This window comes from Ruegeria halocynthiae (assembly GCF_000743705.1).
GTDB lineage: Bacteria > Pseudomonadota > Alphaproteobacteria > Rhodobacterales > Rhodobacteraceae > Ruegeria > Ruegeria halocynthiae_B.
Map to the genome: position 1 here is coordinate 1 of NZ_JQEZ01000006.1, position 172531 is coordinate 172531.

A 172531-nucleotide genomic window follows, 5' to 3' on the forward strand; every position below is an offset into this window, starting at 1 on the left:
CGATGTGGGCTCATCTGATCCGGGGGCTGGAGCAGTGCCCAAGGGTACGGCTGTTCGCCGTTTAAAGAGGTACGTGAGCTGGGTTTAGAACGTCGTGAGACAGTTCGGTCCCTATCTGCCGTGGGTGTAGGAGACTTGAGAGGAGTTGCCCCTAGTACGAGAGGACCGGGGTGAACGATCCACTGGTGGACCTGTTGTTGCGCCAGCAGCAGTGCAGGGTAGCTATGATCGGACAGGATAACCGCTGAAGGCATCTAAGCGGGAAGCCCCCCTCAAAACAAGGTCTCCCTGAGGGCCGTGGAAGACCACCACGTCAATAGGCCGGAGATGTAAGCGCAGTAATGCGTTCAGTTGACCGGTACTAATCGCCCGATAGGCTTGATTTGATCCAGTAATGGAAAGACAAATCAAAAGCATACACTTCATTAAACATGGATAACTTCGTCGCTTTTGCTACGCAAACAGCGACGGTGTTGATTGATGCACAACCGTGCAGGAACGCGCATCCGCTTCGCGAATACGCTGCCTCCTGCCCGTCGCGCTTGCTACGCAAGTCGCGACGTGGGGATTTTCCTCGGTTTGGTGGTCATAGCGCAAGCAAAACACCCGGTCCCATCCCGAACCCGGAAGTTAAGTGCTGCCGCGCCAATGGTACTTGGGCTTAAGCCCCGGGAGAGTAGGTCACCGCCAAACCTAGAAAAATCCCCCTCTCTCATGACGATCAAATAAACGACCCGGCCTCAAGCAAATATGCATCAGGCCAACATGGCCTCAAGTCGCGTAAGCAATAGGCCAGCAAACGGTCTCAAATAGCCGAATAGGCGGTAGACCAACCAAAGACCTCAAGTAGCGCAAGCGATAGGTCTCAAAAGTGTCGCGGGATGGAGCAGCCCGGTAGCTCGTCAGGCTCATAACCTGAAGGTCGTAGGTTCAAATCCTACTCCCGCAACCAAACTTAACCACACTAATACAACGCACTAACGCCCCAAGGGGCGCTTCTTGCGTTTAGGGCTCCGTGATTAGTGGAAGCACTGTGGAAGCAACAGGATGCGAAATAGAGTGTGGGCCAGCGGGCGCGGCGCAAATCCCAATAAGCTCTTTGGTGGTGTAACTGCTGGTGTTGCCGTAGCGGCGTGCCTCGGCCCATTCCAAAAGCTCACGGCGGCGATAGTGCACAGAACGACCCGACTTGTAGAACTTCGGGCCAAATCCTGTTACGCAACTGCTTGGAGCCAAGCCGCATCTCCAAGCGCCAGACCTGACTTGAGGTCCGGTCGGTCAGATCAAGGGGCGGTTTGCCTTTGGCTTCAAGTGCTGCGTTCCAGATTGTTAGCCAGCCCATCTTGTTTTGCTGGATTCCCGGTGCGTCAGAAGAATGCGATTGTCAGTTTCCAGATCGCGGTTTGGCTGTGTTTCTTCGTTAATCAGAACTTCCGAAAAGATCCGTTCTTCGCTCCGCGCGACGCTTCTGACCCGTGACGATTTCACGTCTGACCTCCATTTATAGACGAGGGATTGCGAAACGTTGCAGTCCTCCATGATGTCACCGACAGTCAGTTCACCCAGATCAAGTTTGATTTTGACAAACCGCTTGAAGCTGGGCGGCCAGACACGGCGTCCACCTGCATGAACTTCGATGGTGAAGCCGTAGACTTCGAATGATTGTGGGAATTGCCCCATGGCTGCTGCCTCTCTTTCTTGGCAGTATGCCATGGAAGAAAATGGCTGATCAGGGGCTATTTAGGGGGTCAGATGCAACGCTTACGCTACAACGGTGCTACGCCGCACAGCAAAATTAAGCTGCATGAGCACACCGAAATAGGCGCTCACCGAATCCGAATCTCTCCCTAGAAGAAAACCAACGCGCCTCCACCGTCCGCACTGTCAGCGCCGTCAGCTAATAAGAACGGTGTGCGGTCGGGAGTTTTTGATCCGACCTATCCCATGTGTGTTGGCGTTGGTGGTCAGACGGTGCCACGAGAAAAGGGATCACGCTTCGCGTGGAATATTCAACATATTGAGAGCTTCGGGCGGCAGCTGCGGAAACACCTTTGAGAGTAGGGCGGCAGTCATCGCGACACTTTCGCAACAGCTTCCTTGGGGCGCTGTTGGATTTGCAATCAGGGGATGATTAGCTACTGTCACACATGTTAACGAGTTGAGGTATCAATCCGAGTGGCTGGAGTTAGAAGTATCTGATTATGAGCATGAATACTTGCAAACCCCACCGTTGAAGAAGAAGAGCTTGCCCCAAAAAAAACAAACTCTTCGAGAATTATTCGCGCAATAAAAAGCTAGTATTTGAGGCTGTAAGATGGCTACGACGACTTCAATCCCAAGACCCCACGTATCTTCCCCGCTTAGTGCAATTCAAGGGACGCGTGCATACGGTGACGGAAACCCCGCGACTGTCACCACGATCACTTACCATTTCGGCCAGGCCTCCGACTCACTAAGCTGGACCCCAGAGTTCAAAGCAGATTTTCGTAAAGCCCTGGACATGTTTGAGGCGGTCGCAAACATCAGGTTCGTCGAAACCGGGTTCACTGCGTCAACTGATCTGGTGGAATTTATTGTACCGGGAACATTTTATGAGAATCCGAATACTCTGGGTAGCCATCAAACCCCTAAAAACGATCCATCGCTCGGCATCTTCAATACCGAATTTTGGAAACCCGGCGTAAACGGTGACCCGGGTGGGTATTTCTTTACGACATTGCTTCATGAGGTGGGTCATGCGCTGGGGTTGGCCCATCCACATGACGATCATCTGGGTTCAACCGTTTTGCCCGGCGTTACCGCGCCTTTCGACTCGTATGGTGTTGGAAGCCTGAACCAGGGTGTCTATACCGTCATGTCGTACAATGACGGCTGGGATGCAGTAATCGGAAATCTGCCAGTCCAGACGAACCACGGCGGTAACACCGGGTTGGGTGCCTTGGATGTCGCGGCGCTGCAGGCAATGTATGGCGCGAACACCACAGCCAATTCAGGCAACTCCACTTACTATCTTCCTCCTGCAAATGCTGCGGGCACCGGGTATCAGGCTCTTTGGGATACGGGTGGTAACGACACGATCAGATATGATGGCGGCGGGGACGTCCGGATCGACCTGCGGGCCGCAACGTTGGATTTCGCTGGTACTGGTGGCGGCGTCATATCACATGTGGTCGGAGTCAAAGGCGGGTTTACCATTGCGCATGGCGTTGTCATTGAAAACGCGACGGGGGGATCCGGCAATGATCTGCTCCACGGGAGCACCGCCCAGAACGTTTTGCGCGGCAACGGCGGCCATGACACAATCCATTCGGGTTCTAACGGACGCAACGACAATACGATTTATGGCGGCCACGGTAACGATGTCATCTATCTGGCTCACGGGTCCGGCGCTGATCAGGTTTTTGGTGAGCAAGGCAACGATCTGGCCCATGTGGTCGACAATAATGGTTCCTTTGCCGGTGGAACAGGCGTGGACACCGTCAGGTTCGCCAGTGCGATCAGCAATTACTTGTTCTTTGGCAACGGCAGCACGTACCAATTCCTGAATGTTGTCACACATGTCACCTTTACGGTCTTTAACGATGTTGAGTTCATTCAGTTCCTGAACGGTGCGCAGCAATACACTTGGTCGAACATCGTATCCGCCATGCAGTTGTCGGATATTGAAACGACAGGCGTGACACTGAAGCATGCGAACCAGGGAATATACTTGCTGAACGCAGGCAACTCAGACATTGCCTTGACCAGGGGTGGCCAAGTCATCGGGCGCGACAGCCAGCCTGGGTGGCAGGCCCTTCAGGTCGAAGACTTCGGCAGTGGTTTCAAGGTGCTGTGGCAACATACCAACGGCGATTATGCTGAATGGGTCATCAATGCCGCGGGTCAATTCGTCAGCCACAATGGCGTCGGTAACGTTGCCAGCCTTGAAAAATTCTATGGCGCTGACCTGAATGGCGACAACCAAATCGGATATACCCCGGCCAGCGTTGAAGCCAACAAAACCACGTCGCTTTCGTACACGGACGAGGGGATTTACCGGATCAACGACAGCATCACCCTGACCCGGGATGGGGCGCCAGTCGGGCTTGACAGCCAGTCGGGATGGCGGGCCATTCAGGTCGAGGCGTCTGGCGATGGCTTCAGGGTGCTGTGGCAACATACCAACGGCGATTTTGCCGAATGGGTCACCAATGCCGCGGGCGAGTTGGTCAGCCACAATGGCGTCGGCAACATTATCGATGTTGAGAGCTTTTATGGCGCGGACCTCAATAACGACACCCATACCGGGCATTTCACGACCGATATTGAATCCGCTGGTGCCACGTCCCTGTCGTCGTCCAGTCAGGGTGCCTATCTGATCAACGGCAGCATCACCCTGACCCGGGGCGGTGCGCCAATCGGACCTGACAGCCAGCCCGGATGGCAGGCCATTCAGGTCGAGGCATTAGGCGATGGTTTCAAGGTGCTGTGGCARMACACCAGYGGTGTTTATGCCGAATGGGTCACCAATGCCGCGGGCGAGTTGGTCAGCCACAATGGCGTCGGYAACATTGTCAGTGTGGAGACCTTCTATGGCGCTGATCTGAGCGGTGACGAACAAGTCGGATTTACCCCGGTCAGCATTGAATCTAACGGGTCCACGACGCTCAAGTCGTCGGATGCAGGGACTTATGTGATCAACGACAGCATCACCCTGACCCGGGACGGGGCGCCAGTCGGGCTTGACAGCCAGTCGGGATGGCGGGCCATTCAGGTCGAGGCGTCTGGCGATGGCTTCAGGGTGCTGTGGCAACATACCAACGGCGATTTTGCCGAATGGGTCACCAATGCCGCGGGCGAGTTGGTCAGCCACAATGGCGTCGGCAACATTATCGATGTTGAGAGCTTTTATGGCGCGGACCTCAATAACGACACCCATACCGGGCATTTCACGACCGATATTGAATCCGCTGGTGCCACGTCCCTGTCGTCGTCCAGTCAGGGTGCCTATCTGATCAACGGCAGCATCACCCTGACCCGGGGCGGTGCGCCAATCGGACCTGACAGCCAGCCCGGATGGCAGGCCATTCAGGTCGAGGCATTAGGCGATGGTTTCAAGGTGCTGTGGCAAAACACCAGCGGTGTTTATGCCGAATGGGTCACCAATGCCGCGGGTGAGTTGGTCAGCCACAATGGCGTCAACGATGTCGCAGATGTCGAGAGCTTCTATGGCGCGGATATCGATGGCAGTGGCACCGTTGGGCATGGGCTTGAGAAACTAAGCCAGCTTCCGCCCACCGCGAAAGTGGCGTCATCAGACGGGGACGGTCTGGTTGACGTCGGATGGGAAGAAACGGCAGACGTTCTGGAGTTTGTTCCCAATATGACCGCCGAAAATGACCCTGACGCGTCTGACCTGTTTGGTTTGGGCCAGATCTCGGTTGCTGGTATTCCTGCCTTTGCCATTCAGGTCGATCGTGCGTTGAGCGGAACTGCGGGCAACGCGGCAGAGGAAGAGACCCGCGTGACAATTGCAAACGTGCTGGAGGAAGACAGCTTCCTGCTCTGACGCGGCTATTGCGTCAGGATTTACAGTCATGCAATCGCCCATCCGCCACAGCGCGGTTGGGCGACACAGGCCGGGGCGAACTGATTGCCTCAATCCCCTGTTACTGTTGGCTTGCGGACGGGCCGAAATTTTCGGTGTGGATATGCTCGGGCGAAATGCCCTGACTTTCTAGATCGGCCTGTACCTGGGCCATGAAACCAATCGGCCCGCACAAAAAGTACTGCGCATCAACCGAGTGCTTCAGCCGCGACAGCAGCGGTCCGTTAACGCGGCCTGACGAGTCGTAGTCGCGCCCCAGCTTTTCCTGCGCGGTGGGCTGGCTGTAAGCCACGTGAACGGTTACGTCTGACCGTCTGGCCGCCAGTGCGCGAACTTCTTGCGCCATGGGATGGTGCTGACCGTTCCGGGCGCTGTGGATGAACAGGACCGGGCGCGTGTCAGCCGTGTCCACAACCGCATTTAACATGCTCAGCAGTGGTGTGACGCCGATACCGGCACTGATCAGCACCAAAGGGCGGGTGTCGCGGGTCAACACAAAATCCCCCGACGGTCGACGGCTGTTCAGGATCGCCCCCGGTTCCAGATGATCCTGCAGAAACTGCGATGCGGTGCCTTGCGGTTCACGCTTGACCGAGATTCGATAGCGTTGGTCATTTGGCCCGTTGGACAAGGAATAGGTGCGGCGAACGGGCGTGCTGGCCCCCGGGATTTCCAGTTCAATCGGCAAATGCTGGCCCGGTTCAAACCGGGGCAGAGGACCGCCATCGCGCGCTTCAAACACAAAGGATGTGACATCGGCGCTTTCGGGTGCCTTTTCGACCAACCGAAGCGATCGAACCGATTTGGCATCAGAGCTCCACCTGAGACCCACGGCCGAGCGCGTTTCGATGACCTCGTCGATTTCCAATGTCACCAGATGCCGCGCGCCCGGGAAATTCGCCACTTCGTCGCTGTCCCAGTCGATTGATGCGGTGCCGGTCAACTGAAGAACGCTGCCAGTTTCGAAGTCGACAAAAAGGTATCCGGCCCTTGGGTCAAGCAGCAGATTGCCGACCGTATTGAAATGGTTGTTGCCAGCGTAGTCGGGAAAACGCACGCGCCTGTCGTCCAGTACCTGCACGAAACCTCGTTCGCCTCCGCGGTGGGATGCGTCCAATCCGTATGTCGGGCTTTCGCCCTCGTCGCGGAAACCGCTTGCGATAAAGAAGGTGTCGGCGGATGAAATCCAGCTGGTTTGATGCGCCGCCAGACCCCGGCTGCGGGTCGTCGGGCCGGGGGCAGTGCTCTCTGCCCGGTAGACCTCGCGTTCATGTATGTATTGGGGGCAGTTGCCAAAGGTCTGATCGACGTGAAAGTCGAAGCCCGAGGCCGAGACTTTTCCCGCGCGGCCGTTGGCCCGGTTGCGTCTTCGGGTTGCCAGTTGGATGCCAAGAATGCCGATATCGCTGTCCGGGGTTATGGCATTGTGCAGGGCATCGCCCGGCCCCGGCAGCGCAGCGATGGACAGCGTTCTAGTGTTCGGCGCAGTCACAAACCCATCGGGCCCATCCAGCAAGGTTACCCAGGGCCGCCCCGCATCATCGCGGGCCGCGATCACCAGAAACGGCAGCGAAGTGTGAAAATCACTGTGCTGTTCGGGCAGATGATCGCGCACAACCTTGCGGGCCCAGTCCTCGATATCGCGGACGCCCATGCGCGCTTGGGCGATGTGTTCGCCCCGATGAAACGGCGAGGCATCGTTATCCTGTGGATTTTTCTGAGACATGCGGTTTCTCCTGCGCGTGGGCGGCCGGTTGCGGGGCTGTAGATCTGTGCCCGGCCATGGGGCCGGGTGCGGTGTGCAATCAGGCGGCCAGACCAACCTTGGTGCTTGGCATTGCTTCAAACCCCGGCAGGGCTTCGATCCGGCCAAGCAGGGCGCGGATGTTGGGATAACCCTCAAGCGAGACATTCCCCTCGGGCGCATGGGCTGTGTAGCTGTATATCGCAACATCGGCGATGGTGGGGGCGGTGCCAACCAGCCAATCGCGCCCGTCAAGGTGCGCCTCAAGCCGATCAAAGGCGATTTTGGCGATGGATTTGGCGCGGTCGGCGTCCAATTGCGCCCCAAAGACCGTCACAAGGCGCGCCGCAGCCGGGCCATGGGCGATGTCGCCGGCAGCCAGCGACAGGAACTTTTGAACCTCGGCTTCGTGGACCGGGTCGGTCGGCAGCCAATCGGGCGCGTATTTGCGGGCGAGATAGACCAGAATGGCGTTTGAATCCGCGATGGTGGTGTCGCCGTCCTGAATGACCGGCACTTGCCCGGTCGGGTTCAACGACAGAAAGGGCGGTTTCTTGTGTTCTCCCACCATCAGATCGACATCCACCAGTTCATGGTCGATGCCGCTCAGCTTGGCAAACAGCTCAACCCGATGGCAGTGGCCGGACAGTGCATAGCGATGAATACGGACGGAATTTGGCATGGCTGGTTCCCTTTTGTGGGTTTCGGAAAGCACACCGATGCGGGCCACCGGTGGTGTCTGGCCCAAACATGCCAAATGCACAGATCATTTATAATCCCACAAATCATTCAGTAACTGTGAACATAATGGTTATAATGAAATGCACCCCGGCCCAACAAAAGGAGCCCGACCTTGGACACGATTGATACGATGCGCGCCTTTCTGGCCGTCGCGCAGGAGGGGTCGTTCACTGCGGCGGGAAAACGCCTTGGCCTATCTACCCGGTTGGTCAGCAAATATGTCGCCCAGTTAGAAAGCAAACTAGCAACCCAGCTTTTCAACCGAACCACGCGCAGTGTTGCATTGACGGATGTCGGCCTTGCATACCTTGAGCGTTGTCGTCCGATTGTCGAGCAGCTCGACGAGCTTGAGGATCTGGTTCAGGAAAGACAATCGGCGCTGGCCGGGTTGATCCGGATCACTGCTCCGACCGGGTTCGGCAGCAACAACCTGGCCCGGGCGCTGGCGCCGTTCCTGCAGGCGCATCAGAACGTGGATATCGACCTCAAGCTTTCGGATGCCAGAGTTGCCCTGGTGGAAGATGGGATTGATATGGCGATCAGAATTGGTGTGCTCAGGGATTCGACGCTGATTGCGCGCAAACTGGCGGATATGCCGCTTATCGTCTGCGCGTCACCTGATTATCTGGCCGCGCACGGACGCCCCCGTGACCCGGCGGCGCTTGCCACGCACAATTGCCTGATCGACGAAAACCCTGCCGACGCAACCGCCTGGAGGTTCCTGTCCGGGGCGCGGGAATTTGTGGTCAAAGTGTCTGGGGCCTTCCATGCCAACGCTCCGGCAGCAATTGCGAACATGGCGATCGCGGGTGTGGGCATTGGGCGCTGCCCGTATTACGCCGTCGCCCACAGTTTGGAAAATGGCAGCCTTGAACAGCTTTTTCCGGATTATGATACAGAGAAATTCGGCCTTTATGCGCTGTACCCGCCCAATCGCCATCTGACCGCGCGGGTACGTGCGTTGATTGATCATCTGGCGAAACATTTCACCTCGGGTTCCAGTCCGACAGGGCCGCAGACCCGCAGATCGTGATGCGCGCCGTGATGTCAGGCGGCATCAAGAACCCGGCGGGCCACCCGAAAGCATTCAAGCGCCTGAGGCACACCGCAATAGATTCCGATTACATGAATGATGGCGCGGATTTCTTCGGCGGTCACACCGTTGTTGATCGCGCCCCGGCAGTGGATTTCCCATTCATGCATCTTCCCCAGCGCACCGATCATCGACAGGTTCATCATGGACCGCGTTTTTTCGTCAATCACATCGTCGCCCCAGCCAAACCCCCAGCACCAGGCGGTCATGGCTTCCTGAAAGGGGCGGGTGAAATCGTCCGCGGCCTCAAGGTTTTTCTCGACGTATTCGGCGCCAAGGGTGCTTTTGCGTTGCTCAAGCCCTTTCAGGAAAAGGTCTTCGTCGAAAATATCCGCCATGTGAGGCCTCCGGTTGTTCAGCGCGTTTTATGATATCTGACTGTGGGTAATGAGTATCTGCCAAATGTCCATGTGCGGCTGGCGGGTATCACTCGACCCCCTCACGCATCCATTGTTGCAGCCGGGCAATCGAATGTTCCGACATGACGCCGCAACCGGGGTCCAGCACCAGCGGCCCGGGGCGGTAGCCGCGGGATTTCAGGCCGCGATGGACGCTTTCGACCAGGCGGATATCCTCCTCGACCGTGGTTTCGCGGTCCTGCACGGCCAGTTGCCGGATCACCGCGCTTTCCGACCCGCCTTCGGTGTACCAGCCACGCCAGACGGTGCAGTGATCGGCATCAACCGCGCGCCAGTGATAGGTGTTCAGCACATTGCCCGGGTAGCATTGGAACGAGAACATCGGCCACAGAAACCACGACTGGTAATCGCCCGCGTGCGGCACCGACAGATCAACGGGATAGGTCATCTTGTCGAGGCTTTGGCATTCGGTCGTATGGCGCAACACGTATCCGCCGCCTGCGTCGGGTTGAATGTCATAGGTCTCGGGCTTGACGACACCTTCGGCAAAGGTCTGATGGTTGAGAGGGCAATGATAGCATTCCGAGTAATTCTCGATACTGACCTTCCAGTTGCAGTTTTCCGGAATCTCGACCCATTCCAGCGGTTCCAGATCGTCGATATGCGGGACAAAGGCGCGGATTTCTTCGCGCACGCCGGGGAACCAGTCGTCCATGGGCGCGGCGTTGTCGTCGAGATTGACGAAGATGAAACCGTTGAACACCTCGGTGCGCACGGATGTCAGGCAGATCGCGCTGCGGTCAAAACCGGGAACAGATTTGATGTTTGGCCCGGCGCGCAACTGACCCGACAATTCATAGGTCCAGGCGTGATAGGGGCAAACAACGACACGGGTGTTGCCTGCGCCACTGACCATCTCATGCGCGCGGTGCTGGCAGACGTTGTAAAAGGTGCGAATTTCGCCGTCGCGGCCTCGGATACAGAACAGGTTTTGCCCCGCGATCTCAAAGGCGAAGTAATCACCTGTTTCCCGCACCTGCGCGACATGACCGGCAAATTGCCATGTCCGTGCCAGAAGCCCCTGCATTTCCTGCGCGAATATCGCGGGATCGGTATAGTACCGCGCGTCCAGTGAGTGGGTCAGGGGTGCGTTCATACAGGCTCCTCCGCGTAAAGACCAAGCTGGTGGCGGCGACGATGAAACCGTTCGACCCGCTCGACGATTTCGTCGCTGGAGACGGCGACCACGAAGGACAGCAGTGTTTCCAGCAGCGCGATGGTCGAGACGGAGGACGGAAAGAATTGCGGCGTGTCGGCCGCAACGACAAAGCCGTGCTGCGCGTTCAGGATCACAGGGCTGGCGGGGCTGTCGGAAATGCCGATCACGGTCAGCCCCTGTTGACGCGCCAGCTTGATCGCCTCAATCACCTCAGTCCGGTAGGGGTGGCAGGTGATCGCGATCAGCACGTCCTGCTCATCGGCCCAGGCCAGATCGTCCACCGGGGTCGAGCCGGGGCGGGGGATGGCATGGAACTGCTTCATCCCCGTCGAGGCCAGATAGGTAAAGTTGCGCGCGTTCGAGTTGTTGACGCCCACACCCAGTGTGAAAATCTGGCGGCAGTTCCAGATATCTTCGGCAGCAGCCTTCAGGTGGTTCGCATCAATCCCGGCAAAGGTGTCTTCGATATTGCGGATCGCGGCGCCGATCATGTCGGCATAAAGCCCGCCCAACTCGCCCGATTTGCCAATGGTCTGCAACCAGCGGGCGCGATCGGGGAACGAAACAGTGCCTTGCCGAATCGCGTCGCGGAACGGGGCGCGGAAATCCTCATACCCCTCAAAACCCACCTGCCGGGCCATTCTGACAAAGGTGTTGGGTTTGACATTGGCGGCCTCGGCAATCTCACGCACGGTTGAAACGCCAACGTCTGTTGGGTTTTCCAGCACGTAACGCGCGGCCTTCTGCGCCTCGGGCGTCAGGGCGTCCCATTCTTCGGACAGGCGGCCGAGAACGATTGATGATACATTTGTGTCATTCATGATTGACGATGGTACAAATGTGGAATTAGCCTGTCGAGCAGAAAAGCGACTCGGGAAGAGGAAAAATCATGTCCGGGAACCAACTGCCGTCACACGCCCGTGTGGTCATCGTCGGAGGCGGCGTCATGGGGGTCGGTCTGGCCTATCATCTGGCGCATGAAGGGTGGGGCGACGATACGGTCCTGCTGGAAAAGGCCGAGCTGACCAGCGGCAGCACCTGGCACGCGGCGGGCCAGATCACGCATTCGACGTCCAGCTTCGGGCTGGGCAAATGCGTGGATTACAACATTGGTCTCTATTCCGGCGCGCTGGAGGCAGAAACCGGCCAGCCGGTGACATGGCACGGCTGTGGGTCGTTCCGGCTGGCGTACACCGAGGATGAGATGGATTGGCTGCGCCACACTTTGTCGGTGGGCCGGTCGCTGGGCTTCAACATCGAGCTTGTTGGCCCCGATAAAGTGGCTGAACTGCACCCATTTTACAATCTCGATGGTGTTCTGGGCGCGCTACACACGCCGGATGATGGCCATGTTGACCCGACCAATGTGACCATGGCGATGGCGGCAGGCGCGCGTCAGAAGGGCGTGCGCATCTTCCGCAACTGCCGCGCCACCAACATCACGCAGGCCGAAAACGGCGAGTGGGTGGTCGAAACCGAAATGGACACCATCACCTGCGAGCATGTGGTGAATGCGGGCGGTACTTATGCGCGGCAAATGGGCGAATGGTCGGGGCTGCAACTGCCCATGACCTCGATGACGCACCATTACTTCGTGACCGAGCCGGTGCCCGAATTCCAGAACCTGGACAAGGAACTGCCGGTGATCCGCGATGACCGCAAGGTCTCGGGCTATATCCGGATGGAGCAACAGCGCGGGCTGATCGGGATTTACGAAAAAGAAAACCCGAACTCGGTCTGGCATGATCATTGCCCATGGGAATACGAGAACTGGTTGTTCGACGCGGATTACGACCGGGTGATGCCGTGGCTTGAGGAAAGCCTGAACCGCATGCCGATTTTTGCCGAACTGGGCATTCAGCGCGACGTGCATGGGGCGATTTCGCATCCACCGGACGGGAACCCTCTGATCGGGCCAGCGCCGGGTGTTCGGAACTACTGGTGCTGCTGCGGCACCCAGATCGGCATCGGCTGGGGGCCGGGCCTGACGCGCGAGTTGGCGCGCTGGATGGTGCACGGGGCCGCCGATATCTCAATGCGCGAATACGACCCGCGCCGGTTTGGCAGCTATGCCACAAAGGATTGGCAGGTGATCAAGGCAGAGGAAGACTATTGCCTGCGCCATGAGATCCCTTTTCCGCATTTCAACCGGCTGGCGGGGCGTCCGATCAAGCCATCGCCGCTCTATGATCTGCTGAACGCCAAGGGCGCGGTGCATGAGGAGGTCTATGGGTTTGAGCGCCCTCGCTGGTTCGCGCGGGACGGGGTTGACCAGCGCGATCACTACTCTTTTCGTCGCACGCCTGTCGATGACATGGTTGCGGCTGAGGTCAAAGCCGTACGCGAACGCGTCGGCATCATGGATGTCACCGCCTTTACCAAGGTCGAGGTCTCAGGCCCGGGCGCTTACGCCCTTTTGGACCGTCTGACCGCCAACCGGATGCCGCAAAAGACCGGATCGATCACGCTGACCCATATGCTGAACCGCCGTGGGCGGATCGAGTTGGAGACGACGATTGTCCGCATGGCCGAGGATCGCTTCTATCTGGTCTGCGCCGCCTTTTTTGAACAACGCCTGTTGGATCATTTGCGCGGGTCTAGAATTTTCGACGAAAATTCTGTCGACATCGTCAGCCGCTCCGCCGACTGGTCGGCCCTGTCGCTGAATGGCCCCCGGTCGCGGGACGTGCTGGCCCGCTGCACCGATGCCGACCTGACCAATGCCGAATTCCGCTGGCTGTCCGCGCAGGAAATCACCGTCGCGGGTCACACCGTCTGGGCCTTCCGCATGTCCTATGCCGGAGAGCTGGGGTGGGAGCTGCACATGCCCAATGCCGCCTGCCGCGACGTCTACACCGAACTTTGGGCGGCGGGTGAGCCGTATGGCATCGCCGACTATGGCAGCTTTGCCATGAACGTGATGCGGATGGAGAAGGGCTTTAAAGGAGCGGGTGAGCTGACCAACGAGGTCACGCTGGCCGAGGCCGACGTGCTGCGTTTCGCCCGCACCGACAAGGACTATCTGGGCAAGGACAAGTCCCTGAACACCGATCTGCCCTGGGTCTGCGCCTATCTTGAGATCGAACCGGATGGTGAGATCGACGGCCATGGTGGCGAGGCTGTCCTGCTGGATGGGCGTGTGGTCGGGTCGACGGCCTCGGTGGTCTATGGCCACACGGTCGGCAAAATTCTGGCTTTTGCTTATGTCAAACCCGAAGCCGCCGAACCGGGGACAGCGCTGAAGGTCGTGATCCACGGCACACCCCGCGCGGCGCGTGTGCTGGGCGCGCCTGCTTACGACCCCGAAAGCCTGCTGCCCCGAACCGACGCCGCAATGGAGACCGCGTAATGAGCCTGCCAGACACAATGAAAGCCATGGTGACGATGGGCCACGGCGGCCTCGAACAGATGGTCCTGCATAAAAACTGGCCCCGCCCAACGCCCGCAACCGGAGAGGTGCTGATCCGCGTGGCGGCCTGCGGGTTGAACAACACGGACGTCAACACCCGCTCGGGCTGGTATTCCAAGACGGTCACCGACGCCACAACCGGCGGCGCATTCGACGAGGTGGGTGAAGAGGACCCCACCTGGGGCGGCGCGCCGATCACCTTCCCGCGCATTCAGGGCGCGGATATCTGCGGCCATATCGTCGCCGTTGGCGAGGGTGTCGATAGCGCCCGCATCGGGCAGCGCGTGATCACGGATGGCTGGTTGCGCGATCCGATTGATCCGCAAAACAAAGGCAAAACAGGCTACTATGGCTCGGAAAGGGACGGCGGGTTTGCGGAATACGCTACGACGCTGGCGGTAAATGCTGTCGCGATCAATTCGGACCTGTCGGATGCGGAACTGGCGACATTCTCCTGTTCCTATTCCACCGCCGAAGGCATGCTGACCCGCGCCAATGTGACCGACAAGGACACGGTATTGGTCCCCGGCGCATCCGGCGGTGTCGGCGGCGCGCTGGTGCAACTGGCCAAACGTCGGGGCGCGCGGGTGATCGCGATGGCGTCCGAGGCGAAACATGGCGATGTCGCCAAGCTTGGCCCTGATGTGATCCTGCCCCGCGCGCCGGAGAATCTGCGCGCGGCCCTTGGGTCTGAGAAGATCACCGTCGTGGCAGATGTGGTGGGCGGCCCGTACTGGCCGCATCTGATCGACATTCTGGAACGCGGCGGGCGCTATACCTGTTCGGGTGCGATTGCCGGACCGATGGTTGAGCTCGACCTGCGCACCTTCTACCTGCGCGATCTGACCTTCACTGGGTCTACCGTGATTGACCCGCAGGTGATGCAGAACCTCGTGACATACATCGAAGCCCGAGAAATCAAACCCGCCCTTGCCGCGACCTACCCGCTGGCGGAATTGCGCGAAGCGCAGGCCGCATTCATCGCCAAGCAGCACACCGGAAACATCGTGGTCGTCCCATGACGCTTGAGGATGTATTGGACGCCGCGCGGCTGGTGCATGAAACCCACCCCGAACTTGCGGGCTTCGGCGCCTGGCCATCGGATCTGAAGGCAACAGGCCTGCAACCAAACCGCATTCCGGCGCTTCATCAGGTTCAGGATTTTGCCGCCCAGGGCACCTCGGCAACGCAGGCGCTGGTATCGGCGATCCGGGCAACGGCCCATCTGGCGCATTGGCAACAGACCTATACCGAGGCCGAGGTCGGAGCGGATTTCCTGAACTGCTATGGGTATTTTGAACTGTTTGGCCCGACCGGGCATTTCCACTCGGACCAGCTGCGCGGCTATATCGCCTATTGGGGGCCGGGTTTAACCTATGACTGGCACAGCCATCAGGCCGAAGAGCTGTATCTGACCCTTGCCGGAGGGGCGCTGTTTCGGGTTGTTGGTGATGAAGCCCCGATTGGTCCGGGCCAGACGCGCCTGCACGGCAGTTGGCAAAGCCACGCGATGATGACTACGGACCAACCGATCCTGACGCTGGTGTTGTGGCGCGGTGAAGGGCTGAGCGATCTGCCCCGGATGGATGTTGCATGAACATCACCCGTATTCGCATCTTTCAGACCGGGATTGCCGCGCCGGACTTTGACAGCCTTGGCGCACCGATTGAGGAGTTCAGCTTATGAGACAACAAGCCACCGCAACCGAAGTGATTGATGACGCGCGCGTCCGGGTGACGCGGTTCGACTTTGCCCCCGGTGCGGAAACCGGATGGCACCGCCACTCGATGGATTACGTCATCACGGCGGTCACCGATTGTCACATGCGGCTGGAACTGCCCGAGGGCACGGTTACCGAGGTGACGGTTCCCGCCGGAACCGCCTATCGACGCGATGAAGGGGTCGAACACAATGTGATCAATGCCGGGGATGCGCCGATGTCCTTTGTCGAGGTGGAGTTGAAATGAAGATTACTCGGATCACGGTCTATCACGTTGATCTGCCGTTGGAGCATCCCTATTGGCTGTCCGGTGGTCGGCTGAAGTTTGACGTTCTGGACGCAACACTGGTCAAGGTTGAAACCGATGGCGGCCTGACCGGCTGGGGTGAGGGGACGCCATGGGGGCATACCTATGTGCCCGCCCATGGGCCGGGTATCCGGGCCGGAATTCAGACGATGGCGCCCTTTGTTCTGGGCCTTGATCCACGCCGGGTGCTGGATATCGAACGCGCGATGGATACCGCGCTGCCGGGGCACCTCTATGCCAAAAGCCCGATTGATATGGCCTGCTGGGACATTGCCGGGCAGGCGGCGGGTGTGCCGATTGCCGATCTGATGGGCGGCGGGTCGCGGACGCCGCGCCCGATTGCATCCTCGGTCGGGGCCAAAACGGTTGATGAGACCCGCGCAGTGATCGAACGGTATCGACAGCGGGGCTATGTCGCCCATTCGGTGAAGATCGGCGGGGACGTGGAACGGGATATCGCCCGCGTGCATGACGTGGAAAACATCCGGCGGCCCGGTGAGGTTGTTCTGTATGATGTGAATCGGGGCTGGACCCGGCAGCAGGCGTTGCGGGTGATGCGGGCCTGCGAAGACCTGAATGTGATGTTCGAACAGCCCTGCGAGACGCTGGACGATATCGCGGCAATCTCGGGCCGTCATGCCGCGCCGGTGTCGGTGGATGAAAGCCTTGTAACCCTGCAGGATGCCGCCCGGATTGCCCGCGACGGGCTGGCCGAGGTGTTCGGCATCAAGCTGAACCGCGTCGGCGGGCTGACCAAAGCGGCACGGATGCGGGATATCGCGCTGGCCCATGGGATCGACATGTTTGTCATGGCCACCGGAGGCTCGGTTCTGGCCGATACCGAGGCGCTGCATCTGGCCGCCACCATCCCGGACGACAATTGCCACGCGGTGTGGGCCTGTCAGGACATGATCACCGTCGATATCGCCGGCGGTCGCGGCCCCCGCAACATCGACGGCCATCTGCACCTGCCGGAAACACCGGGGCTTGGCGTGCATCCGGACGAAGATGCATTGGGTGATCCGGTTGGGGTCTACGGATGAAAATCACCCAGATAACGCTGTGGCCCGTCGATCTGACCAGCCACCAGACCTATCATATGGCCGAAGGCAAGACCTGCGCCACCGTGCTGTCGCATGTCTTGTGTCTTGAAACCGATACGGGGCTGAAAGGCTGGGGCGAGGTCTGCCCGATCCCGCATTACCTGCCCGCCTATGCAGGCGGTGTGCCCGGGGCGGTGGCCGAGATGGGACCTGAGATTCTGGGGATGTCGCCTTTTGGGGCGGATGCGCCGATGCGCAAGTTGGACGGGTTCCTGCCCGGTCATCCCTATGCCAAATCCATCGTCGATATTGCGCTGTGGGATCTGTTTGGGCGGGCCTCGGGCCTGCCGGTCTATGCGCTGTTGGGCGGGCGGACGCGGGCGGACATGCCGCTGTATCACTCGATCACCTGCATCGCGCCGGATGACATGGCCCGGATCGCGTCGGACGCGTTCCAAAGCGGCATCCGGCAGTTTCAGGTCAAGCTGGGGGTTGAAGGTGATTGGCAGGCCGATGCCGAACGGCTGATCAAGGTGCGCGAAGCGGTTGGGCCGGGGCCGTTGGTCTATGGGGATTGGAACTGCGGCGCGTCGCGGCTGCAGGCCACACGCACCGGGCGCGCGGTGGCGCATCTGGACATCATGCTGGAACAGCCCTGCAAAACGCTGGAGGATTGCGCCGCTGTCCGGCAGGCCACAGGGCTGCCGATGAAGATCGACGAAAATGCACACGACATGGCCTCACTGTTGCAGGCACATGCGCTGGGCTGCATGGACGCCGTGGCGCTGAAGCTGTCGAAATTCGGTGGGCTTTCGGCCATGCGCCGGGCGCGGGATCTGTGTGTGCATCTGGGGGCCGAGATTTGCGCCGAATGCACCTGGGGCTCGGATATCGTGACAGCCGCCGGGCTGCATTTCGCGGCCTCGACCCCGCATGGATCGTTGCTGAACACCTGCGATCTGTCGTCCTATGTGTCGCCCCGCCTCTGCCCGGGCGCACCAAACCGTGAAAATGGCAGGATTGCCCCGCCGGACGGACCGGGCTTAGGTGTAACTCCGGACCCGGACGTTCTTGGGTCCCCGATATTGGAGATCGTTTGAGATGCTGAAGATCAATACTCAATCCGAATGGGTCGCCCGCGCGAATGAGGTCTTGCCCGCCGGAGGGTTTGGCAATTTTGATCCCGGCATCATCATCGCGCGCGGCGAGGGCAGCCGTGTCTGGGACGAGGATGGCAATGAATATATCGATTATCTGATCGGATCGGGACCGATGCTGCTGGGTCATGGCCACCCCGAGGTGATGGAGGCGGTGCTGGAACAACTGCCCAAGGGCATGACGTTTTTCGCCAATAACGCCAAAGGGATCGAACTGGCCGAGGCCATCGTCGACGCGGTGCCCTGTTGCGAGCAGGTGCGCTTTGTCGCGTCGGGCGGTGAGGCGGACATGTATGCGATCCGACTGGCGCGTGCCTATACCGGGCGCACCAAGATCCTGAAGTTCGAAGGCGGCTATCACGGGATGAGCGCCGAGGCGCAGATGAGCCTGGCCCCCAGCCGCGAGGTGAATTTCCCGCAGGCCGTGCCGGACAGTGCCGGAATTCCCGACAGCGTGGCCGAGCAGATGCTGATCGCGCCGTTCAATGATCTGGACGCAGTGGCCAATCTGCTGGCCGAGCATGACGATATTGCCGCCATCATGGTCGAACCCTTGCAGCGCATCGTCCCGCCGCTGCCCGGTTATCTGCAAGGGCTGCGCGATCTGTGCGACACGCATAATGTCCTGCTGATCTTTGATGAGATCGTCACCGGATTCCGCCTGGCCTATGGCGGCGCGCAAGAGAAATATGGCGTCACGCCCGATATCTGCACATTGGGGAAAATCATCGGCGGCGGGTTTCCTCTGGCGGCGTTGGGCGCGAGTGCCGAAATCATGAAACATTTCGACAAGGCGCAGGTGGGTGCAGAGGGTTGGTTGATGCAGCTGGGCACCTTGTCGGGCAATCCCGTGGCCTCGGCCGCAGGTCTGAAAACCATGGAGGTGCTGCGGCGTGACGGTGTGTATGACCAACTGCGCAAGACCGGGGCGGCGTTGCAGCAAATGCAGGCGGATGCGCTGACCAATGCCGGGATACCGCACCGGATTTGCGGCGATGAAACCCTGTTCGATCTCTACTTCACCAATGCCGCCTGCCGCGATTATCGCAGCGCCAAACATGACGATCCGATGCGCAATGCTCACTACAACCAGACCTTGCGCGCCAATGGTATCTTCAAAGCGCCCGGAAAACTTTATCCGTCTCTGGCAGTCACAGACGCCGATCTGGATCAAACCCGGGATGCGGTGGAAAAAGCGGTCCAGGCGATCAGGGCTGCCTGATGGTGCTTTATAGGGTGGAAAACTAAGCGGGCCGCTGTCAAACTATGACAGCGGCCCTTACTGATCGGATATCAGGGTTCAGTCTCGCCCCCTCGAATACCACTTAAAAAATAGACAGACTAACAAAACTTTCGACATTTTCGAGACCAACCCGACTTCTCAATCGGTATGCATCATTGATGCCAGATTATCGGACCGAGAACAGTGAAGTAGTTCACAATGCGGAAATTTTTCTCAAATTCTCCAATCAAAGAATCCGGGTCCGGCCTTTTTCAACAGGATTTCGGCCATCGTCTTGCCCATTTCGACCCCATCGGTGGTTGCGCCGGTGATGTCTTCGGCAATCGCCTCGGACCCATCGGGGCGCAAAACCTCGCCGCGCAGGCGTAGCTGGCCATCGTGTATTTCCGCGAGCCCGGCAATCGGGGTTTCGCACGAGCCATCCAGCGCGGCCAGCAGGGCGCGTTCGGCGGCCAGACGGTGATTGGTTTCGGTATGATGAATGGCCTCAAGCATTCCCGCAGCGCGGGAATCGTCGCTGCGGCGCTCGATGCCGATGGTGCCTTGCGCGATGGCGGGCAGCATGTCCTCGGGGGTGATGGCGGTGGCGGGCACGTCGCCCATGTTCAAGCGCCGGATGCCGGCCATGGCCAGAAAGGTGCAATCCGCCACGCCGTCGCCCAGTTTCTTCAGACGGGTCTGCACATTGCCACGGAATTCAACCACGTTCAGGTCGGGGCGGCGGTTCAGCAGCTGCGCCCGGCGGCGCAGGGAGGACGTGCCAACCACGGCCCCCTGCGGCAGATCATGGATCGAGGTCAGGCTGGGTGAGATGAAGGCATCGCGCACATCCTCGCGCGGCAGGAAGGTGTCCAGCACCAGCCCCTCGGGCTGTTCAACCGGCATGTCCTTGGTGGAATGCACCGCAATGTCGATATCGCCGCGCAGCATCGCCTCTTCGATTTCCTTGGTGAACAACCCCTTGTTGCCGATTTCTTTCAGCGGGCGGTCAGCGTCGATCATGGCGCGGTTGTCGCCGGTGGTCTTGATCACCACAATTTCGAACGCGTCTTCGGGCAGGTCAAAGGCCGCGCCCAGCCGGTGCCGGGTTTCATAGGCTTGCGCCAGCGCCAGAGGCGAACCACGGGTGCCGATTTTCAGCGGTGAGGCGGGTGTGGGCAGGGTCAGTGTCATGCGCACAGCTTTAGTCGCGTCACATTGCCCTGACAATGGGGGCAGAGCTTGACAAATTGCCACTGAGGGCCGACCCGTTTGCCGCAAACCTGACGATTGGGGACAAAGATGGCCGAGACAAAGAAACTGCTGCGGGCGCTGGCGGGTGAGGTACAGGATGTGCCGCCGATCTGGATGATGCGTCAGGCTGGGCGGTATCTGCCGGAATACCGGGCGACGCGGGCGCAGGCTGGGGATTTCCTGTCCTTGTGCTACAACCCGGAGCTGGCCGCCGAGGTCACATTGCAGCCCATTCGCCGCTATGGGTTCGACGCGGCGATTCTGTTTGCCGATATTCTGTTGGTGCCGCAGGCGCTGGGCGCGGACCTATGGTTCGTCACCGGCGAAGGCCCGCGCCTGTCGACCATCACACAGCAATCGGAGTTTGATGCGCTGAAGCCGGTTGAGGATATTCACGAAACCCTGTCGCCCGTTTATGAGACGGTGCGCATCCTGTCGCGGGAATTGCCGTCCGAGACGACTCTGATCGGATTTGCAGGCGCGCCCTGGACTGTGGCCACTTATATGATTGCCGGGCGCGGCACGCCGGATCAGGGGCCAGCCCATGCGCTGCGCGAAGGTAACACCGCATTGTTTGAGGCGCTGCTGGAGCGGATCACGCTGGCCACCATCGAATACCTGTCCGCCCAGATCGAGGCCGGGGCCGAAGTGGTCAAAATCTTCGACAGCTGGGCCGGATCGCTGAAGGGTGAGGCGTTTCAGAAATATGCGGTTGAGCCCTGCCACGTGATCACGCAGGCGATCAAGGCACGTCATCCCGGCATTCCGGTGATCGGTTTTCCACGTGAGGCAGCGGATGGCTATATCGGCTTCGCCGAGGCAACTGGTGTGGATTGTGTGGCGCTAGACAATTCGGTATCGCCCGAATGGGGCGCAGAGCATGTGCAGGTGAGCGGTTGTGTGCAGGGCAATCTGGCCTCGTCCCATATGGTGACGGGTGGGCAGGCTCTGGTGGATGAAACGCGCCAGATCGTCGAGGCGTTTTCCAAGGGGCCGCATATCTTCAATCTGGGGCATGGGATCACGCCCGACGCGGACCCGGAGAACGTTCAGTTGATGATCGACACGGTGCGCGGGCAGTAAAAGCGGGAAGGGGGCCAGCCCCCTTCTTGGCCTGCGGCCAATTCATCCCCCGGGATATTTTCAGCCAGGTGAAGCGGCGGGTGTTTGCTGCGCGTCAAGCTCGTTCAGGATATCCTGACGGTGTTCCCCGCGGGTGGGGCTGGGTTTGGGGTGCCAGTCAGAGGTTGAAAATCTGGGCGCGGCGGCGGCTTGCAAGGTTTCATCTGCCGTGCGCCACGTCTGGCGCGCGTTGTTCATCGGGTGGGTCTGGGCTTCGATCGGGCTGAGGACAGGCGCGACGCAAGCGTCTGTTCCGTCGAACAGGGACGCCCAGTGATCGCGGGGTTTGCTGGCAAAGAGCCCGGTCAGGCGTTGTGTAAGCGCGGGCCATTTTGAGCGGTCGTATTGCGATTGGAAATCGGGGTCGTCCGACAGGCCGATCTTATCCAGAAACAGCGCATAGAATTTGGGTTCAAGGCATTGCACCGTGACGAATCCGCCGTCAGAGCAGGGGTAGGTACGGCTCCAATGTGGGCCGTCCAGCAGGCTTTGGCCGCGCGTATCCGACAGGTTGCCGGATTGCCGCATGCTCAGAAGCAGGTTCATCATATGGGCTGAGCCGTCATAGATGGCGGCGTCGACCACCGTGCCTTTGCCGGTCCGCTGCGCATTCAGCAGGGCGGCCAGAATGCCCGCGACCAGATACATTGCCCCGCCGCCGATATCGCCGACCAGTGTCGCCGGGGTCTGTGGGGGCTGGCCCGGGGCCGAGGCGTACCAGAGCGCGCCAGACAGGGCGATATAGTTCAGATCGTGACCTGCTGTGTGCGACATGGGGCTGTCCTGGCCCCAACCCGTCATCCGGCCATAGATCAGCCTTGGGTTCACGCTGTGGCAAATGTCAGGCCCCAACCCCAGTTTTTCCATCACACCGGGGCGGAAACCCTCGATCAGCGCATCGGCTGAGGTGACCAGATGTTTGGCGATTTCCAAATCACCGGCGTCTTTCAGGTTCAGGTCGATCGACCGTTTCCCACGGTCCAGCACAGATTGTTCCGGTACCCCCGGCGCCGCCGGCCCGCCTTTGCGGTGGATGGTGATCACATCCGCCCCCAGATCTGCCAGTAACATGGCTGCAAAAGGGGCAGGCCCCAGCCCTTCGAATTCAACGACCCGTATTCCGTCCAGCATTGTGCCCCCTTCCGTTCAGGCGCAGGGTTTCGGGAACGCGGGCAAATTGCAAGACCAGAGTCGGGTGGCGCAGCCCCGATTCTGACCCCGCAAAAAAGTGCAGTGTAATGTGCGGAAATGACCTGTTCTGTGCCGGTCGGGCGAGGTAGGGTCGCCGCCAGAACAGGGAAATTGTATGACGACCATTCTTTCCATCAAGGATCTGCGCAAATCTTATGCCGACGGGTTTGAGGCGCTCAAAGGTGTTTCGCTGGATATCGAGCAGGGGGAAATCCTGGCGCTGCTTGGGCCAAACGGGGCGGGCAAGACGACTTTGATCTCGACCATCTGTGGTATAACCACGCCGACCTCGGGCAATGTGACGGTCGGAGGGCATGATATTCAGGCCGATTTCCGCGCCGCGCGCCGTATGATCGGGCTGGTGCCGCAGGAAATCGCGCTGGAGCCGTTCGAAAAGGTTTGGAATACGGTGCGGTTTTCACGTGGGCTGTTTGGATACAGCAGCGACAACGCCCGATTGGAAGAAATCCTGCGCAAGCTGTCCCTGTGGGACAAGCGCAAGAATGCAATCAAAGAGCTGTCGGGCGGCATGAAGCGCCGGGTGCTGATCGCCAAGGCGCTGGCCCATGAGCCGCGTGTGCTGTTTCTGGACGAACCCACCGCCGGCGTCGATGTCGAATTGCGCAAAGACATGTGGGAGATCGTGGCCGAGCTGAAACAGGCCGGGGTCACCATCATCCTGACCACCCATTATATCGAAGAGGCCGAGGCCATCGCCGACCGGGTCGGCGTTATCGACAAGGGCGAATTGCTGCTGGTGCAGGACAAGAACACTCTGATGGCGCAGATGGGAAAAAAACAGATCGAGGTGATGCTGAGCGAACCGATCCAGACTATCCCCGACAGCCTGGCCGAACATAATTTGGCCCTGAACGGCGAGGGTGACATGCTGATCTATACCTATGACACCCATGCCGACCGTACTGGTATCACCACGCTGCTGAACGACGTCGCGCAGGCGGGCTTGGTGCTGCGCGACGTGCAGACCAGGCAATCGAGCCTTGAGGAAATATTCGTCAATCTGGTGTCCGGAGAGCCCGCATGAACTGGTCCGCAATAGCCGCCATCTACCGGTTCGAAATGGCCCGGTTCTTTCGTACCCTTGCACAAAGCTTTCTGTCGCCGGTCCTGTCGACCTCGCTGTACTTCGTGGTTTTCGGCACCGCCATCGGCAGCCGCATTCAAGAGGTCGAGGGCGTATCCTACGGGGCTTTCATCGTGCCGGGGCTGATCATGCTGTCGGTGGTGACGCTGGCCATTTCCAACGCGTCCTTTGGAATCTATTTCCCCAAGTTTCTGGGCACGATTTATGAACTGCTGTCCGCTCCGGTGAACTTTATCGAGATTGTGATCGGTTATGTGGGGGCAGCGGCGACCAAAGCGCTGTTTGTGGGGGTCGTGATCCTGATCACCGCCGCGTTTTTTGTGGATTTGCGGATCGAACATCCATTTGCCATGGTGGCGTTTCTGGTTCTGACCTGCCTCAGCTTTTCTTTGCTGGGGTTTATCATCGGCATCTGGGCCGGCAACTTTGAACAGATGTCTCTGGTGCCGCAGCTTGTCGTGACGCCGCTGATATTTCTGGGCGGCACATTCTATTCGATCTCGATGTTGCCGCCGCTTTGGCAGACGATCACATTGTTCAATCCGGTGGTCTATCTGATCTCGGGGTTTCGGTGGTCGTTTTACGGGTTAGCCGACGTGCCGATCGGGTTCAGCCTGCTGGCGATTCTGGCCTTTACCGGCCTGTGTCTGGGCATCATTGGCTGGATTTTCAGAACCGGTTGGCGCATCAGAAGCTAGCCAGAAAGCGGCGTTGCATTTTTGCCCATGTGCTTCAGTAAATGTGTTCACGTCATGGTTAAGGTCCAAGCGGTCCCTTGTTTACCGGTTGGCCGCACTCTACATCGGCTCCCATGAAGCTCAGCCTGCCGTTTCTCAAAAAACAACCCTGCGTGGCCGTTGTGCGCCTGTCCGGTGCCATCGGAATGGCCGGGCGTGGTTCGATGTCTGATACCGCGCTGGCCCCCGTGCTGGAGAAAGCATTTCGCAAGGGCAAACCCGCCGCCGTCGCGCTTGAGGTCAACTCGCCCGGCGGCTCACCCGTGCAAAGTTCACTGATCGGGTCACGGATTCGGCGGCTGTCTGAGGAACTGAACGTTCCGGTGATCGCCTTTGTCGAGGATGTCGCGGCCTCGGGCGGCTATTGGCTGGCTGCTGCCGCAGATGAGATTTACGCCGATGACAGCTCGGTTCTGGGGTCAATCGGGGTGATCTCGTCAGGGTTCGGTGCGCATGTGCTGCTGAAACGGCAGGGGATCGAACGGCGCGTGCATACAGCAGGGCAATCGAAATCCATGCTGGACCCGTTTGCGCCCGAAAAGAAAGAGGATGTCGCCCGGCTGGAAGGTCTGCTGGCTGATATCCACGAAAATTTCATCACCCACGTCAAAACCCGGCGTGGCGCAAAGCTGAACGATAGCGACGACCTGTTCACGGGCGAGGTCTGGCTGGCCCGCCGCGCACAAAAGCTGGGCCTGATCGACGGTATCGCGCATCTGAAACCGAAAATGCAGGAACGCTTTGGCGACAAGGTAAAGTTCCGCCGCTATGGGTTGCGCAAACCCTTCTGGTCGCGGTTCGGTGCGTCGCTGGCGCAAGACGCCATCGCCGGGCTTGAGGAGCGCGCCGCCTACGCGCGTTTCGGTTTGTGACGTGATTATCAAGATTGTAACCCTGTTTCTGGTCGCCATGGGCGTATTGGCGATGTTCGGAAAGCTGCGCTTTCCGGGGCAGAAGCGGCTGCAATCTGCAAGATGTCGGCGCTGCGGGCGTTTCAGGATCGGCAAAGGCCCCTGTGCCTGCGAAAAAGGAGGCCGGAAATGACGGCGTGGCTGCTTTCCGGCCTTGGTTTGCTGATCTTGTTGCTGGCTGGCGACGCGCTGGTGCGCGGTGCCGTCAACCTGAGCCTGCGTTTGGGCGTACCTGCGCTGATCGTCAGCCTGACAATTGTCGCCTTTGGTACTTCGGCGCCCGAATTGCTGATTGCGATCAGCGCGATCAAGGAAAACGCGCCGGGGATTGCCCTTGGTAACGTGGTCGGATCGAACACGGCGAATATCCTGTTGGTTCTGGGTTTGCCTGCGCTTTTGGCAACCTTGCACACCAGCGAATGCGACAGCCGCAAGAACTATGTTTTCATGTTGTTGGCGACGGTCCTGTTCATCGGGCTGGCATTTTTGGGTGAGTTCAACCTGTTCAGCGGAGCGATTCTGCTGGCGGCGCTTACTCTGGTTCTATGGAATGCCTTCCGCGAAGCCCGTGCCCATCGCAAGGCCTGCGGCGAAGCCTGCGAGGATGACGAAGAACTGGACGGTCTGGAAGAAGCCGACCCGAACATGCCCTATTGGAAACTGTCGATCTATCTGGTGCTGGGGCTGATTGGCCTGCCGATGGGGGCGCACCTGCTGGTCGAAAACGCGACCGAGATTGCGCGCACCTATGGGGTCAGCGAAACAGTGATTGGCCTGACCCTGATCGCCATTGGGACATCCCTGCCGGAACTGGCGACAACGGTCATGGCGGCGCTGCGCAGGCAGGCCGATGTGGCGCTGGGTAATGTGATCGGGTCGAACATGTTCAACCTGTTGGCCATCATCGGCATCGCCACCCTGTTCGGGAACATTCCTGTCGACCCCGAGTTCCTGTCTTTCGACCTGTGGGTCATGCTGGGCGCATCTGTGTTGCTGGTGCCGTTTGTCTTTTTCAAAAAAGACATTACGCGGACCTGGGGGCTGGTGCTGACCTTTCTTTATGTGCTCTATATCGCCATCGTGCTTACGTACTGATCCAGAAAGGTGAACGATGACCCGTGCTCTTGTAACTGGCGCAGGCATTCGTCTTGGTCAGGCTATGGCCCTGTATCTGGCGCGCCGCGGTTACGACGTGGCGGTTCATTACGCAACCTCGCAACAGCCGGCATTGGACACGGTGTCCGAGGTTCAGGCCCTTGGCCGCAAGGCGGTCGCGCTGCAGGCCGATCTGCTGGATGAGGCGCAGGTCACTGCGCTGCTGCCGCGCGCAGCCGAGGCGCTGGGCGGGCCGATCACCTGTTTGGTGAACAACGCCTCGATCTTTGAATACGACAACATCCACAGCGCCACGCGGCAAAGCTGGGACCGTCACATGGACAGCAATCTGCGTGCGCCTTTTGTGCTGACGCAGGCCATGGCCGAACAGGGGCTGGAACCCGACACGGACGACGCGGGCGAACCCGTTGCCACCGGTCTGATCGTCAATATGGTCGATATGCGGGTGCGTAAGCTGACGCCCGAATTCATGTCCTATACGATCGCCAAGATGGGCCTGTGGGCGCTGACCCGAACTGCTGCGCAGGCGCTTACCCCTGCGATCCGCGTCAACGCCATCGGGCCGGGGCCGACGATGCAGGGCCATCGGCAAAGCGAGGATCACTATAAGGCACAGCGCGCGAATACGGTTCTGGAGCGCGGAGCAAATCCATCAGATATCACCGCCGCGCTGGGCTATTTTCTGGATGCGCACGCCGTCACCGGACAACTTTTGTGTGTGGATGGCGGGCAGCATCTGGGTTGGCAAACACCGGACGTTCTGGGCGTAGAATAAGCATGTGCGTCGCAAGTTTTGCACTGCTCTCAATTCCGTTACCTACGTGTTACAAAATTGTCTTTTATTTCATGCACTTGTCATGTGTACGAAAAAATAACGTTTAAAAACAACGTCTTATTTTCACGCCTAATTATTGTGCAAATTAAGGAATCCTTAATGAAACAAGGGAAATCCGACGCCTCTCAAAACTTATCTGCACAGTTATCCACAGAAACCGTGGATTTGTTTTCTCTTGATCCTGAACCCGCAAGATTGCAGCCGTGGTCAGAGAATCATATCTCTGATCCATGACCACCCAGAACGAATCGAATTCGGACACTCAGCCCACCGGCTATGCTTGCATTCTGCGCTATGTGAAGACGCTGGACAGCTCACCCGGTGTTTATCGGATGCTGGATGCGGACAGCCGTGTTCTGTACGTGGGCAAGGCGCGGAACCTGAAGGCGCGGGTGTCGAATTACACCCGTCCCGGCCATTCCGGGCGGATCGAACGGATGATCGGGGCGACAGCGTCGATGATGTTCCTGACCACCCGGACGGAAACCGAGGCGCTGCTGCTGGAGCAGAACCTGATCAAGCAGCTCAAGCCGAAGTACAACGTGCTGCTGCGCGACGACAAAAGCTTTCCCAATATTCTGGTCGCCAAGGATCATACCTTTCCGCAGATCAAGAAACATCGCGGGGCCAAGAAGGAAAAGGGCGCCTATTTTGGCCCCTTTGCCAATGCGGGCGCGGTGAACCGGACGCTGAACCAGTTGCAAAAGGCGTTCCTGCTGCGCAACTGCACGGATTCCGTGTTCGACGGCCGGACGCGGCCCTGTCTGCTGTATCAGATCAAGCGGTGTTCCGGGCCCTGTGTGGATCTGATCTCGGAAGAGGATTACCGCGAAAGTGTCCGGGATGCGGAACGGTTCCTGTCGGGGCGGTCGACCAAGGTGCAAGAGGATTTGGCCGAACAGATGATGGCGGCGTCCGAGGCGATGGAGTTCGAGCGTGCCGCCAGCCTGCGCGACCGTATCCGGGCGCTGACGCAGGTGCAGACGTCACAGGGCATCAACCCGCGCGGCGTGGCCGAGGCGGATGTGATCGGCCTCTATATGGACAGCGGGCAGGCCTGTGTGCAGGTGTTCTTCATCCGCGCTAACCAGAACTGGGGCAACAAGGACTTCTACCCACGCGTGGGGCCGGATGTATCGGCGGCCGAGGCGATGGAGGCGTTTCTGGGCCAGTTCTATGACAACAAGGAACCACCACGGCAGCTGATCCTGTCGGATGCCATCGAAAACGCCGATCTGATGCAGGATGCACTGTCTAAAAAAGCGGGCCGCAAGATTGAAATCCTTGTGCCGCAGCGCGGTGAGAAACAGGAGCTGGTGGCGGGGGCCTTGCGCAACGCGCGTGAATCGCTGGCCCGGCGCATGTCGGAAAGCGCCACGCAGGCCAAGCTGCTGCGCGGTGTGGCCGAGGCGTTTGACCTGGACACCCCTCCGGGTCGGATCGAGGTTTACGACAACAGCCACATTCAGGGCACCAACGCGGTGGGCGGCATGATTGTCGCTGGCCCCGAGGGGTTCATGAAAAACGCGTATCGCAAGTTCAACATTCGCGGCGACGACCTGACCCCGGGTGACGATTTCGGCATGATGAAAGAGGTGTTGAATCGCCGCTTTACCCGCCTGCAAAAGGAAGACCCGGATCGCGACAAGGGGCTGTGGCCCGATCTGCTGCTGATCGACGGCGGTGCCGGACAGGTGAGTGCTGTGCATGAGATCATGCAGGCTCATGCGGTCGAGGATATTCCGATGATCGGCGTCGCCAAGGGTGTTGATCGCGATCACGGCAAAGAAGAATTCCACCGGATCGGCCAGCGCCCCTTTGCCCTGAAGCGCAATGATCCGGTGCTGTACTTCATTCAGCGTCTAAGGGACGAGGCACACCGGTTTGCCATCGGAACCCATCGGGCGAAACGGGCCAAGGCGGTGGGGGCAACCCCGCTGGATGAAATCCCCGGCGTGGGCGCGGCGCGCAAACGAGCCTTGCTGGCGCATTTCGGCAGCGCCAAGGCGGTCAGCCGGGCCAATCTGGCCGATCTGAAAGCGGTTGATGGGATTTCAGCGGGGCTGGCGCAGAAGGTCTATGACTTCTTCCACGACAAAGGCTAGGCCCGCCGCCCGCGCCACAGGATATACAGCCCCGAGGCCACGATCAGCGCGCTGCCGATCCACATTGTCTGATCCAGACGCTCGTCGAACAGGAAAACGCCCAACCCGATGCCAAACAGCAACCGGGAATAGCGGAACGGGGTGACGGCAGACACCTCACCCGTTCGCATCGCTTTCATGAGCGAGGCATAGGCAAGCGTTCCCATCACGATGGCGCCTGTCAGGTGCAGGCTGGTGTGGGTTGTCAGGGGCTGCATCGGGACGCTTTCCCAAACCCGATAGGCTAAGCCGGCAACCAAGATGCAAAGAAAACCGTAAAACCCCAGCACCTCGGTCCCAAGCGAGGCGGGCGCGGCCCGGCTGGCCAGGTCGCGCCCGGCAAAACCCAACATGCCCAGGACGGCCAGAATGGACAGGGTCGAAAAGCTGTCCCCGGTCGGTTGGATGATGATCACAACGCCCACCAGGCCGATCAGGATCGCGCTCCACCGTCGCCAGCCGACTGTTTCGCCAAAGAACAATGCGGCCCCTGCAACCACGACCAATGGTGTTGCCTGAAGGATGACGGTTGCGGATGACAACGGTGCCAGTGCAATTGCCAGCACATAAAACAAACGCCCGAAGATTTCAAAAAACACCCTGACCTTCATTGGCGGTGATAATACGTCAGGCTGCAGCAACCGCGTTCCGCGCAGGACGGCAACCCCGGCAAAGATCACTGCACCGCCTGAGCCAAACAAAACCAGAACCTGCCAGATCGGAATCACCGCCGAGGCGCTTTTCAACAATGCATCCTCAAGCGCGAACAGCGCCATTGCAGCGATCATCCAGGCGCTGCCGATCAGGTTTGACCGGGGATCGGTTTGAATATGGGCTGTCATTGTTTGCCTTCGCTGTGTCATCGGGCCGCCCGCCAATCTGACGGCAAAGCCACCGCGCGCCAAGGAGTATCTGTCTGAGAGCTGATGCTTGCGACCCTTTGACCTTTGGGGTTGCAACTGTCTGTGAATGGGTCAGTTTTTTATCCGCCTGCCTTTTATGTCCCGAACCAGCGATGTAATGTCCAAACCATGAAGTGGAACCTGCCCAATATCCTGACCGTGCTACGCCTTGTTGCAGCCCCCGGTCTGGCCGTGATGTTTCTGTATTTCACCCGACCCTATGCGGACTGGTTCGCGTTGATCCTGTTTTTAACTGCGGCGATCACCGACTGGTTCGACGGCTATCTGGCCCGCGCGTGGAAACAGGAAACCAAGATCGGGGCGATGCTGGACCCGATTGCCGATAAGGCGATGGTGGTGATCGCGTTGATGATCCTGGTGGGTTACTCAGGGTCTCATTGGACACCTTGGTTGGTGTTGCCTGCTACGGTGATATTGTTTCGCGAAGTATTTGTCTCGGGTCTGCGTGAATATCTGGGCGATGTAGCCGGGACACTAAAAGTAACTAAGCTTGCTAAGTGGAAGACGACGGCACAAATGATCGCTATCGCCACTTTGTTTTCGCAAGGAATTTTTGAGCACTACTTTTTTATGTATCAGTATGGGATGGATGGCGATCTTGTTAATGAAATCCTATCCAGAAATGAAGATGATGTGCATGGGCTGCTCTGGATGGAGGCGGGTAAGTTTTGGTCCGGATTGGTTGGGCTCGTGCTGCTGTGGATTGCGGCGACGCTGACATTGATCACCGGCTATGACTACCTACGTAAGGCTATGCCCCATCTGAAGGAGAGCTAAGCGATGGACGTGCTGTATTTTGCCTGGGTCCGCGAACGGATCGGTCTGCCGAAAGAGCGGATCGAAACTCAGGCCGCGACGGTCTCGGATCTGGTGGCCGAACTGAGCGCGCGCGAAGATCGTTATGCCGCCGCCTTTGCCGATCTGTCGGCGCTGCGGGTTGCATTGGATCAGGAGCTTTCGGATTTTGATGCCTCGCTGACCGGTGTGCGCGAAGTGGCGTTTTTCCCGCCCATGACCGGCGGCTGACACCATGCGCATCGCGGTTCAGGAAGAAGAATTCGATCTGGGGGCCGAGGCCAATGCCTTTGCTGCGGGCGATGACGCAAACGGGGCGATTGTGACCTTTACAGGCGTTGTGCGTGATCTGGCCACGGGTGATCTGGATGTGATGGAGATCGAACATTACCCCGGCATGACCGAACGCGCCCTGACCAAGATCGCACAAGAGGCGATGGCGCGCTGGTGCTTGGGCGATGTGCTGGTGATCCATCGGCACGGACGTCTGGCCGCGGGCGACCGGATCATGATGGTGGCCACGGCCGCGCGGCATCGCAAGGACGCGTTCGAGGCGGCAGAGTACCTGATGGATTATCTGAAATCCCGCGCACCATTCTGGAAAAAGGAAATCACCTCATCCGGTGCGGATTGGGTTGCGGCCAAAGACGAAGACGAAGACGCGCTGACCCGTTGGTGACGGCTTAGTCGGCGTTGTTGATGCGCCCGCGCAGCTCTTCGGCCTCTTGCCGGGCGGCGCGCAGGCCGTCCATGGCGGCGGCCAATTCGGCCTCGGTCTGGGTCAGCTGATTGGTCAGCTCCGCCTCGCGTTGTTGCAGGTAGGTGATCGCCTGATCGCGGGTTTCCTCGGCTTCATGCAATTCCTGGCTCATGCGGTCCAGATCGGCCACGTCGCTTTGGCGGACGCGGGACAGGCGATGGGCCAACCAATTGGCAAACCACCCCATGCAGAAGGCACTGAACAGGATGACGGCTGTGGCGATGATGAATTCTATTCTGTTCAATTTACTGATCCCCTGCTTCCGAGTCGGTGTCCGAGGCATCGGCATCGGTTTGCGCGTCTGGTGACGGTTCTGTTTCTTTTTCCATGGCTTCCAGCCCGGTTTCCGGGTTGGCCACGGGTTCGGGGCGGATCAGGCGAAATTCGATACGCCGATTTTCCTCACGGCCGTCTTCGGTGTCGTTGTCGGCGATGGGTTTGGTCTCGCCATATCCAACCGCCGAATAGCTTGCCGTCGGCACCCGTCGCCCGCGCAGCTCGTTCAGGATGGATTGCGCGCGCGCCTGGCTCAGCTGCTCGTTCATCTCTTCGCGGCCCTGACTGTCGGTGTGACCCTGAATTTCCATTCGGATGGGGCCGCATTCGCGCAAGATATCCGCAATCTGGTTCAACGTATCGCGCGAATCGGCAGCGACGGTGGCCGACCCCGGCTCAAACGCGATCTTGGTGCTGGCCTGAACGTCGGCGATGCGTTCCTCGCACACCTCCGGGTCGGGCAGTTTATCCGCAGGTTCGGGCGGCTTCTGATAGGTGACCGACAGTGTGAATTCCTGTGCCTCGCCCAGCTTTTCCGACAGCAAGCCCGCAATGCGCGACTTGGCTTCGGGGTCATGGCTGATGCCGTTCAGCGTGACATTGTCCGGGGTAACCGTCAGCGCGCCGTTATGAAGCTCTGACAGGGCTTCAAGCCCGGCCAGAACACGGACCGGCCAGTCAGCGGGCAGGTCGGGCGCAATACGGGTCGCGGTATGGACCTGATTGGACCCAAACGCCGCGCGGGCAAAGCTGTCTGCCATGTCCCTGAGTGTTTCGTCGCTCAAACGTCCGCGCATCTGTACCAGACCTTCGGGGCTGCGCGTGACGGCAAATTCGGGCGGGCCGGACGGCTCATCTGTTTCGGGGTCGGGCAGAACGGCGAACAGCGCAAAGACGTCGGGCAAGGCGGTTTCCAACTCGCCCACAACGCGGTCGAACATGTCGGCATCGGTGCCTTCAGCCGCGACCAGCGTGATATCCGCGTCCGATATCGTGACGGAGCCCTGACCGATTTCAGCAAGCGCGCGGATGCTCAGCGATGCGGCCTCGGGCCAACGCGGCGACGGCACGCCCAACCCAATGGTGCAGGTATAGGACCCGGCGTGGCCCGCATCCTTTGCGGCGGCAATGATCGCGTCGCGCGCGTCTTCGTCCTGGGCGGAACAGGCGTCAAACTGACCGCCGGATTCGTTGATCAGATATCGCAGGGTAAACGGCGTGATCACCGGGCGCGGGGCCGAGATTGCCAACCCGATTCGCAGGCTGGGCGGCGCTGCACGTGTCAGATCCTGTTCCAGCTGTTCCTTTTCCTGCTGGCTGTCCGCAATGGCGGTGATCTTGACCAACCCGGGGCTGGCCGAGATTTTGGCACGCGGCAGGCGGGTCAGCGCCTCAAACGCGAACGCAATCGCATCATCCCAACCCTTGGGTTTGGGGTAATCGGCGGTTTCCATCAGATCCGAAACGGTGGCGTCGCCGTCCAGCCTGCGCAGCCTGTTCATCAGCGCGTCGCGGTCTTCGCTGGTCGGGATCAGTCCGATTACCGAAATGCCGCTGTCATTGCGCAGAATTTCGGCGGAAAAGCGGGGCGCTGCCAATCGGGTTGTTGGGGCCACATGCATTTCGTCGATCACGCGTGAGGTATCAACTTCGGTGCCGGCGGCTGTCAGGGCGTTGAACCGCGTGGCCTCATCCTGCGCGGTGCCGGTCAGGACAACACGCAACCCGTCCGATTGCACTTCGGCCCAGTCGTGGCCTTTCAGGTCCAGCGCGCGACGCACGGCAAACTCGGATGCCTCTTCGACTTTGGTTACCGCAAAAGAGGCCGCCAGCAGGAACAGCCCGGCCGACACAAGGAATATAAGGGTAACGGCAAAGAAATAGGGCAAACGCATGTGCGGGTTATCGACTCCTCAGGCGGTTGTGCAGAACTCTTACAGAGGCTGGCGCAGAGGTGCAATCAGAGCAATAGGGCGACGCAAAGGAAGATCAGCGGAATAAGGCCAGTGTCCCGGTTTGCCCGGAACAATTGCAGCAGTTTCGCGTTGTCTTCGGTATCCAGGCCGCGCAGCTGCCACGCCATGTGCCATCCCATCGCCCACGGCCCGCCAAGCGCAACAACCAGCGCGATCACTGACGCCTGCGCTGTCGCCGCATCAACAATGGCCAGCCCCATCAGGGTCACGGTCGCCACCAGAAAATACTTGAGCCACCGCGCGGTATCGGTGCCAAACAGGCGGGCGGTGGATTTGATCCCGATCAGCTCATCGTCTTCGGTGTCCTGATGGGCATAGATCGTGTCATAGAACAGCGTCCAGGCGATGCCGGACAGATAAAGGATGACCGCCGGTACGCCAATTGTGCCGCTATGCGCGGCCCAGGCCAGCAGGACGCCCCAGTTGAAGGCCAGCCCCAGAAACACTTGTGGCCACCAGGTGAACCGCTTGGCAAAGGGGTAGATCGTCACCGGCAGCAGCGACAGGACCCCCATGGCGATGGCGGCCTGATTGAACGACAGCAGAATCGCGAGCGCCAGCAGGCATTGCAGCCCCATCCAGATCACCGCCTGACGCACGCTGACCTGACCGGACGGAATCGGGCGCGACCGGGTGCGTTCCACCTGGCCGTCAAACTCGCGGTCGGTGATGTCATTCCAGGTACAGCCCGCGCCGCGCATCAGAAACGCTCCCATCGCGCAGCCGACGGCAATCCACAGATCCCCCCAGCCCGGATTGCCATCGCTGAGGATCGCCAGCGCCAGTCCCCACCAGCACGGAATCAGCAGCAACCACGTGCCGACGGGCCGGTCTGCACGGGACAGGCGCAGATAGGGGCGGGCGAAAGCGGGCGCGCGGGTGTCGACCCAATTGCCGGATACGGCATCAGCGACCTGACCGTCTGGTGTTGGGGCATTGCCTTGCATATGTAGGGTCTCATGAGTGCGAAGATCAGACTGTATGTAGAGCACCCTCTGGGTCCGGGGCAATCGGTTGAATTGACGCGCGAGCAGGCGCATTACCTGTTCGGCGTCATGCGTCTGGCCGTTGGGGGACACGTGGGCCTGTTCAACGGCAAGGACGGCGAATGGCTGGCAGAGGTGTCCGCGGCGGGCAAGCGCGGTGGCACGCTAAGCTGCGTGGAACAGACCAGACCGCTGCAGATGCCGCCCGATCTGTGGTTCCTGTTTGCGCCGATCAAAAAGGCGCGCACCGATTTCATCGTTGAAAAGGCGGCAGAAATGGGCGCGGCGCGTATCCTGCCGGTGCAGACCGAATTCACCAATTCCGAACGCATCCGTCAGGACCGCCTGCAAGCCCACGCGGTCGAGGCCGCCGAGCAATGCGGCGGCACCTTTGTACCCGAGGTCGCCGACCTGCAACGCCTTGACCGGGTGCTGGATGCCTGGCCCGAAGACCGCCAGCTGATGTTCTGCAATGAGGCCGAGGTCGGCTCGGCCCTGCGTCTGGCGGCAAATGAAAAGGGTCAGCCCTGGGCCATTCTCATCGGTCCCGAGGGCGGATTTTCGGATCGCGAACGCGCGCGGCTGGCCGCTTTGCCCTATGCCCATGTCGTCAGCCTTGGCCCGCGCATCCTGCGGGCGGACACGGCGGCGGTGGCGGCCCTGACCATGTGGCAACAGGCGCTGGGGGATTGGTCGTGACGTGGCGATTGGCGAAACCCGAAGATGTGCCATCAATTGAGCGCTTTTTGCGCCAGCATATCCAAAGCTCGATGTTCCCGCTGGCCAATCTGCGCGATTTTGGTCTGAACGGGCCTGACCCGCGCTCTGTCCGGATGTGGCTGTTGGGTGATGACCTGCGCGCGATCTTCACTATCACGAATGAAGGAATGATCCTGCCGCAATGCCCGGACTGTTCGGATGTGGAATTGGAAGCCGTGATTGCCTTGATCGCAGAGCATCCGACCATTGGCGTCATCGGTGACGCCGCGCAATGTCGTCGCATCCTGCGTCTTGCGGGCTGGCAGGACAGACCGGCGAATCTGAATAAGGACGAACCGGCCTTTTCGCTGGACTTGAATGATCTGATCCTGCCGGAATTGGCCGATGCCTGGCTTGTTCCGCTGGCAGAGATTGATCGCGCATTGGCCGAGCAGTGGCGGAGTGCTTACCTAATTGAAACACCCGGACTTATTCTGGATGAAGTGGCAAAACAGGCCGCGCACGATATCGACGCTTATCTGGCCCGAGACAGCCATCGGGCTTTGCTGGTGCGTGGGCAGCCCGTCGGCATGACGGGGTTCAACGCGGCTTTGCCCGATATTGTCCAGATCGGTGGCGTCTATACGCCAACCGAACTGCGCGGTCGCGGATACGCCCGAACGGCCGTGGCGCTGCACCTGCAAGAGGCGCAGGCGGCCGGAGTGTCCCGCGCCGTTCTTTTTGCGGCTTCGAATTCGGCCGCGCGTGCCTATATCTCAATTGGCTTTGTCCCCGCAGGCCAGTTCGCGCTGATCCTGTTCAAGACAGAAAAGGAGACCGTGGCATGAGTTTCATCCGACCCGAAGCCAAACTGGCCCTGTGGCGCTGGCGCGAAGTGCTGGTGGCGGGGCTTGTCCTTTTGGTTGGCCTCAGCTGGATCAGCGGCCCCGGCGGATTGCTGGGTTGGCTGGGCTGGGTTCTGGTTATCGTATCGGTGGCCCTCGCCGTGATCGGTGTACAGCGCGCCCGGTTTCGCACCGGTACGGGCGGCCCCGGCGTGGTGAACATTGACGAAGGCCAGATCACCTATCTGGGTCCGCTTGAGGGCGGCATGGTCGCCACCCGCGAAATTGAGCGGCTGGCGCTGGACCCGACCTCATCCCCGGCCCATTGGGTGCTGGAGCAACCGGGGCAGCCGGTCCTTCACATTCCTGTGAATGCCGAAGGAGCCGAGGCGCTGTTTGATGTCTTTTCGGCCCTTCCGGGACTGAAAACCGAACAAATGCTGGCGGAATTGAACGGTGGCGCGGCGCATCCGGTGGTGATCTGGGAACGTTCGCCATCCCGTCCGGCACATCTAAGGCTGCATTGACACTGGGTGCTTTTGCGCTCACCACTGGCCTTCAAAACAGACACATCAGGATCGGAGCACGGTTCATGTCCATCCCTCAGTCCGGCGGCGGTCCGATCGAACGCCATGAGCAACTGGCCGAATATCTGGAATCGGGCTGTAAGCCCAAAGCAGATTGGCGCATCGGCACCGAGCATGAAAAGTTCGGCTATTGCAAGGACACGCTGAAACCGCTGCCCTTTGAGGGCACGCGGTCCATCGTGGCCGTGCTGGAAGGGCTGCGCGACCGCCATGGCTGGGCCGAGGTGCGCGAGGCCGGGCATCTGATCGGGCTTGAGAAAGACGGCGCCAATGTCAGCCTGGAACCGGGCGGCGCGCTGGAGCTTTCGGGTGCCCCGCTGGAAACCATCCACGAAACCTGCGACGAGGTGAACACCCACCTGCGCGAGGTCAAGGATATCGCCGATGAGATCGGCGTGGGCTTTATCGGTCTGGGCGCTGCCCCGATCTGGAACCATGAAGAAATGCCGCTGATGCCCAAGGGGCGCTATCGGCTGATGAACAACTACATGGAAGAGGTCGGTACCATGGGGCGCGCCATGATGCGTCGCACCTGTACCGTTCAGGTCAATATCGACTTTGGGTCCGAGGCCGACATGGTGCAGAAACTGCGCGTCGCGCTGGCGTTGCAGCCGGTGGCCACGGCGCTGTTTGCCAATTCGCCGTTCTTTGAGGGCCAGCCCAACGGTCAGAAAAGTTGGCGCAGTCACATCTGGCGGCATCTGGATGACGCCCGCACCGGCATGTTGCCCTTTGTGTTTGAAGAGGGGTTCGGGTTCGAACGCTATGTGCAATACGCTCTCGATGTGCCGATGTATTTTGTCTATCGCGACGGGCAATACATCAACGCGCTGGGCATGTCGTTCCGTGACTTCCTGCAAGGCAAACTGCCCGCGCTGCCCGGCGAAACGCCGACCCTGTCCGATTGGGCCGATCACCTGACCACGGCCTTCCCCGAGGCGCGGATCAAGAAGTTCATGGAAATGCGCGGTGCCGATGGCGGCCCGTGGCGACGCCTGTGCGCCTTGCCCGCCTTCTGGGTTGGTCTGACCTATGATCAGGGCGCGCTGGATGCGGCGTGGGATCTGGTCAAGGGCTGGGATGCGGAAACCCGCGAAGCCTTGCGTGTTGAGGCGGCAAAAGACGGGCTGCAGGCGCAGGTTGGCAAGATCAACATGCACGATCTGGCCCGCGAAGTTGTCGCAATCTCTGAGGCGGGATTGAAATCCCGTGCTTACCCCGGTGCGGGCGGTCTGGTGCCGGATGAGACGCATTTCCTCAATGCGCTCAAGGACAGTATCGAAACCGGTCAAGTTCCGGCAGATGAATTGCTGGAGCGGTATCACGGCGACTGGAACGGTGATCTGACGCGGATTTTCCCTGACTACAGCTATTGATCCATGCCGTCCGCCTTGCAATCACGTGGCTGGGCCGATAGCAGGTTCTCGACCAATTTCAGGGGACCGTCATGGACGATCTTAAGGCAAAGTATCTGGGACAGATCGCCGAAGCCGGCGATGAGAACACGCTTGAGGCGATCCGTGTCGCCGCCGTGGGCAAAAAAGGCGAAGTCGCGCTGAAGATGCGCGAACTGGGCAAGATGACCCCCGAGGAACGTCAGGTCGCAGGCCCCGCGCTGAACGCCCTGAAAGATGAGATCAATTCGGCCCTTGCCGCCAAAAAGGCCGGTTTGGCCGATGCTGCGCTGGATGAACGTCTGCGCACCGAATGGCTGGACGTCACCCTGCCGACCCGCGCGCGCCGTCAGGGCTCGATCCACCCGATCAGCCAGGCGACCGAGGAGCTGACCGCGATTTTTGCCGAACTTGGCTTCGCCGTCGCCGAAGGGCCGCGCATCGAAGATGACTGGTACAATTTCGACTCGCTGAATATCCCCGGCCACCATCCCGCGCGGGCCGAGATGGACACGTTCTATATGCACCGCGCCGAAGGCGATGAGCGCCCGCCGCATGTGCTGCGCACCCATACCTCGCCGGTGCAGATCCGCTCGATGGAGAAACAGGGCGCGCCGATCCGCATCATCTGTCCGGGCGGCGTGTACCGCGCCGACTATGACCAGACCCACACGCCGATGTTCCATCAGGTCGAGGGGCTGGCCATCGACAAGGACATTTCGATGGCCAACCTGAAATGGGTTCTGGAGGAATTCGTGAAGGCGTTTTTTGAGGTCGACGACGTCGAACTGCGCTTCCGCGCCTCGCATTTCCCGTTCACGGAACCCTCGGCCGAGGTCGATATCCGCTGTTCGTGGGATAACGGTCAGCTGAAGATCGGAGAGGGCGACGACTGGATGGAGATTCTGGGCTCGGGCATGGTCCACCCCAAGGTGATCGCCGCCGGTGGCATTGATCCGGACGTCTATCAGGGCTTTGCCTTTGGCATCGGCATCGACCGTCTGGCGATGCTGAAATACGGCATCCCCGATCTGCGGGCGTTCTTTGATAGCGACCTGCGCTGGCTGCGGCACTACGGGTTCGCGGCGCTGGATATGCCGAACCTGCACGGTGGTTTGAGTAGGTGAGTTTCAGATACCGTTCTGGTCTTATGGCTCAGGCTTTATCTATAGTAGCTGAGGCCGGGATTCACGGTAAGAAGCACAATGGCCTTATTGAAGCTTGGGTTAAAAAAGGTCATGTGCATCAATCCAAGCGTGGAAGAATATCCATTTGCTCCGCTCATCAGTTTTCCGGGCCTGAATTCGAAGACTATTTGATTCTTGCTTGGCGTTCAGGATTACTTGAGCGGTCAAAATACAAAGAAGTAGAGTGGAAAACTAGTATCAATAAGTCATCCTACGAGGTGGAAGACGAAGATATCCGTTTAACCAGAGAGGGTTGGGAGTTTGTCGAGAAGTATGACAAGACGACAATCGAACTTTGGCTCGAAACTCTGACCGACCGAGTCCCGTATGTTTTTCTGAGTGTTGTTTCTGCGGCTTTGACAACTTGGGCCATCATGTATTGGGGCGCTCCTTAATCTTGTCATCGTGATTTAGAAAATAAGCTGGATGCATTAGGCGCGGAGCAAAGGCCGATAGGCCGCCGCGCTATCGCCAGACCGCCCGCACGGGCTGGCGATTTGTCTCCGCCAGCGCAACGCTCGAACGGCGCACGGATTTGGCTGACATAAAGTGCCAACCACATCCCTAGGATCGCCACCCCGCGGTCTGGCGATGGCGCGGCTTGAGGCGAGTTTGCCTGTAGGGTGGGCTTCAGCCCACCATGCGTCGGATGCCGGGCTGAAGCCCGGCCTACACCAATATGTTATGTGACAGTGCGCTTCAGGTGGCTAGGCTCCGGCCTATGATTTATCGACTGCTTCTTCTACTGCTGACTGCAACCCCGGCCCTTGCCATGGGTCCTTGGAAAACCGACTGCCATGGCGATACTGCCTGTGAGGTTGGCGAGCGATCCTATCACGTGCTGGAACCCGATGGGTGGGACGGCGAAAGCCCTCTGCCGGTGCTGTTGCATTTCCACGGATGGGCGCGGCAGGGGACTGTGGTGGTGAATCATGACCGCATCGCCGGGGCGACAAAGCTGCGGGGTGTTTTACTGGTTGCGCCAAACGGGTTGGGCAAAAGCTGGGATTTCTGGACCTCGGACACGGGCGATGTGCCGTTCGCCGACCGGGTGCTTAGGGATGTGGCCAGCCGGTACCCGATTGATCCGGAACGCATCTATGTCTCGGGCTATTCCTTTGGCGGCGCGATGGCGTGGCGGTTCGTATGCCAGTCGGGCAATGATACGGCGGCGCTGTTGGCGGTTGCGGGCAGTATCCGGCAGACCGAACATTGCCCCGAAGCCCCGGCGCAGGTGCGCCATGTGCACGGAACGGGCGATACGGTGATGGATTTTCCCTTTGGTCCGGGCGGTGATACGACCTATCCGGTGGCCCTGTGGCGGCAGAAATACAATTGCAGCACACCCACCCCGCGCGGGGATTGGAGCGTGGTGCCGATCCTGACCCTCAGCCGGGTGGAATGGACTGATTGCGCGCAGGGGCAGGTCACGCTGGATACCCATCCCGGCGGGCATTTCATCCCGCATGGCTGGATTGGTCGGCAGTTGGATGAGCTTTTGGGCCGCACCCCCAGCTATCCGTGACGCGCGGCGCTTGCACCTCGGGCCATTCTTTGCCATTGCCTGTGCCGACTGGATGATTGCCAAAAAAGGCCCCGTGCGATGAAATTCACGCTTTCCTGGCTCAAGGACCACCTCGACACTGATGCCTCGGTCGATGAGATTACCGAGGCGCTGACCGATCTCGGGCTTGAGGTCGAAGAGATCGTCAACCCGGCGGACCGGCTGTCGGGCTTTACGCTGGGCTATGTCAAACATGCTGAGAAACACCCCGACGCCGACAAGCTGCGGGTCTGTACCGTTGAAACCGACGAGGGTGAGCTGCAGATCATCTGCGGCGCGCCCAACGCGCGCGAGGGCATCACCGTCGTGGTCTGCAAGCCGGGCATGTATATCCCCGGTCTGGATATCACCATCAGCGTCGGCAAGATTCGCGGCGTCGAAAGCTTTGGCATGATGGCCTCCGAGCGCGAGCTGGAGCTGTCGGACGAACATGACGGCATTATCGAGCTGCCCTCGGGCAAGGTCGGTGATCGCTTTGTCGACTGGCTGGCCGAGAATGAGCCGTCCAAGGTCGATCCGGTGATCGAAATCGCAATCACGCCGAACCGCCCCGATGCGCTGGGCGTCGAAGGGATTGCGCGCGATCTGGCGGCGCGGGGGCTGGGCACGCTGAAACAGCGCGATTACGTGCCGGTGCCGGGCGATTTCGAAAGCCCGATCAAAGTGTCGATCGACGAGGATACGCTGGACGGTTGCCCACATTTCACTGGCCGTCTGATCAAGGGGGTCAAGAACGGCCCCAGCCCGCAGTGGCTGCAGGATCAGCTCAAGGCGATTGGTCTGCGTCCGATCTCGGCTTTGGTGGATATCACCAACTATATGACCTTCGATCACAACCGCCCGCTGCATGTGTTCGATGCCGAAAAGGTGCAGGGCAACCTGCGTATCCACCGCGCCGAGGGTGGCGAAACGCTGGTGGCGCTGGATGAGAAAGAATACACCCTTCAGCCCGGCATGATGGTGATCTCGGATGACAATGGCGCAGAATCCATTGCCGGGATCATGGGCGGCGAAGGAACCGGCTGTACCGAGGACACTGTGGATGTCTTTCTTGAAAGCGCATTCTGGGATCATGTGCAGATCGCGCTGACGGGGCGGGCGCTCAAGATCAACTCGGACGCGCGGTACCGGTTCGAGCGTGGGGTTGACCCGGAATACACGCTGGAAGGGCTGGAGCAGGCAACGCAGATGGTCCTGGATATCTGCGGTGGCGAGGCATCCAAGGTCGTCGAGGCCGGCAAGGCACCGAACCACGCGCGGGCCTTTAAGCTGGATGCGGCCCGGGTTCAGTCGCTGGTCGGGATGGAGATTCCCGAAAGCGAGCAGCGCCAGACCCTGACCCGACTGGGGTTCCGTCTGGAAGGTGAGATGGCCCATGTCCCCAGCTGGCGTCCCGATATAATGGGCGAGGCCGATCTGGTGGAAGAGGTCGCGCGGATTGCATCCCTGACCAAGCTACAGGGCAAACCGCTGCCGCGTGTGACCGACGGTATTCCCAAGCCGGTGATGACGCCGACACAGCGCCGTCAGTCGATGGCGCGACGCACCTGTGCAGCGTTGGGTTACAACGAATGCGTTTCCTACACGTTCATCGATCAGGCCTCGGCGGCGCTGTTTGGTGGTGGCGATGGGGCGACGCAACTGGAAAACCCGATCTCGTCCGAGATGAGCCATATGCGCCCCGATCTGCTGCCCGGCCTGTTGCAGGCTGCCGCCCGCAATCAGGCACGCGGATATGCGGATGTGGCCCTGTTCGAGGTTGGCCCGGTTTTCCATGACGGCGAGCCCGGCGATCAACAGATGCAGATCACCGGCCTTTTGGTGGGCCGCGATGGTCCCAAGGACGTGCATGGCGCATCCCGCCCGGTGGATTTGTACGACGCCAAAGCCGATGCCGAGGCTGTGTTGGCCGCCATCGGCGCACCGGCCAAGGTGCAGATCCTGCGCGACGGGGATGCCTGGTGGCATCCGGGCCGTCACGGCAAGATTTGTCTGGGTCCGAAAAAGGTTCTGGGCGTATTCGGTGAGCTGCATCCGCGCGTGTTGCAGGCGATGGACATCAAAGGCCCCGCGATGGCCTTTACCATCTGGCCGGATCAGGTTCCGATGCCGCGCAAATCCGGCGCAACCCGCGCCGCATTGGAACTGCGTGATCTGCAGGCGGTCGAGCGTGACTTTGCTTTTGTTGTCGACGCGGATGTTGAGGCGCTGACGCTGGTGAACGCCGCTGCCGGTGCCGACAAGGCGCTGATCGAGGATGTGCGCGTTTTTGACGAATTCATCGGCGGCAGTGTCGGCGAGGGCAAGAAATCCCTGGCCATCACCGTGCGCCTGCAGCCGTCGGATGCGACGTTGAAGGAAAAGGATATCGAGGCTGTGGCCGAAAAGATCATCGCCAAGGTCACCAAAGCTACGGGCGGCGTTCTACGCGGCTAACCGGGTCTGCAACGCGGCACAGCGTGAAACAGAAGGGCTCCGAACGCGGGGCCCTTTTTTGGTTTGATCGCGCCGGCAGATCGGGCCAATCAGTGCATCAGGAACATTACCCTTTCCCAAGTGGCCTATTGGGTTGTCCAACCTTTCGAATTAGGGTCGCTGCAACTGTCAAAGGAGACGACTATGGGCCTGAACGTTTACCTGTCCGGAGAAATTCACACCAACTGGCGCGAGCAGATCATTGATGGTTCGCAAGGGCTGGACATCACGTTCAACAGCCCGGTCACGGATCACGACGCCAGTGACGATTGCGGAGTGGCCATTCTGGGCGCAGAGCCGAACAAATACTGGCACGACCACAAGGGCGCGATGGTCAACGCGATTCGCACGCGCAAAGGTATCGCGGATGCGGATGTGGTCGTTGTCCGGTTTGGCGATAAATACAAACAGTGGAACGCGGCCTTTGATGCGGGTTATGCGGCGGCGCTGGGCAAATCACTGATCGTGCTGCATGGCCTCGATCATCAGCACGCGCTGAAAGAGGTCGACGCCGCCGCGCTGGCCGTGGCCGAGCAGCCGTCGCAGGTGGTCGAAGTCCTGCGCTATGTGCTGACCGGAAAACTGCCGGGTTAGAAATGAAAAAGGCTTGCGGCCGGATCAGCCGCAAGCCCGATTGCGTCTGCGTGTCGGCGATCAGCCCCGTGGGGGCGTCACCAGACCTTTCTGAACGGCGGGCCGATCCAGAAACCGGTCAAGATAGGCCGCCACATTGGCATGATCGTCCCATCCGACCAGATCTTTTGCACCGTAAAAGTCCAACCCGCGCAGCCAGGGCGCGATTGCCATGTCGGCGATCGAATACTCTCCGACGATCCAGTCCTGGCCTTCAAGCTGCTGGTTCAGCACGTTCAGCAGCCGCTTTGCCTCGTTGATGTAACGCTCACGGGGGCGGGGGTCTTCAATCTCACTACCGGCGAACTTGTGGAAATAGCCAAGCTGCCCGAACATCGGACCAACGCCGCCCATCTGGAACATCAGCCATTGGATGACACGGTATTTGTCCGCCGCAGTCTTGCCCAGAAACCGGCCCGTCTTTTCGGCCAGATACAGCAGGATGGCACCGCTTTCGAACAGGCCAAGGGGTTCACCGTCCGGACCATCTGGGTCGATGATCGCGGGGATCTTGTTGTTGGGGTTCAACGACAGGAACTCGGGGCTTTTGACATCCGCGTCGGACAGGGTGACCTTGTGCGCTTCATACGGCAGACCGGTCTCTTCCAGCATGATCGAGGCCTTGACCCCATTGGGTGTGGGGAAGGAGTACAGCTGAATCCTGTCCGGAAACTGCGCGGGCCAGCGCTCCATTATCGGGTGTGACTTGTTGTCCAGCATGGGGGCTCCTGTTTGGATGATGCATGAAAGGTAGGGGGCGATCGAAGATCATGTAAGCCCCCGGCGCTGTGCACAACCGGTCAGCTGGTGTTTGCTGGCGAACAACGGGGAAAACCGCGGCAACTGGCACCTAGACCAGGCTGTGATTTTCGCTCAGAGATTGGGGAACCCCGCGTGAAAGACGCGGGTTTCTTGTTGTGGAAAGGAGATACGCGTGGATGAGGTCGTAACACAGGTGGGTGCTTTTGCCCCGCTGATCATAAGCGCGGTCAAAGCGCTGGTGGTTCTGATCCTGGGCTGGATTGTGGCCGGGGCAATTGCCGGTCTGGTGCGCCGCCGGATCAATGCGACGCCGCACATTGACCCGACGCTGGGCAATTTTGTGGCCAGCTTGGTCAAATGGGTCATTCTGGCCATGGTGCTGGTCGCTGTTCTGGGGATTTTCGGGATCGAAGCCACCAGTATCGTCGCCATTCTGGGTGCCGCGTCGCTGGCAATCGGCCTGGCGCTGCAAGGTACGCTCAGCGATATTGCAGCCGGTGTCATGCTTGTGGTCTTTCGCCCGTACAAGCTGGGTCAGTATGTGGATATCGCTGGCACGGCCGGGACCGTGAAGGATTTGAACCTGTTCACCACCGAGTTGGTAACACCGGACAATGTCCAGATCATCGTACCCAACGGGCAATCCTGGGGATCAATCATCACCAATTATTCGGCTCATGACACGCGGCGCGTCGATCTGGTGTTCGGCATCGATTATGGTGACAGCGCCGATGAGGCGATGCAGATCATTCTGGATGTTGCCAAAGCGGACGCGCGCATTCACAGCGATCCCGAGCCGTGGGTACGGGTGACCAATCTGGGCGACAGCTCGGTCGATCTGACCGCGCGCCTGTGGTGCGCTGCAGCGGATTACTGGGACGTAAAGTTTGAGGTCACCAAAGCGGTCAAAGAGGCGTTTGACGCCAAGGGTGTTTCGATCCCCTATCCGCATTCGGTTGAGATTCACAAACAGGCGTAATCCCTCCCGCCCGTCGATCGGGCATTGAAATACCCTCCTCCGGTTGGGCCCGGCGCCGCGCTGATCGCGCGGCGCCGTTTGCGTTTGTGGGACCGTTGGATCAATGGTCGACCGCGCCGTGCCGCAGGCGCGGCGCCCGGCCCAACGCTGTAAACGCCCTCGTCAGAGGGCGCTTTCAGGGGCGGGAGAGCCTTAGGACTTGATAACCACGTTGGGCGAAACCACGTCGATCCCAAGTGCTTTACCAACCGCGTAATAAGTCAACTGCCCGGCGTGTACGTTCAATCCTGCCAGCAGATGTGGGTCGTCCTGACAGGCCTGTTTCCAGCCCTTGTCCGCCAGCGCCAGCATGAACGGCATCGTCGCATTCCCCAGCGCGATGGTCGAAGTGCGCGCAACAGCGCCGGGCATGTTGGCGACGCAATAGTGCATGACGCCATCCACCTCATAGATTGGATCGGCATGGGTGGTCGCCTTTGAGGTCTCAAAGCACCCGCCCTGGTCAATGGCCACATCCACCAGAACCGCGCCGGGTTTCATGGTGGAAAGCTGGGCCCGGGTGATCAGTTTGGGGGCAGCCGCGCCGGGGATCAGCACCGCGCCGATCACCATGTCAGCTGTCTGGATAAGCTCTGCCGTGGCCCCCGCCGTGGAATATTGGTTCTTGAAGGTGCCACCGAATACGTCGTCCAGATAGCGCAGGCGCGGCAACGAACGATCAAGAATGGTAACATCCGCACCCATCCCGGCAGCGATCTTGGCGGCATGTGTTCCAACCACGCCGCCGCCGATAACGACAACCTTGGCTGGTCCAACACCGGGCACACCGCCCATCAACACGCCACGACCGCCATTGGCCTTTTGCAGGGTCCACGACCCGACCTGTGGGGCCAGACGGCCAGCGACCTCGGACATTGGTGCCAGCAGGGGCAGGCCACCATTGGCGTCAGTCACGGTTTCATAGGCAATGGCGGTACAGCCCGACTCCAACAGGTCGTGGGTCTGATCCGGATCTGGTGCCAGGTGCAGATAGGTAAACAGCAACTGACCTTCGCGCAGCATCTTGCGCTCGACCGCCTGCGGTTCCTTGACCTTTACGATCATGTCTGCGGTGGCAAACACCTCTTCTGCCGTGTCCACAATCCGGGCACCGGCCGCAATATAGGCATCGTTGTCAAAGCCAGCGCCAATCCCCGCGCCGGTTTCGATGATCACCTCATGACCGCGCGCGACGGCTTCTTGTGCGGCATTGGGTGTCACGCCGACGCGGTATTCCTGCGGCTTGATTTCCTTTGGGCAACCGATTTTCATTTGGGCTCTCCATCCTTAAACTGCCTAAATTATGTGCAATCAGGGGCGCAATTTCTGTGAAACTCTGCCCGAAAAAGGGCTTTTTTTCGGGAAATTGTTCTGTATTCTTCTCAAATCTTGCAAGGAATGTGCGTCAATGAGCCTGGATACGACAGATCGAAAGATTTTGGCAGCTTTGCAGCGTGATGGCCGGATGTCGAATGCTGAACTGTCCGAACAGGTGAACCTGTCACCTTCGGCCTGCCACCGGCGCGTGCAGCGGCTTGAGGTGGACGGGTATATCCGCAAATACGTGGCGCTGCTGGATGCGCGCAAGATGAATGTGCCGACAACCGTGTTTGTCGAGATCACCCTGCAGGGGCAGGCCGAAGAATTGTTGGATGCCTTCGAAAAGGCAGTCGCGCGAATTCCCGACGTATTGGAATGCCACCTGATGGCCGGGACGGCGGACTATATCCTGAAGGTCGTCGCCGAAAACACCGAGGATTTTGCCCGCATCCACCGTCAGTACCTGTCGCGGCTGCCAGGGGTCGCGCAGATGCAAAGCTCATTCGCGCTGCGCACGGTATTCAAGACCACGGCGTTGCCGGTGTAGCGGCGGCGCCCGCGCACCGACGCTGTGGTCTGCGCAATCAGGCCAACCCGTTGGCAATGTGGCAATTCTGACGCTTGTATCCCATGGCTAGTGGGGTCACACTTGGGCAAAGACCACACATCAAAATGCTGTACCGCCCTGTGCGACGCCGCCCAGGGAAGCATTGTCATTAATTGTTCTGATGACATCAGGCGGTTACACGTCGTCGGTACGGTCCGAACCCGGTGATTGATAAGGAGCAGACCTTGGCTTACGAACATAACGACGTCCCCAAAGACTGGCTGGAAGCCGAGCTGGAAGACACGCTGGACGAAGATTTTGAGATCGAATTCAGCGAGCCCATGCTCTCGATGGAAGTCCGCAAGATTTACAAGGATCAGCACCCCGACATGCTGGACCGCAAGGTCTATTTCCGCAATCTGCTGCGCCTGCAGGCCGAACTGATCAAGGTACAGGACTGGGTGCAACATACCGGGGCCAAGGTGTGTATCCTGTTCGAAGGCCGCGACAGCGCCGGCAAAGGCGGGGTTATCAAGCGGATTACCCAGCGTCTGAACCCGCGCGTGGCCCGCGTGGTGGCCTTGCCTGCACCCAGCCGCCGCGAGCAAAGCCAGTGGTATTTCCAACGCTACGTGCCGCATCTGCCCGCCGCCGGTGAGATCGTGTTCTTCGACCGATCCTGGTACAACCGTGCCGGGGTCGAGCGGGTGATGGGGTTCGCATCGGATGATCAGGTCGAGCAGTTCTTTCAGGACGTTCCCGAATTCGAACGGATGCTGGTGCGGTCGGGGATCATTTTGCTGAAATACTGGTTCTCGATTACCGATGAAGAACAACAGCTGCGATTCCTCATGCGTATTCATGACCCGATGAAGCAGTGGAAACTGTCGCCGATGGATCTGGAGTCTCGCGTTCGCTGGGAATCCTATACCAAGGCCAAGGAAGACATGTTCTTTCGCACCAATATCCCCGAGGCACCGTGGTACATCGTCGAAGGCAATGACAAAAAGCGGGAACGCCTGAATTGCATCGAGCACCTTTTGACCAAAATCCCCTATGAGGACGTCCCGCAGGACAAGGTCAATCTGCCCGACCGGCGATATAACCCGGAATACGAACGCCGTATTCTGCCGGATGAGTTGTACGTGCCAAAAATATACTGACACGCAGGCAGATGCGAGGCAGTCAAACCGCCTCGCACCCTTTAGGACGGTTAGGCGGCGTCCATCATGCAGTCGAAGTTGAAGACATTGAATGTGATGACGTCGTTGGCATCGTCACCTGCCATATCCAGACATGAGACGACGTCGTCGCCCGGGCTGGAATTGTCATTCATCACCAGATCAAAATCATCCTCTGCAGGTTCGGATGGGGCCGTGTCGCGATTCCATGCGAATTGATCCAACTGCGATTGCAGCGCTTCGACGAATTCCTCGATCTCGGCAAGGAAGGCCGCAACATCGAAGCATGACTCGTCCGGGTCTTCGACCTCGGTGACATCGGTATCGGGTGTTTCGGGTTCCGGGTCTTCGGTCTCGGTGACATCGGTATCGGGTGTTTCGGGTTCCGGGTCTTCGATCTCGGTGACATCGGTGTCGGGCGTTTCCGGTTCCGGGTCTTCGACCTCGGTGACATCGGTATCGGGCGTTTCGGGTTCCGGGTCTTCGGTCTCGGTGACGTCGGTGTCAGGCGTTTCTGGTGCCGGGTCTTCGGTCTCGGTGACATCGGTATCGGGTGTTTCGGGTTCCGGGTCTTCGACCTCGGTGACGTCGGTGTCAGGCGTTTCTGGTGCCGGATCTTCTGTCTCGGTGACATCGGTGTCGGGCTCTTCGGTGACCGGCTCTTCGGGTTCTGCCACCTCATCAACGGGCGGAACCGGGGCCGGTGGAGGTGTTGCACCGCCATTGTCCAGCATCACCGCGGCATCCGTGGTGGCAAAGTTCTGGGTGACCATGACAGCGTCATAGCCTTGCATGTCGCCGGTTTCGATGCCGATACCGATGTATTCAAAGTCCGGGTTCAGGATGTTCGCCCGGTGGCCGGGGCTGTTCATCAGGCTTTGGTGCAGCTGTGCGACATCATCGGTGATACCGGCGGCACCGCGCTCAGACTGCCAGGCGATGTTTTCGCCCGACCGCCAGCTGCCGGAAAATTCGAATCCGGCATCTCCCATGCGCTCGGTCGCGCTGGAGTCGTTTTCCCCGGTGTGGCTGAACCTATCCGTGTCCAGCATCCAGGCGCTGTGATCCTCGGACGAGTCATTCAGGCGGGTTTCCAGTTTCAGCGGGTTCAACCCGCGGGATGTGCGCTCTTCGTTGATGAGCGTCAGCATTTCTTGCTCGAACGTACTTGCAGTCGACATTAAAGCCTCCGTTTGGTGTGTCGTCTGTGTAGACGGGGCCAGTTACAGGGGGCTTTGCCGGGGTTGATAGAGGTGCCGAAGTCCAAGGCGAGTTTTGGCGGGGCCGTGCTACCGTCACGAGATTCGCTGCGCTGCAAAATGCCGGGCAAAATGCTGCTGAGAGGGAAATGGCAAATTGTCGCGCAGCCGTGCCTTCGGTCGGCGGAATTCAGGCACGAAACCATAGCCCTGAAAACGACAAACCCCCGGGCGATGCCTCGGGGGTCGTCAAATAGTGTCATCCAAAGCTGGACGAGTCGCGGGCAGCTCTTAGAGCAAACCTTCGCGCTGTGCTTTCTTACGTGCCAGTTTACGGGCACGGCGGATCGCTTCAGCTTTCTCGCGCGCTTTTTTCTCGGACGGTTTCTCGAAATGTTGCTTGAGCTTCATTTCGCGGAACACGCCTTCGCGCTGCAGCTTTTTCTTCAGGGCACGAAGCGCCTGATCGACGTTATTGTCGCGAACACTAACCTGCATGTGGTTGTCACCACCTTTCTAGATAGAGTTGCAAGGAAATTGCAGGAATTGGCCGTATAGCAAAGCCGTTCTAACTTGTCTAGTACTGGTCCCAGGAACCGGAGAACCGCCATGACCACCACATATGAAGACGCCAAACAGCAGCTTCTGGATGCGATGCTGACCCACGTGCCCTTCGACGGCTGGACCGAAGCCAGCTTTCGTGCCGCTATTGCTGATGGCGATATGGACGACGCCCTGGCGCGCGCGATCTGCCCGCGTGGTGCCCTTGATCTGGCGCTGGCATTCCATGCCCGTGGGGATGCGGCCATGGTGGACCGCCTGAGCGCGGCGGACCTGAGCGAATTGAAATTCCGCGACCGCATCGCCACCGCCGTCCGGTTCCGGCTTGAGGCTGTACCGGACAAGGAACTGGTGCGCCGGGGTATGACGCTGTTTTCCCTGCCAACCCATGCGGCGGATGGGGCCAAGGCGATGTGGCAGACCTGCGATCTGATCTGGAATACGCTGGGCGATACATCAGAAGATGTGAACTGGTACACCAAGCGGGCGACCCTGTCCGGTGTCTATTCCTCGACCCTGCTGTTCTGGTTGGGGGATGAATCCCCGGATCATCAAAAAACGTGGGAGTTTCTGGATCGCCGTATTGCCGACGTCATGCAGATCGAAAAGATCAAGGCGCAGGTCAACGGAAACCCGTTGCTAAAGCCGTTTCTGGCTGTTCCAAACTGGCTGGCCGGTCAGGTGAAGGCGCCCGCCAGATCGCGCGCTGATCTGCCCGGATCGCTGACCCCGCGCAAGTAAGGCGCGCTTGTTACTGGGCCTTTGGTTTTTTGCCTGCTAGGCATTGGGCAAAGGAGATTTGCCCATGACCCAGATGATGCGCGCTGTTGAAATCACCAAACCCGGCGGCCCGGATGTTCTGCAACTGACGGAACGGCCCATTCCCGAACCCGAAGCTGGTCAGGTTGTCATCAAAGTGGCCTATGCGGGGGTGAACCGTCCCGATGCCTTGCAGCGGGCCGGGGCCTATGATCCACCCCCCGGCGCCAGCGATCTGCCGGGGCTTGAGGCTTCGGGTGAGGTCGTGACCGTTGGCGCAGGGGTCGAGGGGTTATCGGTCGGCGACACGGTCTGCGCGTTGTTGCCCGGCGGCGGTTATGCCGAATATGTCGCCACTCCGGCCGCGCACTGTCTGCCGGTGCCAAAGGGCATGGGTATGAAAGAAGCGGCTTGCCTGCCCGAAACGTTCTTTACCGTCTGGTCCAACGTGTTCATGCGCGGCGGTCTGAAAGCGGGTGAGCGGTTCTTGGTGCATGGCGGCTCCAGCGGTATCGGGACCACGGCGATTCAGCTGGCCAATGCGTTTGGCGCACGAGTCTTTGCCACCGCCGGGTCGGATGAAAAATGCGCCGCCTGCGTGGGCCTTGGGGCAGAAAAGGCGATCAATTATCGGGATGAGGATTTCGTCGCCGCCCTGCGGGCCGAAGGCGGGGCCAACCTGATTCTGGATATGGTGGGTGGCGATTACATTCCGCGCAACGTGAAAACACTGGCCGAGGATGGGCGTCTGGTTCAGATCGCCTTTTTGCAAGGACCAAAGGCCGAGTTGAACTTTGCCCTGATGATGGTCAAGCGCCTGACCCTGACCGGCAGTACCCTGCGCCCGCAAAGCGATCTGGCCAAAGCCGCAATCGCGCGGGATCTGCACGAAGCCGTCTGGCCCTTGCTGGAGGCCGGGAAGGTTGCCCCCGTCATGGACAGCGAATTCGATCTGGCCGAGGCGTCAGCGGCCCACGCGCGGATGGAAAGCTCGGGGCATATTGGCAAGATCGTTCTGAACGTCGCGGGTTAAGACAGATGCGCGGGGCATGACCCCCGCGCGCCTTTTATTCAGGCCACTACGCGGCGGTACAGATGCCATGTCGCGTGGCCAAGCACCGGCATCACGACGATCAGCCCCAGCAGCATTGGAATCGCGCCGACAACCAGCAGTGTGGCAACGATGAACCCCCAGGCCAGAATGACACCGGGATTAAAGCGCAGCACCCGGACCGAGGTGACAACGGCCACCGGCAGTCCGACCTTGCGATCCAGCAGCAGTGGAAAGCTGACCACGCTGATTGCAAGCGCCACCAAAGCAAACAGAAAACCCACCGCGTTGCCGAGAATAATCATGGTCCAGCCTGTGCCGGTGGTGAATACCTGTGTCACAAATGCCCCGAACGAGGTGGGCAGGTCGGGGCCAAGGGTGTGCACATAAATGCTCTGCGCGACCATCAGCCAGATCAGCAGCAGCATGACCAGATAAAAGCCCAAGGCCAGAATTGCACCGAAAGACGGGGACCGGAATACGCCGAACGCATCCAGCCAGTGGACCTCGCCGCCCTGTTCCCGTTTGCGGCTGATTTCGTACAATCCTACGGCGGCAACCGGGCCGATCAGCGCAAACCCCGCAACCAGAGGCGCCAACAGTGGCACCATGTTCCGATTCAGCCCAAAGCCGAACATCAAAAGCCCCGCGATCGGATAAATCAGAACAATGAATATTGCGTCGGTCCGGGTTTCCAGAAAGTCCTGATAACCCGCCTTTAGACAGGCGCGCAGGTCCTCGAATGTCACCTTCCGCACAGTCGGCAGGTGCCGGGTGTCCGCGCTGCCGATGCGATTGACGCTTTCGGCTACGTGATCGCCGGTCGCGCCGATGCTCCGGGCGGCCCAGCTGATCGGGTTCCCTATCGTTTTGGCCATCGTAGTCCCCTCCCTTTGCGTATCAGCGCAGCGGAGTGAATCCGGCATCGGTTGCCCTTGGCCGGACCAGCCGGCAACGCGTACTGCATAGTATAGCATAAATTTTCGCGTTGTGGTTGCACCTTGAAAAATCATGTCGATTGCCGTGATTTTCAGGCGTGCTAGCTTGGTTTCAGGCAACAGGAGGTGAGTATGCAGCAAACGGCAAGAACCGTCGTCATTCATGAACACGGCAACCCCGAAGTTCTGAAGATCGAAGATGCGCCATTGGGCGATCCCGGACCGGGCGAGGTTCGCATTCGTCACCGTGCCTGCGGCCTGAATTTCATTGATGTCTATCAACGATCCGGCCTGTATCCGATGACTCTGCCGCACGCCTTGGGCATGGAGGCCGCAGGCGTGATCGAGGCCGTCGGCGAAGGTGTGACCCATCTGGAACCCGGCCAGCGCGCCGCCTATGCTGCCGCACCTGCCGGGGCCTATTGTGAGGCGCGCGTGATGCCAGCGGCGCAGGTCTGCCCGTTACCCGACGGGATTTCCTTTGATGTGGCGGCGGCGATGATGCTTAAGGGGATGACGGTCGAATACCTGTTTCACCGCACGACACCATTGAAACGGGGCGATACCGTGCTGTTTCACGCGGCGGCCGGTGGGGTGGGGCTGATCGCCTGTCAGTGGGCCAAATCCGAAGGGATCACCCTGATTGGCACGGCGGGTACGGATGAGAAATGCAGCCTGGCGCAGTTCAATGGTGCTGCGCATTGCATCAACTACCAAACCGAGAATTTCACCGATCGTGTGGCCGAGATCACCAACGGCAAGGGTGTGGATGTGGTTATGGACTCGATCGGTGCGGATACGTTCGACGGTTCGCTGGATTGCCTCAAGCCGTTGGGGATGATGATCTCGTTTGGCAATGCCTCGGGTGCGGTGCCGCTGATTGATATCGGAATGCTTGCCAAGAAAGGCTCGCTCAAGATCACGCGGCCAACTCTGTTCACGCATATTTCCGATCACACGGTCTGTCAGGCCATGGCCCGGCGTCTGTTCGGAAAGGTCGAGGGGGGCGAGGTCAAGATCCACATCGACCAGCGTTTCCCGCTGGATCAGGTGGCCGAGGCCCATCGCGTGCTTGCGGCGCGCCAGACCACCGGCAGCACGGTGTTGGAGCTATAGGCCCAGCGGACCCGGCGCGACCTGACCGGGTCCGAAACCAGCAAGGCCCATGGCCTAGAATCGGTATGCCGCGCGGACCTGAACGGTGGTTGCATCCACGTCGATGCCGGAGGAATCGAAATCATTGAACTCGTGGTACAGGATTTCACCGCCGACACTGATGTTCGGGGCGATGATCTGTTCATACCCCGCACCCAGGAACCAACCGTCGTCACTGCCCAGATTGTCGGTTCCGGCCCTGGCGAACCCGCCAACGCCGTATAGCAACCCCTGAGAGGTCACCTTGTATCCGGCCCGGCCCTTGATGCGCCAAACGTCCTCGACCTTGACGGCGCTGGTCAGATCAATGCTGGTCCAGTCATAATCAAACCCGGCCCCGACAACCCAGTCGCCCAGATCATAGTCGTATCCAAGGATGATACCGCCGATTACCCCATCGCCATCCACGCCCGAAACATCGGTGTCGATATCGGCGTAGCCAAGCTGTAGACCTCCGTAAAACCCGGTCCAATCACCCGAGGATTGCGCCATCGCCGCCCCGGCGGCAAAGGTCGCAATTGCCGTAGCAAGAACAATTCTTCCTGACATATTGCTATCCTTTCGATCAAATTGGTCCGCAGCAAAACCGCGCTGCATGTTCGTCTGTATTGAACACTACGACCCGGCCGCACGACCGGATCACCATTGGTTTTGCTATTCCGACCCGAAAAGATGTGCTGCAGCATTGAAATCTGGCGGCACTGGCCCTTGAAAATCCGGGCTCTGCGTTGATTGAAAATATAGCGCTGAAAATGGGTGTTTCAAACGACAGACGGCGGCGGAGTAATCCGCCGCCGACCGGGATGTTTCTATCAGCGAATTATTGCTGCAGTTCAGCCGGAGATTTGTCGGAAATGTTTTCCCAGTTTGCGTTGGCTTGCTGGTTAAAGCCCGGGATGTCGCCTTCCCAACGTTCCTGAATGTCTTTCGACAGGTTCAGGTACAGTTTGTTGTCGACGATTTTCCAGTAAGTCGGGTCGCCGTCAAACTTGAAGCCCATCGCGGTGCCGAATGCGCAGTAGCCGCCATATGCCGGCAGGTACGCTTCCGGGTTTGCTTCGAAGGCAACCTTGTTTTCTTCGGTAGCAAAGCGGTACAGCGCGTCATCGTGCAGAGTGGTGATTTTGTAGTCACCCTTGGTGGCTTCGCCGACGGTGAAATAGGCTACGGGGTCATAGCCCTGCATCGCCAGACCGGTCGAGCTTGCGTTGATTTCGACGCCAGCGGCCATTGCCGAGCTTGCAATCGCAACAGACAGAGCGACACCGCCCAGGATGGATTTGATCTTGTTCATGATTTCACCTTTCGTGAATTGGGCCGCCATACGGCACCGTAATTGAGCCAGGGCAACCCTGTGGTTTTGTTCCGTGAGACCGACAATTGGCCGTCACGCTACCGAAGTGGGCAGTCCTGTCATCACGTTCAAAACAATCAATTGTGAATGTGCAGTAACAAAGGGGATCTGTTCAAAAATGCAGCAGGTCCAGCTACATGCCGGGTGCGAACGAGGTTATGAATTCAACGACTTTTGCTTCGGACATCTCGCACGGGCGCAGCAGGGCGCCGCTGTTTTTGGTCAGGTAAAGGTTCAGGCTGATGTAATCTCCACCACCCAATTCATGCGCGACAAGCTTGTGGGATTTTCCATTGGCCAATGAGGTACGACTGACCACGTAGCGCCGATTGCCGCTTGTTCCAGTCGATGTTCCCAGAGGTATGGCAAAGTAGGCTGACAAAAAGGCGTCAGGGACGCTCAAGACTGTCCGATCTTGGGTTCGGTCCCGGCGCGGATACGTCGGATATTCGCGCTGTGACGCCAATAGACCAGCAAGGTCAGAACGACGCCCAGAACAAAGGTTGGCGTTTGTGCCAGAACGATGACCCAAAGTGTCGACGTCGCCGCCGCGAACAAGGCCCCCAGCGAGGAAATGCGCCAGATCGCAGCCGTCACCAGCCAGGTCAGGCAACAGGCCACGCCCACACGCCAGTCCAGCGCCAGCCACAGGCCCAGAAAGGTGGCCACCCCCTTGCCGCCCCTGAAGCCCAGCCAGACCGGAAAGCAATGGCCCAGAAACGCGGTCAGGGCGGCAATCTGGGCGGCGTCCTCTCCGGCCATGGCCCGCGCCAGCAGCACGGCCACGGCCCCTTTGGCAGCGTCAAAAATCAGCGTCAGCGCGGCTGCCGCCTTGTTGCCGGTGCGCAGCACATTGGTCGCGCCGATATTACCGGACCCGATATTGCGCAGATTGCCCAGCCCCATGGCATTGGCGATGATCATGCCAAAGGGGATCGACCCCATCAGATATCCAAGCGCGGCCCAGATGATCAGCTGGGTCGTTGTACTGTCTAATGGCGGCATCAGGGTCTCCGGTAAACTTCTTGTCCAGCTACATAAGTTGCGGTGACCTTACCTTGCATCCGCTGGCCGTCAAACGGTGTGTTCTGCGATTTCGATTTTAGCGCGAACCGGTCCAGCACAAAGGGCACATCCGGGTCGAACAGCACCAGATCGGCAGGTGCGCCCTTGGACAAGACCCCCGATGCCAATCCCAGCCGTTTCGCCGGATTCAGCGCCATCGCGCGGAACAGGGTCGGCAGGTCCAGCTGCTCCGCGTGATACAGGCGCAGCGCCGCAGGCAGCAGCGTTTCAAGCGCCACCGCGCCCGAGGCGGCCTCTTCAAACGGCAGGCGCTTGCTTTCTTCGTCCTGCGGAGTGTGCATCGAACTGATGATGTCGATCAGCCCGTCCCGCACCGCCGCGATCACCGCTTGCCGGTCGTCTTCGGACCGCAACGGCGGTTTGACCTTGAAGAAGGTGCGATAGTCGGCCACGTCCAACTCGTTCAGCGTCAGATGGTGGACCGAGGTGCCGGCGGTGATGTCCAGCCCATTGCGCTTGGCCCTTTCCAGCGCGGGCAGCGCGCGGGCGGTGGTGATCTGGTCGGCGTGATAGGCGGCACCCGTCATCTCGAGCAGGGCAATATCGCGGTCCAGCCCCATGCGTTCCGCCATCGGTGACACGGCAGGCAGGCCGCGCAGGGCGGCGAACTTGCCACTGGTTGCGGCGGCACCATCGCTCAGGCCCGGGTCCTGCGGGTGGGCGATGACCAGCGCCCCGCAGGAGCGCGCATAGGTCAGCGCGCGCGAGAATACCTTGGTATTGGCGATGACGTGGTCACAATCGGTGAAGGCCACCGCGCCCGCGTCCTGCAGAAACCCGATTTCGGTCATCTCGCGCCCGTCGCGGCCTTTGGTCAGCGCCGCCATCGGCAGCACGTTGACCGGCGCGTCCGCTTGCGCACGGCGGGTGACGAATTCCAGCGTCTCGGGCGTGTCGATGGCCGGGCTGGTATCGGGGCGGGTGACGATGGTGGTCACACCCCCGGCAGCCGCAGCCAATCCGGCGGACTTATAGCTTTCCTTGTGCCGTTCGCCGGGTTCGCACACCTTGACGCCGATATCGACGATCCCGGGGGCCAGACACTGACCGCCGCAGTCGATGACCTGCGCGCCTTTGGCCGGGGCCTCACCCTCGCCGCGCACCGCAATCCGGCCATCGGACACATGCAGCCAGCCCAGATTGTCGGTGCCGTTCTCGGGGTCGATCAGGCGGGCATTGGTGAAAATCAGATTGCTCATGGCAACGCCCTTTCAATAGCGGCTTTGGTGGCGGCTGGGTCTGCTTGATATTTGATCAGGTGCTTGTCGCCGCCCTTGGTGACGATCTGGACAAAGCTGCCCATGGTCTTGACGGCCTCGATCTGGTTCAGCGCCACTTTGCGGGGGCCGGGGCCGGTCAGGGTGGTGTCGGTCATTTCCCACGCTTTGGTCAGTTCCTCGGACGCCAGATACCAGGCGCGCAAAACAATGGCGGCAAGGCCAGCGGGTGCGCCGGTCCAGACATAGGGGTTGCCGATCAGCCACAACACGAGCATCGCAACGGCCATGGCTCCGGCGGCCAGCCACGTGTTTGTGCGAATATAGGCCCCCTTGTCGGGAGAGAAGGTCACAGGATCAGCCACAGCACCCCTCCGATAACCAACAGGATCATCAGCACCAGAACGGCCGATCCCACGCGGCGCGGTTTGTCAGTGTCGGGCGGTGTCTGAGGGGCCGAAAACGGTTTGGCGCTTTCAGCCCGGATCACACCACCGGTCCAGTTTGTGGTCTCTTCCGTGTAAAGACCGATCAGGCGTGCCTTGGCATCTGGGTGCAGCGTGGCGGCGTGCCCACCGAAGGCGGCGCTGCGCACGACCATGACCCAGCCCTCGATAGCGTCCAGAGCGCCACGATCCAGTTGCTCCACAGATACGCCGCAGCCCTCGTTCAGATACCCGTACAGGCCCAGGTCTTCGAGGTCGGAGACCGGAAAGATATCAATCTGTTGCGGGTCCAACCCGTCAACGCCCAGAATCTGATCCACTGCACCGGGTTCTCGCAGAAACTTCGCCTCTTCTGCACGCATGTCCAGCGCGAACAGGCGCAGGACGCCGTGTTCATGGGGGGCAATGGTCAGATCGCTCATGCGGCCTCTCGCTGATTGCGGGCCAGCAGCTCCATCGCGGCCATGCGCACGGCGACGCCCATTTCGACCTGTTCCTGAATGACGGAGCGGTTGATGTCATCGGCCAGCGTGCCGTCAATTTCGACCCCACGATTCATCGGGCCGGGGTGCATGACGATGGCATCGGGCTTGGCCAGCGCCAGCTTGGCGGCGTCCAGCCCGTAGCGGTGATAGTACTCGCGCTCGGACGGGATGAAGCCGCCATCCATCCGCTCTTTCTGAAGGCGCAGCATCATGACGACATCGACGTCGCGCAGGCCCTCGTTCATGTCATCGTAAATCTCGGCTCCGAATTCGGCGAACTGGCCGGGCACCAGCGTCGGCGGGCCGATCAGGCGGATGCGGTTTTCCATCTTGCCCAGCAGGATCAGGTTCGACCGGGCCACGCGGGAATGGGCGACATCGCCGCAAATGGCGATGTTCAGACGATGCAGCCGCCCTTTGGCGCGGCGAATGGTCAGCGCGTCGAGCAGCGCCTGTGTCGGATGTTCGTGTTTGCCGTCACCCGCATTCAGCACCGCGCAGTTGACCTTTTGCGCCAGCAGATCGACCGCGCCGGAATGCGGATGCCGCACCACCAGCAGGTCGGGGTGCATCGCGTTCAGCGTCATTGCGGTGTCGATCAGCGTTTCACCTTTTTTGATCGAGCTGGCCTGCATCGCCATGTTCATCACATCCGCGCCCAGCCGCTTGCCCGCGATCTCGAAACTGGCCTGCGTGCGGGTGGAATTCTCGAAGAACATGTTGATCTGGGTCAGCCCGGACAGCACGTCCGAATGTTTGGCGGACTGGCGGTTCAGATCGACGTATTTCTCAGCCAGATCCAAAATGGCGGTGATATCGGATTGCGACAGATGCTCGATGCCAAGAAGGTGACGATGGGCGAAACGCATGTGGCGGGCTCCTGTCTGACAATCGGGCCGCTTATAGAAAGCCGCGCGGCCCGAGGCAACCTAAGGATCGGTTTCTTCGGGCAGTTTCTCACATCCGCCATCGGGCAGGCATTGCTCGCCGGGTTTGCACCATTTGCCGTATCCGCAGTCGACGGCCTTGATCGGCACGCAGCCCTGATGTTCGGAACATTTGAAGCCCGGCCGGCATTGCGAGCTGGTTTCCTCGCACACAAACCAGCCGGGGCGCGAGCACCCTCCGCCCGGAAGGCAGGATGATCCAGAGCGGCAGGTCAAACCATCGTCGCACGTGGTCGGCAGGCCCTGGATGGCTGTATCTGGGTCGAATTCAGGCGTGGTCCGTTCACATTCGCCGCGGGCGTTGCAGAAACTGTCGCCCGGACAATCCAGGCGCGAGGTGCATCTGTTTGCCCCGGCGGGCGCGCAACGCGTACCGCCCGCCACGCAGCGTTCAAACGGACCGCAGGTGCGCCCGCCGCCGCAATAGGTGCCGCCCAGCGGGATGCAATGGCCATCAAAGCTGCATCTTTGGCCCCCTGAACAGCATCGCGCGCCGCATTGGAACTGGCCGCCACGGCATTGGCCATTCTGGTTGAAAAGCTGCGCAAGGACCGGGCCGCTGAGTGTGGTCAGCAGCATGGACAGCAAAAGGAATCGCACAAGTATCAGCATGAATGCACCGATGGTCGGTGCGACGGACCGACCAATCAAGCCCTATTCGCTTTCCCTCGTTCAAAAGCTGGTTAGATTGAGGGGTATGGAATCGGCTTTGGACTATCATACCGCGCGGGCGCTGCTGGATTGGCAGATCGAATTGGGCGCAACGGATGCGATCGGCGATGCGCCGGTGGATCGCTATGCCTTGCCCGACACGACGCCCAAAGCCAAAAAACCCGCCGCTGCGCAGGCTGCACCGCCAAAGCCCGTGAAGGTCGACCCGGTAGCGGTGGCGAAATCCGTGGCGCAAGGTGCGCGGTCGCTGGATCAGCTGCGCGCCGCGATGGCGGCGTTCGATCACTGCGAGTTGAAGCGCGGCGCGCGTCAACTGGTCTTTGCCGACGGCACACCGGGCGCGCGGGTGATGATCATTGGCGAGGCACCAGGCCGCGAGGAAGACCGCGAGGGCAAGCCCTTTGTCGGACGGGCCGGTCAGTTGCTGGACCGGATGCTGGCGGCAATTGACCTGAGCCGGGACCAGAACGTCTATATCACCAACGTCCTGCCATGGCGCCCACCGCAGAACCGCGACCCCAAACCCGAAGAGATCGGGATGATGAAGCCGTTTCTGGAGCGCCACGTGGCGCTGGCCAAGCCCGAGGTGCTGGTGATCATGGGCAACATCAGCTGTCAGGCAGTCCTGGGTAAACGCGGCATCACCCGGTTGCGGGGGCAATGGGATCAGGCGCTGAATCTGCCGGTCATTCCAATGTTCCACCCCGCTTACCTGTTACGCCAGCCGCAAATGAAACGGCAGGCCTGGGCCGATTTGCTAGAGCTGAAGGCCCGGCTGGAGGGCACGAAATGAGGATTCTGGCCTTTTCCGATCTGCACATGGCGCGCAATCGCGCTGCCGAAATCGCCGCCGCCAGCGCCGAGGCCGATCTGGTGATCGGTGCCGGGGATTATTGCAACATGCGGCAGGGGCTGGATGAGGCGATGGAGATGTTGACCAGCATTGCCGCGCCTCTGGTTCTGATCCCGGGCAACGCCGAAAGCGCCGAAGAGCTGACCGATGCCGCACCCGAGGGCGTGCATGTCCTGCACGGAACCGGCATGACCGTTGATGGCCTGCGCCTGTTCGGTTTGGGATATGGGGTGCCGGTCACGCCGTTTGGCGACTGGTCCTGTGATCTGACAGAACCCGAGGCCACGGAATTGCTGGACCGGTGCGATGCAACGGACGTTCTGATCGCGCATTCCCCACCACGGGGGTATGGCGACGTCACGTCCGACGGGGATGCCGTTGGGTCGCTGGCTGTGCGCGATGCGGTCGAACGCCTGCAACCGCAATTTGTGTTTTGCGGCCATATTCATGACAGCTGGGGTTATCGGGGTGCGATCGGGCGGACCCAGGTTGCCAATCTTGGCCCGAAGGTCAACTGGTTCGAGGTTCCCACATGATCGAGATCGTGACGCTGATGGCGTTTGTGCCTGCGGCGCTTGCGCTTGCCCTGACACCCGGGGCGGACATGATGTTTTGCTTTGGTCAGGGGCTGCGATCCGGCCCCGGGGCCGCAATTGCAGCCAGCGCGGGTGTCTCCACCGGCTCGCTTGTGCATGTGTTGTTGGCGGGTCTGGGTCTTGGCGCGGCGGTGGCCACCATGCCGTGGCTGTTTGACGTGATCCGCTGGCTGGGGGTGGCATATCTGTTGTATGTGGCCTGGGGCGCGGTTCGCAACGGTGCGGTGTCCACTGATGCACCCGCCAAACCCACCCGTTTTGCCTATCGCGACGGGCTGCTGGTCAATCTGACCAACCCTAAGGTCATCCTGTTTGTACTGGCCTTCATCCCGCAATTCGTGGACCCCGCACGCGGCTCTGTCCTGTTGCAGTTCCTGACCTTTGGCGTTGTGATCGCGGCGGGCGGGTTTGTGACAAACGCATTGGTCGGTGTGTTCGCTGGCGGAGCAGGGCGCGCCCTGATGACCGATGCCCGGGCCTCGCGCGTGCTGGGCTGGATCACGGGTGGAATATTTGCCGCGCTTGCTGTGCGGCTTGCCATCATGGAAAGGGCCTGACGCCACATGTCGCGAATTGACGAAAACATGGACTTTATTCCGGTCCGGATCGCGGTTCTGACCGTTTCGGACACGCGGTCGCTGGACCAGGACCGCTCGGGGCAGACACTGGTGGACCGGATCGAACGCGCGGGCCATTCGGTCGCGGATCGCAAGATTGTGCAGGACGAACGCGCCCGGATCGCCGATCAGCTGCGGGTGTGGATCGCCGACCCGGAAATTGACGCCGTGATCTCGACCGGCGGCACCGGCCTGACCGGGCGCGATGTAACAGTCGAAGCCCACCGCGACGTGTACGAAAAAGAGATTGAGGCCTTCGGCACCGTCTTCACCATCGTTTCGATGCAAAAGATCGGCACTTCGGCGGTACAGTCGCGTGCCACGGGCGGTGTGTCGGGAGGGACCTACCTGTTTGCCCTGCCTGGCAGCCCCGGCGCCTGCAAGGACGCCTGGGACGAGATTTTGGAAAAACAGTTCGATTACCGTCACCGCCCCTGCAATTTTGTGGAAATAATGCCCAGATTGGACGAACATCTGCGACGGAAGTAGACTGGTCGTACGTTCAACAATTCATAACCGCTTTGTGGCTTGGCATTTTTTTGTGTCCGGCTACCTTTTGGGAATGGCAGCCTGATGCTACCGGGGTAAGTGATAATGCGATTTCTACGGCAAAGCCTTGTCGGTGTTTTTCTGGCGTCTGTGACGCTGGCTCTGCTGTTTGTCGCATTTCAGCTGATTGCGGGTGCGGTGCAGGATGTGCTGACGCGCGACGAAACCCAGCCCGAAGCGCGCGAACGGATTTTCGCCGTCAGTGTCCGGCCAGCGGAACTGGAAACCGTCACCCCGTATCTTGAGGCCTTTGGCGAGGTTCAAAGCCGTCGCAGACTGGAATTGCGCGCCGCGCTGGGCGGGCGTGTGATGACGCTGGCCGAGGATTTCGAAGACGGCGGTGCCGTTTCGGCGGGTGAGATTCTGGTTGAGCTTGACCCCGCTGACGCGCAATCGGCGCTGGACCGGGCCAAATCCGATCTGCTGGACGCACAATTCGAAGAACGCGACGCCGAGCGGTCGCTGCTGCTGGCGCAGGATGAGCTGAACTCGGCCGAAGCGCAGGTCGAACTGCGCGGGCGCGCGTTGCAGCGGCAGCAAGATCTGGAAAGCCGTGGGGTCGGGGCCGCGGCCTCGGTGGAAGAGGCCGAACTGGCGAAAGCCGCGGCCCAGCAATCGGTTCTGGCGCGTCGTATCGCACTGGCGCAGGCGGAATCCCGTGTGGATCAGGCGACAACCCTTTTGGCCCGCGCCCGCATCGCGCTTGAGGCCGCGGAACGCGATTTGGGTGACATGACCATCCGTGCCCGCTTTGGCGGTACGCTGACGGATGTAACGTTGGTCGAAGGGCGGCTGGTGTCTGCAAACGAAAAGCTGGCCGAACTGGTTGATCCCAACGCGCTTGAGGTCGCCTTTCGCGTCTCGACCGCGCAATATGTGCGTTTGCTGGACCCTGAGGGTGACCTGATCAACGCGCCGGTCACCGTGTCGCTAGAGGTCACGGGTGCCGATCTGACTGCGGTCGGGCGTATCAGTCGCGACAGCGGATCGGCGGGCGAAGGGCAGACCGGGCGGCTGATCTACGCCCGTCTGAATGACGCAACCGGATTTAAGCCCGGTGATTTCGTCACGGTTTCGGTGCAGGAACAGCCACTGGACAACGTGGTGCGCCTGCCATCGTCGGTTCTGGATGCGGTCGGCTCTGTGTTGGTTCTGGGCGAAGGTGACCGGCTTGAGGCGCTGCCCGTGCAGTTGATCCGCCGTCAGGGGGACGAGGTGTTGTTGCGTGGGCAGGGGCTGGAGGGGCGCGAGGTCGTGATTGGCCGCACGCCGCTGCTGGGGGTCGGTGTGCGGGTGCGTCCGCTGCGGGTTGAAGACAGCGCCGGGGTCACGCCGGATATGGTCGAACTGTCCGACGAACAGCGCGCCCGGCTGGTGGCGCAGGTCGAAGCCAGCGACGCCATGTCCGGGGACGCCAAGGCCCAAGCACTGGGGCAGCTGGACGAGGTCAGGGTTCCGGCGTCACTGGTGCGCAGCATTGAAAATCGGGCAGGGGGCTAGGCACGATGATGCGCGACATCCCCGGCGCAGCAGGCGGTTTCCTCAGTTACTTTACCCGTCACCGGACGGTGGCAAACCTGCTGTTGCTGGTGATGCTGGTTCTGGGCGCGGCGGCTATTCCGAACATGCGGGCCCAGTTCTTTCCGGATGTGATACTTGAACGCGTCGACGTCAGCGTCACATGGGACGGGGCCGGCCCCGAGGATGTGGATAACGGCATCGTTCAGGTGCTTGAACCGGCCCTGCTGGCGGTCGAAGGGGTTGCGGCCACAACGTCGACCTCACGCGAGGGGACGGCCAGCATCCGGTTGGAGTTTGAACCCAATTGGGACATGTCCCGCGCCGTAGAAGAGGTCAGGACAGCCGTCGACAGCGTCACGAACTTGCCTGAGGACGCCGAAGAACCCTCGATTCGCCGTGGGGCCTGGCGGGATCGGGTGACGGATGTGGTCGTAACCGGCCCGGTCGCAGTGGACCAACTGGCCAGGTTCACCGACGAGCTTATCAACCGCATGTTTGCTGCCGGGGTGACGCGCACGACGATCCGGGGCCTGGCCGCGCCCCGCGTGGTAGTCGAGGTCCCGACCGCGCAGCTGATCGCCAATGACATCACCCTGTCCGAAATCGCATCAGCCGTCGCGGCCGAGGTCACGGCTAGCCCCGCAGGCGACGTGACCGGTGCCAACGCGCGCATTCGCACGGGTTCGGAAAAACGCACCCCGGAAGAAATCGAAGGCATCACCCTGCGCAATTTTGGCGACGGATCGAAACTGCTGGTTGGGGATGTGGCGCAAATCCAGGTCCAGGGGGTGGACCGCATCCGCAGCTATTTTGTCGGCGACAATCCGGCGATGTCGATCCGGGTTGACCGCTCGAACCTTGGGGATGCCATAGAAATCCAGCACACGGTCGAAGAGGTGGTGGCCGAAATGCAGGCCAGCCTGCCCGAAGGCGTCATGGTGGAATTGATCCGGACCCGCGCGCAGGCAATCACCGATCGTCTGGATATTCTGGTCGACAATGGCCTGGTGGGACTGGGCCTTGTGGTGTGCCTGCTGTTTCTGTTCCTGAATGCGCGCATTGCCTTTTGGGTCGCTGCGGGCATCCCGGTGGCCATGTCGGCGGCGATTGCATTCATGTATATCGGCGGGCTGTCGATCAATATGGTGTCGCTGTTCGGGCTGATCATCACCCTGGGCATCGTCGTGGATGATGCCATTGTTGTTGGCGAACACGCGGATTTCCGGGCGCGGCGTCTGGGGGAACCTCCGGTCGTTGCGGCGGAACGGGCGGCGCGGCGCATGGCGATGCCGGTCTTTGCCGCCACGCTGACCACCGTGATCGCCTTTTTCGGCCTGACATTGGTGGGCGGGCGGTTCGGAGAGCTGATCCGTGACATCCCCTTTACCGTGATTGCGGTTCTGATTGCCTCGCTGATCGAATGCTTTCTGATCCTGCCCAATCACATGGCGCACGCCATCAAACATTCGGCCAAGGAACATTGGTACGATCTGCCCAACCGTGTGGTTAATCGCGGGTTCCGCTGGGTGCGGGATCATCTGTTCCGCCCTCTGATCGCCTGGGCGGTCTGGGCGCGTTATGTTGTGGTGGCGCTGATGGTGGTGGTTTTGGCCAGCCAGATTGCCATGTTTATCCGCGGAGACGTGAACTGGCGCTTTTTCAATGCGCCCGAGCGCGGCTCGGTCACCGGCAATTTCATCATGGTCGAAGGTGCCACCCGCGCCGACACACTGGCCATGATGCGCGACTTGCAACGCGCGACCGAGGAGCTGGGCCAGATTTACGAAGACCGTCATGGGCGCAATCCCATCGACTATGTCCTGGCCGAGGTTGGCGGCTCGGCCGGATTTGGGTTGTCGGCGGCCGACGGCAAGGACGAGGATCTGCTGGGTGGTATCTCGATCGAATTGATCGACGCCGACCTGCGCCCTTATTCCAGCTTTGAATTTGTCGGTGAGCTTCAGGACTTCGTGCCACGCCATCCCAAGGTCGAAGTGATCAGTTTCCGGGGTTGGCGGTCGGGGCCGGGCGGTGACGCCATTGACGTTCAATTCTTTGGCGCTGACGTAAATACGCTCAAGGCCGCGTCCGAGGATCTGCAGACCGAACTGTCAAAGCACCCCGAGGTTTCGGCGCTTGAGGATAATCTGGCCTATGACAAGGAAGAATACATTCTGGACCTGACCGCGCAGGGGCAGGCGCTGGGCTTTCGGATCGAAACATTGGGCCGCGTGCTGCGGGACCGGCTGAACGGGATCGAGGCCGCGACCTTCCCCGACGGGCCGCGCAGCACCGAGATTCGCGTGGAACTGCCCGAGGGCGAGCTGACCGCAGATTTTCTGGAACGCACGCTGATGCGCACGCCCGACGGGGTCTATGTGCCGCTGGCCGATATCGTCTCGGTGGATCGCAAATCGGGCTTTTCGACGGTTCGGCGTGAAAACGGTCTGCGGGTGATTTCCGTCAACGGCGATATCTCTGAGGATGATCCGACCCGCGCGGCGGAAATCGTACGCGCCCTGACCGAAGAGGTTCTGCCCAATATCGCGGCTGAACGTCAGGTCGAGTGGCGCATGGCGGGCCTGAGCGAGCAAGAGGATGAATTCCTGTCCGAGGCGCGCACCGGTCTGATCCTGTGCCTGACCGGCATCTATCTGGTTCTGGCCTGGGTCTTTGCCAGTTGGACGCGCCCCCTGGTAGTGATGGCGATCATCCCGTTTGGCTTGGTGGGTGCGATCTGGGGCCATTACATCTGGGGCGTCCCGCTGAGCATGTTTACCGTGGTCGGTCTGCTGGGCATGACAGGGATCATCATCAACGATTCAATCGTTCTGGTGACGACAATCGACAGCTATCAGCAAGAACGGGGGTTGCTGCCGTCGATTGTCGAAGGCACCGCCGACCGATTGCGGCCGGTGATGCTGACGACGCTGACAACGGTGCTGGGGCTGACGCCGCTGCTTTACGAAGGATCGCAGCAGGCGCAATTCCTCAAACCCACGGTGATTACGCTGGTCTATGGGCTTGGGTTCGGGATGTTGCTGGTTCTGATACTGGTGCCCGCGCTGCTGGCCATTCTGAACGATCTGTCCCGACCGATGACCGCGATGCGCCGGGCGCTGCGGGCACCGGACCGGATGGTGCAGGCGGCCCTTGCGGGCACGGGGCTGGCGTTGGTCTTGTGGTTCAGCGTCACGATGGTGTGGCCTGCGGTAACTGGCGCGCCGCTTGGGGTGCTGTCGGGTCTGTACCCCGGCGCGGGCGGATTGGCGGCCTTGCAAATGGGGCTTGGGGCATTTGTTGCAGGCGCGGCGGTGATCCTGATGCTGAGCATCGCCCTTACGGGCCTGATTTACGCGCGGCTCAAGGAACGGTCGGTTTAACCCGCACGCAGGGCGGTTTCCAGCAGATCGACGACACGGTCGCTCATCTGTAGATTGCCCTGACGTATCTGATCCAACGGAAACCAGCGGGCGTCCAGCGCATCATCGCCCGCCACCGGATCGCCCGACTGATAGCGGCAGGCCACGCCCACCAACAGGTAATGCGACAGGACTTTGCCGTGGGCGTCGCGGCGCAGCAGGTCCAGATTATCAAGATACCCCGTAGGTTCGGCCATGATCGAGGTTTCTTCGCGCAACTCTCTTTGGGCGGCGTGTAAAACGGTTTCGCCCCATTCCACGTGGCCGCCGGGAAACCCCCAAAGCCCCATATCAGGCTGCTTGCTGCGTTGAACCAGCAGAACCTGCGCCTGATGCACAACAACTGCCAATGCGCCGATCCTGGGGGTCTGTGTCATGGGATCAGCCTGCGCTGCATCCCTGAATGTCGACGGCATGATTGGTGCCCAGAACCGTGATCCGAATTCCCGACCGGTCCAGCGCAAAAGGGCCGCCGGATGCGTTGATCACCTCGGATGTCGCGATCAGAGTGTCCCCGTGGCGCTCCGTGGTGGGTTGCGAGGCCCAGAGCGTTGGATTTCCCGGTTCGATCACCGCAATTTCGCGACCTCCGGCCGAGGGCATAGTGACGCGCGCCTCGATCTTCATACCGTCGGACGTGGGGGTCAGCTGGCATCTGGCCTGAGTGACGCGGGCCTCGGTCTCGGAATAAGGGCGTTGGGCCAAAGCTGCGGCGATGGCGGGGTTGCGTGCTGCATCCGCGTCCAGCGTGTGGTCGAATTCCAGACGCTCGGGGATGCAGACATCCTTGCAGACGCCCAGATCCATGTCACCGCGCAACCGCACGGGTTTGGCAGGGTTGCCCGGCGTGATTTCCACGGGCAGTACCAGTTGATCGGCATAGCCAATGGATTGCAGGCCGTTCTGAACGAACACTTTGGGGGCAGGCCAGGTGATCGACACATTGCCGACATTTTGCGACCCGCTCCAATCGAACTGCGGCGGGATACCGGCATCGCCGGGCGCGCGCCAATAGGTTTTCCACCCGTCTTGCAGTGTCAGCCGCAAAGCGCCCAGATAGGTACCATTCGCCGTGCGCCCGCCGTCGAGAACATCCAGTTGAACAACCTCGCGCGTGCTTTGGGCATGTGCGGGGACAGTCAGGGCGATACAGGCGGTCAGGGCCGCCGCAATGGGTTTGAAGCAGAATTTCATACCCCATAAATGCGCGGTCTGGGCCGCGAATCCAAGTCACGTTCCGGTCACCCGGATGAAATCTGGTGAAAAATGCGCTGATCCCTTGCCAATCGCGGCGACCAAGGGTCATTGTTGAGGGGGACTCAGCAAGAGATGTCAGCTTATGGACCTAACCGGAAAACTGTTGATTGCGATGCCTGGTATGGGCGATCCCCGCTTTGACCATTCGGTGGTGTATATGTGCAGCCATGGCGACGACGGTGCGATGGGTCTGATCATCAACAAACCTTCGGATTTGCGGCTTAAAACCCTGCTTGGGCAGCTTAACATCCCGTGCCGGGTGCCGGTTGTGGGCGAACGGCTGGTGCACTTTGGCGGTCCGGTCGAGATGTCGCGCGGCTTTGTCCTGCACAGCGCGGATTACGAGGCCAACCTGCATTCGATGCAGATAACGGATGATTTCAGCATGACCGCGACGCTGGACGTGCTTGAGGATATGGCCTCGGGGCAGGGGCCTTTGAATTCGACACTGGCGCTGGGCTATTCCGGTTGGGGTCCGGATCAGCTTGAGGATGAGATTGTCATGAACGGTTGGCTGACGACCGAGGCGACACCGAAGCTCGTCTTTGACGTGCCCGATGACGAGAAATGGGGGGCCGCGCTGGCGACGCTGGGTGTCGATCCGCTGAGCCTGTCGGCCAGCGCCGGACGGGCCTGATCAGGTATCGCGCGGCGCAGCGGCACGGCGCAGGCGGTCATTGATCGCAACCCCCAACCCATGATCCGGGATCGGCGACACGGCCATCGGGCGGCCGGTTTCGTTCAGCTTGTGCAGCGCGGAAAACAGGTTTGCCGCAGCCTGCGTCAGATCGCCATCTGCCGACAGATTCAGATCGCAATCGACCGAACCAAACCCCAGCAATACCTCGTCACCCTGCCGGGATCGGGCGTTCAGCCGAACCGGCGCGTCAGGGGCATAATGCGATTGTAGCTGCCCCGGCGCCGTCAACAGGTCACCGGGTTGATGATGATGCAGGCGCGCGTTCAGAACGGTCTCGATCTGTTCCAACGCCACCCCGCCCGGGCGCAGCAGGGCCGGTTCTCCGGCCAGTCCGACGATGGTGGATTCCACCCCGACGCCGCAGGGGCCGTCATCCAGAATGGCCGCAATCCGCCCATCGAGGCCCGCGCGCACGTGATCGGCGGTGGTTGGGCTGATCTGCCCCGACGGGTTGGCCGAGGGCGCGGCCACCGGCCCGTCAAATTCTGCCAGCAGCTTTCGGGCCGTGCCATGGGCGGGCACCCGAACGGCCAGTGTTTCTAATCCTGCGGTGACCAGTGGCGATATGCCGTGCCCCGCGCGCAGTGGCAAAACCAGCGTCAGCGGGCCGGGCCAGAAGGCCGCGGACAAGGCTTCGGCCCGGTCGGACCATTCAACGAACCTTTGGGCGGCATCGGCAGAAGCAACATGGGCAATCAGCGGGTTGAAGCTGGGCCGGCCTTTGGCCTCGTAAATCCCGGCCACGGCCTGACTGTTGCGCGCGTCACCGCCCAGCCCATAGACGGTCTCGGTGGCGAAAGCGACCAACAGACCCTGCCGCAGCAGGTCCGCCGCCTGAGTTATCCCGCCGGGGTCAGCGGTCAATTCCAATGTGCCGTTGGGGATCATAAAGGGTGACGCCGCGTTTTGATTGCTTGTAACATGGGGCTGGCTACGTAATCGGTTAAACGCAGAATGCATAAAGGCGCGCGGTAAAAATTCCAACCCCGCCAATGCAACACGAATTAGACAACCCCGAGGAAATACATGCCATATCGCGCGCCAATCTCTGACTATGAATTTCTGTTCCGTCACGCGATCGGATTTGACCAAGTCACTGCCACCGAAAAATTCTCGGAAACCAGCGAAGACGTTGTCAGTGCGATCCTGACAGAAGCTGGCAAGATGTGCGAAGAGGTAATGGCCCCGTTGCAGCGCCCCGGCGATCTGGAACCCGCGCGTCTGGAAAACGGGGTACTGCGCACCTCGCCCGGATATGGCGACGCCTGGAACGCGATTGCCCAGGGCGGCTGGATCGGGATGAGCGGCAACCCCGAACATGGCGGCATGGGGCTGCCAATGGCGGTAACCACCGCCGTGAATGAGATGATGTCCGCAGCCTGCATGTCGTTGCAACTGGCACCGCTGATGACGCAGGGCCAGATTGAGGCGCTGGAACATCACGCCAGTGATGAGCTGAAGGCGCTGTACCTGCCCAAGATGATGGCCGGTGAATGGTCGGGCACCATGAACCTGACCGAGGCGCAGGCCGGATCGGATGTGGGGGCGCTGACCTCAAAGGCGGAACCCAATGGCGACGGCACCTATGCGGTGTCGGGGCAAAAGATCTTTATTTCGTGGGGCGACAACGATTTCGCGGAAAACGTCTGTCATCTGGTGCTGGCACGTCTGCCCGATGGGGTGCCGGGGACCAAGGGGATTTCGCTGTTTCTGGTGCCCAAGTACCTGCCCGACGAAAACGGCAACCCCGGCGTTGCCAACGATCTGAAAGTTGTATCGCTGGAACACAAGATGGGCCTGCATGGCTCGCCGACCTGCGTGATGCAGTATGACGGTGCCAAGGGCTGGCTAGTGGGCAAGGAACATGGCGGTATGGCTGCAATGTTCACCATGATGAACAACGCGCGTCTGGGTGTGGGTGGTCAGGGCGTTGGTGCGGCCGAGGGGGCCTATCAACATGCGCTGGCCTATGCGCTGGAACGCAAGCAGGGCAAGACGCCTTCGGGCACCATTATCGACCACGCGGATGTGCGCCGGATGCTGATGGGTATGCGCGCCGATACCTTTGCCGCGCGGGCGATCATGCTGGCAAATGCCGCCGCCATCGACATGGCAAATGCGACCGACGATGCCGAGTGGCGCGCGCGCGCCGCGCTGCTGACCCCGATCTGCAAGGCATTCGGAACCGAAACCGGAATGCGCGTGTCCGAAACCGGCGTACAGGTCCACGGCGGCATGGGTTTCATCGAAGAAACCGGCGCGGCCCAGTATTACCGGGATGTTCGCGTAACCGCGATTTACGAGGGCACCAACGGTATTCAGGCCATGGACCTTGTGGCGCGCAAGATGATGGATGGGGGCGAGGCGGCCTCGCGCCTGCTGGACGAGATCGAGGATCACGCGGAACAGGCCCGCGCCACCATGCCCGAATTGGCCGGTCCGGTCTGGGAAGCGACCGAGACCCTGCGTGAAGCCACGGAATGGATCGTGGCCAAAAGCGATATGAACGATCGTTTCGCCGGTGCCGTACCCTATCTGCACGCCTTTGCCCGCGTTCTGGGCGCGCATTATCACCTTAAGGCGGCGCAGGCTGATCCCGACGGCGCGCGCTTTAAACTGGCGCGCTATTACATCAACGCATTGCTGCCGGAGTTTGCCGGTCTGCTGGCGCAGGCCCAAAACGGGGCCGATGACATCTATGCGCTCAGCGCGGACGAGATGGTGGCCTGATGGACGGCGATACCCCCTTGGCGATCCGATACCCCTGGCCTGAACCTCCGGCACCGGGCGAGGCGATTGAGATCGCCCACGGTGTGCTGTGGATGCGGCTGCCGCTGCCTATGGCGCTGGACCACGTCAATATCTATGCGCTGGATGACGGTGACGGCTGGACGGTGATCGACACCGGCCTGTCGTCGAAGAAAACCCGCCGTATCTGGGAAACACTGATGGCGGGTCCCTTGGGTGGCAAGCCTGTGAACCGGGTCGTGGTGACCCATCATCACCCGGACCACGTCGGCAATGCGGGCTGGTTTCAATCGGAACACGGCGCGGAACTGGTGACCACGCGCACCGCCTGGCTGTTTTCACGCATGTTGACGCTGGATGTGCAGGAAACCTGGCCGCAGGAAACGCTGGATTATTACCGCAGCGCGGGGATGGACGCTGATGAGCTGGCCAGACGGATGGCCGAGCGTCCGTTCAATTTCAGCGATACGGTCTATCCGATGCCGTTGGGCTTTACCCGGATCAAACAGGGCAGCGTGATCCGCATGGGCGGGCGCGACTGGGACGTGCATATGGGCAACGGCCACGCCCCCGAACACGCCACATTCTGGAGCCGCGACGACAATCTGGTGATCACCGGTGACCAGATTCTCAGTTCCATCAGCCCCAATCTGGGCGTTTACGTCACCGAACCGCTGGCCGACCCGGTGGCGGAATGGCTGGAAGCCTGCGAGCGCCTGCAAGGGTTGGCACGGCCCGATCATCTGGCACTGGGCGGGCATAAGTTGCCGTTCACCGGCCTGCCGGTGCGCATGAGGCAGCTGATTTCCAATCACCACAGCGCGCTGAACCGTTTGCAGGATTTTCTGGATCAGCCCAAAACCGCCGCCGAATGCTTTGTCCCGCTGTTCAAACGCCAGATCACCGGTGGCGAATACGGGCTTGCTCTGGTCGAGGCGGTTGCACATCTGAATCATCTTTACCACATTGGTTCTGTGACCCGGACGCGCCGCGCGGACGGGGCGTGGGAGTTTCAGCGCAAAGGGTAAAGCCATGCAGGACCAGATCGAAACATCGGCCGAGGCGGCAGAAGCCGCTGCGTTGCCCCGCTGTTACGAAGTACACGCCAACCCCGATGCCAAATCCGGCGCCAGGGACCTGCCCGGCGCGCTGCAAAAACCGGTTGAAACCAAAAGCCCGGCGCAATGGGCTTATGAACGGCTGATCCTGTACATCCAGAATTTCGAACAGACGCTGGACGGTGATCACGAGGTCGCCATGGGGTTCACCGGCGGCGACGCGGGTGTGATGCGGATCGAGGGGATGGGCTATTTCGATCCCGATATCATCACTTTTTACGGTTCGGACGCCACCGGTGCGCGCACCCAATTGGTTCAGCATGTCAGCCAGTTGAACGTGATGTTGCGGGCCTTGCCCAAGACGGTCGAGGATAAGCCCGCCAACCGCATCGGTTTCCGTCTGGCGGCGGATCTGGAAGAAAGCTGACCGCCTGACTTGCAATTCACGTCTGCGCAGCCTTGAATAAGCGCATTATTCAGGGGGGCACCGCGTGACCACTTTTTCAGCCGTTTCAATTGCCTACAAGCGCGCGTGGGCGCGTCGCCGCGTCTTTGTGCCGATCTATATCGCGGTGCGTTTGATGCTGGTGGCGCTGATTGCCCCGGCTGTGGCGATCACCGTGAATCTGGCTGTATCGCTGTCGAATCAGACCGCCCTGACCGATCAGGCCATCGCCGCCTTTATCCTGTCGCCCGCCGGGTTCATTGCGGCCATTGTCGTGCTCAGCCTGTTTTTGCTGGCCGAGGTCTTTGTGTTCTCGGTCATGGCCGGATCGTTGCGGATGGGGGAATCCGATCCGTGGCGCGCGGGCAGTTCCGCCATCGGGCTGATCCTGTCCCGCCTGCCTGCGCTGTTTGGCTTTGCGGTGCGGTTTGTTGTGCGCGTTCTGCTGTTGGTTCTGCCCTTCGCGGTGATTGCCGCCTTGATTGCATGGTGGACGCTGACCGAGTTCGATATCAACTATTACCTGACCTTCCACCCGCCGTCGTTCTGGGTGGCGGTGGTTCTGATCGGGGCTTTGGTTCTGGTCATGGCCTGGGTGTTGATCCGCCGCCTGTCTGCCTGGGCGCTGGGGCTACATCTGGTCTTGTTCGAAGGGGTTCATCCGGGGCACGCGTTCAACATCAGCGCCACCCGGATGGAAGGCAAACGCGGTCGTCTCAAGATCGAGCTGGCGATCTGGCTGATCTTGCGCCTGGTCATCGCCGCCGTGATCGCTTGGGTGGCTGGCCTGCTATTTGCGCTGGTGCCCCTGCAAGGCACGGCAAACCTGAAGCTGGCGCTGATCTACAGCCTGTTGGTTGCGGGGATGTGGTCGCTGGCCGGGCTGGTGCTGGCAGCCACTGCACTTGGTGCCTTGGCGGTTGTGCTGGATGGGTTTTTCGAAATCAGAACCACAGAGCCGCCCCATCCCGAACCCGGCAGCCTGCGTGTGCCTTTGATTGCGGCGGTTGGTGCCGCAGCCGTTGCCGTGCTGATCGGGTTGTGGTTTGGGCAACACCTGCTGGAGCGCGTTCAGGCACCGGACCGGGCCGAGGTCATCGGCCATCGTGGCGCGGCGGCATTGCGGCCGGAAAACACCATGGCCGCGGTTCTCAAGGCGATCGAAGACGGCGCGGATTGGGTTGAGATCGACGTGCAGGAAACGGCGGATGATGTGATCGTCGTTGCCCATGACAGCGACTTCATGAAGCTGGCGGGCGTGAACCTCAAGGTCTGGGATGCGACGATGGAGGATATCGCCGGGATTGATATCGGCAGCTGGTTCGGCCCCGAATACGCGGATCAGCGCACGCCCACATTGCGCGACGTGCTGGAGGCGGCGAAAGGCAAGGCCAAGGTCATCATCGAGCTGAAGTATTATGGTCATGACGTAGACCTGGAAAACCGTGTCGCGGCCATCGTCGAAGAGTTCGGGATGCAGGACGACATCGCCACCATGTCGCTGAAATACCCGGCGGTGCAAAAGATGAAAGCCCTGCGCCCGGATTGGCGCGCCGGGGTGCTGGCCGCCACCGCCATTGGCGATCTGTCGGGTCTGGAGGGCGATTTCGTGGCGGTGAACGCCGCGATGGTGACACCGGGGCTGGTGCGTTCGGTTCAGGCGGCGGGCAAGGATATCTATGTCTGGACGGTGAACGATCCGCTACAGATGTCGGCCATGGCCTCGATGGGGGTGGATGGGCTGATCACCGACCGCCCGGCGATGGCCAATGAGGTGCTGCGGGTGCGCGCCGAGATGGGCCCGGCGGAACGGCTGTTGCTGTGGCTGGCCACGACTTTTGGCATGTCGGTCGATACACAGGCAATGCGCGATGAAAACCCGTGACCTGACCCTGCTGCTTGCGCTGTTGGCCGCCCCGGCCGTGGCGCAGGATTTCATGCGCAGCATTGAGATACCCGCCCACCGCGCCCTGATCGCGCAGCGGGGGGATGTTGAACTGACCCCGTTTGAAACAGACGGATGTTCCGGCGGCCTGTCGTCCAGCTGGCGCTTCGTGGCCAGGACCTTTCCCAGTTTCCGCGCCCTTTATGAGGCGCATCCCCCGTGGGAATACTGCTGCGTGACACATGACCGTGCCTATCACAACGCTGGCGAGACGACGCAGGCCAGCGACAGTTTCGATGCGCGCCTGTCTGCGGATGACACGCTGCGCGCCTGTGTCAAACAGCACGGTCAGGACCACGCCGAAGATTATGCCGACCGCTATGACATGACGCCGGATCAGATTCGCGCGGCCCATTCCCTCACCGCCCAGGCGATGTATACGGCGGTGCGATTGGGGGGCGGGCCGTGTTCCGGGTTGCCCTGGCGCTGGGGCTTCGGATATCCGGGGTGTTCGGTGTTTCAACCTGTGACACCTGCGCGCGAATGACGTGGTGACAGCCCTCGGTTTTTCGATTATCCAACATGTTGAACACGCGAATTAGGAATCTCTGAGTCATGGCTGAATACAAGCACGGCGAAATGGACATCAACGTTCAAACCAAAACCTTCAATGGTTTCGTAAAGGCCACCACCTGGTGTGTGGTCGCCATCGCCATCCTGTGCCTTTTCCTGGCGGTCTTTGCCTCTTAATCCAAGTCGGGGTCAGCTGTGATCAGGATTTTGCTCGCCTGCCTGCTGGCAGTGACCGTGGCAGGCTGCACCGGATCGCAGCGACCACAGGCGGATCAGTCGGACATCGTGGCCCGGTCCTATCAGGACCCGGGGCCATCGACGCTGACGCTTTACACCATGATCAACACCCGGAACGGTTCGGGCGCGCATACGTCGTTGATGATCAGCGGCAGTGAGCGGGTGATCTTTGATCCGGCGGGATCGTTCCGCGCGGATGTGGTGCCGATCAAGGATGATGTGCTGTACGGGATCACCCCGAATGCGGAACGTGCCTATCGCAGCTCGCACGCCCGCGAAACGCATTATGCGCGCATCCAGACCATTCAGGTTTCCCCGCAGCAGGCCGAAATCGCCTTGCAGCTGGCCAAGCAGATGGGGCCGGTAGCGGGGGCGTTCTGCGCGAACTCGACCGCCCAGCTATTGCAGCAGGTGCCGGGGTTCGAGCAGATAAACACCACCTTCTACCCGGTCAAATTGTCCGATCAGTTCGGGCAGATACCCGGAGTTTCCACTACCGAGTACCGCGAAAGTGACAATGCCGATCTGCAGGCTGGGCTGGCGGCGAACAATGCCCTGTTGAACCAGCAGGATGCGGGATTAACCCAATAAGTACAGCAACCCGTACAGGGTTGCGGCCCCTGAGAATATGGCCGCAATCACATTTCTGGTAATCACTCCGACCGACAAGGCAACCGCTGCTGCTGCCATACGCGGCACATCCGGCTGCCCCCCGGTTGCGGTGGGCCAGACCACCAGCGGCGCAATCAGCGCCGGTATGATGGCCACCGCTGTATAACGCAGATGGCGCAGCAGCCATGGCGGCATTGGGCGGTCTCCGACCAGACCGATGAAGGTAAAGCGCAGGGCAAAGCTGCCAACGGCCAGACCGATGATGACGATCCACAGGGTTGTTGCGTCGATCTGGGTCATGATCTTCTCTGCTCCAGCCTGCGCTCGAACATCAGTTCAGCCTGCGCCCCGGCGATCATCCCGGCTGCTCCGGCGATCAGCAGGCCCAGGTTGAACGGCACCGCAACCACCAGAAGGGCAACGATGATGGCGACCAAAGCCGCCACCACATGCGCCAGCGTGCGCATCATCGGCCCGATCATGGCCAGAAAGGTGATCGGCAACGCGAAATCCAGCGCCCAGCTGTCGGGGATCTGCGTTCCCAGCACGGCCCCTAAATAAGTCGCCAATATCCACAGCGGCGTGATCGGCGTGACCGAGCCAAAGAAATAGGCCATGCGTTGCGGCACGGTCATCTTTGGGTCCTTTTCGAATTGCACGATGGAACAGGCATAGGATTGATCCACCGTCACATAGGCGGCGCAGGCCCTTTGCCACAGCGGTGCGGACCCCAGAAAAGGCGTCAATGAGGCCGAATACATCGCCACCCGCAGGTTCACCGCCAAAGCCGAGGCCAGCACAATCGCCGTAGGTGTGTTGTCCTGCAACAGTTGCAGCGCAGTGAACTGCGCGGCCCCGGCAAAAACGGTCGCCGAAAAGGCGATGGTCTGGATGATGTTCAGCCCGGCCTCGGTCGCGAACACGCCGAACAGGGTGCCAAAGGGGATCGCCACAAAGATGAACGGGGTCCCGTCGCGAAGACCCTTCCAGAAGTATGACTTGGGTGTGGTGTCTGCCATGGCTAAATCCTATGGTGTTGCATGCAGCAGTAGCGGTCTTGGGAAAGGGTTGCAATTGGCCACGGAAATGGACCTGTCGGACTATATCATCGCCCCCGATCCCGGCGCGGCACGCCTGACTCGCGCGGTTGAGGGCGTGGATCAGAATGGTGAAGTCAGCCGAATTTCGGTGGTCGAGGAACGGCCGCTGACGATTTTCCTCAATTCTCAAGAAATCGTGACCGCGATGACCATTGGCGATTATCCCCAATATCTGGCGCTGGGTTTCCTGCGCAATCAGGGGATGCTGCTGGATGATGACCAGATCACACGGGTCGATTACGACGACGATCTGGAAACCGTCGTGGTCCGCACCGCGCGCGAAACCTCATATGAGGATAAGCTGAAGAAAAAGACCCGCACCAGCGGTTGCGCGGTGGGCACCGTGTTCGGCGACATGATGGAGGGGCTGGAGGATGTGCGCCTGCCACAGGTCTCGGTCCGTACCTCATGGCTCTATGATCTGGCGGGCAAGATCAACCGCACCCCATCGCTGTATCTTGAGGCGGGCGCGATCCACGGAACGGTCCTGTGCCGCGAAAACCGCCCGCTGGTCTATATGGAGGACGTAGGCCGCCATAACGCGGTCGATAAGATTGCGGGCTGGATGCTGTCCGAACGCGAGGCGGCGGATGACAAGATCCTGTACACCACGGGTCGCCTGACATCCGAGATGGTGATCAAAACGGCGATGATGGGCATCCCTGTGTTGGCGTCGCGGTCGGGGTTCACCGCCTGGGGTGTCGAGATCGCCCGCGAGGTCGGCCTGACCCTGATTGGCCGGATGCGTGGGCAGCGTTTTGTGTGTTTGGCGGGCGAGGATCGCCTGCTGCGCGACGTGGACCCGGCGACCGTAGCAGTCGAGGACAAGAAGCATCGCAGGAAGAGTGCGGGATGATTTTGGTAACCTTCAAGATCTTCGCACTCTTTGTTCTCTCTGTCAGTATTATTCCGCTCTATTTTCTCGCGCTTCGAAACTACGCGCGCAGCAAACGGGCCGTCATTGAAGGGATGGCGCAATTGGATGTCGACACGCGTCATCAGCTAGGCTGGGTGCCGAAGGGCTACATTGGTTTGTTTGATTTGCTTGCCTCCCTTCGGCTGGGTTGGCAATCTTGGGGCTTAATGTCACAACAGCAAAACTTAGCTCTTCAACGGGTCTTATTACATGGCCTGCCCAAAAACGCCGAGCTATCTGGAGAAACCAAAAAATCAGCCCGCAGGTTTCGGAGATATTTTTGCTTTTTCATTGCTCCATTGGCTGTACTGATCTTATTGTCGGCCTACATCCGCTTAAGTCATGATCTGGCCGACTTTTCGGGAATGTCTCTGAGCATTTGCTATCTCCTATTGGGTTTTGGCCTCGCGGTATGGGTGTTCATACCGCAAGAAAAATTCAAAAAATGGCCAGAAATCGAGGATCGCACATGACCCGCCCGCTCGGCATCATCCTCGCCGGTGGGCTTGCCACCCGAATGGGCGGCGGCGACAAGGGGCTGTTACAGATCGGCGATCAAAGCCTGTTGTCTCATGTAATCAACCGACTTGGCCCTCAGGTGGACGGCTTGGCGCTGAACGCCAATGGTGATCCTGAACGATTTGCCGATCTGAACCTGCCCATCCTGCCTGATACGATCGAAGGGTTTGCCGGACCTCTGGCGGGCGTTCTGGCCGGGCTCGATTGGGCCGCCGCGCAGGGCGCGGACAGCATCGTCACCGCCGCAGCCGACACGCCATTTTTTCCACGCGATCTGGTGGCGCGTCTGACGCAGGCTGCCGACGGGCAGGCGCATCCGCTGGTGTTGGCCACCACGCCGCGCACCGGGGACGAGGCGTTGAAGTCCGGGGGCGGCAAGAGGGTCAACCGGCACCCGACTTTTGGATTGTGGCCCGTGGCGTTGCGCGATGACCTGCGTGCGGCGCTGAATGACGGGCTGCGCAAGGTGGTGCTGTGGACCGACAAGCATGACGGGCGTGAGGCGCTGTTTCCGGCTGATCTCTTCGACCCATTTTTTAACGTCAATACTCCTGACGATCTGGCGCGGGCGCAAAAGCTGTTGGAGCAGGCATGAAGGTCTACGGCGTCACCGGTTGGAAGAACGCGGGCAAAACCGGGTTGATGGAGCGGCTGGTGACCGAGATCACCGGGCGCGGGTTGACCGTGTCGACCCTGAAACACGCCCACCACAGCGTCGATGTGGACCAACCGGGCACGGACAGTCACCGCCACCGCGTGGCCGGTGCCTCTGAGGTGTTGCTTGCCTCGGGTCAGCGTGTTGCGATCATGCAGGAACTGCGCGGCGCGCCCGAGCCGTCGCTGGATTCGCTGCTGGCACGCCTGTCTCCGGTCGATCTGGTGTTGATCGAGGGGTTCAAGCGCGAGGCACACTCCAAGATCGAGGCGTTTCGGATCGAGGCCGGCAACCCTCTGATCGCGCCGGAGAACGATACGGTCCGCGCCGTGGCCAGTGACACGCCTTTGGACCTGAGCATCCCGGTTTTTGATCTGGACGATACCAGCGGAATTGCGGATTTCATCCTGCAAGAGGTCGGATTATGAGCAAACCGGACATCACACCGCCGCCCCTGCGCAACGACTGTTTCGCCTTGCCCGCCGGGGTGAGTTGGACACCGGTGGATGAGGCGCTGGCCCTGCTGCGCGATAGATTGACGGTGGTCACAGCGACCGAGACAGTGCCCTTGGATCAGGCGGCGGGGCGCATTCTGGCCAGGGATATCGTCGCACAGCGGTCAAATCCGCCACAACCGAATACCGCGGTGGACGGGTACGGGTTTGCCGGTGCCGCCCCTGAGGGCGCGCAGGTGATGCCGCTGCATCCCGGGCGCGCGGCGGCGGGCTTCCCGTTTGATGGGGTTGTGCCGGATGGCCATGCGCTGCGGGTACTGACAGGGGCCGCGTTGCCCGCAGGGGTGGATACGGTCATTCTGGAAGAGGACGTGACCGTGCAGGCTGACCACATCGCCTTTCACGGTCCTCTGAAGCAGGGCGCAAACACCCGCCGCGCTGGCGAGGACGTGGTCGAAGGCGACCCGGTTCTGCCCGCCGGGCGCAGGCTGACGCCAGCCGATCTGGCCCTGCTGTCGGCGACGGGTATCGCCAAAGTGCAGGTACGCAAGGTGTTGCGCGTGGCCGTTTTGTCGACCGGGGATGAGCTGGTCGAACCCGGGGACAGTGCAGGCCCGGGTCAGATTTTTGATGCCAACCGCCCGATGTTGTTATCGCTGATGGATCGGATGGGGTATCAGCCGGTGGATATGGGGCGTGTGGCGGATGACCGTGATGCCCTGCGCGACCGCCTGAATTCGGCCGCAGCGCAGGCGGATGTGATCCTGACCAGCGGTGGCGCGTCAGCGGGGGATGAGGATCACGTCTCGGCCCTGTTGCGGCAGGCGGGCGCGATGCAGGAATGGCGGATTGCGCTGAAACCCGGACGTCCCTTGGCGCTGGGCCTGTGGAACGACACACCGGTCTTCGGCTTGCCCGGAAATCCGGTGGCGGCCTTGGTCTGTACACTGATCTTTGCCCGCCCGGCGCTGGGCCTGATGGCGGGTGAGGGCTGGCAGGAACCCCAGGGGTTCGACCTGCCCGCCGCCTTTGAGAAACGCAAGAAACCGGGCCGCCGCGAATACCTGCGCGCCCGCGTGCGCGATGGCCGGGCCGAGGTGTTTTCCTCGGAAGGGTCGGGCCGGATCAGTGGCCTCAGTTGGGCCGAAGGTCTGGTCGAGATCGAAGACGGCGCGCGCCACATCAAACCGGGCGACAGCGTCCGGTTCATCCCCTATGGCAGCTTTGGGCTTTAGATCGCTTTGCATTTGATTTGGATCGAAATACGCTGCCTCAACCCGGCGGGTTGAACGCGCATTTCGACTGGTTTGCCTTGGACAAAACGCAAAGCGCTTTAGTCGAAGGTTCCGGCCACGCGTCCCAGCAGCATGAAGGCCCGCGCCGTGCGGGTTTCACCCAATGCGGTCAGATCGGCATCGCTGGCCTCGGGCTCAAACGCGACGATCATGTGATCGAAGCGGCGCAGGAAATGATGCGCGGCGTCGCGAAAGATCGGGTCTTGTTTCATCCGCGCCGCTGTCAACGCCAGCGAGGACCGGTCGCGAATGCCACCCAGCGCCGCCACCGAACGGCCACGGTCACCTTGCGCGAATTGCCGCCAGATTTCGGGTCGGGCCATATCGGGGCGCAGATCATCCATATAGATGCCCTCCTGGCTCAGCAGGGTCAATACGTCCTGCGAGGCCTGCACCAGCTGCGCGGTCTTGCGATCCTTCAGCGCCAGCCGCAGGGCGTTGAACCCTTCGGTATCTTCCTGCGTCTCGGGGAAGTTCAGGGCACGAATGAAAACATCCCTAGACATTGGCTGGGCAATGTCTTCTGCCGACGTGCCAAGTTCCAGCGTGGTCTGGTCACCTGCTACCGATGCAGATGCAACCTGCACGGGATCGTTGCGTTTTGACGAAAACGTCGCCAGCCGGTTTTCGGTTTTCTTCGCGGTTTCGGCAATTTCGTCCAGCTTCTTGTTGACTGCCGGCTCGTACGAGCTGGCGGCGCGCTGTTGCTGGGCGATAAGCGCCTGCCGGATCGCGTCGATCGAGGTTTGCAGCCGCGCGCTTTCCTCGCGCATGATCCGGCTGGCGCGCATCGCAGTGGCGGCAACCCAGATCATGGCAACCGGCAGGAACACGGCCAGCAAGGTCACAACAAACCCACCGCCCTGCACCTTGTCGGGCAGAACCAGAAACACCACCGAAACCACCAGCCAGATCAGGCTGAGCACGATGGCTGCAATCTCGATCTCGGTCACCGAGGGTCGGGTCGGGCGATCAAAAATACCCAACGAGGTCGGGTTTTTGGCCTCTGGTTCAGGCGTGGGCTCGGACATGATAAAACGCTCCGGTCAGGCGTACTCGATACTCAGAACTTCATAAGACCGCACACCGCCGGGGGTGCGGACCTCGACGCTGTCGCCTTCGTCCTTGCCGATCAGGGCGCGGGCGATGGGCGATTTGATGTTGAGCAGGCCATTTTCGATATTGGCCTCATACTCACCCACGATCTGCCAGGTCTTTTCCTCATCGGTGTCTTCGTCCACCAAGGTGACCTTGGCGCCGAATTTGATGGCACCGGACAGCTTGGCAGGGTCGATCACGTCGGTCAGTGACAGGATGCCTTCCAGCTCTTTGATGCGGCCTTCGATAAAGCCCTGTTTTTCACGCGCCGAATGATATTCGGCGTTTTCCTTCAGGTCGCCCAGTTCCCGCGCCGAGGCGATGGCCTCGATGATCGCAGGCCGCTCGACGGATTTGAGGTTCTTCAGCTCCGCCTCGAGCGCGGCATTGCCCGAAGGCGTCATTGGAATTTTTTCCATTTTCTTGTCGTCCACGCATAAATTGATGCGCCCCGCCGCATGGGACAAGCGTCGGGGCGATTTGATGGGTCGGTAAATACCTGACCCAAATGAGGCGTGAATTGCAAGAGGGCTTGGCCGCGCAACGCGCGGATTACGGCCTAATCATAACTGATCACTTCGAATTCGATGCCATTGTCATCGTCGAAATAGAACCTTTTGCCCGGTTCATAATCGCCGTGGGATTTGGGCGTGAACCCGGCCTTGACCACTTTGGCCTCGGTGGCGTCCAGGTCTTCGACCAGAACGCCCACATGGTTCAGGCCGCCGACAACGTCATAGCTGCTTTCGCCGGATGGCTTCGGATCACTGGGGGCATACAGCGCCAGATAAGTGTGCGCACTGCCCACATGCACTGTGTACCCGCCCGCGATGGCGGGGCCTTCCCAACGGGTCTTCCAGCCGAATACCTTGTGCATCCACGCCGCTGATGCCTGTGGGTCGCGAACGGTAAAGTTAGTATGTTCAAGTGTCGCCATCATGGGATCTCCTTTTCGAACTTGAGGTTTGTCCCGACTCACTGTAATTTCTAAACCTAACTTTAGATCAAGGTAATTTTTTACGAGGATGTGATGGCAGTTTCCGAAGGTCTGGCAATTGGCGCATTGGCGCGGCGCACAGGGCTAGCCGTGTCCGCAATCCGGTATTACGAGGCGCAGGGGCTGATCACGCCCTGGCGCAATGCGGGCGGGCAACGGCGATATCAGCGCGCAGATATCCGGCGGCTGAGCTTTGTCATGATCGCGCAGCAATTCGGCCTGACCCTGCCGGAAATACGCGAGGTCCTGTCCGACCTGCCGGGAAACCGCACGCCGACGCCGCAAGACTGGAAAGATATCAGCGTCAGCCTGCGCGCCCGTCTGGATCAACGAATCGATACCCTGACGCGATTGCGCGACAATCTGGACGGCTGCATCGGCTGTGGCTGTCTTAGCCTGCCGAAATGCGCGCTGTATAACCCGGACGATCGGGCAAAATCCCATGGTAGCGGTCCCAGATACCTGATGGGTGACGCCCCAAAGACATGAATCGCCGCATTGCAGCGTTGTTACGCCGTGTTTCGATTGACCAATGTCTTTGCAACCATGTAATCAGCCGAGAAACAAAATTGCGCAGACCACGCCGTGAAAGCGCCAATTCGGAAAGTTAGCTAAGGAGCCCGCGATGGCCGATATTGAACGCGAAGCAATGGAATACGATGTGGTGATCGTGGGTGCAGGTCCCGCGGGCCTGTCGGCGGCCATCCGTCTGAAACAACTGGATGCCGACCTGAACGTCGTTGTTCTGGAAAAGGGTTCGGAAGTGGGCGCGCATATCCTGTCGGGCGCGGTGCTGGACCCCTGCGGTCTGGATGCGCTGATCCCCGACTGGAAAGAAAAAGGCGCACCGCTGAATACGCCGGTGACCGAAGACAACTTCTTTATGCTGGGCGAAGCGGGCCAGATCCGTATTCCTACCTTCCCGATGCCGCCACTGATGAACAACCACGGCAACTACATCGTCTCGATGGGTAACGTCTGCCGCTGGATGGCCGAGCAGGCCGAGGAAATGGGCGTCGAAATCTTCCCCGGCATGGCCTGTTCCGAGCTGGTGTATGGCGACAACGGCGAAGTCAAAGGCGTGGTCGCCGGTGTCTTTGGTCTGGAGCCCGATGGATCCTACGGTCCGCAGACTGAGCCGGGGATGGAGCTGCACGGCAAATATGTCTTCTTGTCGGAAGGTGTGCGCGGTTCGCTGTCCAAGGAAGTCATTGCCAAATACGACCTGGCTGCCGGTAAAGAGGTGCAGAAATACGGCGTCGGCATGAAAGAGATCTGGGAGATCGACCCGGCCAAGCACAAGCAAGGCTCGGTCACGCACACGATGGGCTGGCCGCTGGGCGGCAATGCCGGGGGCGGATCGTTCATCTATCACCTTGAAAACAATCAGGTCTATGTCGGTTTTGTGGTTCACCTGAACTACAAGAACCCGCACCTGTATCCATACATGGAATTCCAGCGCTTCAAACATCACCCGATGGTTGCCGACCTGCTGAAAGGCGGCAAGCGCGTGGCCTATGGCGCGCGGGCCATCACCGAAGGCGGGTATCAGTCGATGCCGAAACTGGTGGCACCCGGTGTGGCGCTGCTGGGCTGTTCGGCGGGCATGGTTAACGTCCCGCGCATCAAGGGCAACCACAACGCGATGCTGTCCGGCAAAGCCGCGGCCGAAGCTGCCATTGACGCGATCAAGGCCGAGCGTTCGGGTGACGAGTTGACCGCTTATGAGGTGGACGTGCGCGATGGCCCCATCGGCAGCGACCTGAAGAAGGTCCGCAACGTCAAGCCGATGTGGTCCAAGTGGGGCCTGACCGCCTCGTTGGTGTTCGGTGGCCTGGACATGTGGACGAACACGTTCGGTTTCTCGCTGTTTGGCACCATGGGGCATGGCAAAAACGACGCCGAAGTGACCGAAGAGGCCAGCAAGCACCAGCCCATCGACTATCCCAAACCCGATGGCACGCTGTCCTTTGACCGTTTGACCAACGTCTCGTTTGCGATGACGAACCACGAGGAAAACCAGCCCTGCCATCTGCATCTGGGCGACCCGGAAATCCCGGTCAAGGTCAACCTGCCCAAGTTCGACGAACCGGCGCAGCGCTATTGCCCGGCAGGTGTGTATGAGCTGATCGAGGATGAAGACGGCCCGCGATTCGTCATCAACTTTCAGAACTGCGTGCATTGCAAAACATGTGACATCAAGGATCCCAGCCAGAATATCACCTGGACCACCCCGCAAGGTGGTGACGGACCGAACTATCCCAACATGTAAGCGAAAACACGGGCAATGGCAGGGTCGTGAAGGCTCTGCCATTGCCTCTTTCCAGCCAAAGCCCTAGCTTATTGTTCAGTCTACAATAGCAAGGCATAAATTTAGTGGTTTCCCTCGTTCGTCGCGCAGCGCTGGCCGCGCTTTTCACCTCGTCATTCGCGCTTCCGGTTTTGTCGGATTCCGGTTCCGGAGCTTATCTGGCCGGGCGCCAGGCGGTCTTCCAGAACGATTACACAGCTGCCGAAAGCTACTATGCGCAGGCGCTGCGCGCTGATCCCGAAAATGCCAAGCTGCTGGAAAGCGTTGTCGTTGCCCGGCTGTCGCTGGGTGAAGTGCGGCGTGCGCTAACTGTTGCGCAGATGATCGAAGACCTCGAACTGCCAAGCCAGGCGTCCAAGATGGTTATCGCGGTCAATCTGGTTGCCGACGGAAAACTGGACGAATTGCTGGCCCGTGATCCCGAAACACAGGGCGTGGGGCCGCTGGTCGATGGGCTGATGCTGGGCTGGGCGCATATCGGGCAGGGTGAGATGACCCGCGCGATGGAGAAATTCGACGACGTCGCAACGCAGGAAGGTTTGCGTGAATTTGCGCTGTATCACAAGGCGCTGGCTCTGGCGTCTGTGGGGGATTTCGAAGGCGCCGAGGAGATTTTCTCGGCCAATGACAACCTTGTCGCCCGGTTCTCGCGCCGTGCGGCGCTGGCCAGGGCCGAAGTTCTGTCGCAACTGGATCGCAATCGGGATGCACTGCAGTTTCTGGACAAGGTCTTTGCCGTTGGCAGCGATCCCTCTATCGAAAACTATGTGACCCGCCTGAACGCAGGCGAAGTCCTGCCCTTTACCCATGTCCGCTCGGCGCAGGATGGGGTGGCCGAGGTGTTCTTTTCGGTTGGTGCGGCGCTCAGCGCTGAAGCCGCCCAGAACTATGTTCTGCTTTATACCCGGATTGCCGCCTTTCTACGCCCGGACCATGTCGATGCAATTCTGCTGAGCGCCGAGTTGCTGGACGCGATGGAGCAATATGATCTGGCCGTCGACGCTTACCGCATGGTTCCGGCTGACAGCATGGATTATCACGCGGCCGAACTGGGACGCGCCGAGGTTCTTGGCCGGTCGGGAAAAACCGAGGCCGCTGCCGAAGTGCTGCAAAATCTGGCTGCGCAGCGCCCGAACCTGCCCAGTGTACACGTCGCTCTGGCCGATCTGCAAAGGCGGCAGGAAGACTATGTGGCGGCTGTGGCAACCTACGACACCGCAATCAAGCTGACCGAGGACGGGGTGGGCGGGAATTGGTTCCTGCACTACGCGCGCGGCATCTCACACGAGCGCCTGAAGAACTGGGATCAAGCCGAGGTCGATTTTCGCCGCGCGCTGGAACTGAACCCGGACCAACCGCAGGTGTTGAACTATCTTGGCTATTCTCTGGTCGAACGGCAAGAAAAGCTGGATGAAGCGCTGAACATGATTGAACGCGCCGTCGCGGCGCGCCCGGACAGCGGCTTTATTGTCGACAGTCTGGGGTGGGTGCTCTTCCGTTTGGGCCGCTATGATGAAGCGGTCGAACATATGGAGCGCGCGGTCGAACTGATGCCCGTCGATCCGGTGGTGAACGATCACCTTGGCGACGTTTACTGGGCCGTAGGTCGCGCGCGTGAGGCTGAATTCCAGTGGAAACGCGCCCTGTCGTTTATCGACCTTGAAGACACCGATGGAGAGGCCGACCCTGAACGCATCCGCCGCAAGATCGAAATTGGTCTGGATGCGGTTCTGGCCGAAGAAGGCGCCGATCCCTTGAAGGTTGCCAATGAAGGTTGAGGCCTTCGCGCCCGCCAAAATCAATCTGACCCTGCATGTGACCGGCCAACGGGCGGATGGTTACCATCTGCTGGATTCGCTGGTGGTATTTGCAGATGTCGGCGACGGTTTGCAGTTTATGCCGGGCCCCGAATTGTCGATCTCGGTCACCGGAGAGCACGCGGCAGGCGTGCCAACGGACAACCGCAATCTGGTCTGGAAAGCGGCCGAAGCCGCCGGATGGACCGGGCATATAGATCTGAACAAAGTGCTGCCGCATGGTGGCGGCATTGGTGGCGGCTCGTCGGATGCGGCTGCGACCTTGCGGATGAGCGCGAATCAGGGATCAGGCGTTTCGCAGGGCATGGCGTTGTCGCTGGGTGCGGATGTGCCGGTTTGCATGGCCGCCAGCGCCACCCGGATGCGTGGGATTGGTGAACGGCTGGACCCAACGCCCTTGCCACAGCTGCCCGCTTTGCTGGTCAATCCCGGTGTCGCGGTTCCCACAGGATCGGTGTTTTCGGCGCTGGAAAGCCGTGACAACCCGCCCATGCCAGACGACATCCCGGCCTTTGAGGCACCCGAAGCCTGTGCTGCATGGCTACAGGATCAACGCAATGACCTTGAACCGCCCACCACAAGTCTGGCGCCGGATGTGGCCCGTGTTCTAAGCAATCTGTTCAGCACAAAAGAGGTTCTGCTGGCCCGTATGTCCGGCTCAGGCTCAACCTGTTTTGCGCTTTATCCAACGATGAAGGCCGCGCATTTTGCGGCCTATGAGATCGGCGCGGCGCACCCCGAATGGTGGTGCTGCGCGACGCAGCTCAATTAAGGCGCGAGACCACGTAATCCGCCAGATCACGCAGCAAAGTGCGAATCTCGTGATCGGGCAGCACATCCAATGAAGACTTCGCCTTGGCGGCCCAGTCGAATGCGTCTGACCGTGTGGCGTCTAGCGTGCCGTATTTCGCCATCAGGCTCAGCGCGTGGTCCAGATCGCCGTCTTCCTGACGGCCTCGGCCAATTGTGCGCTCCCAGAATGCATGTTCTTCGGCGGTGGCCTGTGCGACCGCTTTGATCACCGGCAGGGTCAGCTTGCGTTCGCGGAAATCGTCCCCGACATTCTTGCCGGTCGCCTTGCTGTCACCCTGATAATCCAGCAGATCATCGGCGATCTGGAACGCGATGCCCAGGGCGTCGCCATAATCAAACAGGGCTTTGACCTGATCCTCGGGCGCACCAGCGATCACGCCGCCGACCTCGGTCGCGGCGGAAAACAGCGCGGCAGTCTTGCCGCGCACGACCTGCAGATAAATCGACTCATCCGTGCCCAGATCGGTGGCGGCTGTCATTTGCAGCACCTCACCCTCGGCGATGGTGGCCGAGGCATTGGCCAGAATGTCCAGAACGCGCAGCGACCCGGTTTCAACCATCAGCTGGAAACTGCGGGAAAACAGGTAATCCCCCACCAGAACGCTGGATTTGTTGTCCCACAGCAAATTTGCCGTGGGCCGCCCGCGCCGTTGGGCGCTTTCATCCACGACATCGTCATGCAACAGGGTCGCGGTATGGATGAACTCAACCGTTGCGGCCAGCCGCACATGGTGGTCACCCGCATAGCCAAACAGCCGCGCCGCCGCCAGCGTCAGCATCGGGCGCAGGCGCTTGCCGCCCGCCTCGACCAGATGCGCCGTGACCTCGGGGATACGCGGTGCGTGCTCGGACGCCATACGCGTGCGGATCAGCGTATTCACCGCGTCCATTTCACCGGTCAGAATTTCTGCCAGCCGTTCATGCGGTTTTGAGATCGTGCCGATATTCATCACTCTCCTGATACAACGCTCGACTTCCGCCTCGCCTTGCCCTTACATCCATCCCCATGAAAGAACTATTGCGCAGCACCGATCCGACAATCCTGGCCTTTGCATCCGCCCTTCTTGAAGGCGAGGATATAGACTGCTTTCAGATGGACGTAAATATGAGCATCCTCGAAGGCGGCATCGGAATTTTCCCCCGCCGCCTGATGGTGCGCGCCGATGACCTGACCCGGGCGGAACGGGTGATGCGCGATAATGAGATTCCGCTGGGTCGATGACTCAGTTTGGTGATAGCGATCTGACCCGCAACGATTTTCTGGGCGGGCGTGTACGCCTGTGGCAACCCCGCGCGGGGTATAGGGCAGGGGTCGATCCGGTGTTGTTGGCGGCTGCGGTCCCGGCGGCAACGGGTCATACCGTGCTGGAACTTGGGTGCGGTGCCGGGGCGGCAATCCTGTGTTTGCAGGCGCGCGTGCCCGGTACGCAGGCCGTCGGGGTCGAGGTGCAGGCCGCTTATGCCGATCTGGCGCGTCGAAACGCCGCTGAGAACGCCGCGCCGCTGGAGGTGGTCGAGGCCGACCTCAGCGCCCTGCCGGCCCAGCTGAAACAGCGTCAGTTCGACCACGTAATCGCCAATCCGCCCTATTATCGCGCAGGCGCCCACAGCCCCGCCACGGACCATGGGCGCCGCCTGGCCCAGGGCGAAGACACGCCCCTGGATCGCTGGTTCGATACTGCGGCGAAACGTCTCGCGCCGCGCGGATATCTGCATATGATCCAGAAAGCCGACCGTCTGCCTGACATGCTGTCAGCCTGCGCAGGGCGGGTGGGATCGGTCGAGGTTCTGCCCCTGTCCCCACGGGTTGGCCGCAAGGCCGAGCTGGTGATTCTGCGCGCCAGAAAGGACGGTCGCGCGGGGTTTCAGCTGCACGCGCCGCTGATTATGCATGCCGGGGACCGCCACGAAAAAGACGGCGACAGCTATACGACCCAACTGTCTGGGGTGCTGCGCGACGGGGCCGCGATTTGTGATGCATTCGACCAATAGGCATTAACCAGCCGAATTTGTCGGATTTGTTACAGATTCTGTGCGTCTGCGGCGTGACAGGCTGGAAACGATGTGGTCAACTTCTTAGGTAAAACTCAGACACCAAAGAAGGAGTATCGCCATGAGCGTGAGCGCACATCTGACGGAACTGAAGAAAAAGCATGAAAATCTCGGTCTCGAAGTAGAGCAAGCCCAACGCGCACCTGGCATAGACGATCTCCATATTGCTCAACTCAAAAAGCAGAAACTTAGGCTGAAGGAAGAGATCGAGCGCTTATCCAGTTAACGTTTCATGCTGGCTCGCGCGGCAATGACCGCGCCGCCGGTGACTAAAACGGCCGTGATCGCCAGACCCCAAGACGGGGCGGCGATCCCGGCCAACACCAAAACAAGCGTAGACAACAGAGGCGCCGCATAGGACGCCGTACCTAATATCTGAATGTCGCCCTGCTTGACCCCGATATCCCAGACATAAAACGCCAGTCCCACCGGCCCCAGCCCCAATGCGGCGACCGATGCCCAGCCAAAGGCGCTGTTGGGCCAGACGGTGTCTTCGATGGCCAGATGCAGGGCAACAGATGCGATGGCCGTGGCGATACAGAATACAGCGACCGAACTGGTTGGCGTATCCCCTAACCGGCGTGATAAAACCGAATAGCCCGACCATGTCAGCGCACACAGCAGCGCCAAACCATAGCCCGGCAGGTGATTGGCCTGAAACCCGGCACTGCCACCCCCGGCGATGATCACGGCGGCCCCGGCAAAGCCAAGGCACGCGCCAATCAGATGCCCCGCGCGCAGGTGTTCACCCGGCAGCAGCCCGGAAAACAGCACGATCAGCAGCGGCCACAGATAGGCGATCAAACCGGCCTCGGCCGCCGGGGCCATGCGCAGGGCCGAGAAATACAGCGCGTGATAGCCAAACAGCCCAACGGTGCCGAACGCATAGGTGGTCCAGGGTACCGCGCGCAGGTGCCGCAGCCCGCCGCTGACCCCTGTCCAGATCAGGCCCAGCACGCCCCCGATTGAAAAGCAGATGGCGTTCAGCAGCAGCGGGGGTGTTGGGGTCGACCCCACTGTGAACAGGGCCAGCAAGGACCACAGCAGGACGGCGATGAACCCGATGGCGGTTGCGCGGGCTTTGGTCATTCAGCGGGCGACCTTCTCGACGGGGATGATTTCCATCTCCCCCCAGATATTTGCGGTTTTTTCGATTTCTGCCAGATACCAATCCCGAAACGCTGCGACCTGTGGCCGCTTCTCTGCACCCGGAAGGCAAAGAAATGAAAACCGGGCTTCAGTCTCAATCGCAATCTTGAAAGGCGTTACTAAGCGTCCTTCAAGAACATCTTTAATAAGTAACGGCCTGCGCCCCAGCAACACGCCTACACCTGCACAGGCTGCGTCGATGGAGTGTTCAACGTTCGAAAACCGCATACCATGTGGCTCAAACGCGTTGATTCCAATTGCGCGAAACCACGCTGGCCAATCGCAGGGAGGCGTAAGAAAGCTGTCATAATCGTTGATAACAAGGGGGGCACCGACAAGGCTTTCAGGGGTTGGAAACCGTTCTGCAAGGGCGGGGGACATAGCAGGGGTCAACCACTCTTTGCGCGCATGTACGGCATAAAGATTGTCATAGTTCCCATAACCGAAACGGATGGCGACATCGATGTCATCGCGCTGCAAGTCCACCATTTGGAGCGAGGTCGATATGCGTAGATTGATCTCGGGGTGAGCTGTGGCGAAATTATAAAGTCTCGGGGCCAGCCATTTTGCAGTAAGTGCAGGGCCTGCCGTAACGGTCAGGCTGGTTTCGTCCTGCAAACGCCGGGTCGCTTGCCAGGCAGCTTGGAGAGCGGCAAAGCCATCTGCCGTGCTGGGGGCCAGCGTGCGCCCTGCTTCTGTCAATTCCACAGCGCGGTTTAGGCGTCGGAACAAGGGGAGGCCCAGATGCTTCTCCAGCGATTTGATCTGAAAGGACAGCGCTGCCGGGGTGACGTGAAGCTCGGCGGCTGCTTTGGCAAAGGACATATGGCGCGCGGCGGCGTCGAAAGCCCGTAGGGCGGTCAAAGGGGGAAGGTTGTCGCTCATCTATACTCAAGAAATTCTTAACTGACGTTCGTAGAAAGCTCGTTTGTTGATTTGAAATTAGGGCGTATATTCAGATCAAGTCAAACAAATTTGAACTGAAAGGATGGCTGAAATGATCGAGATGACGACCAATCCCGCGACCGCTCGCGCCTTTCAGCGGGCCCATGCAGAGCGTGGCAAGCTAGTCAAACAGGCCCTGAACTGGTTATTCGGTTCCCGCTGAGCGCAGCGCGCGCGTTCTTACGGGATATAAGAAGGGCCGGTCCAAAAGGACCGGCCCGTTGTTCTGTTCTGCAGTCGTATCAGACGAAGAACTGCGCACCGTTGGCCGAAATTGTCGAACCATTGATGAATTGCGAATCGTCGGACGCCAGAAAGGCCACGCAGCGCGCGATTTCCTCGGGCTCACCCAAACGACCCGTCGGAATCTGGCTGATAATCGAATCGCGCACTTTTTCCGGAACCGCCATGACCATTTCGGTTGCGATATAGCCGGGACAGATTGCATTGGCGGTGATGCCCGCCCGCGCGCCCTCTTGCGCCAGCGATTTGACGATGCCCAGATCGCCCGCTTTGGTCGCAGCATAGTTCACCTGCGCGAACTGACCCTTCTGACCATTGATCGAGCTGATGACGATCACGCGGCCAAACTTGCGTTCGCGCATACCCGACCAGACGGGGTGAACGGTGTTGAACACTCCGGTCAGGTTGGTGTCGATCACCTGATGCCACTGTTCCGGGGTCATCTTGTGGAATGGTGCATCACGGGTAATGCCCGCATTGGCGACCACGATGTCTATGGCGCCGACCTCGGCCTCGACTTTTGCGATACCTGCTTTGGATTCCTCATAATCAGCGACGTTCCACTTGTACGTGGCGATGCCGGTTTCTTCGGTAAACTTTGCGGCGGCTTCATCATTGCCTGCGTAGGTGGCCGCAACATTGTAACCCTCGGCCTTTAGCGCCTTGGAAATTGCTGCGCCGATGCCGCGAGAGCCGCCGGTGACGAGTGCTGTACGTGCCATTTAAGAATCCTCCAAATTTAGTCGCCTTGGTAATTCTGTTACTCTGAGAGAGATTTGTGCGCAATATCGTTTCGTGTTCGTTTTGTCTTTCTGCTCGGCGATATTGTCGCAGCTATGGGATAAGACCCGATAGTAACAAAAAAGGGCGCCTCGTGGGCGCCCTTTTTCATTTAATTGTCAAAGCACTTAGTCGCGCTCCACACACAGGGCGACGCCCATGCCGCCACCGATGCACAGGGTCGCCAGACCCTTTTTCGCATCGCGGCGTTTCATTTCGAACAGCAGCGTGTTCAGAACGCGGCAACCGGATGCGCCGATCGGGTGGCCGATGGCAATTGCGCCGCCGTTGACGTTTACGATCGACGGATCCCAACCCATGTCCTTGTTCACAGCGCAGGCTTGGGCGGCAAAGGCTTCGTTGGCCTCAATCAGATCCAGATCGTCAACCGACCAGCCCGCTTTTTCCAGCGCCTTGCGCGAGGCATAGATCGGGCCGACGCCCATGATCGACGGGTCCAGACCGGCTGTCGCATAAGATGCGATGCGGGCCAGCGGCTCGATGCCGCGTTTTTCAGCGTTTTCGGCCGACATCAACAGGGTGGCCGCGGCACCGTCATTCAGACCAGACGCATTGGCAGCCGTGACCGAGCCATCCTTGGCAAAGGCAGGGCGCAGCTTGGCCATGGCATCCATGGTCGCGCCATGGCGGATGTATTCGTCGGCGTCCATCACCGTCTCACCCTTGCGGGTCTTGATGATGAAGGGCGTGATCTCATCCGCGAATTTGCCGGCTTTTTGCGCGGCTTCGGCCTTGTTTTGGCTGGCGACGGCAAACTCGTCCTGCATGTCGCGGCTGATCTGCCATTTTTCGGCGACATTCTCGGCGGTCTGACCCATGTGATAGCCGTTGAAAGCATCCCACAGGCCGTCGCGGATCATGGTGTCGATATATTTCATGTCGCCCATTTTCTGACCGGCGCGCAGCGCGGCGGCATGGGGCGAAAGGGTCATGTTTTCCTGGCCACCGGCGGCGACGATATCGGCGTCACCCAGTTGGATGTGTTGTGCACCCAACGCAACGGCGCGCAGGCCCGAGCCGCACACCTGGTTGATGCCCCAAGCCGCGCTTTCCTGCGGCAGACCGGCGTTGATATGCGCCTGACGGGCCGGGTTCTGGCCCTGAGCTGCGGTCAGAACCTGACCTAGGATGGTCTCGCTCACCTCGCCCTTTTCGATCCCGGCGCGTTCCACAACTGCTTCGAGCACAGCTGTGCCTAGATCATGCGCAGGGGTGTTTGCGAACGAGCCGCCAAAGCTGCCGACGCCTGTCCGTGCTGCGGATGCGATTACTACGTTGGTCATTTAGACAATCCTTTACCGTCAAGGTCCTGTGGGAACCGTGATGGCGCAGGCCGCAGAGGCATAGCCTCTGTGAACAAGAGCGCCTCATGATCCCCCGCTCCAACTGCTCATGGAATAGCGCAATGCTGCATTTGCAGCAACGGTCAGCTTGTCTCAGGCCGGATTCGGGGCAGCGTTTCGCGCCCTAGCTTCCTGTTTGTCGGGGTTTTTCGGCTTTCCACGGGGCCGAGACAGTTGGCGCGCCGAACAAATAACCCTGCAGACAGTCCACGCCGCTGGCCGCAAGGAATTCAGCGTCCTGCCGGGTTTCGACCGATTCGGCCGTCACCAGAATTTCGAATTCACGCGCAACTGCGATCAGCGCACGGACCAATGCCTGATTGTCGGGGTTTTCGCTGACGCCGCGAATGAACTGACCATCAATTTTGGCGGCGTCGAACAGAAACTCGCGAAAGTGGCGGAAACTGAAATTACTGGCACCGAAATCGTCCAGCGCAAAGGCTATGCCGCGTGGTTGCAGCCGATCCATGAAATCAATCACCAGATCGGGTAGGGTCATGGCCGAGCTTTCCGAGATTTCCAGAATCAACCGCTCGCCCAGATTGGTGTCTTTCTTCAAAAACCTCTCAAGCACACGGGTCCAGCGGGCGTATCCGATCGAGCGGGCGGACATGTTGATGGACAGGCGGATTTCGGGATTTCGGGCCAGCGTCCGCAGCCCCATTTCCAGGGCGACACAATCCAGTTCCCGGCCAATCGGCGTATTTTCCAACTGTGGCATGAATTCACGCGCGGGGATGACCCGCCCGGTTTCATCCAGCACCCGGATGAACCCTTCGTAAAAGGCCACGCCATGTGGTGCATGGGCCTGCATGACGGGTTGAAAGGCCAGCTTGCATTGTTTGTGTTTCACCGCCTCGGTCGCCATTTGAACCGTGGAGGTATCGCGGGATGCAACGGCCGCGTTCAACGGGTTTTCCGCATCCTTTGGCACATCTGCCAGTTTCCTGTCCCGCATGACTTTGCCATTTCCCTATACGTCGCCGGTCAGGGTCCGATTTCAGGGCAAACTTATGAATCTGCGGTTAAGGGGATCGAAAATCTTTGGCCGTGGCTTAGCGCGCGGTTTCCCACGCCCGACCCAAGGCTGCTGCTGCGCCGATCACGGCACCCATGAAACCCATGGCCATCATCGCGAACCCAAGCGCGATAATTGCAGCGCCGCCGCCGCCCAATGCGGTCAGCATCGCCAAAACCAGACCCGCCAATCCAAGTGCGGTGGAATAGGATGTCAAACGGGTCATGTCGGTCTCCGGCTACTCATTACATTTCACATCTGCTGAATATGGAATGCGAAAGCCGGTTTTCAAGGAAGGGGCCCGACGCGTCGGCGAAATTAAGCCTGTTTTGCCTGTGAGTTAGGCGTTTCTGCCTCGAATTGTTCGAATCCGGGCGTTCCGCGATCTTCGGGGTGCCGCGCCAGATGCCGCGCCTTGATCTGTTCAGAGTTGTCCCGGCTGCCATCGTGGCTGTACCCTGGCGGGGCAAAGCAATAGGCCAGCCGCTGGCGCAGGGTCAGGCCGGGCTGGGTTGCGTCGCGCCAGATGCCGACCCATTCGTGAAAGGCCACGCGCAGCGGGTTGAAGGTGCCGATGTTGTGCACCAGCCCGTAATCAACGCGGTCGTCCTCCTGTTCGGGCACAAAGGTTCCGAACAACTTGTCCCAGATGATGAAGACCCCGGCATAGTTGCAATCCAGATAACGCGCGTTGCGACCGTGATGGGCGCGGTGGTGGCTGGGCGTGTTCATTACCGCCTCGAACCAGCGGGGCATTTTGCCGATCGCCTCGGTGTGAATCCAGAATTGGTAGATCAGGTTCAGACCACCCACAAACAGCACCATCGCCGGATGGAACCCCAGCAGGATCAGCGGCGCGCGCACCACCATCATGAAAGTGAACGTATAGGTCCAGGTCTGCCGCAGCGCCGTGGTCAGGTTGTAATGTTGCGAGCTGTGGTGATTCACATGGCTGGCCCAGACCCAGCGAATGCGGTGCCCGAACCGATGCACCCAGTAATAGCGCAGGTCATCCACCACAAAACACAGGATGATCACCGGGATCGAGGTGCCCAGATTCAACGGTGTGATCTGCCATAGCCACATGAAAAACGCGTAGGCAATAAACCCCAGCGCAAACCCCGAGGCGATGTTTCCCGCCCCCATAACCAACGAGGTCACGGCATCGCGCGTTTCATACCGCCCGCCGCGACCCCTGAGGGCGATCCACAGAAACTCGGCCAGAATGGCGGCGATGAAGAAGGGAACGGCCCATTGCACGGCGTCCGGAAATGTCACGTGATCGGTCATGCGGGCTCCATCAGGTGTCGCCAGTGACGGCGCTCGAATTCATCAAGGCGGATGATCACTTTGGGTGTGCCAAAGTCATGGAACTGCACCTCAAACCCCTGCGGATGTTCCATCCAATCGAAATCCAGCAGGTGCCGGGCCACTGTATCGGCCCCAAAGGACCACAGCAGGCCATTGCCGGAATTGGTGCGGATCAGGGCCGAATGCCTGTCATGCGCAACGGTGATGTCGATGATCACATCGTCAGGTGCATGGCGCAGCCATTCCGACCGCGCGATATCGGGGGTCAGTTCGCGCACGCGCGACCGCCCCGTCAGGTGCAGCGTCACCGTTACCCCAACGATGCCCCCGACCACCAGAACCAGCAGTATTTCAAGCGGCATTCCGTCCTCCCGCCTGACAGAGTGCAAAGCGGCAAGGATGCTGTCAAAGGTGGCGTGGCGTCAGCCTGTTTCCAGACTGTCCAGAACCTCGTGCTGGACGACCCGATTGACAAAGGGCACCAACCCGTCGGGGCCGGATGCCCGGTCCTTGAGGTGAATGCAGATATCGGGCCTGCGGGCGGCTATGATGCCGACCATTTCGCCGCGTATCTTGTCGTCCAGACCTGCCCCCATGATGGCGCAGGTGATTTTGGGTTCATCGTCCAGTTGCCGCCGCACCTCATCCGGGTCATGTGCGCCCAGCCACTGGATCGGCAGGTGATCCAACTGTCGTGCCACATCACCGATTACATTTGGCAGTCTCCCGATCAGCAAAACCACTGGTTTCATTGTAGCCTCCTCTTAAGTTAACTCCGTTGAGGGCTATTTGCTAAGGATGAGGCGAGTATAGCACGAGAAGGCCGGTATTTGGATCGATTGAAATCACCGGCATTTGTACGAGGGGCTTATTCTTGAAAAATGTTCTTTTCGTCTGTGGAAAAGCCCGGATGCGCAGTCCAACTGCAGCCGACATAGTGGCCGAATGGCCCGGTTTCATTACGGACTTTGCCGGACTCAGCCGGGATGCTGATGAAATGCTCTCATCGGAACAGGTTGAATGGGCAGATTTAATAGTCGTGATGGACCGGCGCCAAAAGAAGCGGTTGAATGATCAATTCGGCCATCTTGTGGGGAACACCAAGACCGTCGTTCTTGGAATCCCTGATCGCTTTGAATACATGGCGCCCGCTTTGGTCGATCTCATGATGCCAAAGCTGCGCCAAGTATTGGGTGTTCCGGACTAGCTCTCAGCACCCACCAGCGTTGAGATGATCGCCTTGGCGCTGTCCGAATTCCATTCGGCGTCGCCAATCAGACGGGCAATTTCCTGACCTTCAGGGTCCAGGATAACCGTGATCGGCAGGGCGATCACACCGAATTCCCGTGCCGCTGCCGAGCTGGGGTCCTGATGGCGGGGCAGGTTGTCGATGCCGTTTTCTTCGAAAAACTTCTTGATCCCAGCGGGGGTGTTGCGCCCGGTGGCCAGGGTCAGGACCTGAAACTTGTCGCCGCCAAATTCTTGCTGCAACTCGGCGATCTGGGGCATTTCCTTGCGGCAGGGCGCACACCAGGTGGCCCAGAAGTTCACCAGAACGTATTTGCCGCGATAATCTTCCAGCGTGCCAACGCCGCTGTCATCTTCCAACTGGAATTCGATTGTTTTGGCGGCTTTCGGCTCTTTGTGCAGGATCAGCCGTTTCAGTGTGCCATCGCGCAGCGGTGCCAAAGTATCGGCATCTGCGGCCAACGCCGCATTTGCACCCAGCGCAAGGGCCATATAAAGGGGGATCAGACGAAATAGGCGCATATCAACTCCGGGTTTTCTTACATGACCGATCAATCTTCGAACCAGATGTGGGGCGGCCGCTTTGCCGCCGGTCCAGACGCGATCATGGAGGCAATCAATGCCTCGATCGGGTTCGATCAGCGGATGGCAGCCCAGGACATCGCAGGCTCGCGCGCCCATGCCGCCATGTTGGCTGCCACAGGCGTTATAACTGATAATGATGCGCAGGCCATTCGGGAAGGGCTGCTCACAGTCTTGTCAGAAATTGAGCGGGGTGAATTCCAGTTTTCCACCGCGCTGGAAGACATCCACATGAATGTCGAAGCCCGGTTGAAAGAAATCATCGGCGAACCTGCGGGCCGTTTGCACACAGGTCGTTCGCGCAATGATCAGGTCGCCACCGATTTCAGATTGTGGGTCCGTGATCAGCTGGACGCGGCTGAGACTGGCCTGCTGGCCCTGATCCGCGCGCTTTTGGCGCAGGCCGAGGCCGGGGCAGATTGGGTCATGCCCGGTTTCACTCATATGCAAACAGCGCAGCCGGTCACCTGGGGCCATCACATGCTGGCCTATGTCGAGATGTTCGGCCGCGATCTGTCCCGCGTCCGCGATGCCCGTGCCCGGATGAACGAATCCCCGCTGGGTGCCGCGGCATTGGCCGGGACGTCCTTTCCCATCGACCGCCACATGACAGCCGAAGCCCTGGGTTTTGACCGCCCCGCCGCAAATTCGCTGGATGCAGTCAGCGACCGGGATTTTGCGCTCGAGTTTCTGTCCACCGCCTCGATCAGTGCCATGCACCTGTCGCGTTTTGCCGAAGAACTGGTGATCTGGTCGTCGGCCCAGTTTCGTTTTGTGGCGCTGTCGGACCGGTTCTCGACCGGCTCGTCGATCATGCCGCAAAAGAAAAACCCCGATGCGGCGGAACTGATCCGTGCCAAGGTGGGCCGGATTTACGGCGCGAATACGGGTCTGATGATGGTGATGAAGGGCCTGCCGCTGACCTATTCCAAGGACATGCAGGAAGACAAGGAACAGGTCTTTGACGCCGCAGACAGCTGGATGCTGGCGCTGGCAGCGATGGAAGGCATGGTCGGGGACATGACCGCCAATCGTGAAAGTCTGGCGGCGGCTGCGGGATCGGGGTTCTCGACCGCGACCGATCTGGCCGACTGGCTGGTGCGGGTGCTGGGCCTGCCGTTCCGCGACGCGCACCACATCACCGGATCGCTGGTGGCCATGGCCGAGGGCAAGGGCTGCGACCTGCCGGACCTGAGCCTGGATGAAATGCAATCGGTCCACGCCGATATCGCAAATGACGTCTATTCTGTTCTTGGCGTCGATAATTCAGTACACTCTCGCCAGTCTTATGGTGGCACAGCCCCCGATCAGGTCCGTGCCCAGGTCAAGCGATGGAAGGCGCTGGTGTGATGCGAATACTACGTGTGATCCTTTTGGTCTCGGCCGGGGCGGCCCTGGCCGGGTGTGGCGCGGACGGTGAACCCATTCACCCCACCATGAGCGCAAATGTCGGCGTTGGCAGCGGTGGCACCTACGTCGGCGGCGGCGTAGGGCTGCAGCGTGGCGGGCTGGGCGTTTATCTGGGGCTTTGAACCCGGCAGAGATTGCGTTGTCGCGGCAGCGCACCTATGTGAACGGCATGATCGGCCCAGTGCCGAAGCCTTTGGTAAAAGACCGCGAATATGAAAATCATTGGCCTGATCCTGTCTCTCGCTGTTCTTGCGGCCTGCGATCCGTCTTACAAACCGCGCCCTGAACCGGCCGCCGCTTCGGGCGGTTCCGGGATTTCGATCTCGGGCTATGGCAGGGTTGGCGTTTCGACCAAAAGGTGAGGGGGCCCCGTGGTTCCGTGCGGAATCCATTGATCCGCCCTGCGGTTTTGGTCTAAGCGCGCAGTCATGGATCACTTTCTGTACCGCGACGGCGCGCTTTACGCCGAGGATGTCCCGATTTCCGAAATCGCAGCTGCGGTCGGAACCCCGTTTTATGTCTATTCCACAGCCACGCTGCTGCGGCATTTCAAGCTGTTTGACGACGCGTTGGAAGGCACCGATCACCTTGTCTGCTATGCGATGAAGGCTGCCAGCAATCAGGCGATCCTGAAAACGCTGGCGCAGGCGGGTGCGGGGATGGATGTGGTCTCGGGCGGTGAATACCTGCGCGCCAAGGCGGCAGGCGTGCCCGGCGACCGGATCGTGTTTTCAGGCGTTGGCAAAACGGCGGATGAGATTCGCACCGCGCTGAGCGGCGGCATCCGCCAGTTCAACGTGGAATCCGAGCCTGAGATGGAAGTGATCAACGCTGTTGCGCTGGAACTGGGCGTGATTGCGCCGATCACCGTGCGGGTGAACCCGGACGTGGACGCCAAGACCCATGCCAAGATCGCCACCGGCAAGTCCGAGAACAAATTTGGCATCCCGATTGCCCGCGTGTCCGAGGTTTACGCCCACGCCGCCAGCCTGCCGGGGCTGAAGGTGATCGGCATCGACGTCCACATCGGCTCACAACTGACCGAGTTGGAGCCGTTCGAGCTGGCCTATACCAAAGTGGCCGAGCTGACCGAGCAGCTGCGCGCCGAAGGGCACGATATTCGCCGTCTGGATCTGGGCGGGGGCTTGGGCATCCCATATACGCGGGCCAATGATGCGCCGCCGCTGCCGGTGGAATACGGCGCGTTGATCAAGAAAACATTGGGACATCTGGGCTGCGAGATCGAAATTGAGCCGGGCCGCCTGATCGCGGGAAACGCGGGGCTGATGGTCAGCAAGGTGATCTATGTGAAATCCGGCGAAGGCCGCGATTTCCTGATCCTGGACGGGGCGATGAACGATCTGATCCGCCCTGCCATGTACGAGGCGCACCATGATATCGTTGCGGTGAAAGAAGCCGCGCCGGGGGTCGAGCAGCAGCCCTATGACATCGTTGGTCCGGTGTGTGAATCCGGCGATACCTTTGCCAAACAGCGTAACATGCCACCGCTTGCGCCGGGTGATCTGGTCGCTTTCCGCAGCGCAGGTGCTTATGGCGCGGTGATGGCCAGCGAATACAATACCCGCCCCCTGATCCCCGAGGTGTTGGTGCATGGGGATCAATTTGCAGTTATTCGTGAACGGCCAAGCTTTGACGAAATCATAAACCGCGATACCATACCCGGGTGGCTGTGACGCGATAACCGCGCGGGCCCGATCAGGAGGCCCGCCTTGAGCGTAAGACAAACCCTGCCGATCCCAAAACTGTCCCTGTGGCTGACGCACGCAGGGATGCTGGCCGAGCAGGTTTTGCGCGCATTCTGGCCCTTTTTGTCGGTTTTCATGGCGATTCTGGCCGCATTGATGCTGGGCTTGCAGGATTACGTCAGGATCGAAATCGTCTGGATCGTTGGTGCGGTCGCATTGATCGGCTTGCTGGTCACGCTGATCATGGGTGCGCGGCGATTCCATTTCCCTTCACGAACCCAGGCGCTGATGCGTTTGGATGAGACCCTGCCGGGGCGCCCGATTCAGGCCCTGATGGATGATCAGGCCATTGGCGCGCTGGACGCGGATTCGGTGGCGCTGTGGCGTGCACATCAGGACCGGATGACGCAAAACGTTGCACGGGCGGAGCCGGTCAAACCGGACCTGCGGCTGGCGGATCGCGATCCCTATGCCCTGCGGTATTCGGCGTTGCTGGCGTTGGTAATAGCCGCTTTGTTCGGATCGTTCTGGCGCATCGGATCTGTGGCCGAGATGGCACCCGGCGCGGCTGTGGCCGGGCAGGGGCCCAGTTGGGAAGGCTGGGTGGAACCGCCCCGCTATACTGGCCTGCCGACACTGTATCTGGCGGATCAGTCCGATCCGACTCTGTCGATCCCGCAAGGCAGCCGTATCACCCTGCGGTTTTACGGTGAGGTTGGCGCGCATAGCTTGACGGAAAATGCCTCGCCTCTGGGCGCTGAAAATGCGACCGATCCGGAACAGGAATTTGTCGCGGAGCGTTCAGGGCAGCTGTCGATTCAAGGCCCATTGGGGCGTGACTGGGCGCTGGATGTAACGGCCGACACCGCCCCCGAAATCAGCGCGGTAGGCGTGGCCGAGGCCGAAGCGGGCGGGCAGATGAAGCTGCCCTTTGCAGCCCGCGACGATTATGGCGTTGTCTCTGGCTCGGCAATCATCGAACTGGATCTGGCGTCGGTTGATCGCGTCTATGGCTTGGTACCCTCGCCCGAACCACGCGACGTGATCGAGGTTGAGCTGCCGATGCCCATCGCCGGCGACCGCGCAGATTTCACCGAAGACCTGATTGAGGATTTTTCACAGCACCCCTGGGCGCATCTGCCGGTCCGGATCACTCTGATGGCCCGCGATGCGGCGGATCAGGAAACCCAATCGGAACCCTATCAAACCGCACTGCCCGCGCGGCGGTTCTTTGATCCGCTGGCGGCGGCGGTCATCGAACAGCGCCGCGACCTTCTGTGGACGCGGGAAAACGCGCCGCGTGTGGCTCAGCTGTTGCGGGCGGTGTCTCATTTGCCAGAGGGGTTTTTCCGGTCGGACACAGCCTATCTGCGCCTGCGCGTCACCCTGCGGCGGCTTGAGACGTTCAATGAATACGGCCTGAAACCGGAGCAACAGGCAGAAATTGCCCAGGCGCTTTGGGATTTGGCTGTGCTGATTGAGGACGGCACTCTGGCCGATGCGCTGGAACGTATGCGCCGCGCGCAGGAGCGTTTGACCGAAGCCATGCAGAACGGCGCATCCGACGAAGAGATCGCCGAGTTGATGCAGGAGCTGCGCGATGCAACGCAAGATTATATGCGCCAACTTCAGCGGCTGGCGCAGGAAAACAACGATGGTGAACCTCAGCAAGGTCAGAATGGCGAAACCCTGCAGATGACGCAGGACGATCTGCAACGGATGATGGACCGCATTCAGGAGCTGATGGAACAGGGCCGCATGGCCGAGGCGCAGCAGGCGCTGGAAGAGTTCCAGCAGATGATGGAAAACATGCGCGTCACCCAGGGCCAGGGTCAGGGCCAGCAATCCGAGGGTCAGCAGGCCATGGAAGGTCTGGCAGAAACCCTGCGCGAACAACAAGGGCTAAGCGATCAGGCGTTCCGCGACCTTCAGGAACAATTCAACCCCGGCGCGCAGGCTGGCGAAAGTCAGGGCAACGAAGGCCGCTCGGGCGGTCAAGGCCGTGGCCAAAGCCATGAAGGGCAAGGCGGTCAGGGTCAGGGCTCGGACCAGGCGGGCGAAGGTCAGCAAGGTCAGGGATCACTGGCAGATCGTCAGCAGGCCCTGCGGGATGAGCTGAATCGCCAGCAGCAGAACTTGCCCGGTTCCGGAACGCCTGGCGGCGAAGATGCGCGCGATGCGCTGGGCCGTGCGGGCCAGGCGATGGACGACGCCGAAGAGGCGCTGCGCGGCGACGATCTGGCCGAAGCCATCGACCGTCAGTCCGAGGCGATGGAAGCCCTGCGCGAAGGGATGCGGTCATTGGGCGAGGCATTGGCCGAGAACCAGCAAAACCAGCCGGGTCAGGGCGCGCAGGACGGCGATATGCAGGCCAACAACCGCGATCCGCTGGGCCGCAGCCCGGGCGCGAATGGGTCAATCTCGACCGACGAAGGTTTGTTGCAAGGCGAAGACGTCTATCGCCGCGCCCGCGAACTGCTGGACGAAATCCGCCGCCGCACCGGCGAGACGGACCGGCCCCAAATCGAACTGGAATACCTCAAACGTCTGCTTGAAAGGTTCTAGGCGTCAGAATCAGCGGCTCAGTTCTGCGCTGCTGATCCAGTCTGTGTCTCAAGCCAGACACGCGCCTGATCCACAAGCGATACATATGAGTTAAGCATCGGGTCTGCCTGTGGCACGGCATCGCTAATCTGCTGGGCGTTGCTATAGACCAGCAGCAGGATGATACCGATGATGACGATCAGGGCGAAGCCACGCAGAAACCCGCTGCGCGGCTTGACAGCAGCCGGTTCCGCCGCCTCAGCCTGATCGGATGCGCTGTCGCTCAGCAGGCTGGAATTGATCGCCTCGACATCGGGCAGCACATCCTTTTGACCTGCGTCAGATGACGTCTCGCTGGCCACCAGCTCTTTGGCGGCCTGTTCTTCCGGGTCAGGTTCGGGTGGGGCATCCAGTGCCAGATCGGGCTGGCTTTCCAGGCTCTCGCCTTCCTGCGCCCGCAGATCGGCCTCTCTTGCGGCTTCTTCTTTCAGGATGCTGGCAACGGCCGGATCGACATTTTTTGCCGTCGCCGGTTTTTCGGCTGGGGCCTCGGGTTCGGGATCAACCTCTGGTTCGGGTGTGGGTTCAGGGTCAGCCTGCGCCTCAGGTTCCGCCGCATTGGGCTCAGGCTCTGCCATTTCGGGTTCAGGCTCTGCCTTTTGGGGTTCGGGCTCAGCCGTTGCCGGATGTTTGGCCTGAAACCAGGTTTTTTCACAATTCGAGCATTGAACATCGCGGCCATCCTCGGGGATGACCTCGTCGGGAACCTCGTATTGGGCACTGCAATTCGGACAAGTAAGACGCATGCTGCCTCCCGGTCGGGGTGCCGACCTGATAATAGTTTTTTCAGGGATGATATTCCGTTAAGACCTGACAGCAAAGGGTGTTTTCGGTATCACGGTTCAAGTGTCACCAATTCGACCCGGTGCAGGCATTGAAACCGCAACCGCGCTCGGGCATGAAGAGCGGCGAAAAAATTGGGGGCCCTTGTGATCGAGCTGGAAAATGTCAGCTACACCTATGGCGGTGGTGAGTTGCTGAGCAATGTATCACTTCAGCTGCAACCGGGGTCATTTCACTTTTTGACCGGCCCGTCAGGCGCAGGAAAAACAACGCTGTTGAAACTGTGTTACGGCGCGCTTTTGCCCACATCGGGGCGGCTTAGCGCGTTTGAACAGGATATCGCCGGTCTGGATCGGGATCAGATGGCCCTGTTGCGCCGCCGGATCGGCGTGGTCCATCAGGATTGCCAGTTTCTGGACCATATGACTTTGGCGGAAAACGTCGCACTTCCCTTGATGGTGTCGGGCCGCGCCGAACCTGCCCAGCGTGAAGACCTGAGTGAATTGTTGAACTGGGTCGGGCTGGGCGCACGTCTGGATTCGCACCCGCCCGAATTGTCCGGCGGCGAACGTCAGCGCGCGGCGCTGGCGCGGGCGGTGATCCTGTCACCTGACGTGGTTTTAGCTGACGAACCGACGGGAAACGTGGATTGGGACATGTCACAACGCTTGTTGCGCCTGCTGGTCGAACTGAACCGGATGGGCAAGACCGTTCTGATTGCCACCCATGATCTGAGCCTGATCCGCGCTGCCAAAAGTCAGGTCCAAGCCCGCGTCCTGCGTATTTCACAGCGCCAGATTCAACTGGCGGGGGCGGATCTATGAGCAACGGAAACATCCGAAGCCTGCTGCGGCAGGACAAGCGCGCCGACCGGGTTGTGCCGCCCACAGGTTATACCGCGCATCTGACCCTGTTCGTGTCGGGCGCGATGGCATTTCTGGCCGTGTTTGCGATGGCTCTGTCGTTGGCCTCGGGCCGTTTGGCCGACCGCTGGGCGACTGAGCTGGCCGGGGCCGCAACCCTGCGCATCAACGCCCCGGCAGAACAGCTTGCTGCGCAAACTCAGGCCGCGCTTGAAGTTCTTGGGCAGACCCCGGGCGTTGCCTCGGCCCGGGCGTTGACGGCTGAGGAACAAGCTGCGCTGCTGTCCCCGTGGTTCGGGCCGGATGTGCCGCTGGACACGCTGCCGGTGCCGCAGTTGATCGAAATCATCGAAGGCGAACCGGGGTTGGATGCGGTTGGTCTGCGCCTGCGATTGGGGGCCGAGGTTCCGGGCGCGGTGCTGGACGACCACACACGCTGGCGCGAACCGTTGGTGGATGCGGCGATGTCCCTGCGACGGCTGGGCTGGGTGTCGATCCTGCTGATCGGAGGTGCGACGGCGGCGATGATCACGCTGGCGGCGAATGCCTCATTGGCGGCGAATGCCCAGATCATCGAGGTTCTGCGACTGGTTGGCGCGCGCGACAGCTTCATCGCCCGCGCCTTTGTGCGCCGCTTTACCTACCGCGCATTCTTTGGCGCAATGGTCGGGATGCTGCTTGGCATGTTCGGTGTGCTGCTGCTGCCCGAAGCCACAGATGAGGGCGGGTTTCTGACCGGTCTTGGATTTCAGGGGGCGGGCTGGCTTTGGCCGGTGCTGATCCCAGTGTTGGGCGCGGCGGTGGCCTTTTTTGCCACCTGGACCGCCGCCAGCCGTAAACTGAAGGAGCTTTCGTGATGGCAACAGCCTTTCAATGGGTTCGTTCGCTGATCTTCATGATCACGATTTATGTGTGGATGCTGATCCTGGGGATTGTGTTCGCCCCATACGCTCTGTTTACCAAACGCGGTGCATTGCAGGCCTGCAAGACCTATGCGCGTACGACGATGTGGCTGGCCCGCTGGATGGTTGGCATCCGCTGCGAAGTGCGCGGAAACGTCCCGGTCGAAGAAGTCGTGATCGGCGCTAAACATCAGTCCTTTCTGGACATCATCATCATTTTCAACGCCATACCGCACGGCAAATTCATCATGAAGCGGGAACTGCTGTGGACGCCGATCATCGGTCTTTATGCCCGCAGGCTTGGGTGTATTCCGGTGGATCGCGGCAAAAAGGGCGCAGCTGTTGCCAAAATGGTCAAGGATGTCGCCAAGGAATTCACGGAACCCGGCCAGCTTGTGATCTACCCACAGGGCACGCGGGTCGCGCCGGGGGTGCAGAAGCCCTATAAGGTCGGCACCGCCGTCTTGTATGAGGGGCTTGGCTTTCCCTGTGTCCCGGTGGCCACCAATGCGGGCGTCTTTTGGCCACGCACCGGTGTCCTGCGCAAACCCGGCCTGGCGATTGTTGATTTTCTTGACCCGATCGAGCCGGGCGTCGCACGGGCGGCGTTTCTTGGACAGCTGGAAGACGTGATTGAAACACGGTCCAACGCCTTGATGAAAGAAGTGGGGTTTGATCCGCATGGAGTACATTGACGACATCGCCACGCTTGAGGGGCTTTACGGCACCCCCGGCGCACCCGCGCTGTGCAAGGTGGCACATCGACTAACCCCGCTTTATCGCAAATGGATCATGACATCGCGGCTGTGCATTATTGGCACTGTCGGCCCCGAAGGTGTCGACAGCAGTCCGCGCGGCGACGACGGCCCTGTTGTGCTTGAGCTTGATCCCAATACGCTGGCCCTGCCGGATTGGCGCGGTAACAACCGTCTGGACAGCCTGCGCAACATCGTGCGCGATCCGCGTGTATCCTTGTTATTTCTGGTGCCTGGATCGAACTCTGTAGTGCGTCTGAACGGATCCGCCCGGTTGACCGCGGATGAGGGGCTGCGCGCGCGGTTCGAAAAGCAAGGGAAACGCCCGGCCACCGTCATCGTCATCGAGATCGCAGAAATATACACCCAATGCGCCCGCGCCCTGATGCGCGCCCGGACTTGGACCAGTGGCGATGAAACCAAAGACTTGCCTTCTGTCGGTGAAATCCTGTCCGAGATGACCAAAGGCGAAGAAGGCGGCACACGCTATGACAATGAATGGGGGGCACGCGCCGCCAAAACGATGTGGTAGGTTAGGCCGGGCTTGCGGTCATGGATTGGAACATTGCCTTTACTTCGTCCACGCTGATGTTCAGCCCCTTTGCCAGCTTTTGCACGAACACCGACTCGCTTTGGGCCAGATTGCCGTCCGCGCCGACGATCATCAGCGTGGCCTGCATGACCAGACGTTTCTGTTCATTGCTCAACCCCCGGCCGAAGGCTGCGAATTGGGCATCGGTCGGTTTGACCTCGGCCATGTCGTACATGCGGCGTATGCGGGCATCGTCAAAGTTCTCGCCAGTCATTTGCTTGGCGATGTCGGCCATCATGGCGATCTCGGATGTATCCAGCTGACCATCTGCCTTGGCGGCATGGCACATAGCGTCCATCGCCTGAATCGCGGCCGGAGCTGCAGCCCCCATTTCCGATTGGCGCTGTCTTTTTCGTGCAGATCGACCAGCCGTCTTTACACCTGCGATGGCCAGCAGGATCGCAATTGCCCCCAGCCCCCAAAAGCCCGAGATCATATCGTTGAGCGACATCACCGGCTGGTCCGGCAGATCACTGGGGAAATCGCCCAAAGCTTTGCCCAATTCCAGCTTGTCTGCGGACAATCTGTAAAAGCTGTCGCTGTCGCACCCATTCGGGGCCAGAACATAACCCTTTGAGCTGCGCCAGACTCCTGCGAACAGGATATGCGTCTTTTCAGTCAGGTGGCACAATGCAAGCGTTTGCCCGGTATCGTCTTGAATTTCGGTCTCGGCGATCAGACTCATCTGCTCCGAAGTGCCCGAAACACCGCCGCCACGTTTGGCGTGGGCCTCGTGGCCGAAGAACATGGTCATGAACAGCGCTGCCGCGCAATATGTGAGAAATCGCATAGTTAGCCTCAATAATAAGAACCGCATAAAGTACGTCTATCACTTTGAAATCAACTCAAAGCAGATCAATTTTGAGGCGAGATGACGTCAGCAAAAAGGCGGGCGCAATGGCCCGCCTTTCACTTGATACCTGTTGTTGCCGTCAACTGTGGATCGGCCCGTCCCCGCAGGCCAGCGCGGCTTCGCGCACGGCCTCGGAATAGGTCGGGTGGGCGTGGCAGGTCAGTGCGAGGTCTTCGGCGGACGCGCCGAATTCCATTGCCACGCAGACCTCATGGATCAGATCACCTGCTGACGGGCCAATGATATGCGCGCCCAGAATGCGGTCTGTTTCGGTGTCAGCCAAAATCTTGACGAACCCATCGGCGGCAAAATTGGCCTTGGCACGGCCATTGCCCATGAACATGAACTTACCGACCTTATAGGCGCGGCCCTGTTCCTTGAGCGTCGCTTCGGTCTCGCCCACATTGGCGACCTCGGGCCAGGTGTAGATCACGCCCGGAATGACGCCATAGTTCACATGACCATGCTTGCCTGCGACCTGCTCGGCGGCAGCCATGCCTTCATCCTCGGCCTTGTGGGCCAGCATCGGTCCTTCGGTTACATCGCCGATGGCGTAGATGCCCGGCACGTTGGTCTGCCAGTCTGCGCCCACCTTGATCTGGCCGCGCGGTGTCATCTCGACCCCCAGCGCCTCCAGCCCCAATCCGTCCGAGAACGGCTTGCGCCCGGTGGCGACCAGCACGGTATCGGCGTCGATCACATGCTCGCTGTCGTCCTTGAGCAGCTTATACGTCACCTTTGCCTTGGTCTTGGTCGCTTCGGTCTTTTGCACCGCCGCACCCATGACAAATTTCAGACCCTGTTTCTTGAGGATGCGCTGGAAGGTCTTCTGCACCTCGGGGTCCATGCCCGGCGTGATTTCCTTGAGGAATTCGATCACCGTCACCTCAGCCCCCAACCGGCTGTAGACCGAGCCCAGCTCAAGCCCGATGACGCCCGCGCCAATCACCACCATCTTTTTCGGAATCTTGCCCAGCGACAGCGCCCCGGTCGAGGTCACGACAACCTTTTCATCCACCTCAACCCCCGGCAGCGCCGATGGCTCGGACCCGGATGCGATGATGATGTTCTTGGCCTCGTGCACCTCATCCCCGACCTTGACCTGACCGGCGGCGGGGATCGAACCCCAGCCTTTCAGCCAGTCGATCTTGTTCTTCTTGAACAGGAACTCGATGCCCTTGGTGTTGCCGTCGATGGTTTCTTCCTTGTAGGCCTGCATCTGCTTCCAGTCGACCGAGGGGCTTTTGCCCTTCAGGCCCATCTTTACAAAGTTATGCTCGGCCTCATGCAGTTGGTGGCTGGCGTGCAGCAGTGCCTTGGATGGAATGCAGCCCACGTTCAGGCAGGTGCCACCCAACGTCTCGCGCCCTTCGACCACAGCGGTTTTCAATCCCAGCTGAGCGCAGCGGATGGCGCAGACATAGCCGCCGGGGCCGGCACCGATTACGATAACGTCATAGTTTGCCATGAAGAATCTCCTTGAGAGTTCGGGCTGTCGCAGGGCGTAAACCGCTGAACAGAGTGTACACAGGCGCTGTCACAGTAACACCGCCAAAAGCATTAAGGTTGTGGCCGCAAACCCGGCGAACCAGATCAGGCTGCGCCCGGGCCGAAGGCCGAAATAGTAAGCCGGGACATAAAGGATGCGGGCCACCAGATAAATCCACGCACATGCGGCGGTGAAGCCGCTGCCTTGGCCCGAGAGCGTCACCACGAGGCAGGCAATCGCAAACAGGATCAGCCCCTCGAAGTGATTGTTCATCGCCCGGTAAAGGCGCGCGGTTCCTTCCGAAAGCTGATCCTCCAGCGAACCACCCAGACGCGTCCGGTCGCGTGCTGACATGGTCTTGCCCGGCCCTAGTTCCAGATTGGCGGGGACCGCCATCAGCACGAACTGGATGACTTGCAGCAACGCTGCCAGAGTTAACGCTGTAAGCTCCGGGGTCATGGGACTTGGCCTTCGGTGCGGCGGGCAGTAAGTATATGCACTTCAACGGTCAATTGGCGCACGGGTGTTGCGGCCAGCATATGTGGGGCGGCAGGGATGCCGCCATGAAACAGATGTCCATGCCCCCCGACGATCATTGCGTTTAAACCGGCTCCAGCACTTTGACCTGAATATGCGCCACGCCACCACGTTCGTGATGCATGGCCAGTTCTTCCGAGCCGAAGAAATCCTGCGCCTTGTCCACATCCATGATCGCAAACAGCGCAACCGCATGGTCGTGCTGATCCGGGTCGCGCCAGATGTGGAGGTCGCGGATACCCGCGGCCTCTCGCATCGGTTGGTCCTCGCGGAATACCTTCAGCCAGGCATCAAAATCCGCAACGTCGGCTTGCCATAATACATGAGTCGCCATGATCAAAGATCCATCAACAGGCGGCGCGGGTCTTCCAGCGCCTCTTTCACACGCACAAGGAACGTTACCGCGCCTTTGCCGTCAACGATCCGGTGGTCATAGGACAGCGCCAGATACATCATCGGGCGAATCTTGACCTCACCCTTGATGGCCATCGGACGGTCCTGAATCTTGTGCATCCCCAGAATACCCGATTGCGGCGGGTTCAGAATAGGCGAGGACATCAGCGAGCCATAGACACCACCGTTCGAGATGGTGAAAGTGCCGCCCTGCATTTCGGCCATGGACAGCTTGCCGTCACGGGCGCGCTGACCCTTTTCGGCGATGGCTTTTTCAATTTCGGCAAAAGACATGCTGTCGGCGTCGCGGATTACCGGAACCACCAGACCCTGCGGCGTACCGGCGGCAACGCCCATATGCACGAAGTTCTTATAGACGATGTCGGTGCCATCAATCTCGGCATTGACCTCGGGCACTTCCTTCAGCGCATGACAGCAGGCCTTGGTGAAGAAGGACATGAAGCCCAGTTTGACGCCGTGCTTCTTCAGGAACAAGTCCTTGTACTCGTTGCGCAGGGCCATCACCTCGGTCATGTCCACCTCGTTAAAGGTGGTCAGGATTGCGGCGGTGTCCTGGGCATCCTTCAGGCGTCTGGCGATGGTCTGGCGCAGACGGGTCATGCGCACGCGTTCCTCGCGCCCGGCATCTGCGGCGGCAACTGGTGCGCGCGGGGCCTGGGCAGCGGGGGCGGGCACAGCCGCCGCAGGCGCTGGGGCCGAAGCCGTTGCAACAGCACGGGCCACGTCTTCTTTCATGATCCGACCATCGCGACCTGTGCCGCTGACCTGATCGGCGGACAAGCCCGCCTCGGCCATCGCTTTTTCGGCCGACGGTGCGTTTGCAACATCCTTGCCAGCACTTGCCGCCGCAGTGGCAGCTGCCGGTGCCGCCGGTGCTGCCGCAGCACCTGCTGCCGCGCCCGAGATCACCGCCAGTTTGGCCGTTGCATCCACGGTCGCGCCCTCAGGGGCCACGATTTCCGCCAGAACGCCCGCCGACGGGGCCGGAACCTCGACCGAGACCTTGTCGGTCTCCAACTCGCACAGCATCTCATCCTGTGCGACGGCGTCACCTACCTGTTTGAACCAGGTGGAAACGGTGGCCTCGGTCACCGACTCGCCCAACGTAGGCACCATCACATCGACGCTGCCGCCGGCCGCCGCCGGGGCAGCAGCAACAGGGGCCGGAGCCGCCGCCGCTGCCGGAGCAGAGGCCGCACCTTCGCCCGCTGCGATGGTGGCCAGCAGGGCGTCAACACCAACGGTTTCGCCTTCGGCGGTGACGATCTCGCCCATCACACCCGCTGCGGGTGAGGGGACTTCGACCGTGACTTTGTCGGTTTCAAGTTCACACAGCATCTCATCCACGGCGACGGCGTCACCGGGTTTTTTGAACCACGTCGCAACCGTGGCTTCGGTTACCGATTCGCCAAGCGTGGGAACACGAACTTCAATGGACATCGCTTACTTTCCTTCAATGCTCAGCGCTTCGTTCACCAGCGCTTCTTGTTGGGCTTTGTGTTGGCTGGCCAGACCCGTCGCGGGCGAGGCCGAAGTGGCGCGACCGACATAGCGTGGCCGTTTGTTGTCGGCCCCGATGCGGGTCAGCACCCATTCGATATTGGGTTCGATGAAGGACCAGGCGCCCTGGTTCTTGGGTTCTTCCTGACACCAGACCATCTCGGCGCCTTTGAACCTTTCAAGCTCATTGATCAGCGAATGGGCCGGGAACGGATAAAACTGTTCGATCCGCAGCAGGTAGACGTCGTCGATCCCGCGCGCATCGCGCTCTTCCAACAGATCGAAATAGACCTTGCCCGAACACATCACCACGCGCTTGATCTTGTCGTCACCCACCAGTTTAGTATCCGAGTTACCCTTTTGCGCGTCATCCCACAGCACCCGGTGAAAGCTGGAGCCGGTGGTGAAATCTTCGGCCTCACTGACCGCCAGCTTGTGCCGCAGCAGCGATTTGGGCGTCACCAGAATCAGTGGTTTGCGGAAGGTCCGGTGCAGCTGACGGCGCAGGATGTGGAAATAGTTCGCAGGCGTCGTGCAATTGGCCACGATCCAGTTGTCCTGACCACACATCTGCAAGAACCGTTCAAGTCGCGCGGATGAATGTTCGGGGCCTTGCCCTTCGAACCCATGTGGCAACAGGCAGACCAGACCGGACATGCGCAGCCATTTGCTTTCGCCCGAACTGATGAACTGATCGAACATGATCTGTGCCCCGTTGGCAAAGTCGCCAAACTGCGCCTCCCACAGGGTCAGGGCGTTGGGTTCGGCCAGTGAAAACCCGTATTCAAAGCCCAGAACCGCATATTCGGAAAGCATCGAGTCGATTACTTCGTACTTCGACTGCCCTTCACGGATGTTGTTCAGCGGATAGTACCGTTCTTCGGTTTCCTGATGAATGAACCCGGAATGGCGTTGGCTGAACGTTCCGCGTGTTGCGTCCTGCCCGGACAGGCGCACTGGATACCCTTCGGTCAGCAATGAGCCAAAGGCCAGCGCCTCGCCGGTGGCCCAGTCAAAGCCCTGGCCGCTGTCGAACATCTTTTTCTTGTGGTCCAGCAGACGGGTCACGGTCTTGTGCACCGCGATATCCGTAGGCGCGTGGGTCAGCGCGTTGCCGATTGCGGTCAGCGTTGCAGGCGCGATCGCAGTGTCGCCGCGCACGTATTCTTCTTTGTTCTTGTCGAGATGCGACCAACGCCCATCCAGCCAGTCGGCCTTGTTGGGCTTATAGTCCTTACCGGCCTCGAACTCATCGTTCAGATGGGCCTGGAAGGCGGCTTTCATATCCTCAATCTCACCCTCGGGGATCAGCCCGTCCTTGACCAGCCGTTCGGTGTAAAGGCTTAGCGTGGTTTTATGGGTTTTGATCTTCTTGTACATGATCGGGTTGGTGAACATGGGCTCATCACCCTCGTTATGCCCGAACCGGCGATAGCAGAAGATGTCGATGACCACGTCCTTGTGGAACTTCTGCCGGAACTCTGTCGCGACCTTGGCGGCATGAACAACCGCTTCGGGGTCGTCGCCGTTGACGTGAAAGATCGGGGCTTCGACCATCAGCGCGATATCGGTGGGATACGGGCTGGAGCGCGAGAAGTGCGGCGCTGTGGTGAACCCGATCTGGTTGTTCACAACGATATGCATCGTGCCGCCGGTCTTGTGCCCACGCAGACCCGACAGACCGAACCCTTCGGCCACGACACCCTGACCGGCAAAGGCTGCATCGCCGTGCAGCAGGATGCCCATCACGGTCGTGCGGTCACTGTCGTTCATCTGATCCTGCTTGGCGCGGACCTTGCCCAGAACCACCGGATTCACCGCCTCAAGGTGGCTGGGGTTCGCAGTCAGCGACAGGTGAACGCTGTTGTCATCAAAGACGCGATCAGATGACGCGCCAAGGTGGTATTTCACATCGCCCGAACCATCCACATCCTCGGGCTTGTAGCTGCCGCCCTGAAATTCGTTGAAAATGGCGCGATAAGGTTTGCCCATCACATTGGCCAGAATGTTCAGACGACCCCGGTGCGGCATCCCGATCACGATGTCACGCAGCCCCAGCGCACCGCCACGCTTGATGATCTGTTCCATCGCCGGGATCAGCGCCTCGCCACCGTCCAGACCGAACCGCTTGGTGCCCATGTATTTTACGTGCAGGAATTTCTCAAAGCCTTCGGCCTCGACCATCTTGTTCAGGATCGCCTTGCGGCCTTCCTTGGTGAATGCGATTTCCTTACCATATCCCTCGATCCGTTCCTTCAGCCACGCGGCCTGTTCAGGATCGGAAATATGCATGTATTGCAGCGCAAAGGTGCCGCAATACGTCCGGCGCACAATCTCGACGATCTGGCGCATGCTGGCCATCTGCAGCCCCAGAACGTTGTCGATGAAAATCGGCCGGTCCATGTCGGCATCGGTAAAGCCATAGGTCTTTGGGTCCAACTCAGGGTGGGTGCTGGCGGCGCGCATACCCAGCGGGTCGAGATTGGCCGCCAGATGACCCCGGATACGATAGGCCCGGATCAGCATCAGCGCCCGCAGGCTGTCCAGCACGGCGCGCTTGATCTGATCTTCGCTGACCGCGACACCTTTGTCCGCCGCCTTGTCCTTGATCTTTTTGCCCGCAGCCTTGGCGTCGATCTCGGCCCATTCACCGGTCAGCGCGCCGGTCAGGTCATCGGACGGCATCGGAGGCCAGTCGGACCGCGCCCAGGATGGCCCCTCGGCCTCGCGCTGGACGTCCGGCGTGGCATCCCCCATTGCCTTGAAGAACTCGGCCCATGCGGCATCCACCGCCCCGGGGTTCTTGGTGTACTGGGCATAAAGCTGCTCCAGATATTCAGCATTGTGCCCCTGCATAAAGCTTGAGGCATGAAAGGCAGAGTTGGGCGTATGTTCGGTCATTGGGCTACCTCATATGGGTTGGGACCGTATTGATTGGTGCCTGGCTGGCTGGGGCGGGTTAGCCACCACAGCACCAGAAGGGGTGACACAAACAAAACAAGCAGTGTCGGAAGAACAATCAGCAACGTGGCGCGGGTGAACAGAATGTCCATGCTACCACCATGCTGGAAATGAGAGGCAAGGCCGATACCAAAGATCAGCACTGCGAATGCACCGAGGATCAACAGGATCGGCAACAAAGCATAAAGTCCGCTGCGCCCGGTATCATGCATCCGCCGCCAAGCAACAGCCAGATGCGGGAGGAATACGATCAGGCCAACGATGGACTGGACCGGTTGCCGGGATGTAGCGGTGATGGCTTTGACCTCATCACTTTCGCTGACCGCGACCTGAGTGAAGAACTGCCAGTCGATGATCCCGGCGATAAAGCTCCAGATCACGATGAACAGGAAAAAGAACCAGTATTCGGGCCGCGAGGCACGGCCCGAGAAGGTGAAGAACTTGGAGAAACAGGTGCGGATGGCGTCAGTGAAGGTCATCGCTGCGCGTTTCCAGAATTGGACACAGAAGCCACAAACACGTACCGGAGATCGACATTTTCATTTTCAAACCGTTCGTACGCCATTCTCGCTATTGCTCGGGCATTATATAGAGTTATCTGCGTGTTATCTTTTTCAAATTTGCCGAACTGGAAATCCCGTACCTTTTCAGCTTGAGGTACTTCTACGACTTTGAAGGGAGGTCGGCTTGACGTCAAAAAGCACGACTGCTCCGCACCGAGTAGCCGGATAGTCAGTAGCGCATCGCTTTTTGGATCACTAAAGTAAAAGTCCCAATCATAGGGGTTGGCTGGCTTGTCAAGAAATCTACGGGAGGATAAATCTCGGACAATATCATAGTCACCATTTTTCCCCCAAGCCAAACCATAGTGCAGATTGAACATTGCGGAGTGGTCGAGCGCGCGCTGCTCTTCTGGTTTTTGTGCCTGCCAGCCAAACTCTCGAAAGTTAGCCTCTAAGGACTCCGCTTGAAGCCCATTGGAACACAAGCCGATTGTCTTCCAAAATTCGATTGCAATCGCGGTGGACGGCGCAACGAGCGCCATCGGCATTGCAAACAGAATAGCTGACAACCGTTTCAAGTTCATGCCGATGCAAAGTCCTCTGACTGTCTTAACTGCCGGTACATGCAAGCCGGGCGGAAGCCCGGCCTACCCACGGTTTGTGCGGGCTTACCCAATCGCTTCCAGCACCGCCTCACCCAGCTGCGCCGGGCTTTCGGCCACGACGATACCGGCCGAGCGCATGGCTTCGATCTTGTCTTCGGCACCACCTTTGCCGCCGGCAACAATCGCGCCCGCGTGGCCCATGCGGCGGCCCGGAGGGGCCGTGCGGCCTGCGATGAAACCGGCGGTTGGCTTCTTGCGGCCTTTCTTGGCCTCATCCGCCAGAAACTGCGCGGCTTCTTCCTCGGCCGAGCCGCCGATCTCACCGATCATGATGATCGAGTGGGTCTCGTCATCGGCCAGGAACCACTCCAGCACGTCGATATGCTCGGTGCCCTTGATCGGGTCGCCGCCGATGCCGACGCAGGTGGACTGGCCCAGACCCACATCGGTGGTCTGCTTGACGGCCTCATAGGTCAGCGTACCCGAGCGCGACACAACGCCGACCGAGCCGCGCTTGTGGATGTGGCCGGGCATGATGCCGATCTTGCAGGCGTCCGGCGTGATGACACCGGGGCAGTTCGGGCCGATCAGGCGCGAGCTTGAGCCTTCCAGCGCGCGTTTCACCTTCATCATGTCCAGAACCGGGATGCCTTCGGTGATGCAGACGATCACCTCCATCTCGGCATCAATCGCTTCGAGGATCGAGTCAGCTGCAAACGGCGGCGGCACATAGATCACGGACGCATTGGCTTCGGTCACGGCCTTGGCCTCATGGACCGAGTTGAACACCGGCAGGTCAAGATGGGTCATCCCGCCTTTGCCGGGTGTCACGCCGCCGACCATCTTGGTGCCATAGGCGATGGCCTGTTCGCTGTGGAATGTACCCTGCGAGCCGGTAAAGCCCTGACAGATCACTTTGGTATTTTCGTCGATGAGGACTGCCATTTTAGGCCTCCATTTTGATTTGTGTAAGCGCGCTGGCTGTTATCTCTGTCAGCGCCGCGAGTTTCTTAGTTTTCTGAACCTTCTTTGCGCTGTTTCAGCACGTCAATGATCTGACCTTTGGACCAAATCCCCAATGAACGCTGGCTTCGCCCGACGGATGTCTCAAGAAACTCAGGGTCCTGATTGATCTCACCTGTCTCACTTATTGTCTCCAACGGGTCAGGGAAGTTGAACGGCGCAGCGCAAGGGTTGAACCGTTTGAAATTCGCGTTGTTCTGAAGGCGGGGATTACGGAGAATGTAATGCCGCGTCATAAGCAAATAAGGTATGTCGCTTGCAACGAAGTTCTCAAAGAAAGCCCACCGTAGCCACCATTTTAAGTGGAACAGACAATCCCGGCACATCATGAGGTCAGCCTTGGGCAATGGATCAGAAGTTATGTCCAAATGAACAAACTCCCGACCTGGGACGCCATGTTGTGCCTTCACCTCTTCCAATACCTGAAGCGAGATGTCCCCGCCAATATAGCGAATGCCGTTCAGGTCCACTTCTCGCATCCACGTCCAATCGCCACAGGGCGCGTCCAGGAATGTCTCGACTTTGAATTGGTTGAAGATGCGAGGTAATGCCTCACGCAATGGCTCGGTCGCCGCAAGCGTAGAGCCAGGTCCGGAGCGCGGGCCATTTGCCCGTCCAGACCAGCTTTTACTTTCAAATGCGACTCTTAAACTATCACGCATTGCAAGCCCCTGTTCAGAGTTGAGAATGAAAAGATCCGGGTAATCAGCCCTTAACCGCCTTCACGATTTCCTAGGCGCCGCCTTTGCCGGGGGTTACGCCGCCGACCATCTTGGTGCCATAGGCGATGGCCTGTTCAGAGTGGAATGTGCCCTGTGAGCCGGTAAAGCCCTGACAGATCACTTTGGTATTTTCGTCGATGAGGACTGCCATCTGGCGTTCTCCTTTGAATTGGCGGGTATTCCCCGCAGACATTCGTTCATGAAGGCGAAAGGGCTTTCGCCTTCCATTTGAGCGTCAATTGTAAATGTACTCAGCAACCTCTTCCCGCGTTGCTGGTTTTGAGATCAAAACGATGTGCCGAATTTGGCTGCCTTTTCGTTTGACTTCGTACGTCATGACGCTGCCGTTTCTGAGTTGATATGCATAGGCGAATCTGGAGCTCGGAAACTTTTCACGGGGTTTGCCACCCGTGCGTTTGGTAGCTTCCTGCAAGAACAGCGAGCCGATTTCTGCGCTATTCTCTGATCCGAGAAATCCAACGCCGCACGCTGATTTGTCGCCAATTTCTGCCGACGTGACGGTCAACAACTTTTCACCGGGTGCTTTGTAGGCTGTCAGGCCTCCTTTTCGTCCGGCGGGAGTCAAACCACGTCTTTCTACAACACTCGGGAAACCATCAAAGTTCGGCAGTGTTTTCAGACATGCATCTGAAAACATCTGAACAGGTTGATTGGTTTCAGAGAAAGAAAATGACGCGGCTGCGATCCTTTCTGGCGAGGGCGCGCAGCCAGCCAAGGCAATTGCACATGCCAGAATTGTAGTTTTGATACCAACTTTCACAAACTTACCCCTTAACCGCCTTCACGATCTTTTCGGCGCCGTCTTTCAAGTTGTCCGCCGCGATCACGTCCAGGCCAGAGGTGTTGATGATCTCTTTGCCTTTCTCGACATTCGTGCCTTCCAGACGCACGACCAACGGCACTTTCAGACCAACCTCTTTCACCGCAGCGACAACGCCCTCGGCGATGACGTCACAGCGCATGATGCCGCCGAAGATGTTGACCAGAATGCCTTTGACCTGCGGATCCGAGGTGATGATCTTGAACGCCTCGGTCACTTTCTCTTTGGTGGCACCGCCGCCCACGTCGAGGAAGTTGGCAGGCTCGGCCCCGTACAGCTTGATGATGTCCATCGTCGCCATCGCCAGACCAGCACCGTTGACCATGCACCCGATCTCACCATCTAGCGCGATGTAGTTCAGGTCGTATTTGCTGGCTTCCAACTCCTTGGGGTCTTCCTCGGTCGTGTCGCGCAGTTCGGCGATGTCGGGGTGACGGTAGACCGCGTTGCCGTCAAAGCCGACCTTGGCGTCCAGCACCTTGAGGTCACCACTGTCGGAGACGATCAGCGGGTTGATCTCCAGCATCTCCATGTCCTTCTCGACGAAGGCGGCGTAAAGCTGGCTCATCAGTTTGACGCATTGTTTGACCTGCGCGCCCTGTAGGCCCAGCGAGAACGCGATGCGGCGGCCATGATAGGGCTGATAGCCGGTCGCGGGATCAACAGAAAAGGACAGGATTTTCTCGGGCGTGGCTGCGGCCACCTCTTCGATGTCCATGCCGCCTTCGGTCGAGCAGACAAATGAGATGCGGCTGGTCTGGCGATCCACCAGCAGGGCCAGGTACATCTCGGTCTCGATGCCGGACCCGGCTTCGATATAGATGCGGTTGACCTGTTTGCCCGCCGGGCCGGTCTGATGAGTGACCAGCGTGCGACCCAGCATCTTCTTGGCTTCCTCGGATGCTTCTTCCACCGATTTGGTCAGACGGACACCGCCTTTTTCACCGGCGTCGGCCTCTTTGAAAGACCCCTTGCCGCGACCGCCCGCGTGGATTTGTGCCTTGACGACCCAAAGCGGCCCATCCAGTTCTCCGGCTGCGGTTTTGGCTTCCTCGGCGCGCAGAACCGCGCGACCTTCGGAGACCGGAGCGCCATAGCTGCGCAAAAGAGCTTTGGCCTGATATTCGTGAATGTTCATCGAAACTGTCCCGTCTGACTACGATTAAACCGTTATAGGGGTGTCTAGGGGGCAAGTTTAAAGGGTTTTTTAACGGGAAAGAGGATTTTCACGAAGATTTTCCCTATTTGTGATCACGGATTTTTTTGGTGTGATCACAAATTTACAGTCAGCTTTTGTTGATTCGAACTGTTGAGCGAAGTTGGGTGAAAACACATTCAAACAAAGGCGCTTGCGACGTTTGCGCCAACAATCCCAACAGGGATCAGCCCCAGCACGGGAAACAAGCAAAAGAAAAACCGGCCCAGGCGGGGCCGGTTTTAGGTGTCAGATCTGATGGGCTCAGGCCAGAGAGCTGTCGATGCCTTTGCACGCCTCGATCAGGCCCTTCACGGCGTTGACCGAATTGTCGAAACCAGCCTGCTCTTCTTCGTTGAGCTTGATGTTGACGACTTTTTCGATGCCACCGGCACCGATCACGGTGGGTACGCCGACATACATGCCTTCGACGCCCAGCTCGCCATCGCAATAGGCGGCGCAGGGCAGAACGCGTTTCTGGTCTTTCAGATAGGCTTCGGCCATTTCGATCGCCGAGGTGGCGGGCGCATAGAAGGCAGAACCGGTTTTCAGCAGACCAACGATCTCGGCACCGCCATCACGGGTGCGCTGAACGATGGCGTCCAGCCGTTCCTGCGTGGTCCAGCCCATTTCGACCAGATCGGGCAGCGGGATACCGGCAACGGTCGAATAGCGGATCGAAGGCACCATGGTGTCGCCGTGACCACCCAGAACAAAGGCGGTGACGTCGCGCATGGAGACATTGAATTCCTCTGACAGGAAATGCGCGAACCGGCCCGAATCCAAAACGCCCGCCATGCCGCAGACCTTGTTGTGCGGCATGCCCGAGAACTCACGCAGAGCCCAGACCATTGCGTCCAGCGGGTTGGTGATGCAGATGACAAACGCGTTCGGCGCGTTGGCTGCGATGCCTTCGCCGACGGATTTCATGACCTTCAGGTTGATGCCCAGCAGGTCATCGCGGCTCATGCCGGGTTTGCGCGGCACACCGGCGGTCACGATGCAGACATCGGCACCAGCGATATCTTCGTAGGATTGCGTGCCTTTCAGCTTGGCATCGAACCCTTCGGAGGGGCCGGACTCGGCAATGTCCAGCGCCTTGCCTTCGGGGGTGCCTTCGGCGATGTCGAACAGGACAACGTCGCCCAGTTCTTTCATAGCTGCGAGGTGGGCGAGCGTGCCGCCGATCTGACCTGCGCCGATCAGCGCGATCTTGGGTCTGGCCATTTGGAATATCTCCGGTCGGTTTTGAAATCGCGGTTTTGCTAGTCGCTAAATGGGTTTCGTGCAAGGGTCATGCGGCGCGGCATGCAAGCGCATACTGATTGCGCGGGTCTTGGTGATTGCGCTAAACGACCAATGACACAAGCCTATTTACGGGGCGCCGCATGTTCGAACTGAACCTGATGTTTTTTGCTGTGGCGATCCCTGCGGTGATCTTTGCCGGTATCTCGAAGGGTGGGTTCGGTTCAGGCGTGGCCTTTGCCTCGTCTTCGATTCTGGCTTTGATCCTGGAACCGGGGCAGGCGCTTGCGCTGATGTTGCCGATCCTGATGGTGATCGATGTGTCCACCCTGGGCCCGTATTGGAAGCGTTGGAGCTGGCCGGATTCGCGGCTTTTGATCCTGGGGGCCGTGCCGGGCGTGGCATTGGGGGCGTTGCTGTATCGCGCCACCGATGACGATCTGCTGCGCCTGTTGATTGGCGGGATATCGGTTGGGTTTGTGCTCTGGCATGTCTCGCAGGCCAAAGGCTGGGTGCGGGGATTTGCCAACCGTCTGCCAGCCCGGGTCGGGCTGTTCGCGGGTCTGGTGGCCGGGTTTACCAGCTTTGTCAGCCATGCGGGTGGCCCGCCCGCAGCGGTCTATCTGCTATCGCAGCGGCTGACGAAGACCGAGTTTCAGGCCAGCACCGTGCTGGTGTTCTGGGTCATCAATATCTCGAAATTCGTACCATACGCCTATCTGGGCTTGTTCACCTGGCACACGGCTTGGGCCGATCTGCTGCTGGCCCCCTTTGCGATACTGGGCGCGTGGCTGGGCGTCCGGGCGCATTTCCTGCTGTCCGAGCGCCTGTTCTTTGGCATCGCCTATGTGCTGCTGACGATCACCGGCAGCAAGCTGATTTGGGATGCGCTGACCTAGGCGTTCGGCGGCAGAGCTTCGGCCATCGCCTCATAGGCCTGACCCGAGGCGACCAGGCAGGTCGTTCCGTCCGGCAATGTCACCGTGATGGTCCAACTGCCGCTTTGGTCGGAGGCATAGACCTCGACCATTGCGCCTTGCTGCGCGATTCCGATGCTTTGGCGTGTTTCGCCATAGGTTTCGGTCAGCCGCTTCACCATATCCGCACGTGGGGCACAGGTTCGGGCGTGCGCCTGCTGTGCGGCCAGAACCATGATTCCAAGGCCCATCGTCATCTTGAAAAGCGTCTTTTTCATCGCGCATCCCTTTCGATTTCATCCGACCATCAGGGTGGGGCGCACTGACCGATATCCGGTTAAGGCAACGCACGTTGCGTCGCATATGCTGCAACGCGGCGATTTTGCGCTTGAACTTTCCGGTAAAAAATGCCCCTTTCCGCGCAACAATATTTCAAAGGGAAAGATCAATGGACCCTCGTCAGCGCCCCTATCGTTCCGTTCTTTATATCCCCGGCTCCAAGGGCCGGGCGCTGGACAAGGCCCGCACCTTGCCGGTGGATGCGATCATCTTTGATCTGGAAGATGCGGTTGCGGCCGATGAAAAAGACAACGCGCGCGAAACGCTCAAGGCGGCCTTGGCGACCGGTGGGTACGGTTCGCGGGTCAAGATTGTCCGGATCAACGGGCTGGATACCGCGTGGGGCCGCGCCGACGCCGAGGCCGTGCGCGACATGGATGCGGATGTCGTCCTGCTGCCCAAGGTAAATTCCGCCGCCGACGTTGATGCGCTGGCCGCGATCACCGGCGATCTGCCAATCTGGGCGATGATGGAAACCCCGCGCGGGATGCTGAACGTCGCCGAGATTGCGGCGCATCCGCTGATGGCGGGGTTTGTCATGGGCACCAATGATCTGGCCAAGGAACTGCAAACCCGTTTCCGCGCCGACCGCCTGCCGCTGATGACGTCGCTGGGTCTGTGCGTTCTGGCCGCCAAAGCCGAAGGGTTGATCATCGTCGATGGTGTTTACAACGCATTCAAGGATGATGAAGGTCTGGCCGCTGAATGCGCGCAGGGCCGTGACATGGGCTTTGACGGCAAGACTTTGATCCACCCGGCGCAGGTCGATGTCACCAATTCCGCCTATGCACCTTCGGAGGCCGAGATCGACGTGGCCCGTCGCCAGATCGCGGCTTTTGAAGAGGTCGAGGCGCAAGGGCAGGGCGTTGCTGTGGTCGATGGGAAGATCGTGGAAAATCTGCACGTTGTAACTGCCCGTGAAATTCTGGCAAAAGCGGAGGCAATTACAGCTTTGCAAGCGGGGTAAGCCAGCATGGGCTTTGTTCTACTGATTCTTGGTGTGGCACTATGGTGGGCCGCACATCTGTTCAAACGTGTGATGCCGGCGCAGCGCGCCGCGATGGGCAAGGGCGCGGTGGCGCTGGCGTTGGTCGCGGCAGTAATGCTGATGATCTTCGGTTATCGCATGACCGACACGGTCTTTGTCTGGTCGCCGCCAACCTTCATGGTCCACATCAACAACCTGCTGGTGCTGATCGCAATCTTCATGATGAGCCCGGCCGGGAAAAAAGGGCGGCTGCTGAACAAGGTCCGCCACCCAATGCTGGGCGGGTTCAAACTGTGGGCGTTTGCGCATTTGCTGGTGAATGGGGATCTGGCGTCGATCGTCCTGTTCGGTGGCTTGCTGGCCTGGGCAGTGGTCGAAGTGATCGTGATCAATAAGGCCGAGCCCGAATGGACCCCCGGCGAACCCGGCACCTATGGCAAGGATGCGATGTTCTTTGTGGCTTCAATCGTGCTGCTTGGGGTTATCGGATACATCCACGGGCTGGTCGGCCCATCCCCGTTCCCTTCTTGAGGATTTGAAAGATGGCAAAACTGTACCGTCTGCTGACCGAAGAAGACACGTCAGCCTTCTGTCACAAGGTGTCGGACGCGCTGGCAAAAGGGTGGGAGCTGTATGGCGACCCCTCTTACGCATATGACGAAAACAGCCGCATGATGCGCTGTGCGCAGGCCGTGACCAAAGAAGTTCCGGCCGACTATTCCCCCGACATGAAACTGGGACAGCAATAATGGCAAAAACCAATCCGGGCCGCTTTTTCGAGGATTACGCTGTAGGTCAGGTCCTGCACCATGCGGTGCCCCGCACCGTGACTGATGGCGAACGCGCGTTGTATCATGCGCTCTATCCGGCGCGACATGCGCTATATTCCTCGGACGAGTTCGCCCGCAACTGCGGCCTGCCGCAAAGCCCGATTGATGATCTGGCGGCGTTCCACGTGGTGTTCGGCAAGACCGTGCCCGATGTCTCGCTGAATGCAGTGGCCAATCTGGGGTATGCCGAGGGACGCTGGCTGAAACCGGTCTATTCCGGGGACACCTTGCGGTCGGAATCCGAGGTGATCGGGGTCAAACAGAACTCGAACGGCAAGACCGGCGTTGTCTGGGTTCGCACGCGGGGCTTGAACCAGCGTGACGAGGTGGTGATCGAATATGTGCGCTGGGTGATGGTGCGCAAATCGAACCTTGATGCGCCCGCACCCGAAACGGTTGTGCCCGAACTGAAAAAGGTGCTGGACCCGCAGGATCTGGTGGTGCCCACAGGGCTTGATTTCACGGGCTACGATTTTGCCCAATCCGGCGACGCGCACCGCTGGGGCGATTATGAGATCGGGGAAACCATTGATCACGTCGATGGCGTCACCGTGGAAGAGGCCGAGCATATGCTGGCCACCCGCCTGTGGCAGAACACCGCCAAGGTGCATTTCGATCTGACCTTCCGCCCCGATGGTCGGTTGATCTATGGCGGGCACGTCATCTCGATGGCGCGCGCCTTGTCGTTCAACGGTCTGGCAAATGCGCAGATGATCGTTGGTCTGAATGGTGGCGCACATGCCAACCCCTGTTTCTCGGGCAACACGATCAAGGCCTGGTCCGAGGTTCTGGATAAGGCCGAAACCGGCGTGCCGGGTGTGGGTGCGATCCGTCTGCGGCTGGTCGCGACCAAGGGCGGCGTGCCTTTCGATCTGAAAAACGAAGACGGGCGGTACCAGCCGGATGTTCTGCTGGATCTGGATTATTGGGCGCTGATGCCAGTCTGACACGGCCCCACATTCATTTGATCGCAGCCCGCACCATTCATGCTAGGCTGCGATCATGGTCCTGCTTCGCTCAATCGCTGTCTGTCTTTGTCTGGCCCCGCCTGCCACAGCGTGCGATCTTGCGCTGGCTTTGGCGGTTGATGTGTCCGGGTCGGTGGATTCCGCCGAATACCGGATTCAGATGGATGGTCTGGCCGCAGGCCTGCGCGACCCCATCGTGTCAGAGGCGCTGGTGCGCGGTCAGGCGCGGTTGATGCTGGTGCAATGGACCGGGTCTTCGCGCCAGAAAATCACCGTGCCCTGGACCCATATCGACAGCTTTGAAACGCTTGATCGGTTCGCCGATCAGGTGGCCGGGGACCCAAGGGTCTGGCGCAATTTCTCCACGGCAATTGGTGAGGCCCTGGAAATGACCATGTCCAGCTTTGGCGCGGTCTCGGATTGTAAGCGGCACCTGATCGACATCTCGGGCGACGGGGTGTCGAACGAAGGCGTCGAGCCGTCTGAATTGCACGCCGTGTTGCGGACGCGCGGCGTCACGGTCAATGCCATTGCTATTGAGGAAAGCGAACCCGAGCTAACTGCATATTTCTTTGAAAACGTCATCGTGGGCGAGGGCGCATTTGTTGTTTCAGCCGCGGGTTTTGCCGACTATCCCGATAGAATCCGCAAAAAACTGCTGCGTGAAGTCACCCAGCAAACCGCAGGTTTACAATGAGTTTGCCACAGATTCGCCACTGCGGACGCTAACATCGGAATTGGATTAAAAAATTTGTGATCACGACATTATTTTGCGTGATCACAATCGTGCAATATCCGGTATTTTGCGCCAATTATAGGTTTTTTGCACCCGCAGCACGTGACAGAGTCGCAAAAAACAGTAAAACCTTCGGAAGCCAACCGAAAAGGAGCCAACATGGCCGATGTAAATCGGGGCAACCGCCCTCTTTCACCACATCTATCGATCTACCGTCCACAGTTGACCTCGACGACATCCATTCTGGTGCGCATTACCGGGATAGCGGCGCTTGCGATGTCTTTTTTCGTTGTGTGGTGGCTGTTGGCAGCTTCGACATCGGAAACGGCCTTTACCTTCATCGACAGCCTGATGCGAAGCTGGCTGGGTGATCTGGTGATGTTCGCCGCGACCTGGGCAATCTTTTACCACATGCTTGGACGTCTGCGTCATTTGATCTGGGATCTGGGCTATCTGGTGGACGTCAAGATCTCCGAGAAGCTGGGGATCTGCATGCTCGTGCTGGCCACCATCCTCACATTCATTACAGCGGTTGCGGTATAAGGAAACAGACCATGAGTTATCTGACAGACCGCAAACGCGCGCAGGGCGCAGGTGCCGGACGGCAGGGTACGCATCATCACTGGCAGATGATGGTCAGCTCGACCGCGCTTGTGTTTCTTGTGCCTTTGTTCGTTTTCACCTTCGCGCACGGGCTGGGTGGAACCTATGAAGAGGTACTTGCCTATTACAGCCGCCCCTTCCCGGCGATTGTGACAGGGCTGACGCTGGTTGTCGTCATCATCCACCTGATGCGCGAGGCGCAGGTCGCGATCGAAGATTACGTCCACGGTGTCGCGGAAAAGCTAAGCCTGATGGCTGTTGCGGCTTTTGGTTACACTATGATCGCTGCGGGGCTTTATGCCCTTGTTAAGCTCGCCCTGTGATGCGCGGTAAGGATAAGAACAAATGACAGCTGCATACGAATACGAAACACACGAATATGACGTGGTTGTTGTCGGCGCCGGTGGCGCCGGTCTGCGGGCCACGCTGGGTATGGCTGAACAAGGTCTGCGCACCGCTTGCGTGACCAAGGTGTTCCCGACCCGCTCGCACACGGTTGCGGCGCAGGGCGGCATCGCGGCGTCCTTGTCCAACATGGGCCCCGACAACTGGCAGTGGCACATGTATGACACCGTCAAGGGATCAGACTGGCTGGGTGACACTGACGCGATGGAGTATCTGGCGCGCGAGGCCCCCAAAGCGGTTTATGAGCTGGAGCACTATGGCGTGCCGTTCAGCCGGACCGAGGAAGGCAAAATCTATCAGCGCCCCTTTGGCGGCCACACCACCGAATTCGGCGAAGGCCCCGCAGTGCAGCGGACCTGTGCCGCCGCCGACCGGACCGGCCACGCGATCCTGCACACGCTTTATGGCCAGAGCCTCAAGAACAACGCTGAATTCTATATCGAATATTTCGCCATCGACCTGATCACGTCCGACGATGGGCAATGTCAGGGCGTCGTCTGCTGGAAGCTGGACGATGGCACCATGCATGTCTTCAACGCCAAGATGGTGGTGTTGGCGACCGGCGGGTATGGCCGCGCCTATTTCAGCGCGACCTCGGCCCATACCTGTACCGGCGACGGTGGCGGCATGGTGGCGCGCGCCGGTCTGGCGCTGCAGGATATGGAGTTCGTGCAATTCCACCCGACCGGCATCTATGGTTCAGGCTGTCTGATCACCGAAGGCGCGCGGGGCGAAGGCGGATACCTGACCAACGCAGAAGGTGAACGGTTCATGGAGCGCTACGCGCCCCAGTACAAGGACCTGGCGCCGCGCGATTATGTTTCGCGCTCAATGACCATGGAAATCCGCGAAGGCCGTGGGCATGGCGACAATGGTGACCATATTCACCTGAACCTCAGCCATCTGCCGTCCGAAGCATTGGCTGAACGCCTGCCGGGGATTTCCGAATCCGCGCGCGTCTTTGCCGGGGTGGATGTGACCAAGGAACCGATCCCGGTTCTGCCGACTGTGCATTACAACATGGGCGGTATCCCGACGAACTATTGGGGTGAGGTTCTGAACCCCACCGCCGATAACCCGACGGGCGTTGTGCCGGGCCTGATGGCCGTGGGCGAAGCCGGTTGTGCGTCGGTCCATGGGGCGAACCGCCTTGGCTCGAACTCGTTGATCGACCTGGTGGTCTTTGGCCGTGCAGCGGCGATCCGGGCCGGCAAGGTTGTCGATGCAGATGCGCCGAATCCGGTGCTGAATCAGGCGTCGGTGGACAAAGCGTTTGACCGGTTCGATGCGGCGCGCAACGCCAGCGGTGCCATCCCGACCGCCGATCTGCGGCTTGAGATGCAGAAAACCATGCAGGCCGACGCGGCCGTGTTCCGGACCGCCAAAACTATGGCCGAAGGGGTCGAGAAGATGACGGCGATTGCCGCCAAGATGGACGACCTGAAAGTCAGTGACCGCTCGCTGGTCTGGAACAGTGACCTGATGGAAACGCTGGAACTGACCAATCTGATGCCCAGTGCATTGGCCACCATCGTCGGTGCCGAGGCGCGCAAAGAATCCCGCGGTGCCCACGCACATGAGGATTTCGCGGAGCGTGATGACGAAAACTGGCGGGTTCACACCGTGTCCCGGGTCGAGGGCAACAAGGTCGACCTTAGCTATCGTCCGGTGATTGTGGACCCGCTGACCACCGAGGATGAAGGCGGCATCAGCCTCAAGAAAATCGCACCCAAGGCGCGGACGTTCTGATCGAACGCATGGTGCACCGCCAGAATTTCCGGGCGGTGCATCCCATTCATAGGTCGAACCGGCCGCTATCCATCCGCGCGAACAAAACGTCACAATCCGGTCTTCCCGGTCTGATCGGGCGGATAAAATCCAGAATTTCAAACCCGTTTTCGGCCATCAGTGCCACGAAATCCGAAAACTTGTACCCGTTCTCGTAGCGTGGTTTGACCGAGGTTTCGGCGATAACGAACTCTGATTGCTTTAGGGTCTCGGTCGCGCCTTTGATGACCTCAATCTCATATCCTTCCGAGTCGATCTTGATACCGAATGGGCCGGAAAGACCGCGCGACAACGAATCCAAGGTCCGCACCGGAACAACACGTTGTTCGATTTTGGCGAACTGGGACACGTAATTGTCTTTGTATTCCATGATGGACGCCCGGCTGTGCCGCACCCGCGATGTGGTTGAGGGTACATTCAGGGTAACGGAGCCGTCCGAACTGCCGGCGGCGACGCAATGGAAATCAAAATTGATCTTGTTTTTCCACGGGGCGACCTTGTCCTCGCTTTCGGCGACCGGATCAATCAGAACGAATTTGGCGGTATTGAACGCGTCATACAAAGGTGGAGTTCCAGCATCCACCCCGATGTCGAAAACCACAGATGGCGCAAAACCGTACCCGGCCAGAAGTCTGGCATCCAGCTCGGTCCGTTCGATGCTGTATCCGCTGCGGGACAACCGTCTCAGAATGCGCATCGGTCGCCCCGCAATGCTGCTTTCTCCGGCGTTGATCGGGGTGAATTCGAGGCCAAGGGCCCTTAGGGTTTTGACAAAATCAAATGGGTTGGCTGATGCCATATCGAGTTCCTAGAGTCTGAAATCTGCGTTGGATTCGAGCTATTTATTGGTACTAAGTTTACGGTCCGCGGGGGTTAGTATCATGTCTTCGAAAACTCGTTTCAATTGCCCCGAAATCACGTGCGGCGCGCGCGCTTGTGCGAAGTCGAAACAGGCCTGACGTCTTTCGGACAGTTCCTCATCGGTCATTTGAATCACATGACGTATCATTCGTATCAGCCCTTTCGTGTGATGAGGCTGATACAACAGATCGTGGCAGCTCTCAGGTGTTGTGCCCCGATGTGCGGCCGTATCGGGGGCAATGATTGGCAGTCCGAAACTCAATGCCAGCATGGCTGTACCGGATGTGAATGTCTGAGTTGACGGTAGAATATAGGCGTGCGCTTGTGCAAAAACTTTGGGGATGTCTTCGTTCGGGATGCGCGTACCCGTCACCGTTACGGCGTCGATATTCTGCAGGCCGCGGATCACACGGCGACTGGCAGGAAACACTTTCCCCGCGACATGCACGTGAAAATCATAGTCCCGCCGCGACAGCTTGGCGGCCGCCACATGCAATTTGTCCAATTCACGGCTGCCGCGCATCGTTCCAAATGTGAGAAACCGAGTTTTGTCCCTGGTGGGAAACGCGCGATCCAGCGTGGTCAACGTGTCCTCATATACGCCCAAATAGCTTGGGTGCGGGATTAGGCGCATCTTTTCTGGGTCCGCCTGATACGTGTCGATCATATGCTGCATCGCATGGGGCGTATGAACGTGGATGATATCCACCAACTCTGCCAGTTGCCGGCGTCCTTCCCTAAAGCTTTCGCTTACTCCAGTGCCGCTATGGGCGTGGCGATTGTGAATTGTCCAAAGTATGCGCCCGCCGTTGATTTTATACTGGCGCAATGACTCTGTGGCCTGCTGGAACAGAATCTTCTGGTCTTCCGTCGCGTGATCCCCGAGGGAAAACAACCGGTCATCCCAGTGGATATGGACACAACCGTGTTCCGTCTGAAACGCTGGTGCGGCAAATTCCGTGAAGGACATTTTTTTGCCCGAAGTCAGAATGAACTCTGGCTTACATGCAGAATACATCATGTTCTGATACGGGTTTTGTACGCCGTAAGGAACATTGACAATTTTTGTTGGTATCACGTGTTCGGTTTCCGTCACAAAGCAGCAAATAATCTCAGTGCTGCGGCAGCTTTTGTAAAGATCAATTTTCCCAATTTAGACGACTGTTTCCAAGGCTATGCTGTTGGCTTTTTGCGTCGCAGCATGTATCTATGCCTGTGAAATTCACGAGGTCGGAAATGGTACAACTTACCCTACCCAAGAATTCCCGGATCACCACCGGCAAAACCTGGCCCAAGCCTGTAGGGGCCACCAATGTCCGAAAATTCCGGATCTATCGTTGGAACCCGGATGATGGGCAAAACCCGCGTGTCGATACATATTTCGTCGATATGGACAGCTGCGGTCCGATGGTTCTGGACGCGCTGATCAAGATCAAGAACGAGATCGACCCGACCCTGACCTTCCGCCGGTCCTGCCGCGAGGGCATCTGCGGGTCCTGCGCGATGAATATCGACGGGATCAACACGCTGGCCTGTATCTATGGCATGGATGAGATCAAAGGCGACGTGAAGATTTATCCGCTGCCGCATATGCCGGTGGTCAAGGATTTGATCCCTGATCTGACCCATTTCTACGCCCAGCACGCCAGCATCATGCCGTGGCTGGAAACCAAGACCAACCGCCCCGCGAAGGAATGGAAACAATCCATCGAAGATCGTAAAAAGCTGGATGGTCTGTACGAATGTGTGATGTGCGCCAGCTGCTCGACCTCTTGCCCCAGCTACTGGTGGAATGGCGATCGCTATCTTGGGCCAGCAGCCCTGTTGCACGCCTATCGCTGGATCATCGACAGCCGGGATGAAGCCACGGGTGAACGCCTGGACGAGCTGGAAGATCCCTTCAAGCTGTATCGCTGCCACACGATCATGAACTGTGCCAAGACCTGCCCAAAGGGTCTGAACCCGGCCAAGGCGATCGCCGAGATCAAGAAGATGATGGTCGAACGGGCAGTTTGATCACAGTTGAAAACAATGACTAGGCCCGGGGTGGAAACACCTCGGGCTTTTTCGTGTTATGCGGGCATTGAAGCATCGGAGAACATCAATGACCCCCACACTGTTCAAAGCTCTGTCCCTTGCAGCGATTGCTGTTCTGTCAGCGTGCAGCGGATCGTCAAGTAGCAGCAGGGCGGAACTTGTTTTTGACTAGGTAGAGTGCGCTAAACAGGCGGGGATTGGTAACACCTTTTCAACGCAATACGTCCTTCAGGATGGCAAACAGACAGAAGTGTTCGTCCCCGGTAATGGCGTGAGCGAAGCACAGGCAGCCAAGGCAAATGCCTGTATGGCAGCATAACCAGAACTGAGATTGTAGGCTGCGGATCTGTACGCCAGCCTACTATGTGTTTTGAGCATACCAAGAATGCCAAAAGACGCGGTGAAGTTCGAAGCTTGTTCACCTATTTTGTGCTGGGGAGGAGTGATGAGACGGAAACAGGATCGCTCGGATGAATACACGGCCAACCAATTCACAATCAAAAGCCGAAAAAGCGCTGGAACTGCTGGATCAGGCATGGGCCTATTACACGCCCGAGTCCGCGCAATCTGAAATGCAACGCGAACCCGAACTGTTCGAATACGCGAACGCGGCCTGACGCGCTGATCCGCCTCTTGGAAATGGCGGCCGGATTGGGTAATGCAGTGGTATGCCCATTTTGTTGCTATGTCTGGCTTTTGGTGTGTTCGCCTATTTCCTGTGGCGGTCACGTACGTCGTCTTTGACGCGGGATTGCCGTTGGCGACAGCATCGAAAAGAGGGTGTTTGGGTCTGTGCGTTTTGCGGCGCGCAACAGGAAGGCGCGGCATCCCCCACACGTTGTCAAAGGACAGCGGGTAAATAAGCAGGGCGATTGCGCCCTGCCTGTGTTTATGCGGCTTCAGGAAATGCGGCCTGCAGCGCGATTTCGACCATATCGCCAAAGCTGCTTTCGCGCTCGGACGATGGCAGCGCTTCACCTGTCAGCAGGTGATCGGACACGGTCAGAACGGCCAGGGCGCGGCAGTTGTGGCGCGCGGCCAGAATATACAGCTCGGCCGCTTCCATCTCGACCCCAAGAATACCGTGCCGCACCATCTGCTCGTTCAGATCGGGGCGTTCATCGTAGAATACGTCCGACGAATAAATCCCACCGATATGCGTCGGCGTGCCTTTGGCCGCTGCAACCTGCGCGGCGGCTTGTAACAGGCCCCAATCGGCGCAGGGGGCAAAGTTCAGTTCTTTCAGGATACCGCGCGATGGGGTGCTAAGCGTTGTGGACGTCATCGCAAGGATGACATCGCGAACGTTGATGTTGTCCTGCATCCCGCCGCATGACCCGATGCGGATCAGGGTTTTTGCCCCGAAATCCTTGATCAGCTCATTGGCATAAATCGACAAGGATGGCATTCCCATGCCACTACCTTGAATTGTGACGGGATTACCTTTCCAATTTCCGGTAAATCCCAACATGCCGCGCACGTTATTGACTTGTTTTACGTCGTCCAAAAACGTTTCAGCAGCCCATTTCGCCCGATAAGGATCACCGGGCAACAAAACGGTTTCTGCGATTTCACCTTTTTCGGCACCAATATGAATTGTCATTTTGAGATCAATTCCAATTAGATTTCCATATCCGAGATATCTGCGCCGGATTTCAGGGCATCGTGAACCCATTGCGGCTTGCGCCCCCGGCCCGACCAGGTTTGTTCCGGGTCCGCGGGATTGCGGTATTTCGCCTTTGCTTTCGACCCTTTACCCGATCGCGGCGTGTCATTTGCCAGTTCAGACAGTGAAAAGCCAAATTCGGCCGCCGCTTTTTCCGCAGCTTTCAGCGCTTCCTGCCGTTCGCGTTTTTCGGCGTTTTTCAACGCTTTTTCAATCTGATCGCGCAATTCGATCAGTTCCTTGCGCGACATCTTTTCCAGATTGATACCCATAGTTTTTCCCCGTTTTCAAATATCTGTTACAGTAGCCCCAAGGGACCACCGTAATTCCAGTGACGGGTTTAATCCATCCCTTTTGTCAAAGGAATAGATATGGGGAAATGGATCGTTATTCAGCCGCAATGTTCTGTGGATCGACCAGGGTTACGATATCACCCATGATTACATTCAACTCAAAGTTCTTGGGCGTATAGATTTTCGCAACACCCATTGCTTTCAGTTTTGCGGCGTCTTCGTCAGGAATGATACCACCGACGACCACCGGGATATTGTTCACACCTGCGTCCTGCAATCGGGTCATGACATCCTGCACCAGGGGAATATGGCTGCCGGACAGGATTGACAGGCCGATGACATGGGCATCATCTGCGATAGCCGCAGTCACGATTTCCTCGGGCGTCAGGCGAATACCTTCATAGCTGATGTCCATGCCGCAATCGCGGGCGCGAAAGGCGATTTGCTCGGCTCCGTTCGAATGGCCGTCCAGTCCGGGTTTACCCACCAGGAATTTCAGGCGGCGGCCCAGCTTGTCGCTGACCGCATCCACGGCGGCGCGCAGATCGTCCAATCCTTCGGTTTTATTCGAGACTGAGCCGGACACGCCGGTCGGGCCGCGATAGGTGCCATAGACTTTGCGCATTTCTTCGGCCCATTCGCCGGTGGTGACACCGGCCTTGGCGGCGGCAATCGACGGTTCCATGATGTTGGCACCGGTTTGCGCAGCGTCGCGCAGGGCGGTCAGGGCGGCGGTTACCGCTGCATCGTCCCGCTCGGCCCGCCAATCGTTCAGACGGTTGATCTGCTCCTGCTCGACCGCCGGGTCGACAACCATGATGCCGCCGTCTTCGGTTTGCAGGGGCGAGGGCTCGCCTTCGGTCCATTTGTTAACGCCGACCACAACGGTTTCATTGCGTTCGATCCGGTTCAGGCGTTCCGCGTTCGAATCCACCAGACGCGATTTCATGTATTCGATCGAGGCAACCGCGCCGCCCATCGAATCCAGATTCGCAAGCTCGGCCCGCGCGCCGTCTTTCAATTCTTCGACCTTGGCGTCCACGGCGGGGTTGCCGTCGAACAGGTCGCCATATTCCAGCAAGTCGGTCTCATAGGCCAGAATCTGTTGCATCCGCATCGACCATTGCTGATCCCATGGGCGCGGCAGACCCAACGCCTCGTTCCAGGCGGGCAGCTGCACCGCACGGGCGCGGGCTTTTTTCGACAAGGTGACGGCCAGCATCTCGATCAGGATGCGATAGACATTGTTTTCAGGCTGCTGCTCAGTCAGACCTAGCGAGTTCACCTGAACCCCATAGCGGAAGCGGCGGAATTTCGGGTTTTCAACACCATAGCGCTGTTGCAGGATTTCGTCCCAAAGATCCACAAAGGCGCGCATTTTGCACATTTCGGTAACAAACCGGATGCCTGCGTTCACAAAGAACGAAATCCGCCCGCAGAGCGCCGGGAAATCCTCGGCCGGGACGCGCGGGCGCAGTTCATCCAATACGGCGATCGCGGTGGCCAACGCATAGCTCAGCTCCTGCTCGGGCGTCGCGCCGGCCTCTTGCAGGTGATAGGAACACACGTTCATCGGGTTCCATTTCGGCACATTGGTATAGCAATACTCGGCCACATCCGCGATCATCTTCAGCGACGGTTTGGGCGGGCAGACATAGGTGCCGCGGCTCAGGTATTCCTTGATCAGGTCGTTCTGCACCGTGCCCTGCAGTTTGGTCACGTCCGCGCCCTGTTCCTCGGCCACGGCGATGTACAGCGCCAGCAGCCATGGGGCAGTGGCGTTGATCGTCATCGACGTGTTCATCTGCTCTAACGGAATCTGGTCGAACAGCACCCGCATGTCCCCCAGGTGGCTGATCGGCACGCCGACTTTGCCAACCTCGCCGCGCGACAGCGTGTGGTCGCTGTCATATCCGGTTTGTGTCGGCAGATCGAAGGCCACAGACAGGCCCGTCTGACCCTTGGCCAGGTTCCCACGATACAGCGCGTTCGAGGCTTTGGCGGTGGAATGACCGGCATAGGTTCGGATGAGCCAGGGGCGATCTTTCTGCGTCTGCGTCATGGCGGAGCCTCGTGTTTCAATTGGGCAAGAAAATTACGTTCGCCGGTTCTAAAGCGCAATTTTCGGGATATGTCAATTCGCTGCGTCGCGGCATCAGGCGTTCTTCAGATTGTAGGACGCAACGTTTGGTGGCAGGGTGCGCGCATGACGCAAACCGTGGAACTTCCGCTATGGCTGTTTTTGCTGATCGTGGTGTTTGCTGCGGTCACTCTGGCCTCGCATTTTCTGTTCCCATCGGTGCGCTGGTTTTTTCGCCGCCGTCTTGAGCGTGCGGTCAAACGTCTGAACAAACGGCTGCAACGGCCGATTCAGCCGTTCAAGCTGGCCCGGCGGCACGACATGATCCAGCGGCTGATCTATGACCCGCAGGTCGGGCAGGCGGTGCAGGCCCACGCGCGCGAAACAGGCGTGCCCGAGGCGGTCGCCTTTGAACAGGCCCGCCGCTATGCGCGCGAGATTGTTCCGTCGTTTTCTGCGGTGGCCTATTTCAGCATCGCCATTCGACTGACCCGGATGCTGAGCAATGCCTTTTATAATGTCCGGCTGAGTTACAAGGATGAGGCCGCGCTTAATGATATCGACCCGGACGCAACGGTTGTCTACGTCATGAACCATCGCAGCAACATGGATTACGTGCTGGTCACCTATCTGGCGGCGCGACAGTCGGCTTTGTCTTATGCGGTTGGCGAATGGGCGCGTGTCTGGCCCCTTAGCCGCCTGATCCGGGCAATGGGGGCTTATTTTATCCGCCGCAAGTCCGGCAGTGAATTGTATCGTCAGGTGTTGGCCTGCTATGTCCGCCACGCGACCGAGGCCGGTGTGACCCAGGCGATGTTCCCCGAAGGCGGGCTGAGCCTGACCGGAGCCTTGGGGCGGCCCAAGTTGGGTCTGCTCAAATATATTCTCGATGGGGCCCCTCCGGGCGGTCGGGATGTCGTGTTCGTGCCGGTCGCCCTGAATTATGACCGTGTGCTTGAAGATACCATTCTGACCAAGGCTGCGCTGGGCAATCAGCGACGGTTCCGCGCCCGGATCGGGGTGATCGCCGGATGGGTTCTGAAACAGATCGGACGGCGTTTGGTCGGGCGGTATCAGCGGTTCGGGGCGGCCTCGGTTCGATATGGTAAGCCGATTTCGTTACATGCGTTTCGGGCTGAACACGAAATGAATCTGATGACCGATCTGGCCCGCGAGCTTATGGCGCGTATAGAATCCGAGATTCCGCTGGTTCCCGCACCAGCGGCCTGCTGGCTGCTGCGCGATAAGGGAGAATTGCCCGAGGAAGACGCGGTGCGCCTGATCGCCGATCTCATGCGGGGGGACCGGACCTCTGATGCGCCGGATCAGGAAACGATCCGGGCCGCCATCAATCAACTGGTGGGACGGGGCATATTAAAGCGCGTTGGCGGTGTATTATCCCCGTCAGGTCAAAGAGTTGATCTTCTGAACTACTACGCGGCCTCGGCTCCGCTTGGGAAGTAATGAACTTTGCTGCGTGAGCGAAGGAAAATTCTGCAGCTGCAGGGTCATAAAGTTACAAAATTGCATCAAAATCTATTGCAATATTTCGCTCCGAGCAATATTCCATCACCTAATGCAAGCGATTCTGCATCGCGGCAAAGGTTTAGAACAAAGGAGGCCAGCATGGCTCTGGACACCGACAGCGGCATCGCGTCGTACGAGGCACCGGAAAAAGACCTCTATGAGGTGGGTGAAATCCCACCGATGGGATTCGTCCCCAAGAAAATGTATGCGTGGGCCATCCGCAAAGAGCGCCACGGCGAGCCGGACACGGCCATGCAGCTGGAAGTGGTCGATGTGCCCAAGCTGGACAGCCACGAAGTGCTGGTTCTGGTGATGGCGGCGGGCGTCAACTATAACGGCGTCTGGGCGTCGCTGGGCAAACCGATCAGCCCGTTCGACGGCCATGGTCAGCCCTTCCACATCGCGGGTTCCGATGCTTCGGGCATCGTCTGGGCCGTGGGTGACAAGGTCAAACGCTGGAAAGTGGGTGACGAGGTTGTGATCCACTGCAACCAGGACGATGGCGATGACGAAGCCTGTAATGGCGGCGACCCGATGTATTCGGATTCCCAGCGGATTTGGGGCTATGAGACGCCGGATGGTTCGTTTGCGCAGTTCACCAACGTTCAGTCACAGCAGCTGATGCCCCGTCCCAAGCACCTGACCTGGGAAGAAAGCGCCTGCTACACGCTGACGCTGGCCACTGCTTACCGGATGCTGTTCGGTCACGAGCCGCATGATCTGAAGCCGGGTCAGAACGTTCTGGTCTGGGGCGCGTCGGGCGGCCTGGGCTCTTATGCGATCCAGCTGATCAATACGGCGGGCGCCAACGCGATCGGCGTGATCTCGGACGAAAGCAAGCGGGACTTTGTGATGGGTCTGGGCGCCAAGGGCGTTCTGAACCGCAAGGATTTTAACTGCTGGGGACAGCTGCCGACGGTCAACACACCGGAATATGCCGATTGGTTCAAAGAGGCCCGCAAGTTCGGCAAGGCAATCTGGGACATCACCGGCAAGGGTGTAAACGTCGACATGGTGTTCGAACACCCGGGCGAAAGCACTTTCCCGGTTTCGACCTTCGTGGTCAAAAAGGGCGGCATGGTCGTGATCTGCGCCGGTACCACCGGGTACAACCTGACCTTCGACGTGCGTTACATGTGGATGCACCAAAAGCGCCTGCAGGGCTCGCACTTTGCGCACCTGAAACAGGCGTCGGCCGCAAACCAGCTGATGGTTGAACGCCGCCTGGACCCATGCATGTCCGAGGTGTTCTCGTGGAAGGAACTGCCCGAGGCGCATATGAAGATGCTGCGGAACGAACATAAGCCCGGCAATATGTCGGTTCTGGTTCAGGCCCCGCAAACCGGAATGCGCACTTTGGAAGAGGTTCTGAACGCGCGCGGGTAAATGACCCGGAATAAAAACTCATGCACCCGCGAATCGCACTGTCGGTTCGCGGGTGTCTTCTTTTTTCGGGTGTTATGAACCTTTTCAGATACTTACGGTTGCGTGCCCCGCTTTTTTTGGGGAGTAGAAACCAGTGAATAGGCTAAAAAACATGACACATGCTATGGTTGTGTTAACCCTTCGTTAACCGTTTCGGAGCGACCCTGATGGCGCAAAATGACTGGATATTGGACGTTCTGTCGGACCTCAACGCCTTCGCTGTTGAGAACGGGTTGACCGCGCTTGCCGAGCAGCTTGATGATACCAAGCTGATTGCAGCGGCCGAGATTGCGTCCTTGAGGAATGAGGCACGGACGCCCACGAATGGGAACAAAACTGGATATGGGCCAAATCCTGGAGGATTTGGAAAGCACCAGCACGCTTGACGAGCTAAGCGCTGTCGCAGTTCGGCTGCGGGACAGGTTGCAGGTCGAACACTTAATCTATCATTGGGTCGATGGCGCCAATAACCAATATGGTTACACGACTTACCCCGATGCCTGGGCCGAACGATATCAGGAAAAAAGCTATCACCGCATTGATCCCGTCATTCTGGGGTGTTTTCAGCGATTTCATCCGGTCGACTGGAAAACGCTGGATTGGTCGGGAAAGGTGGCCAAGGGCTTTCTTCAGGATGCCCTGAGCCACGGTGTCGGCAATCAGGGATATTCGATCCCGATCCGGGGGCCGAATGGGCAATTTGCCCTGTTTACGGTCAACCACTCTTGCGACGATGAAACATGGAAGAGGTTCATCGACACGCACGGGCGCGAACTGATCTTGATTGCGCATTACTTCAACCGCAAAGCACTGGAATTCGAAAGCAACCGCCGCCCGGATGCCACCCGCAGCCTGTCGCCGCGCGAAGTTGACGCCATGACCCTACTGGCTCTGGGCTATAGCCGGGCGCAGGTCGCGCATTCCTTGACGATCTCGGAACATACCCTGCGGGTCTACATTGAAAGCGCCCGATCCAAGTTGGGCGCGCAGAACACCACCCACGCCATCGCCACTGCGCTCAGCAGAGGATTAATAGTGGTTTAAGAGGCGCCCGCCCCTCGAACGGGAAATTAACCATGACTTCGTACCCCCTTCGTACCTGCATAGGACGACAAGGGGAAAAGTCATGTTGCGTTATTTATTCGCAGACGAATTACATAAGTTTCCGGCGCTGGCCGAGGGTATGTTCCGGGACCGCGCGGATCAGTTCAAAACCCGGTTGGGTTGGGACGTAGACGTCAACGAAAAAGGGGAAGAGCGGGATCAATACGATGATCTGAACCCGCTTTATGTCATCTGGGAAGAAGAAGATGGCAGCCATGGTGGGTCGATGCGTGTGTTACCGACAACCGGACCAATTATGGTAAATGAAGTATTCGGACATCTGACGGGCGGCAAGCCGATCCGCAGCCCGGTGATCTGGGAAGTCACCCGATTCTGCCTGTCCCGCACCGCCAGCCCGCATACTGCCGGGGCCATCATGCTAAGCGGCGGAGAGATCATGGAAGGCTTTGGCCTGACGCATATCGCGGGTGTCTTTGACGCCCGGATGATTCGGATCTACCGCCTGATCGGATCGTCGCCCCTTGTTCTGGGTTCCGAAGGCACCGGGCGCGATCAGATATCGGTCGGCCTGTGGCCATATTCGGCCGAGGATTGCAACCGCGTGGCCGAACGTGCGGGCATCCCGCGAGAGCTGTCCCGGCTGTGGTTCAAAACCGCTTTTGGCACCGGCAGACAGCACCGGTTTGCCCTGTCAGCCTGAGCTGGGGAAAAGCCAAATCCCCATCTGGTGATAGCTGGCGTGGCCCTGTATGGTCGCGCCATGTCTATGCCCCCCGTGACCTTCTCAGACGATCAGGCCGCCGCCTATGACAGCATCGCAGAGATGTTGAAAACTGCGGGTGTCGACCTGAATGACGACGCCCTGCTGAAACTGCCGGGGGCGGGGGAATCCGGCGTTATGGCGGTGATCGGCAAGGCGGGTTCGGGTAAAACCCTACTGTTGGCCGAGCTTTATAAGGCGTTGGCTGATACCGGTGTTCAAATCGTTTCCGGTGATTTCGAAAGCCGCAAGGCGCGGGAAAAACGCAGCCTTGCCATTCTGGCCCCCACCAACAAGGCGGCCAGCGTGTTGCGCCTGCGCGGCGTGCCGGCCACGACCATTCACCGTATCCTCTATACGCCGGTCTACGACCCGGAATACGAACGGATAGCCGAGTGGCTGGCAGGCAATGACGAGCGGCCCGAGATCGAGGGCCTGACCGATGAGGCGCTGGATCGCGCCGCGGCGTTTTATGCCAACAATAAGTCCATCCCGGGTGCGCTGGCAGCGGCCGGGTTGCGCGGATCAGATTTCATCACCGGCTGGAAACGCCGGGACGAGCCGCTGGACATCGGATTCGTCGATGAAGCCTCGATGCTGGACGACCGGCAATTTGCGGACCTGCAAGAGATTTTTCCGACCCTGCTGCTGTTCGGCGATCCGGCGCAGCTGGCCCCGGTTAATCAATCGGGCAGCATGGTATTCGAAAGCTTGCCCGAGCCGCGAAAGCAGATTCTGCACCGCGTGCACCGTCAGGATGCGGACAGTCCGATTCTGGATATCGCGCACGCGCTGGCGGACCCTCAGTTGGGGTTTGAAGACTTTGAACAACTGATCGAACAGACCGCCCGCAAGGACGACCGCGTGGTCTGGGGACAGCGGGTCGAGGTTGACCAGATGGCCCGCAGCCCGGTTCTGGTCTGGCGTAACGCCACCCGCATTCGGCTGATTCAGGCGTTTCGGAATGTGCATGGCGCGCCGGAAACCGAGTTGCTGGAAGGCGAGCCGCTGATCTGCGATGGTCTGGAACTGCCGTTGAAGCACCGCAAGAAACGCCTGGACCTTGAGGCGCGCGGCCTGATCAAGGGCGCGCAGGTCATTTATCTGGGGCCGGGGCGCAAACCGGGGTTTTCGCGCCTGCACGTGATGGGGGCCGAAGATCCGCAGGTCAGCGCCGCGTCCATCGTCAAGATTGAAAAGCCGGATGAGGAAGAGCCCTTTATCCCTTATGCCGCGCGGATGGGCGCAACTTTTCTGCATGGCGCGGCCGTGACCATTCACAAGGCGCAAGGCTCGCAGTGGGATACGGTTCAGGTCTTTGCGCCGGATATCTATGCCGCAGCCCGCATGGGCCGGACTGAGGCCGGGCAGCCGCTGTGGAAACGGTTGGCCTATGTGGCGATCACCCGCGCACAGGAGCGTCTGATCTGGGTGGTGCGCAACCGCCTGGCCAAGCCGACCAATCCGCTGCGCGTTGACGATCTGAAGGCCGTGCCAGTGGCCTCGCTGATATTGGAGGCGGAAGAGATATGAGGTCCATCATCGTAACCGGCGCAAGTTCCGGTATAGGGCGGGTCACGGCCGAGCAGTTCCTGGCCGAGGGTTGGATCGTCGGCCTGTTGGCCCGCAGCGCGGATACGCTGAACCAGATGGCCGCGGACCACGCAAAGGCAATCCCTCTGGTCGCGGATGTCACGGATGCGGACGCGGTCGAAGCCGCCTTTGGAACCTTTCAGGAAAAAGCCGGGCGTCTGGACGTTCTGTTCAACAATGCCGGGATTTTCGCGCCCGGCGGCACGATTGACGAGATTGCGCTCGAGGATTGGTACCAAAGCATCAACGTGAATCTGAACGGTATGTTCCTATGCGCGCGTCAGGCATTTCGGATCATGCGGCACCAATCCCGGCAGGGCGGGCGCATCATCAACAATGGCTCGATTGCTGCGCATGTGCCGCGCCCGAACTCGGTGCATTATTCAGCGACGAAACATGCCATCACCGGGCTGACGCGCAGCCTGTCGCTGGACGGGCGGGATTTCGGGATTGCCTGCGGTCAGATCGACATCGGCAATGCGCGCACACAGATGGTGCAGGGGCTGGTCGAAAACGCGGTCGCTGCTGGGCAGCAGCCTGACCCGACCATGGCGGTCGAAGACGCCGCGCGGTCGGTTGTGCATATGGCCAACCTTCCGCCCGAGGCGAATATTCAGTTCATGACCGTGATGGCCACCACGATGCCCTATATCGGGCGCGGGTAGACGTCAGTTTTCACGCAACAGCCGGAATGCCGTTGACGCGCCCCAACCGGCGGCAATGGCAATGACCAGCGACATCAGCCCGTACCAAACCGGTTGCTGGCGGGACATGTTGAACAGGAACCGCTCAAGCCCGACCTTGCGCACGTCGATGGTGGTTTCGAACTGCGAGATAACCGAGCCACTGCGCGTCAGGAAGATGCGCGCCACGTATTCGCCTTCGGTCAGGTCGGCTGGCATCTCGATCGAGGTGCGGAACAGGGTCTGTTCATCCACGGCGACGGTGTCCTCGCGGATCGAATACAGGCCCTCGTCCTCGCGGATACGTACGACGGCATCCGCGAAATCCTGCGCGCCCCGGATGTGCATGGCCGCCCCGACCGAGCGGATCGCCCGTTCGATTGACACCCGATAGCGCAGATCCTCGGTGTCGGACAGAATCTTGGTCAGCGGTGCGCTGGTGGCAACGGCGTAAAAACTGGGCGCAAGGTCGACCAGAACGCTGTCGGTATTGACCCAGATTCCCAGCTTCTTTTCTTTGCGCCGGACGGTTACCGGGCTGGACGGCCCGGCAACGGCCACGATCACCTCAAGGGGTGGGCCGGATGGAATCGGGGATTCGCGTTTGACGGCACCAAAGATCAGGATTTCCGAGCCGTCGAAATTTGCGGTAATGGCCACGCGGTCCTGGCTTAGGCCCAGCACAACCTGCTCCTCCTCGGCCAGGGCGGGGCTGCAACACAGCCAGAATATAGCGAACAGACGCCACAGCATGATCAATGCCCCCCGCTGCGACCAAGCGAATACAGCTCGGACGGTTGCAGAAGCAGATCAAGGGCCAGCTTGCCGCAGACAACAAGAACCAGCGCCGCCAGCAAGACCCGCAGTTGCTCCGCGGGCATCCGCGCACCGATCACGGTTCCGATCTGTGCCCCGATAACGCCGCCAACCAGCAGCAATACGGCCAGTACGATGTCGACGGTATAGTTCGTGGTTGCGTGCAGCATGGTGGTAAAGGCCGTCACAAAGATGATCTGGAACAGGGACGTGCCGACCACGACCTTTGTGGGCATCCCCAGCAGGTAAATCATTGCGGGGACCATGATGAACCCGCCGCCAACGCCCATGATCGCCGACAGAACCCCGACGCAAAGCCCCACCAGCATTGGCGGAATGACCGAGATATAAAGGCCCGACGTACGAAACCGCATCTTGAACGGCATGGCGTGCACCCATCCGCGCTGTCGCCTGGCAGGTGGGGCAGTCGTGCCTTTTTTGGATTTGCGTAGGGCGTTCAGGCTTTCGATGAACATCAGACCACCGACAACGCCCAGGAAGACGACGTAACACAAGGTGACCAGCAGATCGACTTGTCCCAGGCTTTTGAGGTAGTTGAACACAACCACCCCAAGCGCAGCGCCCATCAAACCCCCGGTCAATAGAACCGTGCCCATCCTCAGGTCTACGGTCTTTCGTCGGAAATGCGCCAGTACACCGGAAAAGGATGACGCGACGATCTGATTGGCCTCGGTCGCAACAGCGACGGCTGGTGGAATGCCGATAAAGAACAATAGCGGTGTCATCAGAAAGCCGCCGCCGACACCGAACATGCCTGAAAGGACACCGACCATTCCGCCCAGCCCTAAAAGCAAAAAGGCGTTGACGGAAACTTCGGCGATGGGAAGGTAAATTTGCATGATGGACTAACAGGTGAGGCCGGATGTGTCGCGGAACGTGACAAAATCGGCCTCAAAGCAATGAGGTGAGGCTTGAATGCGGCTTGCGGGCAAAAGCCCCCTAGGTCGCACGGCGAAGATCAGCCGGTCGAACGGGTTGGTCCGCCTATCCAGGCCTGGCTGCTGTGGCTGGATATGCTGCTGCGTCCCGACCTCAAGGCAATCCTGTGTTTCCGGAACCCCGGCGGGACGCTTTCCGAGGCTGGCTGTAACAGGAAACACACGCATACCCCCTTAGAGCGGTTGCGGGATGTAAAATCAACTCTGTATGCCGCTCTGCAGCGAACAGGACTGAACTGAGTTCGAAACTGGACTTATCAGCGCTCTTTCACGTAAGGTTCACCTCCGGCGCGGGGTGGGGTGGCTTTGCCTACGAACCCGGCCAGAATGACAACGGTCAGAATATAGGGCAGGGCGTCCATGACCTGCACCGGGATAACCACGCCGCCCAGGTCGATGTTCTGGAACCGCAGTGCCACGGCCTGCAGCAGACCGAACAGCAGACACGCACCCATCGCGTGCCACGGTCGCCATTTCGCAAAGATCAGCGCCGCCAGCGCGATGAACCCGCGACCTGCGGTCATGTCCTTGACGAACCCGGCTTGCAGGGCGGTGGCCAGATAGGCCCCGGCGATTCCGCACAAGACGCCACAGATGGCCACCGCAGCATAGCGCAGGCCAACAACCGAAACACCGGCAGTATCCACTGCGGCGGGGTTTTCCCCCACGGCGCGCAGCCGCAGGCCGAACCGTGTACGATACAGAATCCACCACGTGGCAGGAACCATCGCAAACGCGATGTAAACCAGAATGGAGTGGCCCGAGAGAAGCTCGGAATAGATGGGGCCGAAAATCGGAACGCCGCCGAGCGATTCTGCAAAGGGGAAGTTGATCGGAGTAAACCGCCCTCCGCCAAACAGGGAGGGTGTGCGCCCGCCTTGCTGGAACCAGCTTTGCGCAATCAAAACGGTCATACCCGCCGCAAGAAAGTTGATGGCGACACCCGAGATCAACTGGTTGCCCCGAAACGTGATCGAAGCCAACCCATGCAGACCCGACAAAACCAACGAGGATGCGATGCCCGCCAGCAAACCCAGCCAAACCGAACCGGTCACGGCGGCGACGGCTGCCGAAAAGAAGGCAGCCATAAGCATCTTGCCTTCAAGCCCGATGTCGAAAATGCCTGCGCGTTCGGAAAAAAGCCCTGCGAGACAGGCCAGCAGCAGTGGGGTGGACAGACGAATGGTCGAGTCGAGTACCTGGATGAGTGTGATAAAAAACTCCATCACTCGACCCCTTTCCGCAGACCCAGGAACAGCTTTTCAAGCGGTATCCTGACCATGTTGTCCAATGCTCCGGTAAACAGAATGACCAGCGCCTGAATGACCACGATCAGTTCGCGCGGGATTGACGTCCACAGCGCCAGCTCTGCGCCGCCCTGATAGAGGAACCCGAACAAAAGCGCCGCAAGAAATACCCCGAACGGGTGGGAACGGCCCATCAGCGCCACAGCGATACCGATGAAACCCGCACCTTCGGTTGAGTTCAGAACCAGACGCTCCGCCTCGCCCATGACGTTGTTGATGGCCATCATCCCGGCCAACCCGCCGGAAATCAGCATGGCGACGATGGTAATCCGCACCGGCGAGATACCGGCATAGACTGCGCCGGTTTCCGAGTGGCCATAAGCGCGGATCTCATACCCCAGGCGGGTGCGCCAGATCAGCGCCCAAACGACGAAACAGGCAAGGATCGCCACAAAGAACGAGATATTCGCGGGCGCGCCACGGAACACTACTTCTTCAGCTGTTGAAAACATGGATTGGAAGGTCGGTAGCTGCACGGCCTCGGGAAAGCGCGCGGTTGCCGGGTCCTGCGATCCGGGCGGGCGCATCACGTTGACCAGCATATAGTTCAGCAGGGCGGCGGCGATAAAGTTGAACATGATCGTGGTAATCACGATATGGCTGCCGCGTTTGGCTTGCAGATAGGCCGGGATCGCAGCCCATGCCGCCCCGAACAGGGCCGAGGCCACGCAGGCGGCAAGCAGGGCGATGCTCCAATGCGGCCAATCTATGTACAGGCAGACCATGGCGACGCCCAGGCCGCCCAACATCGCCTGACCTTCACCACCGATATTGAACATCCGGGCGTGGAATGCCACGGCCACCGCCAGACCGGTGAACATGAAATTGGTCGCGTAATACAGCGTATAGCCCCAGCCATAGGTCGACCCCAGCGCGCCGGTGACCATCAGGTTCACCGCCTCGACCGGGTTTTCACCGATGGCCAGGATGACCAGAGCCGAAAGGATTGCGGCCAGTATCAGACTGATCAGTGGGATCAGAACGACATCGGCCCATTTGGGCATTTTTTCCATGTTACGCGGCCTCTCCCGCAACACCGGCCATCAGCAGGCCCAGTTCTTTTTCATCTGTTTCATGGGGCAGGCGTTCGCCCATGACATGTCCGTCAAACATCACCGCGATCCGATCCGATAGCGAGAAGATCTCTTCCAGCTCGACCGAGACCAACAGGATTGCCTTGCCCTGATCGCGCAGGGCAACGATTTGTTTGTGAATGAATTCAATCGCGCCGATGTCCACGCCGCGCGTCGGCTGGCCGACCAGCAACAGATCGGGGTTGCGTTCGATCTCGCGCGCAACGACGATTTTCTGCTGGTTGCCGCCGGAAAAACTTTTGGCGGTCAGCCATCCGTTGGGGGGGCGCACGTCGAATTTTTCGATCTTGCGTTCGGTGTCGGCGCGCAGGGCGGCGTTATCCATGAAGATGCCGCGCTTATACGCCGGGTCGCGGTGATAGCCGAAAGCCACGTTTTCCCAGGCGTGAAAGTCCATGATCAGACCTTCGCGTTGACGGTCCTCGGGGACATGGGCGATGTGCTGCGCGCGCCGGGCCTGCCCGTCAGACCCCGCCCCGCTCAGCGCCAGAGGGGTCCCGTTCAGTTTGATCTGCCCTTGACCGGGACGCATTCCGCCCAACACCTCAAGCAATTCCGACTGGCCATTACCAGCAACGCCAGCGATGCCGACAATCTCGCCCGCGCGCACTGTCAGGTCGATGCCCTTGACGCGTTCAACACCGGCCGAATCGAACACGCGCAGGTCTTCGACCTCAAGAACAGGCTTGCCCGGTTTGGCGGGCACTTTGTCGACCTGCAACAGAACCTTGCGGCCCACCATCAGCTCGGCCAGTTCTTCGGGGCTGGTCTCGGATGTCTTGACTGTGGCCGTCATCTGGCCGCGCCGCATGACCGAGACAGTATCGGTGTTCTCCATGATCTCGCGCAGCTTGTGGGTGATCACGATAATGGTCTTCCCTTCGGCCCGCAGACGGCCGAGAATGCGGAACAGCTGATCAGCCTCCGAAGGCGTCAGAACGCCAGTGGGTTCGTCCAGAATCAGAATCTCGGCCCGACGGTACAGCGCCTTGAGGATTTCAACCCGCTGCTGCGCGCCAACGCCGATTTCGTCGATACGTTTGTCCGGATCGACAAACAGCTCGTATTCTTCTTCCAGTTCTTTCAGTTCCTTGCGGGCTTTGGCCAGAGACGGGGCCAGCAGCCCGCCGTCCTCGGCACCCAGAACGATGTTTTCCAGAACGGTGAAGTTTTCGACCAGTTTGAAATGCTGAAACACCATCCCGATGCCCGCAGCAATCGCTGCCTGGCTGTCGGGAATGTCGGTCCTGGATCCATTGATCCAGATTTCACCTTTGTCGGCTTTGTAAAAGCCGTAGAGAATGCTCATCAGCGTGGATTTGCCCGCACCGTTTTCACCGATGATCCCGTGGATCGTGCCGGGGGCGACGCTGATGGAAATGTCTTTGTTGGCCTGAACCGGCCCAAAGGCTTTGGATATCCCTTTGAGCTCAATGGCGGGGACGGTCATGTCTTGTCCTCAATTGGCGAAAGGGCCGTCTGGTCAGCGACCAACGCGGCAGAGTGGGGGCGGGACGGAATAACTCCGTCCCGCGCAATATCAGAACTTCAGTGCCGGGCAGCTGTCATTCTCGTAATAGCTGACAACAGATACATTGCCGTCGATGATGTCCTGACGGGCCTTATCGACTGCGGCTTTCATGTCATCGGACACGAGGGCTGCGTTATTGTCGTCCATCGCGACGCCAACACCATCCTGGGCCAGACCCATGGTGAACACGCCGGTTTCGACGTTGTCACCTGCGCTCATCGCCTCAAAAACGGCCACGTCCACACGTTTCAGCATCGAGGTCAGAACTTTGCCGGGGTGCAGGTGGTTCTGGTTGCTGTCCACGCCGATCGACAGGATGCCTTCGTCGGCTGCAGTTTGCAGAACGCCAACACCAGTGCCGCCGGCTGCCGCATAAACAACGTCAGCGCCCTGGCTGATCTGCGCCTTGGTCAGTTCCGAGCCCTTAACCGGGTCGTTCCAGGCTGCAGGCGTTGTGCCGGTCATGTTGGCAACAACGTTGATGTCGGGGTTCACGGCCTTGGCACCTTGGGCATAGCCACAGCCAAAGTGGCGGATCAGCGGAACATCCATCCCACCGATAAAGCCGACAGTGCCGGATTCCGACGCCATCGCGGCCATCATACCCACCAGATACGACCCTTCATGTTCGGCAAAGCCGACCTGACGCACGTTCGGCGCGTCCAGCCATGTCACGTCGATCACAACAAATGTTGTGTCCGGGTAATCTGTGGCAACAGCGCTCAGCGGATCGGCCATTCCAAAGCCCATGGTGATGATCGGGTTTGAACCTGCTTCGGCAAACCGGCGCAGGGCCTGTTCACGCTGCGCTTCGGATTGCATTTCAATCTCGCGATAGGTTCCGCCAGTCTCCTCGGCCCAACGCGATGCGCCATTATGCGCGGCTTCGTTGAACGATTTGTCGAACTTTCCGCCCAGATCATAGATCAGCGCAGGTTCGGCCAAAGCCGCACCTGCGGTCAGCGCGACGGCGGCGGCGGCGCCCATCAAGGATTTCATCAGGGTCATTTCACACTCCCGTTTGTTATTGTCGGTCGGGGCTAAGATAGCCCCGTCTACCCACTGTTAGCGAGCATAACTGTTGTGATGGCGGGAATTAAGGCTGTTTGCAACCGGTGCGGTCAATAGATTTTTGACCAATCGGTTGAAAATAGGGCGCGCAGATGGTCAGGTGAGGCTGCATTCCATCACGACGGCATCTGTTTTCTTGTTATTTTCAAGCAGATAATAACCCTTGCGCAGGCCACAGGGGCGATATCCGCAATGTTCATACAGGGCAATGGCTGGAAGATTGTCACTTGCCACATCCAGAATGGCACGGGTTGCGCCCAGATCCCGCGCGACCGAGTGCCAGTCGGACATGCGTTGCCTGGCCAACCCCTGCCGCTGGGACGTGGGATGAGTCGCGATTGTCAGCAGCTCGGCCTCTTGGGCGATGACCTGAAACAGGGCAAATGAATCAGCGTTCCCAACATGGTGCGTAAAGCGATTGGACAGGAGGTCGGAAAATTCCTGTACCGTCCACGGTCTGGATTGCGCGAACGCCGCAGCGTGCGTCGATGCCATATCTCGGGGCGTCATTCGTCCAATAGCACCGGCGGCACATGTTTGGATGGTGCCGCATCTGCGGGGCGGACATACAGAGGTGCAGGTGAGGGCGGCTTTTCACCCGTGATCCAGCGTTGAGCGGCGATTTGGGCAATTCGGGACGGAATATCCGTCAGATCACATGGCGTGTTGTGCGCCCCATACGCCTTGCTGATCTCATCGGCACGATATCCAAGAACGGACATGCCCCCGGATACTTCAAGGTCGCGTGGAGGCACGCCCGGGTCGATCTGTTGCGGTGTGCCGTTGTGCCGCCCGTGTTGCATCGGTTGAACATAGGCCATGTCACGCGGTGCGGGTATGCTGACCAGCAGATTGTCCGAGGTGTCCTGAAAAGCCATGACCTCGAACATGGACACGCCAAAGGCGGGCACCCCAAGCCCCAGTGCCAGCCCACGGGCCGCCGAGACCGAAATCCGGATGCCCGTAAAGTTCCCCGGCCCGGTTCCCACGGCAATGGCGTCCAGATCGGACCAGGCCTTACCCTGCGCAGATAGAATCGCGCTGAGCATGGGCATCAGCGCCTCGGCCTGCCCGCGGGTCATGGGGTCTACTGTCTGATAAACGATGGAATCACCGCATAGCAAAGCGGCCGCGCAATGCGCGGCCGATGTATCAAATGCCAGAATAGTTGGGTCAGACGGCAACAGGGCGTACCTCTGTCACTTCGGGGATGTAGTGGCGCAGCAGGTTCTCGATCCCCATTTTCAATGTCAGGGTCGAGGACGGGCAACCCGCGCAGGCCCCTTGCATATGCAGGTAGACAACACCCCGGTCGAACCCGTGGAATGTGATGTCCCCACCATCCTGAGCCACCGCCGGGCGCACGCGACTGTCCAGCAGATCCTTGATCTGATCGACGATCTCCGCGTCTTCGCCGGTATGTTCGGCATGACCCGAGGCCGCCGTCGCGTCAGCACCGATCACTGGCTGGCCGGACTGATAATGTTCCATCACGGCACCCAAAATGGCGGGCTTGATGTGGTCCCACTGAATGTCGTCGGATTTGGTCACCGTTACGAAGTCGTTGCCAAAGAAAACGCCAGTTACGCCGCTCACTGCAAAAATCCGCTTGGCCAGCGGTGATTTTTCCCCGGCTTCGGCCGTAGGGAAATCAGCTGTGCCCGCTTCCAGCACGGTTTGGCCGGGCAGGAATTTCAGCGTTGCGGGGTTGGGCGTGGATTCGGTTTGGATGAACATGGCACGGCTCCGTTTCAGTTGTATCTGATATGCGGGTCTGGGCCGGGGAAGTCAAGATTTGGAACGATTCTAAATTTTCGCCGCCATGTCCACTGCGTCGTCCAACCGATCATCACCCCAAAACAGTTCGTCGCCGACAAGAAAACTTGGTGCGCCGAACAATCCCTTGATTTGGGCTGTTTTTGTCTGTTCGATCAAAGCGGCCTTGATTTCAGAATCTTGCGTGCGGGCCAAAGTTTCGGCGGGCAAACCAACTTCTGACAGGCAGTCGGTCAGAACTGTGTCCTCGGAAATGTTCAGCCCCCGTGCGAATTCCGCCGTATAAACCGCGCGCACAAACGCTGCCCGTTGGGCCTGATCTGTGATCGCCACCACCAATCGCGCAGCTTTTAGGCCGTTTTGCGGAAACGGGTCTGGCCGGGTAAACGGCAGGCCCCGCCGGGCCGACAGACGCTCCATATCGCGCCACATGTAACGCCCCTTGGCTGGGTAGATATTGAACGGAGAGTTGTCCCACCCCTGAGCGGCAAATATTGGCCCCAGCAGGAATGGGTGCCACTCGACCGTGATACCGTGCGGCGCAGCGGCCTTTTCGATGCGCATTGCGCTGAGGTAGGAATAGGTAGACGCAAATTCGAACCAGAATTGGATGGTGCGCTGCATGATCGGTGCCTCAGGTGATGGCTTCCAGTTTTTCCTTGCTCAGGTCACCGGGCACGATCGTGATCGGAATGGGCAGGCTGCCAGAGTTTTTCGTAAGCTGCGTCACCAGCGGACCGGGACCTTTCTTGTCGGTTCCCGCACCCAAAACCAGAACGCCGATATCGGTGTCCGATTGAACGTGCTCGATGATCTGGGCGACGGGTTCGCCTTCGCGGATGGCCAGCTCGGGCTCGACGCTTTGCTTGTCACGCATCCATTTGGCGAACACCTCAAAATGGGCGTGAATGCGTTCGCGGGCTTCTTCGCGCATCACGGCGGCCACGCCGATCCAGTGGTTGAACTCATCCGGGGGAATGACCGACAGAATGGTCACGCCGCCGCCAGTGTGGGCTGCACGCATTGCGGCAAAGCGCATTGCATTCAGGCATTCGCGGCTGTCATCCAGAATGACCAGGAATTTGCGCATGGAGAGTCCTCATGTATTTCGGGCGATCATGCCCGACCAATAGCGTGCTGGCAACACGGTGATGATCAGCGGGTACTTGCGGCCCAATCCCAATACAGCTCGCGTGCCCGGCGGGCGACGGGGCCGACTTGATATTGCGTGTCCTCCAGCGCGGTGATCGGGGTGATCTTGCTCATGTTGCCGGTCATGAAAACCTCATCCGCGTTATGGAAATCGTCGAACCCGAGGATGGCTTCATGCACGGTCACACCGTCGGCGCGCAGGTTTTCGATATGGCGCGCGCGGGTGATACCGGCCAGAAAGGTGCCGTTGGGGGTTGGCGTAAACACCTCTCCGTCGCGGACCATAAAGATGTTGGCGGTTGCGGTTTCGGCCACATGGCCAAGGGCGTCCGCGACCAGCGCGTTGGAAAACCCTTTGGCACGAACCTCGTGCAGCATCCGCGCATTGTTGGGGTAGAGACACCCGGCCTTGGCGTTCACCACAGCGGATTCCAGCACCGGACGGCGAAAGCGCGTGGTGCCCAGCGTGGCCGAAGCCGTTTCGGGGGCCATTGGTATCTCTTCCAGGCAGATGGCAAAACCGGTGCTGTTTTCCTGCGGTATGATGGCAGTCGCGTCCCCGTCGATCCCCCAATACATCGGGCGGATATAGACGGCGGCATCGGCGGCATAGCTTTCCAGCCCCTCGCGGATGATCCCGACCATCTGTTCTGTGGTGACGGTCGGGGTCAGCATCAACGCCTGGGCTGAACGGTTCACGCGGGCGCAATGGGCGTCCAGATCGGGGACCTTGCCGTCGAAAAACCGCGCGCCATCAAAGACGGATGATCCCAGCCACGCGCCATGGTCGGCGGCCCGCATGATCGGCGCGTCGCCGTTATGCCACTGACCTTCGAAATAGGTGCGGATGTTTTTGCCGACTGCCATGACGCCCTCCCAAGCCTTTGCGCAAACCTAGGAAGGCGTTGGGCGAACGTCCAGCGCAATCAGCCCTGTTTTGCCCCAACCATGCCCACGATTTCGTAGGTCTGTTGCAGGATCGGGGCCGCAATCGCGCGTGCTTTTTCCGCGCCTCTGGCCAGAATCCGGTCGATCTCGGCCTCTTCGCCCATCAGACGGGCCATTTCGGTCGAGATCGGAGACAGTCTCGCCACGGCCAGCTCGGCCAGCATCGGCTTGAATTCCCCGAACTGCTTGCCGCCGACCTCGGCCAGAACCTGATCCGACGTCTGATCGTTGAGGGCCGCGTAGACGTTCACCAGATTGCGCGCCTCGGGACGGTCTTCCAGACCATCGACCTCGGACGGCAGCGCATCCGGGTCGGTCTTGGCCTTGCGGATTTTCTTGGCGATCGTGTCGGCATCGTCGGTCATGTTGATCCGGCTCATATCCGAGGGGTCGGACTTGGACATTTTTTTGGACCCGTCGCGCAGGCTCATGACGCGGGTCGCCGCTCCTTCGATCACAGGCTCGGTGATCGGAAAGAAATCGACGCCAAAGTCATTGTTGAACTTGATCGCAATGTCGCGTGTCAGTTCCAGATGCTGTTTCTGATCCTCGCCCACAGGCACATGCGTCGCATGATAGATCAGGATGTCCGCTGCCATCAGCGCAGGATAAGCAAACAGACCCAATGAGGCGTTTTGCTGGTTCTTGCCCGCCTTGTCCTTCCACTGGGTCATCCGCTGCATCCAGCCCATCCGGGCGACGCAATTGAAGATCCACGCCAGCTGCGCGTGTTCAGGCACCTGGCTTTGATTGAACAGGATCGACTGTTCGGGGTCGATGCCAGCGGCGATAAAGCCGGCGCAAAGTTCACGCGTGTTGTGGGTCAGCGCCGCCGGGTCTTGCCAAACAGTGATGGCGTGCAGATCGACCATGCAATAGATGGTTTCAAAGTCGGGTCCCTGCATATCCACAAAGCGTTTCATCGCGCCCAGATAATTGCCCAATGTAAGCCCGCCCGACGGCTGGATGCCTGAAAACACGCGCGGTGTGAACTGGGTCTCGGTCATCGAAGGGAACTCCCGTCTGGAAAAATCAGCCCCCGTCGCTTACCCATGGGGCCAAGGGACGTCAACAGCCGCGAAAGGCCAGCCCAATGAGCAGTGAGCATTATACACCCGCCGTGAACCCTCTGCCGCCTGTTGTGGTGGCTTTGGTACTGTTCATCATGGGGGTGGAATTGGCCTTTACTTTGGGCACCCGAGGGCTGGTTGGCGGGCCAACGGCAGTGGGGTGGCGACTGGATGCGTTGCAAAACTATTCCTTCTCGCCCGATATATTCGACTGGATGGTGCAGAACGGGCGCTGGCCGTTCGAGCATGTGATCCGCTTCGTCACCTATCCGTTTGTGTCCGGTACGTTCACGCAGGCCATCTTTGTCTGCGTCTTTGTCCTGGCCATGGGCAAGATGGTGGCCGAGGTGTTTGGCGGGTTCCAGATGCTGGTTATCTTTGTGGTGTCCGGCGTCGGCGGCGCGCTGGCCTATGCGCTGCTGCTGAACGTAAGCTATCCGCTGGTCGGAGGGTTCCCGCCCGTCTACGGCCTGATCGGCGCGTTCACCTGGCTGCTGTGGCGTAAGCTGTCACTGGTTGGTGAAAACCAATCGCGCGCCTTCAGCCTGATTGCTGTTTTGATGAGCATCCAGCTGTTGTTCGGGCTGTTGTTCGGCGGCACGTCCGATTGGGTCGCCGATCTGGGTGGGTTTGCTACCGGGTTCGGCCTGTCGTTCTTTCTGGCTCCGGGCGGTTGGGCGCGGATTGTGCAGCGTATGCGCCGCGACTGATCACGACCGGCGCAGCGCCTGTCTGAATTCCGACAGCCTAAAAGCACCAAGCAGGTGGCCCAGAAAGAAATAAGTAGCCGCCGCTACCTTGATCAAAATGAGCAGCGCCAGATACCGCCAGCCGGACAATTCAAATGCCCAGCCGAACAGGTGAACGGTGGCGTAAAGGACAACGCCCATCCCCAGTGATGCCGCCACGATGCGCCACGCCCGGCGCTTGAAGCGGGCGTCAAAGCGCGCCTCCTCGCCCATCTGCCGGGCACCGATGATCAGCAGCCCGACCATGGCCCACCCCGCGACCGAGGCCGCAATCGCAGGCGCAATCCACCCCACCACGGGGAATAGGCCAAAGGCTAAACCTGCGTTCACGATCATGGCGACCACCGCATAGCGGAACGGTGCCCGCGTGTTTTCACGCGCGAAAAACAGCGGTTGCAGCAGTTTTTGCAGCATGAAGGCGGGCAGACCGATGCCATAGATCGCCACGGCCAGCGCCGTGGCTGCGGTATCCTCGGGGCTGAACTGCCCGCGTTCGAACAGGACCGAAACCAACGGGTTGGGCAGGATCACAAATGCCACGGTCGAGGGGATGGTCAGCATCAGTGTGAACTCTCCGGCGCGGGAAAAGGCGTTACGCGCGCCATCCTTGTCACCGGCCCGCAACCGCCGCGACAGATCCGGCAGCAATACGATGCCGACGGCAATGCCCACCACACCCAAAGGCAATTGGTACAGCCGGTCGGCCGCAAACAGCCAGCTCACGGCCTTTTCGGTTTTCGAAGCCACCAGTTGCCCGACGACCAGATTGACCTGCGTCACCCCCATCGCCAGCGCCGCAGGAACAGCAATGCGCACCATGTGACGCATTTCGGGGTTGAGTTTGGGGATGCCGGGTCGGATGCGAATGCCCGCGCGTTCCGTTGCCACCCAGACCAGCGCCAGCTGCGCGATGCCAGCCAGCGGGATAATGGTGATCAGCCAGCGGATGACTTCCCCACCCGTCACTGCGCCAACAATAAGGGCAGTACACGCGAAGATGTTCAGCAGAACAGGCGCGGCAGCGGCAGCAGCAAAGCGACCGGTCGCATTCAGAACCCCGGAAAACAGTGCCGCCAGCGACATGAACAGAATGTAGGGAAAAACCACATAGCTGTAATCCACCGCTAAATCGAACCGCGGATCGCCATAAAACCCCTCGGCGGTGATCCAGACAAGACCCGGCATGAATACCATCGCCAATCCGACAAGCGTCAGGACGGCCACGGCCAGTAGGTTGAACGCATCCTGCGCAAAGCCTTGTGCGTTTTCCTCGCCCTCCAGCCGTTTTGAGAACATCGGCACAAAGGCGGCGTTGAATGCGCCCTCGGCAAAGAAGCGGCGGAACATATTGGGCAGGCGGAAAGCGGCGACAAAGGCGTCCATCACCGGCCCCGGTCCGATATAGGCGGTCAGCAGGATTTCCCGGACAAAGCCCAGTATCCGGCTGGCCAGAGTCCAGAACCCAACCGTGAACAGGCCCGAAAACAGGCGTATCTGTTTCATGAGGCTGCGCGCTCCGCACCGGCGGTGATGGCATTGCGCAGCTTGGTTTCAAGACCGCGTTGCTTGCTTTCGGAATAGTATTTCAACCCGAACATGTCTTTGACATAGAAGGTGTCGACCACCTGTTCGCCATAGGTCGCGATCACCGCGTTGGCGATATAGACATTGGCAGCAGCCAGCGTTCTTGTCAGGTCGTACAACAAACCGGGGCGGTCGCGGGTGTCGACCTCGATGATCGTGTAAATCTCGGACCCGTCATTGTCGAAGATGATATGCGTTGGCACGTTGAATGCACGCTCGCGCTTTTTGATCTTGTCGCGGGATTTCAAGGCGTCCCGTGCCACCACTTCGCCCTTTAGCGTCTTGTGGATCATCTGGGTCAGGCGCGGCAGGCGGCTGGCTTCGAATGGATGACCTTCGGCATCCTGTATCCAGAACGCATCCGTCACATAGCCGTCCTTGGTGGTATAGCTGCGGGCGTCGACCACGTTCGCCCCGACCAGTGCCAGCGCACCCGCGATCCGCGCAAAAATTCCGGGATGGTCACCCATGGCGAAACAGGCGCGGGTGGCATCGCGATCTTCGTCCGGGTGCAACCGGATCTCCATCGCCCCGGCATCGCCGCTGTGGTCCAACCCGCGCAACATCTCGGCGAATTCGGTATGTGTCGACAGGTTCAGGCCCTGCCAATAGGGCGGATAATGACGCCCGGTCTCGGTCTTCAGATCAACCTTGGACCAATCCACCAGCTTTGCACGCAGGTCCTTTTTGGCCTCGGCCCCGCGATTGGCGCGGTTTAGATCCTCCATCCCGGTCTCAAGCGCGCGCTTGGTTTCCGCGTGCAGGGCGCGCAACAGGGTGGCCTTCCAGTTGTTCCAGGTATTCGGACCCACGCCGCGAATGTCACAGACTGTCAGCACCGTCAGCAGGTCCAGCCGTTTGACCGTTTTCACGGCCTTGGCAAAATCGCGCACCGTGCGCGGGTCCGAGATGTCGCGTTTCTGCGCCATATCCGACATCAGCAGGTGATAGCGCACCAGCCATTCCACGGTTTCCGAATCCGCCTTGTTCAGGCCCAGCCGCGGCGCGACCTTGCGGGCAATCTTTGCCCCCAGGATCGAGTGATCCTCGGGCCGCCCCTTGGCGATGTCATGCAGCAGCAAAGCGACATACAGTACCTTGCGATTGACCCCACCTTCCAGAATGGACGAGGCCAATGGCAATGCTTCTTCCAGCTCGCCTCGTTCGATCTGGGCCAGATTGACGATGCACTGAATGGTGTGCTCGTCCACCGTATAGCTGTGATACATGTTGAACTGCATCATCGCCACGATGTGTTCGAATTCCGGCAAAAAGGCCGACAAGACACCCAGTTCGTTCATCCGCCGCAGGGCACGTTCCGGGTTGCCGTGCTTCAGCATCAGGTCCAGAAAAATCCGACGCGCTTCTTTGTTGTTGCGCATGTCGTCATCAATCAGGTCCAGGTTGGCGGTAACCAGCCGCATCGCGTCGGGGTGGATCAGCAACCCGGTGCGCAGACCCTCTTCGAACAGGCGCAGCAGATTAAGCTTGTCCGACAGGAATGTTTCAGGATCGGCCACGTCCAGCCGACCATGCGTGACCTTGTACCCCGTCTTGACGCGCGGACGGCGGCGAAAGATGCGTTCCAGCATCGGCGCGCCTTTCATATGCGCCGCTTCCAGTTTGGTCAAAAAGATGCGGGTCAGCTCGCCAACCCGGGTCGCCTCGCGGAAATAGCGCTGCATGAAAACTTCGACCGCGCGTCGACCCGCGCGGTCTTCATAACCCATGCGCGCGGCCACTTCGACCTGCAGGTCGAAGGTCAGCTGTTCCGTCGCGCGCCGGGTCAACAGATGCAGATGCGACCGCACAGCCCAAAGGAAATCTTCGGCCGCGACGAACCCGTCGAATTCTTCGGGCGTGAACAGGCCCAGCGGCACCAGTTCTGCCACATCCTGGACGCCATAAATGTATTTCGCGATCCAATACAGCGATTGCAGATCACGCAGCCCGCCCTTGCCCTCTTTGACATTGGGTTCGACCATGTAACGCTCACCCTGCTTGTGGTGCCGTTCGTCGCGTTCGTTCAGTTTCGCTTCGATAAACTCGCGCTCGGACCCTTTGAACAACTCGTCCTTCAGACGTTGCTCCAACTCGGCCGCCAGCGCCTGATCACCTGCCAGATAGCGCTGTTCCAGCATGGCTGTGCGAATGGTGAAATCTTCGCTGCCAAGGCGCAGGCAATCTTTGATCGTGCGGGACGAGTGGCCAACCTTAAGCCGCAAATCCCATAGGATATACAGCATGGATTCGATCACGCTCTCGGCCCATGCAGTGATCTTGTACGGGGTCAGAAACAGCAGATCCACGTCCGAGGATGGCGCCATCTCACCGCGCCCATATCCGCCGACGGCAAGAATGGCGATTTTCTCGCCCTGCGTCGGGGTCGCTAACGGGTGCAAATATTGACTGGCAACCTGCATGGCGGTGCAGACCAGCCCGTCGGTCAGATATGTATAGGACCGGGTCAGCGGGCGCGCGTCAAAGGGGCGTTCGGCAAAAGCGTCGGCAATCGCCTGTCGTCCGGTTTTTTGCGCGTCTCGCAGAATCCGCACGGCTTCGGCCCGCCGCGCGGCGTTGTCTGATACGGATTCATAGGCATGAGACAGTTGCGCCGTTACGGCGGCGCTGTCGAAAATGTCTTCGGCCGGACAAATCAGCGCGCCCCTTGGAACAGGCGTCAGCGCCGTCCGATCAGAAACCGGCGCCTGAGAAGCTTTGTGGGGCAGGGTCAATCACTACTACCTGTTTGTTTTGGATCGTGGCGACAGCCAGACCGCGTTCATTGGTACCGTCCGAGCGCAGGCGGAAGATGCCGCCGACGCCCTGAAAGCCAGCATTCTGCGTCAGGGCCGATGCGGTCAACGCGTCGGATTTACCCTGGCTGACCAACGCGGCGATTGCAGCGATACCATCATAGGCCAGCCCGCTGATTGGATGCGGCGCCACACCATAGGTCGCGTTATAACGCTGCCGATAGGCCTGCGCCTTTGAGGGGTCCGGCAAGGCAAACCAACCGCCCTGCACGCCGGGCAGTTCCAGCGTTTGCGACGGGATGTCCCATCGCGTCAGGCCGATGTACTGCGTGTTTGATGGGGAAACGCCTGCTTCTGGCAGCAGCTGCGTATACAGCGGCAATGCGCCCGCTGTTGTCGCCGTCAGAAACAGCGAATCCGCGCCAGAGGAATCAACCGTCGCCTTGATCGTGGGAACCGAATTGATGACACCCTGCTGCGAACGGTCATAGCCAACTGTGCCTACGTTGTTCACACGGCTGCTGCTCAGCGCTTTTGCGATTGCCGATTGGCCAAGCTGCCCGGCGGCATCGTTGCTGTGTACAATGACTGCGCCCGTCTTGCCTTGCGATCCCGCAAAGCTGACCAGACGGCTGGCCGTGTTGTCGAAGGTTGGGCCCAGCACAAAGACGTTGCCGCCCGCGATACTGGTGTTGTTCGAAAACGATAGAACGTTGACCTTGTTGCTCAAAACAGAAAGCCCGGCCGAGTTTGCCGCCTGTGCGTAAACCGGACCGATAATGATCTTGGCCCCATCCGATACGGCCTGCTGGGCGACCGAGGCTGCTGTATTGGCATTGCCCTGCGTATCATAGACACGAAGATCAATTTTGACGTTCTGCAGATCGGCCATCGCCAGCCGGGCCGCGTTTTCAAGGCTGCGCGCCAGCGTGGCGTCGCCAGAGTTCGCCGATCCCGCCGGCACCAAAAGGGCAACAGGGACAGGTTTGGAGGTGTTGATTGACGGCCCTCCGCCCAGGCCGCCCGGCTCGCAAGCGGCCAGAAATGCGGCGGTTGCCAGGACGGCGGCGGTACGCGCCAGTTTGCGAACGGGCTTGCAAACGGTAAACATCTAAATGAAAACTCCCTGATCCGGCGGCTTGGGAAGCTGCCATTCTGTTGCGCCGCGATAATAAACGTCACGCTGTGAGGGTCCAGCTTTGAATTTCCAAAAAGTCAGATTGGGCGCCGGCCTGTATTTTGTTGCCACTCCGATCGGGGCAGCGCGCGATATCACGCTCAGGGCGCTGGACGTGCTGGCCTCGGCCGATGTGATCGCCGCCGAAGACACGCGCAGCCTGCGTCGGTTGATGGAAATCCACGGCGTCCCGCTGGAGGGGCGGCGCATCTTGGCCTACCACGACCACAGCGGAGCGGGCGCGCGCGGAAAAATCCTTGAGGCGCTGGGCGAAGGCAAATCGGTCGCCTATGCGTCCGAGGCCGGAATGCCGCTGATCGCCGATCCGGGGTATGATCTGGGGCGGCAGACGGCCGAAGCCGGGCACACCGTGACCTGCGCACCCGGCCCGTCTGCGGCGCTGATGGCGCTGACGCTGGCGGGGTTGCCAACCGACGCGTTCTTTTTCGCAGGATTTCTGCCCAATGCCTCGGGCGCACGCCGGTCGCGTATCGAAGCGCTGCGCGACGTGCCTGGTACGCTTGTGTTCTACGAATCGCCAAAACGCGTGGCCGCCTGCCTGTCGGATCTGGCCGAAGTGCTGGGCGAGGACCGGGCCGCCGCGATGTGTCGTGAACTGACCAAAAAGTTCGAAGAAGTCCGGCGCGGGACATTGGGCGAACTGGCGGCCGGTCTGCAAGAGCAGACGGTCAAGGGTGAGATCGTTCTTCTGGTGGATCGCAGTCATTCGGAAACTGTTAAGGATTCTGACGTAGAAGAGGCTTTGAAAAAGGCCTTGGAAACCCATTCGGTGCGGGATGCGGCTGATCTGGTATCGCAGATGTTCAAGCTGCCGCGCCGTCCGCTTTATCAGAAGGCCCTGAAACTGGGAAAGGGATGATATGACCGCGCGATCCGTTCAAAGCTTGGTTTCCTTTCACGCCGGGCAGGCGGCGGAACAGCAGGTAGCTGCGGATTACGAACGCCGCGGCTTTTCCATCGCGCATCGCCGCTGGCGCGGGGCGGGTGGTGAAATCGACCTGATTGCGCGTGACGGTGACGGCGTGGTGTTCATCGAAGTCAAGAAAAGCACCAGCTTTGATAAGGCTGCCGCGCGGATCAACCGACGTCAGATGGATCGCATCTGCGCCTCTGCGGCCCAGTTTCTGGATGGGGAACCGGGCGGGCAACTGACAAATGTGCGCTTTGACGCAGCCCTGGTCGATGCGTCCGGTGCGGTTCAAATCATCGAAAACGCCTTTGGGCAGGTCTGATCCCCATTGAACCCATGGCCCTGCTGGGCCATGTATCTGGCGTGAAACTGAGGGACACGCCATGAAAATCGCCTTTCAGATGGACCCGATCGGGGCCGTGGATATCAACGCAGACAGCTCATTCCGTTTGGCAGAAGAGGCGCAGGCGCGCGGGCACACGCTGTTTTTCTACAGTCCGGATCAGCTGGCCTATCAAGAGGGGCGGATCACCGCGCGCGGTCAGGACATGACGGTTCAGCGCGTGGCGGGTAACCCGGCCGAACTGGGCCCAGAGCGCGAAGTCGATCTGGCCGAGTTTGACGTGATCTGGCTGCGTCAGGATCCCCCATTCGATATGCATTACATTACGGCGACCCACCTGCTTGACCGGCTGAAAGGGCAGGCGTTGGTGGTGAATGATCCGTTCTGGGTGCGGAACTACCCCGAAAAACTGTTGGTTCTGGACTTTCCCGACCTGACCCCGCCGACGACGATTGCGCGCGACCTGCAGACCATCAAGGCGTTCAAGGAAAAACACGGCGATATCATCCTCAAACCGCTGTACGGCAATGGGGGTGCGGGCGTGTTCCGGCTGGAGGCCAATGACCGCAACCTGACCTCTCTGCATGAGCTGTTCACCGCCTTCTCACGCGAGCCGCTGATCGTGCAGAAATTCCTGCCCGACGTCAGCAATGGCGACAAACGCGTGATTCTGGTGGATGGAGAGCCGGTGGGCGCGATCAACCGGGTTCCGGCAAAAGGCGAGACACGGTCAAACATGCATGTGGGCGGTCGTCCCGAAAAGGTCGGGTTGACAGAGCGCGATCTTGAGATTTGCGCCGCAATCGGACCGTTGCTGAAAGAAAAAGGTCAGATTTTCGTCGGGATCGACGTGATCGGAGATTACCTGACCGAAATCAACGTCACCTCGCCGACCGGTATTCAGGAATTGGAGCGGTTCGACGGTGAGAATATCGCCGAGAAAATCTGGCAGGCGATCGAAGCCAAGCTTTAAGACGCGACCCTGGCGCTTATGCGAAAGCTCAGCGCCTCGGCCACATGGGGGCGGCGAACGTCCGGTGCGCCCTCAAGATCGGCAATTGTGCGCGCCACCCGCAGAATGCGGTGAAAGGCGCGCGCAGACAGGCCAAAACGCTCGGCGGCCTTCAGCAGCAATTCTTTGCCTTCTGCGTCCGGGGCGGCAATTTCCTCAAGCACGCTGCCTTCGACATCTGCGTTCTGGCGGGTTGCGGGTGTATCGCAGAACCGCGCGGCCTGAATGGCGCGGGCCTGTTCAACGCGGGCGGCAACAGTGGCAGAACTGTCGCCTGAAGGCGGCAGATCAAGATCGGTGAACCCGACCGGCGGCACCTCGATCCTAAGGTCGAACCGATCCATCAATGGACCTGAAATCCGGCCCAGATAGTCTTCGCCACAAACGGGCGCGCGCGAGCAGGCGCGGGCGGGGTCGGTCAGATATCCACATTTACAAGGGTTGGCGGCGGCCACCAGCATGAACCGGCAAGGATATTTCACGTGGGCATTCGCGCGCGCGACCATGACTTCGCCGGTTTCAATCGGCTGGCGCAGGGTCTCAAGAACGGTGCGGGGGAATTCGGGGAATTCGTCCATGAACAGAACGCCGTTGTGGGCCAATGAAATTTCACCCGGTTTGGCACCTTTGCCGCTGTAAAAAGTGAAAGGGGCAAAGAATGAAAGACACGGGAAACAGTGGTTTTGCCGGCATTTCTAAATTGGAAGTCGGGAAGAACGAAGCGAAGTGCGGTGCAACGCATCGCAAAATTTCTAAGTTGGAAAGAATGCGTGCTGTTAAACAAGATGTACAGAGCGTCGCTGAGCACTATGCTGACGAGATGATGAAAGCTGTTGAAGATTTTAGCCACACCTTCCGCGAAGAAAAAAATAGAGTCAGAACAAGTCACCGTGCAGTTACAGGCTGGTTACGGGATCGAAGTAACAGATCGCTTCACCACACGTCTCTACTTGAACGAGATTTTTGTTTTCTTTGCCTTTTTCACCAAGCGGTGGAACACCTGTACGAACAGCCCCTGACGATCACTGGTCGTGACTCAAATGGCAAAATTCGAAGTTACACTCCAGACTTTCTGGTGGAATTCAAAACTGGCTCTGGGGCGTCCAAGCGATGTTTGGTCGAAGTCAAACCTACGTCAGATCTAGAGAATGCGGACTCTGGGCTTCGAGAGCGGTTGGACTTGGGGAAACGTTGGGCTGCCGTCAATGGCTTCATGTTTGAAGTTGTTACGGAATCTCAGATTAGAAATGCTGTCCTTTCTAATGTGGTCGCTGTTTTACCGTTTCGCTTCTACGACCCAGACATCGCAGTCCAATTCGACATACAGGTCAAAGTAGCGAACTCGCCAGGGTTGACTGTAGCTGAGCTCACAGATCAAATCGTTGGGCCACATTTGCCAAAAGACATTGTATTGAGAGAGATTTGGATCACTATCGCTTGCGGTTTGGTTCACTTTGACGTGGCAAAAACTCTGTCGCCAAACACGGCGTTGTTCGAATACCCTGTTTGGACAGATGATGATCTGTTTTTTGCGAGGGATGGTGAGCTGTAGTTTGTCTGAGAAAGCCGAAATAACGTCGATAGCAACTGACAAATGGAACCGAGCAGTCAAGGTGAAGGAGGCCGTCGAGTCCTTACTTGCGTTGGAAAATAGAACGGCGGAAGATGTTGCGCGTGTAGCGAAGTCCTTAGGCCTATCAATGTCTTGGGTGTACAATTTGATGAGGCGCTACGAAAGCGACAGAACAGTTTCCGCCTTGGTCCCGGCAATACCAAATGGAGGTCGCGGAAAAAGTCGCCTTGCTCCGGAAATCAATGATTTAGTTCTCTCAGCTATCGATGACCTCTATTTGAGCCAGCAAAAAATCAAGCCATACCAAGTCATTAGGGAAGTACAAATTCGTTGTAGACGAATTGGTGTAAAGCCTCCCTCAGATTCAGCCATTAGAGCGAGACTTAACGCTGTCACTGGACGAGAGCGTGTAAAGAAACGGCAGGGCTGGCGGGCCGCCCGCGATAAGTTTGACCCTACAACAGGACGGTTTCCAGAGCCCAAATGGCCCTTGAGCGTAGTCCAGATCGACCATTCTCCTACGGACGTAATCCTGGTTGATGAACAGGATAGACTACCAATTGGTAGAGCATACTGTACTGCCGCCATAGATGTTTTCAGTCGTGCTATCATCGGCTTTTGCCTGTCGCTGGAGCCGCCGAGCGCAACTACAGTGGGTCTTACTCTTGCTCATGCGGCGATGCCGAAACAAGCTTGGCTTGATGCAAAGGGCATCAAAGCAACATGGCCGATGTTTGGAAAACCAGATTCCATTCACGTCGACAATGGTGCGGATTTTCGTAGCCAGGCTTTGAAAAGAGGATGTGAAGAGCACGGCATCTCAATTACTTTTCGTCCGGTTAGGCACCCAAAATTCGGCGGCACGGTCGAGCGTCTTTTCCGAACACTTATGCAAGAAGTTCACAAAATACCGGGTACAACATTTTCCAACGTTGTCGAAAAAGGGGAATACAATTCGTCGAAAACAGCATCCATGACCTTGAGCGAATTGGAGCGATTTCTAGTCAAATTCGTTACCGAAGTTTACCATGAGAGAGTGCACACCTCACTCGAAAAAAGCCCGCGAGTTGCCTACGAAAATGGGATTTTTGGAACATCGAACACAGTCGGCAGGGGGGCTCCTGCGACCCCGAAGGACCCAAGGCGTTTTCTGATCGACTTTCTTCCGATTGAGACACGGACCATTCAGCGGTATGGCTTCTCCCTCGATCGAGTGCAGTACTTCGACGATGTTCTGCGACCATACATCGACAACGAAGACAAAAGAAAATTCATGATCCGGAGAGATCCGAGAGACATTTCAAAGATATTCTTCTTTTGCCCTGACAATAATGACTATTTTGAAATTCCGTACCGGAACATATCTAACCCTAGCATTAGCTTGTGGGAGTTGAGAGCTTGCAGGCAAAGACTGCGCGAGCAGGGTGACGCGCATGTCGATGAACAACGTATTTTCGCGGCGTACGAGGAGATGCAGGAAGAAATCTCCAAGTCGCTGAAAGCGACAAAAAGCACCCGAAGAAATAGAGAACGCAAACTGCGCTTGGGAGACGGCTTGAAAGCTGAATCGACCGCTTCAGAATATCGACAAGACATCTCCAAGAAGGTGGAGCACGAACCCATATCTTTCGATGACAAGTTTGATGATATAGAACATTGGTAGAAAACCTTTCCCACCTGCATCCAACGACGCGGAAATTAATCTCCGGATCGGATGATGATCGCTTCGCTGACTTAGATAGATCCAAATGGATCGGCTACCCTGCTGCCAATGCAGCACTTCAGAAGCTAGAGTATTTGCTTGCCCTTCCTAAGACGCACCGGATGCCCAATTTGATTGTCTGTGGTCACACAAACAGCGGCAAAACGATGATCATCAAACGTTTTTTGAAAGCTCATCCGGCGACGGATCAGGTGGAGGAGGATGCTGCCAATGTCCCAGTGCTGGCTGTTCAAATGCCAATTTCACCTGAACCTCGAAGATTCTATTGCGCATTGCTTTCTTCATTGTTTGCCAGCTTCAGATCGACCGACACAATCGCCAACTTGGAAGCTCAAGCATTGAACCTGATGAGGTCGTGCGGCGTCAGGCTGTTAGTTATTGATGAACTCCACAATATGTTGTCAGGACGCAATGACCATCAGAGACAGTTTTTGAACTTGCTCAGATATTTGGGCAATGAATTGAGTATCCCCATTGTGGCTCTTGGCATTCAATCCGCACTTCGAGGCATTCAAATCGACGAACAACTTGCCAACCGGTTTGAGCCATTTGTTTTGCAAAGGTGGACTGCAAACAGAGACCTGTATCGACTTTTGAATAGTATCGAAAGCCTATTGCCACTGAGATACCCTTCGAGGCTTAGTGAACCAAAAACAGCCGAGTTGATACTGGCACTGTCCGAAGGAACGATTGGGGAAATCATGTTGTTGCTCAGGGCGTCGGCCAGATTTGCGATTTCCTCTGGCATAGAGAAAATTGATCAAGAAACTTTCCACTCTTGCGGATATGTATCGCCGGCCGCGCGGAGGATTGCTTCCAAGAGCCTTGGGTGAATGAAACTGGCGGCATAGGGTTGTCTGGAAAATACTTGCCGTTTCACCCGGCCCCCATGGCGGAAGAATTGTTTTCATCATGGCTATACCGTGTTGCAAAGGGCAACCACCCTAAACTTCATACATTTTGCCACCTAAACTGGCCGAAGAGGCAGATTTGGACACGGGACATTGATCAATGTGCGGATAAGGATCTTGTAAGAGATCTAGCCGAGTTGACGGGTACATTGCCCTCGGATGCCCAAAAAACTCTGCTCTCATCGTTCCAGGGAAGTCTGTTTGAAAAGCACCAGCCCAACGGTAGAACACTTGGTATTTTACCGTTGGGTGTGTTCCATAGGCTGAGAAAAAGGTATGGGCAGCAATATTGCCCACGTTGTCTAGCGAATGATCGGGTGCCCTACTTTCGAAAAAGCTGGCGCTTGACACATGTAACTTCTTGCCTCGAACACGGGATACGATTGGTTGATCGATGCGATGACTGCGGAGCTCCCATAATTTTTTTCAGAGGTGATATGCTTGTGTGTCACAACTGCGGATTCGATCTTCGGTGCGCTAGTCGTTTCATAGCGGGAACTCAGGTAAAGTGGTTTGAGGCAAGGAATAGACTGGCATTGCAGCGCGGCTATACTTGGCTTGGTTCAAACAAGATCGAAGTCTCGATAGCCTACTTTGATATCATCCGGCAGTTACTCCGCATACTGTCCTTTGGTGCTAGATCGCAAGGCTTGCGAGAAACAGTTGCAAAGCGGTTTGGCGGGGATCCGTCTCCCATCAAGGAAGATGAAAAAACCACTGCCAGAAAGTTTGAGCACCTATCAACGCACTCGAGATACCGCATCACTGAATTGTTGTCTCCACTCGTGCAGCACTGGCCTGAAGCCTTCATCGATACCTGTCAGGCGAGTAGAAATTTTTCATCTCAATTGCTAAAAGATATGCCTTTTGTTCGTTACCATCTTTGGATGATAGCTAAGAATGAGTTGTCAGGCTCTCCTGTCCACCCAGATCGTCGGTGAACAACAGCCTTGGATTTGGTTGCTGTGTGTTGTGGGACCCTGCGACAAAAACAACAGCACACCTTACTTAGAAAGACCGATAAGGTGTAGTGGTTCAGATGTGATCTGACAGTTGGCCGTTTTTCCGGCGGCGTCTGTCAGGTCAAGTTTGGTTCAGGAACTTTTCCTTCCAGATCTCTTTGCCCTCGATCATGGTCTGGAACGGCGTTCTGCCGCAACACATTTTGCCCTGATGAGTGCGCTCGTGGTTGTAGTGGTGCAGCCATTCGTCCAGATCGGCTTGCAGCGTGTCGATGCTGTCGTAGAGCTTCTTGCGGAACGCGACCTGATAAAACTCCTGCAACACCGTCTTGTGGAACCGCTCGCAGATGCCGTTCGTCTGGGCCGATTTGACCTTTGTCCTGGTGTGGTCGATGTCATTTTTTTCCAGGAAGAGCTGGAAATCATGCTTGTCGGCACGTCCGCAGAACTCGGTGCCCCGGTCG

177 protein-coding genes, 1 tRNA gene, 2 rRNA genes and 3 pseudogenes are annotated in these 172531 nt (G+C 59.4%); 99 read left to right on the plus strand and 84 right to left on the minus strand.

Translation table 11 applies throughout. The features are described 5' to 3' along the window. The 3 genes from JT51_RS18500 to JT51_RS18510 all read left to right on the plus strand — a co-directional run. Positions 1 to 386: ribosomal RNA gene (locus JT51_RS18500) — 23S ribosomal RNA — on the plus strand; the annotation flags it as partial. A 192-nt stretch (positions 387 to 578) separates the two neighbouring features. Further along, a 5S ribosomal RNA gene (gene rrf / locus JT51_RS18505) occupies positions 579 to 693 on the plus strand. 182 nt (positions 694 to 875) lie between these two features. Beyond that, positions 876 to 952 (plus strand) — tRNA-Met (locus tag JT51_RS18510). Between the two features lie 377 nt (positions 953 to 1329). On the opposite strand, the gene JT51_RS18515 is transcribed toward JT51_RS18510, so the two are convergent. Continuing rightward, positions 1330 to 1680, minus strand: a complete 351-nt coding sequence (locus tag JT51_RS18515) for a hypothetical protein (RefSeq protein WP_037316422.1) — start codon at positions 1678 to 1680, stop codon at positions 1330 to 1332. 634 nt (positions 1681 to 2314) lie between these two features. On the opposite strand from JT51_RS18515, the gene JT51_RS21310 reads away from it, so the two are divergent. Beyond that, a complete protein-coding gene (locus JT51_RS21310) occupies positions 2315 to 5548 on the plus strand; it encodes a M10 family metallopeptidase C-terminal domain-containing protein (RefSeq protein ID WP_081894743.1) in 3234 nt (1077 codons plus the stop codon). A gap of 100 nt (positions 5549 to 5648) precedes the next feature. Here the strand turns inward: JT51_RS21310 and JT51_RS18525 are convergent, their stop codons facing one another. Beyond that, the gene (locus JT51_RS18525; RefSeq protein ID WP_037316425.1) at positions 5649 to 7313 is read right to left on the minus strand and encodes a pyridoxamine 5'-phosphate oxidase family protein; all 1665 of its coding nucleotides are present in this window, start codon (positions 7311 to 7313) and stop codon (positions 5649 to 5651) included. Positions 7314 to 7392: 79 nt separating this feature from the next. Next, on the minus strand, positions 7393 to 8013 hold the full coding sequence (locus JT51_RS18530) for a glutathione S-transferase family protein (protein ID WP_037316860.1): 621 nt from the start codon (positions 8011 to 8013) through the stop codon (positions 7393 to 7395). Positions 8014 to 8184: 171 nt separating this feature from the next. Between JT51_RS18530 and JT51_RS18535 the strand changes: the two genes are divergently transcribed. Beyond that, complete coding sequence (locus JT51_RS18535; RefSeq protein WP_051927643.1) at positions 8185 to 9105, plus strand: LysR family transcriptional regulator; 921 nt, start codon at positions 8185 to 8187, stop codon at positions 9103 to 9105. Positions 9106 to 9119: 14 nt separating this feature from the next. Here the strand turns inward: JT51_RS18535 and JT51_RS18540 are convergent, their stop codons facing one another. The 3 genes from JT51_RS18540 to JT51_RS18550 all read right to left on the minus strand — a co-directional run bounded on the left by JT51_RS18540 (position 9120) and on the right by JT51_RS18550 (position 11564). Further along, positions 9120 to 9503, minus strand: coding sequence for a carboxymuconolactone decarboxylase family protein (locus tag JT51_RS18540; protein ID WP_037316428.1), 384 nt, complete (start codon positions 9501 to 9503; stop codon positions 9120 to 9122). 88 nt (positions 9504 to 9591) lie between these two features. Next, on the minus strand, positions 9592 to 10680 hold the full coding sequence (locus JT51_RS18545; RefSeq protein ID WP_037316431.1) for an aromatic ring-hydroxylating oxygenase subunit alpha: 1089 nt from the start codon (positions 10678 to 10680) through the stop codon (positions 9592 to 9594). Beyond that, positions 10677 to 11564 carry a MurR/RpiR family transcriptional regulator gene (locus JT51_RS18550; protein WP_037316434.1) on the minus strand — a complete coding sequence of 296 codons (888 nt, stop codon included), beginning with the start codon at positions 11562 to 11564 and terminating at the stop codon, positions 10677 to 10679. The genes JT51_RS18545 and JT51_RS18550 overlap by 4 nt, the downstream gene beginning before the upstream one ends. A gap of 68 nt (positions 11565 to 11632) precedes the next feature. On the opposite strand from JT51_RS18550, the gene JT51_RS18555 reads away from it, so the two are divergent. The 7 genes from JT51_RS18555 (at position 11633) to JT51_RS18585 (ending at position 19601) form a co-directional block, all read left to right on the plus strand. Continuing rightward, complete coding sequence (locus tag JT51_RS18555; protein ID WP_037316438.1) at positions 11633 to 14092, plus strand: FAD-dependent oxidoreductase; 2460 nt, start codon at positions 11633 to 11635, stop codon at positions 14090 to 14092. Further along, positions 14092 to 15174, plus strand: coding sequence for an alcohol dehydrogenase family protein (locus tag JT51_RS18560; RefSeq protein ID WP_235216208.1), 1083 nt, complete (start codon positions 14092 to 14094; stop codon positions 15172 to 15174). The genes JT51_RS18555 and JT51_RS18560 overlap by 1 nt, the downstream gene beginning before the upstream one ends. After that, positions 15171 to 15749 carry a dimethylsulfonioproprionate lyase family protein gene (locus tag JT51_RS18565; protein ID WP_037316441.1) on the plus strand — a complete coding sequence of 193 codons (579 nt, stop codon included), beginning with the start codon at positions 15171 to 15173 and terminating at the stop codon, positions 15747 to 15749. The genes JT51_RS18560 and JT51_RS18565 overlap by 4 nt, the downstream gene beginning before the upstream one ends. Positions 15750 to 15834: 85 nt before the next feature. Further along, positions 15835 to 16119 carry a cupin domain-containing protein gene (locus JT51_RS18570; RefSeq protein WP_037316444.1) on the plus strand — a complete coding sequence of 95 codons (285 nt, stop codon included), beginning with the start codon at positions 15835 to 15837 and terminating at the stop codon, positions 16117 to 16119. Then, complete coding sequence (locus tag JT51_RS18575) at positions 16116 to 17222, plus strand: mandelate racemase/muconate lactonizing enzyme family protein (protein WP_037316447.1); 1107 nt, start codon at positions 16116 to 16118, stop codon at positions 17220 to 17222. The genes JT51_RS18570 and JT51_RS18575 overlap by 4 nt, the downstream gene beginning before the upstream one ends. After that, the gene (locus tag JT51_RS18580; RefSeq protein WP_037316450.1) at positions 17219 to 18322 is read left to right on the plus strand and encodes a mandelate racemase/muconate lactonizing enzyme family protein; all 1104 of its coding nucleotides are present in this window, start codon (positions 17219 to 17221) and stop codon (positions 18320 to 18322) included. The genes JT51_RS18575 and JT51_RS18580 overlap by 4 nt, the downstream gene beginning before the upstream one ends. 1 nt (position 18323) lies before the next feature. Beyond that, complete coding sequence (locus JT51_RS18585) at positions 18324 to 19601, plus strand: aspartate aminotransferase family protein (protein WP_037316453.1); 1278 nt, start codon at positions 18324 to 18326, stop codon at positions 19599 to 19601. 234 nt (positions 19602 to 19835) lie between these two features. On the opposite strand, the gene hemC is transcribed toward JT51_RS18585, so the two are convergent. After that, the gene (gene hemC, locus JT51_RS18590; protein ID WP_037316456.1) at positions 19836 to 20795 is read right to left on the minus strand and encodes a hydroxymethylbilane synthase; all 960 of its coding nucleotides are present in this window, start codon (positions 20793 to 20795) and stop codon (positions 19836 to 19838) included. Positions 20796 to 20903: 108 nt separating this feature from the next. On the opposite strand from hemC, the gene hemE reads away from it, so the two are divergent. Continuing rightward, complete coding sequence (gene hemE, locus JT51_RS18595) at positions 20904 to 21938, plus strand: uroporphyrinogen decarboxylase (RefSeq protein ID WP_037316459.1); 1035 nt, start codon at positions 20904 to 20906, stop codon at positions 21936 to 21938. Between the two features lie 60 nt (positions 21939 to 21998). On the opposite strand, the gene JT51_RS18600 is transcribed toward hemE, so the two are convergent. After that, positions 21999 to 23108 carry a CaiB/BaiF CoA transferase family protein gene (locus JT51_RS18600; protein ID WP_037316462.1) on the minus strand — a complete coding sequence of 370 codons (1110 nt, stop codon included), beginning with the start codon at positions 23106 to 23108 and terminating at the stop codon, positions 21999 to 22001. 175 nt (positions 23109 to 23283) lie between these two features. Here JT51_RS18600 and JT51_RS18605 point away from each other — a divergent pair, with 175 nt between their 5' ends. The 6 genes from JT51_RS18605 (at position 23284) to uvrC (ending at position 29977) form a co-directional block, all read left to right on the plus strand. Then, positions 23284 to 24213, plus strand: a complete 930-nt coding sequence (locus JT51_RS18605; RefSeq protein ID WP_037316465.1) for an ABC transporter ATP-binding protein — start codon at positions 23284 to 23286, stop codon at positions 24211 to 24213. Further along, positions 24210 to 24971, plus strand: coding sequence for an ABC transporter permease (locus JT51_RS18610; protein WP_037316468.1), 762 nt, complete (start codon positions 24210 to 24212; stop codon positions 24969 to 24971). Before JT51_RS18605 ends, JT51_RS18610 begins: the two co-directional genes overlap by 4 nt. Positions 24972 to 25084: 113 nt before the next feature. Then, complete coding sequence (locus JT51_RS18615) at positions 25085 to 25882, plus strand: S49 family peptidase (RefSeq protein WP_037316471.1); 798 nt, start codon at positions 25085 to 25087, stop codon at positions 25880 to 25882. Between the two features lie 168 nt (positions 25883 to 26050). Next, positions 26051 to 27016 carry a calcium/sodium antiporter gene (locus JT51_RS18625; RefSeq protein ID WP_037316478.1) on the plus strand — a complete coding sequence of 322 codons (966 nt, stop codon included), beginning with the start codon at positions 26051 to 26053 and terminating at the stop codon, positions 27014 to 27016. A 16-nt stretch (positions 27017 to 27032) separates the two neighbouring features. Beyond that, complete coding sequence (locus tag JT51_RS18630) at positions 27033 to 27812, plus strand: SDR family oxidoreductase (RefSeq protein WP_037316481.1); 780 nt, start codon at positions 27033 to 27035, stop codon at positions 27810 to 27812. Between the two features lie 290 nt (positions 27813 to 28102). Then, on the plus strand, positions 28103 to 29977 hold the full coding sequence (uvrC, locus tag JT51_RS18635) for an excinuclease ABC subunit UvrC (RefSeq protein ID WP_037316484.1): 1875 nt from the start codon (positions 28103 to 28105) through the stop codon (positions 29975 to 29977). On the opposite strand, the gene JT51_RS18640 is transcribed toward uvrC, so the two are convergent. Further along, complete coding sequence (locus JT51_RS18640) at positions 29974 to 30858, minus strand: DMT family transporter (RefSeq protein WP_037316487.1); 885 nt, start codon at positions 30856 to 30858, stop codon at positions 29974 to 29976. The two genes, uvrC and JT51_RS18640, sit on opposite strands and share 4 nt — an antisense overlap. 189 nt (positions 30859 to 31047) lie before the next feature. On the opposite strand from JT51_RS18640, the gene pgsA reads away from it, so the two are divergent. The 3 genes from pgsA to JT51_RS18655 are packed head-to-tail and all read left to right on the plus strand — an operon-like array spanning position 31048 to position 32413. Beyond that, entirely contained in the window at positions 31048 to 31716 is a 669-nt protein-coding gene (gene pgsA / locus JT51_RS18645) for a CDP-diacylglycerol--glycerol-3-phosphate 3-phosphatidyltransferase (protein ID WP_037316490.1), read from the plus strand. Between the two features lie 3 nt (positions 31717 to 31719). After that, entirely contained in the window at positions 31720 to 31965 is a 246-nt protein-coding gene (moaD, locus tag JT51_RS18650; RefSeq protein ID WP_037316492.1) for a molybdopterin converting factor subunit 1, read from the plus strand. A 4-nt stretch (positions 31966 to 31969) separates the two neighbouring features. Then, positions 31970 to 32413: a molybdenum cofactor biosynthesis protein MoaE gene (locus JT51_RS18655; RefSeq protein ID WP_037316494.1), complete on the plus strand. Its 444-nt coding sequence runs from the start codon at positions 31970 to 31972 to the stop codon at positions 32411 to 32413. Positions 32414 to 32417: 4 nt separating this feature from the next. Here JT51_RS18655 and JT51_RS18660 read toward each other — a convergent pair whose 3' ends face one another. The 3 genes from JT51_RS18660 to ubiA form a co-directional block, all read right to left on the minus strand. Next, positions 32418 to 32738, minus strand: coding sequence for a hypothetical protein (locus JT51_RS18660; protein WP_037316497.1), 321 nt, complete (start codon positions 32736 to 32738; stop codon positions 32418 to 32420). 1 nt (position 32739) lies between these two features. Beyond that, positions 32740 to 34665, minus strand: coding sequence for an OmpA family protein (locus JT51_RS18665; RefSeq protein ID WP_037316499.1), 1926 nt, complete (start codon positions 34663 to 34665; stop codon positions 32740 to 32742). A 65-nt stretch (positions 34666 to 34730) separates the two neighbouring features. Next, positions 34731 to 35693 (minus strand): 4-hydroxybenzoate octaprenyltransferase, encoded by a 963-nt coding sequence (gene ubiA / locus JT51_RS18670; protein WP_037316501.1) that lies wholly within the window; start codon positions 35691 to 35693, stop codon positions 34731 to 34733. 12 nt (positions 35694 to 35705) lie between these two features. Here ubiA and JT51_RS18675 point away from each other — a divergent pair, with 12 nt between their 5' ends. The 9 genes from JT51_RS18675 (at position 35706) to JT51_RS18715 (ending at position 45077) form a co-directional block, all read left to right on the plus strand. After that, entirely contained in the window at positions 35706 to 36431 is a 726-nt protein-coding gene (locus JT51_RS18675; protein ID WP_037316504.1) for a 16S rRNA (uracil(1498)-N(3))-methyltransferase, read from the plus strand. Beyond that, positions 36428 to 37279: a GNAT family N-acetyltransferase gene (locus JT51_RS18680; protein WP_037316507.1), complete on the plus strand. Its 852-nt coding sequence runs from the start codon at positions 36428 to 36430 to the stop codon at positions 37277 to 37279. Before JT51_RS18675 ends, JT51_RS18680 begins: the two co-directional genes overlap by 4 nt. Continuing rightward, positions 37276 to 37803, plus strand: a complete 528-nt coding sequence (locus JT51_RS18685; protein ID WP_037316510.1) for a hypothetical protein — start codon at positions 37276 to 37278, stop codon at positions 37801 to 37803. Before JT51_RS18680 ends, JT51_RS18685 begins: the two co-directional genes overlap by 4 nt. A gap of 65 nt (positions 37804 to 37868) precedes the next feature. After that, positions 37869 to 39239 (plus strand): glutamate--cysteine ligase, encoded by a 1371-nt coding sequence (locus JT51_RS18690; RefSeq protein WP_037316513.1) that lies wholly within the window; start codon positions 37869 to 37871, stop codon positions 39237 to 39239. 71 nt (positions 39240 to 39310) lie between these two features. Then, positions 39311 to 40384, plus strand: coding sequence for a phenylalanine--tRNA ligase subunit alpha (gene pheS, locus JT51_RS18695; protein WP_037316516.1), 1074 nt, complete (start codon positions 39311 to 39313; stop codon positions 40382 to 40384). Between the two features lie 23 nt (positions 40385 to 40407). After that, positions 40408 to 40839, plus strand: coding sequence for a hypothetical protein (locus tag JT51_RS18700; protein WP_037316519.1), 432 nt, complete (start codon positions 40408 to 40410; stop codon positions 40837 to 40839). 326 nt (positions 40840 to 41165) lie between these two features. Further along, positions 41166 to 41969, plus strand: a complete 804-nt coding sequence (locus tag JT51_RS18705) for an alpha/beta hydrolase family esterase (RefSeq protein WP_200876122.1) — start codon at positions 41166 to 41168, stop codon at positions 41967 to 41969. A 78-nt stretch (positions 41970 to 42047) separates the two neighbouring features. Beyond that, the gene (gene pheT / locus JT51_RS18710) at positions 42048 to 44444 is read left to right on the plus strand and encodes a phenylalanine--tRNA ligase subunit beta (RefSeq protein ID WP_037316522.1); all 2397 of its coding nucleotides are present in this window, start codon (positions 42048 to 42050) and stop codon (positions 44442 to 44444) included. 183 nt (positions 44445 to 44627) lie between these two features. Continuing rightward, positions 44628 to 45077: a YtoQ family protein gene (locus JT51_RS18715; protein ID WP_037316526.1), complete on the plus strand. Its 450-nt coding sequence runs from the start codon at positions 44628 to 44630 to the stop codon at positions 45075 to 45077. Positions 45078 to 45137: 60 nt separating this feature from the next. On the opposite strand, the gene JT51_RS18720 is transcribed toward JT51_RS18715, so the two are convergent. Continuing rightward, positions 45138 to 45836 carry a glutathione S-transferase family protein gene (locus JT51_RS18720; RefSeq protein ID WP_037316529.1) on the minus strand — a complete coding sequence of 233 codons (699 nt, stop codon included), beginning with the start codon at positions 45834 to 45836 and terminating at the stop codon, positions 45138 to 45140. Positions 45837 to 46050: 214 nt separating this feature from the next. Between JT51_RS18720 and JT51_RS18725 the strand changes: the two genes are divergently transcribed. After that, positions 46051 to 46857: a mechanosensitive ion channel family protein gene (locus tag JT51_RS18725; RefSeq protein ID WP_037316532.1), complete on the plus strand. Its 807-nt coding sequence runs from the start codon at positions 46051 to 46053 to the stop codon at positions 46855 to 46857. Between the two features lie 192 nt (positions 46858 to 47049). On the opposite strand, the gene ald is transcribed toward JT51_RS18725, so the two are convergent. Continuing rightward, a complete protein-coding gene (gene ald, locus JT51_RS18730) occupies positions 47050 to 48168 on the minus strand; it encodes an alanine dehydrogenase (protein ID WP_037316534.1) in 1119 nt (372 codons plus the stop codon). Between the two features lie 136 nt (positions 48169 to 48304). Here ald and JT51_RS18735 point away from each other — a divergent pair, with 136 nt between their 5' ends. Both JT51_RS18735 and ppk2 read left to right on the plus strand, forming a co-directional pair. Continuing rightward, complete coding sequence (locus JT51_RS18735) at positions 48305 to 48763, plus strand: Lrp/AsnC family transcriptional regulator (RefSeq protein WP_037316872.1); 459 nt, start codon at positions 48305 to 48307, stop codon at positions 48761 to 48763. A 245-nt stretch (positions 48764 to 49008) separates the two neighbouring features. Then, positions 49009 to 49926 (plus strand): polyphosphate kinase 2, encoded by a 918-nt coding sequence (gene ppk2 / locus JT51_RS18740; RefSeq protein WP_037316875.1) that lies wholly within the window; start codon positions 49009 to 49011, stop codon positions 49924 to 49926. 50 nt (positions 49927 to 49976) lie between these two features. Here the strand turns inward: ppk2 and JT51_RS18745 are convergent, their stop codons facing one another. Both JT51_RS18745 and rpsU read right to left on the minus strand, forming a co-directional pair. Then, a complete protein-coding gene (locus JT51_RS18745) occupies positions 49977 to 51125 on the minus strand; it encodes a CAP domain-containing protein (RefSeq protein ID WP_037316537.1) in 1149 nt (382 codons plus the stop codon). Between the two features lie 309 nt (positions 51126 to 51434). Beyond that, positions 51435 to 51641 (minus strand): 30S ribosomal protein S21, encoded by a 207-nt coding sequence (rpsU, locus tag JT51_RS21600; protein WP_005614280.1) that lies wholly within the window; start codon positions 51639 to 51641, stop codon positions 51435 to 51437. Positions 51642 to 51752: 111 nt separating this feature from the next. On the opposite strand from rpsU, the gene JT51_RS18755 reads away from it, so the two are divergent. After that, entirely contained in the window at positions 51753 to 52445 is a 693-nt protein-coding gene (locus JT51_RS18755) for a COQ9 family protein (RefSeq protein ID WP_037316544.1), read from the plus strand. A gap of 64 nt (positions 52446 to 52509) precedes the next feature. After that, positions 52510 to 53496: an NAD(P)H-quinone oxidoreductase gene (locus JT51_RS18760; protein ID WP_037316547.1), complete on the plus strand. Its 987-nt coding sequence runs from the start codon at positions 52510 to 52512 to the stop codon at positions 53494 to 53496. A gap of 38 nt (positions 53497 to 53534) precedes the next feature. Here the strand turns inward: JT51_RS18760 and JT51_RS18765 are convergent, their stop codons facing one another. After that, entirely contained in the window at positions 53535 to 54392 is an 858-nt protein-coding gene (locus JT51_RS18765; RefSeq protein ID WP_037316878.1) for a DUF2189 domain-containing protein, read from the minus strand. 192 nt (positions 54393 to 54584) lie between these two features. Here JT51_RS18765 and JT51_RS18770 point away from each other — a divergent pair, with 192 nt between their 5' ends. Beyond that, on the plus strand, positions 54585 to 55568 hold the full coding sequence (locus tag JT51_RS18770; protein ID WP_037316550.1) for a quinone oxidoreductase family protein: 984 nt from the start codon (positions 54585 to 54587) through the stop codon (positions 55566 to 55568). A gap of 54 nt (positions 55569 to 55622) precedes the next feature. Here the strand turns inward: JT51_RS18770 and JT51_RS18775 are convergent, their stop codons facing one another. The 9 genes from JT51_RS18775 to JT51_RS18815 all read right to left on the minus strand — a co-directional run bounded on the left by JT51_RS18775 (position 55623) and on the right by JT51_RS18815 (position 61754). Next, positions 55623 to 56156, minus strand: a complete 534-nt coding sequence (locus JT51_RS18775; protein WP_037316881.1) for an outer membrane protein — start codon at positions 56154 to 56156, stop codon at positions 55623 to 55625. 271 nt (positions 56157 to 56427) lie between these two features. Then, positions 56428 to 56901 carry a YHS domain-containing (seleno)protein gene (locus tag JT51_RS18780; protein ID WP_037316884.1) on the minus strand — a complete coding sequence of 158 codons (474 nt, stop codon included), beginning with the start codon at positions 56899 to 56901 and terminating at the stop codon, positions 56428 to 56430. A gap of 193 nt (positions 56902 to 57094) precedes the next feature. Beyond that, on the minus strand, positions 57095 to 57364 hold the full coding sequence (locus JT51_RS18785) for a hypothetical protein (protein ID WP_051927644.1): 270 nt from the start codon (positions 57362 to 57364) through the stop codon (positions 57095 to 57097). Beyond that, positions 57361 to 57966: a glycerol-3-phosphate 1-O-acyltransferase PlsY gene (gene plsY / locus JT51_RS18790; RefSeq protein ID WP_037316553.1), complete on the minus strand. Its 606-nt coding sequence runs from the start codon at positions 57964 to 57966 to the stop codon at positions 57361 to 57363. The genes JT51_RS18785 and plsY overlap by 4 nt, the downstream gene beginning before the upstream one ends. Then, positions 57966 to 59246, minus strand: a complete 1281-nt coding sequence (pyrC, locus tag JT51_RS18795) for a dihydroorotase (protein ID WP_037316556.1) — start codon at positions 59244 to 59246, stop codon at positions 57966 to 57968. Before pyrC ends, plsY begins: the two co-directional genes overlap by 1 nt. After that, positions 59243 to 59629 carry a hypothetical protein gene (locus JT51_RS18800; protein WP_235216209.1) on the minus strand — a complete coding sequence of 129 codons (387 nt, stop codon included), beginning with the start codon at positions 59627 to 59629 and terminating at the stop codon, positions 59243 to 59245. Before JT51_RS18800 ends, pyrC begins: the two co-directional genes overlap by 4 nt. Further along, a complete protein-coding gene (locus JT51_RS18805) occupies positions 59614 to 60132 on the minus strand; it encodes a hypothetical protein (protein WP_037316562.1) in 519 nt (172 codons plus the stop codon). The genes JT51_RS18800 and JT51_RS18805 overlap by 16 nt, the downstream gene beginning before the upstream one ends. Then, the gene (locus tag JT51_RS18810) at positions 60129 to 61064 is read right to left on the minus strand and encodes an aspartate carbamoyltransferase catalytic subunit (protein ID WP_037316565.1); all 936 of its coding nucleotides are present in this window, start codon (positions 61062 to 61064) and stop codon (positions 60129 to 60131) included. Before JT51_RS18810 ends, JT51_RS18805 begins: the two co-directional genes overlap by 4 nt. Positions 61065 to 61124: 60 nt before the next feature. Further along, complete coding sequence (locus JT51_RS18815; protein WP_051927653.1) at positions 61125 to 61754, minus strand: hypothetical protein; 630 nt, start codon at positions 61752 to 61754, stop codon at positions 61125 to 61127. A gap of 85 nt (positions 61755 to 61839) precedes the next feature. On the opposite strand from JT51_RS18815, the gene JT51_RS18820 reads away from it, so the two are divergent. From JT51_RS18820 to JT51_RS18845, 6 genes are all read left to right on the plus strand, one after another. Beyond that, on the plus strand, positions 61840 to 62607 hold the full coding sequence (locus JT51_RS18820; protein WP_037316568.1) for a uracil-DNA glycosylase: 768 nt from the start codon (positions 61840 to 61842) through the stop codon (positions 62605 to 62607). Next, complete coding sequence (locus JT51_RS18825; protein ID WP_037316571.1) at positions 62604 to 63203, plus strand: metallophosphoesterase family protein; 600 nt, start codon at positions 62604 to 62606, stop codon at positions 63201 to 63203. Before JT51_RS18820 ends, JT51_RS18825 begins: the two co-directional genes overlap by 4 nt. After that, positions 63200 to 63820: a LysE family translocator gene (locus JT51_RS18830; protein WP_037316576.1), complete on the plus strand. Its 621-nt coding sequence runs from the start codon at positions 63200 to 63202 to the stop codon at positions 63818 to 63820. The genes JT51_RS18825 and JT51_RS18830 overlap by 4 nt, the downstream gene beginning before the upstream one ends. A 6-nt stretch (positions 63821 to 63826) precedes the next feature. Beyond that, on the plus strand, positions 63827 to 64369 hold the full coding sequence (gene moaB / locus JT51_RS18835; protein WP_037316579.1) for a molybdenum cofactor biosynthesis protein B: 543 nt from the start codon (positions 63827 to 63829) through the stop codon (positions 64367 to 64369). A 105-nt stretch (positions 64370 to 64474) separates the two neighbouring features. Next, positions 64475 to 65929 (plus strand): efflux RND transporter periplasmic adaptor subunit, encoded by a 1455-nt coding sequence (locus JT51_RS18840; RefSeq protein WP_037316582.1) that lies wholly within the window; start codon positions 64475 to 64477, stop codon positions 65927 to 65929. 5 nt (positions 65930 to 65934) lie between these two features. Next, complete coding sequence (locus JT51_RS18845; RefSeq protein WP_037316585.1) at positions 65935 to 69333, plus strand: efflux RND transporter permease subunit; 3399 nt, start codon at positions 65935 to 65937, stop codon at positions 69331 to 69333. On the opposite strand, the gene JT51_RS18850 is transcribed toward JT51_RS18845, so the two are convergent. After that, positions 69330 to 69749, minus strand: a complete 420-nt coding sequence (locus JT51_RS18850) for an NUDIX hydrolase (protein WP_037316588.1) — start codon at positions 69747 to 69749, stop codon at positions 69330 to 69332. The two genes, JT51_RS18845 and JT51_RS18850, sit on opposite strands and share 4 nt — an antisense overlap. 4 nt (positions 69750 to 69753) lie before the next feature. Further along, positions 69754 to 70566 (minus strand): protein-disulfide reductase DsbD domain-containing protein, encoded by an 813-nt coding sequence (locus JT51_RS18855; RefSeq protein WP_037316592.1) that lies wholly within the window; start codon positions 70564 to 70566, stop codon positions 69754 to 69756. A gap of 145 nt (positions 70567 to 70711) precedes the next feature. Here JT51_RS18855 and JT51_RS18860 point away from each other — a divergent pair, with 145 nt between their 5' ends. After that, positions 70712 to 71266, plus strand: coding sequence for a YqgE/AlgH family protein (locus tag JT51_RS18860; RefSeq protein ID WP_037316595.1), 555 nt, complete (start codon positions 70712 to 70714; stop codon positions 71264 to 71266). Here the strand turns inward: JT51_RS18860 and JT51_RS18865 are convergent, their stop codons facing one another. Continuing rightward, positions 71267 to 72217 carry an L-threonylcarbamoyladenylate synthase gene (locus tag JT51_RS18865; RefSeq protein ID WP_037316598.1) on the minus strand — a complete coding sequence of 317 codons (951 nt, stop codon included), beginning with the start codon at positions 72215 to 72217 and terminating at the stop codon, positions 71267 to 71269. Positions 72218 to 72355: 138 nt separating this feature from the next. Here JT51_RS18865 and JT51_RS18870 point away from each other — a divergent pair, with 138 nt between their 5' ends. From JT51_RS18870 to JT51_RS18900, 7 genes are all read left to right on the plus strand, one after another. Further along, complete coding sequence (locus JT51_RS18870) at positions 72356 to 74059, plus strand: acyl-CoA dehydrogenase (protein WP_037316600.1); 1704 nt, start codon at positions 72356 to 72358, stop codon at positions 74057 to 74059. Beyond that, positions 74059 to 75105 carry an MBL fold metallo-hydrolase gene (locus tag JT51_RS18875; protein WP_037316603.1) on the plus strand — a complete coding sequence of 349 codons (1047 nt, stop codon included), beginning with the start codon at positions 74059 to 74061 and terminating at the stop codon, positions 75103 to 75105. The genes JT51_RS18870 and JT51_RS18875 overlap by 1 nt, the downstream gene beginning before the upstream one ends. A gap of 4 nt (positions 75106 to 75109) precedes the next feature. Then, positions 75110 to 75562 carry a DUF6173 family protein gene (locus JT51_RS18880; protein ID WP_037316606.1) on the plus strand — a complete coding sequence of 151 codons (453 nt, stop codon included), beginning with the start codon at positions 75110 to 75112 and terminating at the stop codon, positions 75560 to 75562. Positions 75563 to 75626: 64 nt separating this feature from the next. Further along, positions 75627 to 77465: a glycerophosphodiester phosphodiesterase gene (locus JT51_RS18885; protein WP_037316609.1), complete on the plus strand. Its 1839-nt coding sequence runs from the start codon at positions 75627 to 75629 to the stop codon at positions 77463 to 77465. Then, complete coding sequence (locus JT51_RS18890; RefSeq protein WP_051927645.1) at positions 77452 to 78012, plus strand: hypothetical protein; 561 nt, start codon at positions 77452 to 77454, stop codon at positions 78010 to 78012. The genes JT51_RS18885 and JT51_RS18890 overlap by 14 nt, the downstream gene beginning before the upstream one ends. 68 nt (positions 78013 to 78080) lie before the next feature. Continuing rightward, entirely contained in the window at positions 78081 to 78215 is a 135-nt protein-coding gene (locus JT51_RS18895) for an aa3-type cytochrome c oxidase subunit IV (RefSeq protein ID WP_037316612.1), read from the plus strand. Between the two features lie 18 nt (positions 78216 to 78233). Continuing rightward, the gene (locus JT51_RS18900) at positions 78234 to 78866 is read left to right on the plus strand and encodes a hypothetical protein (RefSeq protein ID WP_051927646.1); all 633 of its coding nucleotides are present in this window, start codon (positions 78234 to 78236) and stop codon (positions 78864 to 78866) included. Here JT51_RS18900 and JT51_RS18905 read toward each other — a convergent pair. Next, positions 78855 to 79187: an AzlD domain-containing protein gene (locus JT51_RS18905; protein ID WP_037316615.1), complete on the minus strand. Its 333-nt coding sequence runs from the start codon at positions 79185 to 79187 to the stop codon at positions 78855 to 78857. The two genes, JT51_RS18900 and JT51_RS18905, sit on opposite strands and share 12 nt — an antisense overlap. Beyond that, positions 79184 to 79906, minus strand: a complete 723-nt coding sequence (locus tag JT51_RS18910) for an AzlC family ABC transporter permease (RefSeq protein ID WP_037316618.1) — start codon at positions 79904 to 79906, stop codon at positions 79184 to 79186. Before JT51_RS18910 ends, JT51_RS18905 begins: the two co-directional genes overlap by 4 nt. A gap of 67 nt (positions 79907 to 79973) precedes the next feature. Here JT51_RS18910 and JT51_RS18915 point away from each other — a divergent pair, with 67 nt between their 5' ends. Genes JT51_RS18915 through glp form a run of 5 tightly spaced genes read left to right on the plus strand, consistent with a single transcriptional unit; the run spans position 79974 to position 83767 of the window. Continuing rightward, positions 79974 to 80843 (plus strand): formate dehydrogenase accessory sulfurtransferase FdhD, encoded by an 870-nt coding sequence (locus tag JT51_RS18915; protein WP_419177315.1) that lies wholly within the window; start codon positions 79974 to 79976, stop codon positions 80841 to 80843. Then, positions 80840 to 81376, plus strand: a complete 537-nt coding sequence (locus tag JT51_RS18920; protein WP_037316621.1) for a hypothetical protein — start codon at positions 80840 to 80842, stop codon at positions 81374 to 81376. Before JT51_RS18915 ends, JT51_RS18920 begins: the two co-directional genes overlap by 4 nt. After that, the gene (gene mobA / locus JT51_RS18925; protein ID WP_037316624.1) at positions 81373 to 82017 is read left to right on the plus strand and encodes a molybdenum cofactor guanylyltransferase MobA; all 645 of its coding nucleotides are present in this window, start codon (positions 81373 to 81375) and stop codon (positions 82015 to 82017) included. The genes JT51_RS18920 and mobA overlap by 4 nt, the downstream gene beginning before the upstream one ends. Then, on the plus strand, positions 82014 to 82505 hold the full coding sequence (mobB, locus tag JT51_RS18930; protein ID WP_037316627.1) for a molybdopterin-guanine dinucleotide biosynthesis protein B: 492 nt from the start codon (positions 82014 to 82016) through the stop codon (positions 82503 to 82505). Before mobA ends, mobB begins: the two co-directional genes overlap by 4 nt. Then, the gene (gene glp, locus JT51_RS18935; RefSeq protein ID WP_037316629.1) at positions 82502 to 83767 is read left to right on the plus strand and encodes a gephyrin-like molybdotransferase Glp; all 1266 of its coding nucleotides are present in this window, start codon (positions 82502 to 82504) and stop codon (positions 83765 to 83767) included. The genes mobB and glp overlap by 4 nt, the downstream gene beginning before the upstream one ends. Before the next feature lie 98 nt (positions 83768 to 83865). On the opposite strand, the gene JT51_RS18940 is transcribed toward glp, so the two are convergent. From JT51_RS18940 to JT51_RS18950, 3 genes are all read right to left on the minus strand, one after another. Beyond that, the gene (locus JT51_RS18940; protein ID WP_037316632.1) at positions 83866 to 84858 is read right to left on the minus strand and encodes a hypothetical protein; all 993 of its coding nucleotides are present in this window, start codon (positions 84856 to 84858) and stop codon (positions 83866 to 83868) included. A gap of 15 nt (positions 84859 to 84873) precedes the next feature. After that, positions 84874 to 85344 carry a transcription elongation factor GreA gene (gene greA, locus JT51_RS18945; protein WP_037316636.1) on the minus strand — a complete coding sequence of 157 codons (471 nt, stop codon included), beginning with the start codon at positions 85342 to 85344 and terminating at the stop codon, positions 84874 to 84876. A 140-nt stretch (positions 85345 to 85484) separates the two neighbouring features. Beyond that, positions 85485 to 85865 (minus strand): VOC family protein, encoded by a 381-nt coding sequence (locus JT51_RS18950; RefSeq protein ID WP_037316638.1) that lies wholly within the window; start codon positions 85863 to 85865, stop codon positions 85485 to 85487. A gap of 90 nt (positions 85866 to 85955) precedes the next feature. Between JT51_RS18950 and soxR the strand changes: the two genes are divergently transcribed. The 4 genes from soxR to JT51_RS18970 all read left to right on the plus strand — a co-directional run bounded on the left by soxR (position 85956) and on the right by JT51_RS18970 (position 90822). Beyond that, positions 85956 to 86411, plus strand: coding sequence for a redox-sensitive transcriptional activator SoxR (soxR, locus tag JT51_RS18955; RefSeq protein ID WP_037316641.1), 456 nt, complete (start codon positions 85956 to 85958; stop codon positions 86409 to 86411). A 136-nt stretch (positions 86412 to 86547) separates the two neighbouring features. Continuing rightward, positions 86548 to 88194 carry an electron transfer flavoprotein-ubiquinone oxidoreductase gene (locus tag JT51_RS18960; protein WP_037316644.1) on the plus strand — a complete coding sequence of 549 codons (1647 nt, stop codon included), beginning with the start codon at positions 86548 to 86550 and terminating at the stop codon, positions 88192 to 88194. A gap of 104 nt (positions 88195 to 88298) precedes the next feature. Then, positions 88299 to 90011, plus strand: a complete 1713-nt coding sequence (locus JT51_RS18965; RefSeq protein ID WP_037316646.1) for a tetratricopeptide repeat protein — start codon at positions 88299 to 88301, stop codon at positions 90009 to 90011. Further along, a complete protein-coding gene (locus tag JT51_RS18970) occupies positions 90001 to 90822 on the plus strand; it encodes a 4-(cytidine 5'-diphospho)-2-C-methyl-D-erythritol kinase (protein ID WP_037316649.1) in 822 nt (273 codons plus the stop codon). Before JT51_RS18965 ends, JT51_RS18970 begins: the two co-directional genes overlap by 11 nt. Here the strand turns inward: JT51_RS18970 and JT51_RS18975 are convergent. Next, positions 90815 to 91813, minus strand: coding sequence for a polyprenyl synthetase family protein (locus JT51_RS18975; protein WP_037316652.1), 999 nt, complete (start codon positions 91811 to 91813; stop codon positions 90815 to 90817). The genes JT51_RS18970 and JT51_RS18975 overlap by 8 nt on opposite strands. Before the next feature lie 56 nt (positions 91814 to 91869). On the opposite strand from JT51_RS18975, the gene JT51_RS18980 reads away from it, so the two are divergent. The 3 genes from JT51_RS18980 (at position 91870) to JT51_RS21605 (ending at position 93141) form a co-directional block, all read left to right on the plus strand. After that, positions 91870 to 92085: a DUF2007 domain-containing protein gene (locus JT51_RS18980; protein ID WP_037316655.1), complete on the plus strand. Its 216-nt coding sequence runs from the start codon at positions 91870 to 91872 to the stop codon at positions 92083 to 92085. Next, positions 92082 to 92855 (plus strand): tRNA1(Val) (adenine(37)-N6)-methyltransferase, encoded by a 774-nt coding sequence (locus JT51_RS18985; protein ID WP_037316658.1) that lies wholly within the window; start codon positions 92082 to 92084, stop codon positions 92853 to 92855. Before JT51_RS18980 ends, JT51_RS18985 begins: the two co-directional genes overlap by 4 nt. 121 nt (positions 92856 to 92976) lie before the next feature. After that, positions 92977 to 93141 (plus strand): YdcH family protein, encoded by a 165-nt coding sequence (locus tag JT51_RS21605; protein WP_081894745.1) that lies wholly within the window; start codon positions 92977 to 92979, stop codon positions 93139 to 93141. On the opposite strand, the gene JT51_RS18990 is transcribed toward JT51_RS21605, so the two are convergent. The 9 genes from JT51_RS18990 to JT51_RS19030 all read right to left on the minus strand — a co-directional run bounded on the left by JT51_RS18990 (position 93138) and on the right by JT51_RS19030 (position 100477). Continuing rightward, positions 93138 to 94004 (minus strand): DMT family transporter, encoded by an 867-nt coding sequence (locus JT51_RS18990; protein ID WP_037316661.1) that lies wholly within the window; start codon positions 94002 to 94004, stop codon positions 93138 to 93140. The genes JT51_RS21605 and JT51_RS18990 overlap by 4 nt on opposite strands. Next, positions 94005 to 94949, minus strand: a complete 945-nt coding sequence (locus JT51_RS18995; RefSeq protein WP_037316664.1) for a transcriptional regulator GcvA — start codon at positions 94947 to 94949, stop codon at positions 94005 to 94007. Positions 94950 to 95251: 302 nt separating this feature from the next. After that, on the minus strand, positions 95252 to 95974 hold the full coding sequence (gene phbB, locus JT51_RS19000) for an acetoacetyl-CoA reductase (RefSeq protein WP_037316667.1): 723 nt from the start codon (positions 95972 to 95974) through the stop codon (positions 95252 to 95254). Between the two features lie 186 nt (positions 95975 to 96160). Next, a complete protein-coding gene (locus JT51_RS19005; protein ID WP_037316670.1) occupies positions 96161 to 97336 on the minus strand; it encodes an acetyl-CoA C-acetyltransferase in 1176 nt (391 codons plus the stop codon). Between the two features lie 184 nt (positions 97337 to 97520). Next, positions 97521 to 98354 (minus strand): EAL domain-containing protein, encoded by an 834-nt coding sequence (locus JT51_RS19010; protein WP_037316673.1) that lies wholly within the window; start codon positions 98352 to 98354, stop codon positions 97521 to 97523. A gap of 97 nt (positions 98355 to 98451) precedes the next feature. Next, positions 98452 to 98640: a hypothetical protein gene (locus tag JT51_RS19015; RefSeq protein ID WP_037316676.1), complete on the minus strand. Its 189-nt coding sequence runs from the start codon at positions 98638 to 98640 to the stop codon at positions 98452 to 98454. A 92-nt stretch (positions 98641 to 98732) separates the two neighbouring features. Then, positions 98733 to 99704, minus strand: a complete 972-nt coding sequence (locus JT51_RS19020; RefSeq protein ID WP_037316679.1) for a sterol desaturase family protein — start codon at positions 99702 to 99704, stop codon at positions 98733 to 98735. Then, positions 99701 to 100087: a hypothetical protein gene (locus JT51_RS19025; RefSeq protein WP_037316682.1), complete on the minus strand. Its 387-nt coding sequence runs from the start codon at positions 100085 to 100087 to the stop codon at positions 99701 to 99703. Before JT51_RS19025 ends, JT51_RS19020 begins: the two co-directional genes overlap by 4 nt. Positions 100088 to 100147: 60 nt before the next feature. Next, positions 100148 to 100477: a hypothetical protein gene (locus JT51_RS19030; RefSeq protein WP_037316684.1), complete on the minus strand. Its 330-nt coding sequence runs from the start codon at positions 100475 to 100477 to the stop codon at positions 100148 to 100150. A gap of 122 nt (positions 100478 to 100599) precedes the next feature. Here JT51_RS19030 and JT51_RS19035 point away from each other — a divergent pair, with 122 nt between their 5' ends. After that, a complete protein-coding gene (locus JT51_RS19035; RefSeq protein WP_037316687.1) occupies positions 100600 to 100932 on the plus strand; it encodes a hypothetical protein in 333 nt (110 codons plus the stop codon). Here JT51_RS19035 and JT51_RS19040 read toward each other — a convergent pair. Beyond that, positions 100929 to 101495, minus strand: coding sequence for a TlpA disulfide reductase family protein (locus JT51_RS19040; RefSeq protein WP_037316690.1), 567 nt, complete (start codon positions 101493 to 101495; stop codon positions 100929 to 100931). The two genes, JT51_RS19035 and JT51_RS19040, sit on opposite strands and share 4 nt — an antisense overlap. Before the next feature lie 21 nt (positions 101496 to 101516). Here JT51_RS19040 and argH point away from each other — a divergent pair, with 21 nt between their 5' ends. From argH to JT51_RS19060, 5 genes are all read left to right on the plus strand, one after another. After that, positions 101517 to 102905: an argininosuccinate lyase gene (gene argH, locus JT51_RS19045; RefSeq protein WP_037316693.1), complete on the plus strand. Its 1389-nt coding sequence runs from the start codon at positions 101517 to 101519 to the stop codon at positions 102903 to 102905. After that, positions 102905 to 103087 carry a hypothetical protein gene (locus JT51_RS19050; protein ID WP_051927654.1) on the plus strand — a complete coding sequence of 61 codons (183 nt, stop codon included), beginning with the start codon at positions 102905 to 102907 and terminating at the stop codon, positions 103085 to 103087. Before argH ends, JT51_RS19050 begins: the two co-directional genes overlap by 1 nt. 90 nt (positions 103088 to 103177) lie before the next feature. Further along, positions 103178 to 103327 carry a hypothetical protein gene (locus tag JT51_RS22115; protein WP_200876123.1) on the plus strand — a complete coding sequence of 50 codons (150 nt, stop codon included), beginning with the start codon at positions 103178 to 103180 and terminating at the stop codon, positions 103325 to 103327. 66 nt (positions 103328 to 103393) lie between these two features. Further along, complete coding sequence (gene lysA, locus JT51_RS19055; protein WP_037316696.1) at positions 103394 to 104659, plus strand: diaminopimelate decarboxylase; 1266 nt, start codon at positions 103394 to 103396, stop codon at positions 104657 to 104659. A 36-nt stretch (positions 104660 to 104695) separates the two neighbouring features. Next, complete coding sequence (locus JT51_RS19060) at positions 104696 to 107236, plus strand: TIGR02302 family protein (protein ID WP_235216210.1); 2541 nt, start codon at positions 104696 to 104698, stop codon at positions 107234 to 107236. A 17-nt stretch (positions 107237 to 107253) separates the two neighbouring features. Here JT51_RS19060 and JT51_RS19065 read toward each other — a convergent pair whose 3' ends face one another. After that, positions 107254 to 108021, minus strand: coding sequence for a zinc-ribbon domain-containing protein (locus tag JT51_RS19065; RefSeq protein WP_037316701.1), 768 nt, complete (start codon positions 108019 to 108021; stop codon positions 107254 to 107256). A 183-nt stretch (positions 108022 to 108204) separates the two neighbouring features. Here JT51_RS19065 and JT51_RS19070 point away from each other — a divergent pair, with 183 nt between their 5' ends. Genes JT51_RS19070 through JT51_RS19085 form a run of 4 tightly spaced genes read left to right on the plus strand, consistent with a single transcriptional unit; the run spans position 108205 to position 111110 of the window. After that, on the plus strand, positions 108205 to 108882 hold the full coding sequence (locus tag JT51_RS19070; RefSeq protein WP_037316703.1) for a cell division ATP-binding protein FtsE: 678 nt from the start codon (positions 108205 to 108207) through the stop codon (positions 108880 to 108882). Then, a complete protein-coding gene (locus tag JT51_RS19075; protein WP_037316705.1) occupies positions 108879 to 109778 on the plus strand; it encodes a cell division protein FtsX in 900 nt (299 codons plus the stop codon). The genes JT51_RS19070 and JT51_RS19075 overlap by 4 nt, the downstream gene beginning before the upstream one ends. Beyond that, positions 109778 to 110518 (plus strand): lysophospholipid acyltransferase family protein, encoded by a 741-nt coding sequence (locus JT51_RS19080; RefSeq protein ID WP_037316707.1) that lies wholly within the window; start codon positions 109778 to 109780, stop codon positions 110516 to 110518. The genes JT51_RS19075 and JT51_RS19080 overlap by 1 nt, the downstream gene beginning before the upstream one ends. Beyond that, positions 110505 to 111110, plus strand: a complete 606-nt coding sequence (locus tag JT51_RS19085) for a pyridoxamine 5'-phosphate oxidase family protein (RefSeq protein ID WP_037316709.1) — start codon at positions 110505 to 110507, stop codon at positions 111108 to 111110. Before JT51_RS19080 ends, JT51_RS19085 begins: the two co-directional genes overlap by 14 nt. A gap of 1 nt (position 111111) precedes the next feature. Here the strand turns inward: JT51_RS19085 and JT51_RS19090 are convergent, their stop codons facing one another. The 14 genes and pseudogenes from JT51_RS19090 to mdh form a co-directional block, all read right to left on the minus strand. After that, positions 111112 to 111960, minus strand: coding sequence for a TerB family tellurite resistance protein (locus tag JT51_RS19090; RefSeq protein WP_160175200.1), 849 nt, complete (start codon positions 111958 to 111960; stop codon positions 111112 to 111114). 142 nt (positions 111961 to 112102) lie between these two features. After that, a complete protein-coding gene (gene lpdA, locus JT51_RS19095; RefSeq protein ID WP_037316713.1) occupies positions 112103 to 113491 on the minus strand; it encodes a dihydrolipoyl dehydrogenase in 1389 nt (462 codons plus the stop codon). 69 nt (positions 113492 to 113560) lie between these two features. Continuing rightward, positions 113561 to 113971 (minus strand): MAPEG family protein, encoded by a 411-nt coding sequence (locus JT51_RS19100; RefSeq protein WP_037316715.1) that lies wholly within the window; start codon positions 113969 to 113971, stop codon positions 113561 to 113563. Between the two features lie 142 nt (positions 113972 to 114113). Beyond that, positions 114114 to 114383: a hypothetical protein gene (locus tag JT51_RS19105; RefSeq protein ID WP_037316717.1), complete on the minus strand. Its 270-nt coding sequence runs from the start codon at positions 114381 to 114383 to the stop codon at positions 114114 to 114116. Positions 114384 to 114385: 2 nt separating this feature from the next. Next, complete coding sequence (odhB, locus tag JT51_RS19110; protein ID WP_037316719.1) at positions 114386 to 115903, minus strand: 2-oxoglutarate dehydrogenase complex dihydrolipoyllysine-residue succinyltransferase; 1518 nt, start codon at positions 115901 to 115903, stop codon at positions 114386 to 114388. Positions 115904 to 115906: 3 nt separating this feature from the next. Further along, the gene (locus JT51_RS19115; RefSeq protein WP_037316721.1) at positions 115907 to 118864 is read right to left on the minus strand and encodes a 2-oxoglutarate dehydrogenase E1 component; all 2958 of its coding nucleotides are present in this window, start codon (positions 118862 to 118864) and stop codon (positions 115907 to 115909) included. After that, positions 118861 to 119403 carry a DUF805 domain-containing protein gene (locus tag JT51_RS19120; protein ID WP_037316723.1) on the minus strand — a complete coding sequence of 181 codons (543 nt, stop codon included), beginning with the start codon at positions 119401 to 119403 and terminating at the stop codon, positions 118861 to 118863. Before JT51_RS19120 ends, JT51_RS19115 begins: the two co-directional genes overlap by 4 nt. Further along, a complete protein-coding gene (locus tag JT51_RS19125; RefSeq protein ID WP_037316725.1) occupies positions 119400 to 120011 on the minus strand; it encodes a hypothetical protein in 612 nt (203 codons plus the stop codon). The genes JT51_RS19120 and JT51_RS19125 overlap by 4 nt, the downstream gene beginning before the upstream one ends. Positions 120012 to 120095: 84 nt before the next feature. Continuing rightward, positions 120096 to 120977 carry a succinate--CoA ligase subunit alpha gene (gene sucD / locus JT51_RS19130; RefSeq protein ID WP_037316727.1) on the minus strand — a complete coding sequence of 294 codons (882 nt, stop codon included), beginning with the start codon at positions 120975 to 120977 and terminating at the stop codon, positions 120096 to 120098. 65 nt (positions 120978 to 121042) lie between these two features. Further along, complete coding sequence (locus tag JT51_RS19135; protein ID WP_152563387.1) at positions 121043 to 121717, minus strand: hypothetical protein; 675 nt, start codon at positions 121715 to 121717, stop codon at positions 121043 to 121045. 76 nt (positions 121718 to 121793) lie between these two features. Next, positions 121794 to 121928: pseudogene (locus tag JT51_RS19140) on the minus strand (succinate--CoA ligase subunit alpha); the annotation flags it as partial. Between the two features lie 84 nt (positions 121929 to 122012). After that, positions 122013 to 122558, minus strand: a complete 546-nt coding sequence (locus tag JT51_RS19145) for a hypothetical protein (RefSeq protein WP_037316731.1) — start codon at positions 122556 to 122558, stop codon at positions 122013 to 122015. A gap of 4 nt (positions 122559 to 122562) precedes the next feature. Continuing rightward, positions 122563 to 123756 carry an ADP-forming succinate--CoA ligase subunit beta gene (gene sucC / locus JT51_RS19150; protein ID WP_037316733.1) on the minus strand — a complete coding sequence of 398 codons (1194 nt, stop codon included), beginning with the start codon at positions 123754 to 123756 and terminating at the stop codon, positions 122563 to 122565. A gap of 321 nt (positions 123757 to 124077) precedes the next feature. After that, on the minus strand, positions 124078 to 125040 hold the full coding sequence (mdh, locus tag JT51_RS19155) for a malate dehydrogenase (protein ID WP_037316735.1): 963 nt from the start codon (positions 125038 to 125040) through the stop codon (positions 124078 to 124080). A gap of 161 nt (positions 125041 to 125201) precedes the next feature. Here mdh and JT51_RS19160 point away from each other — a divergent pair, with 161 nt between their 5' ends. Continuing rightward, positions 125202 to 125957 (plus strand): sulfite exporter TauE/SafE family protein, encoded by a 756-nt coding sequence (locus JT51_RS19160; RefSeq protein WP_037316737.1) that lies wholly within the window; start codon positions 125202 to 125204, stop codon positions 125955 to 125957. On the opposite strand, the gene JT51_RS19165 is transcribed toward JT51_RS19160, so the two are convergent. Next, positions 125954 to 126253, minus strand: a complete 300-nt coding sequence (locus tag JT51_RS19165; protein ID WP_037316739.1) for a hypothetical protein — start codon at positions 126251 to 126253, stop codon at positions 125954 to 125956. The genes JT51_RS19160 and JT51_RS19165 overlap by 4 nt on opposite strands. A 170-nt stretch (positions 126254 to 126423) precedes the next feature. Between JT51_RS19165 and JT51_RS19170 the strand changes: the two genes are divergently transcribed. The 8 genes from JT51_RS19170 (at position 126424) to sdhA (ending at position 132593) form a co-directional block, all read left to right on the plus strand. After that, on the plus strand, positions 126424 to 127281 hold the full coding sequence (locus JT51_RS19170) for an HpcH/HpaI aldolase/citrate lyase family protein (RefSeq protein ID WP_037316741.1): 858 nt from the start codon (positions 126424 to 126426) through the stop codon (positions 127279 to 127281). Between the two features lie 6 nt (positions 127282 to 127287). Continuing rightward, on the plus strand, positions 127288 to 127833 hold the full coding sequence (locus JT51_RS19175; protein WP_037316743.1) for an NnrU family protein: 546 nt from the start codon (positions 127288 to 127290) through the stop codon (positions 127831 to 127833). A gap of 11 nt (positions 127834 to 127844) precedes the next feature. Next, on the plus strand, positions 127845 to 128051 hold the full coding sequence (locus tag JT51_RS19180) for a DUF1737 domain-containing protein (RefSeq protein ID WP_037316745.1): 207 nt from the start codon (positions 127845 to 127847) through the stop codon (positions 128049 to 128051). Next, positions 128051 to 129079, plus strand: a complete 1029-nt coding sequence (locus JT51_RS19185) for a MaoC family dehydratase (RefSeq protein WP_037316747.1) — start codon at positions 128051 to 128053, stop codon at positions 129077 to 129079. Before JT51_RS19180 ends, JT51_RS19185 begins: the two co-directional genes overlap by 1 nt. A gap of 55 nt (positions 129080 to 129134) precedes the next feature. Continuing rightward, the gene (locus JT51_RS19190) at positions 129135 to 129797 is read left to right on the plus strand and encodes a DUF1194 domain-containing protein (protein ID WP_037316750.1); all 663 of its coding nucleotides are present in this window, start codon (positions 129135 to 129137) and stop codon (positions 129795 to 129797) included. Positions 129798 to 129995: 198 nt separating this feature from the next. Beyond that, complete coding sequence (gene sdhC / locus JT51_RS19195) at positions 129996 to 130379, plus strand: succinate dehydrogenase, cytochrome b556 subunit (protein ID WP_037316753.1); 384 nt, start codon at positions 129996 to 129998, stop codon at positions 130377 to 130379. A gap of 11 nt (positions 130380 to 130390) precedes the next feature. Then, positions 130391 to 130762, plus strand: a complete 372-nt coding sequence (gene sdhD / locus JT51_RS19200) for a succinate dehydrogenase, hydrophobic membrane anchor protein (RefSeq protein ID WP_037316756.1) — start codon at positions 130391 to 130393, stop codon at positions 130760 to 130762. Positions 130763 to 130784: 22 nt separating this feature from the next. Next, positions 130785 to 132593, plus strand: coding sequence for a succinate dehydrogenase flavoprotein subunit (gene sdhA, locus JT51_RS19205; protein ID WP_037316758.1), 1809 nt, complete (start codon positions 130785 to 130787; stop codon positions 132591 to 132593). 46 nt (positions 132594 to 132639) lie between these two features. Here the strand turns inward: sdhA and JT51_RS19210 are convergent, their stop codons facing one another. Continuing rightward, positions 132640 to 133431 carry an FkbM family methyltransferase gene (locus JT51_RS19210; RefSeq protein ID WP_037316761.1) on the minus strand — a complete coding sequence of 264 codons (792 nt, stop codon included), beginning with the start codon at positions 133429 to 133431 and terminating at the stop codon, positions 132640 to 132642. Positions 133432 to 133470: 39 nt separating this feature from the next. Next, positions 133471 to 134589 carry a glycosyltransferase family 4 protein gene (locus tag JT51_RS19215; protein ID WP_051927649.1) on the minus strand — a complete coding sequence of 373 codons (1119 nt, stop codon included), beginning with the start codon at positions 134587 to 134589 and terminating at the stop codon, positions 133471 to 133473. Between the two features lie 140 nt (positions 134590 to 134729). On the opposite strand from JT51_RS19215, the gene JT51_RS19220 reads away from it, so the two are divergent. Together JT51_RS19220 and JT51_RS22120 are read left to right on the plus strand one after the other, a co-directional pair. Then, entirely contained in the window at positions 134730 to 135509 is a 780-nt protein-coding gene (locus JT51_RS19220) for a succinate dehydrogenase iron-sulfur subunit (RefSeq protein ID WP_037316763.1), read from the plus strand. A 491-nt stretch (positions 135510 to 136000) separates the two neighbouring features. Further along, positions 136001 to 136147 (plus strand): hypothetical protein, encoded by a 147-nt coding sequence (locus JT51_RS22120; protein WP_200876125.1) that lies wholly within the window; start codon positions 136001 to 136003, stop codon positions 136145 to 136147. 272 nt (positions 136148 to 136419) lie between these two features. Here the strand turns inward: JT51_RS22120 and deoD are convergent, their stop codons facing one another. From deoD to JT51_RS19235, 3 genes are all read right to left on the minus strand, one after another. Next, the gene (gene deoD / locus JT51_RS19225; RefSeq protein ID WP_037316765.1) at positions 136420 to 137133 is read right to left on the minus strand and encodes a purine-nucleoside phosphorylase; all 714 of its coding nucleotides are present in this window, start codon (positions 137131 to 137133) and stop codon (positions 136420 to 136422) included. 17 nt (positions 137134 to 137150) lie between these two features. Continuing rightward, positions 137151 to 137468 (minus strand): H-NS family nucleoid-associated regulatory protein, encoded by a 318-nt coding sequence (locus tag JT51_RS19230; RefSeq protein ID WP_037316768.1) that lies wholly within the window; start codon positions 137466 to 137468, stop codon positions 137151 to 137153. A 115-nt stretch (positions 137469 to 137583) separates the two neighbouring features. After that, positions 137584 to 139551: a protein meaA gene (locus tag JT51_RS19235; protein ID WP_037316771.1), complete on the minus strand. Its 1968-nt coding sequence runs from the start codon at positions 139549 to 139551 to the stop codon at positions 137584 to 137586. 144 nt (positions 139552 to 139695) lie between these two features. Between JT51_RS19235 and JT51_RS19240 the strand changes: the two genes are divergently transcribed. From JT51_RS19240 to JT51_RS19265, 6 genes are all read left to right on the plus strand, one after another. Then, positions 139696 to 141033: a 1-acyl-sn-glycerol-3-phosphate acyltransferase gene (locus tag JT51_RS19240; protein ID WP_200876127.1), complete on the plus strand. Its 1338-nt coding sequence runs from the start codon at positions 139696 to 139698 to the stop codon at positions 141031 to 141033. A 162-nt stretch (positions 141034 to 141195) separates the two neighbouring features. After that, on the plus strand, positions 141196 to 142482 hold the full coding sequence (gene ccrA, locus JT51_RS19245; protein WP_037316774.1) for a crotonyl-CoA carboxylase/reductase: 1287 nt from the start codon (positions 141196 to 141198) through the stop codon (positions 142480 to 142482). A 363-nt stretch (positions 142483 to 142845) separates the two neighbouring features. Continuing rightward, complete coding sequence (locus tag JT51_RS19250; protein ID WP_037316777.1) at positions 142846 to 143565, plus strand: helix-turn-helix transcriptional regulator; 720 nt, start codon at positions 142846 to 142848, stop codon at positions 143563 to 143565. 82 nt (positions 143566 to 143647) lie between these two features. Further along, positions 143648 to 144286, plus strand: coding sequence for an acyl-homoserine-lactone synthase (locus JT51_RS19255; RefSeq protein ID WP_037316780.1), 639 nt, complete (start codon positions 143648 to 143650; stop codon positions 144284 to 144286). Positions 144287 to 144346: 60 nt separating this feature from the next. Further along, on the plus strand, positions 144347 to 145879 hold the full coding sequence (locus JT51_RS19260) for an ATP-dependent DNA helicase (protein ID WP_037316909.1): 1533 nt from the start codon (positions 144347 to 144349) through the stop codon (positions 145877 to 145879). Continuing rightward, positions 145876 to 146604 carry an SDR family oxidoreductase gene (locus tag JT51_RS19265; RefSeq protein ID WP_037316783.1) on the plus strand — a complete coding sequence of 243 codons (729 nt, stop codon included), beginning with the start codon at positions 145876 to 145878 and terminating at the stop codon, positions 146602 to 146604. Before JT51_RS19260 ends, JT51_RS19265 begins: the two co-directional genes overlap by 4 nt. 3 nt (positions 146605 to 146607) lie before the next feature. On the opposite strand, the gene JT51_RS19270 is transcribed toward JT51_RS19265, so the two are convergent. The 13 genes from JT51_RS19270 to trpS all read right to left on the minus strand — a co-directional run bounded on the left by JT51_RS19270 (position 146608) and on the right by trpS (position 158283). Then, positions 146608 to 147375 (minus strand): TIGR02186 family protein, encoded by a 768-nt coding sequence (locus JT51_RS19270; RefSeq protein ID WP_037316786.1) that lies wholly within the window; start codon positions 147373 to 147375, stop codon positions 146608 to 146610. 2 nt (positions 147376 to 147377) lie between these two features. Next, positions 147378 to 148298 carry a sulfite exporter TauE/SafE family protein gene (locus tag JT51_RS19275; protein ID WP_037316790.1) on the minus strand — a complete coding sequence of 307 codons (921 nt, stop codon included), beginning with the start codon at positions 148296 to 148298 and terminating at the stop codon, positions 147378 to 147380. A 356-nt stretch (positions 148299 to 148654) separates the two neighbouring features. Continuing rightward, a complete protein-coding gene (locus tag JT51_RS19285; RefSeq protein ID WP_037316796.1) occupies positions 148655 to 149623 on the minus strand; it encodes an ABC transporter permease in 969 nt (322 codons plus the stop codon). Continuing rightward, positions 149623 to 150717 (minus strand): ABC transporter permease, encoded by a 1095-nt coding sequence (locus JT51_RS19290; protein WP_037316799.1) that lies wholly within the window; start codon positions 150715 to 150717, stop codon positions 149623 to 149625. Before JT51_RS19290 ends, JT51_RS19285 begins: the two co-directional genes overlap by 1 nt. Before the next feature lies 1 nt (position 150718). Beyond that, positions 150719 to 152248 (minus strand): ABC transporter ATP-binding protein, encoded by a 1530-nt coding sequence (locus JT51_RS19295; RefSeq protein WP_037316802.1) that lies wholly within the window; start codon positions 152246 to 152248, stop codon positions 150719 to 150721. Positions 152249 to 152338: 90 nt separating this feature from the next. Then, the gene (locus tag JT51_RS19300) at positions 152339 to 153337 is read right to left on the minus strand and encodes a BMP family lipoprotein (RefSeq protein ID WP_037316805.1); all 999 of its coding nucleotides are present in this window, start codon (positions 153335 to 153337) and stop codon (positions 152339 to 152341) included. Between the two features lie 159 nt (positions 153338 to 153496). Further along, positions 153497 to 153895 carry a GNAT family N-acetyltransferase gene (locus tag JT51_RS19305; RefSeq protein ID WP_051927650.1) on the minus strand — a complete coding sequence of 133 codons (399 nt, stop codon included), beginning with the start codon at positions 153893 to 153895 and terminating at the stop codon, positions 153497 to 153499. Between the two features lie 11 nt (positions 153896 to 153906). After that, positions 153907 to 154584, minus strand: a complete 678-nt coding sequence (tsaB, locus tag JT51_RS19310; protein ID WP_037316810.1) for a tRNA (adenosine(37)-N6)-threonylcarbamoyltransferase complex dimerization subunit type 1 TsaB — start codon at positions 154582 to 154584, stop codon at positions 153907 to 153909. Then, positions 154574 to 155137, minus strand: a complete 564-nt coding sequence (locus JT51_RS19315) for a NifU family protein (RefSeq protein WP_037316813.1) — start codon at positions 155135 to 155137, stop codon at positions 154574 to 154576. Before JT51_RS19315 ends, tsaB begins: the two co-directional genes overlap by 11 nt. 69 nt (positions 155138 to 155206) lie before the next feature. Beyond that, the gene (locus tag JT51_RS19320) at positions 155207 to 155800 is read right to left on the minus strand and encodes a 2-hydroxychromene-2-carboxylate isomerase (RefSeq protein ID WP_200876129.1); all 594 of its coding nucleotides are present in this window, start codon (positions 155798 to 155800) and stop codon (positions 155207 to 155209) included. Positions 155801 to 155810: 10 nt separating this feature from the next. Beyond that, positions 155811 to 156266: a universal stress protein gene (locus JT51_RS19325; protein ID WP_037316820.1), complete on the minus strand. Its 456-nt coding sequence runs from the start codon at positions 156264 to 156266 to the stop codon at positions 155811 to 155813. Between the two features lie 65 nt (positions 156267 to 156331). Further along, the gene (locus JT51_RS19330; RefSeq protein ID WP_037316823.1) at positions 156332 to 157195 is read right to left on the minus strand and encodes a branched-chain amino acid aminotransferase; all 864 of its coding nucleotides are present in this window, start codon (positions 157193 to 157195) and stop codon (positions 156332 to 156334) included. Positions 157196 to 157254: 59 nt separating this feature from the next. Beyond that, positions 157255 to 158283, minus strand: a complete 1029-nt coding sequence (gene trpS, locus JT51_RS19335; protein WP_037316826.1) for a tryptophan--tRNA ligase — start codon at positions 158281 to 158283, stop codon at positions 157255 to 157257. 86 nt (positions 158284 to 158369) lie between these two features. Here trpS and JT51_RS19340 point away from each other — a divergent pair, with 86 nt between their 5' ends. Continuing rightward, positions 158370 to 159056: a rhomboid family intramembrane serine protease gene (locus tag JT51_RS19340; RefSeq protein ID WP_037316830.1), complete on the plus strand. Its 687-nt coding sequence runs from the start codon at positions 158370 to 158372 to the stop codon at positions 159054 to 159056. On the opposite strand, the gene murJ is transcribed toward JT51_RS19340, so the two are convergent. Genes murJ through JT51_RS19355 form a run of 3 tightly spaced genes read right to left on the minus strand, consistent with a single transcriptional unit; the run spans position 159057 to position 164546 of the window. Further along, positions 159057 to 160598: a murein biosynthesis integral membrane protein MurJ gene (gene murJ / locus JT51_RS19345; protein ID WP_037316833.1), complete on the minus strand. Its 1542-nt coding sequence runs from the start codon at positions 160596 to 160598 to the stop codon at positions 159057 to 159059. Further along, on the minus strand, positions 160595 to 163414 hold the full coding sequence (locus tag JT51_RS19350; protein ID WP_037316835.1) for a [protein-PII] uridylyltransferase: 2820 nt from the start codon (positions 163412 to 163414) through the stop codon (positions 160595 to 160597). Before JT51_RS19350 ends, murJ begins: the two co-directional genes overlap by 4 nt. Beyond that, positions 163374 to 164546, minus strand: coding sequence for a penicillin-binding protein activator (locus JT51_RS19355; RefSeq protein ID WP_037316838.1), 1173 nt, complete (start codon positions 164544 to 164546; stop codon positions 163374 to 163376). The genes JT51_RS19350 and JT51_RS19355 overlap by 41 nt, the downstream gene beginning before the upstream one ends. 88 nt (positions 164547 to 164634) lie before the next feature. Here JT51_RS19355 and rsmI point away from each other — a divergent pair, with 88 nt between their 5' ends. The 3 genes from rsmI (at position 164635) to gshB (ending at position 166859) form a co-directional block, all read left to right on the plus strand. Then, positions 164635 to 165492 (plus strand): 16S rRNA (cytidine(1402)-2'-O)-methyltransferase, encoded by an 858-nt coding sequence (rsmI, locus tag JT51_RS19360; RefSeq protein ID WP_037316841.1) that lies wholly within the window; start codon positions 164635 to 164637, stop codon positions 165490 to 165492. Position 165493: 1 nt separating this feature from the next. Beyond that, the gene (locus JT51_RS19365; protein WP_037316844.1) at positions 165494 to 165865 is read left to right on the plus strand and encodes a YraN family protein; all 372 of its coding nucleotides are present in this window, start codon (positions 165494 to 165496) and stop codon (positions 165863 to 165865) included. A 61-nt stretch (positions 165866 to 165926) separates the two neighbouring features. Next, positions 165927 to 166859, plus strand: a complete 933-nt coding sequence (gene gshB, locus JT51_RS19370) for a glutathione synthase (RefSeq protein ID WP_037316847.1) — start codon at positions 165927 to 165929, stop codon at positions 166857 to 166859. On the opposite strand, the pseudogene JT51_RS19375 reads toward gshB, so the two are convergent. Next, a pseudogene (locus tag JT51_RS19375) lies at positions 166856 to 167530 on the minus strand (ATP-binding protein); the annotation flags it as partial. The gene gshB and the pseudogene JT51_RS19375 overlap by 4 nt on opposite strands. 26 nt (positions 167531 to 167556) lie before the next feature. Between JT51_RS19375 and JT51_RS21315 the strand changes: the two are divergent. The 5 genes and pseudogenes from JT51_RS21315 (at position 167557) to JT51_RS22290 (ending at position 172046) form a co-directional block, all read left to right on the plus strand. Then, positions 167557 to 168450, plus strand: coding sequence for a TnsA endonuclease N-terminal domain-containing protein (locus tag JT51_RS21315; RefSeq protein ID WP_051927651.1), 894 nt, complete (start codon positions 167557 to 167559; stop codon positions 168448 to 168450). A 1-nt stretch (position 168451) separates the two neighbouring features. Then, on the plus strand, positions 168452 to 170134 hold the full coding sequence (locus JT51_RS19385; protein WP_160175201.1) for a Mu transposase C-terminal domain-containing protein: 1683 nt from the start codon (positions 168452 to 168454) through the stop codon (positions 170132 to 170134). Beyond that, positions 170128 to 171027, plus strand: coding sequence for a TniB family NTP-binding protein (locus JT51_RS19390; protein WP_037316850.1), 900 nt, complete (start codon positions 170128 to 170130; stop codon positions 171025 to 171027). Before JT51_RS19385 ends, JT51_RS19390 begins: the two co-directional genes overlap by 7 nt. Further along, positions 171024 to 171479: pseudogene (locus JT51_RS22455) on the plus strand (TniQ family protein); the annotation flags it as partial. The gene JT51_RS19390 and the pseudogene JT51_RS22455, both read left to right, overlap by 4 nt. Positions 171480 to 171641: 162 nt before the next feature. Then, complete coding sequence (locus tag JT51_RS22290; protein ID WP_235216211.1) at positions 171642 to 172046, plus strand: hypothetical protein; 405 nt, start codon at positions 171642 to 171644, stop codon at positions 172044 to 172046. 142 nt (positions 172047 to 172188) lie between these two features. Here the strand turns inward: JT51_RS22290 and JT51_RS19395 are convergent. Next, positions 172189 to 172531 (minus strand): integrase core domain-containing protein (locus JT51_RS19395; RefSeq protein ID WP_037316853.1); only part of this gene is annotated, 343 nt, incomplete at its 5' end.

What these genes read in the sequence shown, in the direction of transcription:
- sdhA (WP_037316758.1), top strand. Translation starts at nt 130,785, where the DNA reads ATGACAGCTGCATACGAATACGAAACACACGAATATGACGTGGTTGTT.
- JT51_RS18810 (WP_037316565.1), bottom strand. Translation starts at nt 61,064, where the DNA reads ATGCGTTTCGCCCATCGTCACCTTCTTGGCATCGAGCATCTGTCGCAA.
- JT51_RS18705 (WP_200876122.1), top strand. Translation starts at nt 41,166, where the DNA reads ATGATTTATCGACTGCTTCTTCTACTGCTGACTGCAACCCCGGCCCTT.
- mdh (WP_037316735.1), bottom strand. Translation starts at nt 125,040, where the DNA reads ATGGCCAGACCCAAGATCGCGCTGATCGGCGCAGGTCAGATCGGCGGC.
- soxR (WP_037316641.1), top strand. Translation starts at nt 85,956, where the DNA reads ATGGCAGTTTCCGAAGGTCTGGCAATTGGCGCATTGGCGCGGCGCACA.
- argH (WP_037316693.1), top strand. Translation starts at nt 101,517, where the DNA reads ATGACCGATCAATCTTCGAACCAGATGTGGGGCGGCCGCTTTGCCGCC.
- pgsA (WP_037316490.1), top strand. Translation starts at nt 31,048, where the DNA reads ATGAAGTGGAACCTGCCCAATATCCTGACCGTGCTACGCCTTGTTGCA.
- rpsU (WP_005614280.1), bottom strand. Translation starts at nt 51,641, where the DNA reads ATGCAGGTTAGTGTTCGCGACAATAACGTCGATCAGGCGCTTCGTGCC.
- JT51_RS19090 (WP_160175200.1), bottom strand. Translation starts at nt 111,960, where the DNA reads ATGCGATTTCTCACATATTGCGCGGCAGCGCTGTTCATGACCATGTTC.
- JT51_RS19365 (WP_037316844.1), top strand. Translation starts at nt 165,494, where the DNA reads ATGACCGCGCGATCCGTTCAAAGCTTGGTTTCCTTTCACGCCGGGCAG.
- JT51_RS19175 (WP_037316743.1), top strand. Translation starts at nt 127,288, where the DNA reads ATGGGCTTTGTTCTACTGATTCTTGGTGTGGCACTATGGTGGGCCGCA.
- JT51_RS18985 (WP_037316658.1), top strand. Translation starts at nt 92,082, where the DNA reads ATGACTCAGTTTGGTGATAGCGATCTGACCCGCAACGATTTTCTGGGC.
- JT51_RS18840 (WP_037316582.1), top strand. Translation starts at nt 64,475, where the DNA reads ATGCGATTTCTACGGCAAAGCCTTGTCGGTGTTTTTCTGGCGTCTGTG.
- trpS (WP_037316826.1), bottom strand. Translation starts at nt 158,283, where the DNA reads ATGACCGAGACCCAGTTCACACCGCGCGTGTTTTCAGGCATCCAGCCG.
- JT51_RS18860 (WP_037316595.1), top strand. Translation starts at nt 70,712, where the DNA reads ATGGACCTAACCGGAAAACTGTTGATTGCGATGCCTGGTATGGGCGAT.
- JT51_RS18525 (WP_037316425.1), bottom strand. Translation starts at nt 7,313, where the DNA reads ATGTCTCAGAAAAATCCACAGGATAACGATGCCTCGCCGTTTCATCGG.
- JT51_RS18550 (WP_037316434.1), bottom strand. Translation starts at nt 11,564, where the DNA reads ATGAATGACACAAATGTATCATCAATCGTTCTCGGCCGCCTGTCCGAA.
- JT51_RS19030 (WP_037316684.1), bottom strand. Translation starts at nt 100,477, where the DNA reads ATGAAACCAGTGGTTTTGCTGATCGGGAGACTGCCAAATGTAATCGGT.
- JT51_RS19120 (WP_037316723.1), bottom strand. Translation starts at nt 119,403, where the DNA reads ATGACCTTCACTGACGCCATCCGCACCTGTTTCTCCAAGTTCTTCACC.
- JT51_RS18575 (WP_037316447.1), top strand. Translation starts at nt 16,116, where the DNA reads ATGAAGATTACTCGGATCACGGTCTATCACGTTGATCTGCCGTTGGAG.
- JT51_RS19270 (WP_037316786.1), bottom strand. Translation starts at nt 147,375, where the DNA reads ATGCTGTGGCGTCTGTTCGCTATATTCTGGCTGTGTTGCAGCCCCGCC.
- JT51_RS18565 (WP_037316441.1), top strand. Translation starts at nt 15,171, where the DNA reads ATGACGCTTGAGGATGTATTGGACGCCGCGCGGCTGGTGCATGAAACC.
- sucC (WP_037316733.1), bottom strand. Translation starts at nt 123,756, where the DNA reads ATGAACATTCACGAATATCAGGCCAAAGCTCTTTTGCGCAGCTATGGC.
- JT51_RS18805 (WP_037316562.1), bottom strand. Translation starts at nt 60,132, where the DNA reads ATGAGCGATCTGACCATTGCCCCCCATGAACACGGCGTCCTGCGCCTG.
- JT51_RS19010 (WP_037316673.1), bottom strand. Translation starts at nt 98,354, where the DNA reads ATGCGGGACAGGAAACTGGCAGATGTGCCAAAGGATGCGGAAAACCCG.
- JT51_RS18970 (WP_037316649.1), top strand. Translation starts at nt 90,001, where the DNA reads ATGAAGGTTGAGGCCTTCGCGCCCGCCAAAATCAATCTGACCCTGCAT.
- JT51_RS18890 (WP_051927645.1), top strand. Translation starts at nt 77,452, where the DNA reads ATGAAAACCCGTGACCTGACCCTGCTGCTTGCGCTGTTGGCCGCCCCG.
- lysA (WP_037316696.1), top strand. Translation starts at nt 103,394, where the DNA reads ATGGATCACTTTCTGTACCGCGACGGCGCGCTTTACGCCGAGGATGTC.
- JT51_RS18560 (WP_235216208.1), top strand. Translation starts at nt 14,092, where the DNA reads ATGAGCCTGCCAGACACAATGAAAGCCATGGTGACGATGGGCCACGGC.
- JT51_RS18980 (WP_037316655.1), top strand. Translation starts at nt 91,870, where the DNA reads ATGAAAGAACTATTGCGCAGCACCGATCCGACAATCCTGGCCTTTGCA.
- JT51_RS18735 (WP_037316872.1), top strand. Translation starts at nt 48,305, where the DNA reads ATGAGCCTGGATACGACAGATCGAAAGATTTTGGCAGCTTTGCAGCGT.
- JT51_RS18990 (WP_037316661.1), bottom strand. Translation starts at nt 94,004, where the DNA reads ATGACCAAAGCCCGCGCAACCGCCATCGGGTTCATCGCCGTCCTGCTG.
- glp (WP_037316629.1), top strand. Translation starts at nt 82,502, where the DNA reads ATGAGCAAACCGGACATCACACCGCCGCCCCTGCGCAACGACTGTTTC.
- JT51_RS19040 (WP_037316690.1), bottom strand. Translation starts at nt 101,495, where the DNA reads ATGCGCCTATTTCGTCTGATCCCCCTTTATATGGCCCTTGCGCTGGGT.
- JT51_RS19160 (WP_037316737.1), top strand. Translation starts at nt 125,202, where the DNA reads ATGTTCGAACTGAACCTGATGTTTTTTGCTGTGGCGATCCCTGCGGTG.
- JT51_RS19125 (WP_037316725.1), bottom strand. Translation starts at nt 120,011, where the DNA reads ATGAACTTGAAACGGTTGTCAGCTATTCTGTTTGCAATGCCGATGGCG.
- JT51_RS21605 (WP_081894745.1), top strand. Translation starts at nt 92,977, where the DNA reads ATGAGCGTGAGCGCACATCTGACGGAACTGAAGAAAAAGCATGAAAAT.
- JT51_RS19320 (WP_200876129.1), bottom strand. Translation starts at nt 155,800, where the DNA reads ATGCAGCGCACCATCCAATTCTGGTTCGAATTTGCGTCTACCTATTCC.
- lpdA (WP_037316713.1), bottom strand. Translation starts at nt 113,491, where the DNA reads ATGGCAAACTATGACGTTATCGTAATCGGTGCCGGCCCCGGCGGCTAT.
- JT51_RS18995 (WP_037316664.1), bottom strand. Translation starts at nt 94,949, where the DNA reads ATGAGCGACAACCTTCCCCCTTTGACCGCCCTACGGGCTTTCGACGCC.
- JT51_RS18615 (WP_037316471.1), top strand. Translation starts at nt 25,085, where the DNA reads ATGAAGCTCAGCCTGCCGTTTCTCAAAAAACAACCCTGCGTGGCCGTT.
- JT51_RS18610 (WP_037316468.1), top strand. Translation starts at nt 24,210, where the DNA reads ATGAACTGGTCCGCAATAGCCGCCATCTACCGGTTCGAAATGGCCCGG.
- JT51_RS18825 (WP_037316571.1), top strand. Translation starts at nt 62,604, where the DNA reads ATGAGGATTCTGGCCTTTTCCGATCTGCACATGGCGCGCAATCGCGCT.
- JT51_RS18625 (WP_037316478.1), top strand. Translation starts at nt 26,051, where the DNA reads ATGACGGCGTGGCTGCTTTCCGGCCTTGGTTTGCTGATCTTGTTGCTG.
- JT51_RS19190 (WP_037316750.1), top strand. Translation starts at nt 129,135, where the DNA reads ATGGTCCTGCTTCGCTCAATCGCTGTCTGTCTTTGTCTGGCCCCGCCT.
- JT51_RS18630 (WP_037316481.1), top strand. Translation starts at nt 27,033, where the DNA reads ATGACCCGTGCTCTTGTAACTGGCGCAGGCATTCGTCTTGGTCAGGCT.
- JT51_RS19330 (WP_037316823.1), bottom strand. Translation starts at nt 157,195, where the DNA reads ATGGCAGTCGGCAAAAACATCCGCACCTATTTCGAAGGTCAGTGGCAT.
- sdhC (WP_037316753.1), top strand. Translation starts at nt 129,996, where the DNA reads ATGGCCGATGTAAATCGGGGCAACCGCCCTCTTTCACCACATCTATCG.
- JT51_RS19105 (WP_037316717.1), bottom strand. Translation starts at nt 114,383, where the DNA reads ATGGCGACTCATGTATTATGGCAAGCCGACGTTGCGGATTTTGATGCC.
- JT51_RS18940 (WP_037316632.1), bottom strand. Translation starts at nt 84,858, where the DNA reads ATGTCCGAGCCCACGCCTGAACCAGAGGCCAAAAACCCGACCTCGTTG.
- JT51_RS19015 (WP_037316676.1), bottom strand. Translation starts at nt 98,640, where the DNA reads ATGACCCGTTTGACATCCTATTCCACCGCACTTGGATTGGCGGGTCTG.
- JT51_RS19315 (WP_037316813.1), bottom strand. Translation starts at nt 155,137, where the DNA reads ATGTTCATCCAAACCGAATCCACGCCCAACCCCGCAACGCTGAAATTC.
- JT51_RS18915 (WP_419177315.1), top strand. Translation starts at nt 79,974, where the DNA reads ATGGACCTGTCGGACTATATCATCGCCCCCGATCCCGGCGCGGCACGC.
- JT51_RS19220 (WP_037316763.1), top strand. Translation starts at nt 134,730, where the DNA reads ATGGTACAACTTACCCTACCCAAGAATTCCCGGATCACCACCGGCAAA.
- JT51_RS18830 (WP_037316576.1), top strand. Translation starts at nt 63,200, where the DNA reads ATGATCGAGATCGTGACGCTGATGGCGTTTGTGCCTGCGGCGCTTGCG.
- JT51_RS22120 (WP_200876125.1), top strand. Translation starts at nt 136,001, where the DNA reads ATGAATACACGGCCAACCAATTCACAATCAAAAGCCGAAAAAGCGCTG.
- JT51_RS18570 (WP_037316444.1), top strand. Translation starts at nt 15,835, where the DNA reads ATGAGACAACAAGCCACCGCAACCGAAGTGATTGATGACGCGCGCGTC.
- plsY (WP_037316553.1), bottom strand. Translation starts at nt 57,966, where the DNA reads ATGCCGCCATTAGACAGTACAACGACCCAGCTGATCATCTGGGCCGCG.
- JT51_RS19260 (WP_037316909.1), top strand. Translation starts at nt 144,347, where the DNA reads ATGTCTATGCCCCCCGTGACCTTCTCAGACGATCAGGCCGCCGCCTAT.
- uvrC (WP_037316484.1), top strand. Translation starts at nt 28,103, where the DNA reads ATGACCACCCAGAACGAATCGAATTCGGACACTCAGCCCACCGGCTAT.
- mobB (WP_037316627.1), top strand. Translation starts at nt 82,014, where the DNA reads ATGAAGGTCTACGGCGTCACCGGTTGGAAGAACGCGGGCAAAACCGGG.
- JT51_RS18715 (WP_037316526.1), top strand. Translation starts at nt 44,628, where the DNA reads ATGGGCCTGAACGTTTACCTGTCCGGAGAAATTCACACCAACTGGCGC.
- JT51_RS19210 (WP_037316761.1), bottom strand. Translation starts at nt 133,431, where the DNA reads ATGGCATCAGCCAACCCATTTGATTTTGTCAAAACCCTAAGGGCCCTT.
- sdhD (WP_037316756.1), top strand. Translation starts at nt 130,391, where the DNA reads ATGAGTTATCTGACAGACCGCAAACGCGCGCAGGGCGCAGGTGCCGGA.
- JT51_RS19050 (WP_051927654.1), top strand. Translation starts at nt 102,905, where the DNA reads ATGCGAATACTACGTGTGATCCTTTTGGTCTCGGCCGGGGCGGCCCTG.
- JT51_RS19300 (WP_037316805.1), bottom strand. Translation starts at nt 153,337, where the DNA reads ATGACCCTGATGAAATCCTTGATGGGCGCCGCCGCCGCCGTCGCGCTG.
- JT51_RS19185 (WP_037316747.1), top strand. Translation starts at nt 128,051, where the DNA reads ATGGCAAAAACCAATCCGGGCCGCTTTTTCGAGGATTACGCTGTAGGT.
- hemC (WP_037316456.1), bottom strand. Translation starts at nt 20,795, where the DNA reads ATGACACTGACCCTGCCCACACCCGCCTCACCGCTGAAAATCGGCACC.
- JT51_RS19290 (WP_037316799.1), bottom strand. Translation starts at nt 150,717, where the DNA reads ATGGAAAAAATGCCCAAATGGGCCGATGTCGTTCTGATCCCACTGATC.
- JT51_RS19230 (WP_037316768.1), bottom strand. Translation starts at nt 137,468, where the DNA reads ATGGGTATCAATCTGGAAAAGATGTCGCGCAAGGAACTGATCGAATTG.
- JT51_RS19295 (WP_037316802.1), bottom strand. Translation starts at nt 152,248, where the DNA reads ATGACCGTCCCCGCCATTGAGCTCAAAGGGATATCCAAAGCCTTTGGG.
- JT51_RS18920 (WP_037316621.1), top strand. Translation starts at nt 80,840, where the DNA reads ATGATTTTGGTAACCTTCAAGATCTTCGCACTCTTTGTTCTCTCTGTC.
- JT51_RS19240 (WP_200876127.1), top strand. Translation starts at nt 139,696, where the DNA reads ATGACGCAAACCGTGGAACTTCCGCTATGGCTGTTTTTGCTGATCGTG.
- JT51_RS19355 (WP_037316838.1), bottom strand. Translation starts at nt 164,546, where the DNA reads ATGTTTACCGTTTGCAAGCCCGTTCGCAAACTGGCGCGTACCGCCGCC.
- JT51_RS19020 (WP_037316679.1), bottom strand. Translation starts at nt 99,704, where the DNA reads ATGACCGATCACGTGACATTTCCGGACGCCGTGCAATGGGCCGTTCCC.
- JT51_RS18745 (WP_037316537.1), bottom strand. Translation starts at nt 51,125, where the DNA reads ATGTCGACTGCAAGTACGTTCGAGCAAGAAATGCTGACGCTCATCAAC.
- JT51_RS18895 (WP_037316612.1), top strand. Translation starts at nt 78,081, where the DNA reads ATGGCTGAATACAAGCACGGCGAAATGGACATCAACGTTCAAACCAAA.
- pheT (WP_037316522.1), top strand. Translation starts at nt 42,048, where the DNA reads ATGAAATTCACGCTTTCCTGGCTCAAGGACCACCTCGACACTGATGCC.
- murJ (WP_037316833.1), bottom strand. Translation starts at nt 160,598, where the DNA reads ATGAAACAGATACGCCTGTTTTCGGGCCTGTTCACGGTTGGGTTCTGG.
- JT51_RS19005 (WP_037316670.1), bottom strand. Translation starts at nt 97,336, where the DNA reads ATGACCAACGTAGTAATCGCATCCGCAGCACGGACAGGCGTCGGCAGC.
- JT51_RS18815 (WP_051927653.1), bottom strand. Translation starts at nt 61,754, where the DNA reads ATGCTGATACTTGTGCGATTCCTTTTGCTGTCCATGCTGCTGACCACA.
- JT51_RS19275 (WP_037316790.1), bottom strand. Translation starts at nt 148,298, where the DNA reads ATGCAAATTTACCTTCCCATCGCCGAAGTTTCCGTCAACGCCTTTTTG.
- JT51_RS19165 (WP_037316739.1), bottom strand. Translation starts at nt 126,253, where the DNA reads ATGAAAAAGACGCTTTTCAAGATGACGATGGGCCTTGGAATCATGGTT.
- JT51_RS19255 (WP_037316780.1), top strand. Translation starts at nt 143,648, where the DNA reads ATGTTGCGTTATTTATTCGCAGACGAATTACATAAGTTTCCGGCGCTG.
- JT51_RS19235 (WP_037316771.1), bottom strand. Translation starts at nt 139,551, where the DNA reads ATGACGCAGACGCAGAAAGATCGCCCCTGGCTCATCCGAACCTATGCC.
- JT51_RS18765 (WP_037316878.1), bottom strand. Translation starts at nt 54,392, where the DNA reads ATGGCCAAAACGATAGGGAACCCGATCAGCTGGGCCGCCCGGAGCATC.
- JT51_RS18845 (WP_037316585.1), top strand. Translation starts at nt 65,935, where the DNA reads ATGATGCGCGACATCCCCGGCGCAGCAGGCGGTTTCCTCAGTTACTTT.
- JT51_RS19115 (WP_037316721.1), bottom strand. Translation starts at nt 118,864, where the DNA reads ATGACCGAACATACGCCCAACTCTGCCTTTCATGCCTCAAGCTTTATG.
- JT51_RS19075 (WP_037316705.1), top strand. Translation starts at nt 108,879, where the DNA reads ATGAGCAACGGAAACATCCGAAGCCTGCTGCGGCAGGACAAGCGCGCC.
- JT51_RS19065 (WP_037316701.1), bottom strand. Translation starts at nt 108,021, where the DNA reads ATGCGTCTTACTTGTCCGAATTGCAGTGCCCAATACGAGGTTCCCGAC.
- JT51_RS19135 (WP_152563387.1), bottom strand. Translation starts at nt 121,717, where the DNA reads ATGCGTGATAGTTTAAGAGTCGCATTTGAAAGTAAAAGCTGGTCTGGA.
- JT51_RS19250 (WP_037316777.1), top strand. Translation starts at nt 142,846, where the DNA reads ATGGGAACAAAACTGGATATGGGCCAAATCCTGGAGGATTTGGAAAGC.
- JT51_RS18760 (WP_037316547.1), top strand. Translation starts at nt 52,510, where the DNA reads ATGACCCAGATGATGCGCGCTGTTGAAATCACCAAACCCGGCGGCCCG.
- JT51_RS18975 (WP_037316652.1), bottom strand. Translation starts at nt 91,813, where the DNA reads ATGAATATCGGCACGATCTCAAAACCGCATGAACGGCTGGCAGAAATT.
- JT51_RS18870 (WP_037316600.1), top strand. Translation starts at nt 72,356, where the DNA reads ATGCCATATCGCGCGCCAATCTCTGACTATGAATTTCTGTTCCGTCAC.
- JT51_RS19265 (WP_037316783.1), top strand. Translation starts at nt 145,876, where the DNA reads ATGAGGTCCATCATCGTAACCGGCGCAAGTTCCGGTATAGGGCGGGTC.
- JT51_RS18530 (WP_037316860.1), bottom strand. Translation starts at nt 8,013, where the DNA reads ATGCCAAATTCCGTCCGTATTCATCGCTATGCACTGTCCGGCCACTGC.
- JT51_RS19025 (WP_037316682.1), bottom strand. Translation starts at nt 100,087, where the DNA reads ATGCCGCTTGAAATACTGCTGGTTCTGGTGGTCGGGGGCATCGTTGGG.
- JT51_RS18775 (WP_037316881.1), bottom strand. Translation starts at nt 56,156, where the DNA reads ATGTCAGGAAGAATTGTTCTTGCTACGGCAATTGCGACCTTTGCCGCC.
- ubiA (WP_037316501.1), bottom strand. Translation starts at nt 35,693, where the DNA reads ATGCAAGGCAATGCCCCAACACCAGACGGTCAGGTCGCTGATGCCGTA.
- JT51_RS19285 (WP_037316796.1), bottom strand. Translation starts at nt 149,623, where the DNA reads ATGGAGTTTTTTATCACACTCATCCAGGTACTCGACTCGACCATTCGT.
- JT51_RS18905 (WP_037316615.1), bottom strand. Translation starts at nt 79,187, where the DNA reads ATGACCCAGATCGACGCAACAACCCTGTGGATCGTCATCATCGGTCTG.
- JT51_RS18600 (WP_037316462.1), bottom strand. Translation starts at nt 23,108, where the DNA reads ATGCTGGACGGAATACGGGTCGTTGAATTCGAAGGGCTGGGGCCTGCC.
- hemE (WP_037316459.1), top strand. Translation starts at nt 20,904, where the DNA reads ATGGCCGAGACAAAGAAACTGCTGCGGGCGCTGGCGGGTGAGGTACAG.
- mobA (WP_037316624.1), top strand. Translation starts at nt 81,373, where the DNA reads ATGACCCGCCCGCTCGGCATCATCCTCGCCGGTGGGCTTGCCACCCGA.
- JT51_RS18675 (WP_037316504.1), top strand. Translation starts at nt 35,706, where the DNA reads ATGAGTGCGAAGATCAGACTGTATGTAGAGCACCCTCTGGGTCCGGGG.
- greA (WP_037316636.1), bottom strand. Translation starts at nt 85,344, where the DNA reads ATGGAAAAAATTCCAATGACGCCTTCGGGCAATGCCGCGCTCGAGGCG.
- JT51_RS19325 (WP_037316820.1), bottom strand. Translation starts at nt 156,266, where the DNA reads ATGCGCAAATTCCTGGTCATTCTGGATGACAGCCGCGAATGCCTGAAT.
- JT51_RS19100 (WP_037316715.1), bottom strand. Translation starts at nt 113,971, where the DNA reads ATGACCCCGGAGCTTACAGCGTTAACTCTGGCAGCGTTGCTGCAAGTC.
- JT51_RS18910 (WP_037316618.1), bottom strand. Translation starts at nt 79,906, where the DNA reads ATGGCAGACACCACACCCAAGTCATACTTCTGGAAGGGTCTTCGCGAC.
- moaD (WP_037316492.1), top strand. Translation starts at nt 31,720, where the DNA reads ATGGACGTGCTGTATTTTGCCTGGGTCCGCGAACGGATCGGTCTGCCG.
- JT51_RS18820 (WP_037316568.1), top strand. Translation starts at nt 61,840, where the DNA reads ATGGAATCGGCTTTGGACTATCATACCGCGCGGGCGCTGCTGGATTGG.
- JT51_RS19085 (WP_037316709.1), top strand. Translation starts at nt 110,505, where the DNA reads ATGGAGTACATTGACGACATCGCCACGCTTGAGGGGCTTTACGGCACC.
- JT51_RS18850 (WP_037316588.1), bottom strand. Translation starts at nt 69,749, where the DNA reads ATGACACAGACCCCCAGGATCGGCGCATTGGCAGTTGTTGTGCATCAG.
- JT51_RS22115 (WP_200876123.1), top strand. Translation starts at nt 103,178, where the DNA reads ATGAAAATCATTGGCCTGATCCTGTCTCTCGCTGTTCTTGCGGCCTGC.
- pheS (WP_037316516.1), top strand. Translation starts at nt 39,311, where the DNA reads ATGGACGATCTTAAGGCAAAGTATCTGGGACAGATCGCCGAAGCCGGC.
- JT51_RS18605 (WP_037316465.1), top strand. Translation starts at nt 23,284, where the DNA reads ATGACGACCATTCTTTCCATCAAGGATCTGCGCAAATCTTATGCCGAC.
- JT51_RS19305 (WP_051927650.1), bottom strand. Translation starts at nt 153,895, where the DNA reads ATGGCATCGACGCACGCTGCGGCGTTCGCGCAATCCAGACCGTGGACG.
- JT51_RS18540 (WP_037316428.1), bottom strand. Translation starts at nt 9,503, where the DNA reads ATGGCGGATATTTTCGACGAAGACCTTTTCCTGAAAGGGCTTGAGCAA.
- JT51_RS18770 (WP_037316550.1), top strand. Translation starts at nt 54,585, where the DNA reads ATGCAGCAAACGGCAAGAACCGTCGTCATTCATGAACACGGCAACCCC.
- JT51_RS18865 (WP_037316598.1), bottom strand. Translation starts at nt 72,217, where the DNA reads ATGATCCCCAACGGCACATTGGAATTGACCGCTGACCCCGGCGGGATA.
- JT51_RS18685 (WP_037316510.1), top strand. Translation starts at nt 37,276, where the DNA reads ATGAGTTTCATCCGACCCGAAGCCAAACTGGCCCTGTGGCGCTGGCGC.
- ccrA (WP_037316774.1), top strand. Translation starts at nt 141,196, where the DNA reads ATGGCTCTGGACACCGACAGCGGCATCGCGTCGTACGAGGCACCGGAA.
- JT51_RS18700 (WP_037316519.1), top strand. Translation starts at nt 40,408, where the DNA reads ATGGCTCAGGCTTTATCTATAGTAGCTGAGGCCGGGATTCACGGTAAG.
- JT51_RS19340 (WP_037316830.1), top strand. Translation starts at nt 158,370, where the DNA reads ATGAGCAGTGAGCATTATACACCCGCCGTGAACCCTCTGCCGCCTGTT.
- odhB (WP_037316719.1), bottom strand. Translation starts at nt 115,903, where the DNA reads ATGTCCATTGAAGTTCGTGTTCCCACGCTTGGCGAATCGGTAACCGAA.
- JT51_RS18960 (WP_037316644.1), top strand. Translation starts at nt 86,548, where the DNA reads ATGGCCGATATTGAACGCGAAGCAATGGAATACGATGTGGTGATCGTG.
- JT51_RS18880 (WP_037316606.1), top strand. Translation starts at nt 75,110, where the DNA reads ATGCAGGACCAGATCGAAACATCGGCCGAGGCGGCAGAAGCCGCTGCG.
- JT51_RS19080 (WP_037316707.1), top strand. Translation starts at nt 109,778, where the DNA reads ATGGCAACAGCCTTTCAATGGGTTCGTTCGCTGATCTTCATGATCACG.
- gshB (WP_037316847.1), top strand. Translation starts at nt 165,927, where the DNA reads ATGAAAATCGCCTTTCAGATGGACCCGATCGGGGCCGTGGATATCAAC.
- JT51_RS18690 (WP_037316513.1), top strand. Translation starts at nt 37,869, where the DNA reads ATGTCCATCCCTCAGTCCGGCGGCGGTCCGATCGAACGCCATGAGCAA.
- JT51_RS18585 (WP_037316453.1), top strand. Translation starts at nt 18,324, where the DNA reads ATGCTGAAGATCAATACTCAATCCGAATGGGTCGCCCGCGCGAATGAG.
- JT51_RS18580 (WP_037316450.1), top strand. Translation starts at nt 17,219, where the DNA reads ATGAAAATCACCCAGATAACGCTGTGGCCCGTCGATCTGACCAGCCAC.
- JT51_RS19170 (WP_037316741.1), top strand. Translation starts at nt 126,424, where the DNA reads ATGGACCCTCGTCAGCGCCCCTATCGTTCCGTTCTTTATATCCCCGGC.
- JT51_RS18720 (WP_037316529.1), bottom strand. Translation starts at nt 45,836, where the DNA reads ATGCTGGACAACAAGTCACACCCGATAATGGAGCGCTGGCCCGCGCAG.
- JT51_RS18545 (WP_037316431.1), bottom strand. Translation starts at nt 10,680, where the DNA reads ATGAACGCACCCCTGACCCACTCACTGGACGCGCGGTACTATACCGAT.
- JT51_RS18855 (WP_037316592.1), bottom strand. Translation starts at nt 70,566, where the DNA reads ATGAAATTCTGCTTCAAACCCATTGCGGCGGCCCTGACCGCCTGTATC.
- JT51_RS18875 (WP_037316603.1), top strand. Translation starts at nt 74,059, where the DNA reads ATGGACGGCGATACCCCCTTGGCGATCCGATACCCCTGGCCTGAACCT.
- moaB (WP_037316579.1), top strand. Translation starts at nt 63,827, where the DNA reads ATGTCGCGAATTGACGAAAACATGGACTTTATTCCGGTCCGGATCGCG.
- JT51_RS18950 (WP_037316638.1), bottom strand. Translation starts at nt 85,865, where the DNA reads ATGATGGCGACACTTGAACATACTAACTTTACCGTTCGCGACCCACAG.
- pyrC (WP_037316556.1), bottom strand. Translation starts at nt 59,246, where the DNA reads ATGAGCAATCTGATTTTCACCAATGCCCGCCTGATCGACCCCGAGAAC.
- JT51_RS18515 (WP_037316422.1), bottom strand. Translation starts at nt 1,680, where the DNA reads ATGGGGCAATTCCCACAATCATTCGAAGTCTACGGCTTCACCATCGAA.
- JT51_RS21315 (WP_051927651.1), top strand. Translation starts at nt 167,557, where the DNA reads ATGAAAGACACGGGAAACAGTGGTTTTGCCGGCATTTCTAAATTGGAA.
- sucD (WP_037316727.1), bottom strand. Translation starts at nt 120,977, where the DNA reads ATGGCAGTCCTCATCGACGAAAATACCAAAGTGATCTGTCAGGGCTTT.
- phbB (WP_037316667.1), bottom strand. Translation starts at nt 95,974, where the DNA reads ATGGCACGTACAGCACTCGTCACCGGCGGCTCTCGCGGCATCGGCGCA.
- JT51_RS19180 (WP_037316745.1), top strand. Translation starts at nt 127,845, where the DNA reads ATGGCAAAACTGTACCGTCTGCTGACCGAAGAAGACACGTCAGCCTTC.
- JT51_RS18780 (WP_037316884.1), bottom strand. Translation starts at nt 56,901, where the DNA reads ATGAACAAGATCAAATCCATCCTGGGCGGTGTCGCTCTGTCTGTTGCG.
- JT51_RS18755 (WP_037316544.1), top strand. Translation starts at nt 51,753, where the DNA reads ATGACCACCACATATGAAGACGCCAAACAGCAGCTTCTGGATGCGATG.
- JT51_RS18655 (WP_037316494.1), top strand. Translation starts at nt 31,970, where the DNA reads ATGCGCATCGCGGTTCAGGAAGAAGAATTCGATCTGGGGGCCGAGGCC.
- ald (WP_037316534.1), bottom strand. Translation starts at nt 48,168, where the DNA reads ATGAAAATCGGTTGCCCAAAGGAAATCAAGCCGCAGGAATACCGCGTC.
- JT51_RS18665 (WP_037316499.1), bottom strand. Translation starts at nt 34,665, where the DNA reads ATGCGTTTGCCCTATTTCTTTGCCGTTACCCTTATATTCCTTGTGTCG.
- JT51_RS18640 (WP_037316487.1), bottom strand. Translation starts at nt 30,858, where the DNA reads ATGACAGCCCATATTCAAACCGATCCCCGGTCAAACCTGATCGGCAGC.
- deoD (WP_037316765.1), bottom strand. Translation starts at nt 137,133, where the DNA reads ATGACAATTCATATTGGTGCCGAAAAAGGTGAAATCGCAGAAACCGTT.
- JT51_RS18555 (WP_037316438.1), top strand. Translation starts at nt 11,633, where the DNA reads ATGTCCGGGAACCAACTGCCGTCACACGCCCGTGTGGTCATCGTCGGA.